Raw genomic sequence first — 230686 nt, forward strand, 5'->3', positions numbered from 1 at the left:
AGCATCAACAAAATGGGAACCCATGCTCTCATTTCGCGGCATTCACTTTTTCAATCAGCATCGGCACATGCTCCGCACGGATATCACCAATATGCTGAAACAATATCGTGCCATCGCCGCCGATGACATAGGTTTCAGGAACGCCGGATGAGCCAAGCTTCAACTGCACCGCCATTTCGGTGTCTGAACCTATGCGCCGGAACGGATTACCAAATTCAGCAAGAAAGGCCGCCACATCCTCCGGCTTATCGCGCACAGCTATAGCGTCAATCTCGACACCCGCCGCCTTCAATGTCTCCAGATGCGGAGCCTCTGCTTTGCAAGGCAAGCACCAGCTTGCAAAAATGTTGAGCAAGCGCGGTTTACCGTCGGCCATATCGGCGCTGGATAAAGCCGGAACGCCTGCCGTTGCAGCGGGCAAAGAAAATGCAGGTAGCTTTTTGCCAATCATCGCAGAATGGACTTGGTCGTCCTTAGGCACGGCAAGGCCATAAATCGCCAGTCCGCCTATGAAGGCGACAACCGCAAGAGGTATCCATAAAAACCAAGGCTTGTTCATGCCGGTTCCCACTTATTGATTGCTGGCTTCCTAGCGCGCCGGAACATCCTCCCAAATAATGATATCGCCCCGCCAAGAGCAATCAGCCCGCCCCCAAACCAGATGAAGGTCACGAACGGCTTCCACCACAAGCGCACTTGCCAACGGCCATCGCCTTCTTGGTCAGGCTGCGCGATGACGGCGTATAATTGGCCATTCCAGCGGGTTAGCAATGCAGCCTCGCTCGTTTGCATTTCTGGCTTGAAAAAGTGCCGTGATTGGGGACGCATCACAAAAGAATTGCCATTTTTATTCGCAAGCATTTCGCCCTCAACAGCCACCCAATTGTCGCCGACGACAGGTTTTACGTCTGATAGTCTAACCTTCCAGCCTGAGATCTCGGCGCTTTCACCAGGCGCAAGCGCCGTAAGGGTTTCTTTTGAAAATCCCGATTCCGCGGCCATGCCAAAGACGCTGACGGCTATCCCAAAATGGGCAATGACCATGCCGAAAATAGGCAAAGGCGTGCGTAACAATTTGCGTCCCCGAAGCGGCAGCCAAGCAGCGACCGCGAGCGCCAAAGACAAAGCGATACCCAGCAATGGAAACAGACCCGTGCCGGGGGCCAGCCTCCATGCAACCAATCCGCCGCATAACAGAATAGCCGCCCCTCCGATCAACCAATATTTGATACGCATCAATGCGTCCCGTCGCCACCGCAACATGGGACCAATCAACAACGCAAGCATCAACAGCAGCATGACAGGCACTGTCGCCTTGTTAAAATATGGCGGGCCAACGGAAATTTTATCTCCCATCGCCTCCGCCGCGAGCGGGTAGAGCGTACCAATCAAAACAATCGCCAAGATGACACTGAGGAAGATGTTATTGGCGACGATACCGCCTTCGCGGCTGACCAATTGAAATGGCTCGCCTTGCTTCACCGTTCCGATGCGCAGGGCAAAAATGACGAAAGCAATGCTGGTATACATCAGCATGAGCGCCAGAATGAACGCGCCGCGCTCCGGATCAACGGCAAAGGCATGAACACTGGTCAATATCCCCGACCGCACAAGAAACGTGCCAGCCATGGACATTGCGAAAGCGACAAGTGCAAGCATGATTGTCCATGCACGCAGTGCATTGCGGGTCGCAAGAACGCTAACCGAATGCAGTAAAGCCGTCGCCGCCAACCATGGCATCAACGACGCATTTTCAACGGGATCCCAGAACCACCAGCCTCCCCAACCAAGTTCATAATAAGCCCAATAGCTGCCCGCTGCGATGCCTATGGTAAGGAAAATCCAAGCTGCCAAAACCCATGGCCGCATGGCCCGCGCAAAGGCGGGTCCTACCTGGTTGGTTAGCAACGCGCCGACCGCGAAAGAAAATGCGATAGAAAGGCCGACATAGCCCATGTAAAGCGTCGGCGGATGAAAGGCGAGCCCGACATCCTGCAACAGCGGGTTAAGCCCTGCGCCTTCTAATGGAGCTGGCACAAGACGTTCAAATGGATTCGAGGCAAACAGCAGAAACGCAAAAAAGCCGAGCGCAATGAAACCTTGCACCGCAAGCGTTGCGTATAAAGTCTTCGCTTCAATCCGTTTTTCCAACAAAGCGATTGCCGCGCCAGATACCGACATAACCGCCACCCACAGCAGCATTGATCCTTCATGATTGCCCCATGTGCCAGCCAATTTGAAGATCATCGGCTTGTCGATATGGCTATTGCTTGCCACCAACAGAACCGACAAATCCGTCACATAAAATAACCACATGAGTGCGAAGAAAGCGAAGGCACACAGGGCACCCTGCATATAGGCCGCGGGCTTAACAAGCGGCGCCAACTGCCCTGCCCCGCCGCGCAACAATGTCAGGCCACCTACAAGCTGCAGCAACGCCATAGCCGCTGCAAGCCAAAGGGCGGCCAATCCTGCTTCTGCAATCATGTCAAAGCCTTCACTGAGAAACCGTGTTTTGCGTATTTTCCGCCGCAGTCATGTCGATATCGGCGAGCTCTTTGGGTACGTAATTTTCATCATGTTTCGCCAGCAAGCTCTCGGCAACGAACACACGATCAGGCCGGAGACGGCCATCGGCGACGACGCCAGAACCTTCAACAAACAAATCAGGTGTAATACCGCGATACGCAACCTTTTGACTGCGCTCTTGGTCCTGCACAATGAACGTGATGGACACGCCATCAGCGGCGCGCACGATTGACCCCTTCTGCACCATCCCGCCAAGCCTTATTGCTTTACCAGGCGGGACATTGGCCGCAGCCAAGGTTGTGGGCGTGTAGAAATAGGATGCCTCTTCGCGCAAGGCGGAAGCCGCGATCAGACCGGCGCTAACCAATGCCACCACGGCAATCAAAGCCAATAACAAACGCTGATGTTTCGGTTTCATGACTGTTCCCGCAATGCATCTGCCGACGCTTCCGCACGGCGCATGGAAAGATAGCTAGATACGATCAACCAGGTCATAAAAACGCCCGTAACCGCAAATGACGCGATGATGAAAGGCGCGTGGGGCATCAGCCTTGCGCCATCCGGCGCATACGCGCTTCAATCCGCATCTCCGCAAGTGCTGTGCGCATCCGCATCAGAACAAGCGCGCCGAACAACAGGCTGAAACCTACGACGGCGATAAACAAGGGTACCAAATAAGCAGTATCAATGGACGAACCGCCCAGCGTAATACTCGCTTTTTGATGCTGACTTTCCCACCAGACAACCGAACGGTTGATGATCGGGATATTGACCGCGCCAATGACGCCAAAAACAGCCGCCACACGGCTCGTATCACCTTTCTCGCTGGAAGCGTTAGATAAAGCGATGTAACCCAGATATAGAAAGAAGAGCACGAGCATAGACGTCAATCGACCATCCCAGACCCACCAAGTGCCCCATGTTGGCCGTCCCCATATGGACCCGGTAATCAGGCAAATCGCCGCGAAGGTCGCGCCGGGAACCGCGATAGCACGGGCGGCAACGCCGGCTAAGGGGTGACGCCATACCAATTGCACGATGCTGGCAATCGCAATGCCCGTCCAGCCCCCCATTCCCAGCCAGGCGGAGGGAACATGCACGAAAAGAATTTTGACGGTATCCCCCATCAATCGTTCGGTCGGGGTAAAAAACAAACCCCAAATGCAAGCGATGAGTGTGAGCAAAAGACCCAGCCAGAATAATGCAGGCGTAAGCGGCTTTGCTATACGCAAGAATCGGGCAGGATTGGCAAAGCGATGCATGATTAGGCAGCGCCTTTAGCACCGCAAAAGCGTTACGCCAATGGATTTGCGATCATCTGCCAATAAGCTTTTGTGCCATATTGTCGGCAACTTCGGCTGGCGTCAGGCCGGTCGAATCACTTTCGGACCAGATGGCCGAAAGGCGTGCAGGAATAGCATTAATCCTTCGGTTGATTTCTGCGTCATCCGCATTTTCAATGTGGCGCATAACATTAATGATGCCACCTGCGTTGATCACATAATCTGGCGCATAAAGGATGCCACGATCTGCAAGCATCCGTCCCTCTAGGCCTGTTGCCAATTGATTATTGGCACCGCCCGCGACGGCGCGCACTTTCAACGCGGCCACGCTCTCTACTGTAAGGATGGCCCCTAAAGCGCATGGGCTGAAGATATCTGCTGCAACATGCATGATGTCGTCAGCAGCAACGCTCGTGCCACCAAGTTCCGCGGCCAAGTCAGCGGCACGTTGCGCGTCAACATCCGCCAATGTCAGCCTTGCGCCTTGTTCGGCCAAATAACGCGCCAGTCCGCCGCCCACACTGCCAACGCCCTGAATAGCGACATGGACACCCGACATATTATCTGCGCCAAGCGCATGCTTTGCTGCTGCCTCAACGCCCAGATATACTCCGCGTGCTGTATATGGTCCAGGATCACCGCCCTGCCCGGGTAGGCCAGCCACATGTGGTGTGACCTTTGACAAGGAAACCATGTCTGCTTCAGACATGCCGACATCCTGCGCTGTTATGTACTTCCCGCCGAGCGAATCCACTGCCCGCGCAAAGGCATAGAGCATGTCCTGCGCTTTCGTGCGCGCTGGGTTCGCAAGAATAACCGCTTTGCCGCCGCCAGCAGAAAGCCCTGCCATCGCGTTTTTGTAGCTCATCCCGCGGGACAGGCGCAGCGCGTCAACGATCGCGGCTTGGGAATCGCCATAATGCCAAAAACGTGTTCCGCCGGCTGCTGGTCCCAAATGGGTGGAGTGCACAGCGATAACCGCTTTTAGACCCGTCTTGCGGTCATCAAAGACGTGCACCGCCTCATGAGAGTCAAAATCAGGCAAGTCCCAAATAGCGGGCATGAATATTTCCTTGTGCGAAGATGCCCTTGGGCAATCGGAATCATATTGCGTTAAGGCGTAATAATATTACGCTACACAAATGTCACACAGATTATAGCGTGGAAGAAATGGGGCGACCGAGGGGTCTTGAACCCCCGACCTCTGGTACCACAAACCAGCGCTCTAACCAACTGAGCTACGGTCGCCATAGCGCCACTGAGGCAGGCGCGATCCCATTTTCGGTCTAAAATTAGACCTTAAATATGTCCTGTGCCGAGCCTGAGCCCGGCACAATGAAATTCTTACTTTTTGAGGCTTAGGCCACCAAAACGCTTGTTAAACTGGGCTACGCGGCCGCCAGTGTCAAGCATACGGCCTGAACCGCCGGTCCATGCTGGGTGCGATGTCGGATCGATATCCAGAGCGAGCGTGTCGCCTTCTTTGCCCCAAGTGGAGCGTGTTTCGAAGACGGTGCCATCGGTCATCTGCACCTTGATCATGTGATAATCGGGGTGAATGTCGGCTTTCATATATAAATCCTTTGTTCAGTCACCGGTTTCCGACCGGTAACCCTAAATTCGGAAGCGCCGCGCATAGCGGGGGGCGCATGATATAGCAACATCGAAATATCATGCTGCTTGGCATTACGCGCTTCGCGCTTGGTTACTTCATAGGCTGCCTAGCCCTGCAGTCTCCCGCATCAAGTCTAGGACGTCGCGACTATGGATTAAGCAGGTGGTTCAGCAATCATCGCCATAAATTCGGCCTCGGCAGCGATTTGATCACCAACCATGGCGCGTCCGGCAAATTTGCATACCCGCGCACGTTTCTGCACAAATTCAACGTGCAAATGCATCAGGCATCCTGGCTCGACCGGCGCACGGAACTTGGCATTGTCAATCGACATGAAATACACAAGCTTGCCCGACCCAATCAAACCAAGGCTTTCCATTGCCAAAACACCAGCCGCTTGCGCCAGTGCTTCAACAATCAGAACACCTGGCATGATAGGCCGTCCAGGGAAGTGTCCCTGAAAAAACCCTTCATTCATGGTTACGGCCTTGACCGCGCAAATACGCTCATCAACGACAAGCTCTTCTACGCGGTCGACCAAGAGCATGGGGTAGCGGTGCGGGAGCACCGCCATAACCCGACGCACATCATAATTGCTGAAATCGCCCCCGGACATAAAGTCTAGCGGCTTTCAGGCTGCGCAGTTGGAGCCGTAGCCGGACGTGCCTGCGCCGCAGCAGCCGCTTGGGCTTGTTGCGTTGCAGCGTTGATCAACTGCTGAATCTGCTGATACAAAGCACCAATCTGACGCGACGGGCGCCAACCAGCGGGCGGTGTTATTGTTACGGATGGGACCGCCTTATCAAGTTCAGCGGTGATCGCGGCAGTCACATCGACAGCATCTGGTGCCCATACAAACGCATCGGGTGCCAAGATAACATTGATCTTCTTGGCGGTAATGACGGCTTGCTGTGCAGCATCATATTTCAATGCAATCTGTTCGACCGCATAAAGCTGCGCCAGCACGATAGGATCCTGGAGCGTGTTTATTTCTTTCTGCTTCGCGTCGAGTTGCGTCAGCAAGGGGCTGTTCGCCTTAATGGCAACATCAATCTCGGCCTGCGTCAGCTCCTTGTCCTTGTTGATATCCAACTGCGCATTCAGATTGTTGATCTCTACGCGCTTGGCTTGCAATTGCTGCGCCACGCTCGCGTATTGTGTGCCGATTTGTTGATAGGCAGCGCCAAGCGCCTTTGAACGGGTGATTGCAACAGCCGTGTCAGACGTAGCGATACCAGCAACTTGGGCAGATGCTGGTACTGAAATGGCAGCTACAGATAAAAAAGCTGCGGCGAGAATGTTTTTACGAATTTTCATTAGAATTGCGTTCCTACGTTGAATGTAAATAATTTGGTGTCGTCACCCTCCTGCTTAAGCAGAGCGCGAGCAATATCGATCCGGAACGGACCGAAGGGTGAATTCCAGTTGACGCCGAAGCCAACCGACAAGCGGGGCTTCCAACTGTCGCCGAAAAAGCGTTCTTCGAAACGCAATGCGGCAACCCGCGCCGATCCGTCGGCATTGGTAGCCGTAGTGGATGTTTGAAGCGCACCAGCAGAATCAACGAAATAATATAAAGGCGCCCCTTGCGCACCGTTCGACAGAACTTCGCGCTGTGGCACTGTCTGTAAAATAGGTCGCGTAACATCAAACACTGAACCTACGTCGACGAACATCGACGGACGCAAACCCAACTCCCTTGCCCCGCTTCCCAGCGGAATTTGGAGCTCGGCACGACCAAGATAATAAAAACGTCCGCCAAGAGCATCGTCCTGAATCTGGTTGCGATCCGTCAGCGGCACATTCACGGCTACCCCGTTTACGACCTGACTTTGGAAGAACACACGCTGTACGCGGGGACCGATCCCGCGAATGTCAAACCCGCGCATTTGCGGCTCACCCAGATAGAAACGGTCGGTCAGCCGAACATCGTCAATACCCTCTGAGGTTAAACCACGGTCTTCTAGCGGGTGAATATAGCCACCTTCCAAAGACAATCCGAAAACGAAATTACCGAATGGCTTCCAAAATTTGTCAGCGTTAATCCGCGTCTTTACATACTTAACGTCACCGCCGAGACCCGCAAAGTCTTGACTTATACCGAAGCTCTGGCCGCGCGTCGGGCGGATGCGATTATCGCGATCGTCATACAGCAATGTATAGCCAATGGAGGACGTTACACGCTTACCCAACGCATCGCACAGAAAACGTCCGGCAATGATTGGGTCACAAGATGGCAGAAGAGGGCCAGCACCGTCTGGATCGGAAAAGAAGGTATTCGCATCAAGCGAAATATCATCTTGGCTCAAGCCATAGCGCGCCTGAAAATAAATATATTCATTAACGGGCACACCCACACGCACCTGCATACCTGTTGTGGCTTGCTCATAGGTCGTGTTGCGTTGGTTGTTAAAGAAGTTGAAGCTGTTTAAATCGCGGCGGAAAATATCGCCTGATATAGCGATAGATCGGTCAAACAGATATGGCTCGGTAAAACCAATTTCGGCAGATTTGGAATAAGATGAATAAGAAATATTCGTCCGCAATTCCTGACCAAGGCCACGGAAATTTCGCTGCTTGATTGAACCTTGGAAAATGAAGTTTTCGATCGATGAAAATCCAGCCGACAAGGACAATTCGCCCGTCGCTTTTTCTTCCACATTGGTGCTCAGGATGATGCGGTCGGGGCCACTGCCCTGCTCCTGCTCGACTTCTAGATCTTCTTGGAAATATCCCAGCGACTTAATACGCTCCGCCGTCCGTTTTACCTGAATGCTGTTAAACGCATCGCCTTCGTTCAGACGGAATTCACGGCGCACAACCTTGTCTTGAGTCAGCGTGTTACCGTTAATGTCGACACGTTCCACAAACACACGCGGGGATTCCGCAACGTTGAACGTGATGCCCATAGTCAACGTGTCTTTATCCCGCTGAAAATCAGGGTTTACGTCGGCAAAGGCATAACCGAAGAGACCAGCCGTTTCTGAAAGGCTTTCGACGGTATCCTCGACCATCTTGGCGTCATACCAGTCGCCTTTTTTCATGCGCAAAGTCGTCGTCAGGCGCTCTGAATCAAAATCGCGAATTTGGCTCTCAACTTTCACGTCACCAAATTTATATCGGTCACCTTCTTCCACCACATAAGTGATGATGAAGTCCTGTTTATCAGGCGTCAGTTCGGCGACTGCGGAAACAACGCGAAAATCAGCATAGCCTTGTGTCAGGTAAAATTGACGCAACTTTTGCTGGTCAAACGCCAAGCGGTCGGGATCATAGCTGGTGCCGGAACTGAACAACCGGTAAAATCGGGCTTGTTTCGTAACCATCTCGCCGCGCAACTCACCATCGGAAAACTTTTCATTACCAATGATGTTGATCTGCTGAACCTTGGACTTTGGCCCTTCTGTAATCTCGAAAACAATGTCCACGCGGTTCTGGTCAAGTTGAACCAGCTTGGGTTCAACTACCGCCGCAAAGCGCCCTTGGCGCTTGTATAGTTCCACAATGCGCGCAACGTCCGCACGCACCTTGGACCGCGAATAAATCTGCCGCGGTGCAAGCTTGATTTCGGGTTCAATTTTGTCATTCTTTATGCGCTTATTGCCTTCAAGAATGATGCGGTTCACCACTGGATTTTCGCGCACCTCAATAACGACGGCGCCAGCGTTATTGCGGACAGCGACATCCGCAAACAACTCGGTCGCATACAAGTCCTTCAACGCTTGGTCACCAGCAACCTGCGTCCATGGCTGCCCGGCGCGTAAGCGGATATATGATCGCACAGTATCGGCTTCGAGTCGTTGCGTTCCGACGACGGTAATCGATTGAATGGTTTCAACGGACGCAGCTGCCTCCGGCTGCGCCGAAGGCGTCGCCGGCGCGGTCTGCGCAAAAGCGGGCGTCATAGTGCCCGTCGCGGCAAGCGCCGTCGAGCCCATCAAATATAGGCCAAAGCTTTTGAAGTTACCGCAAGGTCTACTTTTCATTGTCATCCGATCTGATGTCCGCCGCCAGTGCAGCGTTGGCTTTTGCCTATAATATAGTTTTGCGTCCCTGCCCCATGCAGCGCGCGCAATCAAGTATGCAATGCCCTCAACCGCTTTCGAAAAGACCGAAAGACGCAAGGTCATTGAATGTGACCATGATCATGAATGCTGCCAGCATCGCAAATCCTGCACGAAAAGCCCACTCCTGCACTACGGGCGTGGCTGGTCGCCGACGCACAGCTTCTATAGCATAGAGCAACAAATGTCCTCCATCGAGCATCGGAATTGGCAGCAGATTGATGAACCCTAAGTTAATCGAGATTAATGCTGCAAGGCTAATAAAAGTTAGAATGCCAAGGCTCATGGCCTCGCCAGATACTTTTGCGATTTTCAAAGGGCCGCCCAGTTCGGAAATGGGCCGACGACCCGAAATAATCTGGCCCAAACCAATGATTTGTTGACGCAAAATATTGCCCGTCTGCACAACCGCAGCCCATGGCGCTTCAAGTAGGCCTACTTCACGAATTTCCAATTTGCTGGCGCCAATGCCAAGCCGGCCAATACGATATTCATTACCGAACCGGTCCACTTCAATAACAGCAGCGACTGTAGCTTCCTTGGTCATGCGCGCGCCGTTACGTTCGATTTCCAGGACGATTTTTTCGTTCGGTATCATTATGACCTCATTGGCCATCATATCAAAAGTTTCGACCGTGCGGTCATTCAATGTCAGGATACGGTCACCAACCTGCAACCCGGCTACCGCGGCGGGGCTATTGGGCTGCACAACATCCACCACTGGCTGTGTCACTGATTTCCCAAATGCCAACAAGAAACCCATCGCTATAAGGATAGCGAGGATGAAATTCACCGCAGGTCCGGCAAACACAATCAACGCGCGTTGCCACAAGGTTTTCGATTGGAATGTTTGGTTGCGTTCCTCTTCTGGTAACTGCTTCCAGCTTTCGTCGGCTTGGCTTGCAGGGTTCATGTCGCCTGCAAATTGGACATATCCCCCCAAGGGTAACAAGCCGATGCGCCACAAAGTGCCGCGTTTATCAACCCTGCCCCAAATTTGCGGGCCAAAACCGATAGAGAATTTTTCGGCCTTCACGCCGAACCAACGGCCCACGGCATAATGACCGAGCTCATGTACCACGACAAGCGACCCAATCAGCGCCAAAAACGCGACTAACGTCAAAAGAATATGGGGTGATTCAGTGGCCACGCGTCAATTTCTCCAATACGGCACGGGCATATTGCCGTGCGTCTGCATCGATGCTGAACAGATCTTCCAAATTTGCAGGCGCCTCTGGCATATAAGCCGTCAATGTCGCTTCGACCAACGCCGCAATTTCCAAAAATGTAATTTGGCCTGCCAAAAACGCCGCTACAGCGACTTCGTTGGCAGCGTTTAAAATGGCTGGCTTCGCTCCGCCTTCGGCTATCGCCGCGCGGGCAAGTCGAAGCGCCGGAAAGCGTTCAACATCGGGTTGCTCAAAGGTCAACTGGCCAATGGTCGCTAAATCCAGCGGTTTGCAGCTTGTCGTGATACGCTCGGGCCATGCCAGCGCGCTGGCTATGGGAATACGCATATCTGGCGATCCAAGTTGAGCTAAAGTCGAACAGTCGACATATTCGACCATCGAATGGATAACGGATTGCGGGTGCACAAGGATATCGATTTTATCCAAACCCACAGGAAACAAATGATAGGCCTCAATCAGTTCAAGGCCCTTATTCATCATGGTTGCGGAATCGATGCTGATCTTTGCACCCATATCCCAATTGGGATGCGCCACAGCCTGCGCTGGTGTTACGCCGCGCATCTCCTCAAGCGAGAATGACCGGAACGGCCCGCCGCTCGCGGTCAGGGTAATCTTGCGTACTTGGTCAATTTTTCCGCCCGATAGGCACTGGAATATCGCATTATGTTCGCTGTCCACGGGCAAAAGCGTTGCCCCCGAACGGCGCACTGCGGCCATCATCAAGGCGCCAGCAGAGACCAATGCTTCTTTATTGGCCAAGGCTACAGTCTTCCCAGCCTCGATTGCAGCCATCGTAGAGGGCAATCCAGCACAGCCGACGATGGATGCCATTGTCCAATCGGCATTACGTCGGGCGGCCTCCACAAGCGCGCCTGCTCCAGCTGCGGCTTCTATCCCCGTTCCTGCCAATGCGTCCTTGAGTTCGGTATAAGCCGCCTCATCCGCAACAACCGCCAATTCAGCATCAAATTCCCGCGCCAACTGCGCTACAGCAGCCGCATTGCCATTGGCGGTTAAGGCAACCACGCGATATTGGCTGCGGTGCTGGCGAATGAGGTCCAGTGTTGACAATCCGACCGAACCGGTTGCGCCGAAGATAGAAACGCTGCGGGTCACAGGATCAGTTCCCTACCACATTTTGCAACAATGTGATGACACCAGCAGCAAAAGCAACCGCGATAAGGCCGTCCGTCCGGTCAAATAACCCGCCATGACCCGGTATCAATCGCCCAGAATCCTTCACCCCGGCACGCCGCTTCATCCAACTTTCAAAGAAATCCCCCATTTGCGCGACTATCGCAAGCGCGGCTCCTGTCAGCATGAGGCGGATCCAGCCATAAGCCAGATAGACATCCCCATCGCCTGCTTCACCGCCCCTGGAGGCGTAGATGGCAGCCTGAATAACGATCATTATAAGGCCCGCACCAATCATGCCGCCAAAAAGACCGGACCATGTTTTAGAAGGACTGATCCGTGGTGCGATCTTAGGACCGCCAATGCTGCGCCCTGCGAAATAGGCGCCGACATCGGTGCCAATTACCCCTGCGATCAACATGATCGCGGGTGTCATGCCAAAGAAAGGTGCGCTGAACAGCATCAACGTAAAGCAGGCCAGGCCGACATAGGTCAGGCCGCCCAATGCCCAGAATATCCGCGCCGAAACGCTGTCCACGAAACCAATCGCCAATTTGGTAAATTCATACAAAACGCCAAGGCCTATCGCGATAACAAGGCCCATAAAGGCATAGCCGCCCAGCCATATCGCACATATCGCAACCGACATCATAACGACGCTCGATAATGTTCGTACGCCTAAATCCGACCGTGGTTTCAGCGGCGGTGCAGCCTTATCGTTCATCGGCCACCATAGCGCCGTTCACGCCGCGCAAATTCGTTGAGAGCGGCCGCGAGCTCCTCTTTATTGAAATCCGGCCACAAGGTCTCGGTAAACCAAAATTCGGCATATGCCGCCTGCCACAGCATGAAATTGGACAGCCGTTGTTCGCCTGACGTCCGGATGAGTAAATCCAGCGGTGGCAGCCCAGCCGTGTCTAGATTGGCTTCGATGCTAGAGGCACTAATCTCACCTTGCGCAGCGGCGGCGCGGGCCGCGCGAACCAACTCGTCTTGTGATCCATAGTTCAGCGCAACCGCCAATGTCGTGCGGCTATTTTGCGATGTCCGAGCGATAGACTCGTCAAGCATTGCGACAATATCTGGCGCTAATGCTTTATAATTCCCAATAATTTTAAGACGCACATCATTAGAGGCGAATTCATCAAGGTCAGATTTGATAAATTCGCGCATCAGGCCCATCAGGTCGCTGATCTCATCCTCAGGCCGTTTCCAATTTTCGCTGGAAAAGGCGTATAGGCTTAACGTTTCCAACCCCAGCTCACCCGCCGCGCGGACAATATTGCGGACAGTCTCTACGCCCCGTTTGTGCCCCATCGCCCGCGGCAACATGCGCTTTTTCGCCCAGCGGCCATTACCATCCATGATGATCGCGACATGGCGCGGCATTTTGCCTGTTCCGGCGGCAATGCGTTCTTGAGCGTCAGCGTCAGCCATCAGTTACCGAAACCCGATGCAGTTACAGGGCTAGCCAAAATCACTGGCTAAGGATTTCCTTTTCCTTATGCGCTGCGGCGTCATCGACCGCCTTGATCATTTCATCGGTCATTTTCTGGACTTCAGTTTCCAACCTTTTGCGGTCGTCTTCGCTGATTTCCTTCTTATTTTCATCAGTCTTCAATCCGTCATTGGCATCACGGCGCACGTTGCGGATCGCAATCTTTGCCTTTTCCGCATATTGGCCTGCGAGCTTCGCAAGTTCCTTGCGGCGTTCTTCGGTCAGGTCAGGGATTGGCAGACGCAGTGTTTGACCATCTGTTATCGGGTTTAAGCCCAAACCAGCCGAACGAATCGCCTTCTCCACCGGAGTCACATTTGACCGGTCCCATACCTGCACCGATAACAGACGCGGTTCTGGCGCGCTGACGGTCGCAACTTGGCTTAAGGGCATGTGTGATCCATATACTTCCACCACCACGGGGTCGAGCAAGGTCACGTTGGCGCGGCCCGTCCGCAAACCCGAAAGGTCGCTTTTGAATGATTCAACAGCGCCCTTCATCCGGCGCTCTACATCGGTTTTGTCATATTGCGGCATGGATCAGTTTCCTTCGCTTGTTACCACAGTTGAAGTGCCGCTTCCGTCGAGCACTTTCAATATATTGCCCTGCTCGCGGATCGAGAAGACCACGATTGGGATGTTGTTGTCACGGCATAAAGACACCGCACTGGCATCCATAACCTTCAGATTGTCCGCCAAGACACGATCATAACTCAATGTTTCATAACGCTTTGCTGTCGGAACCTTTTTAGGGTCCGCGTCATAAACACCGTCGACCGACGTCCCTTTAAATAAGGCATCGCATTGCATTTCGGCCGCGCGTAATGCAGCGCCGCTATCGGTTGTGAAAAATGGTGCACCGACGCCAGCGGCGAAAATGACGATGCGTCCCTTTTCCAAATGCCGTTCCGCACGGCGGCGAATGACTGGCTCGCAGACCTTGTCCATCTCAATGGCGGATTGGACACGGGTCGGCACACCAAGCTGCTCCAGCGCGTTCTGCATGGCCAGCGCGTTCATCACGGTGGCAAGCATGCCCATATAGTCCGCCTGCGCCCGGTCCATGCCCTTGGCCGCGCCGGACATCCCACGGAAGATATTACCTCCGCCGATAACCAAGCAGAGCTGCAAACCTGTATTCTGCGCCGCCTTTACCTCTTCGGCCACGCGAGCGACTGTTTCGGGGTCAATGCCATAGGCTTGATCACCCATAAGCACTTCGCCTGATAATTTCAGCAGAATGCGGCGATAGCCGTGTGCGCCCATAATGTCCCTCACCCCGATACGATAATGGCGCCCAGCTATAGAAGCCACGCGCCACATCGCCAAGTGCTTATGCCGTAATTTAATAGCGACATGTAAACTCCGCTCGCACCCCGCTTAGGCGAGATGCGAACGATGCTTTTGTTTTTTATGCGCCAACCGCAGCAGCTACTTCAGCCGCAAAGTCGGACACTTCCTTTTCAATGCCTTCACCAAGCTGGAAGCGGACATAGTCCTTCAGCACGATGGGCTTGCCAGCTTCTTTACTAGCGGCTGCCACAACGTCGGAAATCGGTGTCTTGCCGTCCATTACAAATGGCTGGCTCAACAAAGCATTTTCCTTAGCAAATTTCTTTACAGCGCCTTCGACCATCTTTTCGACGATATCGGCAGGCTTGCCGCTTTCCGAGGCCTTTTCACGGGCAATGCCGCGTTCGCGCTCAAGTGTTTCGGCATCCAAGCCAGTTTCATCCAGCGCCAGCGGGAATGCAGCGGCAATGTGCATAGCCAATTGCTTACCAAGACCATCCAGCGTCGCGGCATCCGCTTCGCTTTCAAGCGCCACCAAAACGCCAATGCCGCCCATGCCGGGTGCCGCAACGTTGTGCACATAAGAAACCACACGGCCATTGGTGACCGAAAGCGACTTAACGCGGCGAATAACCTGGTTTTCACCGATGGTCGCGATATTGTTGGTCAGACGATCCTGAACTGTTTCACCGCCACCATAAGGCGCGGCCAAAACGGCTTCAGCGTCATTCGCAGCCAGGCCAAGGGCGACTTGGCTAACAGCAGCGACGAATTCCTGGAACTGTTCGTTCTTCGCGACGAAATCGGTTTGGCTGTTAACTTCGATAGCCGTGCCCTTCGTGCCTTCTACAGCAACACCGACCAGACCTTCAGCAGCCGTGCGGCTCGATTTCTTGGCAGCAGTTGCAAGGCCCTTGGCGCGCAGCAGGTCAACAGCGGCTTCGATATTGCCATTGGTTTCTTCAAGCGCCTTTTTGGCGTCCATCATGCCAGCGCCGGAAAGCTCACGCAGTTCCTTGACGGCTGAAGCAGTAATTGCAGACATACATTTGTCCTTTCGAATATGGTTTGCGAGAGGCAAAGATCCCTCATCGCTTTAAACAATGTCACCCCCGACTTTATCGGGGGCCCATGGTGCGACCAGTCAGCATACACCGACATGCCAGACCATCGATTCCCGCTTGCGCGGGAATGACAGAAAAATATTACGCTTCTGCGGCAGGCGCTTCGGCTGGCGCAGCTTCTTCAACAGCAGGAGCGGCCTCTTCGGCCACTGGCGCGGCTTCTTCGACCAATGCGGGTTCAGCCGCTGGCTCAACTTCCGCACCAAGGTCAACGCCCTTAGCAACCTTAGCGTTCACATTGCCCTTGGTTGCCGCAGTGGCAACGGCGTCGCAATACAAACGAATGGCGCGCGCAGCGTCATCATTTGCAGGAACGGGGAATGCAATGCCGTCAGGCGACACGTTGGAATCGAGAATCGCGATCACGGGGATACCCAAAACATTGGCTTCCTTGATGGCGAGCTCTTCTTTGTTGGCGTCAACGACGAACATGACATCAGGAATGCCGCCCATGTCGCGGATACCGCCAAGGCTCAATTCGAGCTTATCGCGTTCGCGCGTCATTTGAAGGATTTCCTTCTTCGTGAAACCGTGCGTGTCGCCCGAAAGCTGCTCTTCAAGAGTTTTGAGCTTCTTGATCGAGTTTGAAATGGTCTTCCAGTTGGTGAGCATACCGCCCAACCAGCGATGGTTGACGAAATGCTGACCCGATGCGCGGGCTGCATCAGCGATTGGGCCCTGGGCCTGACGCTTCGTGCCAACGAACAATACCTTGCCGCCAGACGAAACGCTCTGAGCGACGAAATCAAGCGCACGTGCAAACAATGGCACGGACTGCGACAGATCGAGAATATGGATGCCGTTGCGCGCGCCGAAGATATACGGCTTCATACGGGGGTTCCAACGGTGTGTTTGGTGGCCAAAATGGGCCCCAGCTTCAAGCAATTGCTGCATGGTAACGACAGGTGCCGCCATGGTACTTCTCCTTCCGGTTGAGCCTCTGGGAAACTAGAACTTCACTATTGCCTTAAAGGCAAAGATCGGCACCGGTTTGTGCGTTTCCCATGTGGAATGAGGGCGCCGTTATAGTTGTGGGCAGGATTCGTCAAGCACCAATGCTGATTTCAAGATACCATATCCACCCTAGCGGTATTAACAAGCAGTTCAGATTTATCTGCATAAAGCGATGGAATGGATGGAAAAACATCATGAAAGTGCGATTGACCGTCTTTGCTGGATTTTTGCTGGGGTTAACGCCGTAGCCAGCCTTTGCATATGCACCGTCATTGGGCGAAGCGCAGCAGTCCGTCCCGCCGGAACGCATGTCGTTTCTCGTAACCTTTGGCACAGAGCAATGCCCGAAGGCGGAAGGTGACGAAATCATCGTCTGCGCAACGCAGCCCGAAGGTGATCGCTATCGTATTCCCAAACCCCTGCGCGTAGACGACGTTTCGGACATCGCTGGCGGAAGCTGGACCTCAGCGGTGGAAAGTCTCGACAGCTATGCACGCGCTATCTTGCCCAATAGCTGTTCCGTGAACGGCAGCAATGGTTTCACCGGATGCCTGCAACAGGCGCTGCAGGCATGGCATGCGGAGCGCCGTGGCGCGCCCAATAAACGCTGAGCTGTGGTCATTAGAATCTTTGGCCGTTGTAGAAGCTGTCCAATATCCCCCTCCCCATTTTACCTTAGGATGTTCCGGCTAAATCATGATGCTTGACAATAAGGAACAAATAGTGAACAAGGCCTCAAATCCGGTGTAAAGCCGAATCAACGCTCCAGCCATTTTGGTCGGAGATCACAAAGGATTAGTGCCATGACGATCATCGCTTCCCTTCTCTTTCTTACGGCACTGGTTGCGTCCATCGGTGTGATCATTCTGTCAATTCGCAGCGCCATGCCGCGCATTCAAGAAGTTATCGATATGGAATTTGCGCCAGCGATGCAGCGGGAACGACGTATCATTCTCGGCGATATGCGGCGCTTGGCGCCTGCGACAATCATCGCCTTTCCAAACGCGCCCCGCGTTCAAAACGACAAACGTTTAGCAGCCTAACGAAGGCTGTCGGGGAACTCCCCTTTCAATCTGCTTCACAATCAAAATGAACATAGTTTTTGTGGGGTCCAGCGCTGCGTCGCTTCACCAATAATCAATGTACGCGGAAGATACGCCTCATAGCGGCTTAATTTATTGCCCTCTTTGCGCAATAAAAAAGGGCGGGTGCTTTCGCCCCGCCCTTTTTACCAATTTCTTGGTATGTGTCTTAGTTGACAGCGTCTTTAAGCGCCTTGCCAGCCTTGAACTTTGGCTGAGTCGATGCCTTGATGGTCATTGGCTCACCGGTGCGTGGGTTACGGCCGGTCGATGCCTTACGCTTTGCAACGCCAAAAGTGCCGAAACCAACGAGACGCACTTCGCCGCCGCTCTTCAGAGCGCCAGTGATTGCTTCAAATGTTGCTTCAACAGCTTTAGCAGCATCAGCCTTGGTCAAACCGCTAGCGTCGGCAACTGCACTGACGAGATCTTGCTTGTTCATGTGGGAACCCCCTCTAAAATTATGAGAAACTCATTTATTGCTAAATTGAGTCGCGGCTTAGGCCGGTCTTTCGATAATGAGGAGATTGTTGACACTGTCAAAGGAAATATCGGCCCAAAACCGTCATTTTCTGTGAAAAACAGCGCTCTCCCCCCATTAGATGCAGCAAAAAGTAGGATGTACAGGCTTAATGGGTCACTGAAGCGCCGTTTTCTCCGCCGATTCCCGCTGGCAAAGCTGCCGCCAAATCATCTGCCTCAGTCCACTCAACAGCAACCAATGGTGCCACAAGTGCACGTGCTAAAACTTGGTCAACATGGCTGACGGGAATGATTTCCAGACCATTTTTGATGTTGGCCGGTATCTCTGCGAGATCCTTCTCATTCTCTTGTGGGATAAGGACTGTTTTAATCCCGCCGCGTAAAGCTGCCAACAACTTTTCCTTCAAACCACCAATAGGAAGCACCCGACCACGCAAAGTTACTTCGCCGGTCATCGCAACATCACGGTGCACCGCAATACCCGTCAAGGTCGACACGATGCAGGTGACCATGCCGATACCGGCAGAGGGGCCATCCTTTGGTACGGCGCCTTCGGGAAGGTGAATATGCACATCCTTGCGGGCAAACAGACTTGGCTTAATGCCATAGCTCGGCGCACGCGCCTTCACATAGCTCAAGGCGGCCTGGATGGACTCGCTCATCACTTCGCCAAGCTTACCTGTGGTTTTGATTTGCCCCTTTCCGGGCACCGTAACCGCTTCGATGGTGAGCAATTCGCCACCGACTTCGGTCCAGGCTAGGCCAGTCACCGCGCCAATCTGGTTTTCTTCCTCGCCCATGTCATGGCGATATTTGCGGACACCCGAAAAATCCGCGAGATTTTCTGGCGTAATGGCAATGCTTGTGTCTTTGCCTTCCAAGATGCGACGCAGCGCCTTGCGCGCAAGCTTTGCAATTTCGCGTTCCAAAGTCCGGACACCCGCTTCACGCGTGTAATAACGGATGACGTCACGCATGGCGTCGTCGCTGATGGAAAACTCATCATGCTTCAGGCCATGCGCATCGATTTGCTTTTCAATCAAATGCCGCTTGGCGATCTCAAGCTTCTCGTCCTCGGTATAGCCTTCAAGACGGATAATCTCCATCCGGTCTAATAGGGCTTGCGGCAAGTTTAAGCTGTTTGCCGTCGTCACAAACATGACGTCCGACAAATCAAGGTCGATTTCCAAATAATGGTCGTTGAACTTATTGTTCTGCTCCGGATCAAGCACTTCCAGCAAAGCCGACGCAGGGTCGCCGCGAAAATCCTGTCCGAGCTTGTCGATTTCGTCGAGCAGGAACAACGGGTTCATCGTCCCCGCCTTTTTCAGGTTTGCCGCAACCTTACCCGGCATCGAACCGATATAGGTCCGACGGTGACCGCGAATTTCCGCTTCGTCACGCACACCGCCCAAGGATTGGCGGATGAATTCACGGCCCGTGGCCTTGGCAATCGATTTACCAAGCGATGTCTTGCCCACGCCGGGCGGACCGACGAGGCACAATATCGGCCCCTTCAACTTGTTCGTACGCGCTTGCACCGCCAGATATTCGATGATCCTATCTTTCACCTTTTCTAAAGCGAAATGGTCGGCATCCAGCACATCTTGCGCTTTAGCGATATCTCGCTTCAGCTTTGACCTTTTGCCCCAAGGTATCCCCAGCAAAGTATCGAGATAGTTGCGGATCACGGTCGCTTCGGCTGACATGGGCGCCATACCGCGCAGCTTTTTCAATTCCGCATTGGCCTTCGCCTTTGCTTCCTTGGACAGCTTCATCGTATCGATCTTGGATTGAAGCTCAGCAATCTCGTCGCCGCCTTCACCATCATCATTACCAAGCTCGCGCTGAATCGCCTTCATCTGTTCATTCAGATAATATTCGCGCTGGGTCTTCTCCATCTGCCGTTTTACGCGGCCACGGATTTTCTTCTCCACTTGCAAAACGCCAAGCTCACCTTCCATGAAGGCAAAAGCCATCTCAAGGCGCCGCAACGGGTTGACTTCCACCAATAAGGACTGCTTATCCGCAACTTTCAATTGGATGTTCGCCGCAACAGCGTCGGCTAGCGCAGATGGTGTGTCGATATCGCTTAATTGCACCGCCGTTTCGGCAGGCATTTTCTTATTCAGCTTCGAATAATTCTCAAATTGCTCCGTGACCGAGCGCATTAGCGCTATGGCCTCAGGCCCTTCAGCATTGTTTTCGGTAATCAAGCTAATATTAGCTTCGACATAATCATTACCGCGCTCAACAAGATCGCGCAATTCTGCCCGTTGCTTACCCTCGACGAGCACGCGGACGGTGCCATCGGGCAGCTTCAACAACTGCATGATTGTCGCAGTCACGCCGATATTATACAGATCATCCTTGTCCGGATCATCCTCGGCAGGGTCAAGCTGGGCTACCAGAAAAATTTCTTTATTTGCGGCCATCGCCTTTTCAAGCGCAACCACCGATTTGTCGCGCCCGACAAATAACGGCACAATCATGCCGGGAAAAACAACAATGTCGCGCAACGGCAATAATGGAAGGTTCAGATCCATAGATACTCCAATTGGCGGACGCCCGAAATGGCGCCCCACCGGTTCCCCCTCAATATGAGTGCTTTGTGCACGCTTTCAATGCATGTGCATCACTTGCACGCATTTAACTGGGGAAAAACCAATTTGGTCTACGGCAGCAAAGCCAGTTCTTTTATCAAAATGGCAATTTAAATCCTGGCGGCAAAGGCAGTCCACTCGACATTTTGCTCATTTCGGCGTTGCTAGCGGCATCCGCCTTTTCGCGGGCATCATTGAAAGCAGCCGTAATAAGGTCTTCCAACATCCCCTTTTCAGCGGGCACGATAAGGCTGTCATCCAGTGCAACGTTCAAAATGCGACCTTTTGCGGTAGCACGGACTTTAACGAGACCGCCTCCGGACACACCCTCCACCTGAATAACGTCCAGAGTCGCCTGCGCTTGTTCCATCTGCTGCTGGATGTTCTGGGCAGCTTCCTGCGCCGCCTTGATCATCTCTTCCATGCTTTTCATGCGCTCTTACTCCATTTCATGTCATTCTCGTCGCTGTCGAGCAGCTCCGCCTCTGGAAAGGCTGCGAAAGCCGCTTTGACCAAAGGTGACTCCAATATAATGCGTTTATCTGCTTCTGCGGCGGCTTGCTCTTGCTCGAGCAAGCTTGGCTGCGCCTCACCGGCGCGTTCCTCAACGTCCCAGCGCGTGCCCGTAACCTTGGCCAACGCATCGCGCAGCTCTGCGACGAAGCTCGGCGCAACAGGCCCGGCCAATTGATATGCCAGATAAGGTGGCACGTAGTCCACAATACGCATCACATCGCGCAATGTCATTTCAAGGCTAACAAAACCATCCCGCGATAGTCGTTCCAACAATGCATGGAAATTTGCAGGCATCAATGACTGCACATTGGCCGTTGGTGAATCTTCCTGCGCGGTGGGTGCCGACGCGGCCGGTGGAGCCGTGAACGCGCCGTCGCCAATCATCTTGGCCAGTTCGCCTGGATCAGGCAAAGTTGCGGCATGAACCACCCGCAGAAGGGCCATGTCCGCTGCATCAAGCGGTACTGAAGCGCGAGCGACCTCTTCTTGCCCCTTCAACAACAACTGCCACAAGCGGTGCAAAACAGGGAAGGATAAGCGGTCGGCATGATCTTCAACCACAGCCGCAGCCTCGGCGTCCAAGGCACCGTCACGCGGTGCGCCAACTTTGGCGAGCGTAAGCCGATGGACCTCAGACAAAAGCCCAGCAAACATCGCCAGCGGTTCAACGCCCAAATTATACTGGTTCTTCGCCTCCGCCAGCATCGCCTGCGCGTCACCAATAAGGATTAGCCCAAATAAGCGGCGAATTGCGCCACGGTCGGAAAGCCCCAGCATGTCGCGGACTTGCGCGGCGGTAACCTTTCCATCACCCTCCATATCGGCATGGGCAATGGCTTGATCGAGGATTGAGAGCCCATCCCGAACAGAGCCCTCCGCCGCTTGTGCGATCAGAGTCAGCGCTTCCACCTCGGCGGCCACAGCTTCCTTGGCAGATATGTCTGCAAAATGCGCCGAGAGTTTCTCAGTCGAAATCCGCTTCAAATCAAAACGCTGGCACCGCGACAATACAGTGATGGGAACCTTGTTCACTTCCGTCGTGGCAAACAGGAACTTCACATGGCCCGGCGGTTCTTCAAGCGTTTTCAGCAACGCATTGAATGCGTTTTTCGACAGCATGTGCACTTCGTCGATAATGTAAATTTTGTAGCGTGCGGATACCGCGGAATAACGCACCGCCTCAATAATTTCACGCACATCGTCCACACCGGTGTGGCTTGCGGCATCCATTTCGATAACGTCGATATGACGCCCTTCGGCAATAGCCACGCAAGGTTCACAGGCACCGCAGGGATCAATAGTTGGTCCGCCCTGCCCGTCGGTTCCAATACAGTTCAGCGCCTTGGCTATCAGACGCGCAGTAGAGGTTTTTCCCACCCCGCGTACGCCGGTCATCAAAAATGCATGCGCCAAACGATCCCGCTTAATGGCGTTGCCAAGCGTCTGCACCATCGCATCCTGCCCGATGAGCTCCGCAAAAGTCTGTGGCCGATATTTGCGTGCCAAAACGCGGTAAGCTGCGCCGCCGGTCGGGACGGGCGCAGTCGGCGCTGTCGGCTTTGTAGTCGATGGTGTCTGGGCAACAGGCGGCAAATCAAGCCCCAGCCCCAATGCATCATCAGGCATATCCGGGTCGCGTTGCGCGAAATCTGGGCTATCGGAGTCGGGCATTATCATCATAATAGAAGTATCACCGACCTTTGTCGAAGTCTTCTCCACCAAAACACGGGGAAAAGTAGGAGCCGAATGACCCGCAGCGAATTCGTTGTGGCTGCTTCCGTCAGGATCTGACCAGGTTGGCGAGTGCCACGTCCATCCGACTCCCACGCCGCATATGGCCGCGACCTCGTCTAATTGCAAGACCGCTTTGGGATTTGGCAAATGTCTCAATTAGGCGCTTTAAGCGCCATGCCGGCTTATGCGTTACGCAAATACCAATCATAATCAATGCTGGGCACTTGTCCGAAATAACGGTCTTGTTCGACACGCTTCACAATCGTGAACATGTCGACAAAGCGGTCGCCAAGATAGCCCCGCAACAATTTGGAACCATGAAAACGATCAACAGCGGCAAACCAATTGCTGGGTGGTTTGTCATCGCCTGATCCGTCACGGTCATAGCCATTGCCCACAACCGCTGGGCCGGGGTCAATCTGGTTCGTGATGCCGTGATGAATTCCCGACAACACGCCAGCGACCGCAAGATAGGGGTTGGCATCCGCACCGCAGGCGCGATGCTCGACATGGCGGCTTGAAGGTGGGCCGGCCGGAATACGGAAGGACACAGTGCGGTTATTGACACCCCAAGTCGGTGCAACCGGCGCATAGCTGTTTGCTTTGAACCGGCGATAGCTATTCGCATGTGGGGCGAACAGCGCGAAGCAGTCCCCAATGCTCGCAATCATACCGCCAATGGCATGGCGCAGCATTGGCGTGCCTTCAGGATCATCGGCAGCGAAGAGATTATTCCCGTCTTTGTCGTTCATCGACACGTGAATATGCATGCCCGAGCCAGCTTGTTCGGCAAATGGCTTTGCCATGAACGTCGCCTCAAGTCCGTGCGCCTGCGCCACAGCTTTCACGACACGCTTATACATAATCGCATCATCACAGGCGCGCAGCACGTCGGGCTTATACCGCAAGGTCAACTCGCATTGTCCCGGCGCAAATTCAGATATGGCCGATTCCAACGGAAGCCCCTGAATGTCGCAGGTTTCGTACAATTCGTCGAAGAAAGGACGGAAATCGTCGAGCTCGCGCAGGCCATAAACTTCCACCATCTGCGGGGTTTCACCGCTATAGTCTGGCCGCGCTGGCCGGATGGATCCATCGCGTGCGCGCTTTGGATCCAACAAATAGAATTCCAGTTCCACCGCCAAAGCAGGCGTCAGACCCATTTCGGCAAAGCGGTCTACAACAAGGCCAAGTACATGGCGCGGGTCAAGGTCGTGCGGCTGGCCATCCAGTTCATAGAAATCAACCATGAATTGCGCGGCATTATCGCCAGCCCAAGGTGTGCGAACCAATGTGCCCGGAATTGGCTTCATCGAACGGTCCGCATCGCCATCTTCCCATACAAGACCTGTTTCGACCGTGTCCTGCCCAGTGATATCGACAACCGCGATGGAGCCGGGAAAAAAGCGACCGATTTCGTAAACGGATAATACCTCATGCTGGCGCAGTCGCTTACCGCGCGGCACGCCGCCAAAGTCGGTGTAGATCATCTCGATCGAGTCAATGTCGGGATGCGCGGCAAAAAACGCCTCTGCCTCACTACGCGGTGCTATGGTCGCTGATGATATGGCTCGTTTAATTGTCATGATGTCACTTCCGTCCGCCCGAATTCTTACATGCTAATAGCTCAGCCAGCGCATTGTTCAACTCCGCAGCAAGGCGGTCAACCTGTGCGGTTTGCGTCAGGGGGCTGACCAGCATCATATTATGAAATGGCGCAAGCAAGATTCCGCGATTGGCAAGATAGAGGTGGATGGTGCTTTCCAGCGCATGGTCCATCGCCGCCCGCGCTTCAGTGCCATTGCGCGGCGGGTTGGCAGAACAGACCAATTCAACGCGCGCACCGATATGGCTGACATGCCAATTGACCCCATGCGCCGCAATCACAGCCTTTAGTTGTGACACCAGCCGGTCAGTGATCGACTGCATATGATTATATGCGTCGCGCGTAATCACCTGCCCCAGCATCGCGTGCATCGCGGTAATCGCTAACGCATTGGCCGATAAGGTCGTGCCTATGCCGCTATGCCCCGCTGGACGCGATGCATTTAGCGCCGCCATCCGCTCCGCAATATCTGCCGTGAAGCCGTAAACCGCGCACGGCACGCCGCCGCCGATGGATTTACCCACGACTAATATGTCCGGCTTTGGCCCATGCGTGTTGCTATGTCCGCCATAGCCGGAAGAAATCGTGTGCGTCTCGTCCAAGACCAAAATCGTTCCGCTTTCATCGCATAGTTGTCGCAATTTTGTCAGGAAACCTGGTGCATCGCGCACCATACCAATATTGGTCATCATCGGTTCGGCCAATACGCACGCGACATCGCCGCCGTGCAAAGCCGCGGCAAGCGCGTCCACATCGTTAAACTCGATAACCACGGTCGTTGGCAGCAAGTCCTGCACTTGCCCGATCAGGCTTGGCCGATTGACGGCGCGCCCCTCACGCAGATCGACAAAGACATCATCGACCGCACCATGATAGCAGCCGTTGAAGATCAGAATCTTGTCGCGTCCCGTCATGCCGCGGCACCAGCGAATAACGGCGCGGTTTGCTTCGCTGGCCGTTGTCGTCACTTGCCATTGTGGTAGGCCAAACATCTCAGCGAGCATTGCCCCAAGCTCTGCACCCTTTGCGGTGGGTAGCATATAGCTTAAGCCCTGCCCCGCTTGTGCGGCAATGGCCTTAGCCAATGGTTCCGGCGAATGACCAAACATGCTCGCCGTATCGCCTAGACAGAAGTCATCAAAAACCTGCCCATCAATACTGGTGAGCGTCGCGCCAGAAGCTTGCTGCGCAACAATCGGGAATGGACTGGACCAATCCAACATCCAATGGAAAGGTACGCCCTGGAACCAGCCCTGCGCCGTTTCGGCATGCGCCTTCGATTTTGGGTTCGCGGCGATGAATCGCGCAATTTCACGGTCGCGAATTGCGCTTATGGCTTGGCGATCAATCATAACCGGTCCCGCATCGCGTAATAGAGCAATCCAATCGTCGCCAATGGCCGCGCGAGCCATTTTCCGCCGGGAAAGCGGCTATGTGGAAAATCAGCAAAGACGTCAAAACGCGACATGGTGCCCATCACCGCCTCCGCCATCAATTCACCTGCCAGCGTTGTCACCAGTGCGCCATGGCCGGAAAAACCATGGGCATAAAAGATGCTTCCAGTGCGCCCCATATGCGGCAACCGGTTCATAGTAACGCCAACGGCACCGCCCCACGCATGATCGATGGGCACATCCGCAAGTGACGGAAACACCTGCACCATATGTTTACGGACAAATGCCGCAATATCAGCGGGCGGTTGCTGCACATATTTCTCGCCACCGCCGAAAATCAGGCGTTTGTCGGCACTCAAACGGAAATAGTTCAGTACGAACCGACTATCGGCAACCGCCGCATCGCTGGGCAGCAATTGGTCAGCATTCGGCAGCGGCGCCGTCGCGATGTTATAATTCATGATGGGGACAGTGTAGCTGCGCAACTCTGGCGCGATTCCGCCGGTCCATGTGTCCGCCGCGATGACAACATGCTTGGCAACCACGGTTCCTGCGCCCGCCCGTATTTCAACATGCGTTCCTGCATCGACAGGCGTTTGTGCCGCGCTATTTTCATATATCCGCACGCCCGCCTTTTGCGCGGCCTTGGCCAATCCGAGTGCATAATTCAACGGATGGAAATGCCCACCTTTCGCGTCGTAAATGCCACCATGATAACCGCCACCATTGATATGGCGCCTTATATCCTCTGGCTGGACGATTTGTGCCTCCCAAACAAAATGCTTTGCTAGAAATGCGGCATCGCGCTGCATCGCATCGAAATGCGCGGGCTTATAGGCCGCTTCCAAATGCCCCACTTTGGCATCACATGCGATATGATGCTCGGCGATACGTTTGTTGACCCGGTCGACGGCTCCATAAGCCAAATCGAATATCGCCTGCGCGCGTTCGCGGCCAAACTCTGCGTCAATTTCCCGCATCGACCAGCGTAGCCCAGGAATGAGTTGCCCACCATTGCGCCCAGAAGCACCAAAACCGATGCTGTTGGCCTCAACTAGTATAACCGAAAGCCCTTTTTCCGCACAGGCCAGCGCGGCGGACAGGCCGGTAAAACCTCCGCCAATAATGGCGACGTCGCAGCCCTCTGCAGACACCAACGAAGCTTGCGTTTCCCACGCATGTGCTGTCGCGACATAAAAACTGTTGGCGAGCGGGTCGCGGCGCATCACACCCTCAACAACAAATGCTCGCGTTCCCAGCTTGAAACGACCGACTGGTAATTGAACAATTCATAGTCCTTAACCGCGTAGAAGATGTCGAAGAACTCCTCCCCCAACAGGTTGCGTACCGGCTTGCAGGCGCTGAAACGGTCCAAGGCAGCTTCCAATGTGCGGGGCAAGGTGCGGGCGCGGTTATAGGCGCTGCCGGTGATGGCCTTGGCGGGCACCATCCGTTCGACCATACCAATATAACCGCAGACCAACGACGCAGCCATGGCAAGGTAAGGATTGGAATCTGCACCCGGCAGACGGTTTTCAACGCGGCGGTTGGCCTTGTCCGAAATGGGTACGCGGAAACCACAACTGCGATTGTCCTCGCCCCATTGGACGTTAATCGGCGCAGCGCTATCAGGCCGCATCCGGCGGAAGCTGTTGACGTTGGGTGCCCATAATGGCGACACTTGGGGCATGAATTTAACAAGACCCGCAATGTAGCTCCGGAACAGAGCGCTATCGCGGCCATTGGCGTTGGAGAAGAGATTGCGGCCCGTTTCGGCATCGACAACCGATTGGTGAATATGCATGGCACTGCCCGGCTGTCCGGCCATCGGGTTCGCCATGAACGTGGCGTAGACGCCATGTTGTTTGGCGACCGCGCGGACGGTGCGCTTGAACAGGAATACTTGGTCCGCCAGCTTCAACGGGTCACCGTGGATGAAGTTAACCTCAAGCTGCGCCGCACCCATTTCGTGGATCATCGTATCGATATCGAGGCCCATCAACTCACAATCATCATAGATGTGATCGATGATATCCTCATATTCGTTCATCGCCTCCAAACCATAAGGCTGGCTTGCGGTTTCTGCGCGGCCACTTGAACCGGTTGGTGGCACCAACGGAAAGTCAGGATCGACATTTTGGCTAACGAGATAGAACTCAACCTCAGGCGCCATAATCGGCTTCCACCCGCGATCAGCATACAGTCCCAGTACTTTTTTCAATATCGTGCGCGGGGCAATTTCAACCTCGGTTCCGTCACCATGCAGCACATCGGCAATCACAAAGGCCGTAGGAGATTTGAAACCCGGCGCGACGCAAATTGTGTCGGGATCGGCGATCAAAATTTTGTCCGGATCCTTGTCCCAAATATCCGCAATGTCTTCGGGATAATGACCATCAATGGTACAGATAAAGACGCTACCCGGTATCCGCAGCGATTTGTCCCGAACAGATGACAGAAATTTTTTCGCAGGCAGAACCTTGCCCCGTTGCACACCGTTGATGTCGGGCACGATGCACTCAACCTCATCGATTTTGTGCTCAGCGATCCAATTCGCAAGATTGACAGACATTGTTTTTCACCAATTTTTTTCGGTGACTGATAAGCGCATGCCGGACTTGAAAGGTCAAGCCCGGCATGTATCTATTCTATGTTGCCCCGCATTTTTACAGGACTGGAAAGCATGTGAGGCGGTATCAGAAGCCGTAGCTTACCGAGAACACAAGGGCAGCGGTGCTGTCCTTAGGTGCAAAGATCGAACGGCGGTTGGTATCAACATAGGACGCACCGAGTGTGAAACCTGAAACAGCTGCGTTCAAGCCAAGCGACCAATCAAGCTTGTCATTACCAGCGGTAAACGCGCCATCTTCCATGCCCAATGTTCCGACAATCGAAATTGGGGAATTGGGAACGGCGATTGTGGCGCTGGAACCCAAATAGAGGTTGTCGTCATTGCCGGTATTGTCTTGGCTTGGAACATAGCTCAATTGAACACCCACTGTCGCTGGACCTAAGGTTGAACCCAGCTTTCCAGTGAACTCGACATAATTAACGCTCGAAACGCCTGGATACACATAATAAGTTGCACCAATGTCATAAGTTAATTTGTCGCCGCCGCTAAAACCAGCGTAGAGGTCAAGCTCGAGGTCGTCCCCTGCATTTTCGGCAATATTGGAGCCCCAAGCGCCAACGTATAGGCCAGACTCATGTTTAACCGTCAAAAAAGGCTGGATTGCAATACCCTTATCGGAAAGCGATACGCCACGGAAACGATAGTCGGACACCAGAGCAGCGCCGCCGGATACCGTGACCGGGCCAGCCGCCTCTTCAGATGCTTCTTGCGCGAAGGCAGGTGCGGACATTGCTATCGCGCTGATAGCGACGCTCATGCTTGCCAACTTCAACATGGAATTACGCATAATTTTACCCCTTCTTAGGTACAGTAGTTACGAGCCTGATAGCCACGCATTGCGCCACAACCGGCAGATGCCGTTCTCTTCCCGCTAAATCTGTCTGCCTAAGCAATGGTTGGCTTTGCCTTTACCTATGCTTTTATTGTGCAGGTGCACACAAACATCAAATTTTGTCCCAAGCAAGTATTTTTGTGTCAATGCCATTGTCCTTTTCAGGCCGTGTGACAAAACAGTCACAGTCCTGCAGTCGGCTTCATTGTGTATAGGGCTGCTCCATTGACGAAACACGATCAGCTTCAAATGGGTAAGTTCAAATCCTTTTATATGTCGAAAAGACGCGGTGGAACTGCGCGATTCACTACTTCACGCAACGCAAATGCTGTTTCGATCCGCGCGACCCGCGGCAAGCGCGCGATTTCCTGTCGGTGGATGATTTCATAATCCTCGATGGAAGCAGCACGCACGACCAATAGATAGTCGTTCCGTCCGCTCATCAAGTGACAGCGGATGGTCGAAGGGCTGTTGACAACCGCAGCCTCAAACGCGGCCATCGCCTCTTCGCTTTGGCTGTCTAGGGTGATTGTCACCATCACCGTTGCCCCCAGTCCCAATTTACGCAAATTTACATCAGCTCGATAGCCACGCAAAATGCCTTCATCTTCCAAGGCTTTTTGCCGTCGCGCCGCCGCGCTTGGGGACAATCCAGCCGCCTCCCCCAGCTCCATCTGAGTCGCGCGGCCATTTGTTACTAATGCACCCAATAATTTACGATCAACCCGATCAAGCTGCATAATTTTTTCATCCATTATAACAAATACGACGAATATATGCACCAAATAGTCATATTTGTCGAATCTTTGCGGAGTTTAGGCGTCACGACAATGCTAATCATTGCCAACATTTTTTGAGGAGCAGAAAATCATGCGTGTTGGTGTCCCTAGCGAAATTAAAGTGCATGAATATCGCGTTGGACTGACGCCAGGTGCCGTGCGCGAATATGTGACCGCAGGTCATCAGGTTGTGGTGCAATCTGGGGCTGGCGCGGGCATCATGGCAAATGACGATGCATATCGTGCCGCCGGTGCAGAAATCGCTGCGAGCGCTCAAGAGATTTTCGCTGGCTGCGACATGATCGTTAAGGTCAAGGAACCACAACCAAGCGAATGGGTACAACTTCGCCCAGGCCAATTGCTATTCACCTATTTGCATCTTGCCCCCGATCCCGAGCAAGCAAAAGGCCTCATTGCTAGCGGATGCACGGCGATTGCCTATGAGACCGTGACCGATGATCGCGGCGCCCTGCCCCTATTGGCGCCGATGAGCGAAGTCGCTGGTCGCCTCGCAATTGAAGCGGCGGGCCAAGCCATGCGCCGCAGCGAAGGCGGTGCAGGCATATTGCTCGGCGGCGTACCAGGAGTGGCTGCGGGCCGTGTGACGGTATTGGGGGGTGGCGTTGTTGGCACACATGCCGCGCGCATGGCTGTTGGCCTTGGCGCGGAAGTTACCATCGTTGACCGTTCGATTCCGCGTTTGCGTCAACTCGACGACATGTTCAACGGGCGGGTGCGTACACGCTATTCGACACTAGAAGCCATCGACCATGAAATTAGCCTTGCCGACGCCGTTATTGGCGCCGTGCTTATTCCGGGGGCAAGCGCGCCGCGCCTTGTGACCCGCGAAATGCTGAAGCGGATGAAACCCGGCGCAGTATTGGTCGACGTCGCCATTGACCAAGGCGGTTGCTTTGAAACATCGCGGGCCACAACGCATGCCGAGCCCACTTATGTTGTGGATGGCATCATTCATTATTGCGTCGCAAACATGCCGGGCGCCGTTCCGCAGACCAGCGCCGCCGCGCTCAACAACGCAACCCTGCCTTATGGCCTTGCGCTAGCTAACAAGGGCAAGGCGGCACTGGATAGCAACACCGAAATCGGTCGCGGCTTGCTGGCTGGTTTGAACGTGCATCAGGGTAAAGTTACCAGCCTAGCGGTTGCAGAAAGCCTTCATCTTGCATTTGTTGCGCCAGAAACGGCCCTCATTGCGTGACTTGACCGCCTAGCAGTGCTAACAACACTGCATGGGTAAAGAGGGACGGGTTACGGCGCATCAAATTGCAGCCATGCTTGGGGTGTCACAGCCCACGGTCTCTCGCGCCTTACGCGGTGATAAAAAAGTCAATGAAACCACGCGCGCGCGCATTGTCGCGCTGGCGAATGAGCTGAATTATTCGGTTGACCACAACGCCCTTCGCCTGCGTACTCAGCAGACCTATTCGATTGCACTGGTGATCCTGTGTCGGCAAGGTGAGAATAGAGCGCGCATAAACCCGTTTTACCTCTCGTTACTGGGCTGCATAGCGGCGTCCGCTTCTGAACGCGGCTATAATCTTATCATCTCATTTCAGGATTCGCCCACAAATTTCTTTGCCAATTACACAGGTAGTCGTCAGGCTGATGGCCTGATTGTCATTGGCAGCGGTCAGAATATCGCAGGTTGGCAGTTTTTCGGCGAATATGCCCGGCACAAAACACCGATGATCTGCTGGGGCGCCAGCAAAGAAGACCTGATTTCGATTAAAAGCGACAATGTGCAAGGCGCGCGGCTGGCCATTGACCATTTGTTACAACAAGGTTGTAAAAATATTGCCTACATTGGCCCCACCAATAGTGAGCAGCCCCAGTTTCAGGACCGGCTGACAACCTATATGGCGCAGATGGCGAATAAGAAGATGCAACCGATTTGTCCGCCACTCCCCGAAAATGCGGTGCGTGAAGACCAAGGCTACGCCGCAGTGCAAGGCCTCATCCGCGACAAAATTGAATTTGACGGCTTGTTCTGTGCGAATGATTTTATCGCACTGGGTGCCATGCGCGCGCTCGAGGAACATGATATAAGCATTGGCAAAGATGTCCGCATCGTCGGGTTTGATGGCATCGCAATGGGCGCTTATGCGCAGCCGCCGCTAACAACGATAGAGCAGGATTATGTGCAAGCGGGTGAAATGCTGGTCGAAGCATTGATCGCGGTGCTGAAAGGCGAAGCACCAAGTATCGTGCCCGTACCGGTCAGGTTGCTCACACGCGGAACAGCCTGAAGCCAGCTCAGCTTAGGCGGCGCGCACCACCTCCAAATTCAGGCGGCAAAGCTGCTCTCGGTATGAAACAGAGCTTAAGGCCGCCCCTAGACCTTATTTCGGCGCAGGCTTGGCAGGCGCTGGTGATGTCGCTGGTGGCTGGGCAACGACAATGTCTTCATCGAGAAACGCTTTAACAGTGCTACCCGATGCGATCGTCGCGCTGCGTCCGGATGTGAAAAAGCCAACAACGGGAATAATATCTGTTCCGGGGGCCCCCTTGTCGTCGAACGAGCCGCTAAGGCGGATGGTACGCCCACCAATCCGCATGGAAATGGCCCGCGCTTCAATATAGCCTGACTTTCCCCACATGCCTTTATTACGCACTTCAGTTACTTCACCAATAGCTGGCGTTCCGGGCGGGATGATAATCTGATTGTTCAGGCGAACGGGTTCCGCGACTTCCATCTGAAAACGATATCCTGCCTTCAATTTCTTTTTGTCTGTTGTCAGTTCTTCCCGCAATTTCAGAACAATTTCCGTGCCTGATTGAATTACGCTTCCGTTTGCAGGTGCCAATATAACAGGCTCTATGGCCGATTGCGCGTCAGCTTGAAAAGATACAGACGACAATGACAGAATAAAGCCAATGCATTTGCATGCATTTTTGAACATTCTATTTAATCGAATCATCATCTTTCTCCTCGGACGACAATCAAGTGCGGCGCTTATTTACGCGTGTCAACGCGTAACTAATTGTAAAATAACAATATACACTCATAAAATCACTTCACGATGCGATATTGGGCGCCGTGGTGCCTCGATACCCATGGCCGTCAATGCGATTGCTTTGGCTTTTCGCCACGATCTAAGGGGCACCGCGACACGAAGCGCCTGGTCAGGGCAGTCAGTTCAGCCTCTCGTTTTCACTTTCGAATAATCATCCGGCGGTGGATCTTGATTGCACAAGATTCTCCACGACCGAAGGATCCGCAAGGGTCGAGATATCGCCTAAATTGGACACATCCCCTTCGGCAATTTTGCGCAATATCCGGCGCATGATTTTTCCCGAACGTGTTTTCGGTAAACCCGGTGCAAAATGGATGACATCTGGCGTAGCGATTGGGCCGATTTCGTGGCGTACCCATTTGATAAGGTCCGCACGTATATCCGCGGACTCTACCTCATTGGCATTCAACGTGACATAAGCATAAATGCCCTGCCCTTTTATGTCGTGCGGGAACCCGACCACCGCCGCCTCGGCAACTTTGGCATGGGCGACAAGTGCGCTTTCAACTTCCGCCGTGCCCATGCGGTGGCCCGACACATTGATTACGTCGTCAACCCGCCCCGTAATCCAATAATCACCGTCAGCATCGCGCCGACATCCATCGCCGGTAAAATATTTGCCCGGATAAGTGGTGAAATAAGTCTGGAAAAACCGATCATGATCGCCCCAAACGGAACGCATCTGGCCTGGCCAACTGTCGATCATGCACAAATTGCCATCAGTCGCGCCTTCCAACAATGTGCCGTCACCGTCGACAAGCACGGGTTGCACACCAAACATCGGCTTTGATGCAGCCCCCGGTTTCAACGCATGCGCGCCCGGTAAAGGCGTCATCATCGTCGCCCCCGTTTCGGTCTGCCAATAGGTATCAACAATGGGGCAGCGGCCTTCGCCGACGACATGATAATACCATTCCCATGCCTCCGGATTGATCGGTTCCCCCACAGATCCCAGCAAACGCAGCGAGCTACGCGATGTTTTCTTCACCCAATCATCGCCTTCACGCATCAGTGACCGCAACGCCGTCGGGGCACCATAGAAGATATTGACCTGATGACGGTCAACAATTTGCCAGAATCGGCTGTGATCGGGATAATTGGGCACGCCTTCAAACATCACCGTCGTCGCACCGTTCGCGAGCGGGCCATAAACGACATAGCTATGGCCAGTGACCCAGCCAATATCGGCAGCACACCAATAAATTTCGCCGGGCGTGTAGTTGAACACATAATGATGCGTCATCGCTGCCCACACCAGATATCCGCCGGTGGTATGCAATACGCCCTTAGGTTTTCCGGTGGAGCCTGACGTGTATAATATGAAAAGCGGGTCTTCCGCCCCCATGATTTCGGGCGCGCAATCGCAAGGGACCGTTTTACGCACATCATGGTACCAGACATCGCGCCTGTCCTGCATATCTATGTCGTTGCCGACATGACGTATCACAAGGCATGCCTTGACCGAGGCACAATGCGTCAGCGCTGCATCCACATTATGCTTCAACGGCACCAGCTTCCCACCGCGCATGCCGGCATCAGCGGTGATGACGATATTGGAATCGCAGTCCTGAATACGTCCCGCAAGCGCTTCGGGCGAAAAGCCGCCAAAGACGATCGAATGAATGACCCCAATACGCGTGCACGCAAGCATGGCCATCGCAGCTTCGGGTATCATCGGCATATATATGGTGATGCGGTCGCCCTTTTGTGCACCTAATGCCTTCAAAGCGTTTGCCATCAGGCACACTTCGGTATGCAACTCGCCAAAGGTAATCCGCCGTTGCTGCGATGGATCATCGCCTTCCCAAATGATTGCAATATCATCTTTGCGTTCGGGCAAATGGCGATCAATGCAGTTCGCCGAGACGTTCAACGCGCCATCCTCAAACCATTTGATGCCGAAATCCGCTTCATGAAAGCTCGTATTCTTTACTTTGGTAAAGGGTGTCATCCAATCAAGGCGCTTTGCCTCCTCGCGCCAGAATGTATCCGGGTCGCGGACAGACTGCGCATAAGCGGCGGTGTAACCTTCCGCCGTGACAAATGCCTTTTTCTTCCAGTCATCCGAAACAGGATAGATTTCCGACATTTTGCCCTCTCCCTAAAAATGTCATGTCCGCGTCAGAATAATGCCGCCAACATTCATCTGCACTCTTGACCAAATTGTAACACAGACGCAGGTCAAACTAAGCCCAAAGTCTCAGCATCCGCAACGGCAAAGTCGGGCGATCATGTCATAATGCTATATGTTGTTGGCAAGATTTTCAGCGAGAACCATAAAGACGGTTCAAATCAGCTCAGCGCTTAGGACATTTTTAGATTAAATGCGTAAATGGTGGACAGGGCTGGATTCGAACCAGCGTACGGAAAACCGGGCAGATTTACAGTCTGCTGCCTTTAACCACTCGGCCACCTGTCCACATCTTCACGCGGGGCAACATGCGTTTGCATGAGGGCCGGTCCCGCAGAAGAAGCAGCCCAATGGCGAAAGGGCCCTTGCCTGTCAATGCCTCAAGTGGGAAAGGGCACCAGAACATTCTCTTTTTCATGCACAGGTACATATAATGTCTTCACATAAGAGCCACCGACGCCGTGGTGCTGCCGTGATCAGCGGCAATCCGAAATTTTACGGACGGCACGCCGTCTATGCCGCGCTCGATAATCCCGAACGCCGCCTCATCAATTTATGGGGCACACGCGAGGAAATTGGCAAGATTGTCGTACCTGATGGACTGACAGTGCAATATGCCGAAGTGAATGATTTGGCGCGTTTCGTACCGAAAGATGCGCCGCATCAAGGCTTAGTGCTTGAGGTTGCGCCATTGGAGGATGTCTGGCTGACGGATGCGCTGGCGCTTGCCAATGACGATAATCGGCCGTTGCTCATCCTCGATCAAGTCACCGATCCGCACAATGTCGGCGCGATATTTCGGACAGCCGCAGCCTTTGATGCGGTGGCCGTTGTGACGCAAGATAGGCACGCGCCCCCCGAATCGGGTGCATTGGCAAAGGCGGCTTCGGGCGGGCTGGAAATTACGCCATGGGTGCGAGTCGTTAATCTGGCCCGCGCGCTGGAGGAGATAGCCGAGGCTGGATATTGGCGAATCGGTCTGTCCGGTCATGCAGAGGTCACACTGGATGAAGCATTAACGCCGGGACGCAATGCATTGGTGCTGGGCGCAGAAGGCGACGGTATGCGCCGCAATATTGAGGAGCATTGCGATCAATTGGCAAAATTGCCGATTAGCGCACAGATGGAATCGCTCAACGTATCCAACGCCGCAGCCATCGCCTTATACGCGGCCACCGTGCGCCGGGGCGCATAAGCCAGCCTTATGGGCCTGACCGCACAGCAGTTGCATATCGCGCTTGATGCGCTGGCTGAGATAGAGCCGGGCATCGCCACGGCCTTAGCTGTCACCGGCTATCCCGACGCGCGCATACGCACGCCCGGCTACGCCACCTTGCTGCGCACGATCGTCGGGCAACAGGTCAGCGTCGCGGCGGCCGCATCGGTCTGGAACAAGCTAGAAGCCCTGCTCGGCGCGGGATGCCCGCCCGAACAGCTGTTGGCGCAAGATTTTGATGCGTTGCGGGGTTGTGGCCTTAGTCGGCAGAAACAGGGCTATGCGCGGTCATTGGCAGAGTTGGTGCTGTCGGGTGCCTTGCCCTTGGATGCCCTACCCGATGATGATGAAGAGGCGATTGCCTACCTTACCCAAGTAAAGGGTATTGGCCGCTGGTCAGCAGAGATATATTTGCTTTTTGCCGAGGGCCGTCCCGATATATGGCCCGCAGGGGATCTTGCCGTGCAAGAAGGCGTTGGGCGCCTATTAAAGCTTGATGCGCGACCATCAGAAAAAGAAATCCGCGTCATTGCTGAGCGCTGGCGTCCGCATCGCGGTGCAGCGGCGATTTTCACTTGGCATATTTACGCCAAGGGATTTCAGGCCATTTAAGGCCTACAATAATCAGTTGACGTTTTGGGCAAATTAATGTCGCTGACAACCATGTGAGTAAGAGAGGAATCATCATCATGTCGACAGCACAAAAAAGCATTTTCATTACGGGCGCCGCGTCTGGCCTTGGCCGCGAAGTTGCGCGTTATTTTGCAAATGTGGGCTGGTTTGTTGGTCTGGCGGATATTGATGAAAAAGGTTTGGACGCAACTGCAGACTTGTTGCCCAAGGGCGAATATTCACGCCACAAGTTGGATGTCACCGACCGCGCGCAATGGAAAAAGGCCGTCGCCGAATTTGCTAAGCACACCAACGGCCATATGACCGTGTTGTTCAACAATGCGGGAATCGGTGCTGGTGGCCCTATTCAGGACATGACCGACGAAGATATTGACCGCATGATTGCCATCAACCTGACGGGCGTGATCAGCGGCACGCGGGCGTGCTTTGATCTCCTGAAGAACACCGATGACGCATGCGTGCTCTATACAAGCTCCGCGGCGGGCATTTATGGTTCGGCGGGCTTAAGCGTTTACAGCGCCACCAAATTTGCCGTGCGCGGGCTTGCCGAAGCGCATGACATTGAATGGCGTCCATATGGAATTAAATCGCGCAGCCTAATGCCCGGATTTATTGACACCAACATTATCAGCAATGTCGACGCCGGTAGTAACATGTCTGGTAAAGAAAGGCTGCAATCGGCCGGCGTTGAAGTCAGCCCCGTTTCGATTATTGGGCCTGCGGCATGGGAAGCTATTCACGGCGAGAAGGTGCATACCCCCGTCAACAAAATGGCGAAGCAATTGGCCTTTTCTGCGCGCTGGTTCCCGAACCGTTTGCGTAAGCAATTGGGCCTATTGGGCGGACTTGGCGACGTGGTGCAGACTAAGCCGCAATAACGTCAATTTTGCTGGCGAGGTCAATGTCACGTTGCGACAGACCGTCCGCATCATGCGTAGTCAGCAAAATTTCAACGCGGTTATACACGTTGAACCATTCGGGGTGATGGTCCGCATTTTCGGCCAAAATAGCCACGCGGGTCATGAAACCGAATGCTTCGGCGAAATCCGCAAAGCGCAAAATACGGCGGATACCTTTGGCATCGGCATCATATGTCCATTGCGGCAGTTGTTGCATGGCGGCATCGCGGGCGGCGTCATCCAGTGGTGAAACGTGCATATCCTAATCCTGCTTTTGCAATTGAACGAATATCTGCCTAAGTCGCGATATGTCTTCGCGTCAAGCATCCCTGCCATCGCTCCACATTGACAATGTTGCGGTCATGCGCGGCAATCGCATGGTATTGCGTGGCCTATCAGTGACGGCGCGCGCCGGTGACGTCATCTGGATCAGGGGCGCCAATGGATGCGGCAAATCCACTTTGTTGCGCCTTGTAGCCGGATTACTGACGGTAACTTCGGGGAAGATTCATTCTGAAGGCCGCATGGCGCTTGCGGACGAAAATTTGGCGCTGGATGCCAATATGACCGTTGAGGACGCACTCCGCTTTTGGGCAGATATGGACGGCGCATCCACCGAGGCACGCGAAGCGGCTTTAGCCGCAATGGATTTACAAGAACTTGCCCATATTCCCGTACACTTTCTCTCCACGGGGCAACGCAAGCGGGCAAGTATCGCGCGCGTTCTTGCCTCGGGCGCAGATATTTGGTTGATGGATGAACCCTATAATGGTCTCGACAGTGCAAGCTGCGCGCGGCTTGATGAGGCAATTATTGGCCGCGCCGCCGCAGGCGGAATTGTCCTTGTCGCCGCGCATCAGCCGCCCTCCATCAATGTCGCAATAAGCCTATCACTCGACAGCCAAGGCGTTGCCATATGAAGGCTTTTATTGCCCTAGTCGCGCGCGAAGTGCGTTTGGCGTGGACCGGTGGCGGCTTATGGCTTCCAGTGATATTTTACCTCGCCGTAGCCACATTATTCCCCTTTGTGACAGGCCCCGACAAGGCCCTGCTGGCGCGCACGGGCGGCGGCATATTGTGGATCGCCGCGCTGCTCGCGACGCTTCTGCCCATCGAACGGCTGATTTTGCCGGATCGTCAGTCCGGCGTACTTGATCAACTTGCCCTGCGCGGTTGGTCCGATGAACTTGTCGCGACGGCCAAAATCGCTGGGCAGATTGTCGCATTTGCCCTCCCCCTGCTTTTGGCCACGATAGTCGGTTCCGCGCTCATTGGCTTGCCGGAAGCCCAATTGGGCACTTTGCTGCTTGGTCTGGCTTTGGCTTTACCCGCTTTGTCAGGTCTATCCGTGATGATTGCGGCCCTCACCGCGGGCCTAAGCGGTGCGAGCGCGCTTGGCGGTTTGCTATTGGTGCCCATCACCATTCCATTGCTCATCTTCGGCGCAGGCACCTTGGCCGAAGATCCCGGTAACGCAATGCAGCTGCTTGCGGCTACATCATTGGCCATCACCGCGCTGTCACCCTTTGCGGCGGGCGCAGCCCTCCGCGCAGGCAGAGTTTAGCGTCAGTACTGCTATTGCGCGGATATCTTCTGGGCGTAGCCGTCCGCGACCATCGCCTCGACCATATCAAACAGCTTTTCGGGGTCCTGCGCACGCAAAATAGGGATACTGGCCTCCATCCCCTCAGCAATAATGATTTCGCGTTTGCCGTTGGCCACAGCCTCCCAAATGAGTCTGGCCACTTCATTTGGATCAATGCCATTGTCGATTGCCGCGTCGCTGATACCGCGCACACTGCCATCGGCGTTGAGCGCGTTACGTGAGACATTGGTTTTGACCGAACCCGGCGCGACAACAAGGACTTTCAACCCCTGCCCCGCCACTTCGCTGCGCAGCGCGTCGGCATAACCAATCAACCCATGTTTTGCGGCGCAATAAGCGGTGCGCATGGGTACACCCGCTTTACCTGCCACGCTGGAGATCATCACAAGCTGCCCACTACCGCGCGAAACCATATGCGATAGCAAGGCTTGTGTGAGCGCAATGGGCGCGAGCAGGTCGACATCGACAATCCGTTGATAGACCGACAAATCTGTGTCCAATGCGGGCGAGCGTTGGGAAATGCCCGCATTGTTCACCAGCACGTCGACATGCCCCTGAAACGATATCGCTTCGGCCACTTTGTCAGCAAGCCCCGCATAATCGACAGTATCAAATGGCAAAATGAGACAGCGGTCCGCTGCGCCCGTTTCGGTTGCAACGCGCTGTAGCTCCGCGACATTGCGCCCAGACAATATCGTATAGCCGCCGCTGGCAACAAATGCCTTGGCCAATGCTTCACCAATGCCCGACGATGCCCCGGTGATCCACGCGGTTTTCTGTGCTTGATTTGTCAATTTTGCTCTCCTTATTCTCCTTTCCGTCAACTTAGGCTTGGCCGCTGTCAAGACATTCTGGCTTGCACTTTGTCAGCCGCCGCACCACATGCGGGAAATGCTGATAGAAACTGAACTGACACCCAACCCTTCGACCATCAAATTCCTGCCCGGCCGTGTGGTCATGGACACGGGAACACGAGACTTTGCGTCGCCAGAAGAGGCCGAAGCTTCTCCCTTGGCCGAAGCACTTTTTGCGCTTGGCGATGTGACGGGCGTGTTTTTCGGACAATCCTTTATTTCCGTGACCGCAGCACCCGGTGTTGAGTGGGCAAGCCTCAAGCCCGACGTGCTTGGCATATTGTTGGACCATTTCAGCGCCAACATGCCTTTGTTCAAGCCTGCGGCCGCTGGCTTCTCAGTCCCATCGGCTGCAGCAGATTATCCTTTGGATGACCCTGCCGATGCCGATATTGTGGACCAGATTAAGGAGTTGATTGAAACCCGCGTTCGACCTGCTGTCGCCAATGATGGTGGCGACATCATCTATCGTGGGTTCCAGAAAGGCGTTGTTTTCCTGCAAATGCAGGGTGCCTGTGCCGGCTGCCCATCATCGTCCGCAACGCTGAAAAACGGTATCGAACAATTGCTGAAGCATTATGTGCCTGAAGTCACTGAAGTGCGCGCAGCTTAAATTCCCATATTGCGAAGGTAGAGATCATGTCACACCCCCTGAACGACGCCGCCCTTGATCAGCTTTTTCGGGAGGCGCGTAGCTATAATGGCTATCTGGATACGTCCGTTTCGTCCGCCCAGTTGGAACAGATTTGGGACCTAATGAAATTTGGCCCAACATCGGCCAATTGCTTACCCGCGCGGATCATTTATTGCTGCAGCGAAGAAGCAAAGCAGAAGCTTGCCGCATGCTCCATGCCAGCCAATGGCGAGAAAATTTTGCAGGCGCCTGTGACCGCGATTATCGGCATGGACCTCGAATTTTACGAAAATCTGCCGGAACTATTCCCGCATACTGACGCCCGTAGCTGGTTTGTCGGCAATGATGCGTTGATTGAAAAAACCGCCTTCCGCAACAGCAGCTTGCAGGGCGCATATTTCATGCTCGCGGCACGCGCACTCGGATTGGATACGGGCGCGATGTCAGGGTTCAACAATGCCGCAGTGGATGAAGCATTTTTTGCAGGCACTAAAGTGCAATCTAACTTTATTTGTACCTTGGGCTATGGCGACAAAGCGAGCATTTTCGAACGTAGCCCACGGCCCGCGTTCGAACGCTTTAACAGCATCCTCTGATCAAACGGCCAACGAAAGGTCATGCGAACATTGGTCATCGATACGGCGACACGGGCGTGCTCGGTCGCATTGTTTGATGACGACCATGTGGTCGCGGCTGCGCATGAAGTCATTGGCCGCGGTCATGCCGAACGCTTGCTTCCCCTAATCGCGACATTGCCCAGCAACGGCAAGGCGGATCAGGTCATGGTCAATGTCGGACCAGGCAGTTTTACAGGTATTCGGGTGGGGGTGGCCGCAGCAAAGGCCTTGGGCCTGGCATGGCATGTGGAAGTACATGGCTATGGTTGCCTCGCTCTGGTGGCGGCGATGGGACGAAGCCAGCTAACGGAGCCTGCGCCGATAGACGTCGTCATGACAGGCGGCCATGGCGAGTATTTCTTTGAGGCATTTGATGCGCAGGGGCATTCATGTGCGCCAGCGCGTTCGGTTCTGCCCTCTGATCTGCTTAACCTATCCACGGCCACTGTAGTGGCAGGTGACATTGACCCCCAAAGTACCGACCGCCATTGGCTGGACCTGCTGCCCGATGCCCGCCATTGGGTGCATTTGCGGGCAAACCTTCCGCTTGCGGCAACGCCCATCTACGGCAGAGCGCCAGACGCAAAGCCTGCGCCCCTTTCCAAATGATTCAGGTCGTTGAAGGCGATGCCCGAGACATAGCGGCCATGATGACAATCATGCACGACGCATTCGACCCCAGATTTGGAGAAGCATGGACGGCGGCGCAATGTCTATCAACGCTGGTTCTGCCGGATTGTGAGCTATTGCTAGCCAAGGATGGCGATAACGTTTGGGGCTTTGCGATGAGCCGTTGGGTTCTGGATCATCAAGAATTATTGATGATTGGTGTAGCTCAAAGACTTCAGGGCCAAAATATAGGAAAACGATTATTATCCGATACAATACAACGAGCGCGCCAAGCAGGTCGAACCAAAATTTTCCTTGAAGTGCGCGATGGTAATAATGCGCATGATTTTTACCTGAAAGCGGGATTTATCGCGATTGGGCGTCGAAAAAATTATTATAAAAATGCCGAAGGTATAAGTCTCGATGCAATTACGATGCTATTGGAGCTATAATGCATTGTAAATTTTAGAGCATTAGTTGACGATGTATCTTTGGTAATGTAATGGCATCTATACTAAATAATACAAAGTATAGGGGGTTGGAGTTTCTAATATGTCACAAGAAAGTAACGATGCTGCAGAATTGTTAATCACACTAACTGCGGATATTGTCGCAGCACATGTGAGCAATAATAGTGTTGCCGTATCCGATGTATCCACCCTAATCTCCAACGTTCATGCGGCTCTGTCCGGAATCTCCGGTCCCAATATTGTGGCAGAAGCAGCCTTGGAACCCGCTGTTCCAATCCGCAACTCTGTAAAGCGTGATTTTATTGTCTGCTTGGACGATGGCAAAAAGCTAAAAATGCTCAAGCGTCACCTTATGACGCATTATGGCATGACGCCGGATGATTATCGCGCAAAATGGGGACTGCCCGCCGATTATCCGATGGTCGCGCCTGCTTATGCGGAACAGCGCCGCGAGTTGGCCAAGGCCATTGGTCTAGGACGCGCGCCAGGTTCGGGCCGCAAGAAGAAAGTGAGATAAGCTTTTTGCATATCCGCAAGAATATAAGGCCGGGACACCCCCGGCCTTTTTCTTTGACGAATCGCCGGGTGGCACTAAATGTGGTGCGCAATGGATAGCAAAATTGACATTGAAGCGCTCTGTAACGAACGGGGCCTACGCATAACCGATCAACGGCGGGTCATCGCGCGCGTTATTTCTGATGCGACCGATCATCCCGATGTGGAGGAGCTTTACCGGCGCTCTTCGGCTATTGATCCCAAAATCTCGATTGCCACCGTATATCGTACGGTCCGGTTATTCGAGGAAGCTGGTATATTAGACCGGCATGATTTTGGTGATGGCCGCGCCCGCTATGAAGCATCGCCCGAGGCGCATCATGATCATTTAATTGATGTCGAAACTGGCAAGGTCGTCGAATTTGTCGATCCAGAGCTTGAGGCATTGCAGAAAATCATTGCCGAACGGCTGGGCTATCGTTTGGTCGACCATCGTATGGAGCTTTATGGCGTCGCCATCGACCGCAAGGATTGAACAACGCAACCCAGCGACTTTTGTCACAGGACAGCTCTTGTTTTTGACACGGCTGTTGCTGATGGTCGTAAGCCTGTCGCTGAGCCTGCTTTTGCATAATATCTGGCGGATAATCGGAAAAAATTCGCCTTGGCCGCGATTATTTCTGCTCTCGATTAGCTGGACCAGTGGTATTGCAACCGCCACCACAGGCACGCGTGTACGCAGCAATGTCTTCTATGCCGCCAACCATCATAGCTGGATCGACATTCCGGTCATGTCTGGCGTTACGGGATGCACCTTCGTGGCCAATGACGGTATCGAAAGCTGGCCGTTGATTGGTTGGCTGTGCAAAATCAACAACACCATCTTCGTCAATCGCGAAAACCGCGCCAGCGTTAGCACTCAAGTCGATGATTTGCGCGCGGCCATGGCGGGCGACCAACCGGTAACCATCTTCCCTGAGGGCACGACGCATGATGGATCGGGTCTTTTGCCGTTTAAACCGTCTTTGTTCGCCGCTTTGGTTCCTCCGCCAGAAGGCATGCTCGTACAGCCTGTCTACCTCAATTATGGCCACCACACGCCACGCGTTGCCTGGGTTGGCGACGAAAAAGTGACCGAAAATTTCTGGCGCCTTTTGTCTTATCTCAAACCGATTACCGCGACGCTACATTTTCTGGAGCCATTTGATCCGCTCCATTATCCGGACCGCAAAGCGATTTCTGCCGAAGTGCGGGCACGGATTGGCGCTGCGATGGAGGGTGGCGGCAATGCGACGCGCCTTGTATAGGCGCGGATTATGAGCACAGATTCCCCCAAAACCTATTCCATCAAAAATTACGGCTGTCAGATGAACGTCTATGATGGCGAGCGCATGGCCGAGATGTTTGAAAGCCAGGGAATGTCAGCAGCGGATGACAAGGCCAATGCCGACCTTGTGGTCCTTAACACATGCCATATCCGCGAAAAGGCGGCGGAGAAGGTCTATTCCGAAATTGGCCGGCTGCGCCGTAAGGATGGAACTAGCCCCGTTATCGCGGTCGCAGGCTGCGTCGCGCAGGCCGAAGGCGGCGAAATTAGCCGCCGAGCCCCCGAAGTCGATATCGTTGTTGGCCCGCAAGCCTATCACAACCTGCCAGATATGGTTGCGGCGGTCGGACGCGGCGAGCGCGTTGTTGACCTTGACCTGCCCGGCCTGGATAAATTTGGCAAGCTACCCGCCCGCCGCAAACAGCCGCCATCAGCGTTTCTGACGGTGCAGGAAGGATGCGACAAATTCTGTACTTATTGCGTTGTCCCCTACACAAGAGGCGCAGAAATTTCACGCGGCTGGGCGGAATTGATCGACGAGGCAAAGGCTATAGTAAATGCTGGCGCACGCGAAATCACTTTGCTGGGCCAGAATGTCAACGCATGGGATGGTGAAGATGACAAGGGCAAGCTTCAAGGCCTAGACGGCCTTATCCGAGCGCTCGACAAGATACCCGACCTTCGTCGTATCCGTTACATGACCAGCCATCCGAACGACATGACCGAAGGTCTGATTGCCGCGCATGGTGATGTTGAAAAACTGATGCCGTTTCTCCATCTGCCCGTTCAATCTGGTTCAGACCGCATTTTAAAAGCCATGAACCGCAGCCACAGCCGCGACAGTTACATGCGCATCCTGGACCGCGTGCGCGCTGTCCGGCCTGACATCGCCTTTTCCGGCGACTTCATCGTCGGCTTCCCCGGCGAAAGCGATGCCGATTTCGAAGACACGCTAAGCCTTGTGCGCGAAGTCGGTCATGCACAGGCTTATTCCTTCAAATATAGCCCTCGCCCCGGCACACCCGCTGCCGACATGTCCGACCAAATACCCATGGAAGTAATGGACGAACGGCTACAACGGCTTCAGGCGCAAATCGTTGCCGACCAAACGGCATTTAATAATCGCACGGTCGGGCGCACCACGGATGTCCTGTTGGAACGGCCCGGAAAATTTGCGGGGCAACTCATTGGCAAATCACCATGGCTTCAATCGGTGCATGTCCTTGCGCCAGACCTCTCAATCGGCGATATCGTCACTGTGCAGATAACCGATTCTGGACCGCTTAGCCTGAAGGGTGAACCAACGATGAGAGCAGCTGCCTGAATGGCTAAAAAAGCCCAAGCGCAAACCGGTGACTTGTCCCGGTTGGAGATGAGCTTCGACAAACCGCATCTGATTAACGCGGTTTTTGGGGAATTTGACCGTAATCTAGTAACGATTGAGAACCGCCTCGGGGTCTATATCTCCGCCCGTGGAAATCGTGTGCAGATTGAAGGCGAAGCTGGCGCCATTGGCCGAACTCGTGACGTTCTCAATGACATTTATTCCCGCCTATCGCGCGGACAGGAAATCGATACAGAAGCCGTGCAATCCATCATCGCCATGACCGCAGAACCCACTTTAGAAGGCATCGTCCGCAAGGATGGAACCGACGCGCCGGGCATCATGATCCGTACGCGTAAGAAAACATTGGTGCCGCGTTCGGCCACGCAAATTCCCTATATGGAGGCATTGGCCCGCGACGAGATTATCTTCGCGCTTGGGCCAGCAGGCACGGGCAAAACCTATCTGGCGGTGGCGCAGGCCGTAGCGATGTTGATCACCGGCGCGGTGCAGCGGCTTATTCTTTCCCGTCCGGCCGTAGAAGCAGGCGAACGACTGGGCTTCTTGCCGGGCGATATGAAGGAAAAAGTCGATCCCTATCTCCGTCCGATTTACGATGCTTTATATGACTGTTTACCCGCTGAGCAGGTCGAGCGACGGATTGCCTCTGGCGAGATTGAAATCGCCCCCATCGCGTTCATGCGCGGCCGGACATTGGCCGATGCCTTCATCATTTTGGATGAGGCGCAGAACACCACCGCAGCACAGATGAAAATGTTCCTCACCCGTTTTGGCATGAACAGCCGCATGGTTATTTGCGGTGACCCACATCAGGTCGATATTCCCGGCGGCGAGCGCATGTCCGGCCTGAACGACGCGGTGCAGCGCCTTGACGGTGTCGATGGTATAAGAACCATCCGTTTCAACAGCAGCGACGTTGTCCGTCACCCGCTCGTTGGCAGAATCGTCGACGCATATGAGGACGGGCATGATTGATGTCGAACTCGATATGGGCGTGGTTTGGAGCAAAAGCGATTTTGGGCAGAGCGAAGTCGAAAAGGCTGTAGATACAGCAGTTCGCTTTGCGGCGATTCCTGAACTAGCCGATCCCGTTGTTCCCGTCAGCGTCAGCATCAAGCTGTCCGACAACGCAGAAGTCCACGCACTCAACCAAGAATGGCGCGATAAGGACAAGCCGACGAACGTCCTGTCCTTTCCTATGCTCGATGACGAAGAACTGGATACCTTGATCGCTGGCACTTATGATGCGCCCGAAATCATGCTTGGCGACATCATATTGGCCTATGAAATTTGCGTTGCCGAAGCGAAAGAAAAAGACATTCCCGTCGCCCATCATGCGACGCATCTGGTCATTCACGGCATGCTGCACTTGCTTGGTCATGACCATATTGAGGATGACGAGGCCGAATTGATGGAGGCACTTGAGGTAAAAGCGCTTGCATCTATGGGGCTTCACAATCCATATACTGACGAAATCGACAATTAAGAGGCCAATACGCGTCCATTATGCCTGAGGGTGACAGTTTTAGCGGTTCGAAAACCGCAACCGACGACGACAACGACGGACGATTATGGCTGCGGCTGAAGAATATGTTCTTTGGCCGCGACCACGAGCCGACATTGCGCGAGCAGCTTGAAGAAGCAATTGCCGAGCATGAGGAAGACAGCGAGGACAATGGACAATCGGACGCCGACGGCGACTTGACCGCCGTCGAGCGTACGATGCTGCGAAACTTGCTCCATTTTAGCGAGCATCGCGTTGACGACGTCATGGTCCCGCGCAGCGACATTATCGCGATTGAAGAAAGCGCTGGCTTTGCCGATTGCATCGCGGCCTTTGCCGAACATGGCCACAGCCGCCTGCCCGTTTACCGCGAGACGTTAGACAGCATCATTGGCATGATCCACATTAAGGACGTGTTTGCTGTTCTGGCCTCAGATCAAGACCGTCCCGACAGCCTTGAAGCCTTCATCCGCCAGCCGCGGTTCGTGCCCCAAAATATGAGCGTGCTGGCTTTGCTCGATGAAATGCGCCGTACACGCACGCATTTGGCCATCGTGCTCGATGAATATTCAGGCACCGAGGGCTTGGTGACAATTGAGGATTTGGTCGAAGAAATCGTCGGAGAGATTGAAGACGAACATGACGACGAACCCGAACTGCCATTCGTTCAAATGGCCCCCGATTTGTGGGAGGCCGACGCACGCGCAGAGCTAGACGAACTGGCCGAAGCTATTGATCCGAAGCTGGCGGAAGTGGATGAAGACGTCGATACACTTGGCGGTCTTGCCTTTGTCATTGCCGGCCAAGTCCCGGACATTGGTCAAATGCTGATGCATGAGCCCAGCGGCTGGACTTTGGAAATATTAGAAGCCGACGAGAAACGAGTCACCCGCATACGCCTTCACGCCCCCGCGTCCGGCAGACACGAGGCCAGCGAATAAGCGGACCCATTTGTGTGCGCAGGGGGCAACCCCTGCCGACGCAACAGTCAGCCTGCCAATTTCGCGGCCCTCGTCCGCCAGCTTTCCGCCATTGTCTCCAGCGCAGCGAGAGCCCGCAATTCTGATGTGGCGCCTACTGCGCGATGACCGCCGCCAATCAACAAGTGAAAGCTTCGGGCAATGGTCCATTCATGCTCGGCCGCGTGCACTTGCTCTATAAGGTCACCGGGCGCCACTTCGCCTTCTTCAATCACACGGAAATAACCGCCGCATCGGCCGCTGCTGATGACTGCGCCGGACAGGCCATGCACGCCGAAATGATGATCAAGCTTCCAGCAGGGTTGCCGGCCTTGCGCGACCTCAACAATTGCACGGCCAAGGCGAAACTGGTCACCAATCCGCACATTGTCCTCCTGAAGCCCACATGCGCTGATATTCTCACCAAAGGCACCAGCTTGGTCTAGCAGCGGATGAACAAAATCCTCTGCCGCAAAATGCGCGATCCATTTAGGATAATGTTCTGCAGGGTAAAAATGCACCGCCTTGTCCGCGCCCCCATGCACCGTCGGGTCGGCGACTTGGTCGCCCACAAAGCCATGTTTGCCTAAAAAGACCGGACGATCCACCGGTGTGCGGGCCATGGCGCTCATCGTGCCGTTGGCGTGAAAAACTTTGGGTTGCCCTATCAGCAAATCATCAATCTGGCTTAATATCATATTGGATGCATATCTTACCAAATGCACCATTCCCATTGGCATTTTGCGTTACCGCCGATAAAAGGCAATGAATGCAGACCAGCGACCTTCGCATTGCGCTATTCAGCGGCAATTATAATTATGTCCGTGATGGCGCAAATCAGGCCTTGAACAGGCTTGTTGGCTATCTTTTGGGACAAGGCGCATCGGTACGGGTATATTCCCCAACGGTTGCTAAGCCTGCTTTTGTTGCAACAGGTGACGTTGTTAACGTCCCCTCATTCGCCATACCATTTCGTCCGGAATATCGTTTACCTCTATCCTTGTCGGCAAAAGTGAAGCGCGATTTGGAGGCATTTGCCCCCAATGTCGTCCATATCTCAAGTCCGGACCGCGTCGCACGACAAGCGGTTAAATGGGCGCAGCAGCGTAACCTGCCAGTGCTGTCTTCGGTGCACACACGCTTCGAAACTTATTTTAGATATTATAACATGTCTTTCGCCGAACCATTGGTGGAGGCATGGCTTCGCCGATTGTACCGCCAATGCGACGCGCTGGTCGCGCCATCCGAGAGCTTTGCGCAGGTTTTGCGCGAACAACGGATGAATTATGACATCGACATCTGGTCACGCGGCGTCGATCGGGACATTTTCAACTCTGGTCGCAGGGATCTGGCATGGCGGCGCGCGCAAGGCGTGACCGACGAGCCCGTTGTTATTGGCTTTCTGGGCCGCTTGGTCATGGAAAAAGGCCTAGACGTGTTTTCGGACGCCATTGACCAACTGCGACGCCGCAATGTCCCGCATCAAGTCATGGTCATTGGCGAAGGCCCCGCCCGCGGCTGGTTTGAAAGCCGCCTGCCCCACGCCCGTTTTGTGGGTTTCCAAGGGGGACAAGATCTGGGCCGCGCCGTTGCGTGCATGGACCTATTGTTCAACCCAAGTGTAACGGAAACCTTTGGCAATGTCACGTTAGAGGCGATGGCCTGCGGCTTGCCCGTTGTTGCAGCTAAGGCGACTGGTAGCGAGAGCCTTGTACAAGACAATGTGACCGGCCGCCTGATCACGCCGGGCGCCATTCAGAAATTTACCGACAGTTTGCAAGTTTATTGCACTGATGCCGATTTGCGCGCACGGCATGGCGCGGCTGGCGAGCAACGATCGCTCGATTTCAGCTGGGATGCGATTAATCAGACTGTCGCCGACACCTATATCCGCCTCATCCGCCAACGTGCTGCGCGTGCGGCGTCTGCGCGTTAAACCTGTGGTCATTGGTCAGACGTGGGCAGACAACAATCCTACATGCCGACGCTTATGTTATAAATCAGCGCGGAACGGGCGTTTGCCATGAGTGATCTTTTTGGCGACACTCCGGCTTTGCCTACCTCCATGCCGGAAAATGCCCCGCTTGCGGACAAGCTTCGCCCCGCCAAATTGGATGAGGTGATTGGTCAGGAACATCTGACAGGTCCCGATGGCGCAATTGGCCGTATGGTCGCTGCGGGTAAATTATCTTCGATGATCCTTTGGGGACCGCCCGGAACGGGCAAGACCAGCATCGCCCGATTGCTGGCCGATGCCGTGGACATGCATTATAAACCGATTTCGGCGGTGTTCTCAGGCGTTGCGGACCTCAAAAAAGCCTTTGCCGAGGCAGAGGCAATGGCGCGAACGGGGCGGCAGACATTGCTGTTCGTGGACGAAATTCATCGCTTCAACCGCGCACAACAAGACGGCTTTCTGCCTTTTGTGGAAAGCGGCGCGGTCACGCTCGTCGGGGCAACAACCGAAAATCCGTCGTTTGAACTCAACGCGGCTTTACTGTCGCGCACGCAAGTGATGGTGCTGCAACGTTTAGATGAGGCGGCGTTAGCGACGCTGCTGGGCCGTGCCGAAGCGATATTGGAGCGCCCCTTGCCCGTTACCGATGATGCCCGGGCGGCATTGATCAGCAGCGCCGACGGCGATGGCCGCTTTTTGCTAAATCAGGCGGAAACTTTGTTCGCCATTCACATTGAAAACCCACTTGACCCCCAAGCCATGGCGGCCCTGTTACAGCGGCGGATGCCCGTTTATGACAAGGATCGGGAGGGGCATTATAATCTCATATCCGCCCTGCATAAAAGCTTGCGCGGTTCCGATCCGCAGGCCGCCTTATACTGGATGGCGCGTATGTTGGTGGCAGGCGAAGAGCCTTTATATGTGCTGCGCCGCCTTGTCCGTTTCGCCAGTGAGGATATCGGCCTCGCCGACCCGCAGGCTTTGGTCCAATGCCTCGCCGCCAAACAGGCCTATGAATTTTTGGGCAGTCCGGAAGGCGAAGTCGCCATTGTGCAGGCATGCCTCTATCTTGCCACCGCACCAAAATCGAACGCTGCGTATAAGGCCCAGAAATCCGCCTGGAAAATGGCACGGGATACAGGCTCGCTGATGCCACCTGCACATATCCTCAATGCACCGACAAAGCTGATGAAGGGCATCGGCTATGGCGCAGGCTATGCTTATGACCATGACAGCGCAGACGGATTTTCGGGCGCGAATTACTGGCCAGATACGGTGACGCCGACCAAGCTATATCAGCCTGTGGAACGCGGCTTTGAGCGCAAGATAATCGAACGGCTGCAATATTGGGACCGGCTGCGGGCACGTAACGCAGATCCAGACACGCAATAATGCGTCGCTTTACGCGTTTTGCGTGCGCCGACTGGTCTGGCGCAAAAGGCAGCCGACATCCCGGCATCGCGCTGGCAATCTGTGAAGCAGGCGATGAAGCCCCGCGCCTCATAGACCCGCCCAATAAGGTCTGGTCACGCCAAGGCATCGTCGACTGGCTTTTGGCACAGGATGATGATGTGCTCATCGGTTTAGACTTCAGCTTCGCGCCGCCCTTTATCGAACGTGGCAGCTATCTGCCGGGCGATGATGTGCCCACATCTGCGCGTGAGTTCTGGGCCTATGTCGACGATATCTGCGATGATCCGGATTTAGGCGCGGCATCCTTTCTGGAAAGCCACCACCGCCGCCATTTCTATCTTGGCGCGGCAGATGGCACAAAATCCGACTATTTGTTTTGGCGGCAATGTGAATTGCTGAACAAAAGCACCGGCAAAAAGGCGTCGACCGTTTACGACGCGATAGGGGCGTCGCAAGTTGCCAAGGCCAGCTTTGCAGGTATGCGCCTCTTGCACCAACTCCGCGATGCCATGGCCATTTGGCCCTTTGACCCGCTTCCGGCCCGCGGCAAGGTGGCTGTCGAAATTTATACCACCATCGCCGCCCGCGCGGCTGGCGTTGCCAAGGGCCGCAGCAAGATACGTGATGCCATCGGACTCGATTTGGCGTTGCAGGCGCTTGGCTCGAAACCGCATTTGCCGTTAAAACACTACACAGACCATGCCACAGATGCCCTCATAACGGCCGCTTGGCTGCGCAAAGTTGCCGAAAATCCGCAACTTTGGGCACCTGAAGCATTAAATTTTGAAATTGCTGCAACTGAGGGCTGGACCTTTGGCGTCATTTGACGCTATGGGACGCGCCGAGTGCCGGCTTAGCTCAGTTGGTAGAGCACCTGATTTGTAATCAGGGGGTCACGAGTTCGAACCTTGTAGCCGGCACCATTTCCACACAATGTACATATTTCGGGTCTTGCGGCAGCCCTTTTGCTGTTGTGCGCCTATCGCGCTTTGCGGCAGCGATCCGAACAATACAGCACATTGTCCCAATCCTTCGCCCATTTCTTGCGCCAAGCGAACGGTTTTGCGCAGGCGGCGCATATTTTTGAAGGCAAATCGCCTTTCTTGACCATTTTGGGCATATGCTATCCAGATCGCTGTCGGGCCGTAGTGAGGTTCGTTACATTTTTATCGCATATGCGACTATATTTTTGCAAATGACACTAAGGAATTGCTGCGCAGCATTTGTGTCGTTAATACCACAACATGCTTAACGGCGGCTCAGGGGGATGCTGGGGCAAATTTAAATCTCATCCCCAATAAAAACCTGGGTAAACCGGGATGGAATGAACAACAGGAGAGTGAATATGAAATTGGGAAATCATCTGCTGAAGGCGGCCATGCTGTCCACAATCAGCATCGCTTCGCTGAGCGTCGGTTCAGCTGCCTTTGCACAAGACAATGCACCACAAGCTAGCGACGACGCTGACGAAAATGTCATCATCGTGACCGCGACTAAGCGTGAACAGACTCTGGAAGAAGTGCCTGTAGCCGTTTCGGTAACGTCCGCTGCCGCCATCGAACGCGCTCAAGTTCGCGACCTCAAAGATTTGCAGACCTTGGTTCCATCACTTCGCGTCAGCCAGCTGCAAAGCTCGGCCAACACAAACTTCATTATTCGCGGCTTTGGTAACGGTGCCAACAACCCTGGTATCGAAGGATCCGTCGGCGTATTTATCGACGGCGTTTACCGTTCGCGTTCGGCTGCTGCAATCAGCGACCTTCCTAACCTGCAGCGCGTCGAAGTATTGCGCGGTCCGCAATCGACCTTGTTCGGTAAAAACGCCTCCGCTGGTGTTATCTCGATCGTTACCGCTGCGCCAAGCTATGAATTCGGCGGATCTGCTGAATTGAGCTATGGCAATCGCAACGCAATCGTTGCCAAGGCCGATGTAACTGGTCCAATCGCTGACAATGTTGCTTTCAGCCTTGCTGGCGGCATCAACAAAGCTGACGGTTATGGTACAAACCTGACCGACGGATCGAAAACAAGTGAGCGTAACCGCTGGTATGGCCGCGCACAGTTGTTGATCGAGCCTTCGGAAAGCTTCAAACTCCGCTTTATCGGTGACTATGACAAGATTGACGAAAATTGCTGCTTCGTTGGCAATATCTTCGACGGTCCAACCGGTGCCGCTATTCGAGCCATCGGCGGCAAAGTGAACTCTGCTGGTATCTTCAGCTATAGCGAGTATCAAAATTTCGCTTCCGAGAACAAAATCACCAATGGTGGTGTCTCGATGCAAGCGGACTATGAAATGGGTTCGTTGAGCCTGACCTCCATCTCCGCATATCGTGAGTCACGCGCTAAAACCAACGCCGACAGCGATTTCACCAGCGCAGATTTGATCGGTGCGAACCGCGGCGATGTGGATATCACCACAAAAACGCAAGAATTGCGCTTGGCGTCGGATTTTGACGGCCCATTCAATTTCTTGCTGGGTGCTTATTATTTCAATGAAAGCATCAATAACAAGCAAGCGTTGACGCTTGGCCGTGACTTCCGCAATTATGCAAGCGCACTTACGCGTGGTGCATATGTTTCACTTGAGCCCACAATTCGTGCCGCAGGTGGCGTTCCTTCGACCGCAGCCCCATTTGGCGGCCAAGGCCAAGGACGTTTTGAAGATTGGGATTATAAGAACAAAGCCTACTCCATCTTCGGTACAGCCGACTTAGAACTGACCGATGGTCTCGTTTTGACAGGTGGTTTTAACTATACCAAGGACAAGAAGAACCTTAAGAGCAACACGACTATCACAGACGTTTTCTCTGCGATTGATCTTGTGCAAGTGGGTGCCAATGCTGGTTTGCCAGCTGCTCTTCCGGCAGGCTTTGTTCCGGCCGGTGGCACAGCGCTCGCATCAGGGCTGTTCCCGCGGATTAACAACTGCGCTACAGTTACTAATGCGCCTGCGTCATCGACTCCAAACCCAACCCGTTCGGGAACCTGCAACCCGTTCCTCGATCTTCAGGCGCTGCAATTCTTGCCGCCATTCCTGAACATCCCGAATGCGGTTGAAGATGGCCGTACCAGTGATGGTAAGTTGACATACTCGGTTCGTTTGGCATGGGAAGCCACCGACAGCATTAACCTGTATGCCAGCTATGGCACAGGCTTTAAGGCAACGTCGTGGAACATGTCGATTGACTCGCGTCCATTCGGTTCGGATTTCATCGCAGGTTCACCAGCTCAAGGCGCGCCACTCGCCGCATCGGCCATTCGCACAGCTGGGCTTGCCTCGGCGAACCTCACCAGCGGAACGCGTTATGCGCTTCCTGAAGAGGCAAAGGTCAAGGAGCTTGGCCTGAAAGCAAAATGGGACAGCGTTGCATTCAACCTGACAATTTTTGATCAGTCGATCAAAAACTTCCAGGGCAACAGCTTCATCGGCACAGGCTTTGTTCTGACAAACGCCGGTAAGCAGTCGGTGAAGGGGGTCGAGTTTGACAGCAGCTTCAATCCTATCGACGCACTCCAATTGCGCGTCGCTACCGTCTATCTCGACTCGAAATATGACAGCTATGTCGGTTCGCAATTTGGTGACATCAGCGGCCAAGCGGTGGCTGGTATTCCAAAGTGGTCGACGACATTGGGCGCAACCTACACGATGGACCTGAACGACGGCAAAGCGCTGATCTTCAATGCCGATTATCACAATGAATCGAACGTGGTGATCAACGAAAATCCAGCATGGCGTCAGTATAAGCGCGAAGTAAACGACCTAAGCGCTGCGGCAACGCTGCGTTTCGACAGCGGTCTGCAAGTCTCGCTTTGGGGTCGCAACTTGACGAATGCAAAATATGTATCCGTCAACTTCCCAAGCGTTGTGCAGTCCGGTTCGATTTCGGGCTATCCAAACGCACCACGCACTTATGGTGCATCGGTGAAGTACAAATTCTAATATCCTGAATTCATCAGGCAAAAAAGAAGCCGGGGCAAGCAACGCTGCTCCGGCTTTTTTATTGCGACACCCCAGCGCAATTGACTGCACACGCACAGCAAAAAAAAGGGCCCCGTGGGCCCTTATCGCTAAAATCATTAACACCGGGAAAATGGTGCCCGAGGGCGGATTTGAACCACCGACACGCGGATTTTCAATCCGCTGCTCTACCCCTGAGCTACTCGGGCTACACGGCAAAAACCGCGTGGGAGCGCAGCCTATAGAGAGGCGATACGCCTCTTGGCAAGCGCAAAATCAGTCCGCGCCGTCGGAACCGATACTATCTTCATAATCCGCCAGTGGCCCAGGCACACGATAGCCTTCATCCAACCATTTCAGTAGGTCGCGATCTTTGCATCCTTGGCTGCAAAAAGGTTTGGATTCAGCCACTACCGGCTTTCCGCAGAGCGGACAGAGATTAGCTTTGCGCAACATGGACATGGCCATAGCCTGCGGCTTTTTCATCTGCAACCACCACCATATCCGCGCCGGCAAGGCGAACTGCCGCCGCGCGCCATGCCGCCCATCCCTCGGACTGCAGCAATGTCGCAACCTCAGGCCGTGCCGTCACGCTGCGCACACCAAAACCGTGAGATTCGGCGACTGCGCGCATCAGCCAATAGCCCTGAGTCTCATCCGATAAAGCTGCGATGCGCGTGCCGAACAGCTGGTCGAGAACAGACGGCCTTGGCCGCGCACGCACGACTTGCATCATGCCATAGCCGTTAATGGCCGTGCGTTCGAAAGGGCGCGGGTCCAACACGGATGCGGCATCAAACGCTTCGGCAATTTGCGTGCGCTGTGCCTTAGACTCCATCGAGACAAAATCGATCAGGACCATCGCGCCCACTTGGTACAAGCGCAGCAGACGGGTAATTTCGGTCGCTGCGACCATATTGATGGCGAACGCATCGCCGATACCGTCAATATCGAACACCAGCCCTGCTTTGGTGCGCTGAAAGCTTATGGTCACATCGCCGAGTTGTGACTGCCCAGCAATGGCCACGTCAAAGCCATCGGCGATGGATGCGTTGATGGCAGATGGCCCTAAAGACGCCAGACGCGCCTCCCACAGCGCATCTTTGCTTATCAAGGGTTCGGGCGGCGCACTATCGCGCAACATAATCTCTAGCGGCTTGATACGGCCCGGCTCGGATATAGCCTCGCGCGTCACTTCAAAGTGCACGCGCGCGCCTTCAGGCTCTTTGGTTTTGCTGCGCAACAAAAGTTCTCGTCCGTCATCGGTGGCAACATAGGTGCCTGAAGGTGTTTTGCGTTCAATACGGCCAACGCCACATTCGCCCAAGGCCCATAACGCATCCCGCTGAATATGGATTTCAACAATGCGTCCATTTTCGACAAGCGCCGCGCGGCGTTCGCCCGGCGCATCATCGCGCCATATATCAGTCAAGCGGATAGCCCGAAGCGCGCAATAATGCGCGTGTTTCATATAAGGGTAGGCCTATAACGCCCGAATGGCTACCCGCCATCCAATCGATCAACGCCTCTGCCCTGCCCTGAATGGCATAGCCGCCGGCTTTACCCAGCCCTTCGCCGCTTTGAATATAGCTTTCGATTTCTTCGGCGGACAAACGTTTGAAACGTACGATGCTATCGCAAATCCGGCTGCGCATCCGGCCATTTCCGTCAATCACGGCAACAGCGCTAAGCACATGATGACGACGGCCGCTGAGTAGGTTCAGAAACCCGCGTTGCATATCTGCGTCAGCGGCTTGCGGCAATATCCGGCGGCCAACGGCAACCGTGGTGTCACCTGCGACCACAATCTCCCCAGCATCGCGCGCAACGGCAACCGCCTTCTCCTCCGCCATGCGCAGCGCATAGACACGCGGAACCTCTCCCTTTCGGGGCGTCTCGTTAATATCGGGTGAAGCAATACGCGCAGGCGCAACGCCCAAACGCGCGAGAAGGTCGCGGCGGCGTGGGCTGGAGGATGCCAATATGAGTATAGGATTCAGACCCAAGGTCTGTCGCCCTTATTTAAAGCGGTACGTGATCCGGCCTTTGGTCAGATCATAAGGGGTCAGTTCGCACAACACTTCGTCACCCACGAGGACGCGGATACGGTTCTTGCGCATCTTTCCGGCGGTATGGCCCAAAACTTCATGGCCATTTTCAAGCTCGACACGGAACATAGCATTGGGCAGCAACTCACGCACTGTCCCACGCATTTCGAGTAATTCTTCTTTTGCCATTCGGCCCCTTAAATCTTCAAAAATCCAACGTTGTTGCGCCTGTAAACCGAATGTTCGAAAAAGGGAAGCGCTACAGTGTAATCGCTTCATTGCGACAAAATGCGATGCAGTTTAGACGCAGTCACTTGAATTTTACGTTATGCTACCAACGTAGCAATTATAGAAACTGAGCTTCTCCCCCATGAAAATATTCCACTTTAGCGCTATTTTGCTCGCATCTACCGCTGTTCCCGCAATGGCGATGAACGATGCCCAGAGTACGGGCAGCACATTGGCGATTGCCAATGACGACATTGAAGACGCGGTGGATGAAGCGCCTTCGGGCGAAATCGTCGTTACAGCTGAACGCATTAGGGGTTCGGTCGATACCGACGTCCCGCCCGTAGAGGAGTTGAATGAAGCAGATATTGCCTCCTTGGGTGCATCATCCCTGACCGACCTTGTCGCGGCGGTGGCGCCGCAGGCCAATTCGGGGCGCGGGCGTGGCGGCGGCATGCCGATTATCTTGCTGAACGGCCAACGCGTATCGGGTTTCCGAGAGCTACGTGATTTACCGCCCGAAGCCATTCGTCAGGTTCAGATTTTCCCGGAAGAAGTGGCGCTTAAATATGGTTTCCGTCCTGACCAGCGGGTGATCAACTTTATCTTGAAAGACAATTTTGCCTCCTTCGCCACAGAATTTGAACATGCACAGCCCCAGGATGGCGGCTTTGGCACGAATGAATTTGAAACGACGCTGACGCGTATTGGCAAAACCACCCGATTTAATTTGGATATTGAGCTGGAACGATCAACAGCGTTGACCGAGTCCGAACGCGACCTGATATCTTCGGGTGGTTCATTATTGGCGCGTGGCGGCAACATAAGTGGACTTGGCGCCAACGGAGAAATTGCTCCCGCCTTAAGCGCGCTTGCTGGAAGTAATGTGACCAAGGCGGGCGTTCCCTTAGGGTTATCCAACCCGAATTTGGCGCAATTTTCCAGCACGGCAAATCGCCTGAATGACGGCAATATTGGCGACGTCCGGACGTTGCTTCCCCGTACAGAGCGGCTGGAGATGAATGGCACATGGAGCCGTTCGCTTGGTCCGCAGACAATATTGTCGCTGAACGCCAATTACGCGATGACGGCTAGTGAATCCTTGCTGGGCTTGCCCGGTACAAGCTTCGTCCTGCCGGGTAGCAGCCCATTTTCACCCTTTGGCCAAGATGTAACGCTCAGCCGCTATTTCGACAGCCCACGTCCGCTGGAGCGCGAAAGCGAAACACATGTTTTCCAGACCGGCAGCACGTTCAACCATGCGCTGGGCGGATGGCGCTGGACGGTCACGGGTAATTATGCCCGCACGGCAAATGACACCCGCACCACACGCAACGCAGATTTCAATGCATTACGCGCGGGCGTGCTTGCGGGCACTATCAACCCATTTTCCGCAGATTTCGGGTCGAATTTGCTGTTTCTTGCGCCCGACCTCGCCACCAGCCTGAACCAGAATATGGAGGCGCGCAGCACATTTGCGGGATCTGTGCTCAAATTGCCCGCAGGTGATGTGCAGATGACATTCGCATCTGGCCTTACGCGGCAAATGTTGGACAGCGAAACATGGCGGTCGGGCGTCACCATCGATATCGCGTTACGCCGGAACATCATGAACCATTCGGTCAACGCGGAATTGCCGCTGACCGGCCGCGATTTCGGCCTTGGCGCGGTGATTGGCGAATGGGCCATCAATGGCAATATCGGCTATAGCGATCTGTCCGATTTCGGGAATTTGTTGGAATATGGCGCTGGTCTGCGCTGGGCCCCGGCACGCAACCTGACCTTTCAAGTTTCGATAACGGGCGACGAAAACGCGCCCGGCATTGGCCAATTGGGTAATCCGACTTTGGTCACACCCAATGTTGCAACCTATGATTTTACGCGCGGCGAAAGTCTGTTCATCAATGTCATTACCGGTGGCAACCCTGCCCTCATTGGCGAAAAGCGCCGCGATGTGATATTGAACGCGAATTGGAACCCTGAATTCATCAAAGATTTCGCGCTTCAGTTCAGCTATTTCAAAAACAACAGCCGCAATACAACGGCCGCCTTCCCCCTTCTAACGCCAGAGATTGAGGCAGCCTTTGCCAGCCGCGTTGTCCGTGATGCGCAAGGTCGCTTGGTCAGCATCGACCAACGCCCCGTGAATTTCGACCGTGAAACGTCACAGCGCATTCGCTGGGGCTTCAATGTATCGGGTAACATCGGTGCTTCCGCACCCCCACGTGGGCCATTCGGTGGCCCGCCTGCGGCTGCGACTGGCGCTCCTAGCGCGCCGCGGGCTGCAAGCGGCGGCGGCAGCGGTCGCGGCTTTGGTGGCGGAGCTCGGTTTGGCGCGCCCGGCGGGGGCCAACCCAGCCGCTGGAACATCGCCTTATACCATAGCTATCGCATCGAGGACCAAATCCTAATCCGTCCCGGCGTGCCTGTGCTCGACCTGTTGAACGGCTCAGCCACCAACAGCAATGGCGGCGCATCACGGCATGAGGTCGAACTGTCGGGTGGTTTGTTCCACAAGGGCTTTGGTTTCCGGCTGCAAGGAACCTATAAAAGCGCAACCACCGCCAAGGGCACTGGCCTTGCCAATAGCAATGACCTGCGGTTTAGCGACATAGCCGCCATCAGCGCATTTTTGTTCGTCAATTTGGACCAGCAAGCGCGTATCGTAAAAGCCGTGCCATTGCTGAAAGGTAGCCGTATATCCTTCCGGATCGAAAATATCCTCAACGATATCGTCGATGTGCGTGACCAAAATGGCAATGTGCCTTTGGGCTATCAGCCCGGCTATATAGACCCGCGTGGTCGGGTGTTTGAACTGAGCTTCAGAAAGCGGTTCTGAGCAATTGGAACAGCACATAAAAAACCCCGCCGGAATTGCTTCCAGCGGGGTTTCTAAGCTTAATAATCTTTAGACGTTACATGCCGCCATGGGCCAATGCTGCCAAGAGGAGCAAGGCCACGATATTCGTGATCTTGATCATTGGGTTTACAGCTGGACCAGCAGTGTCCTTATAGGGATCACCTACGGTGTCGCCGGTTACAGCAGCCTTATGGGCCTCCGAACCTTTACCGCCATGGTTGCCATCTTCGATATATTTCTTGGCATTGTCCCATGCGCCGCCACCCGATGTCATCGAGATAGCAACGAACAGACCGCCCACAATCACGCCCAACAGGAGCGCGCCGAGAGCGGCAAAGCCCTCCGCTTGACCTGCAACGGCCGTAATCACGAAATAGACGGCAATTGGCGTCAATACGGGCAGCAAGGACGGAATAATCATTTCCTTAATTGCTGCCTTCGTGACCAAATCGACGGTACGCGCATAATTTGGTTTTGACTTGTAGGTCATGATGCCAGGGTCGTTTGCGAACTGGTCGCGCACGTCCTTCACCACTTCACCCGCCGCACGGCCCACAGCCGTCATGCCCATCGCACCAAACAAATATGGCAGAAGAGCACCGAGCAGAAGCCCGACAATGACATAGGGGTTTTCAAGGCTGAAATTCACCGCAAGATCAGGGAAATATTCCCGAAGATCGGCGGTGTAGCACGCGAACAGAACCAATGCGGCCAGACCCGCCGAACCAATGGCATAGCCCTTGGTCACAGCCTTGGTCGTGTTGCCCACAGCGTCCAACGCATCGGTCTTTTCACGGACAGAATCGTCGAGACCAGCCATTTCGGCAATACCACCGGCATTGTCGGTAACTGGACCATAAGCGTCGAGCGCCACAACCATACCGGCCAACGCCAACATGGCCGTTGCGGCAAAGGCAATGCCGATAACGCCAGCCAATTGATAAGCGATGATGATACCTGCGCAGATCACAATCGTTGGCATCGCGGTGGATTCAAGGCTGATTGCCAGACCTTGAATAACGTTGGTGCCGTGGCCCGTTTCAGATGCTTTCGCAATCGAGCGGACCGGACGGTAATTGGTGCCGGTATAATATTCGGTAATCCAGATGATCAGGCCCGTGATGACGAGACCAAGCAACGAGCAATAGAATAATGTCCGGCCGGTGAACCCGCCAACATCATTTGCCATGCCGCCCAGAGCGAAGTCGATCGCAAACCAAATCGCCGGAACCGACAAAATGGCCGTGACCAAAAAGCCCTTATACATCGCGCCCATGATATTCTTTCCACCGCCAAGACGGACGAAATAGGTACCAATGATCGAGGTGATGACGCACACGCCGCCAATCAACAATGGCAAGCTCATGAGGTTCATGAACAACGCATTGTCAGTCACGCCCTGCACCAGCAAAGCGATCAGCACCATCGTTGCGCCAACGGTTACAACATAGGTTTCGAAGAGGTCAGCAGCCATACCAGCGCAATCGCCGACATTGTCGCCAACATTATCCGCAATAACGGCAGGGTTGCGTGGATCGTCTTCTGGAATGCCAGCCTCAACCTTGCCAACAAGGTCAGCGCCGACGTCAGCGGCTTTGGTAAAAATACCGCCGCCCAAACGTGCGAAGATGGAAATCAGCGATGCGCCAAATGCCAATGCGACAAGCGCATCAATCACCGGCCGGCTGTTTGGTGCCATCATGGCAACATCCGTCAGATACCAGAAGAACACGGCAATCGCCAGCAAGGCAAGTCCCGCCACGAGCATACCCGTAATCGCACCTGCGCGGAACGCCATGGTCAAACCGGCCTGAAGCCCGGTCTGCGCCGCAGCAGCCGTGCGGACGTTTGCACGCACCGAAATGTTCATTCCGATATAGCCTGCAACGCCCGAAAGCACTGCACCAATCACGAAACCTACGGTTGGAATGACACCCAAGAACACAGCAACCAAAACCGCGACCACGACGCCAACAATAGCGATGGTACGATATTGACGGCCAAGATAGGCTTTTGCGCCCTCTTGAATGGCCGCAGCGATTTCCTGCATTTTGTCATTGCCGGCCGGTGCACTCAGCACCTGACGGCTGGTTACAAAACCGTATATGACGGCCAGTAACCCGCATAATATTGCGATAATTGTCAGAGACATGAAATTATCTCTCCCCTCCTGTTTTTATAAACAACAATTGTTGCCCCTCTCCTCCCGAGATTTGCAAGCCCACAGGGTATAAGGCGCGCTTATCGGCTATGGCAACCCATAAACGCCGCCTACGTCCCTGCATGCATCATTGATGTTGATAACCAAGCGTTGGAGGCAGTTTTACGGGATTCACGCCGTCTTTTAAGGTCAGGCCGCCACCGGAAATCACGCGACCAATGGCCGTTGCTGGCACCGATAGGCTGGCTTCGGGTGATGCGGTGAACAGCAATTGATAATCATCGCCCCAACTTGCCGCCTGCATACGGCTTTCAAGGCTGTCGGTGCGATAGCTGATATAAAGCGGCGATAAAGGCACGCGGGCTAGGTCTATTTCTATGCCAATCTGGCTGGCACGCGCCAAGCGTTCAGCATCCAGCAGCAAGCCATCCGACACATCCATCATCGCGCTTACAATCGGCGCAAGCTTTTGACCGTCAGCCAGCCGCGCGACGGGCCGGTTAAACGCATCGGCCAATGGCCCAACCTCATCAAACCCAGCGTCAATCAGCTCAAATCCCGCCAAGGCATCGCCAAGCGTTCCTGTCACATATACTATATCACCTATTTGCGCGCCGGATCGCGATGGCACGGGAATATGCTTTGCTCGGCCCAAAGCAGTCAGCCCAAGCGCCCGTTTATCTCCACGATTGGCAACCGTATCTCCGCCCAGCAAAGCGACGTTATAATGCGCCAAAGCCTCTTTGAGACCAGCGGCAAACGACCGGTCCCAAGCATCATCACCCAGCATGAAGCCAAGCAGCACACCAACAGGCGCCGCGCCCTTTGCGGCCAAATCGGACAGGTTCGTCGCCAACAGCTTCCAAGCAACATCGGCGGGATTGGCGTTCGACCGGAAATGCACGCCCTCAGCCATCATATCATGGGTGATAATCAACGATGCATCGCCGATGTCGATGACCGCCACATCGTCCAGCAAGCCGCGCGCCGCAGGGTCAGTGGCAAAACCACGCAAAAGGTTGATGAAGCTGGATTCGGTGGTCATAAAATCTCGGCTCCCCTCCCCCCATGTCGTCATCCCGAACTTGTTTCGGGATAACAAGCAACCGCGGCATGTTGTCCTGAACCAAGTTCAGGACGACGATAGAAAATCTACCGCCGTACGTCCTTCGCGACGGCGTCCAGCAAGCCATTGACGAACTTTGCGTCCTTCTTGTCAAAAAAGGCATGGGCAACGTCGAGATATTCGTCGATCACTGTCGCGGTTGGGACATCGGGTCGCGCAATCAATTCATAAGTGCCGCAGCGCAAGATTTGGAGCATGGTCTTGTCCAAACGATCCATCTTCCATTTTTCGCCCAGCTTACCATCGACCAGTTCGTCGATTTCCGCGCGACGCGCATCGACGCCCGATACAACATCATCGAAGAAATCGGGATCAGCATCGGCATATTGCGCATCTTCGATTTCCTGACCCAGCCTGTGCGAATGAAATTCATTTAACAGCCGGGCAATGCCAATGTCCTCCATATCCATTTGATACAGCGCTTGCACCGACGCCAGACGCGCCGCAGAACGGGATTTGGATTTCGCACTGGCGTTATTGGCACTCATAATCTCTTCCTGACACTCGCCGCATGGGCGGGTAAACCTTCGGCATCGGCAAGCGTTGCCGCCGCCGGACCAATTTTATGGATAGCCTGTTGATCAAGCGCAATGAAGCTGGTTCGCTTCATGAAATCAAGTACTGACAGGCCAGACGCAAAGCGTGCGCGCCGTCCGGTGGGCAATACATGATTTGGACCAGCAACATAATCACCAATCGCCTCGGGCGTCATGCGACCCAAAAACACAGACCCTGCGTGACGGACAAGGTCAAATAGCCGTTCTGCGCGGTCATCATCAACCGCAAGTTCCAAATGCTCCGCCGCCAACCTGTTGACCAAAGGCATCGCACCTTCCAAATTCTCGACGACAATAATCGCGCCAAAATCCGCCCAACTGGCCCGCGCAACCGCACCGGTGGACAGTGTCGCAATTTGCGCGTCAACAGCCGCCGCGACTTGGGTGGCAAAATCGGCATTGTCCGTGAATAATATCGACTGGCTGGTCGGATCATGTTCTGCCTGACTTAACAGGTCCGCTGCAATCCATTCGGGATCATTTTGGGCATCGGCAACCACAACGATTTCCGATGGCCCAGCCACCATGTCGATGCCGACCACACCATATAGCTGCCGTTTTGCCTCGGCCACCCAAGCGTTCCCGGGGCCCGTGATGACATCAACGGGACGGATGCGTTCGGTTCCATAGGCCAAAGCCGCAATCGCCTGCGCCCCGCCGACGCGCCAGATTTCGTCCACACCTGCCAAATACGCGGCGGCCATGACGGTCTGGTTGGTCTCTCCGCGGGGGGTTGGCGTAACCATGACGATACGTTCGACGCCAGCAACTTTCGCCGGAATCGCATTCATCAGCACCGATGATGGGTAAGCCGCACGGCCACCGGGGACATATACCCCCGCCGCATCGACCGCCGACCAACGCGCACCTAAACGCACATTGTCGCTGTCACGATAATCCCTGTTTTCCGGCAGTTGTGCCTTATGATAGGCCTCAATCCGCTTCGCCGCGAGTGTCAAAGCGTCACGCAATTCTGGCTCCAGCGCGTCATAGGCGGCCTTGCACTGCGCCGCGTCAATCTGCCAACCCGCTGTGTTCAAATCAAATCCGTCAAAACGCTGTGTCATGTCCGCCAGCGTCACGTCCCCATGCGCGCGGACATCTTTTATTGTCTGTGCCACAGCGCTCGACACATCGGCATCCGCCTCACGCCGGCCATTCACCAACGCGTCAAATGCATCCGCAAAACCAATGTCAGAGGAATCAAGCCGCTGCACGTGCGCCCGTCAATTCCCGGAAACGTTCCACCATAGCCGGAATAGTTCCGCTCATCATCTTATACGCCGCGCGGTTGACGATTAACCGCGCGGACACTTGGCTAATGACCGCCGTTTCGACAAGGCCATTTTCGGCGAGCGTTTTGCCCGATGAAACCAAATCCACAATCCGCCCCGAAAGCCCAAGCGAAGGCGCAAGTTCCATCGCACCATTCAACTTCACGCATTCGGCCTGAATACCCCGCGCGTGATAATAACGGCTTGTCGTGCCGGGATATTTGGTGGCCACACGGATATGCCCACCATTAACATCATCGGGAACGCCCTGCGGCATCGCCACCGATATCCGGCAACGGCCAATGCCCAAGTCTACGGGCGCATATAGCTCCGAATAATCAAATTCGTCGATAACATCCGAACCGACAATACCAATCTGCGCCGCGCCATGGGCGACAAAGGTCGCCACATCGAACGCGCGGACGCGAATGATGCTGATCGCGGGATTGTTGGTCGCGAACAAAAGCGCGCGGCTGGCGTCGTCAAAGAAGGCGGCTTCAGGCTCAATGCCAGCCGCTTGCATCAACGGCAAAGCCTCGTCGAGAATCCGTCCCTTGGGGATTGCAAAGATGATTGGTTCGGTCACAATGACCGCGCTTTACGGGTCGCGAGCGGAAAGGGCAATATGGCAGAAAATATAGCATCGGATGAATTCGGGCGCGGCGTCATGGATGATGCCCGTGTGGCAGAGGGCATAATGGTTCAGGCCGAACATTGCCGTCGCAACAATGCACCCATTACCGAAAAGATCGTGATGGCACAGCTTGCCTTGATGCAAGGCGATACATCAGTAGGAAAACGTATCGCAAATTGGCTAGGCTTGCCGCTGGAAGACGCCCTACCCTTGCGACTGGCGGGCGGGCTGCATCATCTGCACCTGACAGGCGCGGATGATCGCTTAGACCCGATTTATCGCGGCGAAGTAACGGATCAGGCCGAAGTAGACGCCATAATTGCCGCGATTACGCATGACCATGACGCGCGCTTGCTGCCATGGCTTGATGGTCCACCCCAGACCAATGAGGCAGGGCGTTCCGCCAATTTCATGGCCGCCTTGCTATGGTTATCTCCCAAAATCGGAGCGCAATTTGAACTGAATGAACTCGGCGCGAGCGCAGGCATCAACAGCATGATGGACCGATATCATTATGACTTAGGCGGCGTCACTATCGGGCCAGAAAACTCTCCGATGCACATTAGACCCGATTGGCGTGGTCCACCGCCACCAGATTCGCCTGTGACCATTGCCCACATTCATGGCTGTGATCAGGCACCCATTGATTTATCCGATCCTGCGTCCGCATTGCGCGTAAAAAGCTATGTCTGGCCTGAAAACCTGGACCGGCTGGCACGCATGGACGCAGCGATTGCCCTTGCCGCTGAGCTGCCGCCCAATGTCGTAAAAGCCGATGCGCTCGATTGGGTATTGCAGCGCCTATCTGTACTGCAAGACCTCCAAGTTGCGCGCATATTCAACCATTCGATTGTGTGGCAATATATTCCCGAAGTCCGGCGCCAGAAAATCCGCGCAGCGATAGAAGCCGCTGGACAGAAAGCAACGCCAGAACGCCCGCTCGCTTGGATCATGCTCGAAACCAATCGCGAAACTTTCAAGCATGAGCTATCGGTCAAATATTGGCCTGGCCCCGATGCGTGGCATTTGCTGGCCGAAGCACATGCCCATGGCGCGTGGGTAAACTGGCGCGGCGATTAGGCCAAAAATTTGCTCATCGCCGCGTTTACGGCATCGGGTTGTTCCCAAATAACGAAATGTCCGCAATCCGCGACGGGCGCGATTGTCACATTGGGAACAAGTTTCTCTATGCCATCAATATTGCTCGGCGGCAAAGCCAGGTCATCCATCGCCCATATTACTAAGGTCGGGATCATCAGCGGCGGAAATGCGCCTGCTGCGAAGGCAGGGATTTCCGCATCTTCATCCATCGCGGGCACATATATCGCGGACGCGCGATACCAGTTCAGCATGCCGAAGCAGGTGTCGCGGTCGTTCCAATCGGCGAGCAACGCAGCGCGTTCCTCTGGCTCCATCGCATTTGGCTTGTCCCATTTTATTGTTTTCAACAACAAACCGGTAAGGCCATGTTCCTGCACCACAGCGTCATTCGCCGGATCACGAAAGGCGCGAATATATTGGCTGGATTCGCGCTGGTTCATGTCGGTGATCAACAAGCGCTGAAAAATATAGGGATGCGGCGCATTAGCGATAATCGCACGTGGCACACGCCCAGCCCAAGCTGGATTAAGCGCACCGGCCTGCCCGTTCAATGCAACGCTCCACGCAATCGCGCCACCCCAATCATGGCCCGCAATGATGAATTGTTGCACATGCAAGGCATCCGCCAGCGCAAAGATATCGGCGGTCAGCTTGTCTGCGGTATAGGCATCGACCTGTTTGGGCTTTGACGTCCCACGATAGCCGCGCTGATCGGGCGCGATGCAATAAAAGCGGTCGGCGAAATGCGCGATTTGGTGCCGCCATGTGCGGTGCGATTCGGGAAAGCCATGCAGGAAGATAATCGCCGGATTTTTGGGATTACCGGCCGTAAATACATCCATGTCTATGCCCGTCGACAGCGACAGGCGGTGCGGAGAAAGTTCGATCATGTCATTTGGCCCCGTTGCTTAGCTTAGCTGACCCGCTTCACGCGGATGCCTTTGTTGTCTATTACAAGCAGATAGCTATTTAAGGCAGCGCGCTTTATTTTGAACTTCTTACCGTTTTTCAGGAATGCCGAAGATGCCTCCGTCGTCTGCCAAGTTCCTGCATCCACTGCAGTAAACTGATAAATGCCATAAGGCAGGGCCTGAACATTGGCCAACTCGCCTTCAATTTCTTTAAATTCATTGGCCTGATCCTCAGAACTTTCGCCGAAGAAAGCAATGTTGGGCAATGCAAAGCCAAATAACGATTTTTTCGTCTTTCTCACATCGCCCTGATCTAACATTACGATCTGGCGTTTCGAGGTCGCAGTTTCCAGCGCCCTCGTCGCGATATCAAAACATTGCAGTCGTGCCGCCGCGTCGGTTACTGAACGGCAGGCCATAATATCGGTATACACCTTCGGATGAACATTTTCTTTCTCCGCAGCATAAACCGATGGGACATATATTGCAGCGAGCATAATAGCATAGGTCAGCTTGATCATAGGTTTATCTCCGCTGTGTACTGTTATGTGCGTCGTAAATTAGCTAAATTTCGCCGGGTGCACTAGCCTTGATGGCCAGCGCATGGACCCGGGTTCCGGGAATATCCCCCAGCGCCTTGTTCACCATACGCTGTCGCATCAGGCGGGCAACACCTGCAAAAGCCGCGCTTTCAATTTCGATAGTGAAGTGGGATTCACCGGACCCATCATCGCCACTATGGCCATGATGTTTGGCGCTGTCGTTGATGACAGCAAGGCGAGTTGGCGCGAATGCTGTTTCAAGCAGCATTTCCATTTCCAATTGTGCAGGACCTTTTTTCATGCCCCACTCTTCCCATATGGCACGTTTTTCGCCAAGGAAAATCATGTCCTCCGACCGTTCCACTGACCGATTTCACGGCCGCATTCACGGTTCAGGGCGGCCATGCGCCTATCCGCGCTGCGACGAAGCGGGGGAATTTCGCGCGCCTGATCCGCAGGGACAGGCCGCGTCGGCCAATGGCCCTGGCGACTATCAATATCTCTGCCTTGACCATGTGCGTCAGTTTAACGCGGGCTATAACTGGTTTGCAGGCATGACTGCCGATGAAATTTCCATGGCGCAAAGCCCGGTCCAATTCTGGCCAAGCGAGACACGCGCCTTTCGCGCCAATGGCAATGTCGATTCGCCGCCAAAATGGGCGGACTTTAAAGACCCGCTAGATGCTATCTCCACCCGGTTCCGGTCGCGCCTTCCTAAAGAGCGGGCCGATGGCCAATTTCTGTCGCCAGAGGACCGCAAAGCCTTGCGGACGCTAGGGCTTAGAGAGGATGCTGACCGCCGCGCCCTGCGTAGCGCCTATTCGGCGAAGGTGCGCGCATATCATCCGGACAAAAATGGCGGTAACCGCTCCTATGAAAAGGCTTTGCAAGACGTGATTGCTGCCTATACGCACCTTAAAACTTCGCCCGCTTTCATTTGACGAGAATAACATGACTGACATCCCGAATATCCAACCCGACAGCCGCGACGCGACAATACTTGCGGCCCCCGACAAAATGGTCAGCGTGCGCGAATTGTTCGGCATTGATGTGGATATGGAATGCCCCGCTTTCTCCATTGCCGACGAACGGGTGCCGGACACTGACCCAAGCTACGTTTTCGACCCAGACACCACCCTCGCGATCCTTGCGGGCTTTGCGCATAACCGGCGCGTAATGGTGCAAGGCTATCACGGCACGGGTAAATCGACGCATATCGAACAAGTTGCCGCCCGCCTGAAATGGCCATGCATCCGCATCAACTTGGACGCGCATATCAGCCGTATCGACCTAATCGGACGTGACGCCATTGTTTTGCGCGATGGGCAGCAAGTGACCGAGTTCCGCGAAGGCCTGCTGCCTTGGGCGTTGCAGACACCAACAGCATTAGTGTTCGACGAATATGACGCGGGCCGCCCTGACGTGATGTTCGTGATACAGCGCGTTTTGGAAACCGAGGGTAAGTTGACCCTGCTCGACCAAAACCGCGTCATTCGTCCAAACCCCTATTTCCGATTGTTCGCCACAGCCAACACCGTTGGCCTTGGCGATACCAGCGGGCTGTATCATGGCACGCAAGCAATCAACCAAGGACAGATGGACCGGTGGAACATTGTCGTCGGCTTAAACTATCTACCAGCGCAGGTTGAAAGCGAAATCGTTTTGGCCAAGGCCTCGGGCACTGACGCCGCCACCGTCGCCAATATGGTGAAGGTCGCCGAAATGACTCGTCAAGGCTTCATCAATGGTGATATCTCTACCGTTATGAGCCCGCGCACCGTTATCACTTGGGCGCAGAACACCGCGATTTTCAAAAATGTCGGCTTTGCCTTCCGCCTGTCATTCCTCAACAAATGTGATGATGCGGAACGTGCCTTGGTCGCCGAATATTATCAGCGCGTATTCGGCCAAGATCTGCCGGAAAGCGTCGTTGGCAAAGCAAAATAAGTATCGGCTATTTCGCCACTTCAGTTGAAGGAACGCATTATGAAACGCTTCGCACTGGCCCTCGCACTTATGCTGTCGGCATCACCGGCCTTTGCCGCGTTGAAAACCGGAACACGCGCAACCGATTTCACGACGCAAGCCGTGCTCGCCGGAAAGGCCGACACCTTCAATCTGAACAAGGCTTTGAAAAACGGTCCAGTGGTGCTGTATTTCTATCCCAAAGCATTCACGTCAGGCTGTACAGTTGAGGCGCATGAATTTTCCGAAGCCGCAGACGACTTTGCCGTTTATGGCGCGTCGATTGTTGGCATGTCAGCGGATAATCTGGAGACGCTAAAGCGTTTTTCGGTTGAGGCCTGCCGTAACAAATTCATGGTCGGTATTGCGACCAAACCCATGATCAAAAATTACAAGGTAGGCCTACCAATGATGGGCGGCACCAACCGCACAACTTATGTCATCGCGCCCAATGGCACAGTGCTGTTTTCCTATTCGCAGCTTGGCGTGAAGGGCCATGTTTCCGGCGCGCTGAACGCGGTAAAGGCATGGCATGCGGCGAACGCCAAGCGGAAGTAATGCGTAAGCTCTCTTTCCTGCTTTTGCCCATGCTCCTGTCGGGTTGCACTGTGGCCGTCGCATATGGCGATGTGCCGCATAATAGGCTGGTGGAAAATCCGCGTTGCAATCCATCGCAGAATGATAATGCGGCAATAGCCGGAAAAGACCATTTCATCGTCACCAGCCGCCTGCCCGACTGCCGCGATGATACGATCATTTTAACCAACCACAGGACCGATCGGGTGCGCTACGCCCGCTTTGCGCCACCGCAAAAGATAAAGCCTTTAAAACGCGATGCGCAGATGGTTGTGCCACTTGCATTCCAACCGGAGGATGCATGGTGGGATAGCCTGCGCGATGCGGCAAACCTGCGCAAGGGCCGTGTTTTATTATATGTCCACGGCTATCGGGAAACGTTGCAAACGACGGCGCGCGACGCGGTGCAGATCGGCGCGATGAGTAATTTTGACGGACCAATCATCCATTATAGCTGGCCCTCGCAAGGCAATTTGTTCAGCTACGCCGTTGATGAAACCAACATGTATTGGGACGAACGCAATTTCCGCAATTTCCTGACCAAATTGGCGCGGACGGAGTGGGTAAAGGAAGTCGTAATCGTGTCGCATTCGCTTGGCGCACGGCTTGTTATTCCGGCAGTTGAATATGTTGACCGCACTTCGACCAACGCCGACTCCAGCAATATTTCCAATATCATTTTAGCTTCACCCGATATGGATCGCGAAGATTTCGAACGCGACATAGCGGAAGAAATCCTCGCCGCACGACGTGTTAACAATGACCGGAGAGTGACCGTCTATGCTTCGTTAAGCGACCGCGCACTGGCCTTATCACGCGCGGTACATGGTTATCCGCGTTTGGGATCGCCTTACTGCTTCAGCCCTTTTGAAGCACGGGAATTAAAAGCCAAGGGCCTTCCGCAACGCTGCTTTGCCACGAAGACGAAATATCAAACCGAGCTCGCCAAAACCGGCTTCACCATTATCGACACAACCGACGTTTCCGGCGGCGGCACAGGGCATAGCGATTATTTACGGAGCTTTGCCGTCTGCAAGGATTTTGCCGCCGTTGTGAACGGCGCGCGCACGACTGAAGACCGCGTGGCAACCAAGGATGCCCATGTCTTCACGCTGCGTCCGCCCGTAAAACCAAAGAAAGAAGACATTGCCGCGATGTGCAAGAGTTTGCCCGATTAATGTCCAACGAAAGCCCTCTTGAACAATTTAAACAAGTGCTGACCGGTACCGCCCGTGCGCTCGCGCATGAGCCGGAGGTGGAATTAGCCTTCACCGCCGATGCGCCAAGCCAAGCGGGTAAGAATTTCAAAGTACCCATGCCGGGCCGCCTGCTTCCGCCCGACCAAGTGGCCGAGGCCCGCGGCTTTGCTGACAGCTTTGCGTTGAAGTTGAAGCATCATAATCCCGCGCGCCATGCGGCCTTGCGTCCATCCGAAGTCATTGCAGGTGCTGCCTTTGATGCTGTGGAAAATGCACGGGTTGAGGCGCTGGGCTCGCGCAATATGGCAGGCATCGCCGCCAATCTTGGCCATGCGCTTGAACTCAAAATGCGCACCGACCCGATTGCCCGCGCACAAGCCCCGGACGAGGTTCCGATCTCGACGGCCTTATCGTTGATCGTCCGCGAACGGCTGACCGGCGCGCCCGTGCCCGCCGCCGCCGCCGCTGGCGTCGATATGCTGCGCGGTTGGATTGAGGAAAACGCCGGAAGTGACCTTGATGCGCTGGCGATGGCGTTGGACGATCAAAGCGCCTTTGCCGCGCTGACCCAGTCCATGCTGGAACATCTGAACCTTACTGAAGGTGACGTTGATCCGTCCGAGGCCGACGAAGGCGGGGACGATGCCGAGGATGCCGAAGATCAAGACGGCGACAGCGAAGATGATGGCGAAGGCGAAGCTGGCCAAGCTGAGGCCCGCGCGGAACCGCAGCAAGGTGAAGGCGAAGAGACTGAAGCCGATTATGACGGCGAAGATATGGACGACCAAGATGGCGCCGATGGCGAAATGGGCGATGACGGGATGCAGCCTGTCACGCCACAGCGCCGCAATTGGGACCATTTGCCTCAGAGCGATTACAAGATTTGGTCGACCAAATATGATGAAACAATCACCGCGACCGAGCTTGCCGACGAAGAAGAGCTGAACCGGCTGCGCGCCTATCTCGACCAGCAATTGTCCAACCTGCAATCGGTGGTAACAAAACTCGCCAACCGCCTGCAGCGCCGCTTGATGGCGCAACAAAACCGCAGTTGGGATTTCGACCAAGAAGAAGGCATGATTGATGCCGCACGGCTGGCGCGCATCGTGGTGTCGCCGGGCAGCTCGCTGTCGTACAAAGTCGAACGCGAAACCGATTTCCGCGATACGGTGGTCACCTTACTAATCGACAATAGCGGCTCGATGCGCGGACGGCCGATTAGCATCGCCGCGATTAGCGCCGACATTTTGGCGCGCACCTTGGAACGCTGCGGCGTCAAAACCGAAATATTGGGCTTCACCACTCGCGCGTGGAAGGGCGGGCAAGCGCGCGAAGACTGGCTCGCCGCCGGACGCCAGCCCATGCCCGGTCGCCTCAACGACTTGCGTCATATCCTTTATAAAAAAGCCGACGAGCCATGGCGGCACGCCAAGCGCAATCTGGGCCTGATGATGCGCGAAGGGCTATTGAAAGAAAATATCGACGGAGAGGCTCTGCTCTGGGCACATAATCGCCTGATCGCCCGCGCCGAAGACCGCCGTATATTGATGGTCATTTCGGACGGCGCGCCGGTGGACGACAGCACCTTGTCGGTCAACCATGGCGGCTATCTGGAACAACATTTGCGCAAAGTCATCGAAATGATCGAAACGCGCAGCCCTGTCCAACTGGTCGCCATCGGCATCGGCCATGATGTGACGCGTTACTATAAACGCGCAGTGACGATCATGGACGTTGAACAGCTGGGCGGCACGATGATTGAACAACTGGCGGGATTGTTTGATGAAGAGTAATGTTTTTACAGAACAAGTGATTGTTTTATAAACATTTTATAAAATCATAATATTGCAACTAATGTGGTGTGATGATAAATTATTTCTCATCATTGGAGGGAAATTATCCATCATGTCAGCATTATTTGCCTTTTTTATTGTCTTTTTTGCGATAGCGCTCGTGCTTCCCACGGTGCGGGTTTGGCGTCAAACGGGTATAAATCCGGTCGTATTGCCCCGAAGTGACGATGTCGCAGGTTTTGTGGGCACATATTTCAAGCTGCTTATTATCTTCCTTGGTACGTATCTTTTACTCGGTACCTTAAATGTTGTGCGCCCCATTGGCCCGATCCTTCTTCCAGACCATGCGTCTATTGTTGGATGGTGCTTGTTAACCGCCAGCATTTTTTGGGTGGTGATTGCGCAATTCCAAATGGGCATATCATGGCGCGTAGGTATTGATACCGAAACAAAAACCGCCTTGATCATCCACGGGCTTTTCCAAATTAGCCGCAATCCGATTTTTCTGGGAATGATGATGCAGTTGGTCGGTTTGTTCCTTGCCCAACCCGATGCCATTACATTTGCTATCTTGCTGACTGGCTATGTCCTGATTTCAATACAAATCCGCGGTGAGGAACAACATCTGATGAATATCCACGGCATGAATTATCGCGAATATTGCGCTAAAGTTCGCCGATGGATTTAAACTGCACTTGCAATTCCCTGCCGGGGTGACATTGTTTAATCAAACGATTAAACCTGCGGGGAAATATAGATGAACGTTACCGAAGCCGTCGCCTCACGGCGCTCTGTCCGGCAATTTCTGGATAAGCCTGTAGATCAAGCAATCCTCGAACGCGTGCTCGCCAAGGCACAGCGTGCGCCATCGGGCGGTAATACGCAGCCTTGGAATGCCGTCATATTGACAGGCGCACCGCTGGCGGATTTGACTGCTAAGATCAAGGCGAAAGCCGCCACAGCGCCAATGGGTGATGGCCATGAATATGACATTTACCCTAAAGACTTAGAAGGCCGTTATGAAGAGCAACGGCGCGGTGTGGGCAAAGCGATGTTCGATGCGCTTGGGCTCGCCCGCGAAGACGGTGCGGGCCGCGTCGCGCAGATGATGAAAAACTGGGACAGCTTCGGCGCGCCCGTGCAATTATTCACCTACACCCGCAAATATATGGGCCCACCGCAATGGTCGGACATGGGCATGTGGCTGCAAACCGTGATGCTGTTGCTGCGCGAAGAGGGCCTCGACAGTTGCGCGCAGGAAATCTGGGCGATGTATGGCACGACGATGCGCGCACTGCTGAACATTGACGATGACCATATCTTCTTCTGCGGCATGGCAATTGGCTATCGCGACGCAGACGCCGCCGTGAACAGCTTCACCGTTCCGCGCGTGGAGATCGATCAAGCAATACGCTGGGACGGATTTTAGCTATTTGTGAAGCGGCGCTGTTATCCTCCCCACGTGTGACGACGAGGTTCTTGACCTCCGCACCCATTTCCAGCATCGCGGCGCTATGACTGAATTGCGCCTCTTCAACAGCCTGACCCGGCAACTGGAAACCTTCACCCCTGTCCATGCGGGCGAAGCGCGGGTGTATACGTGCGGGCCGACGGTGTATAATTACCCGCATATCGGCAATATGCGCGCTTATGTCTTTGCCGACACGTTGGGCCGCGTGTTGTCCTACGAGGGCTATAAGCTTACCCATGTCATCAACATCACCGATGTCGGCCATTTGACCGACGACGCTGATGCGGGCGAAGACAAGATGGAGAAAATGGCGGCGGAGAAAGCCCAGTCGATCTGGGATATCGCCCGCCATTATACCGAAGCTTATTGGGAAGACATCAAGGCGCTGAACATTCGACAGCCTGCGCACTGGTCGATTGCCACCGATTATGTCCCCGCCATGATCGATTATGCCAAAAGCATCGCCGACAAGCATTGCTATGAACTCGACAGCGGCCTGTATTTCGACACCTCAACTGTCGCCAATTACGGCGCATTGGCCCGCGCCAAAACCGAGGACGGTGCCAATGCTCTGGGGGCACGTATCGAAGAGGTCGAAGGCAAACGCCACGCGGCGGATTTCGCCATCTGGCGCAAGACGCCTGTCGGTGAAACGCGGCAGATGGAGTGGGATAGCCCATGGGGCAAAGGCGCGCCGGGCTGGCATCTGGAATGTTCGGTCATGTCAGAGGCGTTGCTGGGCCTGCCCTTCGACATCCACACTGGCGGCATCGACCATCGCGAAATCCACCACCCCAATGAAATCGCGCAAAACCAAGCGCGCTGCGGCAGTGACCATAGCGGCGCCCGTTTTTGGATGCACAACAACTTCCTGATCGAACGCAGCGGCAAGATGAGCAAATCGTCAGGCGAATTTCTGCGCGTGCAACTGCTCATCGATAAAGGCTTCCACCCCCTCGCCTACCGCCTGATGTGCCTGCAAGCGCATTATCGCAGCGAACTGGAGTTTAGCTGGGAGGGTTTACAGGCAGCGTTTGTGCGGTTGAAGCGCATGGTGATGGCTTTAACGTCTGACACGGCTCCCGGCGAAGGAGATATTACAGAGCGCGAAGTTGCATATCGGAACCGGTTTGACGATGCGATCTCAGACGATCTTAATACGCCGAAAGCCATCGCAGTATTTGAAGAAGTGTTGAGTGCTGCGGGTCTTGGGCCGAATTATCGCCGCTCGATTGCAGCCCAAATGGAAGCTGTCCTCGGCCTTAACCTAATGGCCGTCACCCGTCAGGACCTCCGTATCCGTCCAAAAGCCGCCATCATCACCGAAGAAGAAATAGAAACCGCCCTTGCCGCCCGCAAAGAGGCCCGCGCTGCTAAGGACTTCGCCAAGTCCGACGCGATCCGCGACGACCTCATCGCCAAGGGCGTTGAAGTCATGGACGGCGACCCTCTGGGCTGGGATTGGAGACTAGATATATGACCAAAACGAAACTCGTAATGTCGGGCCTTGTGCGTCCGTTGATTGAACCGCGTTTGCCCGGCTGGATTGAACCGCATTTCTTCATGTCGAAAGACGAAGCGCTGAATCTAGCGCCGCAGGCAGAGATTGGCTGGTTCGACATGTACGACAAAGGCGACATGGCCACGGTCATTGGCGCCGCCACCCAAATGAAATGGCTAAACAGCATTTATGCGGGCGTCGACGGCATGCCGCTCGCGCAGTTGAAGGCGCAAGGCTGCGTTGTCACCAATGGCGCGGGCATTAACGCGATCACCATCGCCGAATATGTGGTGATGGGCATGCTGACCGTTGCCAAAAACTATCGCGAAGTCGTGCGCGCGCAGGAACGCCGCGAATGGTTGCTGGATTCGCCGGGCAAGGTTGAACTGTTCGGATCAAAGGCCTTGCTGCTGGGCTATGGCGCGATTGGCAAGCTGATCGAAGAACGCCTCAAACCCTTTGGCGTCGATGTGACAGTGGTGCGCCGCTCGGCGGGACCAAATACGCTAACGCCCGACCAATGGCGCGCGGTGTTGAGGGATTTTGACTGGGTCATCCTCGCCGTTCCTGCGACGCCGGAAACCGACAATATGATTGGCGCAGACGAGCTTGCCGCGATGAAACCCAGCGCAACGCTCATCAACATCGCGCGCGGATCTGTGGTGGATCAGGACGCATTGATCACCGCATTACAAACCAAACAGATCGCCAACGCGTTTCTGGACGTCACCACGCCAGAGCCATTGCCTGCAGACCATGTGCTTTGGACGCTGGATAATGCCCATGTAACCATGCATTTGTCCGGCCGCGCGCAGGACAAGATGTTCGTCCGCTCGGCGACTCGCTTCTTTGAAAATCTCGAACGTTATCGCACAGGCGCAGCGCTTGAACCAATGGTTAACCTCGACTTAGGATATTGATCATGCCTAACCCCGCCGAAATCTGGCACACAGTCGCCTTGTCACGCGATGTCGACACCATCGCCGCGATCTTGCACGATGATTGTATTTTCGAAAGCCCCGTCGTCCACACGCCGCAACTGGGCAAAGCCATCACCGCCAAATATCTTGCGGCGGCGGGGCACACGCTGGGTAATGCCGAATTCAAATATGTCGGCGAATGGCACCGAGAAAACAGCGCGATTCTAGAATTCGAAACTGTCATCGACGGCGTTGCCATTAACGGCGTTGATATGATCACCTGCGACGATGACGGCCTGATCACCCACTTCAAGGTCATGGTGCGCCCGTTAAAGGGCATGAACATGCTGCACCAGAAAATGGGCGAAATGTTGCAGCAAATGACGCGCTGATTTCCTAACGACACCTCCACAACAAAAAGGCCGGAAGGTTTCCCCTCCGGCCCGTTTTGTTTCAGCGTGCGCTGAGGGTTTGGACTTAGAAGTCCATACCGCCCATGCCGCCCATTCCGCCCATGCCGCCTGGCATGCCGCCGGCGCCCGCAGGCTTGTCTTCTGGTGCGTCGGAGATAGCCGCTTCAGTGGTGATCAACAGACCAGCAACCGATGCCGCATCTTGCAACGCGGTACGCACAACCTTGGTTGGGTCGATAACGCCCGCAACCACGAGGTTTTCATACACATCGGTTGATGCGTTGAAGCCCATGGTTTCGTCATTTTCGCGCAACAGATTGCCCGAAACAACCGCGCCATCATATCCAGCGTTGGCTGCGATTTGACGCAATGGAGCGACAATCGCCTTGCGGATGATGTCGACACCGCGTGTCTGGTCGTCATTGGCGCCCTTGAGGCCTTCGAGAGCCTTGGTAGCGTACAGAAGTGCTGTACCGCCGCCTGGGACGATGCCTTCTTCAACGGCTGCGCGGGTTGCGTGCAACGCGTCGTCAACGCGGTCCTTGCGCTCTTTCACTTCAACTTCGGTCGAACCACCGACCTTGATCACGGCAACACCGCCGGCGAGCTTCGCCAAACGCTCTTGCAGCTTTTCACGGTCATAATCGCTGGTCGTGTTTTCGATTTGCGCACGGATCGCTTCTACGCGGCCCTTGATCGCATCGGTTTCGCCAGCACCGTCGACGATGATGGTGTTGTCCTTGTCGATGGTGACGCGCTTAGCTTGGCCAAGCATGCCCAAGGTAACGGTTTCCAGCTTGATGCCGAGATCTTCGCTGATCATTTCACCCTTGGTGAGGATCGCGATATCTTCCAACATCGCCTTGCGACGATCGCCAAAGCCAGGTGCCTTCACCGCAGCAATCTTCAAGCCGCCACGCAGCTTGTTGACGACCAAAGTAGCAAGCGCTTCTCCTTCAACATCTTCAGCGATGATGAGCAATGGACGACCCGACTGCACCACAGCTTCGAGAATTGGCAACATGGCTTGCAAGTTGCCGAGCTTCTTTTCGTGGATCAGGATATAGGGATTGTCCAACTCGACCGACATTTTTTCGGTGTTGGTGATGAAATATGGCGACAGATAGCCACGGTCGAACTGCATACCTTCGACAACTTCAAGCTCGCTTTCACGGCCCTTAGCTTCTTCGACGGTGATGACGCCTTCCTTGCCAACCTTTTCCATGGCGTCTGCAATCATCTTACCGATTTCAGCTTCGCCATTGGCAGAGATTGTGCCGACTTGTGCGATTTCCGCAGAACCCGCAACGGGCTTCGAACGCTTAACAAGATCAGCAACAACCGTGTTTACAGCCGTGTCGATACCGCGCTTCAGGTCCATTGGGTTCATGCCCGCTGCAACCGACTTCATGCCTTCGCGAACGATTGCTTGTGCCAATACGGTTGCAGTGGTCGTGCCGTCACCAGCCGCGTCATTAGCCTTGCTAGCCACTTCGCGCAGCATCTGCGCACCCATATTTTCGAACTTATCCTTCAGTTCGATTTCCTTGGCGACAGTAACGCCGTCCTTGGTGATGCGCGGTGCGCCAAAGCTTTTGTCGATGACAACATTGCGTCCCTTTGGACCCAAAGTTACCTTCACCGCATCGGCGAGGATGTCTACGCCGCGCAGGATGCGTTCACGCGCATCGCGGCCGAATTTCACGTCTTTAGCAGCCATGATATTTTTCCTTTAGTGAGTTAATCTCTGATTTCTTGTCATCCCGAAAGTGCTTCAGGATGATACGCCAATGTCTTGGTTATCCCGAAACACGTTCAGGATGACGATGGCTAAGTGCGCTTAGGAAACGATTCCCAAGATATCCGATTCCTTCATGATCAACAGGTCTTCACCGTCAATCTTGACTTCGGTGCCCGACCATTTGCCGAACAAAATCTTGTCACCGGCCTTAACGTCAAGCGCGGTTACAGTGCCGTCATCGGCGCGTGTGCCTGTGCCAACCGAGACGACTTCGCCTTCTTGTGGCTTTTCCTGAGCTGTATCAGGGATGATGATCCCGCCAGCGGTTTTTGCTTCGGCCTCGACCCGACGGACGAGAACGCGATCATGCAATGGACGAAATGCCATGTTGAACTATCCTTTTTCTGTTTCGCCATCCCGCCACTTCTGCATGAAGCAGAGGACGGCAATGAATATACGTTAGCACTCATACAAGGCGAGTGCTAACGGAGCCCAGATAGGGTCTTTTTGTGACAGGTCAAGGACTCGTCACGCAGATTTTTTCAGAAATTTTAGCCGCGCGCTGGCAAGCCTGCTGCCCGCAACGCCGCATGTGCATCCGCAATGCTATATTGGCCGAAATGGAATATCGAAGCTGCCAGAACCGCGCTTGCATGACCTTCGCGCACGCCAGCGACCAGATGGTCGAGATTGCCAACACCGCCGCTCGCCACCACCGGAATATGGACAGCATCAGCAATTGCGCGGGTGAGCGCAAGGTCATAGCCGTCGCGCGTGCCATCGCGGTCCATACTCGTCACCAACAATTCGCCCGCGCCAAGGTCGGCGAGCCTGACGGCATGCTCCAGCGCGTCAATACCGGTTGGATTTCGGCCACCATGGGTGAAGATTTCCCAGCGATCGCCTGTGCGCCGCGCATCCACTGATGCCACCACGCACTGACTGCCGAAACGCGTGGCGATGTCGGCCACAAGCTCAGGCCGCGCCACAGCAGCGCTGTTAACCGCGACCTTATCTGCGCCCGCCAGCAATAATGCTCGCGCATCCTCTGCGCTGCGCACGCCGCCGCCCACGGTCAGCGGCATGAAACACACCTCCGCTGTGCGCCGCACGACATCAATGATGGTGGCGCGTCCCTCATGGCTTGCGCCGATGTCCAAGAAGCATAGCTCATCGGCGCCGGCGGCATCATAAGCTTGCGCTTGTTCCACCGGATCGCCCGCATCGCGTAGGTCTACGAAATTGACGCCCTTGACCACGCGGCCATTGGAGACGTCGAGACAGGGGATCACGCGGACGCGAACGGTCACGCGCGTTCCGCCGCTTTGATCGCCGTTGCGAGATCCAGTCGTCCATCATAAATCGCACGGCCCGTGATGACGCCTTCAATGCCGTCTTTGGCATGGCGCGCGAGCATATGGATATCGTCTATCCCCTTCACCCCGCCGCTGGCGATCACCGGAATCTGCACCCGCCGCGCCAAATCAACCGTTGCGTCGATATTGCATCCGGTCAGCATCCCGTCGCGACCAACATCGGTAAACAGGATGGACGCAACGCCCGCATCCTCAAAACGGCGCGCCAGATCGATGACCGGCATGTCGGATTTCTCCGCCCAGCCTTCGGTGGCAACAAATCCATCGCGCGCGTCAACGGCAACGACAATGCCATCTGTAAATTCGCGCGCCATTTCCTTCACAAAATTTGGGTCTTTCAGCGCCGCAGTACCAATGACGAGCCGGGCCACGCCCATGTCGAACCAACGCTCCACTGTCTGCGTATTGCGAATGCCGCCGCCCAATTGGATATAGCCAGGGAAATTTTCGATAATCCCTTCCACCGCTTCGGCATTTTCTGGCCGTCCGGCGAATGCACCGTCGAGATCAACCACATGCAGAAATTGCGCACCCTGCTCGGCAAAGAGCATCGCCTGCGCCGCTGGGTCATCGGCATAGACCGTCGCGCGGTTCATATCGCCTTCGGCCAAGCGGACAACTTCGCCACCCTTTAGGTCAATCGCAGGGAAGACAATCACGGCATCCACTCCAAAAAGCGTTTCAGAAAATTGATGCCATAGGCCTGGCTTTTTTCGGGGTGGAATTGCACACCCATAATATTGTCACGCCCGACCGCCGCCACCAAAGCGCCACCATGGTCAGTTGTGGCCAGCACATCGGCGGCATCCGCTGCATCAAAATGATAGCCATGCAGAAAATAAGCTTCGCCGCGCTTTATCAATGGCGCGCCGTCATGGGGCACGACATCATTCCAGCCCATATGCGGGATTTTCAGCTCAGGCGCCGGCGCAATCGCGCGCACCGTACCGCCGACCCAACCCAGCCCGCGCGTAGTGCCATGTTCAACGCCTTCATCGGCGAGCAATTGCATACCGACACAAATGCCCAAAAATGGTGCGCCCTCACCCCGAACACGCTGTTCCATCGCGGCGATCATGCCGTCAATGGCGGACAAAGCCTCCATACAATGGGCAAAGGCGCCGACACCGGGCAGAACAATACGCTCGGCCTTGGCCACAATATCTGGATCAGCGGTCACGCGAATGTCGCGCGCGCCCGCCGCCTTCAACGCATTATGCACCGAATGCAGATTGCCTGCGCCATAATCAATCAGCGCAAGTGACACGGCCTACAACGTGCCTTTAGTCGACGGAATAGCATCTGCCTTGCGCGGGTCGATCTCAACCGCTTGCCGCAGGGCGCGGGCCAAAGCCTTATAACAGCTCTCAACAATATGATGGTTGTTCGAACCATATAGATTTTCGACGTGCAACGTGATGCCCGCGCTGGTGGCGAAGCTGTGGAACCAATGTTCAATCAGTTCCGTGTCCCATTCGCCAAGCCGCGGCATGCCAAGCGATACTTTCCACACAAAATACGGACGGCCCGAAATGTCGAGCGCGCAGCGCGTCAGGGTTTCGTCCATCGGCGCATAGGCCGTGCCATAACGGGTAATGCCGCGCTTATCGCCCAATGCCTGCAACACCGCCTCGCCAATGGCGATTCCGGTATCTTCGGTCGTATGATGTTGGTCGATGTGCAGATCGCCTATCGCCTTCACCTTCAAATCGATGAGCGAGTGGCGCGACAATTGCTCCAACATATGGTCCAGAAAGCCAATGCCTGTGGACACGTCATATACACCACTGCCGTCGAGGTTGACCTCAACATCAATGGACGTTTCGTTCGTCTTACGACTGATAGAGCCTATACGCATGGCCGCCGATATAGCCGCACTAGCGCATTTGGCAAGTTGACTTGCGGCAATAAGCGTCTTGATTTCGGGCGTCCGGCGGTCCACCTAGAAGGCATGACTGAAGAGCATGTTGATAGCCTGATTCCTTATGATGACGTTGTGCAAGAGGCATTGCGCGCGGTGGTGGGCCGTGTACTCGGCAATGTGGCGCGCGATGGCCTACCCGGCGATCATCATTTTTACATTACATTCAAGACGCAAGCGCCCGGCGTTTCCATTCCGCAACATCTGCATGAACGCTTCCCCGATGAAATGACCATTGTGCTCCAGCACAAATATTGGGACCTGAAGGTGGAGGCCGAACATTTCGAAGTTGGCCTGTCTTTCAACCAAATTCCATCGCATCTGTTCATCCCTTATTCCGCGATCACCGCCTTTGTGGACCCGGCCGTGGACTTCGCACTGCAATTCCATGTGGACGCAGGCGAAACCGCCCCCGAACCCCATGAAGAAGCCGGTAATGACGGCCCTTCGGTTGTCATTGAAGATGGCTCAAACGTCGTCAGCGTGGACTTCGGACGGAAAAAGTGACGGGGCAAACCCGCACGGAAACTGACAGTTTTGGGCCCATTGAAGTCCCTGCAGACGCTTATTGGGGCGCGCAGACGCAGCGCAGCATCGTTAATTTCCCCTTCCCCGCGCATGAACGCATGCCGATGGGGATTGTACATGCGCTGGCATTGGTGAAACAAGCCGCATCGCGGGTGAACCGCAAATATGGGCTGGATGCAGGATTGGCAGATGCGATTGAGGCCGCTGCCGCGGAAGTGGTCGCCGGAAAGCATGACGATCAATTTCCGCTGACCATCTGGCAAACCGGTAGCGGTACCCAATCAAACATGAATGTGAATGAGGTGATAGCCGGGGTCGCCAATGAGGCATTGACCGGAACGCGTGGCGGCAAATCGCCCGTGCACCCCAATGACCATGTGAATATGAGCCAATCGTCGAACGACAGTTTTCCCACGGCGATGCATGTGGCTATCGCCATGGCGGCACGCGACCAATTGCTCAAGGCCGTGCGGGGATTAGCGGCAGCATTTGCGGTCCATAGTGAAAATTGGGCCAATATCGTCAAAATCGGACGCACGCATATGCAAGATGCGACGCCGTTGACATTGGGCCAAGAATTTTCGGCCTATGCCGCCATGCTCAGTGACAGCGCAGACCGGATTGTTGGCATATGGCCACGGCTTTCACGGTTGGCGCAAGGTGGCACTGCGGTTGGTACCGGCCTGAACGCGCCGCAAAATTTCGGTATAGATTTCTGCTCGGAACTCGCCCTATTGACCGGCGGAGTGCCATGGGTCAGCGCGCCGAACAAATTTGAAGCTTTGGCGTCACACGACACGCTGGTCGAAATGTCCGCCATCTTGAATACCCTCGCAGTCTCCCTGACAAAGATTGCCAATGACATTCGCTTGCTGGGTTCCGGTCCACGTTCCGGACTTGGCGAGCTCATTCTGCCCGAAAATGAACCGGGCAGCTCGATCATGCCCGGTAAGGTCAACCCGACGCAGTGCGAAATGCTGACGATGGTGGCCGCACAAGTCATCGGCAATCATCAGGCGGTGACGATTGGCGGACTGCAGGGGCATTTGCAGTTGAATGTGTTTAAGCCATTGATCGGCGCAAATGTCCTGCGTTCGATTGAACTGCTCGCCATCGGCATGGACAGCTTTGCCACCAACTGCGTCGCTGGCCTTCAACCCGACCGCGCACGCATCGCGGACTTGCTCGACCGCTCGCTCATGCTGGTGACCGCACTTGCCCCCATCATTGGTTACGACAATGCCGCAAAAATCGCGAAACAAGCGCATCGCGACGGAACCACCTTGCGCGCAGCCGCATTGGCATCCGGTCTGGTTGACGAAGCCACTTTTGATACCCATGTTCGTGCAGAAGACATGGTTTAATCTTTATTACTCGTCATCCTGAATTCATTTCAGGATAACAAGCGACATTGATGTGTTATCCTGAAACAAGTTCAGGATGACGAGTTGATGGAATCACGGATACGAAATTTAAGGGATCGGAAACATCTCATGTTAAAATCCATTGCAGGGGCCGTTATCGGCGAAGTTATCGGCCGTAAGAAGGGTCATGGCTTGCTGGGTGCAGGCATTGGTCTGGTGGCCACGCGGATAGCGACGCGTTCGATTCCAGGCCTATTGCTGGTCGGCGGCGCAATTGCGGCCAAAACCATTTATGACAAAAGCAAAGAGCGTAAGGACGCCTAAGCTGCTTTCGTCCACCACGGACTACGCTTCCCTCTTGACGCCGCCCTGCCCTTTCGCGCAGTAGCGGCTATGGCCCATACTGACCCACATAAGCCGCATGAATTGGAGCGCCGCGGTCTCCTCTTCGTCCTTTCGTCGCCCTCCGGTGCTGGCAAATCCACACTTTCGCGCATGTTGCTTGATGCGGACGACAAAATCGCTTTATCGGTCTCCTACACAACCCGCCCTCCTCGACCTGGCGAGATTGAAGGTGTGCATTATCATTTCACCGATGTCGCAACATTCAAACAAATGGCGGCTGACGGTGAATTTCTGGAATGGGCGCATGTCTTTGGCAACCGTTATGGCACGCCCAAAGGCCCTGTGGAGGAAAAGCTTGCAGCGGGATGCGATGTTCTGTTCGATATCGACTGGCAAGGTGCGCAGCAATTATATCAAGAGGCTGGCCCCGACGTCGTTCGCGTCTTCATCTTGCCGCCATCGATTGACGAGCTGGAGCGCCGATTATTCAGCCGCGCGCAGGACAGCGAAACCGTCATTTCCGACCGCATGAGCCGTGCAAAGGCCGAAATCGGGCACTGGGATGGCTATGACTATGTGCTCATCAACGATGACGTGCAGGCCTGTTTTGAAAAAGTGCGGCAAATACTCGCCGCCGAACGCATGAAAAGGCGGCGGCAAAAGGGCCTTATCGGTTTCGTGCGCGATCTCGCGGCGTCTTAGGGTCGCCACTTAAGCCACAACTTAAGCCAATCCCGCGAGCAACAGGGTCAATCCGCCCAGTCCAAGCGACAAATGCCAGCGCAGCTTCATCCAGCCCACAGGCAAGGCACAATGTGCGCCGAGCCAGCGATCCCCCAAGGGCGATAGCAGCAGGAAAAACCCAAGCCACGCCAAAGACGGGCCGGGCCAACTCAGTCCCCAAATCCACGGCACATAAGTTGCCAGCGCCAACAGGCTGGGCGCAACGGCCAGCGCGAATATGCCATTAGCCGACGCATCATCTGTGCGGGTGGTCATGCCCAGCGCCCACCACATGCCGCCGATAAAGCTGAAAATAAATGCGGCATAGCCATATGCCAAGGCAAGGCCAGTCCATTGATATTCGGAACCCGATAGCACCATCGCAGCGGCAATGACCTGCGGCAATAATCCGGCATAGCCCGCGATAAAGGCGGCCTTTGGAATGGGGCGTAGAGTGAAAGTTGCGCTGTCGGTCATGGCTTTTTCCTTGGATGCACCACATGCTTACACGCTGCACAAAACCCCCGTGAGATGGGTTTTCACCTATGTTCCGGGTGTCAGCAGGTCGAGAAAGCGTGCGGCCGCCATAAATTCGCCTTCGCGGTCACTCCGGTTTTTTTGCGCCCAATGGTCGGCGCCCCATAATTCTTCCTGCCAAAGCTCGTCCAAGCACGCGGCTTTCCATATGTCTTCAGGCGTGCCTGCGCGCTCAATCACCGCCAAGGTTGCAACAAGCGACCCCGACAAATGCGCAAGCTTCGCCATCGCTGCCAGCTCAAATGCCCCGCGTGCCGCAACTGCTCCGCGCAATATCTCCAGCGTTGCGGCAGATTGCGGCTGGTGCATGATGCCTTCAACAATCACAAAGCTGATGTCATAGCGCCCTTGCGCCCAATGTAGCCAAGGGTCCCAAATCTCGGCCTGCCGATCGGCCAAAGCCTCACCTGCCGCCGCGCGATAACAAAAAAGATCCGTTTCACCATAAGCGGCAATGGCGGCGGCAAAACCAGCATGATCCGGCGCGATCCGGTCAATGGCGGCATTGGCAAAGCCCGTCACGGGCATCAATGCGGGGTTCAGCGTTTTTTCCACTGCTTCCCACTCGGCCACGACAGCATCCGCCATTTTCTGCGTCGGCAGCGCAAGTGCATTGCCCGTGGGTGTCTTTACCGGTCGCCCGTCGAGCCGGACCGCTTGGCCCGATGGCGTGGGTTCAAGCGTAACCTCTTTCCAAAAACGCCTCATTGATCCGGCTTACTTTTCCATCTTTTGGAGAGGAATACAGGCACCAAAAGAAAATTGAGCATCCCGACGGCAAACAACAGATAGCCTGCTGCCTTGGGAATTCCAAACGCCTCCCGCGCGATAGCTGCAAGGCCAACCACCAACATGATTGCGCCCGTAATCCGGCACAGATTGATCACCAAAAAGCGATATTGCGCCTGCATTTCTGCGCGGGCCTTGTCATCCATTGGCGTCATGCAAAATCCTTTAGATAGGCCTTCAGATCATCCATGTTTTCGGCGATATAGTCTGCGCCTGCTGCGCGCAACTCTGCAACGCTGTGATAGCCCCAATTGACGCCCACCGTTCGCGTTCCGGCAGCGCGGCCCATATGAATGTCATATACCGTATCACCGATAACCACCGCATCGCTGGCGTCCGCACCGGCGTCGGCCAATGCCTGATACACCATTGACGGGTGCGGCTTGGACGGGTGACGGTCGGCGGTTTGCAGCGTCACAAACAGGCCCTTAATCGCATGATGGTCCAGACAGCGGATCAACCCGCGATCCGATTTGCCTGTCGCCACACCCAGTAACCATCCGCTTTCATCCAATTTCGACAATAAGGCCGCCATACCATCATAAAGCGGTTCATCAACGAGGCCATTGTTGCGCAATGTCATGAACGCCGCACGATAATGTTCGGCCAAATCATCATGGGTTTTGGCATCGGCATGGGGCAACAACACCCGCATCGATTCCACCAAAGACAGGCCAACCACGCGCCGTATATCATGCCGCAGCGGTGGTGGATGCCCCGCGCCTTCAAACGCATGCTCCATCGCCATGCAAATATTGGCTTGGCTATCAACCAAAGTCCCGTCGCAATCAAATATGGCCAACTTCACCGTCACGGCAGACGGCGCATCATATCAGCGATATCGCGCTTACCCGCCTGCTCGGCACCATCGGCCGCGGCGTTGCGTGCTGTGTCGGGTTTATTTTGCCCTAATTTGCGCGTGCCGCGCCACGCGGTGATGTCCATATGAAAACCCAATATGCCCCGAAGCATTTTTTCAAAATACCCATCGGCCATTTTCGACCGATCCCAAAGCGGCTTTGGCGCCAATTTCGCTTCCTGAAATAGGCTCAGCGCATCGGATTGGGCGATGAGTTCGTCCTGCGTCATTTGGCGCATGTTACCTTGCATCTCTATGGCGCAATAGTTCCAAGTGGGCACTTGATTATCCATGCCATACCAATCTGGGCTGATATAACCGTCCGGACCGTTGACAACAAACAAGGCTTCCGCGCCATCCAGATATTGGGTCATCGCGTTGTTGCGCGCGATATGAAAACCAATGCGGTTTTCTGCCAAGAAAACGAACGGCAAATGGGCAACGCGCGGGCCCTGCGGGGTGGCCATAAAAAGCGTGCCAAAGCCTATATCCTGCGCAAAAGCACGCAGCGCCTCAGTATCATCCCAAGCAAAGGCGGCGTTGGGGTGCATTAAGCCTTCGTCCTTGGTGCAACTTTCTTCTTCACAGGTGCCCTCTTTGCTGGCGCTTTACCCGCCACGGCTTTCTTGATCACAGGCTTTTTCGCCGCGATTTTCTTACCGGCGGCCATTTGGCTGCGTTTGTTATCCTTGGGCTTGTCGGACACCGAACCACGCGAACGGCGTTCGCCCTTGCGTTCTTTACGGGCCGATTTGGCGATATTGGCCGCAACGCGTTTCTTGCCTTCGGCGGTTTCGCTGAATTTGGGTGCGTCAAGCACTAAGGCATCGCCCATTTCAATGTCGAAGCCCAAATCGTCAAAGCTGGCCGCCATATGCGGCGGCAGGTCGGCGCGGACGTCGATTTGATGGCCCGACGGGTGGTCAATGCGGATGCGGCGGGCGTGCAAATGCATCTTACGGCTGATCGTGCCTGTCAAAAACGCGTCCTTGCCGCCATATTTGCCGTCACCGACAATCGGGTGGCCGATTGCGGCCATATGTACACGCAGCTGATGGGTGCGGCCTGTATAAGGCTGCAATTCGACCCATGCGGTTGCATTGCCTGCGCGTTCAACAATACGATAGCGGGTGCGCGCGGATTGCCCGTCTTTTTCATCGACATGCATTTTTTCGCCGCCGCTACCCGGTTGCTTACCGATTGGCAGGTCAATGAAACCATCGGCAATATCGGGCACGCCCACGACCAAGGCCCAATATACTTTGCGCGCGGTGCGCGATGAAAATGCCTTGGCAAAATGCCCTGCCGAACGCGATGTCCGCGCCAGCAACAGCGCGCCCGATGTATCCTTGTCCAATCGGTGGACAAGCTTTGGCCGGTTATCAAGCTCAAAGCCCAAGGCATCCAGCAAGCCGTCGACATGGTTCTCGGTCTTGGTTCCGCCCTGCGTTGCCAACCCTGCTGGCTTGTTGATCACCAAGGCCGCATCATCCTTATGGATGACCATGCTCAGCGCGAATTCCATTTCGTCTTCAGTCAAATCGCGACGCTTACGTAACGGCCGCGCGCTGGAGGATGCAGAGGTATCCGCAGGTGGAACACGCAATGTCTGGCCGCTCAGCAACCGATCGCCCGGCGTCGCGCGCTTACCATCGACGCGTAATTGCCCCGTGCGCGCCCAACGCGACACGATGTTGAACGACGCGTCGGGCAAATGCCGCTTGAACCAACGGTCCAACCGTATGCCATCATCATCGGGGGCCACGACAAATTGCCGTATGCCTTTTTCGTCATTCTTACTCATGCCCAAATTGCCTTTGCTATCGCCATCCCGGCGAACACAGCGCCAAGCGCCAATAAGATCGACGCGAGCGCATAGAGGGCCGCCATGCCCATCTGCCCGCGTTGCACCATCTGCGCCATTTCCAATGAAAAGGCACTGAAGGTCGTAAACCCGCCCAAAACGCCCACACCCAGAAACAAACGCAACGGTTCCGCCGCATTGTCCCCACGCAGCAACCATAATGCCAACATGCCCATGCACAGCCCGCCAACAACATTTGCGACAAAGGTCGGCCATGGCCAACCAGCCGCGCCGACTGGCAAAGCGCGAGACAGGCCATAACGCAAGGCTGCGCCCACAGCTCCGCCCGACATGACAAGGATGATGGGGTTCATGCCTGCGCTTTAGCGGCGGTGAATGTTAAAAGCCAGCCAAAGCAAACGGGCGGGCGTCAACCTAAACAAGGCCAACGGAATCCATCACGCCTCGCCGACGCAGAGGAAACATGATAAGCACCTTTCTCCGCGCGCACGCCACCCTGCCGCGCCATAAGATGTTCTAAGGAAAATGCATGATCCCCTTTGTCAATATGACTGACGCGCGCGGCCAAAAAATCTCGGTCAATCCTGAAATCGTGCAATTTGTCCGCGCAGCCGACAATGCGGATGATGAATGCTTGATCGTATTTGGAAAGGATCAGCTGCTCCGCGTGCGCGGCAGCCTCGATGAAGTCACCAACGCCTTACGCCACGGCTAATCGCGGGACGCACCCGTGCGCCACGAACCCGCCTTTGGTTGGTTCGGACGCGATACGTAAATATCTGGAATTTAGTAAGAAGGTTATCCTGCGCGATTTTCATCGGAAACGACCGTCGCCCTAGCCACACACATCGCGTCACCCTGAACTTGTTTCAGGGTCTTAATTCGTTTCCCACTTCTTTTTATGCTTCATCCCCCCCCCTCGCGCCCAAGCAATTTTACCCTGCCCCACCTTGCACCCCCACCCCATAAGCGCTAAGGCGCGGCCAGCAAACGAATCTCCCGCTTTTACGCTGGTTTGACGCGCGTTTATTGGCCGCAGATAGCGGCAACCGTGTTGTCTTCCCCATCCGGCCAAAAGCCCAACGCTCGAAGGGGTAAATACCAATGACCGCAATCGGATTAGACAGCCTGCAAACCCGTTCCACCTTGACCGCTGGCGGCAAGACGGTGGATTATTTTTCGATCAAAAAAGTATCGGAGAAATTGGGCGATGTGTCGCGTCTGCCTTTTTCGATGAAGGTATTGCTCGAAAACCTGCTCCGTTTTGAAGATGGCGGCTTTACCGTTTCGGTGGAGGATGTGCAGGCGTTGATCGATTGGCAGAAGGACGCCAAATCGAACCGCGAAATTCAATATCGCCCTGCCCGCGTCTTGTTGCAGGATTTCACCGGCGTGCCATGCGTGGTCGATCTCGCCGCAATGCGCGATGCCATGACCGCGTTGAAGGCGGACCCATCGAAGATTAACCCGCTCGTGCCTGTGCATTTGGTCATTGACCACAGCGTCATGGTCGATGAATTCGGCCACCCCAAGGCGGCGGAACAGAATGTTGAAATCGAATATCAACGCAATGCAGAGCGTTATGATTTCCTGAAATGGGGTTCCAAGTCGCTGAATAATTTCAAGGCGGTTCCTCCCGGCACCGGCATTTGCCATCAGGTCAATCTGGAGCATATTGCACAAGCCGTTTGGACCAGCATAGGTGAAGATGGCGCGACGATTGCGTATCCCGACACATGCGTGGGTACAGACAGCCACACGACGATGATCAACGGCCTTGGCGTGCTTGGTTGGGGCGTTGGCGGGATTGAGGCTGAGGCCGCGATGTTGGGGCAGCCAGTGTCCATGCTGATCCCTGAGGTCGTTGGCTTCAAGCTGACCGGTGCATTGGCCGAGGGCGTGACCGCAACCGACCTTGTGTTGACCGCAACGCAAATGCTGCGCGCCAAAGGCGTGGTTGGCCGCTTTGTCGAATATTATGGCCCTGGCCTTGCCTCGCTTAGCCTTGCCGACCGCGCGACCTTGGCCAATATGGCGCCCGAATATGGCGCGACCTGTGGCTTCTTTGGCATTGATGAAAAGACCATCGAATATCTGCGTCTGACCGGCCGTGCGGAGGACCAGATTGCACTGGTCGAGGCCTATGCCAAGGAACAGGGCCTATGGGCCTATGCCGATATGGCCGACCCGATTTTCACAGACACGTTGGAATTGGATATGGGCAGCGTTGTCCCATCGCTTGCTGGTCCAAAGCGCCCGCAGGACAAGGTTGTCCTTACGCAAGTTGACAATGTGTTCAACGACGATCTGATCAATGTCTACAAGCATGATAGCGCCAAGCGCGTCGCGGTTGAGGGCAAGACACATGATATTGGCGACGGCGATGTCGTGATTGCGGCGATCACGAGCTGCACCAACACATCGAACCCGAGCGTCTTGGTTGCCGCCGGATTGGTGGCGCGTAAGGCCAATGCCTTTGGCTTGCGTCCGAAGCCATGGGTGAAGACCTCGCTCGCACCTGGAAGCCAAGTTGTGACCGATTATCTTGATCGTGCCGGATTGACGGCAGATCTGGACGCGGTCGGCTTTAACTTGGTCGGCTATGGCTGCACGACCTGCATCGGTAACTCCGGTCCATTGGCCGAGCCAATTTCAGCAGCGATTAACGGCCATGACATTGTTGCCGCCTCGGTCATTTCGGGCAACCGCAACTTTGAAGGCCGCGTGTCCCCCGATGTGCGCGCAAACTTCTTGGCCTCACCGCCTTTGGTAGTGGCCTATGCGCTTAAGGGTACCGTGACCGAAGATTTCACAACGACGCCGATTGGCCAAGCGACCGACGGTACAGACGTCTATTTGCGCGACATCTGGCCAACCAACCAAGAAGTGCATGATGTCATGACCGCAAACATCGACCGTTCGATGTTCACCGCACGTTATGCCAAGGTCTATGAAGGCGATGCGCATTGGCAGAAGATTCAAGTCGAAGGTTCGGACACCTATACATGGCGCGCCGGATCGACCTATGTCGCCAACCCGCCCTATTTTGAAGGGATGAGCATGACGCCCGCACCGGTGATGGACATCATCGAGGCAAAGCCGCTGGCGATTTTGGGTGATTCCATTACCACCGACCATATCTCGCCTGCCGGAAGCATCAAGGCCGACAGCCCTGCTGGTAAATTCCTGTTAGAGCATCAGGTCAGCAAGGCAGATTTTAACAGCTACGGCGCACGCCGCGGCCACCATGAAGTCATGATGCGCGGCACCTTCGCTAATATCCGCATTAAGAATGAAATGGTCCCCGGCATTGAAGGCGGCATGAGCAGCTATCAAGGCGAAGTCATGCCCATCTACGACGCCGCCATGAAGCATAAAGCCGACGGCACGCCTTTGGTGGTTATCGCTGGTAAGGAATATGGCACCGGCTCTTCGCGCGATTGGGCGGCGAAGGGCACCAACCTGCTCGGCGTCCGCGCCGTCATCGTCGAAAGCTTCGAACGTATCCACCGTTCAAACTTAGTCGGCATGGGCGTATTGCCACTGCAATTCATGGACGGCGAAAGCCGCACAACCTTGGGCCTGACCGCGGATGATAGCTTCACGATCACCAGCGTTGGAAAGCTTCAGCCACGCCAGATGGTAACCGTTATGGTCACCCGCAAGGACGGATCAACGTTCAATTTCGACACGCTCTGCCGCATCGACACCGCGAACGAAGTCGAATATTTCATGAACGGCGGCATTCTGCACTATGTGTTGCGGAAACTAGCGGCCTAAGCCCTTGAGAGGATCGACAGCGCCGCTTTCAAATGCGGCGCGTCGATCATTTTTCCGTCCAGTTGCAACACGCCTGCGCCCGGATTGGCCGCGAACGCATCAACGATGGATTGGGCATGCGCAAGCTGCGCTGACGAAGGCGTAAAGCCTGCGTTGATGGTGGCAACCTGCGACGGGTGAATGGCAAGCATGCCGGTGAAACCATCGCGTGCCGCTCGGCCGACATAGGACGCCAGCGCCGCCGCATCGTTGATGCTCGGGAAAACAGTATCAATGGCAGCCACGCCCGCAGCATGAGCCGCAAACAGCGTGAGCGACCGCACCATTTCATATGGCGCCGTGTAGCGGCCATCAGCTTCACGCGAGGCCGAAGCCCCGACCGCTGCGGGCAAATCCTCCGCCCCCCAGCTGACGCCAAGCAGATAATGTTTCACCTCCCGCAAGGTGCCTAGGTCAAACACCGCGCCAGGCGTTTCGGTCGCAATGGGTAAGATCAGCGGTGCCTCGCCGTCCTGACTATCGGCGACGGCAGCCGCTTCTGAGCGCAACCAATGGACCGAACGCGCGCCTTCCGCCTTCGGCAAAACAATAGCATCTGGAACATAAGGCAGAACCGATGCGAGATCGTCATGGGTAAGATGGCTGTCCTGCGGATTAACGCGGATAAAAACCGGAACCGGCCGATCACCCGACAGATACTCCGCGACAGCTTCGCGTGCCGCCGCCTTACGATCAAGCGCAACCGAGTCCTCAAGATCAATGATGATCGCATCGGCACCACTAGCGGCAGCCTTGGCAAATCGGTCAGGCCGGTCACCCGGGACGAAAAGAAGGGAACGCAGTTTCATGCCGTCATTATGCCCTGCACCGGACCTTATGGCAATCTATGCCTTTTTCAGCAAAGCGGCGCGTTCCGTTTGGCAAACAAGTTCGTCACGTTGATTGAGACATCGGTGCAGGAACGTCACAACACCGGCATCGGGTCGCGACTTACTCTCCTTAAGCGCAATGACTTCGGTTTCGGCGCGCAGTGTATCACCGATGAACACGGGCTTGGGCATCACCAATTTATCATAGCCCAGATTGGCCACCAACGTGCCGAGCGTGGTATCCCCCACCGACAGTCCTACCATCAGCGCGAAGGTGAAGGTGCCGTTGACGAGGATTTGCCCAAACTCGCTGGCTTTGGCTGCCTCCGCATCAATGTGCAGCGGTTGCGGGTTATGCGTCATGACCGAAAACAGCAAATTGTCCGTCTCGGTCACCGTGCGGCGAATTTCGTGGGCGATTGTATCGCCGATGTGCCATTCGTTGAAATATTTGCCTGCCATTACATTTCCACCGCTTCTATCCGCACCAACAATGCCTCGACCTGCACCTGTGCACCCGTCTCCGCATTCAACTCCGCCACCATGCCGTCAAACGGCGCAGTTAGGCTATGTTCCATCTTCATCGCTTCGAGCGTTACCAGTTTCTGGCCTTTGGACACTGTGTCCCCCACAGCGACATCAACCGCGATGATCCGGCCCGGCATCGGCGATAGGATTGCACCGTCGCTTGCGGCACTATGCCCCGACCCGCGCGGATCATCCAAGACATAACGACGCGCAAAACCATCGGCAAAGGCAAGCACATCAGCAGTCGGTTCGTCGGCCTCGATTTCGTCAAACGCAACGACATATAGGTTGCCAGCGTCGTCTAAAAGGCGTGCTTCCGCACGCGGCGGTGCATTCAAACGAAAACCAACTATTGCGCTTACGGGACCATCGCCGGGGCTGGCGCACAACAACGCCGCCGCCTCGGCAAGCTCTTGCGCTTCTGGCGCGGATGGATGCACAAGATTATCGACTTCACGCGCAATCAGGCCCGTATCAATATCGCCAAGCCCGAACGCCTCCAGATCCAGCAGCCGCCCCAAAAAGCCCGCATTCGTTTTCACGGGCCAGACTTCAGTGTCGTCAATGCCGTCGCGCAAGCGGTCCATCGCCGCATCGCGCGTTTCACCCCATGATATGAGCTTAGCGACCATCGGATCATAATAAGGCGACACCTCGCCGCCTTGCTCTACACCTGTATCAACACGCAATTCTTCCGGAAAGGACAGATGGTCAAGCGGGCCAATGGACGGCAAAAAGCCTGTCGCTGGGTTTTCGGCATAAAGCCGCGCTTCCATCGCCCAGCCATTGATGCGCAGCGCGTCCTGCTGCAATGGCAAGGGCTCCCCGCTCGCCACACGCAACTGCCATTCGACAAGGTCAACGCCTGTGATTTCTTCAGTCACCGGATGTTCGACCTGCAACCGCGTATTCATTTCCATGAACCAGATGCGATCGGCGCGCAGGCCCTCAGACGCATCTGCAATGAATTCGATTGTGCCAGCACCGACATAGTCGACGGCTTTTGCCGCTTTCACCGCGACTGCGCAAAGCTGCGCACGGGTCGCTTCGTCCATGCCCGGCGCGGGGGCTTCTTCAATTACCTTCTGGTGGCGGCGTTGCAGTGAACAATCGCGTTCGAACAAATGGACGATGTTGCCATGGGTGTCGCCAAACACCTGCACCTCAATATGGCGCGGGCGCTGAATATATTTCTCAATCAGGACATGGGCGTTACCGAATGATGCGCTGGCCTCGCGCTGGCAAGAGGCGAGCGCATCGGCAAAGTCGCCAGCACTATCCACCTTGCGCATTCCCTTCCCGCCACCGCCTGCAACGGCTTTGATCAGCACGGGATAGCCAATTTCGGCGGCGCGCTGGCTAAGGAAATTTGGGTCTTGATTATCCCCCATATAGCCCGGGGTCACGGGCACACCCGCCTCGGCCATCAATTTTTTGGCGGCGTCCTTCAGGCCCATGGCGGTAATGCTGTCGGGGCGCGGCCCAACCCATATCAGGCCAGCGTCCATCACTGCTTGTGCGAATTCCGCATTTTCAGACAGGAAGCCATAGCCCGGATGGATCGCCTCTGCACCCGTGGCTTTGGCCGCAGCGATGATCTTTGCGCCGACCAAATAGCTCTCCCGCGCCGCAGAAGGCCCAATATGCACCGCCGCATCGGCTTCGCGCACATGCAATGCATGGGCATCCGCGTCCGAATAAACCGCTATTGTGCGTATACCCATGTCGCGCGCGGTGCGGATAATCCGGCAAGCAATCTCACCACGATTGGCAATGAGGAGGGATTGGATTATTTTACTCACATTCGGAACACCCCGAAGCGGGGCGCCTCCTGTACTGGCGCGTTGAGTGCTGCGGCGAAGGCTAGGCCCAACACATCGCGGGTTTGTGCGGGGTCAATGATGCCGTCATCCCACAAGCGCGAGGTCGCATAATATGGGTTGCCTTCATCCTCATATTTTTGGCGGATGGGCGCCTTGAAGGCTTCGGCCTCTTCCGGTGTCCAATTTTCCGCATCGCGGTGGACTGTGGCGAGGACGGAAGCGGCTTGCTCGCCGCCCATCACCGAAATTCGCGCATTGGGCCAAGTGAACAGGAAACGTGGCGAATAAGCGCGCCCACACATGCCGTAATTGCCCGCGCCAAAGCTGCCGCCGATAAGGACTGTAATCTTCGGCACGCTGGCGGTGGCGACAGCGGTGACGAGCTTCGCGCCGTGCTTGGCGATGCCTTCCGCCTCATATTTGCCGCCGACCATGAAGCCGCTGATATTCTGCAAGAACAGCAATGGGATCCGCCGTTGGCAGGCAAGTTCAATGAAATGCGCGCCTTTAACGGCGCTTTCGCTAAACAATACGCCGTTATTGGCGAGGATCGCGACCGGCATCCCCCAAATATGTGCAAAACCGCAGACCAAGCTTGTGCCGTACAGCGCCTTAAATTCGTGAAATTCGCTGCCATCGACCAAACGCGCGATAACTTCATGGACATCATAAGGCGCACGCACATCGTCGGGGATGACGCCATAAAGCTCTTCCGCGTCGAATTTTGGCGGGCGTGGTTCTTTGAAATCGATGTCGGCTTTGTGAATTGGCCCTAAATGCGAAACGATATCACGCACAATCGTCAGCGCATGTTCGTCATTCTCCGCCACATGATCAACCACACCGGACTTCCGGCCATGTAGATCGCCGCCGCCGAGATCCTCCGCACTAATCTCTTCCCCCGTTGCGGCCTTCACCAACGGCGGGCCAGCGAGGAAAATCGTGCCTTGGTTACGGACGATGACGCTCTCGTCGGACATGGCGGGCACATAAGCCCCTCCCGCAGTGCAGCTTCCCATGACACAGGCGATTTGCGGGATGCCTTTGGCGCTCATATTGGCTTGGTTGAAGAAGATGCGCCCGAAATGGTCACGGTCAGGAAACACCTCGTCCTGATGCGGCAGGTTCGCGCCGCCGCTGTCGACAAGATAGATGCATGGCAAATGGTTCGCCTCAGCGATTTCCTGCGCCCGCAAATGCTTTTTGACCGTCATCGGATAATAAGTGCCGCCTTTTACGGTCGCTTCGTTGCAGACGATCATGCACTGGCGGCCCGAAACGCGGCCGATTCCCGTGATCAGACCTGCACCCGGAATTTCGCTATCATACAGGTCGCAGGCTGCAAGCTGGCCGATTTCTAGGAAAGGCGAACCGCTATCCAGCAGGCGTTCGACGCGCTCACGCGGCAGCAATTTCCCACGCGACGTGTGCCGCTCACGCGACTTCTCATTACCGCCCGACGCCGCTTCAGCGACTTTGGCCCATAGGGTATCGCGCAACGCCCTGTTGTGGGCACTGCGCGCCTTATACTCTTCGGAATCGGTGCTGATTTGCGTCGTTAAAGTCGGTGCTGTCATCGTTTCAATTGAAACGATTTTGCAGATTTAGCAAGGCCATGGCTGCAATGGCGGCCTCCCCGCCCTTGTCCTTTTGTTTCGGGTCAGCGCGTACGATAGCTTGCGCTTCGTTTTCAACGGTCAATATGCCGTTGCCGATTGCAATTCCGTCCATGGTTAATGCCATGATTCCGCGCGCGCTTTCGCCAGCGACGATTTCAAAATGATAGGTTTCACCTCGTATAACAACGCCAATGGCGACAAAGCCGTCATATATCTGCGCCTCTGCGGCCATCGATATGGTGCCAGGAATTTCGAGCGCACCGGGTACGGTAATGACCTCAACCTCATGCCCCTTGGCCTTCAACGCTGCCGTCGCACCTGCTACGAGCATGTCGTTCAAATGGTCATAAAACCGTGCTTCAACTATCAAAAACTTTGCCATTACTCGCCTCCGGTTCCGGGAATTGGCCGTTCGCCTACAATGGAAAGGCCATAGCCTTCAAGGCCAACCAACGTGTGGTGGGTGTTGGTGAGCAATATCATGTCTTGGACACCAAGTTCGGTCAGGATTTGCGCACCGCCGCCATAATCACGCAGTTCTTCGATCTCTGGCGCCCCAGCTTGCTTGCCCTCGGCGCGCAACTGCATAAACCGAGAGACTATGCCCTTCATTGGCTTGTTAATAACCACAATCACACCTGCGCCTTCGGCAGCGATGGCCTCCATCGAACGTGACAAAAGGCCAGAACGCTCATTTTCTTCGCCAAACACATCAACGAACATCGACATGGTGTGCATGCGCACCAATGTTGGTTTTTCTGGGTCAATGCGGCCCTTTATCAAAGCAATGGTCTCATCGCCCGTCGCCTTGTTGTAAAAGGTCATAGCGGACCAATCACCACCCCAACGGCTGTTAAACTTCATCTCCGCGCGCTTTTCGACCAAATGGTCATGCTTGCGGCGATAGGCGATCAGGTCGCGGATTGTACCCATCTTGAGGTTGTGCATACGAGCGAAGGCCACGAGGTCATCCATCCGCGCCATTGTGCCATCGTCTTTCATGATTTCACAAATCACGCCTGACGGGTTGAGCCCGGCAAGTCGGCTTATGTCGACGGCCGCTTCGGTATGTCCCGCGCGCACCAGCACGCCGCCATCGCGCGCGGTGAGTGGGAAGACGTGGCCGGGCGAAACAATGTCGTCAGGCCCCATAGAGGCGTCCACAGCGACGGAAATGGTTCGCGCCCTGTCGGCAGCACTGATACCCGTGGTAACACCCTCACGGGCTTCTATGGACACCGTGAAAGCTGTTTGCATGCTTTCGCGGTTCTCGCGCGCCATCGGCGTCAGGCCAAGCTGCTCGCAACGCATTTTGGTCATCGAAAGGCAAATGAGGCCACGGCCATGCGTTGCCATGAAATTGATTGCATCTGGCGTTGCCATTTGCGCTGGAATAATCAAATCGCCTTCATTTTCCCGGTCTTCGTCATCGACGAGAATATACATGCGGCCATTACGCGCCTCTTCAATTATTTCTTCAATCGGCACTAGCGCAGGTGTGTCGTCGTTGGAGAACAAATAGCTTTCCAACTTACGCAGGGTTTCAGCGGTTGGGTTCCAGCCCGGCTCATCAAGGTCGCGCAAAGTATTGGCATGAAGGCCAGCAGCGCGGGCTAGGCCGGACCGTGACAAGCCACCGTCGTTGACGAGGCTACGAAGCTTATTGATCAGTTGAGTGCTCATGATTCGTCATTTTCACACTCTGGTGTGATTGTCAAAGAGCATATTCACATCAATGTGAACAATTAGAAACATGGTCTTTCATTGAATGCGCAACGAAGGGCGGTTATGCCGACGGGCAAAGGAGAAGCACATATGGCATCGACGATCTGGGTAAATAAAAGGGCGCTGACCGAAACACAGGTGCATGACACAGCATTGTTGCCGCTCGCAGACGGCGCCGTTCGTTTACGGATCGAAAGCTTCTCGGTCACGGCAAACAACATCACTTATGCCGTGATCGGTGATATGTTTGGCTATTGGAATTTCTTTCCAGCAGCAGGTGATTTTGGTGTCGTGCCTATGTGGGGCCATGCCATGGTCGAAGAATCGCATTGCCCCGATATTGCGGTAGGCGAGCGGGTCTATGGCTATTTACCGATGGGAACACATCTTGATGTCGTACCCGGCAAAATTAGTGCAGGCGGCTTCACGGATATGGCCGCACACCGTCAACCCATGAGCCCCATCTACAACCAATATAGCCGCCTTGCTGCCGATCCAGAACATGACGCCGAAAAAGAGGCAGAGCGCATGTTATTCGGGCCTTTATTCAAAACCGGGTTTTTGATTGAAGCCATGCTGCGCCGCGAAGGCTGGTTTGGCGCAGAAACGCTTCTCATAACTAGCGCTTCCTCAAAGACAGCTCTTGGCCTTGCGAGCGTTGCAAAGGATTTATCGCCCAGCATAAAGCGCATAGGTCTGACCTCTAAAGGCAATGTGGACTTTGTCACGGGAACTGGCCTTTACGACAAAGTCATATCCTATGATGACGTTGACGCCCTGCCCAAAAATGCTTCGGTATGCGTCGATTTTGCCGGCAATTCGCGCCTGCTTCGGGCAATCCACGAACGAATGGCCAGCCATCTAGTATATAGCTGCTTGGTCGGAGCGACCCATGTTGACGCAAGGGGCCCAAATAGTGCTGGTGCAAGCGGCAGCGAGATGCCCGGACCGAAGCCCGTCCTGTTCTTCGCACCCGATCACGCCGTCGCAACTATTCAGGAACTTGGCCCTAAGGGCTTTGGCGAAGCTGTCGGCCGCAGTTGGAAAAGCTTCCTAACCGCAGCCGACGGCGTTGTGGGCATAGAAACCCTTGCAGGATTAGAGGCCGCAGCAAGCGCCTTTGTGGAAACGCTTCAAGGCCGGACCGATCCGCAAAAGGGAATTATCATTCAGCCTTAAAAACCCGCCCGTCCTTCATGACGAAACGCACCGATTTCAATGTTGTGATGTCTGCAATGGGGTCACCTGAGACTGCGATCAAATCGGCTGCTTTACCGGGTTCAATTGAGCCAACCTCTTTTTCAACGCCCAATAAGGTCGCGGCATTCATTGTCGCGGCCTGAATGGCGGCGCTGGCGGGCATGCCATGCTTGACCATTAATTCAAATTCGTCTGCGTTCCGGCCATGTTTGGAAACACCAGCATCTGTACCAAATGCAATTTTTACACCGGCAGGATAGGCTTTAGCAAGGCTCTTACCGGTCACACCAATGCGCCATTGCACTTTTGCAAGAACGTCGGGCGGATAGGCATTAGGGTTTGCAGCCAATCGCTCAAGATAGCCATTTACGGTAGACAGCGTCGGCACATAATAGGCCCCCGCCGCCTTGAACAATTTAATGCTCTCTTCGGTCATCATGGTACCATGCTCAATCGAGTCCGCGCCCGCAGCTAAGGCGATGTTGACGCCGTCGTCACCATGGGCATGCACGGCAATTTTCTTGCCATAAAGATGCGCGGTATCCACTAACGCCTTCACCTCGTCATCGAATAATTGCCGCCCAAGTCCTGCGCCAATGCGGCTGTTTACGCCGCCTGTCGTTGCGATCTTGATGACGTCCACGCCGCGCCGGACCTGTTTACGTATTGCCTGACGGCAGCTTTCAACACCATCACACAGATTTTCCTGACCGATGCTATTATGCAGGTCTTCAGAGACGGATAATGTCGCATCCATATGCCCGCTGGTCGTTGAGATTGAGCGGCCAGCATCGATAATCCGGGGTCCGGGAAGTTCACCCGCAGCGACCGCATCGCGCAACGCAAGCGTTGCGCCAGTGCCGTCACCCATATTGCGCACTGTGGTGAAGCCAGCCATCAACGTCTTCTTCGCATTACCCGCAGCGCGATAGGCGGCCCGTGCCGGACTGTCGGTAAAGCCCTCAATCAATGCTGCATTACCGCCAGCATCGCTATCCAGATGCACATGGCTGTCGATTAAGCCTGGGAGAACAAATTTGTCTTTCAGATCGATTTGCGTCGCGCCTGCGGGCCCCTGCTGATGGCCAGACAAAACTTCAGCGATTTTGCCGTTGCGAATAATGACAGTGGATGGCCCACGCGGTGGGGTCCCTGGCTTGTCCAATAGTTTGCCGACATGGATTACCGTAACCACGTCGCTTGATTGGGCTGCCAAGGGCATGCTCGCTAGCAAGACTGCGCCTAATGAGACAAAAACGACTTTCTTCATGCTATTCAAACTCCCCTGTCGGCGCGATGCCGTGAACCTTTTGCGGGTGGATCTTGTGGTGGCCCTGCAAAACATTGCGCAATATCCATCCATTGATGCGCGACTTCGCCTGTGACTTCAAGCGCAGTGTCTGCAATGTTGCGACATTGGGTGACGACTTGGCAGAATTCTGTAGCACTGCCGGAAATCATACCACTTTCGGAGGGCTCGCCAAATTCCCAAACAGCACCCGATGGCGCGAACAGGCGAACTCTTGGCATCTCGCCCGGTGGATCGAGGCGGCGATTTTTCCATGTGAAGCCCCATGTATTTACACCAAGGCGTACAATGTTTCCAATCCGGTCAGTGTCCTGCCGCTCCACGCCAAGCGCATCGTAAACGGCCTGCCCATGTGCCCATGTTTCCATTAGCCGCGCAGTGATCGAACTTAGCGCGCTCATATCCGGGCCAACCCATTTGAGACGAAGCTTAGGATCTGTGGCAGCAAATGCAGTAGCAGTGTCTTTCGCACGCTCTATCCAAGCGTTTCGTAATGCATGGCCCGAAAGACCATCCAGATAGCTTGCTTCAAACTCAGGCAGCTTCCCCCCGCGAACGCCAGCCATCATCTCGGCCACAAACGCAACAAAAGCCGCCTCATCACGCAACGATAAATCGACTGCCATGTTCCAAACATGCAGATGGCGGATGATGTTGTTAATGGTCCAGCCCTTGAACAGGGTTTGTGCGTCAAAATCTGCTTCGGAAAGCGGTGTCAGTAGTGCGCATAACGCCTCACTTTCTGCCAAAAAATCGGTTGCCTGTTGCATAAGTTCAGTCGTCCCAGATCAGTTCCAAATTCAAAACTATTGGTCTTGCCAATAAGCAAACACATCGCCCTGAAGCTTGCGAATATGTGCATGCGCTTGCGGACCGGTCCACTCGCCCTGATAATCGGTCCGCCCCGTCCACCAACCCTGCCCCGGCAAGCCATCACCTTCACGTACCACAAGCACCGCAAGCGCAGGCGCGCCTTCTTCGGCCGTGATCTGGTCTATCTTATCGAGCGTCTTGCACACCGCCCGCATTTTGGGCCGTGTGAAGCGGAAGCCAAGGTTCAGCAAAAGCTCCGAATAGCTGATCGCACGGCCATCACGCCCACATTGCTCCAATATAGCCTTGATCCGCGCAACATCGTGCAGCGCCGAAACATCCGCTGCAGGATCGCTTAGAAGCGCTTCAAGGACGGAGTCCAAGTCAAAATCCTAAAGATAATCGCGTCGCAAATCATTCATGACAGCATAAAACTCGTCCATCACCTCATCGATAATTTGCTTGGCGGGTTTCACAGAGTCAATGCGTCCTGCCACTTGCCCAGAAAGAGCTACAGCAGCCTCCATGTCGCCGCCGAAATACAAATCTAGCACACCGCGCATTTCCGCCATGATATTGTCCGTTGGTTCTATATCCAGCTTTGTTGTTCGTTCGGTTCGCAAGGCGCGCAATGCCGGTCCGGGTCCATGGCGGTTCAGGAATAACGTATCGGTTTCCTTCGCGTTGATGATGGCGTCTTTCCAGTTATGGTGCACAGGTGATTCCGCAGCGCTGACCATCCGTGTGCCCATTTGAACTGCCTCAGCGCCAAGCGCGAAGGCCGCGGCCATTGTCCGACCACAGACTATACCGCCCGCAGCCACAATTGGCACATCCACTTTGCTGCGGATGAGCGGCAACAGGACCATCAGCGCGACGTCCTTCGGATTTTTGAAACCTCCGCCTTCGCCGCCTTCTACCACAAGGCCATCAACGCCAGCATCAATAGCTTTCAACGCGCCCGCCAGTGTTGGTACGACGTGAAACACAGTAAGGCCGGCCGCCTTTAGTGGCCCACAATATTTGTTAGGATCGCCTGCTGATGTGGTGACAAACTTGATACCTTGGTCGACGACAAAATCGACGACCCCGGGATCGCGCACAAAGGCTTGCGCGATATTCACGCCGAAGGGTTTATCGGTAAGTTGGCGCATCTTGATGATTTCGGCGCGCACTTCATCCAACTCTCCCGAGGATGTTTCGATAATGCCAAGTCCCCCCGCGTTCGACACCGCCGATGCCAATTGTGCCCGTGCAATCCAACCCATGGGTGCCTGAATGATTGGATATTCAACGCCGAGCAGGTCGGTCATACGGTTCTTCATGGGCTTCATATTAACGTCCAATCTTACTGGTGCGGATGTTTAATTGGCCAGCAAGTCCAGCCTTACGATGAATCTCAATGGCTTGATATTCCGGCGAAGACACCATTTTTTGCATAGCGGCGAGCGACGGATATTCGACCAAAGCGATCATGTCCCATTGGTCCTCAACTTCACCGATCATCATCCCAGTAACGTTCCCAGCGTAAATTTGGCGCCCCCCGACAGCCGCCAAGCAGGCCTGAATAGCTTTCCCATAACGGGCATAAGCAGCGGTACCCGAAAGATCGGAATCGCTGCCATCGGCATATTCCGCCTTGTCTTTGAACTTCAACAAATTGACCATGACAAACGGCCCGTTCTTTGGACCACCGAAAAATGACGTGGCCTGTTCCATTGACGGAAATATCGCATTGTCGACACGCATAAAGATCAATCCCCCAACTTTAATCATGTGCTTAAATCAGCGCTGTGATATTGTAAAAGTGATTATGCACCAAAGAACGCCGACACAGATCTCGCCAGCATGTTGTAAGGCGTGCGACGTCTAGGATCGCCAATTATAGAGGTCGGAACCTATGAGAAAGCCGAGCAATTTTCAGTTTATGATACGATTCTGATATGCGGCTGGGCAAGCGTATGCGCCGACGATTTTTTGCCTAGTCCCCTAAAAATTGTCTCAATAATCGTAGCAAGTTTCTCGACCCTCAACTTAGTCGTACCAACGAAAAAAAGCGCATCCGGGTTAGTGTAGCACTGCACCATCTGATTGATGAGTGACACCGCCTCATCAATCGAGAGCCCCTCAAAGTACCCCAGCTCCATAGCTTCTGCGACAATCAGGGAGAGATAATGATCCCCCAAATCCACATAGCCGCGGACAACCTCAAAATATTGCTGCCCAATTTCCAGATAACTTTTCAGAAGGTCCGGCTCGGCTTCATATTGCTCAACCATCGCCAGATAACGCCGCGCAAAAAATTGATACATCTTGTCCTGCACAGGCAAATCGGATTCGGTTACATCAACCATTATCCGAACTTTTTCGGCAAAAAAGCGCTCGGCTACAGCTTCAAGCAACGCTTCTTTATTGTCGAAAAAGCGATATAAGTTAGAAGGCGACATGCCCGCTGCAGCCGCCAGATCTGTCATAGAGATGTCCACCGCCCCGCGCTTGCGGACCAAATCATCCACCACCTCCAGCAGTGTGGTTCTTCCAGCATCAATGTCTGTTTGTGGGCGAGCCATCTTATATCCTGTGTTACATGCACATAACAGTTTCATGATATATGAAGAAAAAATTTCAACTTTCAATCAATCAAATGTAAATTGTCCCTGCGGCTTTGCACCGTGCGGCATTTCATCATGACCTAGCAAACCTGATAATGTTAGCCCCAGAAGCCGAACACCCATTTCGACCGGCAAAATTTGATCAAGCAGCACATGCGCAACTTGCGCGATAGATGCACGATCTGACAAAGCCTGCCCAAATGTGCGAGAACGTGTGATTGTCCGGAAGTCTGAATAACGCGCCTTTAGAACCAATGTCCTGCCCTGCGCTTGGTTACGTTCTATGCGTCCCCATATGATATCGACTATTTCTTCCAAAGCATCGCGCAATTCGGCCTCGCTGCGTTTATCATCAAAATAGGTACTTTCCGCCCCGATAGATTTGCGCACGGCATTTGCGTTGACCGGACGATGATCAATCCCACGCGCAGCCCAGAAAAGATATCCGCCCCAACTACCAAAATGCTGCGCCAGCCACGCCTCATCTTTTAACGCAAGGTCCGCGCCCGTATGCACCCCCAGCTTCGCCATCTTCTCGGCAGTACGCGGCCCGACGCCGTGGAAACGGCGGACAGGCAAGCTGGCGACAAACTCCGGGCCTTGATCCGGTAATATGACGCACATTCCGTCGGGCTTATTCTGATCGCTTGCCAGCTTTGCAATGAACTTGTTGTAGCTTACACCGGCGCTGGCGGTTAGTCCCGTCTCCTCGCGGATGGCCGTGCGGATCGCCTTGGCAATTTTGACTGCTGACCCAATGCCTTGCTTGTCCTGGGTTACATCAAGATAGGCTTCATCCAACGACAATGGTTGAATGAGGTCCGTGTGCCGCGCAAATATTTCGCGAATTTGCTGGGACACTATTTTGTAGGCCTCAAACCTTGGTTTGACGAAAATCAAATCGGGGCATTGCCTTTGCGCCGTGACCGAAGGCATGGCCGAGCGCACACCGAATGCACGCGCTTCATAGCTTGCCGCAGCGACTACACCACGTTTGGATGATCCGCCCACTGCAACGGGTTTACCGCGCAGTTCAGGGTTATCCCGCTGCTCAACACTGGCATAAAATGCATCCATGTCGACATGGATAATTTTGCGATTGAGAGTGGGATTTCCTTCCATCACAGACTAGCGCCTAATAACCTAGTGCGATCCGCGATGCTTTGCGGTCAGACTTACCGATTATTGTTTTTGGCAAGACGGCCATAACCGTCACATTATGCCGCGTGATACCAGCCAACGCCATCGCGGATTTCACATTTTATCCGTCCGGCAAAATGCAAATGCCGCAAATGCGCCTGCGCCTCTCCAGCGGCTAAGCCATACACAGTGTCATCGATTTCACGGTCAAACAGCAGATTGAACGTATCTACGGCGCGCATTTCAGCGCCCCGCAAAGCATGTTCAAGCTTATCAAGCCGTTCATGATGCCCGGAGGCAAGCTTGTCCAATCGGACATGCACACCGGTAAACGGTTCCCCATGTGCAGGCAGCACCAACATATCCGCGGGCAAAGCCGAACGGAACTTCGCAATGGATGCCAACCATTCACCCAACGGATCAGCTTCCGGTTCGCTGTCCATGACCGATACATTCGAGGTGATGCGCGGTAAAATCTGATCTCCCGCAATAATCATATTATTGGTAAAATCGACAAGGCTTGCATGCTCGGGCGTATGCCCGCCACCAGTCATCACAGTCCAATCCCGTCGCCCCACACGTACAACTTGTCCGTCATCCATGCGCACATGTCCCGTTGGCAACCGCGACACCGCGCGCGCAAATCCGCCCCAACCTGCTTTACGTAGCTTTTCAATGCGCGCCTCATCAAAACCGGCAAATCGACGATTGTTAAGGACTTCCTCTGGTGGCTGCTCCAACTGTTCGCTCGTCAGCATCCGCGCCATTAACCATTCGGTGCGGTTCATCCAGATCGGAACTTTAAACTTGTTGGCCAGCCATCCCGCACAGCCCACATGGTCTGGATGAAAATGGGTTACAAAAATGCGTTTAAGCGCGCGGTCAGACAGCGCGCCTGCAAACAACGCTTTCCATTGCTCAATCGTCGCTGGCATGAAAAGCCCAGTGTCCGCGATCGCATAGCCACCATCAGCTTCATCCAGCAGCCATAGATTAATATGCGCTAGATTGCCCGGCACCGGCATACGCGTCCAGCCCATATCGGGCGCTATTGGGTAAATTTCGCCATATTGCGGAGCATGGTCGCCCAGTGGGTAGATTAGCCCCTTAAGCTCTTTTGCTTCAAACCCATGGTCAGCAAGCGATGCGTCATATGCGGGAGGTGTGGAAACTGCCATCCCCCCGCCGTGCCTTAATCAAGCGATTAACGCAATCATGACGTTTCGATTATTCACCCGCCTTTTTGAACAAGGTGTCGGCGGTCAATTCTGCTTTGCCAACATTTTCGTCTTCCCCGTTTAACGCAGCTTCTGCACGCCGCGCCGCTTCGGTGCGTTCTGCCCGCAATTCTTCGATCAAAGCATCACGATCGGTTCCAAGACGCGCATCATTGGCAGCGGTGTTATCGATACCGGCTTTCTTCGCAGCGCGGTTCACAATAGCATCCAACTCGCGCTGCGACGTAAGACCAAGCGTGACTGGGTCCTTCGCCTGAATTTCTGCGATGTTCCAATGGCTACGATCACGAATGGCGGCGATTGTGTTACGCGTGGTACCAATCAATTTGCAGATTGCCCCATCCGAAATTTCTGGGTGATTGCGCAAAAGCCAAGCGATACCATCGGGCTTGTCCTGACGCTTGGATACGGGCGTATAGCGCGGGCCTTTTGTGCGGCGCACCTGATCCGGTCCTTTGGACATTTTGAGGACATAATCCTCATCAGCCTGACCTTTTTCAATTTCTTCCATTGCCAGTTCGCCAGCGTGCACAGGATCACGGCCGGTATATTTCGATCCAGTCATGTCATCAGCCATCGCTTGAACTTCAAGAATATGTATTCCGCAGAATTCGGCGATTTGCGAGAAGCTCAAACCCGTGTTGTCGACCAACCAAGCGGCGGTCGCATGTGGCATCAAAGGGGTGGCCATGTCATTTGCTCCAATAATAAGGGCCGCCCCTTACGGAGCGGCCTGAATGTCTTGCCGATGCATTAGGCGAAGTTTGCCATATCGGCAAGCGACAATGCGCGTTTGGACTTGCACGCACCCTGCCACCTGTGCATTCCTCGGGGCAATCATTGGGGGAAGATATGCTACGTTTTATCAAATGGCTCGCTATTTTGTTGCTTGTCGCTTTGGCCGCACTGTTTTTCTGGGGCTATGCGCCTGACACGGAAGCCGCCCAGATGGAGCGCAAATACGGCAGCGCCGCGTCGCGCTTTGCCGAATTGGAGCCTGGTCTGCGCGTGCATTATCGAGATGAAGGCAAGTCAGATGGCCGCGTTCTCGTTCTTATTCACGGTTCAAACGCCTCTCTGCATACCTGGGAACCATGGGTCAAAGCTCTCGGCAAGGACTATCGCGTCATTTCGCTTGATCTCCCCGGACATGGTCTGACTGGGCGCAACCCCGCCGGAGTATACGACAATGCATCTTATGTTAGCGTTGTTGACCGTTTATTGACCAAGCTGAATGTTGATAATGCGGTCATCGGCGGCAATTCCATGGGCGGCGGCGTTTCCTGGTTGTTTGCACTGACCCATCCGGAGAAGGTCGATGCTTTGTTGCTGGTGGATGCCAGTGGGCAACCGCATGCAAAATCGGGCAATTTACCGCTTGGGTTCAAACTCATGCGCATGCCGGTAATAAAAGAAGCCGTCCGCTTCATCGCACCCCGCAGCATTTTTGAATCGAGCGTAAAAACGTCGATGAGCGTTCAATCTAAAATCAACGACCAGCTCATTGATCGGTACTGGGAATTAAACCGCTACCCCGGCAACCGCGAAGCAACGATGCAGCGCTTTTCAAGTCTTAAGAATATGACACCTGGCACAAAAGAGCGGCTCTCGGCCATAAAGGCGCCAGTTTTGATATTATGGGGTGCCGAAGATAACTTAATCCCTGTCACCTCGTCCAAATGGTTCGCTGAAGCGATTCCGGAGGCGAAACTCGTCATTTATCCCAATGTCGGCCATATCCCGATGGAGGAGATACCTGAGAAGAGCGCCAATGATGTCAAAATCTGGCTAGATAGCTTGGCGGTAAAAACACCTAAGGTATAAAGGCACTTACACTTTCAGCATGATTTTCCCGACATGCGCGCCGGATTCCATATATGCATGGGCCGCGGCGGCTTCGGTAAGCGGGAAAATCTTGTCCATTTCGGGACGCAGTGCTCCTTCGCAAACTATTGGCCAGACTTTCGCTAATAATTGCTCCGCAAGCATTGCCTTAAATGCGGCGGCACGCGGGCGTAACGTTGAGCCCGTCAGCGTCAGGCGACGGGACATGACATAGGCCATATTAATTTCCGCTGTCAGCCCGCCCTGCACCGCAATGGTCACATGCCGCCCGTCTTCGCGCAAGCATTGCAGATTTCGTGACACATAACTTCCGGCAACCATATCCAGCACTAGATGGACGCCCTCGCCATTTGTGATCGTCTTTACACGTTCGACAAAATCGGAATTATTATAGTTGATGGCGAAATCAGCGCCAATTTTTTGAGCTGCTGCACATTTGTCATCAGAGCCGCAGGTCACAAGCACAGTCAGGTCGAAAAGCTTGGCCAACTTGATTGCCATAGTTCCAATTCCGCTGGTCCCTCCGTGAATGAGCACGGTCTCGCCAGGAGCGGCATAGCCCCGCTCAAAAACATTATGCCAGACGGTGAATAATGTTTCAGGCAAAGCTGCAGCTTCAGCCAAGTTCATATTTGCTGGAACCGGTAAGCACACATCCATGCGCGCAAGGCAATATTCGGCATATCCGCCGCCCGAGACCAACGCGCAGTAATGTGCGCCGATTACAGTCGGGTCGACATCATCACCCACGGCGACGACTGTTCCCGACACTTCCAATCCGGGCAGGTCGCTTGCCCCAGGAGGTGCGGGATAAAGCCCCTTGCGTTGGATAACGTCAGGCCGGTTTACGCCCGCATAAGCGACTTTCAACAGCACTTCGCCCACACCCGGAATCGGTAACGGCCGATGTGAAGGAACAAGCACCTCGGGCCCACCCGGCGTCGAAATCTCGATTACGGTCATTGTTTCCGGTAGCTTATCCATCTGTGCCATATCCCTTTTGATTGAACGGCCTCTTAAGCAAGCTTCATATTGACAGCAACCGCCCATCGGTAAAATATGCGGTATGGATATTGACGAAAATCTACCGCGTCGGCGTGACGATCCTGTGGCCAATCTTGTTACGCACGATATTGATACCCTGTCCGTGGCGGAGCTTGATGCGCGTATCGCTTTACTAAAAGCAGAAATTATACGCTGCGAAGGGAAAATAGCGTTCGCAAGCACGCATAGAAGCGTTGCGGACGCATTGTTTAAAAAGTGAAGAACGCTGGTCCAATGCTAAGAAAACGCCGACATAAACCGTTATCTGCCGCATCATGCTTGAAAGCGCCCAAAGCCAAACCGATATAGACGTCAGAAGTTGCAGCGACTCAAAGGGAGATTAAGGTATGCCATCATTTGCAGAGTCGCTGGAAACCACACTTCACAACGCATTGAAGCACGCGGGCGACCGCGCGCACGAATATGCAACGCTTGAGCATCTTCTGCTCGCACTGATTGATGACGCGGATGCCGCTAAAGTCATGCATGCTTGCGGCGTCGATCTCAGCGAACTTTCGGACATCATCATCACATATTTGGATACCGAACTGGAAAGCCTACGCGTGGAGGGCAAGGTTGACCCATCACCGACAAGTGGGTTCCAGCGCGTTGTTCAACGTGCGATTTTACATGTCCAAAGCTCCGGCAAAGATGTCGTCACTGGGGCGAATGTGCTCGTGGCGTTATTTTCCGAGCGTGAGAGCTACGCCGTTTATTTCCTACAACAGCAGGATATGAGCAGGCTCGATGCCGTGTCTTATATAAGCCATGGCATTGGTAAAGATGGCAAGCTGGCCGAACCGCGGCCCGTCACCGGTGCGGAACAGAACAGTGATGAACCCGAAGACACCAAAGCGAAAAAGGATAAGAAAGAAGGTGTGCTGGATCAGTTCACCGTCAATCTGAATGAAAAAGCTAAACAGGGCCGTATTGATCCCTTAATTGGTCGCACGGCCGAAGTTGATCGCACCGTCCAAATTTTGTGCCGCCGGTCGAAAAATAACCCCCTTTATGTTGGCGAGCCGGGCGTTGGAAAGACGGCGATTGCAGAAGGGCTTGCACGACGCATCGTTGAAAATCAGGTGCCTGAGGTTCTGTTACCCGCAGTAATCTATTCGCTCGACATGGGCGCTTTGCTGGCTGGAACGCGGTATCGCGGTGATTTTGAAGAGCGCTTAAAGGCGGTCGTATCCGAACTGGAAAAGCTTCCGGATGCGATCCTGTTTATTGACGAAATCCACACCGTAATAGGTGCGGGCGCAACAAGTGGCGGGGCGATGGACGCTTCAAACTTGCTAAAGCCAGCTTTGTCCGGCGGAACCATCCGTTGCATTGGGTCAACGACATACAAGGAATTCCGCAATCATTTCGAAAAAGACCGCGCATTGCTGCGCCGGTTTCAAAAAATTGATGTCAACGAGCCTAGCGTAGATGACACAATCAAGATTCTTACCGGCCTACGCAGCGCGTTTGAAGAACATCACAAAGTAAAATACACCCCCGATGCCATCAAGGCCGCAGTGGAGTTGTCTTCACGATACATCAATGATCGTAAGCAACCCGACAAGGCCATCGACGTCATTGACGAAGTGGGGGCTATGCAGATGTTGGTTGCCCCCTCAAAGCGCCGCAAACTCATCACCGCACGCGAAATTGAGGCAGTGATTGCCACCATTGCCCGCATCCCGCCGAAGCAGGTTTCGAGTGATGACAAAACTGCGCTTGGCACGCTTGAAGCTGATCTCAAGCGCGTCGTATTTGGACAAGACAAGGCAATTGAAGTTTTGGCGAGCGCTATCAAGCTCAGCCGTGCTGGCCTGCGCGATACTGAAAAGCCCATCGGCAGCTATTTGTTTAGCGGTCCGACCGGCGTCGGCAAAACCGAAGTCGCACGGCAATTGGCTTCCATCCTTGGTATTCCGCTCAAACGATTTGACATGTCCGAGTATATGGAACGTCACAGCGTCAGCCGTCTGATTGGTGCCCCTCCGGGCTATGTCGGCTTTGACCAAGGCGGATTGCTAACAGATGCCGTCGACCAAAGCCCACACAGCGTCCTCTTGCTCGACGAAATCGAAAAGGCGCATCCGGACCTGTTCAACATACTGTTGCAAGTGATGGATAATGGTCGCCTCACCGACCATCATGGCAAGACTGTTGACTTTCGTAATGTCATTTTGATCATGACAACAAATGCGGGTGCCAGCGACATGGCGAAGGAAGGCATTGGTTTCGGTAATAACATCAGCAAAGAAGATGCCGGTGACGAAGCCGTTAAGAAGATGTTTGCACCGGAATTCCGTAATCGCCTCGATGCCACTGTGCCGTTTGGATATCTACCGACCGAAGTCGTCGCACGCGTTGTCGACAAGTTCATTTTGCAACTCGAACTGCAACTTGCCGACCAAAATGTACACATCAAGCTGGACGAGGAAGCCCGCGCTTGGTTGACCGAGCGTGGCTATGACAAGCTGTACGGCGCGCGCCCGATGGGTCGCCTGATACAGGAAAAAATCAAGCAGCCGCTGGCGGAAGAGCTGTTGTTTGGGAAACTTGTTCATGGCGGTGAAGTTGCCGTGCGCATCAAGGAAGGCCAGCCTGTCTTTGAGGTAACGCCTGCTCCGCCTAAATCTGTCAAACCAAAGTCGCCGAAGAAGAATGCGGCTAAAAAACCAAGCAAAGCGGGTTAATTGGGCGGCCCTTCAGAACGGGCCGCCTTATCATTGCCCAATGGGCAGCAATTGGGCTGAAGCGCCAATGCCATTGAACAATTCAGGCTCCGTACCGGTCATCCAGACTTGTGCGCCCGTGTCTGCCAACAACCCAAATAACGCAGCGCGTCTTGATGGATCGAGATGCGCTGCGACCTCATCGAGCAATAATATCGGTGGCGCATCGCGCTGAACCGCTACAAGTGCGGCGTGCGCGAGAATGAGCGAGAGCAACAAAGCCTTCTGCTCTCCTGTTGAACATTGTTCTGCAATCTGCCCTGAGGCGCTGTGCAATACTTCAAGATCAGCACGGTGAGGGCCGACCAACGTGCGTCCGGCGGCCGCGTCCCGATTACGCCCCTTGCGCCAAGCGGACGCAAGATCGCCTTCTGCTAAGGCATCCTTATCAACCAATTTGATTTGCGGCGTGGCAAATGGCCCTGACAGTGTCGTCCGCAATTGTGAACTCAACGCCTCTACGACCGAAGCACGCGCCGCCTGAATAAAGTGCCCGCTCTCCGCCATCTGTGCCTCAAGAGCATCTAACCAGAGTGGGTCGGCGGTAACACCGCCCGCCAAAAGACGGTTGCGTTGCTGCATAGCCTTTTCATATCGACTGCTGTGCTGCGCATGCCCCGGGTTGATCGCCAGCACCAAGCGATCCAAAAATCGGCGTCGTGCGGCTGCACCATCCGCAAACAAACGGTCCATCGCTGGCGTTAGCCAGATGACCGACAGCCATTCGGCAAGGCTGTTTATCGTGGCATTGCTTTCGTTCACACGGACCTTGCGCCGTTCGGGCTGCTCTGCGCTCACGCCTGTGCCAATCACATTGCCGCGGACCTCAGCTACGATAGCAAAACCACCGCTGCCATCCTTGCGCGGCATATCCAACATGGCGGCCCGGCGAAGACCACGGCCGGGGACTAACAGCGACACCGCCTCAAGAATATTCGTCTTACCAGCGCCATTTGACCCATGAAGCGCAAGAAATTGCGTGTGTGGTCGAATTTCAAGCGTAGCATGATTGCGAAAATCATTGAGGGTCAAACGCGACAAAGCCATAATGAGCGCTGCTATAGTATGGCCACTTCTGGTCAAGCAGCTATTGGCATTTTCTCAACCCTAAATATTGGTATTATTTCCTAATTTGTGAAGTTATTCCAGTGATACGATGCCATAAAAATTAACTAACACATTGTTTTTACATTATATATTGATTTTGGCATAAGCTATGCAGTGTACTTTCCATAGCCGGATTAGCCGGGACATGGAAAAGGATATCAACATGACACAACATGCAAGCACACACATTCTATCCGCTTTCGCAGCGGTGATCTGCGCATTGTTGACGATCGGTACTAGCGTGGCACCTGCCATTGCGCCTGTTGCAGCAATTATCGCGTAAATCAGAACCACATTTCATATTTAGGGAGAAGCTTTATGTCACGTTTAACACTTGATAAAACCAACAAGAAAATTCTCGGCGTTTGCGCTGGCCTTGCCAATTGGACAGGCATGGATGCCATGATTATTCGCCTGATCTTTGCCGCTGCCATTATTCTCGGCTTTGGCTCACCTATTTTGATTTATATCTTGCTGGCCATGATACTGGACTAAATAAGGTACGATCGGGCGCATAGCCTTGGCAGGGCAAGCTAAATCGATCTGAACAATCCGCCACAGAACGGGTTGCACAAAGAAAGAGACGCGGGATTTACTTGGTGAACCCGCGCCCCTTGGATTAAGCCACCTTCTGCACGAACACCGAACCCGCCGAATAGCCAGCGCCAAACGAACAGATTAAGCCAAGATCCCCAGCAGCTAAGTCTTCATTATGCTTGTGAAAGGCGATGATGGAGCCTGCGCTTGAGGTGTTGGCATAGGTATCAAGCACTGTCGGACTTTCATCCTCATTTGCTTCATGCCCCAAAACCTTTTGGGCGATCAGTCTATTCATCCCTGTATTGGCTTGATGCAGCCACATACGGCGTAAATTTGTTCCAGATAAGCCCAGGCTTTCGGCATGCTCAACGATCATTTGCCCGACCATTGGCACAACCTCTTTAAACACCTTCCTGCCCTCTTGAACGAACAACTTGTCATTGCGCGGCCCGCTTTGATTGACAGGTCCCTGCCCATGCGCACGATTGAGAAAGCCAAAGTTGTTACGGATGTTATTCGAAAATTGGGTCTTCAGCCGTGTACCTAGGATTTCCCAATGTTGCGCAGGCGCTATATCCTTCGCCTCAACCAATATGGCTGTCGCCACATCACCAAAGATGAAGTGGCTGTCGCGATCGCGCCAGTTGAGATGCCCTGAAGTGATTTCCGGATTTACAACCAATACCGAACGCGCATTACCGCTGCGAATGTAGTCAGCAGCAGTTTGAATGCCGAACGTTGCCGATGAACAAGCAACGTTCATGTCAAAGCCAAAGCCGCGCTGCATACCAAGCTCATGCTGGATCTCTACCGCCATGGCGGGATACGCACGCTGCATGTTAGAAGCAGCGCATAAAACGGCATCTACATCTTCGATGCTCCGTCCAGCGCGCGCCAAAGCGTCTCGACACGCAGCAACTCCAATTTCCGCCATTAGCGAAATTTGGTCATTTGGCCGCTCTGCGTAACGTGGCTCCATAATATCAGGGTCGACGATGGCGCGCTTGTCCATCACATGCCGAGATTTTATCCCGCTAGCTTTCTCTACAAATTCAACTGAACTGTGCGTAAGCGGCTCTGCATCTGGGTTAGCGGCGTTATATCGGTCGGCATAAGCATTGAAACTTGCTACCAGCTCTTCATTGCTGATGGTATCCGATGGCGTAAACAAGCCTGTCGAGGAAATGACTGGAATGGCACCTTGTGCATGTTGCGACATGTATTTTCCCGCGTTGATTTTTGTTGCGACGAATTGCCTAGCCTTTGCGTATTTACGAAACAAGCCGTTTGAAATGCATTGTAACGGCGTTATGTGAGCGATGGGGGAGGAATATCTTAATGTCATTGAATGAACGCCAGCCTAGCTGGCTATCCAGGTTGTTCAGGCGGGCACTGGTCGGCATCTATAAAGGCGCGGGCTGGCATGCACATGGCGTGGTACCGGAACAGCGCAAATTCGTGCTGATTGCGGCCCCACATACCAGTAACTGGGACTTTGTTTATTTTTTGGGACTGACCAATGACTTAGGTATTAAGCCCCATTTCATGGCCAAAACTTCGCTTTTCCGGTGGCCATTCACGAACTTCATGCTTGATATGGGCGGCGTTGCTGTCGACCGCAGTTCAAACCGTAATTACGTGCAGCAGATGATTGACGAATTTCGTCGCCGCGACGAATTCATGCTGACCATCGCGCCGGAGGGAACACGCGGCACGGTTAAGGCTTGGAAAACCGGTTTTTATCATATCGCGATGGGCGCAGGCGTGCCCTTGGTAGTCGGCATGATGGACTATGGTTCCAAAACGGGCGGGCTCGGTCCAGCGATCTGGCCGACCGGCGATTATAAAGCTGATATGGCGAAGGTTGCAGAAATCTATGCTAAGGTTAAACCAAAATACCCGACCAAAGGAATGACGGAGATATTTGCGAGGGACGATGCATGACTGATTTTGGTTCGACAATGCTTATCAATGCGGCGGCGTTGCTGGCCGTAATTCTTGCCTTATGGGCATATTCCGTCAAAATTCGGGATGTGTCATTTATTGATGCCTTTTGGGCATTTGGTATGGTGTTACTGGCCTGGGCGACTTGGGCGCAATCAAACACACCCGATACACGGTCCCACCTGCTGCTGGCGCTGACCAGCCTATGGGGTTTACGTCTCACCCTTCATCTTTGGACACGCTGGCGCGCGCATGGTGAAGATCCACGCTACGCAAAAATCATGGGTAGCGTGATGGAAAAGAAAGGCTGGAGCTGGAGCAAGACGTCCTTGCTTTCGGTATTTCTCACACAAGCGCCGTTGCTCTTCATAACATCCCTACCCGCGCAGCTTGGCATTTGGGCAAGCGAAGGCGGCAACACAACCTTAGGTCCCTTGGCGTTATGCGGCACAATCATTGCGATTATCGGCATATCATTTGAAACCATCGGCGATTCACAGCTTAACGCATTCCGCGCCAATCCCGCAAATAAGGGTAAAGTTCTGGATACTGGCCTATGGCGCTATACCCGCCACCCCAATTATTTTGGTGATGCCTGCACATGGTGGGGCATTTGGCTTATTGCCTGCGAAACAGGTCTAGCCGGATGGATCAGCGTCATTGGCCCGATATTCTTGACATTCACCCTGACGCGATGGTCAGGGAAGCCATTATTGGAACGTGGCATGAAGAAAACGCGGCCCGAATATGCAGATTATGTCGCCCGCACATCAGGCTTCTTTCCATTACCGCCAAAGCGCAAATAATCAGGCGACCACGCCAAACAGGTCGTGCTTGTCAGCGTCCTCGACATTGACGAGCACGACATCACCCGCCTTCAAAGTGGGAGCGACATCACGCAGATAAACATGGCCGTCGATTTCAGGCGCATCGGCCTGCGACCGTCCAGTCGCACCAATGCTGCCATCTTCATCCACGTCGCCGATTTCGTCGATGATAACTGGAATGCTACGCCCCACCTTTGCCCCAAGCTTAGCGGCGCTGATTGCGGCTGTTTTCGCCATGATACGCTGGAATCGCTCTTCCTTGACCTCTTCAGGCACTGGGTTGGGCAGATCGTTCGCTTGCGCGCCGTCCACCGGTTCAAAGCGGAACGCGCCAACACGGTCTAGTTGCGCTTCCTCCAGCCAATTGAGCAGATATTCAAAATCAGATTCGGTTTCACCGGGGAAGCCGACAACAAAACTTGAACGGATCGCGATGTCCGGCGCGATGCTGCGCCACTTGCGAATGCGCTCAAGCACCTTGGCGTCATTGGCTGGCCGCTTCATGGCCTTCAAGACATCCGGCGCAGCATGTTGGAACGGAATGTCGAGATAAGGGGTCAAATATCCCTCCGCCATTAAAGGAATGACATCATCCACATGCGGGTAAGGGTAAACATAATGCAGCCGGACCCATGGTGCGATGCCGTCACTGGTGCGCAAAGAACCGAGTTCGCGTGCAAGGTCAGTCATATGCGCGCGCACCTGACGCCCCTGCCATTCACGTGGTTCATGCCGTGTATCGACACCATAAGCGGAAGTGTCTTGCGAGATAACGAGCAGCTCTTTGGTGCCAGCAGAAACTAGCTTCTCCGCTTCACGCAGCACAGCGTCTATCCGGCGGCTAGCAAGCTTTCCGCGCAGGGTCGGAATAATACAGAACGCGCAACTATGGTTGCAGCCTTCTGAAATTTTCAAATAGCTATAATGGCGCGGCGTGAGCTTCAATCCGCCTTCAGGCACCAGATCTACAAATGCACCGCGTGTCGGTGGGGCAGCTTCATGGACCGCGGATACGACAGCCTCATATTGATGCGCACCGGTAATGGCTAACACATCGGGAAAGCGAGCACGAATAACATCGGCCTCATTACCCATGCAGCCCGTCACAATGACACGGCCATTTTCCGCGATAGCCTCGCCAATGGCTTCTAAGCTTTCTTCCTTTGCGGAATCGAGGAACCCGCACGTATTTACAAGCACGACATCGGCACCCGCATAATCGGGCGACAGGCCATAGCCGTCTGCACGCAATTTGGTGAGAATTCGTTCGCTATCGACCAGCGCCTTGGGACAGCCAAGCGATACCATGCCGACTTTCGGCGCTGCTTTAATGATTGTTGCCATGATGGGCGGCGCATAGCGCGTTTCCGCAGGCTTGTCACGGATGTCGATCACGCGCATGGTTGCAGAGGAAAACTGCGTGAGGAAAATTGATGGCGAACGCGAATTTGTTAGCGATATTGGTAGCAGCGGCGACGGGTTTCTTGATTGGTGGCCTATGGTATGGGCCATTGTTTGGTAAGGCATGGATGGCAGAGCATGGATTTACCGAGGAGCAATTGCGTGGCAGCAATATGTTTAAAATATACGGCCTAACCTTTTCTTTTTCAGTACTTTCGGCCGTTTTCCTTGGTCATTTATTGGCGTTTTTTGATACCAATACGCGTTCGACGCTGATGATTTCTGTGGGCATTTCGTTTGGCTATATCATCCCTGCCATTGGCACCAATTACCTGTTTTCGCGTAAGTCAGGCCGATTGTTCGCCATCGATGCCGGATATTGGATCGTGTTCTACGCAGCTATGGGTTTGGTCTTCCTTATCCTTGGGCATTAGGGCCATCAGCACTAAGCGCGGCTTCAAATGCTATATCTCTGCTTCAATGCTGCTAGCGATTCATGGTGTGTCAGATCAAGTTGGAGAGGCGTGACAGCAATATAACCATCTTCAATGACTTCAAGATCGGTATCATGGCCCGGCGTATGCAGCATGCCGTGCAAACCAAACCAATAATAATCATATCCGCGTGGGTCCGTTCCTTTGACAATTGACCCACGACTATAGTCGTGGAAACCCTGACGGGCGACTTTAATCCCCTTCACGTCTTGCGGCAGCAACGGCGGAAAGTTTATATTTGTCAATGTGCGCGGCGTGTCCGGCATATCGAGCAACGGACGCAAGACGCGCTCACCCCATGCTTCCGCCGCCGAGAAGGGCACAGCATCGGCCATACCTTCCTTGCTGTAAACCTGGCTCAGTGCGATGGAACGAATGCCTGCCAATGCACCCTCCATCGCAGCAGACACCGTGCCGGAATAAGTGATATCATCACCCAAATTGGCACCACGGTTCACGCCCGATAGGATAAGATCCGGCTTCGCATCTTTCATAATGACGCCGAGCCCCAGCATGACGGAATCTGTTGGGGTACCAGCGACCGAATAATGCTTTTCCCCATGCTGGCGAATGCGTACGGGCTTCGTCAAGGTAAGCGAATGGCCGGCACCAGAGTTTTCCTCCGCAGGCGCAACAATCCAGATATCATCACTGATCGTTCGGGCAATCGCCTCAAGCACCTTAAGGCCAGGCGCATTAACGCCATCATCATTGGTCAACAATATACGCATCAGGCAGCTGGCTCCAACTTCATGAGACCGCCCATATAAGGCAGCAAGACCGACGGAATATTGACACTGCCATCGGCCTGCTGGTGATTTTCAAGCACAGCGACAAGCGTGCGGCCAACCGCAAGGCCAGAGCCATTCAGCGTATGAACAAAAACATTGCCCTTGCCTTCGGTTGGACGGTAGCGGGTATTCATCCGCCGCGCCTGCCAGTCACCGCAGTTCGAGCAGCTTGAGATTTCGCGGTATAGTGCTTGCCCTGGTAACCAGACCTCGAGATCATAGGTCCGCCGAGCGCTTGCACCCATATCACCCGTACACAGCAGCATCTTCCGATAGGGTAATTCAAGCGCTTGCAAAATGCCTTCGGCGCTCTCCACCATGCGTTCATGCTCTGCCGCGCTGTCTTCAGGCCGAACGATGGAGACCAATTCTACCTTTTCAAACTGGTGTTGGCGGATAAGCCCCTTGGTATCGCGGCCCGCTGCACCTGCTTCGGAGCGGAAACATGGGGTCAGCGCCGTCAGCCGGATCGGTAGTGCGCTTTCGTCCAAAATTTGTTCTCGCACACTGTTGGTCAGTGACACTTCAGCGGTTGGAATAAGCCATCGACCGTCGGTTGTCTGAAAATTGTCTTCGGCAAATTTGGGCAACTGCCCTGTTCCGAACAAAGATTCCTGCCGCACAAGATAGGGCGTCGCGCACTCTGTGTAACCGCGCTGCGCCGTCTGATGATCAAGCATGAATTGACCAAGCGCGCGATTCAAGCGCGCCATCTGCCCGCGCATGAAGGTGAACCGTGCACCAGAAATGGCAACACCCGTTTCAAAATCAAGGCCAAGAGCGGGACCAATATCGGCATGATCGCGGGGTTCAAAATCAAAATTGCGTGGTTCGCCCCAGCGCGCAATTTCAACATTCTCGGTCTCATCTGCGCCGTCAGGGGTATCCGCAGATGGTAAATTTGGTAAGCCTGCAAGCAAGGTGTCGAGTTCCATGCCTGCCGCTCGTTCGCGCTCTTCCAACTGTGGCAATGTGTCTTTCAACTGCGCAACTTCGGCCTTCAACACTTCGGCCGTTGCGGTATCGCCCTTGCCCATGGCCGCACCTATGGCTTTCGACGCATCGTTGCGGCGGGCCTGCGCATTCTGCATTTCGGTCAAAATTGCGCGCCGATTTTCGTCCAGAGCAAGAATGGATGCAGAAACGGGCTCGGCACCACGCCTTGCTAGAGCCGCGTCAAAGTCTTTCGGATTTTCACGAATATATTTTAGGTCATGCATAGCGGCAGGCTATGCCCCGCGAATGGCAGTTTCGCAATGGGAAATGGGTACGCCCAAATGCATGCACATGCGCTGCGGATACTATTTTCTTGCCAGCCATAGCATTCAAGGTTCAAACCATTTGTATACACGTCCTATTTACCGCCCTTATGCCTGATGGACGTTAGGACGTAACATTTGGCTTGTGCCGTATTTGGCCCGAGTCTATAGCGCCGCCAAGAGTGGATTGGTCGCAGACTCCTGCGTTCTGGAGGGGCTGCCCCAGGGTGGAGAATTAGGATGGGCGTAAGCGCCAAGCCTCAAGACACAATCAGCAAAAAAAACGTCCCTGACTATGGCATCGATGATTCATATGTGCCTGGTGATGACGAGCCATTCATGAATGAACGGCAACTGAAATTTTTTGAAAAACAGCTTGTTGACTGGAAAAATAGCATCTTGGCGGAAGCACAAGGAACGCTGAACCAGCTTCAGGATGGCCCCATGCGCGAGCCAGATCTGAACGACCGCGCCTCGAGCGAAACCGATTGGGGTATCGAACTTCGAACCCGCGACCGTCAACGCAAACTTATCGCCAAGATTGATGCTGCTTTGCGTCGTATCACTGAAGGCGAATATGGTTATTGCCAAGTCACTGGGGAACCTATCTCTCTCGCGCGCCTGCGCGCAAGGCCTATCGCGACCATGACGTTAGAGGCACAAGAACGCCATGAACGTCAGGAACGCGTGTCTCGCGACGACTGATTCTTAGGCTGACTGCCGCACGGACCGCCCCCGTAAACCGTGCCAAGCTAAATCAGTCGTCGAGGCAGTAAATGTCGACAGGAACGACAATTTTGTCGAGCACCCGGCCGACAGGATAAGCTGATTTTCCGCCCTGTTCGATCGCTGTTTCTAGCACTTCACGTTTCTGTGCGCCGCTAATAACCAAAATAGCCGTTCGCGCCGCGCCGATGGCTGCGCCTGTTAATGTAACCCTATTAACGGGCGCTTCGGGCGGTAAAGGATCGGGTGCAACGCCCACGGCGCGAACATCTTTGCCGCTGTCCATCACCAATTCCAAATCAGGGCCAGGGAAAATCGATGCCGTGTGGCCATCTGTTCCCATGCCGAGCCAAACCAGATCTGGCGGCCAATGCAAATCAGCCAACCGTGCATTCGCCGCGCTGCCCGCCAGTTTATGGTCGGCGGCATCACTTGCGATTGGCAAAACCCGCGCACCCTTTGGAATGAAAATTTTGGCAATCATCGCCACATTAGACAAGGCATTGTCCACGGGAACTAAGCGGTCATCGGTCGGGATAATTGTTACGTTTTTCCAACGAATATTAGCCTGAGCAAGCTTTTCCAAAATCGGCTTTGGTGTTGAACCCCCGGGAAATGCTACCAGAGCCTGCCCCCGCGCATCCAAAGCGCTTTCAATGATGAAGCTGACATCGCCGACCACGGCATCAATCAAATCTTCCGCAGCGTCAAAATCCCACCATTCGATTTCTTCGGCCATATGCCTTGCGTCTCCGTTAGTTCCGTAATGCCGATGCGGCGCGCGCTGCCGATTCAATCGCGGCAACTTCGGGAACGCCTTTACCAACAAGCCAGCTACCGCCAACACATAAAATTTCCGGAACGGCCAACCAATCTGCTGCTGTATCTTGTTTTATACCACCAGTAGGGCAAAATTTGCACTGACCGAATGGTCCAATAAGCGACTTGAGTGCCGGAAGGCCGCCATTGGCCTCGGCTGGAAAGAATTTGAAATGCGTGAGGCCGAGCTCAAGCCCGCGCATGATGTCACCAGCACTCGCGACACCAGGCAAGAATGGTATGCCTTTGGCGACGGCTGCTTTACCTAAATTGTCGGTCAGGCCCGGCGAGACAATGAACTCAGCGCCAGCACCGATAGCACATTCAAGACTCGGCACATCGACAATGGTACCAGCCCCAACAATCGCGCCGGGGACTTTCTTCATTTCGGCAATCGCATCCAACGCCGCAGCGGTGCGTAAGGTTACCTCAAGCACGGGAAGCCCTCCCGCCACGAGCGCCTCCGCTATGCCACGCGCATGCGCGGCATCTTCGATTACCAGAACCGGAATAACGGGCGCAGTGCGCATGATTTTTTCGATGAGAGTCATGGAGCGATGTCCTCAAATATGTTGCTGGGCGTAAGCAGCCGCTGCACCAAAAAGGCCTGGTTGTGGATGTGTGATAAGCTTGACCGGTATCGCAGCCATTAGGGCTTCGAAGCGCCCCTTGGCCCGAAAGCGTTCGGCAAAGCCCGAACGAATAAGGCTGTCCTTTATGCGCAAGCCTAGCCCGCCTGCAATCACAACGCCTGCGAAACCGCCCTGTGCGAGTGTGATATCACCCGCGACACTGCCCAGCGACAGACAAAAGCGGTCAACCGCGGCAGCGGCAAGGCTGTCTTCACCTGACATGCCCATTTGCCATAAGGTCTTGTCATCATATTGTTGGACCGCACGCCCCTCAATCGCCGCAAGCGTTTCGTAGAGGTCGATAAGGCCTGGTCCAGATACAACGCGTTCAATCGACACCCGTCGATAACGCTTGCGCAACCTTGCCAAGACCGCGTCCTCAATCGCGTCCAACGGCGCAAAATCGATATGCCCACCCTCAGTTGCTTGCACATGATAATCGTTGCCCTTGCGCCATACATGCGCCACGCCAAGACCCGTTCCCGGCCCGATAATGCTCAACGTTCCTTCCGTAGCGAAGTCCTGCTCTGGCCCGGTCAGATGCTGGAAATGCTCTGAACCGGCTTGTGCTACGGCATGCCCAACGGCGCCAAAGTCATTAACGATGACAAAACTGTCTACCTGCAATTTCTCGCACACAAGCGACCGACGAATAATCCATGGATTGTTGGTCAGCTTGATCACATCAGCATCCACGGGCCCAGCAATTGCAATTGCCGCCGCGCGGGGAAGTGGTGTGCCATTGATCCGTTCAAATTCCTGCCACGCCGTCTGAAAACTCGCGTGCTCAGCAGTTTTCAGCGTCACCGCTTCACCCAAGGCAAGCACGCGGCCGTCTTGAACCTCAGCTAGGGCGAACCGGGCATGGGTTCCGCCGATATCGACAGCCACAATCGCCGTCATAGTCCAGCAACCGCTAACATGGCCGATCCGCCTTTCTCTGCCTCATCGGCGCCGGCCTGCATCAATGCAAACAACTCACGCCCTGTTCCTATATGCCGTGCTGGCGTCGGTGCTGGCGCACGAGATGACCAGATATCTGCATCCACCAAGACCGACAATGTTCCAGTGTTCGCGCAAAGCCGGACGATGTCGCCATCCTGTAGCTTTGCGATAGCCCCACCACGCGCACCTTCTGGACTTAAATGGATAGCAGCGGGCACTTTCCCAGACGCGCCGGACATACGACCATCCGTGACGAGCGCCACATTAAAGCCCTTATCCTGCAACACACCGAGGCATGGGGTCAGCTTGTGCAATTCCGGCATGCCATTAGCGGCGGGACCTTGGAAACGGATAACGACAATGACATCGCGATCCAATTCGCCCGCTTTAAATGCTGCCAATGCGTCATTCTGGTCATGAAACACACGGACGGGCGCTTCTATCTTCCAGCGGGCAGGATCGACTGCGCTGGTCTTGAATGTTGCACGGCCCAAATTGCCCGTCACCAGACGCATCCCGCCATCGGGGCTAAAGGGCGCTGACGGTGGACGCAACATGGTGTCATCTGCCGTGACCTCTGGCGCGTCTCGCCAGACAAGCTTTTCATCCTCCAGCACCGGCTCACGCCCATAATCGCCCAAGTCATTGCCTGCGACCGTCATGATATCGCGATGCAGCAGGCCAGCGTCAATCAGTTCGCGGATGACATAACCCATCCCGCCTGCGGCATGGAAATGGTTCACATCGCCTGAGCCATTTGGATAGACTCTGGCAATGAGCGGCACCGCAGAGGACAATTGGTCTAAATCTTCCCAGTCAATATTGATGCCCGCTGCCCGTGCAATTGCCGGAATATGCAGTGCATGGTTGGTCGAACCACCCGTGGCAAGCAAGCCCACACAGGCGTTCACAATTGCCTTTTCATCCACGCAAAGCCCCAAGGGCCGATAATCATCTCCATCCCAGCCAATCTCGCTGAGGCGATGGACGGCAGCACGTGTCAATTCGGTCCGTAACTTCGTGCCGGGGTTGATGAAAGCCGAACCCGGAATGTGTAGTCCCATCACTTCCATCATCATCTGGTTTGAATTTGCGGTGCCATAAAAAGTGCAAGTGCCCGCGCTGTGATACGACGCGGCTTCCGCCTCTAACAATTCGGCGCGCCCGACCTTACCCTCGGCGTAAAGCTGCCGCACGCGTTGCTTTTCTTTATTGGCAAGACCCGATGGCATGGGCCCAGCGGGCACAAGGATGGTTGGCAAATGACCAAAGCGCAATGCGCCCATTAATAGACCGGGTACAATTTTGTCGCAAATGCCCAGCATCGCAACGCTTTCGAACATGCCGTGGCTAAGACCCACCGCCGTGGCCATCGCGATAACATCGCGGCTGAACAAGGACAGCTCCATCGAATCCTGCCCTTGCGTGACACCATCGCACATGGCGGGGGTCGAGCCTGCCACTTGCGCCGTGGCGCCAACCTCACGTGCAAAAATCTTCATCTGTTCGGGGTAGCGTCCATATGGCTGATGCGCGGAAAGCATGTCGTTATACGCGCTGATAATGCCGATGTTCATCGCCTTGCCATCGCGAATGGCCGCCTTGTCCTCGCCACTAGCTGCAAAGCCATGCGCGAGGTTACCACAGCTTAAAACCGGACGATTAACACCCGCATCGCGTTGCTTAGCGATCAGGTCGAGATAGGCCTGACGCCCAAGCTTGGAGCGTTGGATAATCCGCGCGGTGACGGCTTCGACTGTGACGTGCAATTTACTCATGCCAGCTCACTCCATCGCGTTCAGTCAGCGCTATCGCCGCATTGGGACCCCAGCTTCCCGCGCCATAGGTTTTTGGCTTAAGTGCCGTGGCGTTCCACAAGGCCCGTATGGCATCGATCCATGTCCACTGCGCCTCAACTTCATCCCGGCGGACAAATAAAGTCTGATCGCCTTCTATGAGGTCGAGAAGCAGTCTTTCATACGCAATCCGCCGACGCGATCCGGCAAAGGCTGCCGTCAGTGACAAATCCAGCGGCACTTCCCGCAAGGTAACTCCGCCGCGATCTAGACCAGGTTCTTTTGCCATCACCAACAAGCGGACATATTCTTCCGGTTGCAAACGGATGATAAGAGTGTTGGCGTCGAGTTTTCCGCCACGGTCTCGAAATACATTGTGCGGCACAGGCTTGAATTGTATGACAATCTCGCTGCGCCGTTCGGGCAGGCGTTTGCCCGTACGCAGGAAGAACGGAACACCCTGCCAGCGCCAATTGTCGACATACGCCTTTATCGCCACAAAGGTTTCGGTGTCGGATGCTTTACCCAGATCGCTTTCATAACTTTGAACCGCATCTCCTTGGACCGCGCCTTCGGCGTATTTACCGGTCACAACGTCACCCTCCACCACAGGACGCAGCGCGCGCAGAACCTTCACCTTTTCATCACGAATGGCGGTAGCATCCAGGCTGGCGGGCGGTTCCATCGCAATCAGTGCAAGAAGTTGCAACATATGGTTCTGCACCATGTCCCGCAGCGCACCGGTATCATCATAAAAACCAGCGCGACCCTCAAGCCCGACAGTTTCGCTAACCGTGATCTGCACATGCTCTATGGCATTGGCATTCCACAATGGTTCAAACAACATATTGGCAAAGCGCAGCGCCATGAGGTTCTGCACGGTTTCCTTGCCCAGATAATGGTCTATGCGAAAGGTGCGTTTTTCCGGAAATACGGCGTTGACGGCATCATTAATATGGCACGAGGACGCAAGATCATTGCCCAATGGTTTTTCAAGACCAATACGCACATTCTCGCCCGACAGACCGGCATTGTGCAGTCCTTTGATTGTGGCTTCGAACAAAGATGGCGCTGTGGACAGGAAAATGGACAAGCCACCCGATATATCACCGATGGTATCGGCGAGTTCCACAAAGCCATCGGGGTTAGAGGCGTCTAACGCGACATAATGTAAGCGTTGCAAGAAGGCGTCAATCAACCCCTCAGCCTTACGGTCCTCAGGCAGAAATTCGCACAAGGCCGCGCGGGCCATGTCGCGAAAACCGTCGTCGGTCAGCGGGCTTCGCGCGGTGCCAAAAATCCGCAAATTCGGTTGAATCAAACCATCGGCGTATAAGGCGTATAAGGACGGTAACAACATCCGGCGCGAAAGGTCACCCGTCGCCCCGAACAGCAGCAAGGTTGAACTATGGACTCGCATTCCTTTTATCTCCTAGCAAGACAACAATAATGGCCTCGCAATTCGTTCCTCCCTTTATCCGGAAGCGAGAAGGCGTCTAGCGCTTATTCGTATGCAGTAATTAGCTTAACGCCCACGCGCGCTGTTCGGCCATGCCCATCGATATCAAAACGTGTTCATCCTGCTGCCGTGCTTGGAAGTCTGCCTTGCCAGAAAGACCACGCCAACACGAAGCAATAAGCGCCTGAATGGTTGGCGCGCCTAGGGTTGTTCCGGGGCCAAGCACAATTATCGTATCGGGTGCAAATTCGGCGGCAGCGACCTGAACTGCAAGGCTAAAATCATAGCTATCGGTCAGTTGCGCACCGAACGTGTAATCATAAATAGCATCACGGCTAAATGCGCGTGGGGACCAAATTCGGCCCTGCCCATCTATCGCCGGAATTTCGCCAAACCCGAAATCGTTAAGCGGATTGGCTGTCCGCGCCATCGGAACAACATGGTTCAGCAAAGGGCTATGGAATGCGGCATGGTGCATAAGCTTTAACGGAAAACGGTCATCTTTAGGCAACCGTTCCATTAACCATTTGAGCCCAGCCTCGTCTGCGGCAAAAACTATCATACCGCCAAGCCGGATGGAAATATACGCACTTATTTGAGAAATTTTCTGCGCTTCATTGATTAAATTATTAACAAATAACAATTTATCTTGCTGGATATTCCAGTCATCATCCGCGACTGACCAAACAATTTGTCCACCGACCCCATGCTGGTGCATGATGCCGCCCATATTGTTGACGAGCCGTGCTCCGCCGGCAAGATCGACGATACCCGCACAAGCTAAGGCCAGATACCACCCCATAGAATTACCGGTTACAGCGACAATGTCATATTGTTCACGGTCAATCGCAGCAAAGTCCGCCATTGCGCAGGCGTAAATCGAAGCCGAGGCATTATCGCCCGTCATATGTACTGACGGCGCGTATTTGCCTGCGGCATCAAGCTGCGATACAGTTACCTGCCCCATCGCGGTCCGAGTGGCGTCCACTGTCGCAATAACGTCTTGGCGCGCCGCATGATGCGCTTTCAGATAACCAAGTTCTGTAGCATTATAGGTCCCGCGCCCAGGGCAAATAACTAAAGCCCGTTTTTTCATGCCACCGCCGCCCGCGCCGCTTCGATGATAGATGCTTTGCTGGGCAACACCAGCTCCGCTGCTGGCCCCAAAGGAATGAAGCAATCTTCGGCTGTAATCCGACTGACGGCATCGCCGCGTCCAGCTTCGGTAAAAATGGTCATCAACTTTTCGCTGAGGCTTCCCGACTTGCGGCATTCATCGACAATCAAAATCTTCCTGCAATCTGCCACTGCCGCGACAATAGCAGCGGCCTTTAACGGGTGCAGCCAACGTAGATCAATGATCCGCAGGTCAATCCCCCCCGCCTTCAATTCATCCGCCGCTTGCCGCGATAGAAAATAACCATTTCCGTATGTTATAATGGCAAGCTCAGTACCCTTGTCAAATTGACCTAGCGCACCAAGCGCGATCATTTTGTCCTGATCCGGCGCAACATAAGGTGCGGTCCAACCGCTGTCGTCCGGTTGCTGCAGGTCGGTTGTATGATAGAGCGCGATAGGCTCAATAAAGACCACGACCCGTCCGTCCTCATGCGCCAGCCGGACGCATTCCCGCAACATTGCTGGCGCATCAGCGGCGCTGGAGGGGCAAGCAACGATGATACCGGGAATATCGGTCAGGACGGCCAAGCTATTATCATTATGGAAATGCCCGCCAAACCCCTTTTGATATGGCAGACCAGCAATGCGGATCACCATAGGGTTGCGATATTGCTGGTTCGAAAAGAACGATAAGGTCGCAGCCTCTCCGCGGATTTGATCCTCAGCATTGTGCAGATAAGCCAAAAACTGGATTTCGGGGATTGGCACAAAGCCGTTATGCCCCATGCCAACGGCAAGGCCCAAGATCGTTTGTTCGTCTAGTAATGTGTCAAATACACGCGCAGCGCCGAATTTCTCCTGCAAGCCTTGCGTCACGCCATAGACGCCGCCCTTGCGCGCGACATCTTCGCCAAACACCGCGACATGAGGATATTGCAACATGATGTCTGCCAACGCGAAATTAATGCTTTTGGCCAAGGTCGCGGGCTTAGCAAGGTTACGCGCATCTTTAGTGAACAGCGCATCACGCTTCGCCGCATCGGGTAAGGGCTGCGGGGGTTGCGCGGATTTCGTTGGTTCAATCGACGCCATCACTTCTGCAGCAGTTACCAAACGCGGTTTAGCCAAGGCATCCTGAGCCACGCGGTCGACCCGGGCACGCATATCTTCATAGCGCGCAACAATCTCTGCGCCTGACATGCCCGCTTGTTCATGCAAAATACGCGCGCTGTGTAACAACGGATCTTCCGCTTCTGCAGCTTCAATCTGTGCAATAGAAGCGTAGCTTAGCTCAACATCTGCACCAGCATGCCCCATCAACCGGACTGTCTGCATGTGCAGAAACACTGGCTTGCGTCGCGTACGAGCATAGGTCACCGCTTCTGCGCATCCGCGCAGAGCATCATTCATGTCCGCACCATCGCAGCTTATATAATGCAAGGCGGGCCTATGCGCGAAATTGGCGGCAATCCAGCCGCCCGGGGTTCGCACAGAAATCCCGATGCCATTATCCTCACACATAAAGACAATAGGCATCGGCAAATGCTGATATGCAGCCCAAGTAGCCGCATTGAATGCCCCTTGCGACGTTGAATGGTTCGCAGAGGCATCACCGAACGAACATAAAATTATCGCATCATGCGGCAAAACAGCATCGGCAAGCTGCAACCTTTGCGCCATGCCAAGCGAATGCGCCGCACCAACTGCCTTCGGCAAATGAGACGCAATCGTGCTGGTTTGCGGCGGAACAAAACTATGCGCACACCCCAATACCTTGTGCCGCCCGCCCGAAATCGGGTCATCCGCGGATGCGGCGAAGGACAAGGCCATATCGTGCAACGGCGTCAGGCCACCTGCTTGCTTCTTACGTTGGATAAGGAAAGCTGCATCGCGATAATGCAAAAATGCCATGTCGGTCGAACGTGTTGCAGCGGCCATTGCGGCTGTACCCTCATGCCCCGAACTACCGATGGAATAAAAAGTTTTCCCCTTCGAACGGCGGGCCCAAAGGTCGAGATGGCGGCTCATAATCTGACTATCAAACAGATCGACAACTATGTGCGGCGGGGCCAATTTCGTAACCTGGCTGGAGCGCGGTTCCGGAAAATCATGCGCAGCGACGCGGCGGGAAAATGCCTCGTCCAAAATCGTGGGGCGGTCAAACATAGCCGGGGATGATTAGCGTCAAAAGGCGCAAAAGCCACAGCAAAATGATATTTTCAATCGCATGATTAAATTGCTGGATTTGTCAAATTTCGGCGATAGGATATGTCGTTCATAGAGTTTCTTCCCGGATTTTCCCAACCGGGAAGTGTTAAGACCGCCGTCAACCATATAAGAGCAGTAAATGCCAATGGGTTGTCGGTTAAATGGAGGAGAGAGAAATGCGTCGATTTAATCGTGTTATTACCGCAGCTTTGTGCAGCACAGTTTGTAGCGTCATGCTGATGCCTGCAGCTTTTGCCCAAACAGCTGAGGCCGAAGAAGACAGCGGTAATGAGCCCATCATCGTGACCGCAACGTTGCGCGCGATGGATGTTCAGGACATTCCGTTGGCCGTGACTGCCGTTGCGCCAGAAGCACTGGAGCGTCAGGGCATCAACGACATTAAGAATCTGGCGGCAATTTCCCCCAGTTTCAACATCCAGTCATCGCAGACTGAAACGCAAGGCACCTCAATCAAAATTCGTGGCGTCGGCACGACTGGCAACAATACCGGCCTTGAGAGCTCGGTTGGCGTGTTCATTGACGGTGTATACCAGTCGCGTCCAGGCGTTGCACTCGGCGACCTCGTTGATCTTGAGCGCCTTGAAATCTTGCGTGGTCCGCAAGGCACTTTGTTTGGCCGCAACACCTCAGCTGGTGCGCTGAACGTAACTACAAAGCGCCCTAGCCTTTCGACGACCGAGGGCTTTGTGAATGCCAGCTATGGCAATTATAATTTCATGAACTTGCAAGCAGGTGTTAGCGTTCCTGTTGTACAAGATGTCGCAGGGCTTCGTATGTCCGGCACATGGCGCAAGCGTGATGGTTATTTGAAGACCCCGTCCGGTGTCGAAAGCAATGATCGTGACCGCTATATGCTGCGCGGACAACTCTACGTAGAACCCAATGCGGATGTGAGCATCCGACTGCTTGCGGATTACGCCAAGACGGACGAGCAATGCTGTCAGGCCGTCATCGTGCGTGAAACCGAACTAGCGCCTTTCTCGGCGCTACATGGTTTGGCCAGCGATGGTGTTGATCAATCGGGCAGCTCTGCACTGAACAATCTCTCCATCAATGCGAAAAACTATCTCAACGGATCCAAGCAATGGGGCGTCTCAGGCGAACTGAAGTGGGATTTGGGCGGCGCTAAGCTCACTTATATCGGATCGTATCGTAAATTTGATTCGAGCTCGACCACCACAGGCGGCTTCACCGGTAATGACACCTACACCGTCGGCAATGGTGCGACGACTTCGCGTCCCGGCATCTTGCCATCTGGCGACCATATCAAAACCATGACGCAAGAACTGCGCATTCAGGGCACAGCCTTTAATGACAAGCTCGATTGGTTGATTGGCGGCTTCTACGGCGATGAAGATATTACAGCCGATCAGACGATGACGTTGAATGCTGATTTCCAGAAGACGAACAGTGCGTTCAACTTTGCGAATCTTGCAGGCTCCAACCCATTGTTGGCGTTTACAAGGGCTGGCAATGGCGGCGTTGCAGTTGACGCTAATGGCAATTATGCTGAAAACCGCTTCCTTCAAAATGCCAAAAGCTGGTCAGTGTTCACGCATAATGTGTTGAGCATTACCGAAAAGCTTAGCCTCACTTTGGGCGCGCGCTATGTAAAGGAAGAGAAAGAGGCATCGTTTAGCCAGCTTGGCGCTACTACCGGTGCAGGATCTAGCGCCTGTCAGGCCACCACCAACGCCGTTTTGGCAGGTCAAGTCCCGTCGGCGTTACAAGGCGGCGCGATCCTCCTAAACTGCTTCCCGTTTGCAGTGTCGACCAATTTGACTGCACCGGCCGCATTGGGTGGTGGTTTGGCCAGCCGGTTGCTGCCTTTGCCACGCGCATGGTCGGATACGTTCAAGGATGATGAGATCACCTATACCGCTCAGGTCGGGTACAAGGCGAATGAAGATCTGTTGCTTTATGCTGGTTACAGCCATGGCTTCAAATCGGGTGGTTTCAACCTAGACCCCATGTCCGCAGTCTTGCAGAATTCGGCAGCCGTTCTTGCTGGGTTACAAACAGGTACTGTCGTGGCACCAGTCTACGCTGAGCCAGACTTTAAGTCGGAAAAGGTCAATCAGATCGAAATCGGTGCAAAGGCGACTTTGTTCGGATCGATCAAAGCCAATTTGGCCTTGTTCGATATGAAGATGAGCGATTTCCAAGTTTTGGAATTCACGGGCGTTCAGTTCCTTACCTTTAACGTAAATTCGGCGCGGTCAACGGGTGCTGAATTAGAGTTGTTTGGCAAGCTGAGCGACAATATCTCGGCCAATGTCTCGGCAACTTATGCCAATTCGCGCTATCCTGGAAATTGTGCGGACGGCGTAGTGGCAGCGGCACTGCCGTCGACACGAAGGTTGTGCGGCTCTTCGCTGACCAATGCCCCGAAATTTGCGGGTGTTGTTGGCCTGACCTATGAAGGACAGGTCAGTGACTCTGGCTGGGGTCTGCTGGTAAATGGTAATATCAATTATTCGGATCGCCGCCGCACTAGCACGATCCCATTGGACGTGAACACCGCCGGAACGGTCACTGCACCAGTTCCTCTCGATTATCAGGATGCCTATTTCAAAATGAATGCCCGCATCGGCCTAACTACGCCAGATGAACAGTTTACCTTTGAAATATGGGGTACGAACCTGAGCAATGAAATCACGCGCGGCATTACCGCCAACACCCCGCTTCGCGGTGGTTTCGGTACCCGTTCGCGCATCGGTTTCGTGGAAGAACCCCGCATGTACGGCATGACCGTCCGCGCCAAGTTCTAAAACCAAGAGTGCAAACAAAAAGGGCGGCTTCCAAACCGGAAGCCGCCCTTTTTTTGTCTGCCGTTCAGGATTTATGGGGCGGTTTTATACAAAGTCTCGCCCTTGTCTGCCATCTCACGGAAGTTTTTGGGCGGTGCAAACCGATGGCCAAAACGTTGCGCAAGATTGTCAGCGGTGCGGACGAAGTTTTCCAACCCAACTGTGTCGATATAGCTCATCGGACCGCCTGTATAAGGCGCAAATCCCCAACCAAAAATCGCCCCCAAATCGGCGCTTTGCGGGTCTTTGACGACCTCTTCTTCAAAGCACTGTGCCGTGGCAATCAGTTGGATGTACAACAAACGTTGCTTCACCTCGTCAACGGACGGCTGTTCAGCGGCGAGCGGATAATGCTCCGCCATACCTTGCCACAGGCTCAGCCGTTCGCCCTTAGCATCATAATCGTAAAAGCCTGAACCAAAGCGGCGTCCCTTGCGGCCAAGCTTGACCACCATCAACTCCATAAAGTCTTCGGTGCCGCTTGGCTGATACGCGTCGCCCAATTCCTTCTTGGTCGACTGCATAACGTCATAGCCCAATTGCAAGGTGGTTTCATCAAGCAACGCCAGCGGACCGATGGGCATGCCAAGCGCCTTTGATGCGTTTTCAATCAACGCTGGCTTTACGCCCTCAGTCACCAGCTTCATCGCCTCACCCATATATGGCGGGAACACCCGGTTGGTGAAAAATCCACGCACATCCTTAACGACAATCGGCGTTTTCTTGATTTTGGCGTTGTAATCAAACGCCGCTGCCAAGGCACGATCACCCGTCAACGCGCCGGGGATGATCTCAAGCAATGGCATCTTTTCAACCGGTGAAAAGAAATGCAGTCCAACGAACAGTTCCGGACGCGACGAATTTTTGGCAAGGCCTGTAATCGGCAGGGTCGATGTGTTGGACGCAAATACGACATCAGGACCGATGACGGCTTCTGCCTTCTTGATTACATCGGCCTTCACATCAGGACGTTCGAAAACGGCTTCAATGATCAGATCAACATCTTTTAGGTCGTCATAATTGTCGGTCGGCGTAATCCGCGCCATGAAGGCGTCGCCAGCCTCCTTGGTCATCTTGCCACGGCTAACGGCCTTGTCGATGATCTTACGGCTGTAATCGACGGCCTTGTTGGCGTCTTCCAAGCTACGATCGAGAACAACCACATCCATGCCGCCCTTGACGGTGACATGTGTGATACCCGACCCCATCAGGCCGCCACCCAACACGCCAACCTTCTTGATCTCCACTGGAGGCACGCCTGCGGGACGTCCAGCGCCCTTCTCGGCGGCCTGCTTATTTATGAACAAGGTGCGGATCATGTTCTTGGCTTGGCTACCCGAAAGCAGTTTGGTGAAATATTTCGATTCCACACGCAGCGCGGTATCGAATGGCAGGATCGAGCCTTCATACAGGCAAGACAGTATCGCCTTTATGGCATCGAAATTGCCTTTGCTCTCCTTGTGCGCCATGGCGTTGAGGCCAACGAATAACTGCACGGCGCGCGGGTCCATTGCCCCTGCCCCACCCGGGAATTTGAAATCTTTCCTATCCCAAGGTGCTGTGACCTTCGGATTTGCTTTAACCCAGGCCTTCGCATGCGCAATCAGTTCAGCCGCTGGCGCGACTTCATGGACGAGGCCTTGCGCCTTTGCCGTGGCAGGATCGAGCGCCTTGCCCTGAATGATCATCATCGCTGCATTCTGCAGACCGATCAGGCGCGGCGTCCGTTGTGTGCCACCGCCGCCGGGCAGCAAGCCCACCATGACTTCGGGCATGCCAAGCTGAATTTTCGGATGGTCGATAACGACGCGGTAATGGCACGCCAAAGCCAGCTCAAGTCCGCCGCCCAAGGCAAGTCCATTCAGCGCGCAAGCCACTGGCTTAGCTGACGCTTTACCGGAACTTAGGTCCTTGGCCGACTGACCGCCTGTTTCCATTTTGCGCAACAAGGCGTTCAACGCAAATGCCTGGTCAAAAGCTTCTTTAGTGCTGTTCGCCTTCGCGCCGCCCAACATAGTAAGGTCAGCACCAGCCAAAAAACCCGATTTTTTGCCCGAGGTGATGACCGCGCCTTTAACGGCGTCGTTGGTCGTGAAATCATCTACCCATTTGGTAAATTCTTCAATCAGCGCGCCATTCCATACATTCATGGAGGCGTCGGGTAGATCGATGGTCAAAAGTGCAATGCCATCGGCGTCGATATCGACGGAGAAAGTTTTATATGTCATATTTTCTGTCCCGATCAATTCACGCGTTCAATGATGGTTGCGGTGCCCATGCCCGCCCCGATGCACAGGGTGGTAAGCGCAGTCGATTTGCCGGATCGCTCCAGCTCATCCAATACAGTCCCAAGGATCATCGCACCCGTTGCACCTAAAGGATGCCCCATGGCTATTGCGCCGCCGTTCACATTGATGTCGGAATGGTCGATGTTCATCGCTTCCATGAAGCGAAGGACAACCGAAGCGAAGGCTTCGTTCAATTCCCACACGTCAATATCGCCTTTGTCCATTCCTGCCCGGGCCAGCGCCTTTTGTGCGGCAAATTCGGGACCCGTCAGCATGATGGCAGGTTCAGAACCAATCGACGCCATTGAAACAATCCGCGCCCGCGCCTTCAGGCCGTATTTTTCGCCAGCTTCCTTCGTGCCAATCAGCACGGCAGCCGAACCATCGACGATACCCGAACTATTGCCCGCATGATGAACATGATTGATCTTTTCGACGTCGGGATAGCGCATGATGGCAATATCATCGAAGCCAGGCATCATCGTGCCCATCATTTGGAATGCAGGGGCCAACGCACCCAAGGACTGCATATCGGTTTGCGGACGCATCAATTCGTCATGGTCAAGTACAACCTCACCAATAACGTCTTTGATGGGCAGGATGGAACGCGCAAAGCGCTTCTCAGCCCATGCGCGGCCAGCGCGCCTCTGGCTCTCAACGGCATAGGCATCGACATCGTCGCGGCTATAGCCATATTTGGTGGCGATCAGGTCCGCCGAAATACCTTGCGGAATAAAGTAATTGGCAATTGCCGAACGCGGGTCGATTGGCCATGCGCCGCCGTCTGAACCCATGGGCACGCGGCTCATCGATTCAATGCCGCCGCCTACTGCCAGATCGCACTCACCGGATTTCACCTTGGCCGCAGCAATGTTCGACGCTTCAAGGCCAGAACCGCAAAAACGGTTTACTTGAATACCCGAAGTTGTGTGCGGATAGCCCGCGGCAAGAACCGCGGTGCGCGTAATGACTGCGCCTTGTTCCCCCACGGGCGAAACGCAACCAAAGGCTACATCCTCAATTTCTTCCCCCGACAAACCATTACGGTCACGGATCGCGGCCAAGACCTGCCCGGCCAGATCGATTGGCGTAATTTCATGCAATGCACCATCTGGGCGCCCCTTGCCGCGCGGGCTACGCACCGCATCATAAATATAGGCTTCGGTCATATTCAGTCCTTGTTTGCGACCACAGCACCCGCCGCGATCAGTTGGGATATTTCATGTTCACCGAGGCCAGCCTCGGTCAATATGTCGGCATAATCGCCGCCTTTTGTGGCAATATCGAAATGGGAAGCCAAAGGCTGTGTTGCAAGGCGCGGCGCAAGCTGTGGATGCAACCAACGCCCATCCTGTACAAAGGCCTGCCGTGCGGCATTTGCTGGATGGGATGCGGCTTCGACATAATCCAGCACGGGCGTCACGCACGCATCGGTTCCGGCAAAAATCGCTTCCCATTCGTCGCGCGTTTTAGTCGCGAACACATCTTCCAGCAATTCATGCTGCTTTGCCCAAGCTGCGCGGTCATGCTGCCCACCATAGGTATCTTTATCGACGGGTAAGCGCTCCATCATCGCGGCGAAAAACTGCGGTTCAATACAGCCAACGGCCATAAACTTACCGTCCGACGTCATATAACAACGGTAGAATGGGGACGCGCCATCAAGCAAATTTGCTTCACGCTGCGTGCGCCATTGGCCAAGCCCGGCCATGCCATGAACAAAGCTCATCAGGCTGTTGGTGCCATCGACAATCGCCGCATCGACTATATTACCTTTGCCGGTCCGTGCGCGCTCGACCAAAGCGGCAAGGATACCATTGACGAGGAACATCGACCCGCCACCAAAATCACCAACCATATTGAGCGGCGGAACCGGCGGCTGCCCGTTCTTACCGATCGCGTTCAAAACGCCCGTCATGCCGATATAATTTATGTCATGCCCGGCCATTTGGCTCCACGGCCCCGTTTGCCCCCAGCCCGTCATCCGGCCATAAATCAGACCAGGGTTGACCGCGTGACAGGCATCGGGACCTACCCCCATGCGCTCGGTCACACCAGGCCGCAGTCCTTCAATCAAGACATCAGCCGATGCAACCAGCTTCAACAAAGCGGTCACCGCTTCAGGCTTCTTCAAATCAAGGATGATTGATTTTTTACCACGCCCATCAATGGCCTTGGGCACGATAGAGCCACCCGGCCTATCAATGACAATTACGTCCGCCCCCATGTCCGCCAGCAACTGCCCAGCATAAGGTCCAGGTCCTATACCGGCGAGCTCAACAATCTTTATGCCGCTTAACGGACCGGATTTGGGGGGAGAATCGGTCATGAAGTGCTTTCCATTTCGATAAGATTTAATCGTCTGATTAAGACACGTCTTTTAAGGAGCCCACGCACTTGACGCAAGCGTCAACTCGGTTTTTTAGCTTGGAGTGGTTGTCGGGCAGTGCACAGAGCCTGGGGTATCATTGCCCTATTGCTGGCCGGAAGCGCAGCTTCGCCGGGGGATTAAGGACCGCTTGACGGCCAGTCCGAAAATTAATCCACATCATCCACGGCGACAGCTTCCCCGGTAACCCGCTGGGCTAATGCTGCGGCGATGAAATTGTCGAGGTCACCGTCGAGCACGTCGCTGGGCGTCGGCGACGTAACGCCGGTGCGCAGGTCTTTCACCATTTGGTAAGGCTGCAGCACATAAGAGCGGATCTGATGGCCCCAACCGATTTCGGTCTTAGCCGCATATTCGCCGCTCGCGACCTCTTCACGTTTGCGCAATTCGGCTTCGTAAAGCCGCGCTTTCAACATGCCCATCGCGGTGGCGCGGTTTTTATGCTGACTGCGGTCATTCTGGCTGGCAACGACGATGCCCGACGGCTTGTGCGTGATGCGGACGGCTGAATCCGTCGTATTAACATGCTGCCCACCTGCGCCAGACGCCCGATAGGTATCGATTTTCAAATCGCCTTCGTTGATTTCAATGTCGATATTGTCGTCGATTACTGGGTACACCCAGACGCTGGAAAAGCTCGTATGCCGCTTTGCCGCGCTGTCATAAGGCGAAATGCGGACCAAACGATGGACGCCGCTTTCAGTCTTGGCATAGCCATACGCATTCTCGCCTTTTACCAGCAATGTCGCGGATTTTATGCCCGCCTGATCACCCGCCTGATAATCGACCATCTCAACCTTATAACCGCGCTGTTCAGCCCAGCGATAATACATACGCTGTAGCATTTCAGCCCAGTCCTGGCTCTCGGTGCCACCAGCGCCAGCGTGAATTTCAATGAAGGTATCGTTGCCATCTGCCTCTCCCGACAGCAATGCAGAAACCTTGTCGCGATCCGCCCTGTCTGCCAATGCCTTCAATGCGGCAGCGCCCTCGTCGCCCAACTCGGCATCGCCTTCCATCTCGGCAAGCTCGATTAACTCAACCGTGCCCGCCTTATCGGCGTCAATTTCGCGCACGGTAGCAATGGCCGCATCCAAACGGCGGCGTTCGCGCATGACTTCTTCGGCGGCTTTCGGATTGTCCCACAAGGTTGGATCCTCCACCTTGGCGTTCAATTCGTCCAAACGACGCAAAGCACGGTCCCAATCAAGCGACATCTTGACGAGGTTGAGGGCGGCATCAATGCGGGCAACATAGCCTTCTGCGTCGGCGCGCATAAGAAACTCCAAGGGAATGAAAAGGTCAGCCGCGGCCTTTAGCGGATTGGGCGCTCAAGTCAAAGGCAGCGATGACCAGAGTTATCCGCCACGTCGCAGAATTTACCAAGCACATCGCTTAATAAATTCCGCCCTCTTGCTGGATAAATTCTTGGTCACGCTTCGTCCCGACACTTGCACTTGGGGCATTGGCTGCACCGACAGCACCGACAGACTGCGTTTCATCCGCTTTCTTTGGCTTGTCATCACGCGCGGCCAATTCTTCCTGACGGATGGATCGCTTTGGTTCGGTCTCGGCCTTAAACGCCTCCCAGATGACTGGGCTCAGAGGGTCATCACTCGGCCAAGCACCATAAACACGCTTGCCACTTCTGCGATCCACGCGGACAAGCCGTGTGCCGGCAGGCGCAATGAACGGTGTCTTAGGCATATCGGCCATAGCAGTCCGTGCGAATTGTTTAAAAATGGGCGCGGCAAGTGAGCTTCCCTGCGCATATCCACCCATATTTCGTGGCTGGTCAAAGCCCAGATAGAGGCCCGCAACCAAATGCGGCGATCCGCCAATGAACCAGACATTTGTTGGACCAGTGGTTGTTCCGGTTTTGCCGAATAATGGCCGGTTCAGTTCGCGCAAGGTGACGGCGGTGCCGCGTTGAATCACGCCTTCCAACATATGCACGACTTGATACGCCGTGATCGGGTCCATGACTTGTTTGCCCGCAGGCGCGAAACGCGGCATTGGCCTGCCATCCCAATCGGGCGCGCGACACCCCTTACATGGCTTCCACTTGGCTGGCCAAATAACCTTGCCTTTACGATTTTGTGCGAAGTCAATGAATGTCGGCTTCAATTCACGGCCATGATTGACCAGCATCGAATAAGCGTTGACCATTTTCAATACGGTCGTGTCCCCTGCACCCAGCGCATAAGAGAGATAATCAGGATAATCACCAATCGACATATCCCGCAAAGTGTCCGTCACATTGTCCATGCCCGATTCAGCCGCCGCCCGGACCGTCATCAGGTTGCGCGATTGTTCAAGGCCCCAACGCATGGTTTGCGGCCCTGCCCCGCCACCTGTAAAATTGCGAAAGCATTTTTGGCCTAAGTTCGCGCCTTGCCATACGCAATAAGGCCCATCGACGATAATCGATGTTGGCGTCATTCCATTGTCGAGCGCCGTTGCATAAACAAAAGGTTTAATGGTTGAACCCGGTTGCCGCTGTGCCTGTGTCGCACGGTTGAAGCTGGATATACGATTGTCGAAGCCACCTTGCACCGCCAGCACACGGCCATTGAAAGGGTTTTGGACAATCATGCCGCCACCGACTTCTGGCACGCTGCGGACAACAAAGCTGTTCGTGCCATTAGGTGCAACTGCGATCACATCGCCTGCTTTCATCGCAGCAGGGCCGCCATCAAGGCGTGCGGTCGAACCATCGGCAAATCCAACGCGCCCTTTGCCAAGTGCAACGCCAGCGCGCCAATTGGCATAATCGATAGCAATATTGGTCGACGCAAAGCGGGATGGCCATTTGTCATCGCTAACGTCAATTGTGCCCAAATTGGCTTTCCACGCCTTACCCGCATTGTAGCGCAGCAAGCCATCCCGCAGCGCCTTCGTCGCCGCAATTTGTTGCTCGGGATGCATGGAGGAGCGAACCCAAAGGCCGCCCGAATATACGCTATATGGCCCCGCCTCGTCGGTTTCTCCAAATTTTTCGATAAGCTGACGACGCACTTCTTCTGCAAAATAACCGCCAACATTTTTATACGCGGTGCCGCGTTGCGTTACGAGGCCAAGCGGTTGGGCACGCGCGGTCGCAAGCTGCGCATCGGTGATCCACCCGTTTGCGCGCATTTCGCCCAACACCCAATTACGGCGGGACATCGCGAGGTCAGCATTTTTGGCACGCCCATAACGTTCCGGTGCCTTTGGAAGGATGGCGAGAAAGGCCATTTCATGCAGTAAAAGCTGATCAACGCTTTTCCCGAAATAAGCCTGCGCCGCGGCCTCAACCCCGAAAGATTGGCGCCCAAGTGCAATTTCATTAAGGTAGAGCGACAAAATCTGAGGCTTGGTCAGCGCGCTTTCGATGCGCTTCGCTAAGATGGCCTCTTTGACCTTGCGCGTATAACTATATTCGTTGGTCAAAAGCAGATTTTTGGCAACCTGTTGGGTAATGGTCGATGCGCCACGCGACCGCTTATCGCTAAAAATATTGTCAAAAATGGCTGACACGATACCTGGATAATCAATCCCGCCATGGCTGAAAAACGTTTTGTCTTCCGCCGCGAGATAGGCGTGTATTAACGTTTTCGGGAAGTCCGCATATTCCAATTGAACGCGCCGTTCCCGCGCATAACTGTGAAACGGCTCACCGTTGATATCGCGCACCACAGTTGGCAGCGGCGATTCATATTCTATGAGCGCTTCTGCATCGGGAAGATTACGGGCGAACAACACCCAGAATATGAGGAGCAATACAAACAATGCGCCCGCCGCGTATGTGGCCAAACGAAAACGCTTGTTTTGCCACCATCCCTGCCAGCGGGTCACGAAATCTTCAGCGTCGCGTTTCAGCCGGTAACTGATCGTTGTCGGCTTTTCGGCAGATGGGGTTTGGGTATCCATTACGTGCCCTATCTAGCCGATTTGCTGGACAGGTCCAGAATGTAAATCAGCAAATGTATGCGAATGTAAGCACAAACCCGTTTAACGTGACGCATTCTGCTGTGCGAAATGGACTTGAATGACATGAAACAGCGCCCTTGCGACTATGCGCTTTCCTGTAGCGACGACCAGAAGCGGGGATCCGCTCCATTGCTTTAATGCCACCTTTCAAGCAGGAATTTTTTTACAAAACCCTATGCCAGCCAATCAATTATACAAAAATGATAGACTATGTGTCGTAATAACAGGCTAAATCGCGGGATGCTCTTGCCGACAACATGCGGGAGTGCTAGCGAATAACTACAAGGACTTCTTATGAATGTCCCGATAGTCCGCCGTTCGGTGTTTACGCTCGGCAATTTAACAGGTTGACGCTACATGAGGCATGATATTTCCACCAACGCCGCCCGGTTAGGGCATGGCGCATGGGTTGGAAATCAAGCGCGCGCGATACACGCCCGCCATGCACAAGCAGCAGACGCATTTTTAACCATTCCACCATATCACTTTGCCGACTGGAACGCTGAGCGTCCGGCCTGGCAACGTATCAACAATGAAGCGAGCGGCCTTCGGCTAACATTCGGCTGCCGTGCTCGCTGGAGTAAATTACATGACAACGCGTATGCTTATCGACGCGCGTCACCGGGAAGAAACCCGGGTCGCAGTCGTAACAGGAAACCAGATTGAGGAATTCGATTTTGAATCGGCTGAGCACAAGCAGCTCAAAGGCAATATCTACCTCGCAAAAGTAACCAGGGTCGAACCATCGCTGCAGGCAGCTTTCGTCGATTATGGCGGCAACCGCCATGGGTTCTTGGCATTTGCCGAAATTCACCCTGATTATTACCAAATTCCGCGGGAAGATCGCGACCGGTTGTTAGCCGAAGAAGCTGAAGCCGCTGCGGAAGAAGCTGCCCTGCGTGAGCAGGAAGAGGAAGAAAGCGACGAGCCCTCCGACATTATGCAGGGCTCAGCGGAACGCGACGAGGACGCAACGGACCTAATCGAAGTCGATAGCGATGACAGCATCGATACCATCGACATGACGGAAGGTGAAGAGCCCGACCTTGGCGGTAACGGCGACGATCTCGACGAGAACGAACGTGGCGACCAGCAGGGCGAGAACGGTCGTAACAACCGCCGCCGGCGTGGACGTGGCGGACGCAATGGCGAGGGCCGTGCGCCTAAGGCAAGTGATGAAGTGCGCGCAAAGCGCATGAACTTGCGCCGCCGGTACAAAATCCAAGACGTGATCCATCGCCGTCAAGTTTTGCTCGTTCAAGTCGTTAAGGAAGAGCGCGGTAACAAGGGCGCTGCGCTGACGACCTATCTCAGCCTTGCTGGCCGTTATTGCGTCTTGATGCCCAACACTTCGCATGGCGGTGGTATCAGCCGTAAAATCCATAGCGCAGCCGACCGTAAGCGTCTAAAAACGATCATTTCCGACCTTACCTTGCCATCAACAATGGGTTGCATCATCCGGACCGCTGGGCTTGCCCGGACAAAGCCGGAAATTAAGCGTGATTTTGATTATCTGGCGCGCTTGTGGGACGAAATCCGTGAGCGTACCTTGCGCGGTGCGGCGCCCATGCTGATCCACACCGACAGCGACCTTATCAAACGGGCTATCCGCGATATCTACAATAAAGATATTGACGAGGTGTTCGTTGAAGGGCCCGATGGGTATAAGGCGGCCAAGGACTTTATGAAGTTGCTTATGCCAAGCCACGCAAAGCGTGTGCAGCATTATGCCGACCCTGTTCCCTTGTTCCAGCGTTATCATGTCGAAGATCAGTTGAACGCGATGTACCAGCCGATCGTTCAATTGAAATCCGGCGGCTACATTGTGATCAACCCGACCGAAGCCTTGGTTTCGATCGATATCAACTCAGGCCGTTCGACCAAAGAACATGGCATTGAGCAAACCGCGCTTTCAACCAATTTGGAAGCCGCGCGCGAAATTGCTCGTCAGTTGCGCTTGCGCGATATGGCCGGACTTGTCGTCATCGACTTTATTGACATGGAGCATCATTCAAACGCCCGCAAAGTCGAGCGCGCGATGAAAGAGGCGTTAAAGCATGACCGCGCCCGTATTCAGGTAGGCCGCATCTCGAGCTTTGGCCTCATGGAAATGAGCCGTCAGCGTTTGCGCACAGGCGTTTTGGAGGCATCGACCCGCGAATGTCCACATTGCGAAGGCACTGGCCTTGTCCGCACCGCATCGTCGGCGGCATTGTCCGCGCTGCGTCTTATCGAGGACGAGGCCGCAAAGGGTCAAGGCAACCAGATCGTTTTGCAAGCAAGCCAAGAAGCAACTATTTATTGTCTCAACAACAAGCGCGCAGAATTGGCCGCGATCGAAGATCGCTATCATGTCCGCATCTTGATAGTCCCCAATGGCGAGACCGAGGGTGCGAAGCTTTCTGTTTCCAGTTCCGGCCCGCGTCCAGAGCGTCCAGCAGAACTACCGCCGATTATCGACCTCGATGATGACGACATTGAAGACGACATCGAAGATTTCGACGACGAGGGTGAAGCACTCGAGGAAACCGCGCGTGAACCACGTCGCGCCCGTGAAGAGCGTCCACGCGAAGAAGGCGAAGGCGGCGAAGGCCGTAAACGCAAGCGTCGGCGTGGTCGCCGTGGTGGCAAAGGCCGCGACCGTGACGGTCGTCCTGAAGGCGAAGATGCTGTTGCAGGCGGAAATGAGAATGCGGCAGAGCGCACTGAAAACAATGAGATAGGCCAAACCCCTGAAGCTGAAGCTGCTTCGGATGCGAAGCCAAAGGCGCGTCGTGGACGTCGCGGTGGCCGAGGTCGCGACCGTCAGGAAACCGGCGCTGATGTAATTGTTGAAACATCAGCACCTGTCGAGGCCGAAGTGCCTGCAGCGCCAGACGTTGCGCAAGAAGCCGACGCCAAGCCCAAGCGCCGCAGCCGCGCTAAGCCAAAGGCTGACGCGGTTGTTGATGCAGCTACAGACGCGCCTGCAGAGGCTGCTGTTGCGGCACCTGCTGCAAAGGCAAAAGCCCCAGCCAAGCCACGCGCCAAGGCCAAGGCAACACCTGCTGTTGCGGAAACTCCGGTTGCAGAAGCGGTCGAAGCACCAAAGGCTAAAGCCCCACTCAAAAAAGCAGCCGCAAAAGATACTGCGAAAGATGTAGCATCCATGCAAGCGGACAGCGCCCCTGAAGATGGCACGCCCCGCACTGGTTGGTGGCAACGCACCTTTGGCTAAGAAGCGACTTGAATTACGTTAATAAAGCCCCGCCCGTCCCTGACTGGCGGGGCTTCTTTTTGTCTCATTTCTTCATTGCGCGTTCATGCAGTTCGGGCCATTCAACAAACATGGGTTATTTTACGCTTCGCGCCGTCCGGGCAATATTTGTCCTGCTTCTTGCTGTTATGGTGTCCGTGCACCCCGTCATGGCCCAGTCGATTTTGCGCGATGCGGAAACCGAAGCCTTTTTCGAAGAAATTTCCGCGCCGTTAATTGAGGCGGCAGGACTTGATCCCAAAAATGTCGACATCATCCTGATCAATGACAAGTCAATCAATGCCTTCGTCGCGGGCGGGCAAGCAGTTTACATCCACAGTGGCTTAATCGACGCAGCAACAACCGCAAATGAAGTCCAAGGCGTGATTGCGCACGAGCTAGGTCATATTGTCGGAGGCCATGTCGTGCGCTTTGACGAGGGTGTCTCAGCCGCTAGCGGCATTAGCATCGCTAGCCTCATTCTCGCAGCAGCGGCCATTGCGGCGGGTGCAGGCGAGGCAGGCATGGGAATATTGTCGGCAGGTCAGCAGGCCGCGATGGGCAAGTTCTTAGCTTACAGCCGCGGACAAGAAGGGACTGCCGATGCGTCAGGTGCGCAATATTTGTCAAAGGCAGGGATATCAGGCCGCGGTTCAATAAGCTTCTTCAAAAAGCTGCAAAATTTTGAATTCCGCCTCGGCATCCCGCAAGAGGATAGCTACGGCCGCACGCACCCTTTATCCGGTGAGCGTATTGCGATTCTGGAAGACACATATGCAGCAGACCCTGCGTGGAACGCGCCGCTTAACCCCAAATGGGAAAGTGATTTCAAGCGCGTCAAAGCAAAGTTAACTGGCTATCTCGCTGACCCAACGGCGACGATGCGGGATTATCCTGAGTCCGACAAATCCGTGCCTGGCCGCTATGCCCGCGCATATGCCTGGCACAAGTCGGCTTATCCGCAAAAAGCGCTGGATGAATCATCTGCCCTTGTCGCCTCAGCGCCCGAAGATCCCTATTTCCTTGAACTACATGGACAGATTTTGTTGGAATCGGGGCGCCCTGCCGATGCGATCGCACCATTGCGCAAAGCCGTGAACCTGACTGGCAACCAGCCATTAATCGCCGCCATATTCGGACATGCATTGATCGCTACAGAAGACAAAACGCAACTGGATGAAGCGGCGCAGGTGTTAAAAGCCGCCGTCACCAAAGATAACCAAAACCCCTTCGCATGGTATCAGCTTGGCGTTGTCTATGCACAAAAAGGTGACACGGCGCGCGCCGCACTCGCCAGCGCGGAACGCTATATGATGGAAGGCGCACCACAATTCGCGTTATCTAATGCGCAAACCGCAATGGCTGGGCTGCCCGAATTTTCACCGGATTGGATCCGCGCGCAGGATATCAATATGGTGGCCGAGGCACAGCTTGCACGGTTGAAGAAGCGCCGACGCTAAAAAGCTGGCAGAATATGCGTGGCGCAGCTAATCAATATCTATGAATGAACAAGCTCCAACTCGCCGGATTATCATCGCAGCCATCATTACAGGATTAGCGATTTTACTTGCCTTAGCGGCCTATATCTTCTGGCCAAGCGCCGTCACGGTTCGCCCTTCTGATGCAGCACCTGTCGCCGAAGACGCTGCAAAATCGGCCGACGAGGCTGTTGCTGCTGCTGGCATGTCGCCCGCCAATCGCAAGGCGACAGAGGCATTGGTGAAAGCCTATATCCTCGAAAATCCAGAAATCATAACCGACGCTGTCGCCATTCTCCAGCAACGCGAAATCGCACAACGCCTATCCGCTGCAGGAAATGAGATCACCAAGCCCTTCCCCGGAGCAGAAGCGGGTAACCCTAAGGGCGATGTGACGATTGTCGAATTCACCGACTATAATTGCGGATTTTGTCGGGCGAGTGTGCCCGATGTCCAGCGCTTGCTGAAAAGCGATGGTAATATCCGCTTGGTTTATCGCGAATTGCCGATACTCAGCCAATCTAGCCGCGACGCGGCCTTATGGGCGCTTGCGGCAGCACGCCAAGACAAGCACAAGGCATTTCATGATGCATTATTTGCAGGTGGCCGCGCTGACGCCGCGAATATAGCGGCCGCCGCGCGCAAGGCAGGGCTAGATATCGCCGCGGCCCGCGCCTTCGCAGCCTCTCCGCAGGCAAGTCAAGAAATTGAACGCAACTTAGCGTTTATGCAGCAAATCGGTTTCAACGGCACGCCCACATTCATTATCGGTGATCAGATATTGGAGGGCGCGTTGGGCTACGAGGCTTTGAAACGCGCCGTCGAAAAGGCCCGTCAAAAGGGCTGATTAGCCCTTTTTCCCTTGAGCAATTACATACCATTCAACTGAACCCTTGCGGCTTGCGGGCGGCTTTGCGTGTTTAACCGTCGTAAAGTTTGTCTTCAGGATGCTCAACATTGCTGGATCGGTACCGCCTGCGAACACCTTCGCAACAAAATCACCGCCCGGCACAAGGACCTTGATTGCAAAATCCACCGCAGCCTCAACAAGGCCCATCGTGCGCAAATGGTCGGTCTGCTTATGGCCGACGGTATTGGCTGCCATATCTGACAAAATCAGGTCTGGCGCTGTGCCTAGTTCGGCGATCAACCGGTCTGGCGCGCTGTCATGCATGAAATCCATTTCAAGCAGGATGACTCCCTCAAGCGGGTCAACGGGCAATAGATCAATGCCGACAATGGCGGCCTTTGGTTGCTGCCGACGCACAACCTGCGCCCATCCACCGGGTGCAACGCCCAAATCAACGACCGCCTTTTTGCCCCGCAAAATATGGAATTTTTCGTCCAGCTCGACCAGCTTATATGCTGCACGGCTACGATAGCCTTCGCCATGCGCGCGCTTCACATATGGGTCATTCAATTGCCGTTCCAGCCAACGCGTCGACCCTGCCGTGCGCCGCTTGGCTGTTTTGACCTTTTGTTTGCCAGCCAGTGTCCGACCGGAATTTTTACCACCAAAAAGATTATCTGCCATGTCTCAATTCCGCCGATTGCGGCGCTTGGCGTCGCTGGCCATCAGCGCACGCAATATACCCTCGCGAATGCCGCGATCTGCCACACCCAGCCGTTCGCCGGGCCATATGTCAAAAATGGATTCCAATATCGCACAACCGGCCACTACCAAATCGGCGCGCTCTTGACCAATCGTCGGAAATTCGGCGCGTCCGGCAATGTTACGATGTGCCAGTTCGCGGCTGATATCGCGCATGGCAGAGGTTGGCAGATGTAATCCGTCCACGGCACGCCGGTCATAGCTGCTCAGCTTCAGATAGACGCTAGCGAGCGTTGTGACAGTCCCAGATGTCCCTAACAGACGACGATCGCCAGCATCTTCGGGTAAACGGGCCGCAAAGTCGGCAAAGCTGGCCATGACTTTGTCACGCATGGATTGGTAGCTTGCCTTTAACTGTTCGGGACTGTCGCCGTCCGTACGTTCGCTTTCGGTCAACGATACGACACCCCAAGGCACGCTCACCCAATCGAGAATTTCAGGAACCACATTTTGGGTAGACACAAGAACCAGTTCGGTTGAACCTCCACCAATATCAAAAATCAGCGCGGGCCCTTCGCCCTGTTCCAACAAAGCGTAGCATCCCATCACAGCCAGCCGCGCCTCTTCCTTTGGGCTGATAATATCAAGATGGATGCCCGTCTCACGTTTCACCCGCTCGATAAACTGCACCCCGTTCACGGCCTGACGGCAGGCCTCGGTGGCAACAGATCGGGCCAGCACCACATTACGCTTTTTTAACTTTTCAGCACATACAGATAGCGCCTCAACCGCGCGGTCCATGGCTTCTTCGCTCATGCGGCCCGTCGCGGTCATTCCCTCCCCCAAACGGACTACGCGCGAAAACGCGTCCACGACTGTAAAATCGTCGCCACCTGCCCGCGCGATCAGCAACCGGCAATTGTTTGTGCCAAGGTCAAGCGCCGCATAGGCGGTTCGTTCAAGCCAATTTCGGCGCAACGCAGACTTGTCGCCCTGTTGCCCGCCGTAGCTAACTTGACTCATAGTCTTCGTCGTATCGAGACGCACCGCGCCCTCGACCGAAGTCTGCTGCACCATTGCAGCCTTGGGTGCCGCATTTTTGCGACGGGGCGGCTTTTTACGTTTTCGCCCACGTCCTTTTTGCGGCGATGGCGCGACATTTTCGCCCATGGCCGATAACTCACTTCTTATTTTCTATCCGAGCGAATGTGCCGCCGGTACCTGAAGTGGACGCTACGCGCAGAGCGACAAAGTTTCAAGATTTTTGAATTCACCATCGGCAACCGCCTGATTCAGCGGGTTGACCGGCTATGGCCTCAGGCATATAGGCCCAGGTACGCCCTGCTCCCCGGTCGTCTAACGGTAAGACTACGGACTCTGACTCCGTCTATTGAGGTTCGAATCCTTACCGGGGAACCATCATCTAAAGTTGGTAAATCCTCTTGTCAGTGCTTGTAATAATGTTACATCAAATATGGGGGTAACATTGAGGGAGCCGATGTTATGCGGGCGGATGCAGGGAAAGCTATAGGACACAGCAAATTTCTAAGCTGGATTGAAAGGGGTGGCAACAAGTTGCCCGACCCCGTCTTTCTCTTTCTATATCTGATTGCTGGGCTCATATTGCTATCGGTGTTCGGCGCGGCGATGAATTGGTCGGCGATACATCCAACAGAAATCGATCCCGAGACAGGTGCGAAGAAAGTCATTGCCGCAACCAGCCTTTTGTCAGCGGACAATATCCGCAATTTATGGGTTGAAATGCCCAAGACATTTACATCATTCCACCCGCTTGGATATGTCTTAGTGGTCATGTTGGGTGCAGGCGTGGCTGAAAAGTCAGGTTTGTTCGGCGCCGCTATGCGCGCGGGTGTCGCAAACGCCCCGACATATCTATTAACCCCGATTGTTGCCCTGGTTGCGATGATGGGCAATTTAGCTGCTGACGCGGCCTATGTCGTACTCATCCCCTTAGCTGGCGTAATCTACGCCGCTGCGGGGCGTCACCCTATCGCTGGAATAGCAGCGGCTTTCGCAGGTGTTTCAGGTGGCTTTTCTGCCAATCTTTTTCCGGGTCAGTTGGACGCGTTGTTGTTCGGCATCACCCAGTCGGCGGCCAATACCGTGTTTCCAGATTGGCAGGCGAATATCGCAGGAAACTGGTATTTTATTGTTGGTATGACAATCGTTTTTTTACCGGTGATTTGGTATGTCACTGACAAAATTGTCGAACCGCGTCTTGGCACATATCGGGCCGAAGGTGCAAATGCCGTTGTCGCTGGCGCAGCTATGGATGCGCGGGGCGTTTCTGAAACCGAGATTAGCCAGCCGCTCTCTTCGGATCAACGAAAGGGGCTTCGTCATGCCGGTCTGGCAAGCATAGGGGTCGTTGCGCTTTGGGTGCTTATGACGCTTGGCCCGGACACGCCATTAATAGATGAAACCGCGACACCAGAGGCACAGCTTACACCATTTTATCAGTCACTTGTCGCAGGGTTCATGATATTGTTCTTACTTGCTGGTTGGGCTTACGGCCGCGCAACGGGTATCGTCAAGAACCACCGTGACGTGGTCCGCATGATGTCAGAATCTATGGCAGATATGGCCTATTTTCTAGTTCTTGCTTTTGCCATTGCGCATTTCGTAGCTATGTTTGGTTGGTCCAATCTTGGCCTCATAACTGCTGTCCATGGCTCGGATGGGCTACACGCATTGGCATTGCCTGCCCCGCTATTGCTCATTCTGGTGGTGTTATTCACGGCTGCGCTAAACCTATTCATAGGGTCGGCCAGTGCAAAGTGGGCACTGTTGGCACCCGTACTCATCCCCATGCTGATGCTGTTAGGCGTTAGCGCCGAAATGACGACAGCAGCATATCGGGTCGGCGACGGAGCAACGAATATCATCACACCATTAATGGTCTACTTCCCGCTCATTCTCGTTTTTTGCCAACGCTGGGTAAAGGACTTTGGCATCGGCAGCCTGGCCGCCACGATGCTTCCTTATTCCATTGGATTATTGTTAATTGGCATGGCGCTCGTTGGGGTTTGGGTCGCGGCCGAAATTCCGCTTGGTCCATCGGCTCCGGTCTATTTGCCGACGCGCTGATTAAGCGGATAGCGCAAGGGTATCCGCTATTCGCTTCTTAGCGCCTCAATCGGGGAGAGCCGCGATGCGCGAATAGCCGGATAGCCGCCGAAAACAAGGCCGATAATGGCGGAAAAAGCGACCGCCATTATCGCCGTATCAAGGCCAATGGGTGCCGGAAATTCGGCCAAGCGCTCAAAAATAGAGGCCGCCAAAATGGCGAGTGACAGACCGATAGCACCGCCGATTACGCACAAAACAGCCGCCTCCACCAGAAACTGGTTGCGAATGTCGCTCCGCTTTGCGCCCAATGCCATGCGAAGCCCAATTTCACGGGTGCGCTCTGTCACACTGACCAGCATGATGTTCATGATGCCGATCCCCCCGACCAGCAGCGAAATCGATGCAATGGCAACGAGCACCGCCTGAAAAATTTGCGTTACTTCGCCGGTGGTTTCCGCAATTTCTGTCGTCGTGCGCACCGTGAACGGGTTAATCTTGCCTTTTGCTACACGGTACCTATCGCGCAAGAGACGCTCTATTTCCTTTTGCCCTGTAAGCAGCGAATCTTCATCCTCAAACCCGACAAAGATCAACGTAACATCGTCAGGTCCCTGCGTAGCCGTGGTCAATAAACGTTGACGCAAAGTCGTTATCGGCACGACGATTTGGTCGTCATTATCATTACCCAAATTGCTGCCCTTACTCTCGAGAAGGCCTATGACGGTAAACGGTACCCGGTTAATGCGAATAGTTTCACCTACCGGACTTGTGTCCGGGAACAATTTGTTGGCCACGGTTTCGCCGATTACGGCGACGCGCGCCGCCGAACCGACATCGCTCTGTGACAGAAATCGGCCTTCGGATGCCGTGACGTTGGAGACTGCGCCATATGCAGGAGTCGCGCCCGTCGCCTGCGTCGTTGCACTGCGCCCTGGAGTCACAATCTGCACGCTGCTTCGGATTTGCGGCGCCACCGCGCTCACACCGGAAACCTCGCGCAGGATTGCGTCACCGTCGCGCTCGGTCAATCTGCCGCGATCGGTTGATCGTGGGGGACCGCTGCCGCTGTCGGGTTGCGGCACAACGATGGCCATGTTCGATCCCAAAGTCGCAATTTGCTGCGACACCGAAACCTGCGCGCCGTTACCGACTGCAACCGCCAATATGACCGAAAACACACCAATCATCACGCCCAAAGTGGTCAGGATGGAGCGCATTAAATTGGTGCGCAACGCCGTCAGCGCAATCGCGACATTCACGCCCCACCCGGCAAGCGACGCAAGCAAGTCTTTCATGCCACACTCGCTCTGCGGCGCGACTTTACCGCCGCGTCCTCAATGACCTGCCCGTCGCGAAAGACAATCCGCCGCGCGGCATATTCGGCGATATCGGGTTCGTGCGTCACAAGCACAACGGTAATGCCGTCGTCATTCAACTTCTGAAAAATACCCATAATGTCCAAGGATGTTTGGGTGTCGAGCGCGCCCGTTGGTTCGTCCGCCAGTAGCATGAGTGGATCCGTCACCAATGCCCGCGCGATGGCCACACGCTGCTGCTGACCACCTGAGAGCTTCGCGGGCGTATTCTGTAGGCGATTAGCAAGGCCCATGGCCTCCAACTTGTCTTGCGCGCGCGCGCGCCGTTCGGCATAGCCTATCCCGGCATAGATGAGCGGAACGGCAACATTATCGAGCGCGCTGGTCCGCGCGAGCAAATTGAACTGTTGAAACACGAAGCCTATCTTGCGGTTGCGAATTTCCGCCAACGCATCGCTATCCAGAGATTTGGTATCAATCCCGTCCAGCAACAACGTGCCTGATGTGGGAATATCAAGGCAACCAATCATGTTCATAAATGTCGATTTGCCAGATCCACTTGCTCCCATAATCGCGACAAATTCACCGCGCGAAATGGACAACGACACATTATTGACCGCGTGGACAGTTTCGCCGCCAATCGCATAATCCTTGACCAGATTATGCGTTTCAAGAAGCGGCGTTGTCATCTTCATCCGCGCTTTCGTCGGTTTCTTTCTTTGGCTTCAGTGACTTTGTGCGCACCAGCACCTTATCGCCCTTTTTCAGGCCAGAAACGACCTCGGTATATTCCTCACCCTGCAAGCCCGTCCGGATAACGCGCCGTTCGGGGCGATAAGGATCGGACCCTACCAGATATACTTTGGGCAGGGTTTTGTCCTTTTTTGTAGTGTCCGACGCTGGCTTCTCTACCGCGGGCTGTGGCCGGTCGGCCAAGCGCGGCCGAAACCGCATCGCGTTCGTGGGAACCCGTGTGACATTGGTCCGGACATCCGTGATGATTTCGACATTGGCCGTCATACCCGGCAACAGCTTTCCATTCACATTATCGACATCGATAATCACAAGATAGCTGACAACATTCTGAGCCTCGACTGGCGCTTGTCGCACTTGCCGGACCTTGGCTTTGAAGACATCATCGGGATAGCTATCGACGGTAAAGCTGACCATCTGACCTTCGCGAATCTGCCCGATATCGGCCTCATCGACCGATGCCTCGACCTGCATTTTCGTTGTATCTGCGGCAATTTCGAACAGGTTTGGCGTTTGAAAACTTGCCGCAACCGTTGTGCCGGGCTCAACCAATTTGTTGATGATAACCCCGCTCGCGGGGGCGACAATCACGGTCCGCTTAAGGTCTAGTGTCGCCGACGACAGCTCGGCATTGCCCTGCCGGATTTGTGCGCCACCGCTTTGCGTTTGCGCCAAGGCGACCTGCACGGCGTTGCGCGCGCTGTTCAGCTTGCTTTGCGCAATATCAAGGCCAGCCTTTGATACAAATCCGCGTTCCGCCAGCGCCTTTTGTCTATCAAAATCACGCTCTTGAATTTCCAACTCAGCCCGCGCACGCGCCACATTGGCGGCGGTCTGTTGCAGATTGGCGCGTGCCACGGCAACTTGCGCCTCAGACTGCTCGACCCGCGCACGCACCCGCGTAGGGTCAATCTCTGCCAACACTTGCCCCGCTTGCACGCGTGAATTGAAATCGACGTATACCTTGGTGATTTGCCCCGAAACTTCCGCGCCCACCTTGATGGTATTCAGCGCCCGCACTTTACCGCTGGCCGAAACCTTACGAATAACGTCGCCGCGTGTGACAGCCTCGCTGACATATTCATAATCAGGCGGCGTTGGACGAACGATCCGATACACAATGAAAAGCAGCACCAGCGCAATCAACACCGACCATCTCGGATGGCGTTTTGTCCATGAAATGAAGGTGGTTAGCATATTACCCCGTCCGGTGCTTTTTGTTCGGCTGGCTTGTATCTTGCGTTAAGCACACTGGCTAGCGCTTATGTGGGGCGTCAGGCAATTCCGGTGATAGGAATAGCTCTCAGGAAGGCCTTTCTGCGTCATTTTACCCGCCATACCTCAAAAACAAGGCTGGCTTTTGACGATAAAAGAAATGTCCCTATTGTAAATTGCTCGATTGCCGTCAAAGAGCGCCCTGAAACATGGAGTGAATAATGGCATTTTCGACTGTTAAGGTTTTGACCACGCATCATTGGAACAAGGGACTTTTTTCCTTTTCGGTGTCACGGCCGGCCTCATTTCGCTTTGTGAGCGGTCAATTCGTCATGATTGGTCTCATGGTCAATGGTAAGCCGTTGATGCGTGCTTACTCCATGGCTTCGCCATTCTGGGATGAATCGCTGGAGTTTTTAAGCATCATCGTTCCAGATGGTCCGCTCACCAGCCAATTGTGCAAAATCCAGCCCGGCGACGAAATTCTTTTAGGCGCCAAACCAACCGGCACGCTCACGCTTGACGCGTTGCTGCCCGGTAAAAGGCTGCATCTGATTGGCACGGGAACCGGATTGGCCCCTTGGCTGTCAATCATTCGTGATCCTGAAGCCTATGAACGCTATGAAAAAATAACCGTGCAACATACTGTCCGGCAAGTCGAAGATCTGGCATTTCGTGATGTTCTGGAATCGCAGCTAGCGGATGACCCCTTGGTTGCAGACGAAGCCAAGCAGAAGCTCATTTATGACGCATCCGTCACCAAATGTCCGACTTGGACAGGCGAAAATCGGCGCATCACGCAGAGAATTGAAAGTGGCGATTATCCGCTCGACCCCGAATTTGACCGCGTCATGCTCTGCGGCAGCATGGCGATGATTAAGGAAACTGGGGCACTTTTGGAAAGTCTTGGGTTCACTGAAGGCGCACAATCGCAACCCGGCACTTATGTGCTGGAACGCGCATTTGTCGGCTAATCGGGCAATGACCCCGCTTTTGTTCCGAACCGCCAGATGATGCTATTTTCATAGCGCTCCCCGGGGACGAGTAAAATCGGCGCAAAAGACGCTTGATTTGGCGCATCAGGAAACATCTGCGGTTCCAAAGCAATGGCATCACCCTTGTGATAGCTTTTGCCCGCCTTGCCCGCGATGGAACCGTCAAAAAAATTACCGGAGTAGAATTGCAGACCGGGTTGGTTGGACAGCAATGTCATTGTCCGTCCCGACACGGGATCTTCCAACACCGCCTGCGGCCGTGGCTGTTGCGCAACAACCTCATCAACGACCCAATTATGGTCATATCCATGCCCATGCCGCATTTGGGCATCAGCAACATCTCCGATATACTTACCGATTGGCTTCGCTGTGCGAAAATCAAAGGCGGTGCCCGCCACAGGGCGGCGCTCGCCGGTCGGGATGAGTGCGGCATCCACGGGCACATAATGCGCGGCATGGATCGTCAACAGATGGTCCATTGCGTCGTAGGCGCTGCCCTCCCCGCCCAAATTCCAATACGCATGGTTAGACAGATTTACGACAGTTGGCGCATCTGTGGTCGCTTGATACCGCACCGATAGAGCGTTGTCCGCGTGCAATTGGTAGGTCGCCGTTACGGATAGGTTTCCAGGATAGCCTTGGTCACCATCTGGGCTAAAATGCGAAAGCGTGACCGACAGTGCATCTTCGTCGCAGGCGGTGATGGTCCAGTTGGCTTTGTCAAATCCCACATCGCCACCATGCAAGGAATTGCCGGCATTATTGGCAGGAACCAGATATTCTTTTCCCTCTAACATAAAGCGCGCACCCGATATGCGGTTGGCGACGCGCCCTACGGTAGAACCGAAATAATGCAGATGCGCCACATAGGCGTCCAGCGTATCAAAGCCCGTTATCACATCCGCAAACCGGCCTTGCGCATCGGGCACATGGACCGATAATATGGTCGCACCATAGCTGATGATACGCACCCGCATGCCGTTTGCGTTCATCAGCGTAATCGCTTCAACGCTATCTCCGTTGGCGAGCGTTCCGAAAAATTCTCTGCTCAGTTTCGACAGCGTCAGAATAGTTTCCTCTTCATTCAGGCGCTTTTACGCGTCACAAACGCCTCAGATTTCGTGCAGCACACGGCGTCCTAGCTATGTGAAAGCCGTTAGACGTTCTGCCCCTGTGCTTCTTTGTTATCGTAGCGCATTTCAAGATAACGGCCACGCACCGCCAGCTTATCCAGCTCTCCGCGTGAAATCTGTCCGGTCATGGTTTCAATTTCGCGATCTATGGTTTTCAATCCGTCCACAAGCTGCTGGGCGGGTGTTTTCCCCGCATGTTCTTTGTGTTTCAGGCTATCCGGAATTTTCTTATAACCGTTAATAAGTTCGGGCAGATGTTCGCCCACCAGCTTACGCACTTCGCGCGCTGCCGGGTCGTTTTCATCCAATGTCTGCAATTGCGGCGCAAGCTGGTCCAATCGCAAGCCAATATCCTGCATCAACGTTACCGCTGGCGCAGGCAGCGCCGGACGCTGCGCCTCCAACCAGATTTCGGTCTTGCCCGCCAAAGTGGCCAAATCCGTAACGCGCAGGCTCTCCGCAGTAGGCATGGGCATTTCGGGATAGCGCATCAACACATATGCCGCCGCCGCACTGACGATGCCGGTAATCATCACGCCCCAAAAGCCGATGCCGTCGATAATCGCGCCAACAATGCCAGCGCCAATCAACACCACGCCGACAGCGACCACCGCCTTGCTCAGCTTGCCCCAAAAATGCGCACGGCGCAGCGCCTGCGATTTGGAACCGATGGGTTTCATCCGCACATTGCGCAACGAACGCGCAGCCGCGTTTAGCGTCTCGTTAGCGTTTGATGCTGGGCTGTTCATATGATCAATGCATTCATGGATAGATATGGCACGGCTTACCCCTCCAAAGCCGCGAGCAGACCAGTGTCTTGGCTATCCTTCACCGCCTGCGCCTGACCTTCGGCACGGGCGATGTAGCCCTTGGACTTTTCGACTTCTTTCTCAAGCGCGTCCGATGTCTGCTTCATGCTGTCGAGCGCCTTCAACTTGAACGTATCAATAGCGTCCATCGTGTCATAGATATTTTGGAACGCACGGCTTAATGTTTCCAGCGGAATGGTCGATGCCGCTGCCTGTTCATGAATGCGCCCCGTATTGTCGCGCAGCAATTTTCCAGTGCTGTCGATGATATTCGCTGTTGTCGTGTTCAACGACGTGATTTGGTCCAATACCAGTTTTTGGTTGGTCATGGCCTGTGCCACCGTCACCGCCGTCCGCAATGCCCCGACCGTCGTGGTCGATGCTCGGTCAACGCCTTTTACCAGCTCGACATTATTCTTCTTCACAAGATCAAGCGCGAGATATCCCTGCACCGTCACAGCCATTTGGGTAAGCAAATCCTGTGTCCGTTGCCGCACATAGAATAATGCGCTTTCCTTTATCGCCCGCGACTTGGCTGGATCGGATAACTCCAATTCAGCCGCCTTTTCCTCCAGCTTTGCATCCAATTGCTTGGACATGACGATCATTTGTTCGAGCTTGCCCATGGCAACCCACAGATTTTGACGCTCCACATCGATGGCAGCATTGTCCATCAACAGTTCGTCTTTGCCGTTGCCAAGCCGCCCGAGGATTGAGCTGATATGCGTTTGTGAACTTTGATAGCTGTCGAAATAATTGCGTAATTTATTGCCAAAAGGGATGATGCCAAACAGCTTCTGCTTAGTCATCAGATTGCCCTTTTTGGAAGGATCCAAATCTTCGACAACGCGGCGCAGTTCGGCCAGGTCGGCACCAACCCCAGACTCAGCGTCCATGCGGCGAATGGGTTTATCCAGAAAGCGGTTCGACTGCGCCGACGCCTCCATAATTTCCTTGCGCCCCATGTTGGTCAGCTGGTCAACCCGCTTGCCAAATTCAGGGCTGTTAACGTCCTGCGCAATCAGATCCGCGACATAGGCATCCACCCGCTGTGCCAACTTTGTTTGCTGTTCATCGGTCACGGGGACCAAGCCCATTGCCTGTTGCGGCGTGACGGTTGGTACAGGATCCGGCGGTGTAAGCTTCAGCTCTTGCACGGTCGTGGTTGCGGTTTCACTCGACATGGCCAAAAATCCCTCTGTCATTGATTATGAATTTAGATGGAACGCATGCCCGACCATTTCAAGCATTTCCGCCCCCAGCTGTATTATTTTTCTAATACAGCGTCATCTTGCTGCTTCAAAGCAGCTTCGACCAGCGGCGATAATCCTTCGACAACCCGCGACACACCCTTGGCATTGGGATGGATATTGTCCGGCAGCATTAAGGCCGGATCCGTCACCACGCCGTCGAGGAAAAAGGGATATAATGACGCACCATATGCATTGGCCAGATCGGGGAAAATCCCGTTGAAAGATTTGACATAATCGGCACCTAAATTTGGTGCGGCCAACATGCCCGTCAGCACCACCGGAATGTCACGGCGTTTCAATTCGTCCATCATCGCGGTCAAATTGGCCTTGGTTTCCGTAGGCTTGATCCCGCGCAACATGTCATTGCCGCCAAGTCCAAGCACAACCAGATCAGGTTTTCGGTCCAGACTATCCAGCACGAAGGCCAGCCGTGCTTTTCCGGCTGCTGTGGTATCCCCCGACACGCCGGCATTGTGCACCCGGGCATTTATGCCCTCTGCCTGCAATGCCGCCTGCAATACCGGCGCCAGCCCTTCTTGTGGTGCAAGGCGATACCCAGCATAAAGGCTGTCGCCAAACGCAACGACCAATTGGTCATATTGCGTGACTTTTGCCATTTGCTGCGTTTCGGTCTTATTTTCGGCTACAGGATTAGACCCGCATCCCGACAACACTTGGATTGCGACACATAACGCCCCATATACCCAAAAACTTCTCATAAGGATTTTTCCTTGCACGCTCCGGTCACTCACAAAGCGGATATGGCAATCCGCGCTGCAAATGTCACCCTTAGCCTTGGTAGCAACGACGCATCCGTGTCGATTTTACGCGGCGTAGACCTTGATGTACCCTATGACAGCAGCGTGGCGTTGCTTGGGCCGTCAGGATCAGGAAAATCTTCTTTAATGGCGGTGTTGGCGGGCTTGGAACAAGCCAGTGGCGGCACTGTCCTCGTCGATGGTCTGGATTTCACAAAACTGGATGAAGACGCGCTCGCGCGGGCACGACGTGGGCGCATTGGCATTGTGCTGCAGGCGTTTCACTTGCTGCCAACCATGACCGCACTCGAAAATGTGGCGATTCCTTTGGAACTGGCGGGTCTGGAAAATCCCTTTGGCCGCGCGCAAAGCGAGCTTGAAGCTGTTGGCCTTGGTCATCGGCTCACGCATTATCCATCGCAATTATCCGGCGGCGAACAACAACGTGTCGCCATTGCTCGCGCCATGGCCGCAGGACCAAAAATCATCTTTGCCGACGAACCAACGGGTAATTTGGATGGGTCCACCGGCGCGTCTATTGTCGACCTCTTGTTCGCCCGCCGCGCTGCATTGGGCGCAACTTTGTTGATCATAACCCACGACCCCGAACTTGCGCGCAAATGTGACCGGGTGATTGCGATGCAGGATGGCCATGTGGTGGAGAACGCGGGTTGAACCTTCCGCTCGCTGCCATTTGGCGCATATCGCGCCGTGATTTGTCCGCGCGTATCCGTGGGCTCCGTTTACTGGCGATTTGCCTGTTTCTCGGTGTTGCAACGCTTGCGGCAATTGGCAGTCTGACCGCAGGCATAGCCGACGAACTGTCAAAGCGTGGTCAGACGATCCTTGGCGGCGATGTCGAAATCGGCATCGCACAACGCGAAGCAACGCCAGCCGAAATGGCCGCCATGCGCAAAGCAGGCGCAGTCTCCGAAACCATCCGTTTGCGGGCAATGGCGATAGGCACGCAAACAGGCAGCGACAGCGTGCTCGCCGAATTAAAGGCCGTAGACCGTGTCTATCCGCATTATGGTGCATTAACCCTGCGCGATGGCGGCATAGCCAAGGCACCGGCCAAGGACGAAATTTACATCGGGCCGACCTTAGCCGAACGGCTTGATATCGAAACTGGCGGAACGATCCGCTTTGGTGACGCGACGTTCAAGGTCGCGGGCATTATCGGCGAAGAGCCTGACCGCTTAGGCGAAGGCTTCACACTTGGTCCGGTGGCTATCATCAACATGACCTCTTTGCCGGATACCGCGCTGATACAACCGGGCAGCATGTATGAGGCAAAATACCGCATCAAGCTGGCTGCGGACGAAGATGCCGCAGCCGTCGCCAAAGCACTGGAGGCGCAGTTCCCGTCGGCCGGTTGGGACATTACGGACCGTTCCAACGGCGCGCCCGGCACGCGGCGCTTCATTGAACGTATGGGCCAGTTCCTGACTTTGGTCGGCCTTGCCGCCTTGGTTATTGCGGGTATTGGCGTCGGTAATGGCGTGAGCAGTTACCTCGCCAGCAAGCGCGCCAGCATCGCAACATTGAAAGTTACGGGCGCGGACAGCGGGACGATATTCCGCATATATATGCTACAAATCCTGACCGTTGCCGCAGGCGCAATCATCGCTGGCCTTATGGTGGGCAGTGTTATGCCCATGGTCATTGGCGGGGTCGCTGGCGACATTTTGCCCGTCGCGCCGGGTTTCAACCTGCATCCCCTGCCCTTATTCATCAGCGCGATTTATGGCCTGTTAATCGCCATTGCCTTTGCCTTGCCACCTTTGGCCCGTGCGCGCACGGTGCCTGCTGCGGGCCTGTTCCGCGCGATTGTCGAAGGCAACGCCCGCATCGACCGGCGCAGCACGGTGTGGGTTATCTCGGCTATCCTTGCCATCATTGCACTTGCGGTGGTGACGGCGCGAGAGCCTTTATTCTCGCTCGCCTTTATCGGCGCGGCTTTTGGCCTGCTGTTGTTGCTGACTGGCATCGCTTGGTTGCTGCGCTTTATCGCGTTACGCCTGCCACGGCCAAAGGCACCGCTGCCACGGCTCGCACTCGCCAACCTGCACCGGCCCGGTGCGCAGACGCAGGCATTGGTTGTGGCGCTTGGGCTCGGCCTGACCTTGTTCGTGACCCTCGCGGCCATTCAAACCAGCATCAACAATGAAATCAAAAACAGCGTACCTGACCGCGCGCCCAGCTTTTTCGCTTTGGATATTCCGCGCGACGGCGAAGCGCAGTTCCGGCAGATGGTCAAAAAGGCTGACCCCAAAGCGGCTATCAACATGATCCCCGCCTTACGCGGCACTATTGTTGAATTTGGCGGCCAGCGTGTGGAACAATTGGAAGAACTGCCAGAGGGCGCGTGGATCCTGAACGGCGATCGAGGACTGACCTATAGCAGTGCCCTACCCAATGGCAGCGAGATAGTTGCGGGAAATTGGTGGCCGCAGGACTATAATGGCCCTGCCTTGGTTAGCCTTGAGGCAGATGCCGCGGAAAGCTTAGGCGTGGGTGTAGGCGATAGCTTAACCATCAGCCTGCTGGGCGTCGAAGTTCCCGCCAAAATCGCATCCTTGCGCACCGTCAAATGGGACAATTTTGGCCTCAATTATGTGATGGTATTTTCGCCGGGAAGCCTAGAAGCAGCGCCGCATAATATGGTGGCGACCTTAACGGTGTCCAAGCCAGCCGAGCGCATATTGGCAAAATCGTTTCCACCGACATTCCCGTCCGCGTCACTGATTGAGGTCGGCGAAGTCACCGCGCAAATCACCGTTTTACTCACGCAAATGGCGCAAGCTATCGCCGCTGCGGCATCCATCGCCATCTTAGCTGGTATCGCCGTCCTCGTTGGCGCTATCGCCGCTGCGCGCCAGTCGCGCATCTATGACAGTGTCATTATGAAAATGTTGGGCAGCACAAGGCGGCAAATCTTGGGCGCGCAGGCGTTGGAATATGGCATTTTAGCGGTGGTGCTTGGTTTAGTGTCGCTGGTGCTCGGCATGTTGGCCGCTTATTTTGTCGTGGTCGAGATATTCGACTTTAGCTTTGCGCCGGATTATGCGGTGCTGGCCCTGACGCTCGTCGGGGGCGCCGGATTGACATTTGTGTTGGGGATTATCGGATCACTCCCGATCTTAGCGGCACGGCCTTCGGAAGCACTGCGTAGCCTCTAATCTCCCCATCGACTTGCGATGGGGAGGTCTATTACCGATCTTTCGCAAAATGGGTGGCCAATGGCGCGGAAAGGATCAACTGCGCCATATGATATATCAGCGTTGGCAGCAGGACCATGCCCGCTATCGCAGGCGGAAATATCGTTGCCGCGAGCGGCGCACCGATGGCGATGCTTTTTTGCCCACCCGAAAACAGCATCGTAATCCGGTCGCCGCGCGGTAGCTTCATCGCCCCACTTAAGGCCCAAGCCCCACCAAAGCCGACAAGCAACATGACCGATAACGCCAGCGCGAGCCACGCAAGCTCATCGCCGCGCACGATGCTCCATATTCCAGCCACAACCGCGCCCGAAAACGCCACATAGACCGCAATCGCAATCGAGATACGGTCCATCCACGTTGCCAACTCTTTGTTCCGGTCTACCCATGGTTTGCACCAACGCTGAGCAATTTGGCCAAGTGTGAAGGGCAGAAGCAAGATGAGCGCAATGCGCGCAACGGCAGCACCTGAAATATTCGCCTCCCCCACATGCGCCAACACCGCCAAAAGCAAGGGCGACAAAAGTACGCCGATCAGATTGACCAAAGCCGCCGCAACAACCGATGCTGCCACATTACCTTTGGCCAAGGCGCAATAAGCCGAAGCCGACTGCACGGTGGAAGGCAGAATGCCCGTAAACAGCAATCCCAAAGCAAGTGTCGGCGGCAAGATATTGTCGAACACATATGACAAAGCCAATCCTGTCACCGACATCACGCCAAATACGAAAAAGAAAATCGCCCCCTGCAACCGCCAGTTGCGCACACCATTGACCACTTCATGTCGCGGCAAACGCACGCCGTTGAGAAAGAACAATAGGAATATCGCCGCCAATGAAATGAATGACGCAACCTCTGCCGCCGCGCCCCGAACGGGCAAGACGCTCGCCAGCAATATGGTGGCGAGCAACAGCATGACAAAGCGATCAGCGAAGATACGAGCGAACATCATTGGCCTTTGACCGCTGCAATCGCGTATTGCAACACCAGCGATGTTGCGCTGCAGCGCATATTGGGTTAATGGCGCGCGAGAATCTGGCGGCATGTGGCCGCTATGAAGACCTTCCAAAAGGCCCATTTCCAAATGTCATTGCGTAACATCGCCATCATCGCGCACGTCGATCACGGCAAAACCACTCTTGTTGACCAACTGTTTCGGCAGTCGGGTACCTTCCGCGACAACCAGCGCATCGAAGAACGCGCGATGGATTCGAACGATCTAGAAAAAGAACGCGGCATCACCATTCTTGCCAAATGCACCTCGGTTGAGTGGAATGATACCCGCATCAACATCGTCGACACACCGGGCCACGCCGACTTTGGTGGTGAAGTTGAGCGCATTTTGTCGATGGTCGACGGCGTAATCTTGCTCGTCGATTCGTCCGAAGGCGCCATGCCGCAAACGAAGTTCGTTACCGGCAAGGCTTTGGCGCTTGGCCTGAAACCAATCGTCGTCGTCAATAAGGTGGACCGCCCTGACGAACGTATTCAGGAAGTGCTGGACGAAGTGTTCGATTTGTTCGTTTCGTTGGATGCGACTGACGAGCAGCTCGATTTCCCCGTGCTGTATGCCTCGGGCCGCAACGGCTATGCGTCCACAGACCCCAGCGCGCGTGAAGGCACGCTGACGCCGATGTTTGAAACCATTGTCAGCCATGTTCCAGAGCCTAAGGCAGATGTGGACGGCGAATTCAAAATGCTTGTCACCTTGCTTGACCGTGACAACTTTCTTGGCCGTATTCTCACCGGCCTTGTATTGTCAGGTACGGTGAAGGTGAACCAACAGATCCACGCATTGAACCCAGACGGCAAGATCGTCGAAAGCGGCCGTGCGTCGAAGATCATGTCTTTCCGCGGGCTTGAGCGCGTTCCTGTGGACGAAGCCAAGGCGGGCGATATCATCTCCATCGCTGGTTTGACCACTGCAACTGTGGCCGACACTATTGCCGAGCCAACAGTGACTGAACCGCTTCAGGCGCAGCCTATCGATCCGCCCACTTTGTCCATGCGCTTTTCGGTGAATGACAGCCCGATGGCTGGCCGTGAAGGCACCAAGGTTACCAGCCGTATGATCCGTGATCGCCTGATGCGCGAAGCTGAAAGCAACGTCGCCGTCCGTATCACTGAGGCGGAAGACAAGGATAGCTTCGAAGTTGCTGGTCGTGGAGAACTTCAATTGGGCGTTCTTATCGAAACCATGCGCCGTGAAGGCTTTGAGCTGGGCATTAGCCGCCCACGCGTGCTGTTCCGTGAAGATGAAAATGGCCAGAAGACAGAGCCTTATGAAACCGTCGTCATCGATGTGGATGATGAATATTCGGGCACAGTCGTTGAGAAAATGGCGGTGCGTAAGGGCGACCTTACCGATATGCGTCCATCAGGTGGCGGCAAAACACGCATTACCTTCAGCGCACCATCACGCGGTTTGATTGGCTATCATGGCGAATTCCTGTCCGACACGCGCGGCACAGGCATTATGAACCGCCTGTTTGAAAAATATGGCCCACATCGTGGCACCATTGAAGGCCGCAAGAATGGCGTGTTGATTTCCAACGGCGCGGGCGAAGCGGTTGCTTATGCCCTGGGCCCATTGGAAGAGCGCGGCATCCTGATGGTCTCGCCTGGTGAAGCCTTGTATGAAGGTATGATTATCGGCGAAAATGCCAAGCCGGATGACCTTGAAGTCAATCCGATGAAGTCAAAGCAGCTGACGAACTTCCGTTCGACTGGCAAGGATGACGCCATCCGCCTCACCCCGCCTAAGCGCCTGACGCTTGAGCAAGCCATTGCCTATATCGATGATGATGAAATGGTTGAGGTCACGCCAAAGAATATTCGCTTACGCAAGCGCCTGCTTGACCCGAATGAGCGGAAAAAAGCATCGCGCGCCAAACAGGCGGCATAATGAAAAGGGCGTCGATTTCGGCGCCCTTTTTCTTTGGGCAACGGCCCTAAAGGGCTTCGCCTGCCGCGACGCCGCTGGCCCACGCCCATTGGAAATTATATCCGCCAAGCCAGCCTGTGACATCCACCGCCTCGCCTACGCAATACAGCCCCGGCATTTTCTTTGCTTCCATCGTCTTTTGCGACAGACCATCGGTGCTAATCCCGCCCAATGTCACCTCTGCCTTGGCATAACCCTCGCTGCCATTGGGCACAAATGGCCAGTTGCCGAGTAGCGTACCCGCACCCACCAAATTCCGGTCGTTTTGGTCGGCAAGGTTGCCGAGTAGCCCAATTTTCGCAGCAAGCGCTTCAGCCAAGCGCGCTGGTAAGACACGGTCCAATGTTGACCGCAATGTCGCGCGTGGTCGTGCGCGCTTTTCCGATAGCAATAATTCGGTCGCATCCAAGGATGGCAAGAAATCAATTTCCACTTGGTCGCCAGGTCGCCAATAGCTGCTGATTTGCAGCACTGCGGGGCCACTGAGCCCCCGATGGGTAAACAATGCCGCCTCGCGGAACGCAGCCTTTCCATGCTTCGCAACAACCTCAGACGACACGCCCGATAATTCGCGGAACAAGACATCATCTCCGCCCAGCGTCAGCGGCACTAAGGCTGGTCGTGGTTCTACAATCTTCAACCCGAACTGGCGCGCAAGATCATAAGCAAAGGCCGTCGCCCCCATTTTCGGAATGCTTGGGCCGCCGGTCGCAATCACAAATGCCGCGCCTTGCGCGCGTACTCCATTGTAAGTGACGTGATAGTCGCTGCCGTCATGTGTCACTTCCCCCACAGGCGCATCGAACACAAAATCGACCCGGCCGCCAAAGGCCACTGACTTATCACATTCGGCCATCAGCATGGCGACAATCTGCCGCGCAGAACCGTCGCAGAATAATTGACCCAGCGTCTTTTCATGAAACGCGATACCATGCGCGTTCACCAGATCGATAAAATCCTGCGGCGTGTAGCGGCCAAGCGCTGATTTTGCGAAATGCGCGTTGGCCGACAAATAACGTTCTTGCGCGTGCGTGGTGGTCGCATTCACATTGGTGAAATTACACCGCCCGCCACCAGATATCAGAATTTTCTTTCCCGGCCCGGTGGCGTGATCAATCACCAGAACGCGCTTGCCGCGTTGTCCGGCGGTCAATGCACACATCAAGCCCGCACCGCCAGCACCTAGGATAATTGCGTCATAGTTGTTTGAACTTGCCATTTCGTTCCCCTGCACTGCCTGCGCCATATTGCCAAGTGCTATGCTTTGCGGCAAAGCGCGCAGCATGACTGAAGAAACGAAATCCGCGGGCCCAAACACCCCGCCAGATCACCTGTCGATTAACCCGATGAGCCCGCATTTCGACAGCGACCTGCTGTCGCGTGGCATTGGCATCCGCTTCAAAGGCGAAGTCCGCACCACCGTTGAGGAATATTGCATTTCCGAAGGCTGGATAAAGGTTCAGGCTGGCAAGGCGCGGGATCGCAAAGGCAATCCTTTGCTCATAAAGCTCAGCGGTCCGGTTGAAGCATGGTTTGAAGACCTTGGCGACGACGCGCCCGTGGCGAAGCTTTAACCGAGCTTCGCCTTACTGCTTCGGAAAAGCCGAAATCAGCTTGGCCAATTGGTCGTTAACGGGGTCAAGCTGATCATCCGGCGTTTTGCCAAGCCGCACAATTGTTAGCCGATGCTGCGGTGACACCACCACAAATTGCCCCAAATGGCCGAGTGCGGCAAAGACATCCGATGGTGCCTTGCCGGGGAACAGGACTTGGTCAAGGCCATCCTTACGTTTCCGGTTCAACCAGATATGCCCGCCATAGCTTGCATCGGTTTGGCTTGGCGTTTTCATAAAACGTATCCAGCTTGTCGGCATCATTTGCGCCGCGCGGATTGAACCATTGTTGCGCAGAAATTCGCCGAATTTTGCCCAATCACGCGCGGTCGCGTGGATAAAGCTTCCGCCTAGCATCGTGCCACTGCGGTCAAATTCAGGCACAGCGCTTGTCATGCCCAGTGGCTCAAACAAACGTCCCCGCGCATAATCCAACATCGCATCCCGCCGCACAGCAGGATCTTTGCTGTCGGTTAATGACCGCGTCATGATGTCGGCGAGTATATGGCTGGTCGCTGTGCTATATTCGAATTTCTTGCCAGGAATTGCTTCCAACGGCCGTGTTTCGGCATAACGCGCGACATCTTCACGGCCATCGAGAAACAGCATGCGGGGCGTGTCAGCATCAAAAATCTCGACACTTCCTTGCGCCATTTCGGTATGGTCCAGTCCGGACGACATGTGCAACAAATGACGCAATGTTATCGCCGCCCGACCATCGCGCGGCGTTTGCCATTCGGGGACAATCGCTGGTTCGTCCAAGGCCAACCGCCCGTCCGCCACCATCATGCCCACCAAAACGCCCGTCACGCTTTTGGCCATAGACCAACTGATCAACCGCGTGTCCGGTCCATATCCCGGCGCGTAGCGTTCGGCGACGATACGTCCGCCATGCATCACCACCAAAGCGCGGGTTTCACCAACCGCTGGATCTTCAAAAAAGGGCGCTATCGCCGCGGCAAGCTTTGCTTCGCTAATTACCGCATCATCGACCGTCATGCTAAAGCCCGGACCAGCAGGCTTTGCAGGCGGTTCAGCGGCGCATCCAGACAGGCTGAGTGCGGCCATGGCACAAAAAGCGGTTGCGGCGCGGTGAATTTTGTTTCTAGGCATATTAGGCTTCGATGCACCAAATGGAGGGCCCATGGCAACCGCAACTTCGACCCAAGGACCAAAAGAATCTGAACCTCGGTTCAAGAGGTTGAAAATTTCTGGCGCGGTCATCGCCCTATTCGCGGCCCTTTGGCTATTATGGAACTGGAACAGTATCATAGGTCAAGCGCGTGTCGCCGCCGCTTATGGCGCACATGTCACCTGCTCGTGTCGTTATATTCAAGGGCGTGATATGGCGTCGTGCGCCACCGACAAGGAAAAGGGCATGGAAATTGTGCGCTTAAGCGACGACCCCGAGAATAAACGCGTCTACGCATCGGTACCGTTTCTGGCCGAAGCTGTGGCGGAACGGCGCGGTGCCTTTGGCTGTATGCAATTGAACGCAGCGGAAATAGAGGCGCTTTGAACTAACGCTTTGCCGGCACAAGAATGAACGCCGAACATAATAGCTCAGTCGCGCCCCCAGCGAAGGCGACAAATGCCGGCGCCATGCCACCCGATAAAGCAGCGGCGGCGATAGCCATGAGGACCACGCCCAACACAAGGTAAAGGCGCATGCCATATACGGTCTGAAATACCAGATAGCGTGCCCCCACAGCCAAAAGGGCAATGGCGAAGAACCAATCCCCATAGGTCGCGCTGACCAAATAGGCGATGACAACGCCAATGATGAGAAACGCCGTCGATTGCAGCGCGAGCATCTCCAACGGGTTAGGCGCACGCGCCCTGCCCCGATAAAATACCCGCCGCGCTAGCAACACCGACAAGGGATGAATCAGCATACCGCCGAAAAACAAGGTGGCCATGCCAGAAAACAGGTCGGCATATAGCGTGACCGCCCCTGCCATCACCCACACTAGACCAGATACGAAAATACCAACCCCGCCATTGACATAGGCCCGGCGCATGTCGCGTTGTGCTTCCCTCAAATGCATCCTGAACTCTCCCTTCAGTAAGCGCCTGATTTTAAGCGGCGGAGGCCATCTCCACCGCAATTGTTTCTTCGATCCAGCCACCGCCAAGCACGCGGTCACCATCATATAAAACCGCCGCCTGCCCCGGCGCGACGCCATATTCGGGCGTATCAAAACGCAGCCATTCGCAATCCAAACGCGCAGGCACAGGGCGGGACATTGATCGCACCTTTGCCATGACAGACCGGTTGCCGATATCGCACAGCCAATTGGCATCGATGATCCGCGCGGCGGGGACGGCAAGCGCCGCCCGTGGCCCGACAATTACGCGCTGCGTCGCGGCATCCAGGCGGATGACATAAAGAGGCACAGGCTGCCCGCCCACCTCAAGCCCTTTGCGTTGCCCAACGGTGTAATGGATAAGGCCCTTATGCTGGCCAAGGACGCGGCCATCGAGATGGACAATGTCCCCGCCAATTTCCGCATCCGGCCGAATTTTGCGGACAACGCTGGCATAATCGCCATCAGGTACAAAGCAGATGTCCTGACTATCGGGCTTCATCGCGACGATTAAGCCCATTTCCTGCGCAATTGCTCGCACCTGCGGCTTAGGCATGCCGCCCAAAGGAAAACGGAGATACTCCAATTGGTCTTGCGTGGTTGCAAACAGGAAATAGCTTTGATCGCGTGCTGGATCAGCCGCGCGGTGCAATTCGGCCCCCGCTGGTCCTTCAACGCGGCGGACATAATGGCCGGTAGCCAGGCAATCTGCACCAAGCTCCCGCGCAAGACGAAACAGATCGGTGAATTTTACACCCATATTGCAGCGCACACATGGGATGGGCGTCCGGCCCGCCATATATTCATCGGCAAAATGGTCGATAACCGATTCGCGAAAGCGGCTTTCATGGTCAAAAACATAATGCGCGATGCCAAGCTTATCAGCGACCGCGCGCGCATCGCGAATGTCCTGACCCGCGCAGCACGCCCCTGCCCGCTTTACCGCGCTTCCATGATCATAAAGTTGTAATGTGACGCCAATGGTTTCCGCGCCCGTGCGCGCCGCGAGCGCCGCGACGACCGAGGAATCCACACCGCCCGACATCGCCACGACAATTCGCTTACCCTTCAAATCAGGGCCAAGTTGGAAATCAGAATGATAAATATCGTCGGTCATGGGATTGTCTCCCTATAAGCTTCACGCAGGAAATGCCAGTTTTCTGGATAGCCCTATATATTTGGAGTAAGAGGTATCGCGCCAATAATGCGTTGTTTGTCGAAACATATGAGGCATCAGTCTGTATTGTTGCGCACCAGCAATTGCGATATTCTATACATCTATAACGCGTTTGACCCTCTTAGGCTGTGCGGCTTGCGGACAGTGACTTATTGGGGTAATACAGCCACATTATGAACAAATTAGGGGCGTAAGCACTCCCTGAAGCTATTATTTGGAATTCCAAGATGAATTACGAGACGACGATGAGCGCAACGCTAGATGGTGAGATATTGCAGGACGATCAAGATCGGAAGCAGCGTCGGATCCGCATGGCTGCGATCATCGCGGCCATATTGGTGATAGCGGGCGGCGCTTATTATTTCTTCGGTAGTAGCAGCAGTGCGCCTACCGATGCGGATAAGGCTGGCCAAGCCCAGACAGTGACCGTTGTCGCGCCGGGTCGTGATAATGTGGTGCGTGCGATTAACGCGACTGGCACATTGGCCGCACGTCGCGAAATTCCGGTCGGTGTCGTTGGCGAAGGCGGACGCGTGTTGCAGGTCTATGTCGATGCCGGTGATTGGGTAACTCAAGGTCAAGTGTTAGTAAGCGTTGACCGTTCGGTACAAACACAACAGGCCGCCGCATTGGAGGCACAAATTGGTGTCGCCCGCGCGGACCTGCAGCTTGCCCAAAATGAACTCGACCGCGCGATGCAGTTGGTTGATCGCGGCTTTGTCTCCAAGTCAGATGTGGATCGCAAGACCGCGACGCGCGACGCCGCGCGCGCACGGGTGAATGTTGCCAACGCACAACTTGCTGAAACCCGCGCCCGCAATGCGCGTCTGGACGTTCGTGCGCCTGTGTCCGGCTATGTTTTGGAACGCAATGTCGAAACCGGACAGACGGTATCCGCAGGCAGCGGCATATTGTTCCGCATCGCCAAGGATGGGCAGTTGGAACTGCAAGCCCAGCTGAGCGAAGATGATCTCGCGCAAATCACCGTCGGCGTCCCAGCGTCGGTAACCCCTGTCGGCACCGACCGGGTGTTTGAAGGCAATATCTGGCAAGTTTCACCTATGATCGACACGCAAAGCCGTCAGGGTATGGCGCGCATCGCTTTGCCATTTGACAAGGCATTGCGCCCCGGTGGCTTTGCGTCAGTTGAAATCAAATCAGGCGAGATGTTGGCACCTGTTCTGCCGGAATCGGCCGTCCAAACCGGCCGCAATGGTAGCTTTGTGTATATCGTTGGCAAAAATAACAAGGTGCAGCAACGCCCTGTGAAGCTTGGCCCTGTAACCGCCAATGGCTTAATCATCGAACAAGGCCTCGACGGCAGCGAACGGGTTGTTCTGTACGCTGGCGGCTTCCTCAATCCGGACGAAACGATCAATCCCAAACTGTTGAAGAAACAGTAAGTCGTTGGGCCATTCGGGATATACATCATGAATTTAAATAACATTTCTGCATGGTCCATCCGCAATCCGGTGGTGCCGATCGTCTTGTTCGTCGCGCTCACCATTGCCGGCATCATGTCGTTCCGGAACATGGATGTTCAGAATGATCCCGATATTGAATTTCCGGTCGTTGTTGTTTCAATTTCACAACCCGGTGCTGCACCGAGCGAAATCACGACCCAAATAACGCAAAAGGTCGAATCTGCGATCCGCAGTGTGCAAGGTGTGCGCAACATTGATGCCAGCTCAAGCGAAGGCAACACAACGGTTAGCGCCGAATTCGAAATTGGCGATGACATCAACGCCGCGGTCAGCGAGGTGAAAAACGCCGTCGACCAAATCCGCAGTGACTTGCCAGACGGTATATTGGAACCGCAGATTTTCAAGGTCGCGACATCCAGCGATCCAATCGCCTATTTCGCGGTCGAAGCCAGCGATATGACGCTGGAACAATTGAGCTGGTTTGTGGACGATAGTGTTGCACGCCGGTTACTCTCCGTCGAAGGCATGGCATCAGTTAGCCGCAATGGCGGCGTAAACCGCGAAATCCGCGTGGTGCTTGACCCTGCAAAAATGCAATCTCTGGGCGTGAGCGCGAGCCAAATTAACGCCGTTCTGCGTCAACAAAATATCAATGCTTCGGGCGGCCAATCGCAGATAGCCGGATCACGCCAGTCGGTCCGCGTGCTTGGCAACGCAACGGACGCCTTTGCCCTCAGCCAGACACAAATCAGCTTGGGCGGCGGTCGCTCTATAAAGTTGGCTGATGTGGCTGAAGTCACCGATGGGTTTAGTGAACAACGCGCCATGGCCTTTGCCGGCGGCAAGCAAGTCGTCACCTTTGGCATGTCACGCGCCAAGGGCGCATCCGATGTGACGGTATTCGACGACGCCATGGTCAAAATCGCCGAAATCGAAAAAGAAAATCCCGGCGTCAAATTCATCACTTTGTTCAACAGTGTCGATTACACCAAGGGTCAGTATAAAAGCTCCATGGCGGCGATGATCGAAGGCGCCTTACTCGCGATTGTCGTCGTATTCCTGTTCCTGCGTGATTGGCGCGCAACGATTATTTCGGCGATTGCCATTCCCTTGTCCGCCATTCCGACCTTCTGGTTCCTCGACCTTTTGGGCTTCACGCTCAACACTATGTCACTGCTCGCTCTTGGTCTTGTGGCTGGGGTGCTCGTCGATGACGCTATTGTGGAAATCGAAAACATCGTCCGACATATGCGCATGGGCAAATCGGCCTATCAGGCATCGATTGATGCCGCCGATGAAATCGGCCTTGCGGTGGTTGCTACCACATTCTCGATTGTAGCGGTATTCTTGCCCGTTGGTCTGATGCCTGGCGTTGCCGGACAATTTTTCAAAAATTTCGGGCTTACGGTCGTCGCATCGGTACTCATGAGCCTTGCCGTAGCTCGTATGATCACGCCCATGATTGCCGCCTATTTCCTAAAAGCCGACGGCATGGCCGAACATGGCGAAGCGGGTTGGATTAATCGATATATGAAAATCCTGCGTTGGTCGCTTGGCCATCGCCGTTGGATGATGGGCATTGGCGCACTGGCGTTGGCGCTGACGGTTGCCTTACTGGTCGTCTTACCAAAGCAATTCTTCCCCGATGGCGATACCGATTTCAGCCGAATTCGTATTGAAATGGTGCCTGGCACAACGCTAGAACGCACACGCGAAATCAGCAATGAGGCCGCTGCCATCGTCGAAAAGCAACCCGAAGTAAAAACTGCCTTGCAAAGTGTTCGTGAAGGCGGCGCTAGCATTTTTATCACCTTGCATGAGGACCGCGACCGGACCAGCCAGCAGTTCGAAGAAGATCTGACGCCTTTGCTGACCAAGATCGCCGACGCGCGCGTAACTTTTCAAGCTAACGGCCCAGGCGGTGGTGGTGGCGGTTCGGGACGTGACGTTTCGGTCATGTTGTCAGGATCAGACCCCAGAATGCTTGACCGAACTGCGGCAACGCTTGTGGAACAGATGAAAACCCTGCCCGAATTGCGTGCGCCGCGTATTTCAGCTGATTTGCAACGTCCTGAATTGATCATAACCCCTCGCAATGACATTGCTTCTCAGCTTGGTGTATCGACCGTAGCACTCAGCCAGACAATTCGCGTCGCAACGCTGGGTGACATTGACCAAAATAGCGCAAAATTCTCGCTCTCCGACCGTCAAATCCCGATCCGCGTAATGCTGGCCAAGGAATCGCGCCAGAATCTCGATGTTATCCGCAACCTGCCCGTCCCGTTGGCAAGCGGCGGATCTGTTCCGCTGTCCCGCGTGGCCGACATCAGCTTCGGCGCTGGTCCCACCTCGATTCAGCGTCGTAACCAGAATTTCCGTATCTTTATTGGCGCGGATTTTGCGCCGGGCATTGTTTCGTCCGAGGCAGACAAGAAAATCAACAACCTGCCCATCATGAAAAATCTGCCCACTGGCGTGTCCCGCGCGCCCTTCGGTAGTCAGGAATGGGAACAAGAAATGCAGGGGGACTTCCTTGTCGCCTTGGTTTCCGGAACCTTGTTGGTATTTGCCGTTTTGGTACTTTTGTACCATCGCTTCATGTCGCCTTTGGTCAACATGGGGTCCTTGTTGCTTGCGCCCTTGGGCGGCTTGCTGGCGCTGGGTCTTGTGGGTCAGCCCATATCCATGCCGGTCTTCATCGGTATATTGATGCTCTTTGGCATCGTGGCGAAAAACTCCATTTTGTTAATCGACTTCGCGATTGAAGAAATGGCGCGCGGCGTGCCCAAATTCCAAGCGATTATGGAGGCCGGACATAAACGCGCACAGCCAATCGTCATGACGACCGTTGCCATGACCGCTGGGATGGTCCCCACCGCTCTGTCCTTGGGCGGTGATGGGCAATGGCGTTCGCCGATGGGCACAGTCGTAATCGGTGGTCTCATCGTATCCACCTTGTTGACCTTGCTCATCGTCCCTGCGGGCTTCAGCCTGGCGGACGGTTTTGAAAAGCGTGTTGGACCATGGCTGCGCACACGATTGCTGACCTATGATCCCAATAAGCATGGCGAAAACATCGTCGAACCCGCGAAGCTGAAGGACACCACCTCGGACAAAGCCTATTTGGCGGGGATACAACCGGCAGAGTGAATTTAGGCCGTTTCCTACAAAATATCGTCGTCCTGAAACATATTCAGGATGACGATGGTTGGCGTTTTTTAGACACTGCTTTAAGGTCCGCCACGTGAAAGCTATCAACCAACTCGGCCTGTCGGAAAAAGCCCGCTATGCGGAGCGGGATGCCGAACTGCGGCGCATGCGGATCATTGCAACAGGGTTGTTGTTGTGCATGGCCGCATTGTTCGTTTTCGGCAAATATATGGAAACCCGTTATATTGGCTATTGGGGCTTTTTAAGGGCCTTTGCTGAGGCGGGGATGATCGGTGGCCTCGCGGACTGGTTTGCTGTCACAGCGCTCTTCCGACACCCTTTGGGCATACCCATTCCGCACACCGCGATCATTCCGAATAATAAGGAACGGCTTGGCCGCACTTTGGCTAGCTTCTTGCGCACCAATTTCCTGACAACCACGGTCGTGGCCCGCCGCGTGCAGCGCATGGACGTAGCAGGCGCCGTCGGCAAATTCCTGAGCGCTCCATCCGGCGGCGAAGGACGGATGCGCTTGGGTGCATCGCGCTTGATGGGGGATATCATCGCCGCGCTCGACGATGAACGATTGGGCGGGATCGCCAAAGGCGCCATCCGCAAACAACTCGACAAGCTCGACATCGCGCCGTTGCTGGGCCAGTTGCTAACCGCGATGATCCGCGAACGGCGGCATATTCCCGTGCTCGACAGCATCATCAAATGGGCGTCCGTAACATTGGAGGCCAATGAACATCTGATCCGCGAAATGGTGGAGGAACGCGCCAACACCCTTATGCGCTGGACAGGCCTTGATGACAAATTGGCCAATGCCATCGTCAACGGCCTTAACAAATTGCTGCACGACATGGCCGAAGACCCCGACCATCCTTTACGCGAAAAGGGCGAAGAGGGACTCGCTAAGCTGGCCCATGACCTGCGCCATGATAAGGAATTGCAGGCCAAGGTTGCGCATTGGAAGGGGCAGTTGTTGGAAAACCCCGCAATGGGCAAATGGATCAACAGCCTGTGGGACCAAGGCCGCGATGGCCTGTTAAAGGCAGCGCGGAACCCCGATGCCGCCTTGGCGGGCAGCTTTGGTGATGCGCTCATAAAACTTGGCGGTAATTTGCAAGCCGACAGTGGGCTGAAACACCAAATCAACCGCTTTGCCCGCCGCGCTATTGTCGGCGCTACCGAAAATTACGGCGACAATATCGTTCGTTTGGTGTCCGATACCGTTGCGCGCTGGGATGCATCCACCATCACCGACCGCGTCGAAAACGCCGTCGGCAGCGACTTACAATTCATCCGCATTAACGGGACTTTGGTCGGCGGGCTGGCGGGTATTATCATCCACGCCGTCGGCCTGTTAATTTAACCTCGCTAAGGCGCAAAACAGTCCGCAACTTAAGCCGCCTTACGCGCTGCCCCCACACCGCGGTCCAGAAACGCACGGATCGCCGAGATGCTTTGTTCGACATGGCTTAACAGGAACAAATGCCCGCCATTTTCGACCACAAACAATTCGCTGTTCGGAATAAGGAAATTTAAAAACTTGCCATTGGCGAGCGGGACAATCTGGTCATCATCGCCCATCATAATCAAGGTTTCAGTTTTCATAAACGGCAGAAACGGCGCGCTGGTCCATCCCATCATCGCGATTAACTGATAGAAATACCCCGTTTTCGACGGCGGCGTAATGCGGCCAATATGCTCGGCCTTGTTGCCCACCATGCCGCCGTACAGCGTCTTGAAATGCTTCGCCATGAAATCAGGGTCGATATAACGACGTGGATCGGCCATTTTGACAAGCGCCGCCGGATTACCCGGAACCATCAACATACCAGCGCTGGTCGCAACCAAGATCAGCTTGTTGGTGCGCGCACTGTTCTGCAGCGCAAATTGCTGCGCCATTGCCCCGCCCCAGCTCACGCCCATGACATCGACGATGGGCATTTCAAACCGGTCCAGCAACAATGCCGCAATCCGCGCCATCAACAGGGCATTATAAGGCACAACGGGATCGGGTGATCCGCCAATACCGGGCATGTCAAAAGTGATGAAGTCACGGTCATCGAGCAATTCGGCCATAGGCGCCATCGCCTCAATATTCGCGCCAATGCCGTTGAAGAACAATATCGGTAGCTTCGTTGTTGCCTTCGAAGCCCGCCAAACCGCCACCCGCAATGTCCGCCCGTCAACGGTCTCCATGCTAAATTTGGGCGCGCGGTTTTTGGTCATATGCGTTCCTTTGGTCCCAATTGGGACATGAAGTAAGGTTTAACCGAACGGTTAGGGGGCGCAAGCCAATTTCTGCCCCCCTCACTCCAAAACATAGAGGCCCGGCGCGGCTTCCATCGCGGGATGGGCTTTGCTGCCGAGCGCCTTCGGAGCGGCGACTTCAACGCCTGACCGCGCGTGGAGCCAGTCCATCCAGTGCGGCCACCAGCTTCCGGCGACCTCTTCGCTGCCCTTCATCCATTCGGTGACATCGGCGGGTGCTTTGCCTTCGCTATGTTTCCAATATTTCGCCTTGGGGTTGCCTGGTGGGTTCAAAATCGCCTGCATATGCCCTGCCTGGCTGAGGATGAATTCGACATTCTTGCTGCCGAACAATTGCGTGGAACGATAGCAAGCGCGCCAAGGCGTGATATGGTCCGTCGTGCCGCCTAGAACGAACAGATCGCCCGTCACCTTAGTCAGGTCAAGCGTGTGTCCGGCAATGTCGAACGTGCCCGGCGCAGCATAGGCATTCGCCTCAAACAGCTCCAAGAAATCGCCCATCAAGGCCGACGACAGGTTTGTTGCATCGGCATTCCAGAACAATATATCAAAGGCTGGCGGATCATCGCCAAGCAGATAATTGTTAATCACATAATTCCAGATAAGGTCATTAGGCCGCAACCAAGCAAAGCCGCGCGCAAGACTACTGCCTTCAATCACGCCTTTCTTCGCCGCGCGTTGGCGGGCCAGTGCGATGCCATTGTGCGACACTAGGCTCGACGCCTCAGTATCGCCGGGCTTGGGTTCCAACACGCAAACCATCATAGTAACGGCATTGGCGCGGGTATCACCCATTGATGCCAGTTTCGATAGCAACACCGACATGGTCTGCCCGCCCGAACAGCCGCCCGAAATATTAACCTTATCGCTGCCGGTAATTTCGCACACCACATCCAACGCCTTGATGCAGCTTTCGATATATTCGGCCATGCCCCACACGCCCATATCCTCGGTGGGGTTGCGCCAAGAAATCATGAATGGCTGAATGCCGTGATCAGTCTGCCATTTGATGATCGATTTTTCTGGCGAAAGATCGTTGATATACATTTTGTTGATCTGCGGCGGAATGGTCAACTGCGGCGTTGCGTAGACTTTGTCGGTCGTGGGCGCATATTGGACAAGCTCAAAGCGTTCGTCGCGATACACCACCGCGCCCTTTGCCGTTGCGACATTCTCGCCAAGCTTGAACGGCTTCTTGTTGACCTGGCTCACCATCATATCATTGTGAACCAAGTCATTATATGCGTTTTTCAGGCCTTTCACGAGGCTGAGGCCGCCTGAATCCACCAGCCGCTTTTGCGCGGTCGGGTTGCCAATCAACGTGTTGGTCGGGGACATTGCATCAATGATGATTTGTGAAATGAAATTTGCGCGGTCGCGTTCGAGCGCGTCGAGTTCCAAATCCTCAATATAGCTTTTAACACCCTTTTGCACCGCGAGATAATATTGCGCGCCCGCCTTGAAAAACGGGTTAAACGTCCATGCGGGGTCCATGAAGCGCTTATCCTTGGGATCGGGTTTGAGATCGGATTTTCCGGTGATAATTTTCACCACATCTTCGGAAAAGCTGGTGGTTGCTTTCCATGCCTTATCGGGGTTGCTCGCGGTCTGGCGCAGCATCAGGCCGATTGCGCCAATAAAATCTTCCCGCGCCAATCCGGCCAAAGGGCCAAGCGCCATGGTAGCATCATTCGCGGCGTCAAAAGCGCCCGCGACGCCCGAAAATGGCGCGCCTTTCTTTTGCGCCTTCTTTTTACCAGCCTTCGCGTTGCCGCCTATGTCCGCTTTGCTCGCCATAATTGCCTCCTCTTCCTCCTCCGAAAGATTGCACGGCATGCGACCTGCGTCAAACACTCCGCACAATGTTAACAATTGCAAATAAACATATCAAAACTGGAGGCAAGCCACTGCGACGCTTAACACGCGCATCAGATTGCAATGTTGCGTAAAATCTGAACGGTTGAAGCGGCGTTGTTAGTGGTCAAATCGCATAATGGCTGTCCGTGAATGGCGTTCCCTTGCCGGAATTGGGTTCTGCATTTAAAGCGCCCAAATATCTGTTGGAGTACGCGCAAAGCTGTCAGCCCTTACACAAACAAAAGTCGGATCATGCGTAAATTCTTCAACATATTCGCCATCACTCTCACACTGACTGCCGCGCTCGGTGTCACTGCATATGCAGGCACGGCATCGGCTTATACCTCAGACAAAACGCAAGCGCCGGATGCGCTTGCGAGAGCCGACGAGAAACTAACGGCCGATATTGATAGCTATTGGAAGAAATTCCCAGGTCGCTCAGGAATCGCCATCTACACGCCCTTTTCCGAAGAGATTATCGGCAAACGCCATACCGAGCGCTTTCCGCAACAAAGCGTGTCCAAAATGTGGGTCGCACTGACAATTTTGGAACAAGAGGCGTCGGGCAAATTATCACTGGATAAACGCATTCGTGTCAGCCGCGAAGACGTTGTTGTCTTCAGCCAGCCGTTGAAAAATTATCTCGACGGGCGGGACTCATTCGATATGCCGTTACGTGAACTGCTCGCGCATTCCATCAATGCCAGCGATAATCTTGCGAATAACGTCCTTTTACGTGTTGCTGGTGGTCCGCAAGCAATCAACCAAATGCTCGAGCGCCGCAAAATACAATCCATTCGCTTCGGTCCCGGCGAAGTCTTGCTGCAAAGCGCCATTGCTGGCCTGGAATGGAAACCAGAATATCGCAAAGGCAATGCATTCAAGGCGAAGCGTTCGGGCATTCCTATGGCAAAAAGGCAGGCCGCGCTGGATGCCTATCTAGAATCGCCGCTCGATGGCGCAGCCCCCGGCACAATCGCGTTGGTACTGAAACGTTTTAGCGAACGGGATGCCAATGACCCCGGTGCCAAATTACTGAAGTTGATGGCTGGCACCTACACAGGGCGGTCGCGCTTGCGGTCTGGCCTCGCGCCGGGCTGGCGCCTTGCGCACAAAACGGGGACTGGGCAAGTGCTGGGTTCAATCGCAACAGCAGTCAATGATGTTGGCGTTATGAAGGCCCCAGATGGCTGCGTTTATCCTGTGGCGGTGATGGTTGCGGAAACGCGTGCCGGTACACAAGCGACAAATGCCTTGATGCAAAATGTCGCCCTCGCCGTCATACGCCATCATGAGCACGTTCACCCAAAGGCGCAGAAGAAGGCATCTGAGGTAAGGCCTAAATCAACACCGGTTATCAAGCCTACAAAAAATTCAGGTTAAGGAAAGAATAAGCTATTCTTCGTTATCCTTAGCGGCCTTCGGCGCCCCAATTTCTAAACCAAAACTGACTGAAATTTCGTAACAAAAATCATTCATTTACATTAGTTGACATAATTATTGTTACAAATGTAAAGCGATGTCACAAACCTTACTAGACATACGTTGCAACAAGGGTGAAATCGTGAGCAGCTATAACATTGCCGTTGTCGAGGATGACACCATATTTGCAGCCGAACTTGAAGAGTTTTTAAGTAGCTTAGGCTACACCGTAGCAATCTACAGTTCAGCGCAGAAATTCCTGACCGCTGTGCGCCAAAAAGAATGCGATCTTGTGATCGTTGACTGGTCTATTCCTGACCTAACCGGCATTGAAGTTATAGAATATATCCGGAAATTTCACCCAGATATGCCATCCATAATGCTCACCGCACGAACCGATCGCCGCGACATCATCCGTGGGCTTGAGGCAGGAGCTGATGATTTCGTTTCAAAACCGGTTGACCCAGAAATATTGTCCCTACGGATCAACTCTGTTTTGCGCCGATATAATGGCAATGTACGAACGCGACCGGAATCGATTGTACTTGGACCATATCTTTTGCGTCCATCCACATCGACGGTGCATTTAAACGATGAGGCCATAATCTTGCCAAAGCGGGAATTCGATATGGCGATGTTGTTTTTCACCAACCCCAACCGATTATTGTCGCGCCAATATCTCGCGGCAACATTATGGGGCAAAATCGTCGACTATCAATCGCGTACCATTGATACGCATGTTGCACGGCTACGCAAGAACCTAAAACTTGACCCAGCATCGGGCATTAGTTTGAATGCTCTTTACGGATTTGGCTATACGTTGCAGGCCGATGGGCACGCGATGAACACCGCAAAAGAGCCACTTGCTATGTCTGCATAATCCCAAATGTGCGAGACTTGAGGGACTTCAGCCTCACACAACCGCATTAAGGCGGAGCGGGACGCAAAGGGCGCGGCCTCAACCTCTCTCCAACGCCTCGCTCGCGGCAATCCAGCGGGCTTCCGCCGCCTCTTGCGCCGCGACAATCTTGCCGCGGCGTTGTGACAATTCGCCCATCGTTAGGTTCTTATACTCATTCGCTGCGGATGCTGGGTCGAACATCGCGCGGTCAATCGCGCTCAACACGACCTCCAACTTGGCAAGATCTGCCTCAGCATCACTCACATCACGCTTGAGTTTCGCCAGCGCCTCCCGCGATGCCGCGGCGGCTTTCTTATCTTCCTTGCGGTCGGCCTTGGAGAGTTTCTCCTTCGCGGGCCCCTTGCCCAAGATGAAGTCAGTATAATCCTCAATCGTACCGGAAAATTCGGTCGCCGTCCCATTATCAACGAGCACCAGCCGGTCCGCCGTCAGTTCCAGCATGTGGCGGTCATGGCTGACCAGCACGACCGTGCCGTCATATTCATTCAGCGCCTGCACCAACGCCTCACGCGCATCGACGTCCAAATGGTTCGTCGGTTCGTCAAGGATCAGCATGTGCGGCGCATCGCGGGTAATCAGCGCCAGCGCCAGCCGCGCGCGCTCCCCGCCGGACAGCTTGCCGACCTTCGTCGTCGCCTTTTGCCCGGAAAAGCCAAAGCGCCCTAATTGCGCACGCACCGCGCCGGGGCTCGCGCCCTTCATCTGCTGCGTCATATGCTCCAGCGGGGTATCGTCGCCGTCCAGCTCCTCCACCTGATATTGCGTAAAGTAACCGACGCGCATCTTGCCCGAGGAACTCATCTGCCCTTCCATCGGCGTCAGTTGCGCCGCGAGCAAGCGCGCGAGGGTTGTCTTACCATTGCCGTTGCGGCCCAGCAGAGCGATCCGGTCATCGGGGTCAATCCGCAGGTTCAAACGCTGCAATATCGGGTTACCCTCGGTATAGCCCACACTCGCCAGATCCAGCGTCACCAGTGGCGGCTTCAGTTCATCGGGGCTTGGAAAGTCAAAGCTTAACGTCGGGTCTTCGGCCATCGCGGCAATCGGCTGCATCCGCGCCAGCGCCTTGGCTCGGCTCTGCGCCTGCTTTGCGGTCGACGCCCGCGCCGAGTTACGCGCCACATAATCCTGCAGCTTGGCACGTTGCGCGTCTTGGCTGGCCTTGGCCGCCGCCAATTGCGCGGCGCGTTCGGCACGTTGCCGCTCGAACGAGTCATAGCCGCCTGAATAGAGCGTTACCTGACCATTATCGAGATGCAGGATATGGTCGACGACATTGTTCAACAAATCGCGTTCATGGCTGATCACCACCATCATCGCAGGGTAACCCTTGAGGAAATTTTCCAGCCACAAGGTCGCTTCCAAATCCAAGTGGTTTGACGGTTCATCAAGCAACAGCAAATCCGGCTGCGAAAACAATAAGGACGCCAGCGCCACGCGCATTTTCCAACCACCGGAGAAGCTATCGAGCGGCCGCCCCTGCATATCTTCGTCAAAGCCAAGGCCCACCAATATCCGCGAGGCCCGCGCAGGCGCCGTATAGGCATCAATCGCGATTAGGCGTTCATGCACTTCGGCCATACGGTCGGGGTCAAGGCCCTCTTGCTCGCTTTCCGCCATCAACGCCGCGCGCTCGGTATCCGCCGCCAGCACCGTGTCAAACGGCGTGGAATCGCCCGCAGGCGCCTCTTGCGCGATATAGCCAATGCGCGTGCCCTTGGGCATGTCGAGGCTGCCGTCATCCGTCTCGAGCGAACCAATCATCACCTTCATCAATGTCGACTTACCCGCACCATTGCGCCCGATCAGGCCAATACGGCTGTAAGGAGGCAAGGCCGCGGTGGCGCGGTCAAGGATAGTGCGTCCGCCAAGGCGCACGGTGATACCGTTCAGATTAAGCATGCAGCGGCGCGTAGCAGACCAAGCGCGCGCTGTCAGTCAGAGAATTAGGGCTTATGCGCGGCGAATGCAGATTGGGGAAACCCGCGTCGCCCCAGCGTAGGCTGGGGCCTATCCCGCCTGTCGTTCTATGCGCGGCGGACCAAATATGCACGCCCGTGCGAGACGCCGTTGGTCGCGCGAGATCAATTTTTTATATACCAACGATTAGTATACGAAAATTAAAGCCCTCTGAACCCTCGACAATTTGGCGGCGGCGGAGCAGCCTGCTCTCGGGTCGCAATGACGCGGCCCCGTAAGGATGGACAAGAGCTTATGTCGTATATGAATACACATGCCGCCTTTGCACCCGCTGGCGGAATTCAGGAATTGAGCTTTGATGAGATTGCGCATGTAGGCGCAGGTGATCGTGGATCTGCTACTGCTGCCGGTGCTATCGGTGGATTCACGGTTGCAGGCGGATATATGACCGCTTTACGGTTTGCTAGTTATGGAGCGCGGATTGGCATCTTAGGCGGTGCCGCTGGCATTATTGGCGGCGCTATCGTCGGTGGAGCTATCGGATTTGCAGCTTATACCATCGGTGGATCTGGTTCAAAACCTAGCACATTGACCCAAAGATAATGAATAAACCTGAAGAAAATAGAATTCTAGCCACACCTCTTAAAACCATACTTTTGTTCGTTATTTTGGCAGCGACTTTTTTCGTAAATATGAAATTACTGTCCGATTGGGACATCATAAGGGCCTTAATTGTCGTGACTTTAATGTCATTTGCTATGGTTACAGTAATGAGACATGGTGTGGAATCGAGCTAATTTTGTTTCGACCCGAAGCAAATTTAACGCACCGCAATCGCTTGTCAGGAGACGTGGCGATTGCGGTTCCCGTTGCATGGCAAAGTATCGGCTTTTTGATTTTCGGCAGTGTCGCACTAGGCGTGTTGTTTCTGTCATTGGCCAGCTATTCCCGCGTAGAAACAGTCACTGGCATCATCACACCCAACACAGGCGTTTCGAATATCATCCCCACCCATTCAAGATATTGAAAAATATATTTATTTACAAATAATTACAATTGACATCTTTAATGCGGTCGATAGCTTTGTCTAGTCGACTCTTTTGGCTCGGCATTAAATGGAGGTAAGAATATGTCTTATATGGATGCACATGCCGCCTTTGCACCCGCTGGCGGAATTCAGGAATTGAGCTTTGACGAGATAGGTCAGGTAAATGGTGGCGCACGTGCGGCGGCTTTGGTTATCCGAATAATCGATTGGATTGGGAGAGCGCAAACAGTAAAAGCTGTTATGGATGTCATGCCACATGTTAACTTGGTTGAAATCGGCGAGCATGAGCAAGGTCGTCGGCCGGGTGCGGGTGGCTAGTTTTTAGTGGTTAAAAAATTTCTATATTTGTTGCTCTCGGCACTGCCACTCTTTGGGGCAGTTGCCGGGATTTCTCTGCTTTATGCAGTAATTCACGTTATGTTGTCGCCATTAATGAAGCCTGTAGACGCGTCAATATTTTCCGCTGTTCGCGCACCAGTGGTGGAAGAGGCGTTTAAATATTTTATCCTTTGGAAAATTTTTGACTCAAACTCAAAAAAAATAAATTTGCTCAAAATTGGGTTTGGCATGGGGCTCGCCGAAACAACAATAAATTTAATTGTTGTTTACAAAGATATGATGATCGATCTTAAGTCTTTATTTGTAGATTTTACTATTTTTGAATTATATTTAATCATATCTATTACCTTGATTTTTAAATTTATCTTTGCAGGCGTCTTGCATGCAATCTTCGTGTTTGCTGGATTAAAGTTGTCTAGTGAAAGGATGTTTCCTGCATTTTTCATCTCTGTCTTTATTCATTGGGCCGCAAATGTGATTATTTTGACATAGTTGTTACAAAATATATAATAAAAATTTTAAACTAAAAATGTATAATTTTACTTTATTATTATATATTTTTTTCTGAAATTTTCCACAATAATTTTATTTGTTAGAATTATAAATAATTGTGAAGATATCTCCACCTCACATTATTTCAAAAATAAATTCACTCAAGCAATCACAAAAGATAACTGCATAGATTTTGGATACTAGAATGGTGCTCGAGATGAAATAATTCGCAAGGCTATAAAAGGAACGCTAATAAATGTTTCGCCCTGAAGCCTTAATGACCCATAAGGATCGCCTCTCAGGCGAAGTGGCGATTGCGGTCCCTGTACCTTGGCAAAGCGTCGGCTATCTGATTTTTGGCGGTGTCGCGCTAGGCCTTCTGTTTCTATCATTGGCTAGCTATTCCCGCGTCGAGACCGTCACGGGCATGATCACCCCCAATACAGGCGTTGCGAATATCGTCCCCACCCGTGCGGGCATGATTGCGTCGCTTGCCGTGCGCGATGGTCAGAATGTTTTTGCTGGCGCAGTATTGGCGACGATCCGCGCCGAGGAAGATGGCGCAGCAGTGCAGACTCCCGCCGCTCTTGTGCAATCCGCCATAGACAGACAGGACGCGAGCTTGGTGGCGCAATCCGATGCCGCACTTGCAGCTGCCCATGCGCAAGGTGCGCAGCTCGCCGCGCAACGCTCCGGCTTGGTTGCCGAAATCGTGCAGTTGCAGTCGCAGATAACAACGCAGCAAGCGTTAATCGCGTCCGCGCAAAAGGACCTTGATCGCGCCCGATCAATTGCCGACCGTGGTTTTATCAGCGGGCGCGATTTGCAGGTGCGCGAAGAAACCCTGCTCGCGCGGCAACAGGGGTTGTCGCAAATAGAACAGGCGCTTGCCGCCAAGCGCGCTGCGTTGGCCGAAAATGAACGCAGCAATGGACAGATCTTGGCCCAAGCCCGCGCCCAGAATGCCAGCCTTTCGGCAACGCGCGCGCAAGTGGCCCAACAAGCGGCCAGCGCAACGGGCGCACGTTCCTATGTCTTGCGCGCGCCCGTGGCGGGACGCGTTACTGCGCTTACCGCACGTGTCGGCCAACCTGCCAGCCCACAGGGGCAGTTGATGGTGATAGTGCCCGCTGGCGCGAAGCTGCATGCAGAATTGGCCGTACCCAGCGCGGCCATTGGTTTTGTAAAACCGGGCCAACAGGTCCGCCTTGCGATCGACGCGTTCCCCTATCAACGCTTCGGCACGGTTACCGGCATAGTGCAAACCGTGTCGGCAAGTGCAATTAATGCCCAAGGACCGAACGGCGCGACGATTGCGGTTTATCCCGTCACCGTTGCCGTCGATAAGACAAGCGTTTCTGCTTATGGCCGCAATGAAGCTTTAGTTTCCGGAATGACGCTGAACGCGCGCATCGTCACCGATAAGCAATCCTTGCTTGAATATTTGTTCGAACCCTTATTCGCTGTGCGGCAACGGTAGGCGCTGCCGTGCTCGACCTTGGCTTTTTCACGCGTTCGCGTGTTCGCCTTGTCCGGCAGACCGAAATTGCGGAATGCGGGCTGGCCTCACTCACGATGGTCGCCAATTTTCATGGGTTGGATATTGACCTTGGCACCATGCGCCGTCGCTTTGCGCCGTCCTTGCGCGGGGCCGCGCTCAAAACGCTGATCGGCCTTGCCGACCGGATTGGCCTGACCCCGCGTGCGGTCAAGCTGCCGCTGGAGCAGCTTGGTAATCTCCATATGCCCGCTGTTCTCCATTGGGACATGAACCATTATGTGGTGCTAGAACGGGTAAAAGGCGAGAAGGCGCTCATCCATAATCCCGATGGACGCTCGACCTGGATGCCAATGGTCGAAGTGTCGGACCATTTTACCGGCGTTGCATTGGAATTACGCCCAAGCAATGATTTCCAGACTGGTAAACAGCGCGAGCGGTTGCGCCTGTCGCAGCTCTGGCAGCGTATGACGGGTATCAAGCGGGCGTTGCTTCAGGTGCTGGTGCTGACATTGGTGTTGCAAGCCTTTGTCCTTGCCTCACCTTATTATATGCAGTTGGCGATTGACCAAGCCATACCCGCGCTCGACAATGACCTGATGACAGTGTTGGCGTTGGGGTTCGGGCTGTTCACGATCATTAATGCGGGCGCGGCGTTGTTGCGTTCATTTGTGTTGTTGGTTGCCGGGACGAGCATCGGTTTTAGCCTTGCATCGAACATCGCACGCAGGCTGTTTCGCTTACCCATTGATTGGTTTGGAAAACGGCATACGGGCGACATTCTTTCGCGGTTTCAGTCCATCGGCCCGATCCAGTCAATGCTGACCACGGGCGCCGTCGCGGCGCTTGTCGATGGCATCATGGCGATCCTAACGCTGGCGTTGATGCTGTGGTATGGTGCGCAACTGGCGGGTGTCGCGCTGATTGCTTTTGCGCTTTACACCATTGTTAGGCTTGTCTCCTTTTCGTTTGAACGCGAAGCCATTGAGGCGTCGATTGTTACCGGCGGCAAAGAGCAAAGCACGCTTATCGAAACCTTGCGCGGCATGACGACATTGCGCTTGTTCGGACGCGAAACCTTGCGCCATGCGCTGTGGCAAACGCGGCTAACCGATGCCGTTAATGCCGATGTCCGTGTGGCGCGAATTGGCATTTGGCAAGGCACGGCCAATACGCTGATTTTCGGGATTGAGAATATCGTCACCATCTGGCTGGCGGTGGGATTTGTAATCGACGGTGCGGGGTTCAGCGTCGGCATGGTCTTTGCCTATATGGCCTATAAGGGCCAGTTCATCAGCAAAGCTGCTGCGCTGATTGACCAAGTCATTGCATTTCGAATGCTTGGGCTTCACCTTGAACGCTTATCGGACATTGCACTATCGGAAGAGGATAGAAGCTTTGGCGATAGCGTCGACACGGAAACCAACCTGCAAGGCCGGATTGAGCTACGCGATGTGTTCTACCGCTACGCGCCGAGCGATCCATTGGTGCTTGAAGGGGTAAATTTGACCGTGGAACCCGGTGAGCATGTTGCAATCACTGGACCATCGGGCGGCGGTAAATCCACTCTGGTCAAGCTTCTGCTCGGTCTAGTCGAACCGGAAGCGGGCAACGTGCTCGTCGATGGGCTGCCGCTGGCACGGTTTGGGTATAAAAGCTTCCACGGGCAGATTGCAGCGGTGCTACAAGAAGATAGCCTGTTCGCAGGTAGCCTATCAGACAATATAGCATTGTTCGATGAATCGATTGATATGGAACGCGTCGTCGGCGCGGCGGTCGCAGCGTCCATCCATGAAGATATATCGCGCATGCCGATGCAGTATGAAACGCTGGTTGGCGACATGGGCTCAACGCTGTCGGGCGGGCAAAAACAACGCGTTCTGCTCGCGCGCGCGCTTTACCGACAACCGAAAATTCTAGTCATGGACGAAGGTACGGCGCATTTGGACTCCGCGCATGAGCAGGCCGTGAATGCAGCTATCGGCGCAATGGGCATAACCCGCATCATCATCGCACATAGGCAGGAAACAATTGCCGCTGCCGACCGCATTGTGGTGATGGACGCGGGAAAGCTTACTCTTCACCCATCCGCAACGCCGCAATAAAGGCTTCCTGCGGGATACTCACATTCCCATATTCTCTCATCCGCGCCTTGCCCTTTTTCTGCTTTTCCAGCAGCTTTTTCTTACGGCTGATGTCGCCGCCATAGCATTTCGCCGTCACGTCCTTGCGCATGGCGGCGATGGTTTCGCGGGCGATGACTTTGCCGCCGATGGCCGCTTGCACGGGGATTTTGAACAAATGGCGCGGGATCAGGTCTTTTAGGCGTTCGCACATGCCGCGGCCGCGCGATTCCGCGGTGCCGCGGTGGACAATCATGCTCAACGCGTCGACCGGGTCGCCATTGACCATGATGCTCATCTTCACAAGGTCGCCTTCGCGGTGGCCAATCTGGTGATAATCGAACGAGGCATAGCCACGGCTGATGCTCTTTAGGCGGTCGTAAAAGTCGAACACAACTTCGTTCAATGGCAATTCGTACACGATCTGCGCGCGGCCACCGACATAGGTCAGTTGCTTTTGAATGCCGCGCCGGTCTTGGCACAGTTTCAGGATGGAGCCGAGATATTCATCGGGGCAGTAAATCGTCGCCTGTATCCACGGCTCCTGAATTTCGTCGATGCGGTTGACGTCGGGCATGTCGGCGGGGTTGTGCAGCTCCATATCCCGCGCATCTTCGGTCTTGCTGCGGCTCAGCTTCAATTTGTAGACCACCGACGGCGCGGTGGTGATAAGGTCCAAGTCAAATTCGCGGGTTAGGCGCTCTTGAATGATTTCCAAGTGCAGCAACCCCAAGAAGCCACAGCGAAAGCCAAAGCCCAACGCCGCGCTGCTTTCAGTTTCGAAGCTGAACGATGCGTCGTTGAGGCGCAGCTTGCTGATGCTTTCGCGGAGTTTTTCAAAGTCGGCGGCGTCTGTTGGGAACAGGCCGCAGAACACCACGGGCTGCACTTCCTTAAAGCCGGGCAAGGCTTCCGCGGCGGGGCGCTTGGCATCGGTAATCGTATCGCCGACGCGGGTTTGGGCGACTTCTTTAATCTGCGCGGTGATGATGCCAACTTCGCCGGGCCCGATTTCGGAGAGGATCTCCAGCTTGGGCCGCATACATCCGACGCGGTCAACCAAATGCTTTGTGCCTGCGGCCATGAATTGAATTTCTTGGCCCTTTTTAATCACGCCATCAATGACGCGGATCAGGATGACGACGCCCAAATACGGGTCGTACCAGCTGTCGACCAACATCGCCTTTAACGGCGCGTTGCGGTCGCCCTTTGGCGGGGGAATGCGGGTGACGACGGCCTCCAGCACTTCGTCGATGCCAATGCCCGATTTGGCGCTGGTCAGGACGGCGTCGTCGGCGGGTAAGCCGATTATGTCCTCAATCTCGGCCTTGACCTTGTCCACCTCTGCCGCGGGCAGATCGATTTTGTTGATGACGGGAACGATTTCATGGTCATGCTCAATCGATTGATAGACGTTGGCGAGCGTTTGCGCCTCCACCCCTTGCGCGGCGTCGACGACGAGCAACGCGCCTTCGCATGCGGCGAGGCTGCGGCTGACTTCATAGGCGAAGTCGACATGGCCGGGGGTGTCCATCAGGTTAAGCTGATATGTAATGCCGTCTTTCGCGGTGTAATCCAGGCGCACTGTTTGCGCTTTGATCGTGATGCCGCGCTCTTTCTCAATGTCCATATTATCAAGGACTTGGCTCGTCATTTCCCGCGCCGTAAGCCCGCCGGTTTGTTGGATTAACCGGTCGGCCAAGGTCGACTTCCCATGGTCAATATGCGCGATAATGGAGAAATTACGGATAAGGGAGAGTTCAGTCATACTGAGCCCCTAGCAGGGCCGCCCCGCCCCTTCAAGCATGGCGGAAAGGCGGTAGGTGGTTATGTGCGATGGGGTGCGCGATTGGGGCGGTTTGTGTGGAAGTGGTTTGTGAGAATTCAAGTTAGAATATTCGAAATACTATGTTTCGCTCGCCAACTTTATTATGGTAATGAAGAATTGAGATCGACGTGCAGATCGGATCAAAAATCAACTGTAAATCGCTTTCTAACGTCGCTTTCGGATATCAATGCCTCAATATCAGTTGCAAGGTTGCTTAGCTTTCGGATGAACGGCTTACCATTTATATTAAGAGGCATAAGTGTATTGTTATCTAAGTGGAACTGCTCGATCTCATGATAGGTTGATGTTCCCGCGTTCAATTGACGCTCGTTAACTGCAACGTCTGGGCAATACATTGCCAAAAAGCCAGCACGTTGAAAATTTCGAATTCTAACAGGCTGAGTAAACTCAGAGGCATCTTCAAAAAAACCCGCCCCCAAAATGTCGTTGCTGTAGCCCGACGCAAGAAGTCTTTCACGCGCAAAATTAGATTTTAAGGATATCCAAAGGTTATTAGGCAAACAGACTACTACGAAGTCCCCATATGACTGAACCTTAGGATTTCCAATTTTGAAAAACGCAACCGTGTCAATGAGCGATGCCATAACCGTGTTTAAAAGGGTTTCCGAAATAGCACCCAATACAGATACCCCTGATTGCCCCTCACTGGCATCTTGATCTCTGGTCCAATTTTTTCGATTAATTCTATCAATTATCTTTTTGAGATGAATGAAATTACTACCATCACATTGTTCGCCCAACAAAAACTCAGCATTTGCTATCGCGATTGGTGCTGTTGTAATTATGTTATTGAAAAACCCAGCGATTGCTGGAAATTTCTCTGAAACGGTTCTAACGCAGAACTGCGTTTGCAAACGATCTCGGTTGGATGCTTTTGCTGATGGCTTTTGGACATTTACCCCATGCGCTGCGGCACATTTTTGGATGTCGAACCCCAAGGCGCCGGCATGCAACTTATCAACGTTAATTTGCGGCGCGTACTCACCAGGTACTAGTTGGTTGAATATCCAAGTGTACGCCTCCTCAAAAAATGAATTGGTAAACACTAAATCAGCTGGATCGGTTATCTCGACCAATCTTCCGTCGAACTGAAACTGCTTGGCAGGCATCTGCTTCTCCCTCACGGGTGATTAAACAGAGAATACTTCAGGCGGCAACAGTAATTAACTTAGGGACTTATATGAAAGTATAACGCAATCGACTAAGCCCTTGTTAGTCCAACGCAGGCGCTGGCTTTGGACACCTTATCACCTGTATCTTAAAATCAACGTGTGTCTTCAAAGGCGGCGCGAATAAGCTCACTCCCTGCGAAATCCAACATTCGCTCGGCGAGTGCATGTATCACTGGAACAGAAACAGAATTTCCGAATTGCCGATAAGCTTGAGTGTCTGACACCGCATCAACGATAAACTTGTCTGGAAAACCTTGGATGCGCGCGCACTCACGCGGTGTAAGCTTTCTTGGGTTTTGCCCAATATCATCCTGACTGATTAGAATCTCGCTGCCATCCTTATAGTAACGAGCGCTAATAGTGTTACAATATGGGCTGTCTTGGTCAAACACGCTAAACCCAAAACCATTCCCCCTTCTTGCATGCTCAATACGCCGTCGTTTATGTCCTGCAAGCAAGCGGTCGGAAATAGTATAGCGGTCATCTACCAAAATATTGGGCTCCAGTATATCGCCAAGACGAGTACTTGGAGCATTATGTCCCAAGCCCTCGAAAAAACCTGAAATATCTAGATCAGGGAAGACACTATTAGAAAATCCGACAATGTAGATACGCTCACGTTTTTGGGGAACTCCAAAATCAGTAGCCTTAAGCACTTTGGTTTGGACTTTATAATCCAGCTTTTTGGAAAGGCTTTTTCGTGCTTCCTCAGACATCGGAACAGCGTCAGGAATGGAAGACTGAGATTCTCCAGTCAATATTTCTATAATTGTTTTCAACGTGCGGCCGCCGTCGTGTCCTTTAAGCTGCTTTACATTTTCAAGTAAAAATGCGGCGGGGCGTTTTTCGGCCAAAATACGCTGTATTTCAAAAAACATTGTTCCCCTTGTGTCGCGAAATCCCTGCCTCAAACCGGCTTGCGAAAAAGCCTGGCATGGGAACCCTGCGAGAAGTATCTCGTGGTCAGGGATATTTGATGCAGAAATTTTTGTAATATCGCCATCCGGTACATCACCAAAATTTGCTGCATAGGTCTTCTTCGAAAAAGGGTCCCACTCGGAAGTAAAGACGCACTCACCGCCTAGCTCTTGAAATGGAAGCCGAATGCCTCCTATACCGGCAAAGAGGTCAATAAATCGAAACAGTCCCCGATTGTGTTTTTTAAAAGGGGCACGCTCTGGAAACGACAGTACTTCTCGGAGCCGATGGGCAGAGGGCTTGTGCTCGCTATTTTCCCACCCTCGAATTGTTCTCTCTCCAAGCTCTCCCAAGCCCAACATTTCGGCAAACTGCTTCTGGCTCAATCCAAGCCTTTCACGTTTTGATTTCAGCAAATCACCCGCTTGTTGCAACACAACGCATCTCCATGTTCTATGTTTGTACGCAAATGTCATACCTAATTCGCCGGGTCAATAGCAGGATAAGTGCATTTTATGCTTCCAGATGAAAAAATCTATTTCCGCCCTCGAAAAATCGGCTTTACCCAGTCACCATAACGGCCGTCATTGCAAACTGCTCCACTATCTAAACCTAACGGTTTTGCACGATAGCTAGCGGGGGACAGGCCTTGACCCGACGTTCTTGCCCTTCTATACCACCCTCAACATCCAAACCATCGGGAATAGCCTTGTCGTCGCGCAACTTGGCTAACGCATTGATGGATATGGGTTTTCACATACGCGAAACGGCTGCACGGCAGGACCCGATTCTTCGGTCCATTGCTATGCGGCCTTTTCTTGTCTGTGGAATGGCACGTCGCGACTGACATTTCTAACTGAGGCAAAGCACCTTATGGCATCCCGTCCCGCTCCTGCGACCCTGTCGCGTCAAAAGCGTATCCGCAAAATCTTCGGTAACATCCATGAAGTTATCGACATGCCCAACCTTATTGAGGTTCAGCGCGAGAGCTATGAACAGTTCCTGCGTTCTGACCCGTCGATTGGCTATGTATCCGGCCTTGAAAAGACGCTGCGCAGCGTTTTTCCGGTTAAGGATTTTGCCGGCACTTCGGAACTCGACTTCGTACATTACAAACTCGAAGACCCTAAATTTGACGTAGAAGAATGCCGTCAGCGCGGAATTACTTATGCGGCGCAAATGAAGGTGACGTTGCGCCTGATCGTGTTTGAGGTTGACCCAGACACCGAAGCACGTTCGGTCCTCGATATTAAGGAGCAGGACGTGTATATGGGCGACATGCCGCTCATGACGCATAACGGCACCTTCTTCATCAACGGTACAGAGCGCGTTATCGTATCGCAGATGCACCGTTCGCCGGGCGTATTGTTCGACCATGACCGCGGCAAAACGCACAGCAGCGGCAAATATCTGTTCGCAGCGCGCGTTATCCCTTACCGTGGTTCGTGGCTCGACTTTGAATTTGATGCGAAAGACATCGTCAATGTTCGTATCGACCGTAAGCGTAAGTTGCCGGTTACGACTTTGCTCTATGCCCTTGGTCTGAACGACGAAGAAATTTTGGGCCATTTCTATGACCGCGTGACGTTTGAGCGTGGCAAGGGTGGATGGAAGATCCCGTTCAATGCGGAACAATGGCGTGCATCGAAGCCGATGTTCGACATTGTCGATGCGAAGACAGGTGAAGTTGTGTTCCCTGCAGGCACCAAGGTTACCCCACGCGCGGCCAACAAGGCCGTCAAGGATGGCCTAACCAGCCTGTTGATCCCAACCGAAGAAATCTTCGGCCGTTATTCTGCGTATGATTTGATCGACGAAAAGACTGGCCGGATTTATGTGGAAGCCGGCGATGAAATCACCGCCGAAAACCTCGACGCGCTGGACAAGGCCGGGATCGACAGCATTGAACTGCTCGACATCGACCATGTGATCACAGGCGCGTGGATGCGCAACACATTGAAGGCCGACAAGGCCGAGAACCGCGACATGGCGCTCGACGCCATTTACCGCGTGATGCGCCCTGGTGAGCCGCCAACGCGCGAAACTGCGGAAGCTTTGTTCGCGGGCCTGTTCTTTGACGCAGAGCGCTATGACCTTAGCGCGGTTGGCCGTGTGAAGTTGAACATGCGTTTGAACTTGGACGCGGAAGACACCCTGACAACCTTGCGCACCGAAGATATTCTTGCGGTGGTCAAGGAATTGGTAAACCTGAAGGACGGCAAGGGCGAAATCGACGATATCGATAACCTTGGTAACCGTCGTGTCCGTTCGGTCGGCGAATTGCTGGAAAACCAGTATCGCGTTGGCTTGCTCCGCATGGAGCGTGCCGTGAAGGAGCGTATGAGCTCGGTCGATGTATCGACCGTAATGCCAAACGACCTGATCAACGCGAAACCAGCTGTTGCTGCGGTGCGTGAATTCTTTGGTTCGTCGCAATTGTCGCAATTTATGGACCAGACTAACCCGCTTTCGGAAGTCACCCATAAGCGTCGCGTTTCGGCACTTGGACCAGGTGGTTTGACCCGTGAGCGTGCCGGCTTTGAAGTCCGTGACGTTCACCCGACCCATTATGGCCGTATCTGCCCGATTGAAACGCCGGAAGGCCCGAACATTGGTCTGATCAACTCGCTCGCGAGCTTTAGCCGCGTGAACAAATATGGCTTTATCGAAACGCCTTATCGCAAGGTTGTCGACAATAAAGTCACCGACGACGTGGTGTATCTCTCCGCTATGGAAGAGCAAAAGAACACCATCGCGCAGGCGAACGCCGAATTGAACGCCGATGGCAGCTTTGCCGAAGACCTGATTTCGTCACGTGAAGCGGGCGAATTCCTGATGGCACCGCGTGATCAGATCACCTTAATGGACGTTTCGCCAAAGCAGCTGGTTTCCGTTGCAGCATCGCTTATTCCTTTCTTGGAAAACGATGACGCCAACCGCGCATTGATGGGATCAAACATGCAACGTCAGGCTGTGCCTCTGCTACGAGCAGAAGCACCGTTTGTGGGCACAGGCATGGAAGAGACAGTCGCACGTGACTCTGGCGCAGCTATCGCGGCCCGCCGCACAGGCATTGTCGACCAAGTCGATGCAACGCGTATCGTTGTGCGCGTTACTGGCGACGTGGAACCCGGCAAATCGGGCGTCGACATCTACACGTTGCAAAAGTTCCAACGTTCGAACCAGAACACCTGCATCAACCAAAAACCATTGGTGAAGGTTGGTGATGTGATTGAGGCCGGCGACATCATTGCCGACGGTCCATCGACTGAGCTGGGCGAACTGGCATTAGGCAAAAACAGCCTCGTCGCGTTTATGCCTTGGAACGGGTATAACTACGAAGACTCGATTTTGATCTCCGAACGTATTGTGAAGGACGATGTCTTCACATCGGTCCACATCGAAGAATTCGAAGTGATGGCCCGCGATACAAAGCTTGGACCAGAAGATATAACCCGCGATATTCCAAACGTAGGTGAAGAAGCCCTTCGTAACCTTGATGAAGCTGGCATCGTCTACATCGGCGCTGAGGTTCACCCAGGTGACATTCTCGTCGGTAAGATCACGCCAAAGGGTGAAAGCCCGATGACGCCAGAAGAGAAATTGCTGCGCGCCATCTTCGGTGAAAAGGCAAGCGACGTGCGTGACACCTCGCTGCGTCTCTCGCCGGGTGTTGCCGGTACCGTTGTTGAAGTTCGCGTCTTTAACCGTCACGGTATCGACAAAGACGAACGCGCCATGGCGATTGAACGTGAAGAAATTGAACGTCTTGCGAAAGACCGTGAAGACGAACGTTCGATTTTGAACCGTGCGACTTACAACCGCTTGAAAGACATGCTCATTGGCCAGACTGCAGCCGCAGCGCCAAAAGGCATCAAGAAGGGCGATAAGATCACTGAGGAAAATCTCAGCGAAGTTGAGCGTCACGAATGGTGGAAAATCGCCGTTGCCGACGACAAGATCCAAGGCGATCTTGAAGCGGTCAAGGTGCAGTATGACGATGCCGTCAAGCTGATTGTCGAGAAGTTCGAAGATCGTCGTGAGAAGCTAGAGCGTGGCGATGAGCTGGCGCCGGGCGTACTCAAGATGGTTAAGGTCTTCGTCGCGGTTAAGCGTAAGTTGCAGCCAGGCGACAAGATGGCCGGACGTCACGGAAACAAGGGTGTTATCTCGCGGATCCTTCCACAAGAAGACATGCCGTTCCTTGCCGATGGTACGCCAGTTGACATCGTGCTCAACCCATTGGGTGTGCCGTCACGTATGAACGTGGGTCAGATTTTCGAAACCCATCTGGGCTGGGCCGCACGTGGTCTGGGTATGCAAATTGGTGAGGCTCTGGAAGACTGGCGCCATGCAAACCCGAACCCTGAAGCTGCCGCACCGCCTGCCGTGGTCCGTGAACGTCTGGCGAAGGCCTATGGCGAAGAATATGCGGACGAGATTAAGAACCGCAGCGATGCCGATATCATTGAGCTTGCCAGTAATGTGATCACCGGCGTGCCAATGGGAACCCCTGTGTTCGACGGTGCACGTGAAGCGGACGTTACCAACATGCTTCAGCTTGCTGGACTTGATGGTTCAGGTCAATCGGACCTGTTTGACGGACGCACCGGCGACAAGTTCGATCGCAAGGTTACTGTCGGTATCATCTACATGTTGAAACTGCATCACCTTGTTGATGACAAGATCCACGCCCGTTCGATCGGACCTTACAGCCTTGTCACACAACAGCCATTGGGTGGTAAAGCGCAGTTCGGTGGTCAGCGTTTCGGGGAAATGGAATGCTGGGCACTTCAAGCTTATGGTGCCGCTTACACCTTGCAGGAAATGCTCACGGTCAAATCCGATGACGTGATCGGCCGTACCAAGGTTTACGAAGCCATCGTCAAGGGTGATGACAGCTTTGAAGCCGGTATCCCGGAAAGCTTCAACGTTCTGGTCAAGGAAATGCGTTCATTGGGTCTCAATGTAGACTTGAAAGCGCATGACTTGATCGAAGGTGACGAGGGCTTTGCCGAAGCAGCGGAATAAAGCAGCGATGGGCGGATCTCGGTCCGCCCCCTGCCCCCGCCTTTAGGTTTTCATGGGCACGTGCCCAATGAGGAAAAGAATATGAACGAACTGAGCAAATTCAACAATCCCGTCGCCAAGGTCGAAACATTTGACCAAATCCAGATTGGGATCGCGTCACCGGAGAAAATCCGCAGCTGGTCTTTTGGCGAAATCAAAAAGCCAGAAACCATCAATTACCGTACTTTTAAGCCAGAGCGCGACGGCCTTTTCTGCGCACGCATCTTTGGTCCGGTAAAGGATTATGAGTGCTTGTGCGGTAAGTATAAGCGCATGAAGTATAAGGGCGTCGTCTGTGAAAAGTGCGGCGTTGAAGTTACGGTCACTAAGGTACGCCGTGAGCGTATGGGCCATATCGAATTGGCAGCGCCTGTTGCACATATCTGGTTCCTGAAGTCGCTGCCTTCGCGCATCGGCCTGCTGCTTGACATGCAGTTGAAGCAGCTTGAGCGCGTGCTGTACTTCGAAAACTATATCGTGACTGAGCCCGGCCTGACTGCGCTAGAGAAGTTCCAGCTTCTGAGCGAAGACGAACTGCTCGACGCACAGGACGAATATGGCGAAGACGCCTTCACCGCCAGCATTGGTGCCGAAGCCGTAAAGACCATGTTGATGGACCTCGACCTTGAGCAAGAGCGTGCAGACCTGCTCGATGAGTTGGCCGTAACGAAGTCCGAACTCAAGCCAAAGAAGATCATTAAGCGTTTGAAGGTCGTCGAAAGCTTCATCGATTCAGGTAATAAGCCAGAGTGGATGATCCTCGACGTTATTCCAGTCATCCCGCCAGAATTGCGCCCATTGGTGCCGTTGGATGGTGGCCGCTTTGCGACCTCCGACCTGAACGATCTCTATCGCCGCGTTATCAACCGTAACAACCGTTTGAAGCGCCTGATCGAACTGCGCGCTCCAGACATCATCGTCCGCAACGAAAAGCGCATGCTGCAGGAAGCTGTTGACGCACTGTTCGACAATGGCCGTCGCGGCCGTACGATCACCGGCGCGAACAAGCGTCCGTTGAAGTCGTTGTCCGACATGCTTAAGGGCAAGCAGGGCCGTTTCCGTCAAAACCTTTTGGGTAAGCGCGTCGATTATTCAGGTCGTTCGGTTATTGTGACCGGTCCTGAACTGAAATTGCATCAGTGCGGCCTGCCAAAGAAGATGGCGCTCGAGCTATTCAAGCCGTTCATCTACTCGCGTCTGGATGCAAAGGGTCTTTCAATGACCTTGAAGCAAGCCAAGAAGTGGGTCGAAAAGGAACGCAAGGAAGTTTGGGACATCCTCGATGAGGTTATCCGCGAGCATCCTGTGCTGCTGAACCGTGCGCCAACGCTGCACCGTTTGGGCATTCAGGCGTTCGAACCTGTCCTGATTGAAGGCAAGGCTATCCAGCTTCACCCCCTCGTCTGCTCGGCATTCAATGCTGACTTTGACGGTGACCAAATGGCCGTTCACGTTCCATTGAGCCTTGAGGCGCAATTGGAAGCACGCGTTTTGATGATGTCCACCAACAACATCCTTTCGCCTGCAAACGGTAAGCCCATCATCGTTCCTTCACAGGATATGGTCTTGGGTCTCTATTATCTTTCGATGGATCGCCGCGGCGAGCCAGGCGAAGGCATGATGCTGTCCGACATGGCTGAAGTGCATCAGGCGCTTGAAGTGGGTGCGGTAACGCTCCACTCCAAGATCATCGCCCGCGTCCCACAGACCGGTGAAGATGGCGTTGAGCGCATGGTTCGCTTTGACACCACACCTGGCCGTATGTTGCTCGCAGAAACGCTGCCAAAGAGCCACCGCGTGCCGTTCGAAACCGTTAACCGCCTTCTCACCAAGAAGGAAATCGGCGACGTTATCGATCAGGTCTATCGCCACACCGGTCAGAAAGACACGGTATTGTTCGCCGACGCCATCATGTCGCTTGGTTTCAAATATGCGTTCAAGGCCGGTATTTCGTTCGGCAAGGACGACATGATCATTCCGGAAGAAAAGACCGAAATGGTTGCCGAAACAAAGGCGATTGTTGCCGATTTCGAGCAGCAATATCAGGATGGTCTGATCACCCAGCAGGAAAAATACAATAAGGTCATCGACGCTTGGTCTACATGTGGTGACAAGGTCGCCAACGCCATGATGGACAAGCTGAAGGCCTCGCCCACCGACGAGCATGGCCGTGAATTGCCAGTAAACTCGGTGTATATGATGAGCCACTCCGGTGCGCGTGGTTCGCCAGCGCAGATGAAGCAGCTTGCCGGTATGCGTGGATTGATGGCCAAGCCTTCGGGCGAGATCATTGAAACGCCAATCATCTCGAACTTTAAGGAAGGTCTGACCGTTCTCGAGTATTTCAACTCGACCCACGGTGCCCGTAAGGGTCTGGCCGATACCGCACTTAAGACTGCAAACTCAGGTTATCTGACGCGCCGTCTGGTTGACGTATCGCAGGATTGCACCATCGTTGAAGTTGATTGCGGTACTGAGCGTGCCTTGGAAATGCGTTCAATCGTTCAGGGTGGTTCCACAATCGCCTCGCTCGGTGAACGTGTCCTTGGCCGCACGACGGCAGAAGACATCATGGGCCTTGATGGCAAGGTGTTAATCCCATCGGGAACCTTGCTCGACGAGCCAATGGTTGTCGCGATGGAAGAAACCGGCATACAAGCGCTTAAGATCCGTTCGCCACTGGTATGCGAATCCAAAGTTGGTGTTTGCGGTACATGTTATGGCCGTGACCTTGCACGTGGTACGCCAGTTAACATCGGTGAAGCTGTAGGCGTTATCGCCGCCCAGTCCATCGGTGAGCCAGGTACACAGCTGACCATGCGTACGTTCCACATTGGTGGTGCAGCGCAGTTGAACGAGCAGTCGAACCTCGATGCCACAGCGTCAGGTAAGGTTATGTATCGTGACCTGCCAAGCATCGTCGACAAGAGGAAAAAGCGTTTGGCAATGGCACGTAACGGTGAACTGATCATCGTCGACAAGGACGGTCGCGAGATGGAAATCCACCGTCTGCCTTATGGTGCAACGTTAATGTTCGCGGATGGCGCTGACGTAAATGTCGGTGACCGCTTGGCCGAATGGGATCCATTCACCATGCCGATCATCACCGAAAAATCGGGTATCGTGAAATATCAGGACCTGATTGATGGCAAGACGCTGACCGAGCAGACCGACGAAGCAACGGGTATTGCCCAGCGCGTCGTTATTGAAGATCGTGCCGGTAGCCGCACCAAGAAGGAAGACCTGCGTCCGCGCATAACCTTGCTGGATGACGATAGCGGCGAAGCTGCGCGTTATCTGCTTGGCGTTGGTACGATGCTTTCGGTGGAAGATGGTGCCGTTGTGCAGGCAGGCGATGTTATCGCTCGTGTGACACGCGAATCTGCCAAGACCCGCGACATCACCGGTGGTTTGCCACGCGTTGCTGAATTGTTCGAAGCGCGCATTCCTAAGGACAATGCGATCATCGCTAAAATCTCGGGCCGCGTTGAGTTCGTTCGTGATTATAAGGCGAAGCGTAAGATCGCGATTGTACCGGAAGAAGGCGATCGGATTGAGTATCTAATCCAGAAGTCTAAGGTTCTCGATGTTCAGGAAGGCGATTTCGTTCGTAAGGGCGACAATTTGATTGCTGGTTCGCCGAACCCGCATGACATTCTTGAAGTCATGGGCATTGAGGCACTGGCGGAATATCTGGTTGCAGAAATTCAGGAAGTGTATCGTCTGCAAGGCGTGAAGATCAACGATAAGCACATCGAAACGATTGTTCGTCAGATGTTGCAAAAGGTTGAGATCACCTTCGGTGGCGACACAACTTTGCTTCCAGGCGAGCAAGTCGATCGCGAAGAAATGGACGCAATCAACGCAAAGCTTACCAAGGGCCAAGCACCAGCAACAGGTAATCCTGTATTGCTTGGTATTACAAAGGCTTCGTTGCAGACACGTTCGTTCATCTCGGCGGCATCCTTCCAAGAAACCACGCGCGTTCTGACGCAGGCCGCTGTGGAAGGTAAGAAGGACATTCTGACTGGTCTGAAGGAAAACGTCATCGTAGGTCGCTTGATCCCTGCGGGTACGGGCTCTGCCATGAACCGTATGCGGATTGCCGCAACAAGCCGCGACGTTGCGCTTCGTGCCAGCTACAAGAAGCTGCAAGAAAGCCTGATTGCGCCAGAGACAGCCGCTGAAGAGCATGCTGCCGAACTGGCACAGGGTTCTGAAGCCGCGATTGGCGATGATGTGTTGGCAAAGGTCATAGCAGATGACCTGACCACCACCGACGCCTCTATCGACGATGTCGTTGACACGAGCGAAGAGGAATAAGCTTCGCGTTCAAGGCAAACAAAAACCCGCCGGATGTAATTCCGGCGGGTTTTTTGTTGGTCCGCTTTGCGCCCAAATATATAAAGATAAAGGTCTAGAATTTACCCGACAATGATAGTTGCAATAACGGGTCCAATCTGCGCTCACGGTTCACAATTTGCGTAAGAGTGTCCGATGCCCGTGTTCCTGCATAAATGAAGCGGTCACGTCGAAAGCCGGCCATGTCAGTCACTTGGAAGCGGATCGTTCCCAATTTAAACTTGCTATACTCCATAAAAATCGTTGTCCGAGTACCCTCTTTTTGTCGGCGCTTCTCGTTGAAGAAATAGTCGTAATTGGCGTCTTGAACACTAATCGATCCGCCAAAGACAAGCCCTAAATCGGCCATGTCATGACGGATATCCCATTGCTGATGCCACAATGGCCGTTGCGATACGCGCCGGTTCAGACCCGTCACAGGGTCTGTCACGCGGCTTCCATGGTAATGGCCGACATAGCGTGCCTCGATACCCACAAAACCGATAGGCTTGGTAAGCCAATCAAGCGGCAGAGTGATTTCTAACTCGCCATTCCACTTTGTGCTTTTGCCGATATTGCCCGTGCCATCAAATTGAGCAATAATATTGCCGTCAGCGTCACGAACAGTAATTGGAACTAGGTCCTGTGTATCACTAACAAGCTGATAGTCGGCACGAAATTGGATACTACCACGATCCAAGAATTTATGCCGGATCAACGCCGATAATGTAGTCGATTTCTCTGGTACCAAATCGGCATTACCCGCATCCACCTGATTGCCGACGGTCACATCAACGGAAGTTGCGAATTCATTGAAGTTTAACTGCGCCACTTGACGCTCAGCACGCAGTTCCAATGTAGTCTGAGGGCTAAACGTCCAAGTTGCAATCGCGCGTGGTTTGATGAATGTAAATCTGCGTTCCGCGGTGCTGTCACCGGACAGCGTCAACTTTGACAGCTCAGCGATTGCGCCAGCTTCAATCTTCCAAGCTGGACCAAGCGTCCACACATCGCTCACAAATGGTTCGAGCCGCGTTTCTTCTACCAACACATTTGACGCTGGGAAGTTCGTGACCGCACCTGCTACCGAATTAGCTACGCTGAACTGAGCGTCTAAGCGATTGTAAGCGATTTCAGCACCAAATTGGACAGCGTGCCCTCTAACGGCAGCCCAATCATTTTGCATGCGTACAACGGCTTCCATGGGCTTGTTTCGGCTTCGTGTTTCAAACAGCGTCACCGGCTGCGCAATTCGGGTGGTTTCAATGCTACTGAAGCTGCTTTCATTACCGGTCCGGTATAGTCCCACAATCTTGGTGCTGGTTTTCGGTGCCGCAGAGAATTCGATATCGCCGCCCAATTCGTAACTCAGGTCGCCGATCGGCCCGTCGCGCATCAAAAATTCTTCGCCGGTGCGTTCCCGCTCTGCATTGGAATATTCTGCATTGCGAATGTCAAACTTATCATTCCAGCGCAATTGTCCATTGAGGTTGAGTTTTGCTCCACCTACTCTGGTTTTAATGGCACCCCCGAACGCAGCTTCGTCATGGCCCCCTTTCCCCGTATAATATCGCCGCTCCACAAGTCTTCCGGAACCTGTCTTAAAATCTTCAGGACCGAAACCGTAAACCCGCTCCGAATAAGACGAAAAATTCACTTCATAGCTGGTGTCGCCGCGTCGCATTGTTGCTGAAGTATTGAGTGAAGGCTGGAACCCATAGCGCCTTCCGGCCACGATGGTGGCCTCATAGGTTCCGTTGACCTTTGCGCTGCGTATACGGACGACATTGACGACTTGCCCCTGTCCCTGGGTTTCGGTGTCTGCGCCCGCTTGCTCCGAAAGCGATATGAACGCGACTTGGCTTGCTGGTATTCGGGACAGGATTGTTATAATGTCATCGGATTTGGTTGAAGGACGGTCACCGTCAATCAGAACATTGCTGGCATTTTCACCGAAACCTCGGCGCCCTTCCCCTTGTTCGATTGAAAAACCAGGAATGCGTCTCACCATGTCGAGCGCAGTAACCGGTGCATAAGTAGCAAAAAAATCAGGTTCAAATTTCCAACTACCTGTTGCTGTAACGGACATATCAGTATTGGCATTATCGATATTCGCAATAGCAACGCTGGGCACAACCAGAATAGCCGCTGCTGTCGCCAGCAACGCTTGCCGAATATTCAAACCAGACATGGAAAATCTCCCGTAAGTCCCACAATAATTCTGTCTGCTGTGGTGCCTATATTGGCTAGCAGCGCATGATGATTATGCGCCAGCACCCTTCGACCAACGGGCTAGGTGCTCGACAAGCGTCAAAATGGAGCTGCTTCAGCCGTGTGCCGATGTCATTAACACGGAGGTGGAAAGGTGCAGTTGTTACCCACCGCCCCGCTCGTCTTCGATCCGTTCGCGAATGTCATCAGCTTTTTCGCACGCATCTCTGTCTCCATCGGAACAGCGTTTTTGGGCTTTTTTCAGCTGCCGAGACAGTTTTCCTACCTTTTCTTCACGCTTACGCATGTCACGCCCACGTTTTTCATCGGACTCAGACTGGCTAGTAGTCAGTACATCGGCGGTTTTGGATACGATCTTTACCGGTGCTGTAACAACGTTTGAAACCATAGATGCGACGCAACCTTGTAACAGAAACAGGGGCGCTATCGCCAACACCAAACGCACATTTCGTCCCACCATAAATTCTCCCGAAATAAATTTACTTCAGTAAATTCAATGCAATCGCTCGGATTTGCTCTGCCATATCTGGTCGCTGTAGCGCTAGTGCTAAATTTGCTTCGATATACCCCACTTTTGATCCGCAATCGTAACGATTGCCACTAAATGTCACGGCATTAAAGGGTTGTTGCCCGATCATCTGCGCCATGGCGTCCGTAAGCTGTATTTCACCGCCTGCGCCTTTTTCCTGACCTTCCAGTATGCGCATTACCTCCGGCTGAAGGATATAACGACCAGAGACGATCAAATTCGATGGCGCATTCTCAACCTTTGGCTTTTCAACTAAGCCCAATACTTCTGTGACAGCACCATTCGTCGCGCCAGGTGCAATCACACCATAGCTAGAAACATCATTACGCGGTACTTCAAGAACACTGATGACGTTCCCGCCAATCTGATGATACGCATCGACCATCTGTTTCATACATCCTGGCGACCCGTGCATAAACTCGTCGGGTAGGAAGATGGCAAAGGGCTCATCGCCAATGATATCACGCGCGCACCAGATGGCATGGCCAAGGCCCAAGGGCTCTTGCTGCCGAACATACACACAATTGCCGGGGCTAAGCCGCGTATTTGCCAAAACTGAAATGTCTTTGCCGCGCACAGTCATGGTTTGCTCAAGCTCAAAGGCGATGTCGAAATGATCTTCAATGACGCTTTTGCCGCGACCTGTGACAAAAATCATTTGCTCTATGCCGGCCTCACGGGCTTCATCCACCGCATATTGAATGAGCGGGCTATCGACAATCGGGAGCATTTCTTTGGGAATGGCTTTGGTTGCCGGCAGGAAGCGCGTTCCCAATCCAGCAACAGGAAAAATAGCCTTTCGAACAGGTTTATGTGTCATCATATCCGCTTAACGCATGAAACAACAAAGTCTATGCAGAGTTGGCAATTCGTGCGGCAAATCCTTTGCGCAGCTTCGCCAATTTGGGCGGGATGACGGCGAGACAATACGAATTGCGCTGCCCTTCGCCTGCCCAATATTCTTGATGATAATCTTCGGCAGGATACCAAGTCGCGGGTCCCTCAATGGTCGTCACGATAGGTGCAGGCCAATCGCCCGCAGCTCTTTTTATTCCCGCTTCGGCTTCTTCGCGTTGTTCGTCGGATAATGGGAAAATTGCCGAACGATATTGGGTACCGATGTCATTTCCCTGACGGTTCAACTGCGTTGGGTCGTGCGTCGCAAAGAATATTTCGAGCAAATCGGCATAGCTGATGACATTGGCATCAAATGCGATGCGGATTGCCTCGGCATGGCCGGTATTTCCCCCGCAAACCTCTTTATATGTCGGGTTCACCGTGTTGCCGCCAATATAACCACTCACGACGCTGTTGACGCCGTTCAGTTGTCCGAAGACGGCTTCAGTACACCAGAAACAACCTCCGGCGAAAATGGCTTCTTCTTGCGGCATAATTTATCCTTGAACTTGAGCAGAATTTGCAGCCTTAGCCGCATCCCCGCGCACCACCAGAAGGTACATGGCTGGCGTGACAATACGTGATAGCAAAGTCGAAGAAATCAACCCCCCAATCAACACGATGGCGAGCGGCCCATACAGGCTGCCACCAAACAATGCGAGTGGCATTAGACCGCCAATAGCGGTCACAGATGTCAACAACACCGGAAGGAATCTTACTTCGCCAGCCTTTTCAATCGCTTCGCGAAGACCAAGACCGCGCTTGCGCAACTGGGTGGTGAAATCGACCAGCAATATGGAGTTTTTAATCTCAATCCCGACCAACGCAATGAAGCCAATGATTGCAAGGAAGGACAGGTTGTTGCCAGTAAGCACCAAAGCGATAAGGCCTCCGAAAGTACCCAAGGGAATTACGCCAGCAACGACCAAAGCCTCCTTAAATCGGCCAAATTCGGCGACCAATATGGCGAATATGCTAAACAACGCCACCATCACAACGGGACCAAAGCCAGCGAAGGTATCATTGATTTTCTCAGCCTCGCCGCCAACGGCGATCGAGTAACCAGCTTTAAGCGGGATCTGATCCATCTTCTCTCGTGCGTCCAGATTGACCTTAGATACAACGACGCCGTTGTTAATCTGCGCTGTGACGCCAACATAACGTTGCAAATTATACCGATAAATGGCGGCGGGCGTTGATTCCAGCGTAGGGTTAGAAATCTCCGCCAATTGCACTGCTTGGCCGCTGCGGTTGGACACATAGATTGATTCCAACGCTGAAACCGGCTGCGTCTCCGCAAGTGGCAAACGGACGACAACCGGGTAGCTGTCCCCTTCTGTGTCACGATAAGTGCCGGCCCGCTCACCGCTAAGAGCAAGCCGTATCGCGCGCCGAGCCGCGCCAGCCGGTACATCCAGCAACGCTGCTTTGGCGTCGTCGACGCGGATGTCCAAATCGACCTTATCAAACGCAACGGGGTTGTTAATATCTCTGGTGCCGGGCGTATCGCGTAAGACTTGCTCCATTTGCCCCGCCAGGCGCTTCAGCTCATCTTGATCAGGACCATAAACGCGGAATTCAACAGGGGCGTTGATGGGCGCACCGTTTTGAAACAACACCAGCTTAATCCGTGCGCCTGATATCTGGTCCAATTGCTTACGCAATCTGTCCACCATCGCGCGCGATTTCGCTCCCTGCCAATTGTCCATGATGGCGAGAACTTCTCCATGGGTCGGGTTCTCTCCGCGCTGAAAAACATTGTAGAAAACGGGCGGATTGTAGCTGCCGACATTTTCAGCACGTACTTTGATCGCAGGTTCCGTTTTTAGTATCGCAGAGACTTGCCGCACAATGCGCCCCGTTTCGGCGACACTCGCACCTTGCTCTGCCTCTATTGTAACCCGAAAGTAGGATGTGTCGGCATTTGGAAACAGGCTAAAACCAAGCAATGGCACCAAAAGAAATGCGGCACAGGTGCAAATCAAAGCACCCCATACGGAGCGGCGGGGCCGGTCTAGCGCCCAATGAAGCATGGGGTGATAAAAACGGTCAATTTTGCGCATCAACCATTGCAAAAGTGGGCTGCCATCCTCCGGCTCATCGCCTTTGAGAAGTCGGCTCGCTAGAAACGGAACTATAGTGAGCGAAACAATCATTGATGCCGTAATTGTTGCAACGATGGTGCCGATGAAGCTCTGGATAAATTTACCCGCCCCTTCAGGTAAAAAGAACAAGGGCAAAAAGGCAAAGACCAACACGCCGGTTGACCCCAACACCGCCATCGTAATTTCTTTGGTACCGTCAATTGCGGCTTGGCTGCGGCTTTTTCCCATGCGCAGGTGTCGCGAGATATTCTCGACGACTACAATGGAGTCATCGACCAATAATCCTAATGTCAGGATGAAGCCTGCAACCACCAATTGGCTAAGGTTAAAACCATAAGCTGATATCGCCAGCAGTCCCGATGCAATCGAGAGTGGGATAGATATCATCACGATAACAGACGCACGCCAGCCTAAGGGCAGCAAGGTTATGAGGACGAGAAAAAGGGCAATTGCAAAGTCGCGCGCAAGCTCGTTTAGGCGCTTGCGAATATCCTTGCTTTGGTCAAACTGGATAACCGCCTGTATGTCGGGCGGCAATAATTTCTGTTGCCGTGCAAGCTCTTCGACCAATCGGTTCCGCAATTTGGTCGCGTCGGTACCTTGTTTTTGATTGGCGGTAATGAATACGGCGCGCTTGCCATTATGGCTTACTTTCACGCGCTGTTCCGCAGCGCTGATTTTCACGTCGGCTACATCGCCGACACGAATTATCGAACCATCGTTCGTCCGGATCGGAAGATTGCGAATTCTTTCGAGGTCGCGAAACGCGCCCCCTGTCTCCACATTGAACCTGCGCGCGCCGCTAATAACGGCACCCGCAGGTACATCTGCTCCGCCAATACGGATCGCATCGACCACAACACTGGCAGGCAAACGCAGTTCCGCTAGTTTCCCTGAATTGATCGCCACGCTAATTTCCGGCTGCGGCAGGCCGTAAATTTCAGCTTGTCGAACCTCCTTATACCGTCCCAAAGCCTCGCTGACATCACGGGCATATTTCTCCATCCGATACCAGCTTGCACTGTCGCTCAGCAGTGCGATTTGGAGAATTGACGCATTGGTTGTGCGGATCTTTTCAAATTGCAGTGCCTGAAGATCAGACGGAAGCTGATTCCGGATGGCAGTGACTTCACGCACGGTATCGTTGAAATATTGATCAGGATCACCTGACCAATCGAACTCAGCCCGAATGACGGCGTTACCGTCGCTGCTGGAAGATACAACACTTTGAACGTCCTCAAGCCCCTGAACCAGTTCCTCAATCGGCTTGGTAATGGTTTGCTCAATCTCTGCCGCATCTGCGCCGGGCTGCGATGCGACAATAGACACAACAGGCATCGAAAAATGCGGGTCAACCGCGCGGGGAACTTGCTGAAATGCAGAAAAACCCAACGCGCAGAGCAGCGTGAACAGCACAAGTGTCAGCTGCCATCGACGAATTGCGAACTCCGCGATATGCATGAACTAACGCAGTCCCTTAACGATACGTACGGCGGACCCAGTGCGCAGTTTTTCCAAACCCGAAGTCACAATCTTGTCACCGGGGCTTATCCCGCCCGATACATTCACGAATTTATCGGTGACGCGCTGTATTATAACATTGCGTGTTTCAACGCGGTTCTTGGCATCTACGACATAGACCAAGCCCTCGCCTGTGCGAACGCCAAACAAAGCGCTTGCCGGAATTTGCAATTGTGTATCGCCATCCGACGATGGAAGCTTTATGGTTGCAGTCCCTATTTGCCCCGACCGCAATGTTGGTTGATTGGGAAGCCGGAACTGCACGGAAAACGCACCAGTTCCTGCATTTGCGCGGCCGTCTATTTCCGATATCATTGCTGTCAGCGGTGTTTCACTGGCAGACTCAATCGAGATAGCTGCCGCCATGCCAACGCGTAATTTCGAAGCGTCACGATCAACGATAGGAACGCGGAAGACAAAGCCTTCGTCAGCTTCACCCAATATAAGTGCTGGCGTTCCAGCCGCGATGACTTGCCCAACCTGTACATTGCGCATCAGCACAACGCCGCTGGATGGAGCGTAGAGCTGAGCGGTGCTACTCGCGAAACCTGCTTGCCTTACGCGCGCCTCCGCGCTCTTTAACGTTGCCTCAGCGGCCTCAAAGCGCGCTTTGGTGATCCAACCGTCGGCGTAGAGTGCACGGACGCGGTCAAACTCAGCCCGAACCCGATCACGCTCTGCCGTCGCAACACTCATATCGGCGCCTACATTTGTCGTATCGAGCGCCGCCAACAATGCACCGCGCTTTACAAGCTCGCCTTCTTCAAAACGGACCACAGCCACCTTGCCCGCGGTTGTAAAACCTAAAGGCGTTTCGCGGCGGTAACGCACAGTGCCAACTGCGTTAATCTCCCGCTCTGCGTTTTGATTTCCGACTATGAATATCTCGACAGGCAAAGCAGCCTTGGGCGCGACTGTGCTTTCGTTCGCACTGTCACTGCATCCAGCCAGCGCACTCAGCAGCAATAGGCCCGTCAAAAATTTTGAAGATACTGGCAAACGGCCCTCCCGTGCACGGCTTGAGCGCCGATGATAGTAGAATAATCCTTAGGATGAAATAGCGTTTTAATATGCAACTTATTTTACAGTTTGTTCGGCGCTACTAAGGCATGTGCAAACAAACGATTTCCAACAAATAGTTGAAAAATAAAGAAAATTATGTCACCTGACGGCTGCTCTGGCAAGCCTATCGTTCATGGCGTTTCCTATTCCCTCATGTGGGATTGGCGCGACCGCGATAGCATTGGCCAAACTCGCATCGGCATTATGCAGCGCCTCAAACAAATTCGCAGCAGCCTGCGCCAGATCGCCAGTGGCAGACAGGTTTTCGTCACCGGCTATTGCGCCAAAGCCAATTAGATATTCGCCCTTTTCTGGGGCGGTAACGTTGAGGCGGACGGGCTTAGACGGCGCATAATGGCTCGCCATTTGGCCAGGCGCCTCAATCCCGCTCATGGGCACAGATAAAGGCGGGTATCCGAGCATCTGCTCAATGTCCATGGAACTGACAGGGCCCGGTCTCAATATCTGCCAACCGTCATCACGCACAGCAACTATGGTCGACTCCAACCCAGCCGAACATGGACCCCCGTCCAAAATCATCGGCACAGCCCCTCCCAGCCCTTTTAAGACATGATCCGCCCGCGTTGGGCTGATTGCCCCGCTCCGGTTAGCAGAGGGCGCAGCGAGGCTTAAATCGCTTTTTAGAAGCAATGCCTGCATTACCGGATGGGCTGGGCAACGGATGGCAATTGTCGGCAGCCCTGCGGTAACCGCGCGGGCGACGGGAGCATTGGGTTGCAAAGGCAAAACCAGCGTCAACGGCCCCGGCCAAAACGCCTCCGCCAGTGCCTGCGCAGTAGCGTTAAACACACCAAGCTTTTCTGCGGCTTTCCGGTCACGCACATGCACAATAAGCGGATTAAAATCCGGTCGGCCTTTTGCGGCATAAATATGCGCGACGGCTTCCGCATTTTGCGCATCCGCCGCAAGGCCGTAGACCGTTTCGGTGGGAATCGCGACAATCTGACCGGCGTGCAGAAGCTGCCCCGCCGCCGTAATTGCAGCGTCATCAGCGGGTACAACCCAGCCATTCCCCAAGGTATTTGAGCCAAACATCATTAGCGGCTATAGGCGGATGCATATCCGATTTAACAGGAAATTTTATCAACCATGGCGTTTTCAGCACCCGTCGCAGAACAAAATTTTGTCCTTAAGCATATCGTCGGCATCGATGCATTGGCACAGCATGCGCGCTTTGCTGACGCGACGCCCGATATGGTGCAGGCCATCGTCGAAGGCATTGGCGCCTTTGCCGAGGGCGAATTTGCCCCGCTGAACCGCATTGGTGACACTGTTGGCGCACGGTTGATCAATGGCAAAGTGGTTATGCCCGAAGGTTTTGTTGCCGCATATAAATCTTATGTGGCCAATGGTTGGGGATCAATTAACGCGCCGGCCGAATTTGGCGGTCAGGGTCTGCCGTTCTCGATGGCGACAGTCGCGCTCGATTCGCTTGGCGGCGCCAATATGGCCTTTGCCTTGTGTCCGATCCTCTCGGTCGGCGCGATTGAAGCGATCAATCATCACGGTACCGACCGGCAGAAGGAATTGTTTCTGCCTAAGCTTTCAACTGGGGAATATTCGGGCACGATGAACCTGACGGAACCGCAAGCTGGTTCCGACGTTGGCGCGCTGAAGTCGACCGCAACCCCGCGCGGTGATGGCACATATCAAATCAAGGGCACGAAAATTTATATCAGCTTTGGCGACCACGACATGGCGGAAAATATCGTCCATCTGGTACTTGCCCGTACGCCCGATGGCCCCGCCGGAACAAAGGGCATTTCCTTGTTTCTGGTGCCCAAATATCAAGTCGATGCAGACGGCAGCATTGGCAAGGCCAATGATATCAAGGTCGTATCAATTGAACATAAGATGGGCATTAATGCTTCACCCACCTGCGTTCTTGCTTTTGGCGAAGAAGGCGAATGCATCGGCGAACTCATTGGTCCAGAATTTGGCGGCATGCGTGCCATGTTCACTATGATGAACAACGCCCGCCTAAATGTCGGCCTACAAGGAGTGCAAATTGCCGAGGCCGCCACGCAAAAGGCGATCTGGTTCGCGCGTGAACGGGTGCAATCGGCCAAGGCCAGTGGCCCATCGCGTGAATCTGTGGCAATTGTCGAACATCCCGATGTACGCCGTATGTTGATGCGGATGAAGGCAGGGACACAGGCAATCCGCGCCTTGTTATATCTCGCCTCTAGCTATGTTGATCGCGCCACGCTGGGTGAGGCTGGCGCGCAGGAGATGGTGGATCTCTTGACGCCGCTGGCCAAAACCTATGGCACCGACATGGGCAGCGAAATTGCCTCGCTTGGCATTCAAGTGCATGGCGGCATGGGATTTGTCGAAGAAACTGGCGCAGCCCAATATTATCGCGATATCCGGATTGCCGCGATTTACGAAGGCACCAATGGCATTCAGGCGGCAGACTTGGTTGGCCGTAAGCTCGCGATGCAGGGCGGTGATGTTATCCGTAATCATCTTGCCGCGATTTCGGCAGATGCGGCCGAACATTCCGGCCTGTCGGCGCTGGCAGCAGCAACTGCCGATTTGACGGAATATATGTTGGCCGCGGATGTCGATGACCGTTTGGCGGGAAGCTATGCCTATACCAACATGATGGCGGTCGCGACTTCGGGTTGGTTGATGTTGAAGCAACTGCGCGCCGCGCAAACCGACATTGCCAATGGAGACACCAGCGCCTTTTTGCGTAGCAAGGTCGCCGCCTGCCGTTATTATCTGGATGTCATGGTGCCAGAAGCTATCGCCTATAAAGGGACAGCAATGGCAGGGGCAGAGTTGCTCTACGCGCTGGATGCAGAGGAACTGGCTGCTTGAACGAGCAGACGCTGAAACGGATCGCCGAAGCGCTTGAGCGTCTGTCGCCGCCGCCAGCGCCACCAACGGACCTGTCGTCCTTTCCGGCCTATCATTGGAACGGCACAGTCTTGGCGGCGGTACAGGGTTTTAAGCCACTGCCGATTGACCTCATCGTAGGGGTCGACCGGCAAAAATCGGATCTGTACGAGAATTGCCGACGGCACGCCTCGGGCGCAGCGGCGCATGATGTCCTGTTATGGGGCGCGCGCGGCATGGGCAAATCCGCCTTGGTTAAATCTGTCGTAGCGGCCTTGCAGGACGATGGTTTCTTCATCGCATTGGTCGAAGCGTCCTCCAGTCATTTGACCAGCCTACCGGCCCTGTTTGAAGAATTGGGCGCGTCGGGTCGGCGTTATCTGCTGTTCGTCGACGATATCTCGTTCGAGCCACATGACCAAAATGCCCGCCTGTTGCGATCCTTGTTGGAGGGCGGCGTAGAGGCACGTCCGAATAATGTCCGTCTATGCGTAACGTCCAACCGCCGAAACATCGTTGAGCGCGATGCCACGGAACAGGCGGACGCCATGAATGCACGCGATGCCATCGATGACAGCCTGGCCTTGGCTGATCGATTTGGGTTGAAGCTGGGCTTTCAATATCCGGATCAGGACGCGTATCTGCATATGGTTAGCAGCTATGCTAGCCACTTCGACCTCGATTGGGACGAAGTCGACGCGCTCAGCTTTGCCCAAGGACGCGGCGGGCGTTCAGGTCGGGTTGCGTGGCATTATACTGTGGAACTCGCTGGCCGCGCAGGGCGGAAGATTTAATTCTTCGCCCGCACCCGCCAGATGATATTGCCGACATCGTCGCTGACCAACAAGGATCCATCCTTCGCTATTGCAAGCATAGTCGGACGCCCCTGCGCATTGCCATCCTTGTCCAAGAAACCTGTTAGGACATTGACCGGCTTGCCCGCTGGTTCACCCTTTGGAAACGGCACGAAAATCACATCATAGCCCGATACAGGTTTGCGGTTCCATGACCCATGGCGCGCAACAAACGCTCCTTGCGTCAGGCCAGCGCCAAGTTTGCCATTATAGCCAAAAGCCAAGCCAAGCGGCGCAGTATGTGCGCCTAAAGCGTAATCAGGGCGGCGTTCATATTCGCGCTTCTGCGGCTTTGGTGGCGACACGCGGGCATCAGTAAATCCGCCCCAATAATGTTGCGGCCAACCATAATCCGCACCAAATTCGACAAGCGCCAAATAGTCAGGCACCATGTCGGACCCCAGCATGTCGCGTTCATTTACTACGCTCCACAAACGACCCTTATTATCCCAATCCAGACCAACGGGGTTACGCATACCAATGGCGTAAGGAATTTTCTTGTCCTTCGCGATGTCATATTCCAACACCATGGCACGGCCATTTTCGGTTTCCATGCCATGTTCGCCAATATTGCTGTTCGACCCCACCGCAATGTAAATTTTCTTGCCATCGGGGGACGCTGCAAGGTTGCGCGTCCAATGATTATTGGGCGCCATTGCATTAAGCTTTGTCAGCTCTTTACCCTTGGCCGTAATTTTTGTGGCGCCAGTGGTGTAAGGAAAGGCCAGCAGCGCGTCGGTATTGGCCACATATAATGTGTTGCCAATCAGGACCATGCCAAATGGCGAATTTAAACCTGTCAGGAATGGCGTTTTCAATTCGGCCTTGCCGTCACCATCCGCGTCGCGCAGTAAGGTGATGCGGTTGGCCGAAGGTACACCGGCGCCAGCCTTACCCATCAACCACTTCATCACGAAACCCTCAACGCCACCAACGTCACGCGGTGGTGAGTTTGTCTCAGCAACCAAAATGTCGCCATTGGGCAAAGTGTATAAATTACGTGGATGGTCGAGGCCTTCGGCAAAGCGTTCGACGATAAGGCCCGGCGCAGCAATCGGTGCTTCGCCATTTTGCCAGCGGTCCACCTCTGCAACAGCGATAGTCGGGAAAATCTGCGGGCGCGGCGCGGTTATTTCGGGCGAGGCACCGGTAACTGCATCCAGCGGAAGCTTCGCAACATCCGGACGCGTAATGTACCAAATGCCGGCAAGTGCCAGAACAATGACTATCAAAATGATATTGCGCACATGCTTCCACATTTTATCCGCTCCCTTAACGACGCTTGCGATCCATAATCCAGACGACCACCGCAATGACGGTGCCAATGGCCATGCCGATAACGGTTCCCGCAGAGGGTTGGTCTACGGCAACGCCGACAATGGCTCCGACTAATAGCCCAAAGGCAATGAAGATGCCGCCGGCAAGGCGGGGCTGATTATTTTCTGTTTCGGACATATTGCCCCTTTGCCACCAACTAGGATGTCCAAGCAAGCGTGATGTTTATCCATCATCCAATGACAGCAACGACGCATTACCGCCTGCACTGGTGGTGTCGGTGCTCGTTGTCCGTTCTGCGCAGAAACGATAAAGATAATGCGGCCCGCCTGCCTTGGGTCCGGTTCCGGATAGGCCCTCGCCCCCAAAGGGTTGGCTGCCAACCACCGCGCCAATCATCGAACGGTTGATATACAAGTTACCGACGCGCGCCAGTTGTTCGACCATAGCACTGCTGCCGGCAATACGGCTGTGTAGCCCCATCGTTAGACCAAAGCCCTTGGCGTTCATTTTGGCCACAGTCGCTTCCAACGTGCCCGCCTTCCATGTGGCCACATGCACCAATGGGCCAAAATATTCGCGATTTAGATCACTTATATCGTCCAGCCGGATGACCGTTGGCGGCACAAATAGCCCATTTTTTGGAACGGGTATTTCGTGGAGGATCCGGTCTTTCACGCTGGCACGATATGCCATCAGTGAATCATAGGCCGCCTGATCAATCACTGGCCCAATATCCGTGGCTGGGTCAGCCGGATCGCCCATATTCAGCGTATCCATCGCGCCGCGCAGCATTTCGAGCGTGTGCTCCGCAATATCTTCTTGCAACAGCAACAGCCGGAGCGCCGAACAGCGTTGGCCTGCGGATTGGAAGCCCGACACGACGACATCGCGCACAACTTGTTCAGACAAAGCGGTGGAATCGACAATCATTGCGTTCAAGCCGCCTGTTTCGGCGATCAAAGGCACCAAGGGCCGATCATCATCGGCCAGCAAATTGCGCGCAATCGCCTTGGCGGTCGGAACGGAGCCGGTAAACACCACGCCCGCGATGCGTGTATCGGCCGTAAGTGCCGCGCCGACATCGCCTGCGCCCGTCACAATCTGTAGCGCGCCTTTTGGCACGCCAGCTTTATGCGCCAATGCCACTGCGAACCTGCCAATCGCGGGCGTTTGCGGCGCTGGTTTGGCCACCACCGTATTGCCTGCAACTAAGGCGGCGACAACCTGACCAATGAAAATCGCCAGCGGGAAATTCCATGGGGCAATAGCAATCCACACGCCGCGGCCTTCATGGCGCAGGACATTGCGTTCACCCGTTGGCCCAGGCAATTCAACAGGGACCAAGTCGATGCGTGCGCGCGCGGCATAATAGCGACAAAAATCAACTGCCTCACGCACTTCGGACAGCGCATCGGGAATTGTTTTGCGTGCCTCCTGCACCGCAATGGCCATCAACTGGCTGCGGTTTTCTTCTAAATATTCTGCCAAACGATCCAGACACTCGGCGCGCATTTCGACGGGCGTGCTTGACCATTCAGGAAAAGCCGCCAGCGCAGCTGTCACAGCCTCTGCTGGACTTACACGCGCGTCACCATTCACATTCACGGGCGTGGTGATGGCGGCAACGGTTTCCTCCAATATGACTGCATCGTCCAGATCAAGGCCGCCGCTGTTCACGCGCTCCGGCTGAAACAGGTCAGCAGGCGCAGCGATTGCTGGATGGGGCGTGCCGCCAACGGCCATGACCTTTTCCACTGGATCCGCCAATAATTCGTCTTCGCTGATTGATTGATCCGCCAATTGGTGGACGAAGCTGCTGTTTGCGCCATTTTCCAACAAGCGACGGACAAGATAGGCCAGCAAGTCGCGATGTCCGCCGACTGGCGCATAAGTGCGGCAATTATAGCCCTCTTCACGCACGAGGCGCTCAAACAGCCCCTCCCCCATGCCGTGGAGCCGCTGAAATTCAAAATCGCGCTGTGCGCCCGTCCATTGGAGGATCGTTGCGACCGTCAATGCATTGTGCGTCGCAAAGGCCGGGCGGATGTTGCGTGCGGCAAGCATATCCTTGGCGCAAGCGAGATAGGACACATCTGTTGCGGCCTTGCGCGTGAACAATGGAAAGTCGCTCAGGCCACGTTCCTGCGCATGTTTAATTTCGCTGTCCCAATATGCGCCCTTCACCAAGCGCACTTGCAAGATGCGCGACGTATCGCGGCCCAAGGCATCGGCCCAAGCGAGCACGGGACGGGCGCGTTTAGAATACGCCTGCACCGCCATGCCAAGTCCATCCCAGCCGGATAAGGCGGGATCGCGCGCGACCTGCTCAATGATATCGAGGCTCATCTCCAGCCGTGCCGCCTCTTCCGCATCAACCGTTAATTGGACGCCCAACGCAGACGCAGAACGCGCCAGTTCGCGCACCATATCGGCAAGTTCGGGCACGCATTTTGCGCTTTGCGCAGTTTCGTAGCGTGGATGGAGCGCGGATAATTTGACCGAAACACTGTGCCCACGTGCGGGGTTGCGCCCGACCGCAGCGACCGCGGCGGCATAGGATTGGAAATAGCGTTCGGCATCCGATTTGGTCCGCGCCGCTTCACCCAGCATGTCAAAGCTGGCGGTAAAGCCGCGATTGTCTTTCGACTCCATGCGTTTCATCGCTTCGTCAATGTCACGGCCCATAACGAACACTTGGCCCATCAGGCGCATCGCCGCGCCGACAGCCTGCCGCACAAAAGGTTCGCCTGCTTTGGCAATCAGGCGTTTCAATGTGCTCGTGCTGTCGCCCAGGACGGCCTTACCAAGCACTAAGCCCCAAGTGGCACTGTTGACCAGCATGCTGGACGATTGCCCCTTGTGATCGCTCCAATCGGCGTCTGTGAGCTTATCCGCAATCAGAAGGTCTGCTGTCTGCGGGTCTGGCACGCGCAAGAATGCCTCGGCTAGTGATAAGAGCGCCGTGCCCTCTTCGGTGCCTAAACGATATTGCTGCAAAAAGGAGTTTACCCAGCCATCGGCCTGCGCGTCCCGCAAATCGTCCAGCAGGCTGCGCGCGCTGCGCACAATATCGCCCCGCATGGCCCCATCGACGGTGGCAGCAACCACCAAAGGTGCAAGAACTTCAGTCTCTGACTTGCGATGATAGGACCGAAGGGACAAGCGCGTAGAATCGAGTGATGCGTTCATAGGCGCGCTTTGCAGGATAAAAGCAAAGCAGACAAGTTTCACTTGTAACGAAAAAGCCGGAGGCATCGACTGCCCCCGGCTTGTGATTCGCTTTAACAAAAAGCCGCGTCAGCAGCCCTTAGATTTACGCCGCAGCTTTTTGCTTCTTGGCGATTTCTTTTTTCACTTTACGCGCATTGGTCGAAAGCTTCTCGTCCGAAGTCTTCAACAACCAATTGTCGAGACCGCCAACATGCTCAACCGAACGCAGACCGTGGGTCGAAACGCGGAACTTGTAGCCTTGCTCAAGTGCGTCCGACAACAACGTAACATTCTGCAGATTTGGCAGGAATGTGCGCTTCGTCTTGTTGTTAGCGTGGCTCACATTGTTGCCGACCAGACGGCCTTTACCGGTGAGTTCGCAGATGCGCGCCATGATATATGTCCTGTATAAAATAAGTGTATGCGGAATCACTGATCCGCGAAAGTCGCTGCCCCTAACCCTCCACGCCGAAAAGGTCAAGCCGATGTGTGGCCAAAAGCGGGAATCTGCGCTAGCAAAATATCATGTCCCTGACCAAAGCCCGCGAAATGATGAACGAAGCGCTCAATCTCGCGCGATATGCTGCTGTGCAAGGCGAAGTGCCCGTTGGCGCAATCGTCGTCAAGGATGGGATCATTATCGGACGCGGTGCCAACCGCCCGATGGAAAGCCATGACCCCACAGCGCACGCCGAAATCATCGCCATTCGGGAGGCCGCAGCCTATCTTGGCAATGACCGCCTGACCGGATGTGACCTATGGGTAACGCTGGAGCCCTGTGCCATGTGTGCGGGCGCGATTGCCCATGCGCGCATCGCAAGGCTCTATTATGGTGCGGACGATGCCAAGGGCGGCGCTGTAGCCCATGGCCCCCGTTTGTTTGAACAAACAACATTGCACCATAAGCCGGAGATATATGCCGGTATCGCCGCAGACGAATCTGCCGCCTTGCTCAAAAAATTCTTTGCCGAGCGGCGTTAACGCAGATTTTCGTCAAAAAATGCCAGTGTGCGGGCCCAAGACAGGTCGGCCGCCGCTGTGTCGAAACGCGGCGTGCTATCATTGTGAAAACCATGTTGCGTTCCGGGGTAGAAATGCACGTTGAAACGCTTCTGGTTCGCAATCAGCGCGGCCTGATAGGTTAACCAACCTGCGTTAATCCGTTCATCCACCTCGGCATAATGAATCAGCAACGGCGCTTTAATCGCAGGCACTTCCTCTACCCTTGGCTGACGCCCATAATAAGGCACCGATGCCGCCATTTCGGGATAGGCCACCGCCAGCGCATTGCACACGCCGCCGCCATAGCAAAAACCAACCGCGCCCACCTTGCCTGTGCTTTCGGGATGATCCCGCAGATATTCAAAGCTGGCAAAGAAATCCTCCAGCAACTTGGCCGGATTTAGCTTCGCCTGCAAAGCGCGGCCCGTTTCATCATTGCCGGGATAGCCGCCGACGGAGGACAAACCATCTGGACCCAGCGCCATATAGCCCGCCTTGGCCAAACGCCGGACTACGTCTTCAATATAGGGGTTAAGGCCCCGATTTTCGTGGATGACCAGCACCGTTGGTAGCTTGCCTTTTGCCTTTGCAGGCTTGGCCAACAAGCCATTGATACTTCCATGCCCATCGAGACTGGGCACGGTTATGCGTGACGTGACGATGGCGGGGTCATCCGCCTTCACCTGCTGCGCCAGCGCGTAATCAGGCTGTAATTGGTTCAGGATCATCAAACCCGTCACACCCGCTGCGGCAAATTTGCCCGCCTCACGCATGAATTCCCGCTTAGTCAGCTTGCCATGGACATAGCCGTCAAAGATTTCGAGGATATAGGGATGAAAATCGCTGGCCTTCATGCGGGGTGGCGCATTGGCTGGTTTCATGCCCATTTCCTTAATGGACGAAACGGGCAACAACGTCGCGGTACGACCGGCTGACTTTGACCTGCGCGCCCGATTCCAGCACCAAAAAGCATTCGCCATTGGTATGCGGCTTAACCTGACGGACCTGATCCAAATTGACGATCGTGGAGCGGTGCACCCGTTGGAAGGTGCGTGGGTCGAGCCTTTTTTCCAAATCCTTCATGGTCTCGCGCAGGATCAGCGAATTATCCGCCGTATAAATGCACATATAATCGCCCGCGGCATCAATACGTTCAATGCTTGCGACATCGACGCGGAAAATTTGACCGCGATCCTTGATGTTGATCAGCTTTTCAAAGCGGGTCGATGCCAAGTCGTCATCCACAGAAGCCAAATTGTCCGCCGCATCTGGCGCAACTTCGTTAATGACGGTCCGCAGGCGATCAAGCTCTTCCGATGTCCGTTTTTCTGACAATCTGCTGCGCACGCGGTCCATAGTATCGGCCAGCCGCTCGGGCTCCACCGGCTTCATCAAATAATCAATGGCCTGCGCCTCAAACGCCTTAATGGCATGTTCGGAATAGGCGGTCACAAACACGAATAAGGGCGGGTCAATGTCCATCACGCCTTGCACAACCGAAAAGCCGTCAAATCCGGGCATTTGAATATCGAGGAAGACCAAGTCCGGCTTCAGCGTCTTAATCTTACGAATGGCATCGCGGCCATTGTGGCAGGTAGCCACAATTTCGATATCCTCAAAAGGTTGAAGTCGTAATTCGAGGCCTTGAATGGCCAGTTTTTCATCATCGACCAATATTGTACGAATGCTCATGCGGATATCATTCCTTGCTGTTGTGCCCCCGCTTGATTGTCTTCCCCTGCGATAACCCGGTTTTGATAAGGGAGTTCTAACAACACCTCAAATCCTCCTCCGGCTTTTACATAATGTTCAAAACGCTGGTCATCCCCATAAGCTTGCGACAGACGCTCACGGGTGTTCGCCATGCCAACACCTGTGGATAGGCTGTGGTCTTGTTGCCCCGGCTGCAAGCCCGGGCCAGTGTCCGAAACGGTGATCCGCACCCTTTGGCCGACGAGTTGAGCGGTCACGGAAATATCTGCGCCCTCTTCCTTAGGCGTAACGGCATATTTGATAGCATTTTCCACAAGTGGCTGAAGCAACAGCGAGGGCACTAACGCGTTTTCAACCGCTGGTTCGATGATGAAATATGTCCGCAACCGCTCTTCAAACCGCATTTTTTCAATATCGAGATAGAGTTTTAAGGTCTCAATTTCTTGTGTCAGCGGTACTTTCGCAGCAGCTTCGTTAATAAGCGTAAACCGCAAAAATGAGGACAGGCGCGAGAGCATGGCATTGGCTTGCTCGGTCTGTTTCAACAGCACTAAAGTCGAAATACTATTCAATGTGTTGAAAAGGAAATGCGGGTTGAGCTGATAGCGCAGCATCGTGAGTTGTGCGCTGGTCGCCTGCGCCTCCAACCGCATCATCTGGTCGGCTTGCTCTTCCGCGCGGACAAAATAATTGATCGCATAATATAATGCGGACCATGCCGCCAGTAGCACCGAGTTGATGTAAATCGCCGCCAGCCACAATTGCGCAAAGGGCGTTTCATCGACCCCATCACGAATGGTTTGCAGTACCCAAACGTCCAAATAGGCATAGCCCAAGGTCGCAAGCGAAACCGACACGAAGGTTAAGCTCCATGTGATAACTGGCCGCTGGTCAATCAAGAACCGGTATATCACTGACAAAAGCAGCGTGATTGAATAGCCCGTTACCGCCGAAATCAGGATAGGGACCAAGAAGCTTACAGGCTGCCCCTGCGCAATACCGGATGCGGCGCGCAATATGACCGCGCCCGCCCAACCGGCCGAGTGCAAGTTCCAAAAAGCGCGGTTCTTGTCCGCAAAGAAGGGTTTATCTGTAAGCTCTAATACCGCCATATTTTCGGTCTAGCCGCTTTTCGCGCGCGCATGAAGCCCTTGTTTCGTCGGCCAAGGCTGTTAAACATTATAAGTGAGAGGATACCAAAATGGACAGCCAAGAAGACCGCGCAACTTTTCATGACATGGCACAAAGCACGCAAGAGGATTGGCAGATCATCATGCGGCACAATATCCCGTTTTCGCAAGATGGCGGACGCCGGATTTTGGACCATCTCAAATTGCTCGATGGCGATTTTGGCGGCTTTGCGGTCGATCGGCTGACGCATTCCTTGCAAACTGCAACGCGCGCACATCGCGATGGCCGCGATGAAGAATATGTGGTGATGGCGTTGCTGCACGACATAGGTGATACACTGGGTGCAACCAACCATCCCGACATTGCCGCGGCGATATTGAAACCGTTTGTGTCAGAAAAAATTCTTTGGATTGTCCAAAATCACGGCATTTTCCAGGGGCATAATTTCTTCCACCATCTCGGCCTTGATCGCGACATGCGTGAGCAGTTTCGCGGGCATGAGTGGTTTGCCGATACCGAAGAATTTATCGACAAATATGACTGCCCATCCTTTGATCCGAATTATGACACGCTGCCGCTTTCATTTTTCGAACCGATGGTGATGAAGCTTTTCCGTAGTCCGCTTAATAGCATCTACAAAAGGGCGATAGAGACAGTCGCTTAGATCAGTCATTTTGGTCGCGCCCTTATAATGGGGGGCGTTCATGCTTATATTTATATTATGCTGGGCAGGTCTTCCTGACCCAATCCGAAATTGCGCACGACTGCCTCAAAGGAAAATATCATGGCGAAGAGCCAAAAGAAGTCGAGCCGCGAAGCGCGTAAGCCAAAAGCAGAAAAGCCCAAAAAGCCAAATGCATCAAACCCGTCGACAAAGGGTAATCCAGCCGGCTTAGCGGCAAAAAGCTGAGGCTTTAACGCCCCAGCAATACGCGTGCTTGCCCCGCCACTTGTGCCAACATAGCGGGGGTTGGTGCACCCGCCATGCGGGCACGGTCCACCATCGCCTTGAACGCCCGCACACGCACCGCGTTGGTCCCCAGCCAGTCTTGCGTATCCTCAAGCGGCTTCTTTGCTGCCCGGCGTCGCAGAAAATCAAGGCGCATGGTTTGGAAATCCCGCGCAAGGCCAGCGACCAATAGCCGCTCCCACGGATCATGCGGGTCAACCTGCATGGCGGTTCCCTGCGCCCAGCTGAGACCTAGCGCCTCACCAAGGGCGGTGAAGGCGCGCGTCAACGCGGTAACATCACCCTTTTGAGAAGACGAAAGCGCCGCAAGACCAATGGCACCATCCAGTTGCGCCAATTGCACCAGACGGTCCGCAATTTTGCGCGGCGCGCCATTTTCGATTAACCGCGCACCAAAGCGTTCGGTCTGCAGCCGGACATCATGGGGCAATAACCCGTCCAACACGGCCGTGAGCTTTTGCACCACAGGCGCATATACCGCCGTTGCCGCCGCGACATCGCGACCTTCATGGGCGTTGCGAATGATATCGGCCATTTGCGCGCGCACTTCTAAGGCCGCTTGATTGAAGAGCATCAGGCGCGTGGATTCTGGCATAGCGGTCTTATCCATCGCATCCCACAAGGCAGGCAGATCATAAATGCTTTCGGCTATGGCAAAGGCTGCCGCGACATCGCCAAGGCTGCAGCCTTCCTCTTCCGCCAGTTCAAATGGGTGCAGCATACCAAGCCGGTTGATCATGCGGTTGGCCAATTTGGTGGCGATAATTTCCTTGCGCAGCCGGTGTCCCAAAATCGCCGATTTATGCGATTTGACCATCTCATCCGGAAAGGCCGCCAAAAGTTCGCCGTCCATCGACTTGTCCAGCGCCAAAGGTGCTTCTTCAACCTCATCCTGCGCGGCAAGCTTTGCCGTCGAGAGCAAGACAGCCAACTCCGGCCGGGTGAGCCCGCGTCCTTCGCTGGCGCGCCGGAACAGTTCCTCATTGGGCGCAAGTCCTTCAACCACACGGTCCAGTCGGCCAGCGCCCTCAAAAATTTCGATAAGCCGCACATAAGCAGGTAAATCGCCCGCGCCGCCGGTTTCTGCGATGGACAAGGCAAGCGTCTGAAGGCGGTTATCTTCCAACACCAAATGCGCGACCGCGTCGGTCATCTCCGCCAGCAAAATGTTGCGGGCAGGCTCCTTCAACTTGCCGGCACGCATCTGCGCATTCAGGGCGATTTTGATGTTCACTTCATTGTCGGAACAATCAACACCAGCGCTATTGTCGATAAAGTCGGTATTGATGCGGCCACCGCGCAAGGCAAAGCCGATACGTCCTGCCTGCGTCACGCCAAGGTTCGCGCCTTCGCCAATCACTTGCGCCTGCACGTCTGCGCCGTTCACACGAATAAAGTCATTGCCGGGGTCGCCAACATCCAAATGGCTTTCGCTCCGGTCCTTGATATAGGTTCCAATACCGCCGAACCACATCAATTGAACCGGCGCTTTCAATATCGCAGTCATCAATGCAGATGGTTCAATTTCTTTCGCATCAATGCCCAGCAAACTTCTGATTTCCGATGTGGTTTTGATAATTTTATCGGTACGCGCGAATACGCCGCCGCCCTTGGAAATCAGCTTGGCATCATAATCGAGCCAGCTCGAACGTGGCAGGTTGAACAAGCGTTGACGTTCTTTCCAACTGGTCGCGGGGTCGGGGTTCGGGTCGAGGAAGATGTGCCGATGGTCAAATGCCGCGACTATTTTCAGCGACTTTGAAAGCAACATGCCATTGCCGAACACGTCACCGGACATGTCGCCCACGCCTGCTACCGTGACTGGTTCTTTTTGGACATCAATGCCCATTTCGGCAAAATGGCGCTGCACCGATAGCCAGCCGCCCTTTGCGGTGATGCCCATTGCTTTATGGTCATAACCAACCGAGCCGCCGCTCGCAAACGCATCGCCAAGCCAGAAATTATGTTCCAGCGCGATGGCGTTCGCGGTATCCGAGAATGTCGCCGTGCCCTTGTCAGCCGCGACAACGAAATAGGGGTCATCGCCATCATGGATGACCACATTGGCGGGATGCACGACGCGGTCGTTCACAATATTGTCAGTAATCGACAACAACGTACGGATGAAGATCTTATAGGCCTCAGTGCCCTCCGCAAACCACGCATCGCGGTCAACACGCATGTCGGGTAGTCTTTTGGGATAAAAGCCGCCTTTCGCACCGGTTGGCACAATCACCGCGTTTTTAACGCGTTGCGCCTTCATCAGGCCCAAAATCTCAGTGCGGAAGTCATCCCGCCGGTCGGACCAGCGCAAGCCACCGCGCGCGACAGGTCCAGCGCGTAAGTGAATGCCCTCCACGCGGGGCGAATAGACAAACACCTCCCGCCAAGGAAGTGGCGCCGGCAGACCGGGAACTTTCGCGCAATCCAGTTTGAATGCCAATGCCTCTGCCGCCGCTGCGGAAAACGCATTTGTACGCAATGTGGCGAGGACTAACGCCAGAAACCGGCGCAGGATACGATCTTCATCAATCGCCGACACGGCGGCCAAATCAGCCTGTATCGCCTTTTGATATTTCGCCGCTTCTTTATCGCGGTTTTCGTTGGTTGCCGGATTATGCAAGGCATCGAACAGCGATATGATGGACCGCGTGACATTCGCATTTTTAGCCAAAGCCGACACCACCGTTGGCATGCCATAGGTCACGCCCGTTTGACGCAAATAGCGGTACCATGCGCGCAGCCAGATGACAGATTGCGGAGCAAGACCGCCAATCGTGACCAGTTGGTTGAACACGTCATTTTCAAAACTGCCATCCAAAACTTGGCTCAAAGCGCCTTCAAGGACCTGCGGTTTTTCCAATAAGGTTGAAATATTGCCACCACGCAAGGCCAGATGGAAATCATGAATATAATGGCCATCCGCCAATGCGGTCGGCGATTCCTCCAGAACATCGAAACCGAAATTCTCCAGCGCAGGTACGACATCGCTCAACGGCAAAGCGCCGCCATAGCTGTAGATTTTCAGCCGAAGTCTATCCTCTTCCACGAACAGACGCGTAATCTTGCTATGGTCGCGCTCCATCGCGAGCAAACCCATCATGTCCCGCGCCGCTTCGTCGGTCGAGTAACTGCTACGGTAATTGGCTGGAAAGCCCGCACCATAGCGCACCAGCATAGCGGCGGCGCGCTTTTCATCTGTCAGTTTCGCCAATGCAGCCTCAACCGCTGGTTCCCACCCGCGAACCATCAGCTCCAGCTTTGCATCTAGGCTGGCTTCATCGACTGTCTGTCCACGGTCCGGCAAATCAAGCGTATAGCGCAGCAAGGCGACGCCGCCGTCTTCCAAGCCAATGGTCCAGCCCAATAAAGAACCGCCCGTGGCATCCATCAGCATCGTCTGAATCTGTTTACGGATACCCGTCGACACATCATCACGTGGCAACCAAACAAAGATATATAAATGACGTCCCAATGGTGACCGCAGCGCAATGAGCTTGGGGCGTGGTCGGTCCGTCAGCGACATGGCCGTCAGCGTGACGCGTTCCAAATCATCCAGCTTGAGCGCAACCAAAAGATCGTGCGGTAGCGCGGTGAGCGCGTGAGCCATCGCCTTGCCCGCATGGCCCGAAGGGTCAAAGCCATAACGCGTCATGAGCGACGCCAGATGCGTTCTGAGCACGGGAATGGATTCGGGCGCCGTTGCCAGCGCCGCACTGGTCCAAAGTCCGGCCGTGACGGCCA

The 230686-nt window shown here is 54.4% G+C and carries 208 protein-coding genes, 5 tRNA genes and 1 other RNA gene (2 of these 214 only partly in view); 82 read left to right on the top strand and 132 right to left on the bottom strand.

Features of this window, described 5'->3' with window-relative positions; translation table 11 throughout:
• From D7D48_RS05740 to rpsB, 20 genes are all read right to left on the bottom strand, one after another.
• Nucleotides 1-32, bottom strand: partial view of a cytochrome c-type biogenesis protein gene (locus tag D7D48_RS05740; RefSeq protein WP_125230375.1) — the beginning only. It extends 370 nt beyond the left edge of the window; only the first 32 of its 402 coding nucleotides appear in the window; the start codon lies at nucleotides 30-32; the stop codon falls past the left edge of the window.
• A complete protein-coding gene (locus tag D7D48_RS05745; protein WP_125230376.1) occupies nucleotides 29-559 on the bottom strand; it encodes a DsbE family thiol:disulfide interchange protein in 531 nt (176 codons plus the stop codon). Before D7D48_RS05745 ends, D7D48_RS05740 begins: the two co-directional genes overlap by 4 nt.
• Nucleotides 556-2487 (bottom strand): heme lyase CcmF/NrfE family subunit, encoded by a 1932-nt coding sequence (locus D7D48_RS05750; protein WP_125230377.1) that lies wholly within the window; start codon nucleotides 2485-2487, stop codon nucleotides 556-558. The genes D7D48_RS05745 and D7D48_RS05750 overlap by 4 nt, the downstream gene beginning before the upstream one ends.
• 10 nt (nucleotides 2488-2497) lie before the next feature.
• Complete coding sequence (gene ccmE, locus D7D48_RS05755) at nucleotides 2498-2947, bottom strand: cytochrome c maturation protein CcmE (RefSeq protein WP_125230378.1); 450 nt, start codon at nucleotides 2945-2947, stop codon at nucleotides 2498-2500.
• Entirely contained in the window at nucleotides 2944-3075 is a 132-nt protein-coding gene (gene ccmD / locus D7D48_RS10650; RefSeq protein ID WP_125230379.1) for a heme exporter protein CcmD, read from the bottom strand. Before ccmD ends, ccmE begins: the two co-directional genes overlap by 4 nt.
• Complete coding sequence (gene ccmC / locus D7D48_RS05765) at nucleotides 3075-3791, bottom strand: heme ABC transporter permease CcmC (RefSeq protein WP_125230380.1); 717 nt, start codon at nucleotides 3789-3791, stop codon at nucleotides 3075-3077. The genes ccmD and ccmC overlap by 1 nt, the downstream gene beginning before the upstream one ends.
• 52 nt (nucleotides 3792-3843) lie before the next feature.
• On the bottom strand, nucleotides 3844-4875 hold the full coding sequence (locus D7D48_RS05770) for a Leu/Phe/Val dehydrogenase (RefSeq protein ID WP_125230381.1): 1032 nt from the start codon (nucleotides 4873-4875) through the stop codon (nucleotides 3844-3846).
• A gap of 108 nt (nucleotides 4876-4983) precedes the next feature.
• A tRNA-His gene (locus D7D48_RS05775) sits at nucleotides 4984-5060 on the bottom strand.
• A 96-nt stretch (nucleotides 5061-5156) separates the two neighbouring features.
• Nucleotides 5157-5384, bottom strand: a complete 228-nt coding sequence (rpmE, locus tag D7D48_RS05780; protein ID WP_125230382.1) for a 50S ribosomal protein L31 — start codon at nucleotides 5382-5384, stop codon at nucleotides 5157-5159.
• A 197-nt stretch (nucleotides 5385-5581) separates the two neighbouring features.
• The gene (gene fabZ / locus D7D48_RS05785; RefSeq protein WP_125230383.1) at nucleotides 5582-6043 is read right to left on the bottom strand and encodes a 3-hydroxyacyl-ACP dehydratase FabZ; all 462 of its coding nucleotides are present in this window, start codon (nucleotides 6041-6043) and stop codon (nucleotides 5582-5584) included.
• Nucleotides 6044-6048: 5 nt separating this feature from the next.
• A complete protein-coding gene (locus tag D7D48_RS05790; protein WP_125230384.1) occupies nucleotides 6049-6744 on the bottom strand; it encodes an OmpH/Skp family outer membrane protein in 696 nt (231 codons plus the stop codon).
• Nucleotides 6744-9365 (bottom strand): outer membrane protein assembly factor BamA, encoded by a 2622-nt coding sequence (gene bamA, locus D7D48_RS05795; RefSeq protein WP_425452545.1) that lies wholly within the window; start codon nucleotides 9363-9365, stop codon nucleotides 6744-6746. The genes D7D48_RS05790 and bamA overlap by 1 nt, the downstream gene beginning before the upstream one ends.
• A 154-nt stretch (nucleotides 9366-9519) precedes the next feature.
• Nucleotides 9520-10641 (bottom strand): RIP metalloprotease RseP, encoded by a 1122-nt coding sequence (rseP, locus tag D7D48_RS05800; RefSeq protein WP_245964348.1) that lies wholly within the window; start codon nucleotides 10639-10641, stop codon nucleotides 9520-9522.
• On the bottom strand, nucleotides 10631-11797 hold the full coding sequence (locus tag D7D48_RS05805) for a 1-deoxy-D-xylulose-5-phosphate reductoisomerase (RefSeq protein ID WP_125230385.1): 1167 nt from the start codon (nucleotides 11795-11797) through the stop codon (nucleotides 10631-10633). Before D7D48_RS05805 ends, rseP begins: the two co-directional genes overlap by 11 nt.
• 4 nt (nucleotides 11798-11801) lie before the next feature.
• A complete protein-coding gene (locus D7D48_RS05810; protein ID WP_125230386.1) occupies nucleotides 11802-12539 on the bottom strand; it encodes a phosphatidate cytidylyltransferase in 738 nt (245 codons plus the stop codon).
• Nucleotides 12536-13252 (bottom strand): polyprenyl diphosphate synthase, encoded by a 717-nt coding sequence (gene uppS / locus D7D48_RS05815; RefSeq protein ID WP_185739789.1) that lies wholly within the window; start codon nucleotides 13250-13252, stop codon nucleotides 12536-12538. Before uppS ends, D7D48_RS05810 begins: the two co-directional genes overlap by 4 nt.
• Nucleotides 13253-13292: 40 nt before the next feature.
• Entirely contained in the window at nucleotides 13293-13850 is a 558-nt protein-coding gene (frr, locus tag D7D48_RS05820; protein ID WP_125230387.1) for a ribosome recycling factor, read from the bottom strand.
• Between the two features lie 3 nt (nucleotides 13851-13853).
• Nucleotides 13854-14579, bottom strand: coding sequence for a UMP kinase (gene pyrH, locus D7D48_RS05825; RefSeq protein WP_125230900.1), 726 nt, complete (start codon nucleotides 14577-14579; stop codon nucleotides 13854-13856).
• 145 nt (nucleotides 14580-14724) lie between these two features.
• A complete protein-coding gene (gene tsf, locus D7D48_RS05830) occupies nucleotides 14725-15651 on the bottom strand; it encodes a translation elongation factor Ts (RefSeq protein WP_125230388.1) in 927 nt (308 codons plus the stop codon).
• Between the two features lie 160 nt (nucleotides 15652-15811).
• Nucleotides 15812-16645, bottom strand: a complete 834-nt coding sequence (gene rpsB / locus D7D48_RS05835; protein WP_125230389.1) for a 30S ribosomal protein S2 — start codon at nucleotides 16643-16645, stop codon at nucleotides 15812-15814.
• Nucleotides 16646-16992: 347 nt separating this feature from the next.
• Here rpsB and D7D48_RS05840 point away from each other — a divergent pair, with 347 nt between their 5' ends.
• On the top strand, nucleotides 16993-17295 hold the full coding sequence (locus D7D48_RS05840) for a hypothetical protein (protein ID WP_245964349.1): 303 nt from the start codon (nucleotides 16993-16995) through the stop codon (nucleotides 17293-17295).
• A gap of 192 nt (nucleotides 17296-17487) precedes the next feature.
• Entirely contained in the window at nucleotides 17488-17727 is a 240-nt protein-coding gene (locus tag D7D48_RS05845) for a hypothetical protein (RefSeq protein ID WP_125230391.1), read from the top strand.
• A gap of 208 nt (nucleotides 17728-17935) precedes the next feature.
• Here D7D48_RS05845 and D7D48_RS05850 read toward each other — a convergent pair whose 3' ends face one another.
• From D7D48_RS05850 to D7D48_RS05900, 11 genes are all read right to left on the bottom strand, one after another.
• On the bottom strand, nucleotides 17936-18208 hold the full coding sequence (locus tag D7D48_RS05850) for an HU family DNA-binding protein (RefSeq protein ID WP_125230392.1): 273 nt from the start codon (nucleotides 18206-18208) through the stop codon (nucleotides 17936-17938).
• 187 nt (nucleotides 18209-18395) lie between these two features.
• Nucleotides 18396-20795 carry an endopeptidase La gene (gene lon / locus D7D48_RS05855; RefSeq protein WP_125230393.1) on the bottom strand — a complete coding sequence of 800 codons (2400 nt, stop codon included), beginning with the start codon at nucleotides 20793-20795 and terminating at the stop codon, nucleotides 18396-18398.
• 154 nt (nucleotides 20796-20949) lie between these two features.
• The gene (locus D7D48_RS05860) at nucleotides 20950-21285 is read right to left on the bottom strand and encodes a YbaB/EbfC family nucleoid-associated protein (RefSeq protein ID WP_125230394.1); all 336 of its coding nucleotides are present in this window, start codon (nucleotides 21283-21285) and stop codon (nucleotides 20950-20952) included.
• Nucleotides 21282-23039, bottom strand: coding sequence for a DNA polymerase III subunit gamma/tau (locus tag D7D48_RS05865; RefSeq protein ID WP_125230395.1), 1758 nt, complete (start codon nucleotides 23037-23039; stop codon nucleotides 21282-21284). The genes D7D48_RS05860 and D7D48_RS05865 overlap by 4 nt, the downstream gene beginning before the upstream one ends.
• A gap of 61 nt (nucleotides 23040-23100) precedes the next feature.
• Nucleotides 23101-23195, bottom strand: an RNA gene (gene ffs, locus D7D48_RS05870) — signal recognition particle sRNA small type.
• A gap of 89 nt (nucleotides 23196-23284) precedes the next feature.
• Nucleotides 23285-24688 (bottom strand): glutamine synthetase family protein, encoded by a 1404-nt coding sequence (locus tag D7D48_RS05875; RefSeq protein ID WP_125230396.1) that lies wholly within the window; start codon nucleotides 24686-24688, stop codon nucleotides 23285-23287.
• A 4-nt stretch (nucleotides 24689-24692) separates the two neighbouring features.
• Nucleotides 24693-26120 (bottom strand): aspartate aminotransferase family protein, encoded by a 1428-nt coding sequence (locus D7D48_RS05880; RefSeq protein WP_245964350.1) that lies wholly within the window; start codon nucleotides 26118-26120, stop codon nucleotides 24693-24695.
• The gene (locus D7D48_RS05885) at nucleotides 26057-27328 is read right to left on the bottom strand and encodes an NAD(P)/FAD-dependent oxidoreductase (protein WP_125230397.1); all 1272 of its coding nucleotides are present in this window, start codon (nucleotides 27326-27328) and stop codon (nucleotides 26057-26059) included. Before D7D48_RS05885 ends, D7D48_RS05880 begins: the two co-directional genes overlap by 64 nt.
• Nucleotides 27328-28674, bottom strand: coding sequence for a glutamine synthetase family protein (locus tag D7D48_RS05890; protein ID WP_125230398.1), 1347 nt, complete (start codon nucleotides 28672-28674; stop codon nucleotides 27328-27330). Before D7D48_RS05890 ends, D7D48_RS05885 begins: the two co-directional genes overlap by 1 nt.
• A gap of 124 nt (nucleotides 28675-28798) precedes the next feature.
• Nucleotides 28799-29521 carry a TorF family putative porin gene (locus D7D48_RS05895; RefSeq protein ID WP_125230399.1) on the bottom strand — a complete coding sequence of 241 codons (723 nt, stop codon included), beginning with the start codon at nucleotides 29519-29521 and terminating at the stop codon, nucleotides 28799-28801.
• A 314-nt stretch (nucleotides 29522-29835) separates the two neighbouring features.
• A complete protein-coding gene (locus D7D48_RS05900) occupies nucleotides 29836-30306 on the bottom strand; it encodes an Lrp/AsnC family transcriptional regulator (RefSeq protein ID WP_125230902.1) in 471 nt (156 codons plus the stop codon).
• 130 nt (nucleotides 30307-30436) lie between these two features.
• Here D7D48_RS05900 and ald point away from each other — a divergent pair, with 130 nt between their 5' ends.
• Nucleotides 30437-31564 carry an alanine dehydrogenase gene (gene ald, locus D7D48_RS05905; protein ID WP_125230400.1) on the top strand — a complete coding sequence of 376 codons (1128 nt, stop codon included), beginning with the start codon at nucleotides 30437-30439 and terminating at the stop codon, nucleotides 31562-31564.
• Between the two features lie 31 nt (nucleotides 31565-31595).
• Nucleotides 31596-32612: a LacI family DNA-binding transcriptional regulator gene (locus D7D48_RS05910; protein WP_125230401.1), complete on the top strand. Its 1017-nt coding sequence runs from the start codon at nucleotides 31596-31598 to the stop codon at nucleotides 32610-32612.
• Between the two features lie 93 nt (nucleotides 32613-32705).
• Here the strand turns inward: D7D48_RS05910 and D7D48_RS05915 are convergent, their stop codons facing one another.
• From D7D48_RS05915 to D7D48_RS05925, 3 genes are all read right to left on the bottom strand, one after another.
• A complete protein-coding gene (locus tag D7D48_RS05915; protein ID WP_245964351.1) occupies nucleotides 32706-33170 on the bottom strand; it encodes a hypothetical protein in 465 nt (154 codons plus the stop codon).
• Between the two features lie 361 nt (nucleotides 33171-33531).
• Nucleotides 33532-35469: an acetate--CoA ligase gene (acs, locus tag D7D48_RS05920; RefSeq protein ID WP_125230402.1), complete on the bottom strand. Its 1938-nt coding sequence runs from the start codon at nucleotides 35467-35469 to the stop codon at nucleotides 33532-33534.
• Between the two features lie 244 nt (nucleotides 35470-35713).
• Nucleotides 35714-35799: transfer RNA gene (locus D7D48_RS05925), tRNA-Tyr, on the bottom strand.
• Nucleotides 35800-35944: 145 nt separating this feature from the next.
• Between D7D48_RS05925 and rlmB the strand changes: the two genes are divergently transcribed.
• The 3 genes from rlmB to D7D48_RS05940 all read left to right on the top strand — a co-directional run bounded on the left by rlmB (nucleotide 35945) and on the right by D7D48_RS05940 (nucleotide 38238).
• Complete coding sequence (gene rlmB, locus D7D48_RS05930) at nucleotides 35945-36706, top strand: 23S rRNA (guanosine(2251)-2'-O)-methyltransferase RlmB (RefSeq protein WP_125230403.1); 762 nt, start codon at nucleotides 35945-35947, stop codon at nucleotides 36704-36706.
• A 9-nt stretch (nucleotides 36707-36715) separates the two neighbouring features.
• On the top strand, nucleotides 36716-37339 hold the full coding sequence (locus D7D48_RS05935; protein WP_125230404.1) for a DNA-3-methyladenine glycosylase family protein: 624 nt from the start codon (nucleotides 36716-36718) through the stop codon (nucleotides 37337-37339).
• A gap of 77 nt (nucleotides 37340-37416) precedes the next feature.
• Entirely contained in the window at nucleotides 37417-38238 is an 822-nt protein-coding gene (locus D7D48_RS05940; protein ID WP_125230904.1) for an SDR family oxidoreductase, read from the top strand.
• Here the strand turns inward: D7D48_RS05940 and D7D48_RS05945 are convergent.
• Nucleotides 38225-38518 carry a 4a-hydroxytetrahydrobiopterin dehydratase gene (locus D7D48_RS05945; protein WP_125230405.1) on the bottom strand — a complete coding sequence of 98 codons (294 nt, stop codon included), beginning with the start codon at nucleotides 38516-38518 and terminating at the stop codon, nucleotides 38225-38227. The genes D7D48_RS05940 and D7D48_RS05945 overlap by 14 nt on opposite strands.
• A gap of 49 nt (nucleotides 38519-38567) precedes the next feature.
• Between D7D48_RS05945 and ccmA the strand changes: the two genes are divergently transcribed.
• Both ccmA and D7D48_RS05955 read left to right on the top strand, forming a co-directional pair.
• The gene (gene ccmA, locus D7D48_RS05950) at nucleotides 38568-39179 is read left to right on the top strand and encodes a heme ABC exporter ATP-binding protein CcmA (protein ID WP_125230406.1); all 612 of its coding nucleotides are present in this window, start codon (nucleotides 38568-38570) and stop codon (nucleotides 39177-39179) included.
• Nucleotides 39176-39823, top strand: coding sequence for a heme exporter protein CcmB (locus D7D48_RS05955; protein WP_125230407.1), 648 nt, complete (start codon nucleotides 39176-39178; stop codon nucleotides 39821-39823). Before ccmA ends, D7D48_RS05955 begins: the two co-directional genes overlap by 4 nt.
• Nucleotides 39824-39834: 11 nt before the next feature.
• On the opposite strand, the gene D7D48_RS05960 is transcribed toward D7D48_RS05955, so the two are convergent.
• Nucleotides 39835-40659 carry an SDR family NAD(P)-dependent oxidoreductase gene (locus tag D7D48_RS05960; RefSeq protein ID WP_125230408.1) on the bottom strand — a complete coding sequence of 275 codons (825 nt, stop codon included), beginning with the start codon at nucleotides 40657-40659 and terminating at the stop codon, nucleotides 39835-39837.
• Nucleotides 40660-40756: 97 nt separating this feature from the next.
• Here D7D48_RS05960 and D7D48_RS05965 point away from each other — a divergent pair, with 97 nt between their 5' ends.
• From D7D48_RS05965 to D7D48_RS06015, 11 genes are all read left to right on the top strand, one after another.
• A complete protein-coding gene (locus D7D48_RS05965; RefSeq protein ID WP_125230409.1) occupies nucleotides 40757-41332 on the top strand; it encodes a NifU family protein in 576 nt (191 codons plus the stop codon).
• 26 nt (nucleotides 41333-41358) lie between these two features.
• A complete protein-coding gene (locus D7D48_RS05970; RefSeq protein WP_125230410.1) occupies nucleotides 41359-41949 on the top strand; it encodes a malonic semialdehyde reductase in 591 nt (196 codons plus the stop codon).
• A 21-nt stretch (nucleotides 41950-41970) separates the two neighbouring features.
• The gene (tsaB, locus tag D7D48_RS05975; RefSeq protein ID WP_125230411.1) at nucleotides 41971-42579 is read left to right on the top strand and encodes a tRNA (adenosine(37)-N6)-threonylcarbamoyltransferase complex dimerization subunit type 1 TsaB; all 609 of its coding nucleotides are present in this window, start codon (nucleotides 41971-41973) and stop codon (nucleotides 42577-42579) included.
• Nucleotides 42576-43031, top strand: a complete 456-nt coding sequence (gene rimI / locus D7D48_RS05980) for a ribosomal protein S18-alanine N-acetyltransferase (protein ID WP_125230412.1) — start codon at nucleotides 42576-42578, stop codon at nucleotides 43029-43031. The genes tsaB and rimI overlap by 4 nt, the downstream gene beginning before the upstream one ends.
• Before the next feature lie 100 nt (nucleotides 43032-43131).
• Nucleotides 43132-43566, top strand: a complete 435-nt coding sequence (locus tag D7D48_RS05985) for a Ros/MucR family transcriptional regulator (RefSeq protein ID WP_125230413.1) — start codon at nucleotides 43132-43134, stop codon at nucleotides 43564-43566.
• 90 nt (nucleotides 43567-43656) lie between these two features.
• Nucleotides 43657-44079 carry a Fur family transcriptional regulator gene (locus D7D48_RS05990; RefSeq protein ID WP_125230414.1) on the top strand — a complete coding sequence of 141 codons (423 nt, stop codon included), beginning with the start codon at nucleotides 43657-43659 and terminating at the stop codon, nucleotides 44077-44079.
• A complete protein-coding gene (locus D7D48_RS05995; RefSeq protein ID WP_125230415.1) occupies nucleotides 44051-44851 on the top strand; it encodes a lysophospholipid acyltransferase family protein in 801 nt (266 codons plus the stop codon). Before D7D48_RS05990 ends, D7D48_RS05995 begins: the two co-directional genes overlap by 29 nt.
• Before the next feature lie 9 nt (nucleotides 44852-44860).
• Complete coding sequence (gene miaB / locus D7D48_RS06000) at nucleotides 44861-46195, top strand: tRNA (N6-isopentenyl adenosine(37)-C2)-methylthiotransferase MiaB (protein ID WP_125230416.1); 1335 nt, start codon at nucleotides 44861-44863, stop codon at nucleotides 46193-46195.
• A complete protein-coding gene (locus D7D48_RS06005) occupies nucleotides 46196-47191 on the top strand; it encodes a PhoH family protein (RefSeq protein ID WP_125230417.1) in 996 nt (331 codons plus the stop codon).
• Nucleotides 47184-47702 carry an rRNA maturation RNase YbeY gene (gene ybeY, locus D7D48_RS06010; RefSeq protein WP_125230418.1) on the top strand — a complete coding sequence of 173 codons (519 nt, stop codon included), beginning with the start codon at nucleotides 47184-47186 and terminating at the stop codon, nucleotides 47700-47702. Before D7D48_RS06005 ends, ybeY begins: the two co-directional genes overlap by 8 nt.
• A gap of 20 nt (nucleotides 47703-47722) precedes the next feature.
• The gene (locus tag D7D48_RS06015) at nucleotides 47723-48661 is read left to right on the top strand and encodes a hemolysin family protein (RefSeq protein ID WP_125230419.1); all 939 of its coding nucleotides are present in this window, start codon (nucleotides 47723-47725) and stop codon (nucleotides 48659-48661) included.
• Nucleotides 48662-48708: 47 nt separating this feature from the next.
• Here D7D48_RS06015 and D7D48_RS06020 read toward each other — a convergent pair whose 3' ends face one another.
• On the bottom strand, nucleotides 48709-49419 hold the full coding sequence (locus tag D7D48_RS06020; RefSeq protein WP_245964352.1) for an MOSC domain-containing protein: 711 nt from the start codon (nucleotides 49417-49419) through the stop codon (nucleotides 48709-48711).
• 29 nt (nucleotides 49420-49448) lie between these two features.
• Between D7D48_RS06020 and D7D48_RS06025 the strand changes: the two genes are divergently transcribed.
• From D7D48_RS06025 to D7D48_RS06040, 4 genes are all read left to right on the top strand, one after another.
• The gene (locus tag D7D48_RS06025) at nucleotides 49449-50615 is read left to right on the top strand and encodes a glycosyltransferase family 4 protein (protein ID WP_125230420.1); all 1167 of its coding nucleotides are present in this window, start codon (nucleotides 49449-49451) and stop codon (nucleotides 50613-50615) included.
• An 87-nt stretch (nucleotides 50616-50702) separates the two neighbouring features.
• Complete coding sequence (locus D7D48_RS06030) at nucleotides 50703-52028, top strand: replication-associated recombination protein A (protein ID WP_125230421.1); 1326 nt, start codon at nucleotides 50703-50705, stop codon at nucleotides 52026-52028.
• Nucleotides 52028-52876: a hypothetical protein gene (locus tag D7D48_RS06035; protein WP_125230422.1), complete on the top strand. Its 849-nt coding sequence runs from the start codon at nucleotides 52028-52030 to the stop codon at nucleotides 52874-52876. The genes D7D48_RS06030 and D7D48_RS06035 overlap by 1 nt, the downstream gene beginning before the upstream one ends.
• Nucleotides 52877-52896: 20 nt before the next feature.
• A tRNA-Thr gene (locus tag D7D48_RS06040) sits at nucleotides 52897-52972 on the top strand.
• Nucleotides 52973-53028: 56 nt separating this feature from the next.
• Here D7D48_RS06040 and D7D48_RS06045 read toward each other — a convergent pair.
• Complete coding sequence (locus D7D48_RS06045; RefSeq protein ID WP_125230423.1) at nucleotides 53029-53169, bottom strand: DUF2256 domain-containing protein; 141 nt, start codon at nucleotides 53167-53169, stop codon at nucleotides 53029-53031.
• 225 nt (nucleotides 53170-53394) lie between these two features.
• On the opposite strand from D7D48_RS06045, the gene D7D48_RS06050 reads away from it, so the two are divergent.
• The gene (locus D7D48_RS06050; protein WP_125230424.1) at nucleotides 53395-55992 is read left to right on the top strand and encodes a TonB-dependent receptor; all 2598 of its coding nucleotides are present in this window, start codon (nucleotides 53395-53397) and stop codon (nucleotides 55990-55992) included.
• 152 nt (nucleotides 55993-56144) lie between these two features.
• On the opposite strand, the gene D7D48_RS06055 is transcribed toward D7D48_RS06050, so the two are convergent.
• The 5 genes from D7D48_RS06055 to infA form a co-directional block, all read right to left on the bottom strand.
• Nucleotides 56145-56219: transfer RNA gene (locus D7D48_RS06055), tRNA-Phe, on the bottom strand.
• A 67-nt stretch (nucleotides 56220-56286) separates the two neighbouring features.
• A complete protein-coding gene (locus D7D48_RS06060) occupies nucleotides 56287-56496 on the bottom strand; it encodes a DNA gyrase inhibitor YacG (protein ID WP_425452526.1) in 210 nt (69 codons plus the stop codon).
• Nucleotides 56450-57442, bottom strand: coding sequence for a ribonuclease E/G (locus D7D48_RS06065; protein ID WP_185739790.1), 993 nt, complete (start codon nucleotides 57440-57442; stop codon nucleotides 56450-56452). Before D7D48_RS06065 ends, D7D48_RS06060 begins: the two co-directional genes overlap by 47 nt.
• Entirely contained in the window at nucleotides 57435-58010 is a 576-nt protein-coding gene (locus D7D48_RS06070; RefSeq protein WP_125230906.1) for a Maf family protein, read from the bottom strand. The genes D7D48_RS06065 and D7D48_RS06070 overlap by 8 nt, the downstream gene beginning before the upstream one ends.
• Before the next feature lie 18 nt (nucleotides 58011-58028).
• Nucleotides 58029-58247: a translation initiation factor IF-1 gene (gene infA, locus D7D48_RS06075; RefSeq protein ID WP_125230427.1), complete on the bottom strand. Its 219-nt coding sequence runs from the start codon at nucleotides 58245-58247 to the stop codon at nucleotides 58029-58031.
• Between the two features lie 181 nt (nucleotides 58248-58428).
• Here infA and D7D48_RS06080 point away from each other — a divergent pair, with 181 nt between their 5' ends.
• Nucleotides 58429-61125: a TonB-dependent receptor gene (locus D7D48_RS06080; RefSeq protein WP_125230428.1), complete on the top strand. Its 2697-nt coding sequence runs from the start codon at nucleotides 58429-58431 to the stop codon at nucleotides 61123-61125.
• Nucleotides 61126-61201: 76 nt separating this feature from the next.
• Here the strand turns inward: D7D48_RS06080 and D7D48_RS06085 are convergent, their stop codons facing one another.
• From D7D48_RS06085 to hisG, 5 genes are all read right to left on the bottom strand, one after another.
• A complete protein-coding gene (locus D7D48_RS06085; protein WP_125230429.1) occupies nucleotides 61202-63298 on the bottom strand; it encodes a sodium-translocating pyrophosphatase in 2097 nt (698 codons plus the stop codon).
• Nucleotides 63299-63434: 136 nt separating this feature from the next.
• Nucleotides 63435-64352 carry a thiamine-phosphate kinase gene (thiL, locus tag D7D48_RS06090; protein WP_125230430.1) on the bottom strand — a complete coding sequence of 306 codons (918 nt, stop codon included), beginning with the start codon at nucleotides 64350-64352 and terminating at the stop codon, nucleotides 63435-63437.
• Between the two features lie 107 nt (nucleotides 64353-64459).
• Nucleotides 64460-64921: a transcription antitermination factor NusB gene (nusB, locus tag D7D48_RS06095; RefSeq protein ID WP_125230431.1), complete on the bottom strand. Its 462-nt coding sequence runs from the start codon at nucleotides 64919-64921 to the stop codon at nucleotides 64460-64462.
• The gene (gene hisD / locus D7D48_RS06100; RefSeq protein ID WP_125230432.1) at nucleotides 64918-66207 is read right to left on the bottom strand and encodes a histidinol dehydrogenase; all 1290 of its coding nucleotides are present in this window, start codon (nucleotides 66205-66207) and stop codon (nucleotides 64918-64920) included. Before hisD ends, nusB begins: the two co-directional genes overlap by 4 nt.
• Nucleotides 66194-66850, bottom strand: coding sequence for an ATP phosphoribosyltransferase (gene hisG, locus D7D48_RS06105; RefSeq protein ID WP_125230433.1), 657 nt, complete (start codon nucleotides 66848-66850; stop codon nucleotides 66194-66196). The genes hisD and hisG overlap by 14 nt, the downstream gene beginning before the upstream one ends.
• 39 nt (nucleotides 66851-66889) lie before the next feature.
• Between hisG and D7D48_RS06110 the strand changes: the two genes are divergently transcribed.
• A complete protein-coding gene (locus D7D48_RS06110) occupies nucleotides 66890-67978 on the top strand; it encodes a DUF2332 domain-containing protein (RefSeq protein WP_245964353.1) in 1089 nt (362 codons plus the stop codon).
• Here D7D48_RS06110 and D7D48_RS06115 read toward each other — a convergent pair.
• From D7D48_RS06115 to D7D48_RS06125, 3 genes are read right to left on the bottom strand one after another with little or no spacing between them, the layout of a single operon-like run.
• On the bottom strand, nucleotides 67975-68889 hold the full coding sequence (locus D7D48_RS06115) for an alpha/beta fold hydrolase (RefSeq protein WP_125230434.1): 915 nt from the start codon (nucleotides 68887-68889) through the stop codon (nucleotides 67975-67977). The two genes, D7D48_RS06110 and D7D48_RS06115, sit on opposite strands and share 4 nt — an antisense overlap.
• 23 nt (nucleotides 68890-68912) lie before the next feature.
• Nucleotides 68913-69431: a hypothetical protein gene (locus D7D48_RS06120; RefSeq protein ID WP_125230435.1), complete on the bottom strand. Its 519-nt coding sequence runs from the start codon at nucleotides 69429-69431 to the stop codon at nucleotides 68913-68915.
• A gap of 43 nt (nucleotides 69432-69474) precedes the next feature.
• Nucleotides 69475-69753, bottom strand: a complete 279-nt coding sequence (locus D7D48_RS06125; protein WP_185739791.1) for a BolA family protein — start codon at nucleotides 69751-69753, stop codon at nucleotides 69475-69477.
• Between the two features lie 43 nt (nucleotides 69754-69796).
• On the opposite strand from D7D48_RS06125, the gene D7D48_RS06130 reads away from it, so the two are divergent.
• The 10 genes from D7D48_RS06130 to D7D48_RS06175 all read left to right on the top strand — a co-directional run bounded on the left by D7D48_RS06130 (nucleotide 69797) and on the right by D7D48_RS06175 (nucleotide 79269).
• Nucleotides 69797-70393: a J domain-containing protein gene (locus tag D7D48_RS06130; RefSeq protein WP_125230436.1), complete on the top strand. Its 597-nt coding sequence runs from the start codon at nucleotides 69797-69799 to the stop codon at nucleotides 70391-70393.
• Nucleotides 70394-70403: 10 nt separating this feature from the next.
• On the top strand, nucleotides 70404-71399 hold the full coding sequence (gene cobS / locus D7D48_RS06135; RefSeq protein ID WP_125230437.1) for a cobaltochelatase subunit CobS: 996 nt from the start codon (nucleotides 70404-70406) through the stop codon (nucleotides 71397-71399).
• Between the two features lie 39 nt (nucleotides 71400-71438).
• On the top strand, nucleotides 71439-71975 hold the full coding sequence (locus tag D7D48_RS06140) for a peroxiredoxin (protein ID WP_125230438.1): 537 nt from the start codon (nucleotides 71439-71441) through the stop codon (nucleotides 71973-71975).
• Nucleotides 71975-73171, top strand: coding sequence for an alpha/beta hydrolase (locus D7D48_RS06145; protein ID WP_125230439.1), 1197 nt, complete (start codon nucleotides 71975-71977; stop codon nucleotides 73169-73171). Before D7D48_RS06140 ends, D7D48_RS06145 begins: the two co-directional genes overlap by 1 nt.
• Nucleotides 73171-74985, top strand: a complete 1815-nt coding sequence (gene cobT / locus D7D48_RS06150) for a cobaltochelatase subunit CobT (RefSeq protein WP_125230440.1) — start codon at nucleotides 73171-73173, stop codon at nucleotides 74983-74985. Before D7D48_RS06145 ends, cobT begins: the two co-directional genes overlap by 1 nt.
• Before the next feature lie 112 nt (nucleotides 74986-75097).
• On the top strand, nucleotides 75098-75673 hold the full coding sequence (locus D7D48_RS06155; protein WP_185739792.1) for a methyltransferase family protein: 576 nt from the start codon (nucleotides 75098-75100) through the stop codon (nucleotides 75671-75673).
• A gap of 69 nt (nucleotides 75674-75742) precedes the next feature.
• Nucleotides 75743-76414 (top strand): nitroreductase, encoded by a 672-nt coding sequence (locus D7D48_RS06160; protein WP_125230442.1) that lies wholly within the window; start codon nucleotides 75743-75745, stop codon nucleotides 76412-76414.
• A gap of 85 nt (nucleotides 76415-76499) precedes the next feature.
• Nucleotides 76500-77936 (top strand): cysteine--tRNA ligase, encoded by a 1437-nt coding sequence (cysS, locus tag D7D48_RS06165; RefSeq protein ID WP_125230443.1) that lies wholly within the window; start codon nucleotides 76500-76502, stop codon nucleotides 77934-77936.
• Entirely contained in the window at nucleotides 77933-78877 is a 945-nt protein-coding gene (locus D7D48_RS06170; protein WP_125230444.1) for a D-2-hydroxyacid dehydrogenase, read from the top strand. The genes cysS and D7D48_RS06170 overlap by 4 nt, the downstream gene beginning before the upstream one ends.
• A gap of 2 nt (nucleotides 78878-78879) precedes the next feature.
• Complete coding sequence (locus D7D48_RS06175; RefSeq protein ID WP_125230445.1) at nucleotides 78880-79269, top strand: nuclear transport factor 2 family protein; 390 nt, start codon at nucleotides 78880-78882, stop codon at nucleotides 79267-79269.
• Between the two features lie 85 nt (nucleotides 79270-79354).
• On the opposite strand, the gene groL is transcribed toward D7D48_RS06175, so the two are convergent.
• From groL to hisB, 6 genes are all read right to left on the bottom strand, one after another.
• Nucleotides 79355-81010, bottom strand: a complete 1656-nt coding sequence (gene groL, locus D7D48_RS06180) for a chaperonin GroEL (protein WP_125230446.1) — start codon at nucleotides 81008-81010, stop codon at nucleotides 79355-79357.
• A gap of 120 nt (nucleotides 81011-81130) precedes the next feature.
• Nucleotides 81131-81418, bottom strand: a complete 288-nt coding sequence (gene groES / locus D7D48_RS06185) for a co-chaperone GroES (RefSeq protein ID WP_125230447.1) — start codon at nucleotides 81416-81418, stop codon at nucleotides 81131-81133.
• A gap of 164 nt (nucleotides 81419-81582) precedes the next feature.
• Complete coding sequence (gene hisF, locus D7D48_RS06190; RefSeq protein WP_125230448.1) at nucleotides 81583-82341, bottom strand: imidazole glycerol phosphate synthase subunit HisF; 759 nt, start codon at nucleotides 82339-82341, stop codon at nucleotides 81583-81585.
• A complete protein-coding gene (hisA, locus tag D7D48_RS06195) occupies nucleotides 82338-83066 on the bottom strand; it encodes a 1-(5-phosphoribosyl)-5-[(5-phosphoribosylamino)methylideneamino]imidazole-4-carboxamide isomerase (protein WP_125230449.1) in 729 nt (242 codons plus the stop codon). The genes hisF and hisA overlap by 4 nt, the downstream gene beginning before the upstream one ends.
• A complete protein-coding gene (gene hisH, locus D7D48_RS06200; RefSeq protein ID WP_125230450.1) occupies nucleotides 83063-83674 on the bottom strand; it encodes an imidazole glycerol phosphate synthase subunit HisH in 612 nt (203 codons plus the stop codon). The genes hisA and hisH overlap by 4 nt, the downstream gene beginning before the upstream one ends.
• A 3-nt stretch (nucleotides 83675-83677) precedes the next feature.
• On the bottom strand, nucleotides 83678-84265 hold the full coding sequence (hisB, locus tag D7D48_RS06205) for an imidazoleglycerol-phosphate dehydratase HisB (protein WP_125230451.1): 588 nt from the start codon (nucleotides 84263-84265) through the stop codon (nucleotides 83678-83680).
• A gap of 93 nt (nucleotides 84266-84358) precedes the next feature.
• On the opposite strand from hisB, the gene D7D48_RS06210 reads away from it, so the two are divergent.
• The 4 genes from D7D48_RS06210 (at nucleotide 84359) to gmk (ending at nucleotide 87267) form a co-directional block, all read left to right on the top strand.
• Nucleotides 84359-84835, top strand: a complete 477-nt coding sequence (locus D7D48_RS06210) for an SspB family protein (protein WP_125230452.1) — start codon at nucleotides 84359-84361, stop codon at nucleotides 84833-84835.
• Nucleotides 84832-86220: a class II fumarate hydratase gene (gene fumC / locus D7D48_RS06215; protein ID WP_125230453.1), complete on the top strand. Its 1389-nt coding sequence runs from the start codon at nucleotides 84832-84834 to the stop codon at nucleotides 86218-86220. The genes D7D48_RS06210 and fumC overlap by 4 nt, the downstream gene beginning before the upstream one ends.
• Nucleotides 86221-86349: 129 nt before the next feature.
• Nucleotides 86350-86544, top strand: coding sequence for a hypothetical protein (locus D7D48_RS06220; protein ID WP_125230454.1), 195 nt, complete (start codon nucleotides 86350-86352; stop codon nucleotides 86542-86544).
• A 69-nt stretch (nucleotides 86545-86613) separates the two neighbouring features.
• Entirely contained in the window at nucleotides 86614-87267 is a 654-nt protein-coding gene (gene gmk, locus D7D48_RS06225) for a guanylate kinase (protein WP_125230455.1), read from the top strand.
• A gap of 21 nt (nucleotides 87268-87288) precedes the next feature.
• On the opposite strand, the gene D7D48_RS06230 is transcribed toward gmk, so the two are convergent.
• From D7D48_RS06230 to crcB, 7 genes are all read right to left on the bottom strand, one after another.
• Nucleotides 87289-87765 carry a DUF3429 domain-containing protein gene (locus tag D7D48_RS06230; protein WP_125230456.1) on the bottom strand — a complete coding sequence of 159 codons (477 nt, stop codon included), beginning with the start codon at nucleotides 87763-87765 and terminating at the stop codon, nucleotides 87289-87291.
• Between the two features lie 66 nt (nucleotides 87766-87831).
• Entirely contained in the window at nucleotides 87832-88533 is a 702-nt protein-coding gene (locus D7D48_RS06235) for an ATP12 family chaperone protein (RefSeq protein ID WP_125230457.1), read from the bottom strand.
• Nucleotides 88530-88769, bottom strand: a complete 240-nt coding sequence (locus D7D48_RS06240; protein ID WP_125230458.1) for a hypothetical protein — start codon at nucleotides 88767-88769, stop codon at nucleotides 88530-88532. Before D7D48_RS06240 ends, D7D48_RS06235 begins: the two co-directional genes overlap by 4 nt.
• Nucleotides 88766-89428: an HAD-IA family hydrolase gene (locus tag D7D48_RS06245; protein WP_125230459.1), complete on the bottom strand. Its 663-nt coding sequence runs from the start codon at nucleotides 89426-89428 to the stop codon at nucleotides 88766-88768. Before D7D48_RS06245 ends, D7D48_RS06240 begins: the two co-directional genes overlap by 4 nt.
• A complete protein-coding gene (locus D7D48_RS06250) occupies nucleotides 89425-90024 on the bottom strand; it encodes an FMN-binding negative transcriptional regulator (RefSeq protein WP_125230460.1) in 600 nt (199 codons plus the stop codon). The genes D7D48_RS06245 and D7D48_RS06250 overlap by 4 nt, the downstream gene beginning before the upstream one ends.
• Nucleotides 90024-91277, bottom strand: coding sequence for an RluA family pseudouridine synthase (locus tag D7D48_RS06255; protein ID WP_125230461.1), 1254 nt, complete (start codon nucleotides 91275-91277; stop codon nucleotides 90024-90026). Before D7D48_RS06255 ends, D7D48_RS06250 begins: the two co-directional genes overlap by 1 nt.
• The gene (gene crcB, locus D7D48_RS06260; RefSeq protein ID WP_125230462.1) at nucleotides 91274-91651 is read right to left on the bottom strand and encodes a fluoride efflux transporter CrcB; all 378 of its coding nucleotides are present in this window, start codon (nucleotides 91649-91651) and stop codon (nucleotides 91274-91276) included. Before crcB ends, D7D48_RS06255 begins: the two co-directional genes overlap by 4 nt.
• A gap of 176 nt (nucleotides 91652-91827) precedes the next feature.
• On the opposite strand from crcB, the gene D7D48_RS06265 reads away from it, so the two are divergent.
• Entirely contained in the window at nucleotides 91828-92013 is a 186-nt protein-coding gene (locus D7D48_RS06265) for a hypothetical protein (protein WP_125230463.1), read from the top strand.
• A gap of 389 nt (nucleotides 92014-92402) precedes the next feature.
• On the top strand, nucleotides 92403-95078 hold the full coding sequence (acnA, locus tag D7D48_RS06270; protein ID WP_125230464.1) for an aconitate hydratase AcnA: 2676 nt from the start codon (nucleotides 92403-92405) through the stop codon (nucleotides 95076-95078).
• Here acnA and D7D48_RS06275 read toward each other — a convergent pair.
• The 6 genes from D7D48_RS06275 to ribB are packed head-to-tail and all read right to left on the bottom strand — an operon-like array spanning nucleotide 95075 to nucleotide 101600.
• A complete protein-coding gene (locus D7D48_RS06275) occupies nucleotides 95075-95926 on the bottom strand; it encodes an HpcH/HpaI aldolase/citrate lyase family protein (protein WP_125230465.1) in 852 nt (283 codons plus the stop codon). The genes acnA and D7D48_RS06275 overlap by 4 nt on opposite strands.
• Nucleotides 95927-95962: 36 nt before the next feature.
• Nucleotides 95963-96409, bottom strand: coding sequence for a MaoC family dehydratase (locus D7D48_RS06280; protein ID WP_125230466.1), 447 nt, complete (start codon nucleotides 96407-96409; stop codon nucleotides 95963-95965).
• Nucleotides 96409-98268, bottom strand: a complete 1860-nt coding sequence (locus tag D7D48_RS06285) for an acetyl/propionyl/methylcrotonyl-CoA carboxylase subunit alpha (protein ID WP_125230909.1) — start codon at nucleotides 98266-98268, stop codon at nucleotides 96409-96411. The genes D7D48_RS06280 and D7D48_RS06285 overlap by 1 nt, the downstream gene beginning before the upstream one ends.
• A gap of 5 nt (nucleotides 98269-98273) precedes the next feature.
• Nucleotides 98274-99875, bottom strand: coding sequence for a carboxyl transferase domain-containing protein (locus D7D48_RS06290; RefSeq protein WP_125230467.1), 1602 nt, complete (start codon nucleotides 99873-99875; stop codon nucleotides 98274-98276).
• Between the two features lie 4 nt (nucleotides 99876-99879).
• Nucleotides 99880-100299, bottom strand: a complete 420-nt coding sequence (gene ribH / locus D7D48_RS06295; RefSeq protein WP_125230468.1) for a 6,7-dimethyl-8-ribityllumazine synthase — start codon at nucleotides 100297-100299, stop codon at nucleotides 99880-99882.
• Complete coding sequence (gene ribB, locus D7D48_RS06300; protein WP_125230469.1) at nucleotides 100299-101600, bottom strand: 3,4-dihydroxy-2-butanone-4-phosphate synthase; 1302 nt, start codon at nucleotides 101598-101600, stop codon at nucleotides 100299-100301. The genes ribH and ribB overlap by 1 nt, the downstream gene beginning before the upstream one ends.
• A gap of 132 nt (nucleotides 101601-101732) precedes the next feature.
• On the opposite strand from ribB, the gene D7D48_RS06305 reads away from it, so the two are divergent.
• Complete coding sequence (locus D7D48_RS06305) at nucleotides 101733-102821, top strand: DUF2855 family protein (RefSeq protein WP_125230470.1); 1089 nt, start codon at nucleotides 101733-101735, stop codon at nucleotides 102819-102821.
• Here D7D48_RS06305 and D7D48_RS06310 read toward each other — a convergent pair.
• The 9 genes from D7D48_RS06310 to D7D48_RS06350 all read right to left on the bottom strand — a co-directional run bounded on the left by D7D48_RS06310 (nucleotide 102808) and on the right by D7D48_RS06350 (nucleotide 110645).
• Nucleotides 102808-104112, bottom strand: a complete 1305-nt coding sequence (locus D7D48_RS06310; protein WP_125230471.1) for a metal-dependent hydrolase family protein — start codon at nucleotides 104110-104112, stop codon at nucleotides 102808-102810. The two genes, D7D48_RS06305 and D7D48_RS06310, sit on opposite strands and share 14 nt — an antisense overlap.
• Nucleotides 104113-104117: 5 nt before the next feature.
• Nucleotides 104118-104921 carry a TIGR03084 family metal-binding protein gene (locus tag D7D48_RS06315; RefSeq protein ID WP_125230472.1) on the bottom strand — a complete coding sequence of 268 codons (804 nt, stop codon included), beginning with the start codon at nucleotides 104919-104921 and terminating at the stop codon, nucleotides 104118-104120.
• Between the two features lie 36 nt (nucleotides 104922-104957).
• Nucleotides 104958-105347: a ribose-phosphate pyrophosphokinase gene (locus D7D48_RS06320; RefSeq protein WP_245964354.1), complete on the bottom strand. Its 390-nt coding sequence runs from the start codon at nucleotides 105345-105347 to the stop codon at nucleotides 104958-104960.
• A 9-nt stretch (nucleotides 105348-105356) separates the two neighbouring features.
• The gene (locus D7D48_RS06325; protein ID WP_245964355.1) at nucleotides 105357-106298 is read right to left on the bottom strand and encodes an NAD(P)H-dependent flavin oxidoreductase; all 942 of its coding nucleotides are present in this window, start codon (nucleotides 106296-106298) and stop codon (nucleotides 105357-105359) included.
• Nucleotide 106299: 1 nt separating this feature from the next.
• Nucleotides 106300-106713, bottom strand: a complete 414-nt coding sequence (locus D7D48_RS06330) for a DUF1330 domain-containing protein (RefSeq protein ID WP_125230473.1) — start codon at nucleotides 106711-106713, stop codon at nucleotides 106300-106302.
• A 176-nt stretch (nucleotides 106714-106889) separates the two neighbouring features.
• Nucleotides 106890-107600: a TetR/AcrR family transcriptional regulator gene (locus D7D48_RS06335; protein ID WP_125230474.1), complete on the bottom strand. Its 711-nt coding sequence runs from the start codon at nucleotides 107598-107600 to the stop codon at nucleotides 106890-106892.
• Nucleotides 107601-108698 carry a DNA polymerase IV gene (dinB, locus tag D7D48_RS06340; RefSeq protein ID WP_125230475.1) on the bottom strand — a complete coding sequence of 366 codons (1098 nt, stop codon included), beginning with the start codon at nucleotides 108696-108698 and terminating at the stop codon, nucleotides 107601-107603. It abuts the gene before it with no gap.
• Nucleotides 108699-108793: 95 nt separating this feature from the next.
• Nucleotides 108794-109894, bottom strand: coding sequence for an MBL fold metallo-hydrolase (locus D7D48_RS06345; RefSeq protein WP_125230476.1), 1101 nt, complete (start codon nucleotides 109892-109894; stop codon nucleotides 108794-108796).
• A gap of 49 nt (nucleotides 109895-109943) precedes the next feature.
• Entirely contained in the window at nucleotides 109944-110645 is a 702-nt protein-coding gene (locus D7D48_RS06350; protein WP_125230477.1) for a DUF1013 domain-containing protein, read from the bottom strand.
• Between the two features lie 161 nt (nucleotides 110646-110806).
• On the opposite strand from D7D48_RS06350, the gene D7D48_RS06355 reads away from it, so the two are divergent.
• Nucleotides 110807-111778 carry an alpha/beta fold hydrolase gene (locus D7D48_RS06355; RefSeq protein WP_125230478.1) on the top strand — a complete coding sequence of 324 codons (972 nt, stop codon included), beginning with the start codon at nucleotides 110807-110809 and terminating at the stop codon, nucleotides 111776-111778.
• Nucleotides 111779-111784: 6 nt separating this feature from the next.
• On the opposite strand, the gene D7D48_RS06360 is transcribed toward D7D48_RS06355, so the two are convergent.
• Complete coding sequence (locus tag D7D48_RS06360; RefSeq protein ID WP_125230912.1) at nucleotides 111785-112783, bottom strand: NAD(P)H-quinone oxidoreductase; 999 nt, start codon at nucleotides 112781-112783, stop codon at nucleotides 111785-111787.
• 82 nt (nucleotides 112784-112865) lie between these two features.
• Here D7D48_RS06360 and D7D48_RS06365 point away from each other — a divergent pair, with 82 nt between their 5' ends.
• Nucleotides 112866-113063 (top strand): DUF1192 domain-containing protein, encoded by a 198-nt coding sequence (locus tag D7D48_RS06365; RefSeq protein ID WP_125230479.1) that lies wholly within the window; start codon nucleotides 112866-112868, stop codon nucleotides 113061-113063.
• A 127-nt stretch (nucleotides 113064-113190) separates the two neighbouring features.
• Nucleotides 113191-115533 carry an ATP-dependent Clp protease ATP-binding subunit ClpA gene (gene clpA / locus D7D48_RS06370; protein WP_125230480.1) on the top strand — a complete coding sequence of 781 codons (2343 nt, stop codon included), beginning with the start codon at nucleotides 113191-113193 and terminating at the stop codon, nucleotides 115531-115533.
• Nucleotides 115534-115563: 30 nt separating this feature from the next.
• Here the strand turns inward: clpA and recF are convergent, their stop codons facing one another.
• The gene (recF, locus tag D7D48_RS06375) at nucleotides 115564-116619 is read right to left on the bottom strand and encodes a DNA replication/repair protein RecF (RefSeq protein WP_125230481.1); all 1056 of its coding nucleotides are present in this window, start codon (nucleotides 116617-116619) and stop codon (nucleotides 115564-115566) included.
• A gap of 378 nt (nucleotides 116620-116997) precedes the next feature.
• Here recF and D7D48_RS06380 point away from each other — a divergent pair, with 378 nt between their 5' ends.
• Entirely contained in the window at nucleotides 116998-117174 is a 177-nt protein-coding gene (locus D7D48_RS06380) for a PspC domain-containing protein (RefSeq protein ID WP_125230482.1), read from the top strand.
• Between the two features lie 124 nt (nucleotides 117175-117298).
• Here the strand turns inward: D7D48_RS06380 and D7D48_RS06385 are convergent, their stop codons facing one another.
• A complete protein-coding gene (locus D7D48_RS06385) occupies nucleotides 117299-118438 on the bottom strand; it encodes a beta-ketoacyl-ACP synthase III (RefSeq protein ID WP_125230483.1) in 1140 nt (379 codons plus the stop codon).
• 119 nt (nucleotides 118439-118557) lie between these two features.
• Between D7D48_RS06385 and D7D48_RS06390 the strand changes: the two genes are divergently transcribed.
• The gene (locus D7D48_RS06390; RefSeq protein WP_125230484.1) at nucleotides 118558-119163 is read left to right on the top strand and encodes a lysophospholipid acyltransferase family protein; all 606 of its coding nucleotides are present in this window, start codon (nucleotides 118558-118560) and stop codon (nucleotides 119161-119163) included.
• A complete protein-coding gene (locus tag D7D48_RS06395; protein ID WP_125230485.1) occupies nucleotides 119160-119969 on the top strand; it encodes a DUF1295 domain-containing protein in 810 nt (269 codons plus the stop codon). The genes D7D48_RS06390 and D7D48_RS06395 overlap by 4 nt, the downstream gene beginning before the upstream one ends.
• On the opposite strand, the gene rimO is transcribed toward D7D48_RS06395, so the two are convergent.
• On the bottom strand, nucleotides 119970-121334 hold the full coding sequence (gene rimO / locus D7D48_RS06400) for a 30S ribosomal protein S12 methylthiotransferase RimO (protein WP_125230913.1): 1365 nt from the start codon (nucleotides 121332-121334) through the stop codon (nucleotides 119970-119972).
• 89 nt (nucleotides 121335-121423) lie between these two features.
• Between rimO and D7D48_RS06405 the strand changes: the two genes are divergently transcribed.
• Nucleotides 121424-121825 carry a DUF1761 domain-containing protein gene (locus D7D48_RS06405; RefSeq protein ID WP_125230486.1) on the top strand — a complete coding sequence of 134 codons (402 nt, stop codon included), beginning with the start codon at nucleotides 121424-121426 and terminating at the stop codon, nucleotides 121823-121825.
• A gap of 23 nt (nucleotides 121826-121848) precedes the next feature.
• Here D7D48_RS06405 and surE read toward each other — a convergent pair whose 3' ends face one another.
• On the bottom strand, nucleotides 121849-122616 hold the full coding sequence (gene surE / locus D7D48_RS06410) for a 5'/3'-nucleotidase SurE (protein WP_125230487.1): 768 nt from the start codon (nucleotides 122614-122616) through the stop codon (nucleotides 121849-121851).
• Nucleotides 122616-123896, bottom strand: coding sequence for a serine--tRNA ligase (gene serS, locus D7D48_RS06415; protein WP_125230488.1), 1281 nt, complete (start codon nucleotides 123894-123896; stop codon nucleotides 122616-122618). Before serS ends, surE begins: the two co-directional genes overlap by 1 nt.
• Before the next feature lie 378 nt (nucleotides 123897-124274).
• On the opposite strand from serS, the gene dksA reads away from it, so the two are divergent.
• Nucleotides 124275-124640, top strand: coding sequence for an RNA polymerase-binding protein DksA (gene dksA, locus D7D48_RS06420; protein WP_245964403.1), 366 nt, complete (start codon nucleotides 124275-124277; stop codon nucleotides 124638-124640).
• A gap of 52 nt (nucleotides 124641-124692) precedes the next feature.
• On the opposite strand, the gene pgl is transcribed toward dksA, so the two are convergent.
• From pgl to D7D48_RS06455, 7 genes are all read right to left on the bottom strand, one after another.
• Nucleotides 124693-125400 (bottom strand): 6-phosphogluconolactonase, encoded by a 708-nt coding sequence (gene pgl, locus D7D48_RS06425; protein ID WP_125230490.1) that lies wholly within the window; start codon nucleotides 125398-125400, stop codon nucleotides 124693-124695.
• A 16-nt stretch (nucleotides 125401-125416) separates the two neighbouring features.
• Nucleotides 125417-126031 (bottom strand): bifunctional 4-hydroxy-2-oxoglutarate aldolase/2-dehydro-3-deoxy-phosphogluconate aldolase, encoded by a 615-nt coding sequence (gene eda, locus D7D48_RS06430; protein WP_125230491.1) that lies wholly within the window; start codon nucleotides 126029-126031, stop codon nucleotides 125417-125419.
• Between the two features lie 12 nt (nucleotides 126032-126043).
• Nucleotides 126044-127015 carry a glucokinase gene (glk, locus tag D7D48_RS06435; RefSeq protein ID WP_125230492.1) on the bottom strand — a complete coding sequence of 324 codons (972 nt, stop codon included), beginning with the start codon at nucleotides 127013-127015 and terminating at the stop codon, nucleotides 126044-126046.
• Nucleotides 127012-128835 carry a phosphogluconate dehydratase gene (gene edd, locus D7D48_RS06440; RefSeq protein WP_125230493.1) on the bottom strand — a complete coding sequence of 608 codons (1824 nt, stop codon included), beginning with the start codon at nucleotides 128833-128835 and terminating at the stop codon, nucleotides 127012-127014. The genes glk and edd overlap by 4 nt, the downstream gene beginning before the upstream one ends.
• Entirely contained in the window at nucleotides 128828-130273 is a 1446-nt protein-coding gene (gene zwf, locus D7D48_RS06445; RefSeq protein WP_125230494.1) for a glucose-6-phosphate dehydrogenase, read from the bottom strand. Before zwf ends, edd begins: the two co-directional genes overlap by 8 nt.
• Before the next feature lie 100 nt (nucleotides 130274-130373).
• Nucleotides 130374-131408 carry an ACP S-malonyltransferase gene (locus tag D7D48_RS06450; RefSeq protein WP_125230495.1) on the bottom strand — a complete coding sequence of 345 codons (1035 nt, stop codon included), beginning with the start codon at nucleotides 131406-131408 and terminating at the stop codon, nucleotides 130374-130376.
• Complete coding sequence (locus D7D48_RS06455) at nucleotides 131405-133597, bottom strand: thiamine pyrophosphate-dependent enzyme (protein ID WP_125230496.1); 2193 nt, start codon at nucleotides 133595-133597, stop codon at nucleotides 131405-131407. Before D7D48_RS06455 ends, D7D48_RS06450 begins: the two co-directional genes overlap by 4 nt.
• A 218-nt stretch (nucleotides 133598-133815) precedes the next feature.
• On the opposite strand from D7D48_RS06455, the gene D7D48_RS06460 reads away from it, so the two are divergent.
• The gene (locus D7D48_RS06460; protein WP_185739793.1) at nucleotides 133816-136431 is read left to right on the top strand and encodes a TonB-dependent receptor; all 2616 of its coding nucleotides are present in this window, start codon (nucleotides 133816-133818) and stop codon (nucleotides 136429-136431) included.
• A 71-nt stretch (nucleotides 136432-136502) separates the two neighbouring features.
• Here the strand turns inward: D7D48_RS06460 and D7D48_RS06465 are convergent, their stop codons facing one another.
• The 5 genes from D7D48_RS06465 to D7D48_RS06485 form a co-directional block, all read right to left on the bottom strand.
• On the bottom strand, nucleotides 136503-138698 hold the full coding sequence (locus tag D7D48_RS06465; RefSeq protein WP_125230498.1) for a 3-hydroxyacyl-CoA dehydrogenase NAD-binding domain-containing protein: 2196 nt from the start codon (nucleotides 138696-138698) through the stop codon (nucleotides 136503-136505).
• A gap of 14 nt (nucleotides 138699-138712) precedes the next feature.
• Entirely contained in the window at nucleotides 138713-139927 is a 1215-nt protein-coding gene (locus D7D48_RS06470; protein WP_125230499.1) for an acetyl-CoA C-acetyltransferase, read from the bottom strand.
• A 2-nt stretch (nucleotides 139928-139929) separates the two neighbouring features.
• Nucleotides 139930-141087, bottom strand: coding sequence for a CaiB/BaiF CoA transferase family protein (locus D7D48_RS06475; RefSeq protein ID WP_125230500.1), 1158 nt, complete (start codon nucleotides 141085-141087; stop codon nucleotides 139930-139932).
• Nucleotides 141088-141296: 209 nt separating this feature from the next.
• Nucleotides 141297-142424, bottom strand: a complete 1128-nt coding sequence (gene prfB, locus D7D48_RS06480; protein ID WP_125230501.1) for a peptide chain release factor 2 — start codon at nucleotides 142422-142424, stop codon at nucleotides 141297-141299.
• 118 nt (nucleotides 142425-142542) lie between these two features.
• Complete coding sequence (locus D7D48_RS06485; protein ID WP_125230502.1) at nucleotides 142543-145059, bottom strand: penicillin-binding protein 1A; 2517 nt, start codon at nucleotides 145057-145059, stop codon at nucleotides 142543-142545.
• Nucleotides 145060-145708: 649 nt separating this feature from the next.
• On the opposite strand from D7D48_RS06485, the gene D7D48_RS06490 reads away from it, so the two are divergent.
• The 3 genes from D7D48_RS06490 (at nucleotide 145709) to D7D48_RS06500 (ending at nucleotide 150679) form a co-directional block, all read left to right on the top strand.
• The gene (locus tag D7D48_RS06490) at nucleotides 145709-148336 is read left to right on the top strand and encodes an Rne/Rng family ribonuclease (RefSeq protein ID WP_185739794.1); all 2628 of its coding nucleotides are present in this window, start codon (nucleotides 145709-145711) and stop codon (nucleotides 148334-148336) included.
• Nucleotides 148337-148446: 110 nt separating this feature from the next.
• On the top strand, nucleotides 148447-149814 hold the full coding sequence (locus D7D48_RS06495) for a M48 family metalloprotease (protein ID WP_125230503.1): 1368 nt from the start codon (nucleotides 148447-148449) through the stop codon (nucleotides 149812-149814).
• A 40-nt stretch (nucleotides 149815-149854) separates the two neighbouring features.
• Entirely contained in the window at nucleotides 149855-150679 is an 825-nt protein-coding gene (locus D7D48_RS06500; protein WP_125230504.1) for a DsbA family protein, read from the top strand.
• Here D7D48_RS06500 and D7D48_RS06505 read toward each other — a convergent pair whose 3' ends face one another.
• Both D7D48_RS06505 and D7D48_RS06510 read right to left on the bottom strand, forming a co-directional pair.
• Nucleotides 150680-151366, bottom strand: a complete 687-nt coding sequence (locus D7D48_RS06505) for an RlmE family RNA methyltransferase (RefSeq protein WP_125230505.1) — start codon at nucleotides 151364-151366, stop codon at nucleotides 150680-150682.
• 3 nt (nucleotides 151367-151369) lie between these two features.
• Nucleotides 151370-152554: a Ppx/GppA phosphatase family protein gene (locus D7D48_RS06510; protein WP_425452529.1), complete on the bottom strand. Its 1185-nt coding sequence runs from the start codon at nucleotides 152552-152554 to the stop codon at nucleotides 151370-151372.
• A gap of 175 nt (nucleotides 152555-152729) precedes the next feature.
• On the opposite strand from D7D48_RS06510, the gene D7D48_RS06515 reads away from it, so the two are divergent.
• Nucleotides 152730-152803: transfer RNA gene (locus tag D7D48_RS06515), tRNA-Gln, on the top strand.
• A gap of 84 nt (nucleotides 152804-152887) precedes the next feature.
• Nucleotides 152888-154492, top strand: a complete 1605-nt coding sequence (locus tag D7D48_RS06520) for an AbgT family transporter (RefSeq protein WP_125230506.1) — start codon at nucleotides 152888-152890, stop codon at nucleotides 154490-154492.
• A gap of 26 nt (nucleotides 154493-154518) precedes the next feature.
• Here the strand turns inward: D7D48_RS06520 and D7D48_RS06525 are convergent, their stop codons facing one another.
• Genes D7D48_RS06525 through D7D48_RS06535 form a run of 3 tightly spaced genes read right to left on the bottom strand, consistent with a single transcriptional unit; the run spans nucleotide 154519 to nucleotide 157740 of the window.
• Nucleotides 154519-155769, bottom strand: coding sequence for an ABC transporter permease (locus tag D7D48_RS06525; RefSeq protein ID WP_125230507.1), 1251 nt, complete (start codon nucleotides 155767-155769; stop codon nucleotides 154519-154521).
• Nucleotides 155766-156479, bottom strand: a complete 714-nt coding sequence (locus tag D7D48_RS06530; protein ID WP_125230508.1) for an ABC transporter ATP-binding protein — start codon at nucleotides 156477-156479, stop codon at nucleotides 155766-155768. Before D7D48_RS06530 ends, D7D48_RS06525 begins: the two co-directional genes overlap by 4 nt.
• Nucleotides 156460-157740, bottom strand: a complete 1281-nt coding sequence (locus D7D48_RS06535; protein ID WP_125230509.1) for an efflux RND transporter periplasmic adaptor subunit — start codon at nucleotides 157738-157740, stop codon at nucleotides 156460-156462. Before D7D48_RS06535 ends, D7D48_RS06530 begins: the two co-directional genes overlap by 20 nt.
• Nucleotides 157741-157979: 239 nt before the next feature.
• Between D7D48_RS06535 and D7D48_RS06540 the strand changes: the two genes are divergently transcribed.
• Complete coding sequence (locus D7D48_RS06540) at nucleotides 157980-158732, top strand: ferredoxin--NADP reductase (RefSeq protein ID WP_125230510.1); 753 nt, start codon at nucleotides 157980-157982, stop codon at nucleotides 158730-158732.
• Here the strand turns inward: D7D48_RS06540 and D7D48_RS06545 are convergent.
• The 4 genes from D7D48_RS06545 to D7D48_RS06560 form a co-directional block, all read right to left on the bottom strand.
• Nucleotides 158729-159841, bottom strand: a complete 1113-nt coding sequence (locus tag D7D48_RS06545; protein WP_342769820.1) for an aldose epimerase family protein — start codon at nucleotides 159839-159841, stop codon at nucleotides 158729-158731. The two genes, D7D48_RS06540 and D7D48_RS06545, sit on opposite strands and share 4 nt — an antisense overlap.
• A 68-nt stretch (nucleotides 159842-159909) precedes the next feature.
• Nucleotides 159910-160635: a hypothetical protein gene (locus D7D48_RS06550; RefSeq protein ID WP_125230512.1), complete on the bottom strand. Its 726-nt coding sequence runs from the start codon at nucleotides 160633-160635 to the stop codon at nucleotides 159910-159912.
• Between the two features lie 35 nt (nucleotides 160636-160670).
• Nucleotides 160671-161879, bottom strand: coding sequence for a toxic anion resistance protein (locus D7D48_RS06555; RefSeq protein ID WP_125230513.1), 1209 nt, complete (start codon nucleotides 161877-161879; stop codon nucleotides 160671-160673).
• A gap of 83 nt (nucleotides 161880-161962) precedes the next feature.
• Complete coding sequence (locus D7D48_RS06560) at nucleotides 161963-162667, bottom strand: arylesterase (RefSeq protein ID WP_125230514.1); 705 nt, start codon at nucleotides 162665-162667, stop codon at nucleotides 161963-161965.
• A gap of 42 nt (nucleotides 162668-162709) precedes the next feature.
• Here D7D48_RS06560 and D7D48_RS06565 point away from each other — a divergent pair, with 42 nt between their 5' ends.
• Nucleotides 162710-163381, top strand: a complete 672-nt coding sequence (locus tag D7D48_RS06565; protein WP_185739795.1) for an ABC transporter ATP-binding protein — start codon at nucleotides 162710-162712, stop codon at nucleotides 163379-163381.
• On the top strand, nucleotides 163378-165888 hold the full coding sequence (locus tag D7D48_RS06570; protein WP_125230516.1) for an ABC transporter permease: 2511 nt from the start codon (nucleotides 163378-163380) through the stop codon (nucleotides 165886-165888). Before D7D48_RS06565 ends, D7D48_RS06570 begins: the two co-directional genes overlap by 4 nt.
• 31 nt (nucleotides 165889-165919) lie before the next feature.
• Here D7D48_RS06570 and D7D48_RS06575 read toward each other — a convergent pair whose 3' ends face one another.
• The gene (locus tag D7D48_RS06575) at nucleotides 165920-166879 is read right to left on the bottom strand and encodes a bile acid:sodium symporter family protein (protein WP_245964357.1); all 960 of its coding nucleotides are present in this window, start codon (nucleotides 166877-166879) and stop codon (nucleotides 165920-165922) included.
• Between the two features lie 132 nt (nucleotides 166880-167011).
• Here D7D48_RS06575 and typA point away from each other — a divergent pair, with 132 nt between their 5' ends.
• Nucleotides 167012-168832, top strand: a complete 1821-nt coding sequence (gene typA / locus D7D48_RS06580) for a translational GTPase TypA (protein ID WP_125230917.1) — start codon at nucleotides 167012-167014, stop codon at nucleotides 168830-168832.
• Nucleotides 168833-168878: 46 nt separating this feature from the next.
• On the opposite strand, the gene D7D48_RS06585 is transcribed toward typA, so the two are convergent.
• Nucleotides 168879-170090 (bottom strand): BaiN/RdsA family NAD(P)/FAD-dependent oxidoreductase, encoded by a 1212-nt coding sequence (locus D7D48_RS06585; RefSeq protein ID WP_125230517.1) that lies wholly within the window; start codon nucleotides 170088-170090, stop codon nucleotides 168879-168881.
• A gap of 64 nt (nucleotides 170091-170154) precedes the next feature.
• Here D7D48_RS06585 and D7D48_RS06590 point away from each other — a divergent pair, with 64 nt between their 5' ends.
• On the top strand, nucleotides 170155-170445 hold the full coding sequence (locus D7D48_RS06590; protein WP_125230518.1) for a DUF3297 family protein: 291 nt from the start codon (nucleotides 170155-170157) through the stop codon (nucleotides 170443-170445).
• Between the two features lie 12 nt (nucleotides 170446-170457).
• Here the strand turns inward: D7D48_RS06590 and D7D48_RS06595 are convergent, their stop codons facing one another.
• The gene (locus D7D48_RS06595; protein WP_125230519.1) at nucleotides 170458-171597 is read right to left on the bottom strand and encodes a serine hydrolase domain-containing protein; all 1140 of its coding nucleotides are present in this window, start codon (nucleotides 171595-171597) and stop codon (nucleotides 170458-170460) included.
• 31 nt (nucleotides 171598-171628) lie between these two features.
• On the opposite strand from D7D48_RS06595, the gene D7D48_RS06600 reads away from it, so the two are divergent.
• Nucleotides 171629-172003 carry a hypothetical protein gene (locus D7D48_RS06600; protein WP_245964358.1) on the top strand — a complete coding sequence of 125 codons (375 nt, stop codon included), beginning with the start codon at nucleotides 171629-171631 and terminating at the stop codon, nucleotides 172001-172003.
• Nucleotide 172004: 1 nt separating this feature from the next.
• Here D7D48_RS06600 and D7D48_RS06605 read toward each other — a convergent pair whose 3' ends face one another.
• Together D7D48_RS06605 and mnmA are read right to left on the bottom strand one after the other, a co-directional pair.
• The gene (locus tag D7D48_RS06605) at nucleotides 172005-172532 is read right to left on the bottom strand and encodes a DUF7010 family protein (RefSeq protein ID WP_125230520.1); all 528 of its coding nucleotides are present in this window, start codon (nucleotides 172530-172532) and stop codon (nucleotides 172005-172007) included.
• A gap of 31 nt (nucleotides 172533-172563) precedes the next feature.
• Entirely contained in the window at nucleotides 172564-173688 is a 1125-nt protein-coding gene (gene mnmA, locus D7D48_RS06610; RefSeq protein WP_125230521.1) for a tRNA 2-thiouridine(34) synthase MnmA, read from the bottom strand.
• A gap of 287 nt (nucleotides 173689-173975) precedes the next feature.
• On the opposite strand from mnmA, the gene D7D48_RS06615 reads away from it, so the two are divergent.
• The 3 genes from D7D48_RS06615 to D7D48_RS06625 all read left to right on the top strand — a co-directional run bounded on the left by D7D48_RS06615 (nucleotide 173976) and on the right by D7D48_RS06625 (nucleotide 179697).
• A complete protein-coding gene (locus D7D48_RS06615; protein ID WP_125230522.1) occupies nucleotides 173976-175151 on the top strand; it encodes an efflux RND transporter periplasmic adaptor subunit in 1176 nt (391 codons plus the stop codon).
• A 27-nt stretch (nucleotides 175152-175178) separates the two neighbouring features.
• On the top strand, nucleotides 175179-178322 hold the full coding sequence (locus D7D48_RS06620; RefSeq protein WP_125230523.1) for an efflux RND transporter permease subunit: 3144 nt from the start codon (nucleotides 175179-175181) through the stop codon (nucleotides 178320-178322).
• A gap of 166 nt (nucleotides 178323-178488) precedes the next feature.
• Complete coding sequence (locus tag D7D48_RS06625) at nucleotides 178489-179697, top strand: DUF445 domain-containing protein (protein WP_125230919.1); 1209 nt, start codon at nucleotides 178489-178491, stop codon at nucleotides 179695-179697.
• A 29-nt stretch (nucleotides 179698-179726) separates the two neighbouring features.
• Here D7D48_RS06625 and D7D48_RS06630 read toward each other — a convergent pair whose 3' ends face one another.
• Both D7D48_RS06630 and D7D48_RS06635 read right to left on the bottom strand, forming a co-directional pair.
• Nucleotides 179727-180560, bottom strand: coding sequence for an alpha/beta fold hydrolase (locus tag D7D48_RS06630; protein ID WP_245964359.1), 834 nt, complete (start codon nucleotides 180558-180560; stop codon nucleotides 179727-179729).
• A gap of 81 nt (nucleotides 180561-180641) precedes the next feature.
• On the bottom strand, nucleotides 180642-182399 hold the full coding sequence (locus D7D48_RS06635; RefSeq protein ID WP_125230524.1) for an alpha/beta fold hydrolase: 1758 nt from the start codon (nucleotides 182397-182399) through the stop codon (nucleotides 180642-180644).
• Nucleotides 182400-182711: 312 nt separating this feature from the next.
• Between D7D48_RS06635 and D7D48_RS06640 the strand changes: the two genes are divergently transcribed.
• Nucleotides 182712-183842, top strand: a complete 1131-nt coding sequence (locus D7D48_RS06640) for a serine hydrolase (protein ID WP_185739796.1) — start codon at nucleotides 182712-182714, stop codon at nucleotides 183840-183842.
• Between the two features lie 181 nt (nucleotides 183843-184023).
• Nucleotides 184024-184761 carry a response regulator transcription factor gene (locus D7D48_RS06645; RefSeq protein ID WP_185739797.1) on the top strand — a complete coding sequence of 246 codons (738 nt, stop codon included), beginning with the start codon at nucleotides 184024-184026 and terminating at the stop codon, nucleotides 184759-184761.
• 78 nt (nucleotides 184762-184839) lie between these two features.
• Here D7D48_RS06645 and D7D48_RS06650 read toward each other — a convergent pair whose 3' ends face one another.
• Nucleotides 184840-186705, bottom strand: a complete 1866-nt coding sequence (locus tag D7D48_RS06650; protein WP_125230527.1) for an ABC-F family ATP-binding cassette domain-containing protein — start codon at nucleotides 186703-186705, stop codon at nucleotides 184840-184842.
• A gap of 312 nt (nucleotides 186706-187017) precedes the next feature.
• Between D7D48_RS06650 and D7D48_RS06655 the strand changes: the two genes are divergently transcribed.
• The 6 genes from D7D48_RS06655 (at nucleotide 187018) to D7D48_RS06680 (ending at nucleotide 192205) form a co-directional block, all read left to right on the top strand.
• On the top strand, nucleotides 187018-187326 hold the full coding sequence (locus tag D7D48_RS06655; protein ID WP_125230528.1) for a hypothetical protein: 309 nt from the start codon (nucleotides 187018-187020) through the stop codon (nucleotides 187324-187326).
• A gap of 247 nt (nucleotides 187327-187573) precedes the next feature.
• Nucleotides 187574-187750, top strand: a complete 177-nt coding sequence (locus D7D48_RS06660; protein WP_185739798.1) for a hypothetical protein — start codon at nucleotides 187574-187576, stop codon at nucleotides 187748-187750.
• Between the two features lie 102 nt (nucleotides 187751-187852).
• The gene (locus D7D48_RS06665) at nucleotides 187853-188089 is read left to right on the top strand and encodes a hypothetical protein (protein WP_125230529.1); all 237 of its coding nucleotides are present in this window, start codon (nucleotides 187853-187855) and stop codon (nucleotides 188087-188089) included.
• Nucleotides 188090-188095: 6 nt separating this feature from the next.
• Nucleotides 188096-188602 carry a hypothetical protein gene (locus D7D48_RS06670; RefSeq protein WP_125230530.1) on the top strand — a complete coding sequence of 169 codons (507 nt, stop codon included), beginning with the start codon at nucleotides 188096-188098 and terminating at the stop codon, nucleotides 188600-188602.
• A gap of 256 nt (nucleotides 188603-188858) precedes the next feature.
• Nucleotides 188859-190082: a beta-barrel domain-containing protein gene (locus D7D48_RS06675; RefSeq protein ID WP_125230531.1), complete on the top strand. Its 1224-nt coding sequence runs from the start codon at nucleotides 188859-188861 to the stop codon at nucleotides 190080-190082.
• Between the two features lie 8 nt (nucleotides 190083-190090).
• Entirely contained in the window at nucleotides 190091-192205 is a 2115-nt protein-coding gene (locus tag D7D48_RS06680) for a peptidase domain-containing ABC transporter (protein ID WP_125230532.1), read from the top strand.
• Here the strand turns inward: D7D48_RS06680 and lepA are convergent.
• From lepA to D7D48_RS06695, 3 genes are all read right to left on the bottom strand, one after another.
• Nucleotides 192174-193991 (bottom strand): translation elongation factor 4, encoded by a 1818-nt coding sequence (gene lepA / locus D7D48_RS06685; RefSeq protein ID WP_125230533.1) that lies wholly within the window; start codon nucleotides 193989-193991, stop codon nucleotides 192174-192176. The two genes, D7D48_RS06680 and lepA, sit on opposite strands and share 32 nt — an antisense overlap.
• 200 nt (nucleotides 193992-194191) lie before the next feature.
• Entirely contained in the window at nucleotides 194192-195181 is a 990-nt protein-coding gene (locus D7D48_RS06690) for a hypothetical protein (RefSeq protein ID WP_125230534.1), read from the bottom strand.
• A 155-nt stretch (nucleotides 195182-195336) separates the two neighbouring features.
• Nucleotides 195337-196599 (bottom strand): DNA cytosine methyltransferase, encoded by a 1263-nt coding sequence (locus D7D48_RS06695; RefSeq protein ID WP_245964360.1) that lies wholly within the window; start codon nucleotides 196597-196599, stop codon nucleotides 195337-195339.
• Between the two features lie 436 nt (nucleotides 196600-197035).
• Here D7D48_RS06695 and rpoB point away from each other — a divergent pair, with 436 nt between their 5' ends.
• Both rpoB and rpoC read left to right on the top strand, forming a co-directional pair.
• Nucleotides 197036-201193 (top strand): DNA-directed RNA polymerase subunit beta, encoded by a 4158-nt coding sequence (gene rpoB, locus D7D48_RS06700; RefSeq protein ID WP_125230536.1) that lies wholly within the window; start codon nucleotides 197036-197038, stop codon nucleotides 201191-201193.
• Nucleotides 201194-201274: 81 nt separating this feature from the next.
• A complete protein-coding gene (rpoC, locus tag D7D48_RS06705; protein ID WP_125230537.1) occupies nucleotides 201275-205555 on the top strand; it encodes a DNA-directed RNA polymerase subunit beta' in 4281 nt (1426 codons plus the stop codon).
• Nucleotides 205556-205649: 94 nt separating this feature from the next.
• Here the strand turns inward: rpoC and D7D48_RS06710 are convergent, their stop codons facing one another.
• The 7 genes from D7D48_RS06710 to D7D48_RS06740 form a co-directional block, all read right to left on the bottom strand.
• Complete coding sequence (locus D7D48_RS06710; RefSeq protein WP_125230538.1) at nucleotides 205650-207764, bottom strand: TonB-dependent receptor; 2115 nt, start codon at nucleotides 207762-207764, stop codon at nucleotides 205650-205652.
• A gap of 183 nt (nucleotides 207765-207947) precedes the next feature.
• Nucleotides 207948-208265, bottom strand: a complete 318-nt coding sequence (locus D7D48_RS06715) for a hypothetical protein (protein WP_125230539.1) — start codon at nucleotides 208263-208265, stop codon at nucleotides 207948-207950.
• A gap of 19 nt (nucleotides 208266-208284) precedes the next feature.
• Nucleotides 208285-209154: a UTP--glucose-1-phosphate uridylyltransferase GalU gene (galU, locus tag D7D48_RS06720; RefSeq protein WP_125230921.1), complete on the bottom strand. Its 870-nt coding sequence runs from the start codon at nucleotides 209152-209154 to the stop codon at nucleotides 208285-208287.
• A 31-nt stretch (nucleotides 209155-209185) separates the two neighbouring features.
• Nucleotides 209186-209725: a peptide-methionine (S)-S-oxide reductase MsrA gene (gene msrA, locus D7D48_RS06725; RefSeq protein WP_125230540.1), complete on the bottom strand. Its 540-nt coding sequence runs from the start codon at nucleotides 209723-209725 to the stop codon at nucleotides 209186-209188.
• Between the two features lie 3 nt (nucleotides 209726-209728).
• Entirely contained in the window at nucleotides 209729-212797 is a 3069-nt protein-coding gene (locus D7D48_RS06730) for an efflux RND transporter permease subunit (RefSeq protein WP_125230541.1), read from the bottom strand.
• Nucleotides 212798-212800: 3 nt separating this feature from the next.
• Nucleotides 212801-213856 (bottom strand): efflux RND transporter periplasmic adaptor subunit, encoded by a 1056-nt coding sequence (locus D7D48_RS06735; protein ID WP_125230542.1) that lies wholly within the window; start codon nucleotides 213854-213856, stop codon nucleotides 212801-212803.
• A 162-nt stretch (nucleotides 213857-214018) separates the two neighbouring features.
• Nucleotides 214019-214978 (bottom strand): L-threonylcarbamoyladenylate synthase, encoded by a 960-nt coding sequence (locus tag D7D48_RS06740; RefSeq protein ID WP_125230543.1) that lies wholly within the window; start codon nucleotides 214976-214978, stop codon nucleotides 214019-214021.
• 51 nt (nucleotides 214979-215029) lie between these two features.
• Here D7D48_RS06740 and D7D48_RS06745 point away from each other — a divergent pair, with 51 nt between their 5' ends.
• Both D7D48_RS06745 and D7D48_RS06750 read left to right on the top strand, forming a co-directional pair.
• On the top strand, nucleotides 215030-216766 hold the full coding sequence (locus D7D48_RS06745) for an acyl-CoA dehydrogenase (protein ID WP_125230544.1): 1737 nt from the start codon (nucleotides 215030-215032) through the stop codon (nucleotides 216764-216766).
• On the top strand, nucleotides 216763-217578 hold the full coding sequence (locus D7D48_RS06750) for an ATP-binding protein (protein ID WP_125230545.1): 816 nt from the start codon (nucleotides 216763-216765) through the stop codon (nucleotides 217576-217578). The genes D7D48_RS06745 and D7D48_RS06750 overlap by 4 nt, the downstream gene beginning before the upstream one ends.
• Here the strand turns inward: D7D48_RS06750 and D7D48_RS06755 are convergent.
• From D7D48_RS06755 to rpmB, 4 genes are all read right to left on the bottom strand, one after another.
• Nucleotides 217575-218897: a PQQ-dependent sugar dehydrogenase gene (locus D7D48_RS06755; RefSeq protein ID WP_125230546.1), complete on the bottom strand. Its 1323-nt coding sequence runs from the start codon at nucleotides 218895-218897 to the stop codon at nucleotides 217575-217577. The genes D7D48_RS06750 and D7D48_RS06755 overlap by 4 nt on opposite strands.
• Before the next feature lie 13 nt (nucleotides 218898-218910).
• Nucleotides 218911-219093: a hypothetical protein gene (locus D7D48_RS06760; protein ID WP_125230547.1), complete on the bottom strand. Its 183-nt coding sequence runs from the start codon at nucleotides 219091-219093 to the stop codon at nucleotides 218911-218913.
• A gap of 45 nt (nucleotides 219094-219138) precedes the next feature.
• Nucleotides 219139-222105, bottom strand: coding sequence for an L-glutamate gamma-semialdehyde dehydrogenase (locus tag D7D48_RS06765; protein ID WP_125230548.1), 2967 nt, complete (start codon nucleotides 222103-222105; stop codon nucleotides 219139-219141).
• A gap of 124 nt (nucleotides 222106-222229) precedes the next feature.
• Nucleotides 222230-222520, bottom strand: a complete 291-nt coding sequence (gene rpmB, locus D7D48_RS06770) for a 50S ribosomal protein L28 (RefSeq protein WP_125230549.1) — start codon at nucleotides 222518-222520, stop codon at nucleotides 222230-222232.
• Between the two features lie 131 nt (nucleotides 222521-222651).
• Here rpmB and tadA point away from each other — a divergent pair, with 131 nt between their 5' ends.
• Nucleotides 222652-223107 carry a tRNA adenosine(34) deaminase TadA gene (gene tadA / locus D7D48_RS06775; protein ID WP_125230550.1) on the top strand — a complete coding sequence of 152 codons (456 nt, stop codon included), beginning with the start codon at nucleotides 222652-222654 and terminating at the stop codon, nucleotides 223105-223107.
• Here the strand turns inward: tadA and yghX are convergent.
• From yghX to D7D48_RS06790, 3 genes are read right to left on the bottom strand one after another with little or no spacing between them, the layout of a single operon-like run.
• Nucleotides 223104-224009: a YghX family hydrolase gene (yghX, locus tag D7D48_RS06780; protein WP_125230551.1), complete on the bottom strand. Its 906-nt coding sequence runs from the start codon at nucleotides 224007-224009 to the stop codon at nucleotides 223104-223106. The two genes, tadA and yghX, sit on opposite strands and share 4 nt — an antisense overlap.
• Before the next feature lie 10 nt (nucleotides 224010-224019).
• Nucleotides 224020-224820 (bottom strand): LytR/AlgR family response regulator transcription factor, encoded by an 801-nt coding sequence (locus tag D7D48_RS06785; protein ID WP_125230552.1) that lies wholly within the window; start codon nucleotides 224818-224820, stop codon nucleotides 224020-224022.
• Nucleotides 224817-225953, bottom strand: a complete 1137-nt coding sequence (locus D7D48_RS06790; protein ID WP_125230553.1) for a sensor histidine kinase — start codon at nucleotides 225951-225953, stop codon at nucleotides 224817-224819. The genes D7D48_RS06785 and D7D48_RS06790 overlap by 4 nt, the downstream gene beginning before the upstream one ends.
• A gap of 89 nt (nucleotides 225954-226042) precedes the next feature.
• On the opposite strand from D7D48_RS06790, the gene D7D48_RS06795 reads away from it, so the two are divergent.
• On the top strand, nucleotides 226043-226636 hold the full coding sequence (locus tag D7D48_RS06795) for an HD domain-containing protein (protein WP_125230554.1): 594 nt from the start codon (nucleotides 226043-226045) through the stop codon (nucleotides 226634-226636).
• 120 nt (nucleotides 226637-226756) lie between these two features.
• Complete coding sequence (locus D7D48_RS10625) at nucleotides 226757-226882, top strand: hypothetical protein (RefSeq protein WP_281274260.1); 126 nt, start codon at nucleotides 226757-226759, stop codon at nucleotides 226880-226882.
• A 4-nt stretch (nucleotides 226883-226886) separates the two neighbouring features.
• On the opposite strand, the gene D7D48_RS06800 is transcribed toward D7D48_RS10625, so the two are convergent.
• Nucleotides 226887-230686: the 3' portion of an NAD-glutamate dehydrogenase gene (locus D7D48_RS06800; protein ID WP_125230922.1), read on the bottom strand. The gene runs 850 nt beyond the window's last position; 3800 of the gene's 4650 nt are visible here — the last part of the coding sequence; its start codon lies beyond the right edge, outside the window — the gene reads right to left on this strand; the stop codon is at nucleotides 226887-226889.

Origin of the sequence: Sphingorhabdus wooponensis (assembly GCF_003933235.1) — a bacterium.
Taxonomy (GTDB): Bacteria; Pseudomonadota; Alphaproteobacteria; order Sphingomonadales; family Sphingomonadaceae; genus Sphingorhabdus_B; species Sphingorhabdus_B wooponensis.

Coding starts and splice junctions, on each gene's coding strand:
- D7D48_RS05745 (WP_125230376.1), bottom strand. CDS start 559: ATGAACAAGCCTTGGTTTTTATGGATACCTCTTGCGGTTGTCGCCTTC.
- D7D48_RS05750 (WP_125230377.1), bottom strand. CDS start 2,487: ATGATTGCAGAAGCAGGATTGGCCGCCCTTTGGCTTGCAGCGGCTATG.
- ccmE (WP_125230378.1), bottom strand. CDS start 2,947: ATGAAACCGAAACATCAGCGTTTGTTATTGGCTTTGATTGCCGTGGTG.
- ccmD (WP_125230379.1), bottom strand. CDS start 3,075: ATGCCCCACGCGCCTTTCATCATCGCGTCATTTGCGGTTACGGGCGTT.
- ccmC (WP_125230380.1), bottom strand. CDS start 3,791: ATGCATCGCTTTGCCAATCCTGCCCGATTCTTGCGTATAGCAAAGCCG.
- D7D48_RS05770 (WP_125230381.1), bottom strand. CDS start 4,875: ATGCCCGCTATTTGGGACTTGCCTGATTTTGACTCTCATGAGGCGGTG.
- rpmE (WP_125230382.1), bottom strand. CDS start 5,384: ATGAAAGCCGACATTCACCCCGATTATCACATGATCAAGGTGCAGATG.
- fabZ (WP_125230383.1), bottom strand. CDS start 6,043: ATGTCCGGGGGCGATTTCAGCAATTATGATGTGCGTCGGGTTATGGCG.
- D7D48_RS05790 (WP_125230384.1), bottom strand. CDS start 6,744: ATGAAAATTCGTAAAAACATTCTCGCCGCAGCTTTTTTATCTGTAGCT.
- bamA (WP_425452545.1), bottom strand. CDS start 9,365: ATGGGCTCGACGGCGCTTGCCGCGACGGGCACTATGACGCCCGCTTTT.
- D7D48_RS05810 (WP_125230386.1), bottom strand. CDS start 12,539: ATGAACGATAAGGCTGCACCGCCGCTGAAACCACGGTCGGATTTAGGC.
- uppS (WP_185739789.1), bottom strand. CDS start 13,252: ATGGCTGACGCTGACGCTCAAGAACGCATTGCCGCCGGAACAGGCAAA.
- frr (WP_125230387.1), bottom strand. CDS start 13,850: ATGCCGCAATATGACAAAACCGATGTAGAGCGCCGGATGAAGGGCGCT.
- pyrH (WP_125230900.1), bottom strand. CDS start 14,579: ATGGGCGCACACGGCTATCGCCGCATTCTGCTGAAATTATCAGGCGAA.
- tsf (WP_125230388.1), bottom strand. CDS start 15,651: ATGTCTGCAATTACTGCTTCAGCCGTCAAGGAACTGCGTGAGCTTTCC.
- rpsB (WP_125230389.1), bottom strand. CDS start 16,645: ATGGCGGCACCTGTCGTTACCATGCAGCAATTGCTTGAAGCTGGGGCC.
- D7D48_RS05840 (WP_245964349.1), top strand. CDS start 16,993: ATGTCGTTTCTCGTAACCTTTGGCACAGAGCAATGCCCGAAGGCGGAA.
- D7D48_RS05845 (WP_125230391.1), top strand. CDS start 17,488: ATGACGATCATCGCTTCCCTTCTCTTTCTTACGGCACTGGTTGCGTCC.
- D7D48_RS05850 (WP_125230392.1), bottom strand. CDS start 18,208: ATGAACAAGCAAGATCTCGTCAGTGCAGTTGCCGACGCTAGCGGTTTG.
- lon (WP_125230393.1), bottom strand. CDS start 20,795: ATGGATCTGAACCTTCCATTATTGCCGTTGCGCGACATTGTTGTTTTT.
- D7D48_RS05860 (WP_125230394.1), bottom strand. CDS start 21,285: ATGAAAAGCATGGAAGAGATGATCAAGGCGGCGCAGGAAGCTGCCCAG.
- D7D48_RS05865 (WP_125230395.1), bottom strand. CDS start 23,039: ATGCCCGACTCCGATAGCCCAGATTTCGCGCAACGCGACCCGGATATG.
- D7D48_RS05875 (WP_125230396.1), bottom strand. CDS start 24,688: ATGACAATTAAACGAGCCATATCATCAGCGACCATAGCACCGCGTAGT.
- D7D48_RS05880 (WP_245964350.1), bottom strand. CDS start 26,120: ATGGCTCGCGCGGCCATTGGCGACGATTGGATTGCTCTATTACGCGAT.
- D7D48_RS05885 (WP_125230397.1), bottom strand. CDS start 27,328: ATGCGCCGCGACCCGCTCGCCAACAGTTTTTATGTCGCGACAGCACAT.
- D7D48_RS05890 (WP_125230398.1), bottom strand. CDS start 28,674: ATGTCTGTCAATCTTGCGAATTGGATCGCTGAGCACAAAATCGATGAG.
- D7D48_RS05895 (WP_125230399.1), bottom strand. CDS start 29,521: ATGCGTAATTCCATGTTGAAGTTGGCAAGCATGAGCGTCGCTATCAGC.
- D7D48_RS05900 (WP_125230902.1), bottom strand. CDS start 30,306: ATGCAGCTTGATCGGGTTGATCGTAAATTATTGGGTGCATTAGTAACA.
- ald (WP_125230400.1), top strand. CDS start 30,437: ATGCGTGTTGGTGTCCCTAGCGAAATTAAAGTGCATGAATATCGCGTT.
- D7D48_RS05910 (WP_125230401.1), top strand. CDS start 31,596: ATGGGTAAAGAGGGACGGGTTACGGCGCATCAAATTGCAGCCATGCTT.
- acs (WP_125230402.1), bottom strand. CDS start 35,469: ATGTCGGAAATCTATCCTGTTTCGGATGACTGGAAGAAAAAGGCATTT.
- rlmB (WP_125230403.1), top strand. CDS start 35,945: ATGTCTTCACATAAGAGCCACCGACGCCGTGGTGCTGCCGTGATCAGC.
- D7D48_RS05935 (WP_125230404.1), top strand. CDS start 36,716: ATGGGCCTGACCGCACAGCAGTTGCATATCGCGCTTGATGCGCTGGCT.
- D7D48_RS05940 (WP_125230904.1), top strand. CDS start 37,417: ATGTCGACAGCACAAAAAAGCATTTTCATTACGGGCGCCGCGTCTGGC.
- D7D48_RS05945 (WP_125230405.1), bottom strand. CDS start 38,518: ATGCACGTTTCACCACTGGATGACGCCGCCCGCGATGCCGCCATGCAA.
- ccmA (WP_125230406.1), top strand. CDS start 38,568: ATGTCTTCGCGTCAAGCATCCCTGCCATCGCTCCACATTGACAATGTT.
- D7D48_RS05955 (WP_125230407.1), top strand. CDS start 39,176: ATGAAGGCTTTTATTGCCCTAGTCGCGCGCGAAGTGCGTTTGGCGTGG.
- D7D48_RS05965 (WP_125230409.1), top strand. CDS start 40,757: ATGCTGATAGAAACTGAACTGACACCCAACCCTTCGACCATCAAATTC.
- D7D48_RS05970 (WP_125230410.1), top strand. CDS start 41,359: ATGTCACACCCCCTGAACGACGCCGCCCTTGATCAGCTTTTTCGGGAG.
- tsaB (WP_125230411.1), top strand. CDS start 41,971: ATGCGAACATTGGTCATCGATACGGCGACACGGGCGTGCTCGGTCGCA.
- rimI (WP_125230412.1), top strand. CDS start 42,576: ATGATTCAGGTCGTTGAAGGCGATGCCCGAGACATAGCGGCCATGATG.
- D7D48_RS05985 (WP_125230413.1), top strand. CDS start 43,132: ATGTCACAAGAAAGTAACGATGCTGCAGAATTGTTAATCACACTAACT.
- D7D48_RS05990 (WP_125230414.1), top strand. CDS start 43,657: ATGGATAGCAAAATTGACATTGAAGCGCTCTGTAACGAACGGGGCCTA.
- D7D48_RS05995 (WP_125230415.1), top strand. CDS start 44,051: ATGGCGTCGCCATCGACCGCAAGGATTGAACAACGCAACCCAGCGACT.
- miaB (WP_125230416.1), top strand. CDS start 44,861: ATGAGCACAGATTCCCCCAAAACCTATTCCATCAAAAATTACGGCTGT.
- D7D48_RS06005 (WP_125230417.1), top strand. CDS start 46,196: ATGGCTAAAAAAGCCCAAGCGCAAACCGGTGACTTGTCCCGGTTGGAG.
- ybeY (WP_125230418.1), top strand. CDS start 47,184: ATGATTGATGTCGAACTCGATATGGGCGTGGTTTGGAGCAAAAGCGAT.
- D7D48_RS06015 (WP_125230419.1), top strand. CDS start 47,723: ATGCCTGAGGGTGACAGTTTTAGCGGTTCGAAAACCGCAACCGACGAC.
- D7D48_RS06020 (WP_245964352.1), bottom strand. CDS start 49,419: ATGCCAATGGGAATGGTGCATTTGGTAAGATATGCATCCAATATGATA.
- D7D48_RS06025 (WP_125230420.1), top strand. CDS start 49,449: ATGCAGACCAGCGACCTTCGCATTGCGCTATTCAGCGGCAATTATAAT.
- D7D48_RS06030 (WP_125230421.1), top strand. CDS start 50,703: ATGAGTGATCTTTTTGGCGACACTCCGGCTTTGCCTACCTCCATGCCG.
- D7D48_RS06035 (WP_125230422.1), top strand. CDS start 52,028: ATGCGTCGCTTTACGCGTTTTGCGTGCGCCGACTGGTCTGGCGCAAAA.
- D7D48_RS06045 (WP_125230423.1), bottom strand. CDS start 53,169: ATGCCCAAAATGGTCAAGAAAGGCGATTTGCCTTCAAAAATATGCGCC.
- D7D48_RS06050 (WP_125230424.1), top strand. CDS start 53,395: ATGAAATTGGGAAATCATCTGCTGAAGGCGGCCATGCTGTCCACAATC.
- D7D48_RS06060 (WP_425452526.1), bottom strand. CDS start 56,496: ATGAAAAAGCCGCAGGCTATGGCCATGTCCATGTTGCGCAAAGCTAAT.
- infA (WP_125230427.1), bottom strand. CDS start 58,247: ATGGCAAAAGAAGAATTACTCGAAATGCGTGGGACAGTGCGTGAGTTG.
- D7D48_RS06080 (WP_125230428.1), top strand. CDS start 58,429: ATGAAAATATTCCACTTTAGCGCTATTTTGCTCGCATCTACCGCTGTT.
- D7D48_RS06085 (WP_125230429.1), bottom strand. CDS start 63,298: ATGTCTCTGACAATTATCGCAATATTATGCGGGTTACTGGCCGTCATA.
- thiL (WP_125230430.1), bottom strand. CDS start 64,352: ATGACCACCGAATCCAGCTTCATCAACCTTTTGCGTGGTTTTGCCACT.
- nusB (WP_125230431.1), bottom strand. CDS start 64,921: ATGAGTGCCAATAACGCCAGTGCGAAATCCAAATCCCGTTCTGCGGCG.
- D7D48_RS06110 (WP_245964353.1), top strand. CDS start 66,890: ATGGCAGAAAATATAGCATCGGATGAATTCGGGCGCGGCGTCATGGAT.
- D7D48_RS06115 (WP_125230434.1), bottom strand. CDS start 68,889: ATGATCGAACTTTCTCCGCACCGCCTGTCGCTGTCGACGGGCATAGAC.
- D7D48_RS06120 (WP_125230435.1), bottom strand. CDS start 69,431: ATGATCAAGCTGACCTATGCTATTATGCTCGCTGCAATATATGTCCCA.
- D7D48_RS06125 (WP_185739791.1), bottom strand. CDS start 69,753: ATGAAAAAAGGTCCTGCACAATTGGAAATGGAAATGCTGCTTGAAACA.
- D7D48_RS06130 (WP_125230436.1), top strand. CDS start 69,797: ATGTCCTCCGACCGTTCCACTGACCGATTTCACGGCCGCATTCACGGT.
- cobS (WP_125230437.1), top strand. CDS start 70,404: ATGACTGACATCCCGAATATCCAACCCGACAGCCGCGACGCGACAATA.
- D7D48_RS06140 (WP_125230438.1), top strand. CDS start 71,439: ATGAAACGCTTCGCACTGGCCCTCGCACTTATGCTGTCGGCATCACCG.
- D7D48_RS06145 (WP_125230439.1), top strand. CDS start 71,975: ATGCGTAAGCTCTCTTTCCTGCTTTTGCCCATGCTCCTGTCGGGTTGC.
- cobT (WP_125230440.1), top strand. CDS start 73,171: ATGTCCAACGAAAGCCCTCTTGAACAATTTAAACAAGTGCTGACCGGT.
- D7D48_RS06155 (WP_185739792.1), top strand. CDS start 75,098: ATGTCAGCATTATTTGCCTTTTTTATTGTCTTTTTTGCGATAGCGCTC.
- D7D48_RS06160 (WP_125230442.1), top strand. CDS start 75,743: ATGAACGTTACCGAAGCCGTCGCCTCACGGCGCTCTGTCCGGCAATTT.
- cysS (WP_125230443.1), top strand. CDS start 76,500: ATGACTGAATTGCGCCTCTTCAACAGCCTGACCCGGCAACTGGAAACC.
- D7D48_RS06170 (WP_125230444.1), top strand. CDS start 77,933: ATGACCAAAACGAAACTCGTAATGTCGGGCCTTGTGCGTCCGTTGATT.
- D7D48_RS06175 (WP_125230445.1), top strand. CDS start 78,880: ATGCCTAACCCCGCCGAAATCTGGCACACAGTCGCCTTGTCACGCGAT.
- groL (WP_125230446.1), bottom strand. CDS start 81,010: ATGGCTGCTAAAGACGTGAAATTCGGCCGCGATGCGCGTGAACGCATC.
- groES (WP_125230447.1), bottom strand. CDS start 81,418: ATGGCATTTCGTCCATTGCATGATCGCGTTCTCGTCCGTCGGGTCGAG.
- hisB (WP_125230451.1), bottom strand. CDS start 84,265: ATGCGTATAGGCTCTATCAGTCGTAAGACGAACGAAACGTCCATTGAT.
- D7D48_RS06210 (WP_125230452.1), top strand. CDS start 84,359: ATGACTGAAGAGCATGTTGATAGCCTGATTCCTTATGATGACGTTGTG.
- D7D48_RS06220 (WP_125230454.1), top strand. CDS start 86,350: ATGTTAAAATCCATTGCAGGGGCCGTTATCGGCGAAGTTATCGGCCGT.
- gmk (WP_125230455.1), top strand. CDS start 86,614: ATGGCCCATACTGACCCACATAAGCCGCATGAATTGGAGCGCCGCGGT.
- D7D48_RS06230 (WP_125230456.1), bottom strand. CDS start 87,765: ATGACCGACAGCGCAACTTTCACTCTACGCCCCATTCCAAAGGCCGCC.
- D7D48_RS06235 (WP_125230457.1), bottom strand. CDS start 88,533: ATGAGGCGTTTTTGGAAAGAGGTTACGCTTGAACCCACGCCATCGGGC.
- D7D48_RS06240 (WP_125230458.1), bottom strand. CDS start 88,769: ATGACGCCAATGGATGACAAGGCCCGCGCAGAAATGCAGGCGCAATAT.
- D7D48_RS06250 (WP_125230460.1), bottom strand. CDS start 90,024: ATGCACCCCAACGCCGCCTTTGCTTGGGATGATACTGAGGCGCTGCGT.
- D7D48_RS06255 (WP_125230461.1), bottom strand. CDS start 91,277: ATGAGTAAGAATGACGAAAAAGGCATACGGCAATTTGTCGTGGCCCCC.
- crcB (WP_125230462.1), bottom strand. CDS start 91,651: ATGAACCCCATCATCCTTGTCATGTCGGGCGGAGCTGTGGGCGCAGCC.
- D7D48_RS06265 (WP_125230463.1), top strand. CDS start 91,828: ATGATCCCCTTTGTCAATATGACTGACGCGCGCGGCCAAAAAATCTCG.
- acnA (WP_125230464.1), top strand. CDS start 92,403: ATGACCGCAATCGGATTAGACAGCCTGCAAACCCGTTCCACCTTGACC.
- D7D48_RS06275 (WP_125230465.1), bottom strand. CDS start 95,926: ATGAAACTGCGTTCCCTTCTTTTCGTCCCGGGTGACCGGCCTGACCGA.
- D7D48_RS06280 (WP_125230466.1), bottom strand. CDS start 96,409: ATGGCAGGCAAATATTTCAACGAATGGCACATCGGCGATACAATCGCC.
- D7D48_RS06290 (WP_125230467.1), bottom strand. CDS start 99,875: ATGACAGCACCGACTTTAACGACGCAAATCAGCACCGATTCCGAAGAG.
- ribH (WP_125230468.1), bottom strand. CDS start 100,299: ATGGCAAAGTTTTTGATAGTTGAAGCACGGTTTTATGACCATTTGAAC.
- ribB (WP_125230469.1), bottom strand. CDS start 101,600: ATGAGCACTCAACTGATCAATAAGCTTCGTAGCCTCGTCAACGACGGT.
- D7D48_RS06305 (WP_125230470.1), top strand. CDS start 101,733: ATGGCATCGACGATCTGGGTAAATAAAAGGGCGCTGACCGAAACACAG.
- D7D48_RS06310 (WP_125230471.1), bottom strand. CDS start 104,112: ATGAAGAAAGTCGTTTTTGTCTCATTAGGCGCAGTCTTGCTAGCGAGC.
- D7D48_RS06315 (WP_125230472.1), bottom strand. CDS start 104,921: ATGCAACAGGCAACCGATTTTTTGGCAGAAAGTGAGGCGTTATGCGCA.
- D7D48_RS06325 (WP_245964355.1), bottom strand. CDS start 106,298: ATGAAGCCCATGAAGAACCGTATGACCGACCTGCTCGGCGTTGAATAT.
- D7D48_RS06330 (WP_125230473.1), bottom strand. CDS start 106,713: ATGCGTGTCGACAATGCGATATTTCCGTCAATGGAACAGGCCACGTCA.
- dinB (WP_125230475.1), bottom strand. CDS start 108,698: ATGGAAGGAAATCCCACTCTCAATCGCAAAATTATCCATGTCGACATG.
- D7D48_RS06345 (WP_125230476.1), bottom strand. CDS start 109,894: ATGGCAGTTTCCACACCTCCCGCATATGACGCATCGCTTGCTGACCAT.
- D7D48_RS06350 (WP_125230477.1), bottom strand. CDS start 110,645: ATGGCCACCCCTTTGATGCCACATGCGACCGCCGCTTGGTTGGTCGAC.
- D7D48_RS06355 (WP_125230478.1), top strand. CDS start 110,807: ATGCTACGTTTTATCAAATGGCTCGCTATTTTGTTGCTTGTCGCTTTG.
- D7D48_RS06360 (WP_125230912.1), bottom strand. CDS start 112,783: ATGGATAAGCTACCGGAAACAATGACCGTAATCGAGATTTCGACGCCG.
- D7D48_RS06365 (WP_125230479.1), top strand. CDS start 112,866: ATGGATATTGACGAAAATCTACCGCGTCGGCGTGACGATCCTGTGGCC.
- clpA (WP_125230480.1), top strand. CDS start 113,191: ATGCCATCATTTGCAGAGTCGCTGGAAACCACACTTCACAACGCATTG.
- recF (WP_125230481.1), bottom strand. CDS start 116,619: ATGGCTTTGTCGCGTTTGACCCTCAATGATTTTCGCAATCATGCTACG.
- D7D48_RS06380 (WP_125230482.1), top strand. CDS start 116,998: ATGTCACGTTTAACACTTGATAAAACCAACAAGAAAATTCTCGGCGTT.
- D7D48_RS06385 (WP_125230483.1), bottom strand. CDS start 118,438: ATGTCGCAACATGCACAAGGTGCCATTCCAGTCATTTCCTCGACAGGC.
- D7D48_RS06390 (WP_125230484.1), top strand. CDS start 118,558: ATGTCATTGAATGAACGCCAGCCTAGCTGGCTATCCAGGTTGTTCAGG.
- D7D48_RS06395 (WP_125230485.1), top strand. CDS start 119,160: ATGACTGATTTTGGTTCGACAATGCTTATCAATGCGGCGGCGTTGCTG.
- rimO (WP_125230913.1), bottom strand. CDS start 121,334: ATGGCAACAATCATTAAAGCAGCGCCGAAAGTCGGCATGGTATCGCTT.
- D7D48_RS06405 (WP_125230486.1), top strand. CDS start 121,424: ATGGCGAACGCGAATTTGTTAGCGATATTGGTAGCAGCGGCGACGGGT.
- surE (WP_125230487.1), bottom strand. CDS start 122,616: ATGCGTATATTGTTGACCAATGATGATGGCGTTAATGCGCCTGGCCTT.
- serS (WP_125230488.1), bottom strand. CDS start 123,896: ATGCATGACCTAAAATATATTCGTGAAAATCCGAAAGACTTTGACGCG.
- dksA (WP_245964403.1), top strand. CDS start 124,275: ATGAATGAACGGCAACTGAAATTTTTTGAAAAACAGCTTGTTGACTGG.
- pgl (WP_125230490.1), bottom strand. CDS start 125,400: ATGGCCGAAGAAATCGAATGGTGGGATTTTGACGCTGCGGAAGATTTG.
- eda (WP_125230491.1), bottom strand. CDS start 126,031: ATGACTCTCATCGAAAAAATCATGCGCACTGCGCCCGTTATTCCGGTT.
- glk (WP_125230492.1), bottom strand. CDS start 127,015: ATGACGGCGATTGTGGCTGTCGATATCGGCGGAACCCATGCCCGGTTC.
- edd (WP_125230493.1), bottom strand. CDS start 128,835: ATGAGTAAATTGCACGTCACAGTCGAAGCCGTCACCGCGCGGATTATC.
- zwf (WP_125230494.1), bottom strand. CDS start 130,273: ATGCGAGTCCATAGTTCAACCTTGCTGCTGTTCGGGGCGACGGGTGAC.
- D7D48_RS06450 (WP_125230495.1), bottom strand. CDS start 131,408: ATGAAAAAACGGGCTTTAGTTATTTGCCCTGGGCGCGGGACCTATAAT.
- D7D48_RS06455 (WP_125230496.1), bottom strand. CDS start 133,597: ATGTTTGACCGCCCCACGATTTTGGACGAGGCATTTTCCCGCCGCGTC.
- D7D48_RS06460 (WP_185739793.1), top strand. CDS start 133,816: ATGCGTCGATTTAATCGTGTTATTACCGCAGCTTTGTGCAGCACAGTT.
- D7D48_RS06465 (WP_125230498.1), bottom strand. CDS start 138,698: ATGACATATAAAACTTTCTCCGTCGATATCGACGCCGATGGCATTGCA.
- D7D48_RS06470 (WP_125230499.1), bottom strand. CDS start 139,927: ATGACCGAAGCCTATATTTATGATGCGGTGCGTAGCCCGCGCGGCAAG.
- D7D48_RS06475 (WP_125230500.1), bottom strand. CDS start 141,087: ATGACCGATTCTCCCCCCAAATCCGGTCCGTTAAGCGGCATAAAGATT.
- prfB (WP_125230501.1), bottom strand. CDS start 142,424: ATGCGCGCCGACGCAGAAGGCTATGTTGCCCGCATTGATGCCGCCCTC.
- D7D48_RS06485 (WP_125230502.1), bottom strand. CDS start 145,059: ATGGATACCCAAACCCCATCTGCCGAAAAGCCGACAACGATCAGTTAC.
- D7D48_RS06490 (WP_185739794.1), top strand. CDS start 145,709: ATGACAACGCGTATGCTTATCGACGCGCGTCACCGGGAAGAAACCCGG.
- D7D48_RS06495 (WP_125230503.1), top strand. CDS start 148,447: ATGGGTTATTTTACGCTTCGCGCCGTCCGGGCAATATTTGTCCTGCTT.
- D7D48_RS06500 (WP_125230504.1), top strand. CDS start 149,855: ATGAATGAACAAGCTCCAACTCGCCGGATTATCATCGCAGCCATCATT.
- D7D48_RS06505 (WP_125230505.1), bottom strand. CDS start 151,366: ATGGCAGATAATCTTTTTGGTGGTAAAAATTCCGGTCGGACACTGGCT.
- D7D48_RS06510 (WP_425452529.1), bottom strand. CDS start 152,554: ATGGGCGAAAATGTCGCGCCATCGCCGCAAAAAGGACGTGGGCGAAAA.
- D7D48_RS06520 (WP_125230506.1), top strand. CDS start 152,888: ATGCGGGCGGATGCAGGGAAAGCTATAGGACACAGCAAATTTCTAAGC.
- D7D48_RS06525 (WP_125230507.1), bottom strand. CDS start 155,769: ATGAAAGACTTGCTTGCGTCGCTTGCCGGGTGGGGCGTGAATGTCGCG.
- D7D48_RS06530 (WP_125230508.1), bottom strand. CDS start 156,479: ATGACAACGCCGCTTCTTGAAACGCATAATCTGGTCAAGGATTATGCG.
- D7D48_RS06535 (WP_125230509.1), bottom strand. CDS start 157,740: ATGCTAACCACCTTCATTTCATGGACAAAACGCCATCCGAGATGGTCG.
- D7D48_RS06540 (WP_125230510.1), top strand. CDS start 157,980: ATGGCATTTTCGACTGTTAAGGTTTTGACCACGCATCATTGGAACAAG.
- D7D48_RS06550 (WP_125230512.1), bottom strand. CDS start 160,635: ATGAACAGCCCAGCATCAAACGCTAACGAGACGCTAAACGCGGCTGCG.
- D7D48_RS06555 (WP_125230513.1), bottom strand. CDS start 161,879: ATGTCGAGTGAAACCGCAACCACGACCGTGCAAGAGCTGAAGCTTACA.
- D7D48_RS06560 (WP_125230514.1), bottom strand. CDS start 162,667: ATGAGAAGTTTTTGGGTATATGGGGCGTTATGTGTCGCAATCCAAGTG.
- D7D48_RS06565 (WP_185739795.1), top strand. CDS start 162,710: ATGGCAATCCGCGCTGCAAATGTCACCCTTAGCCTTGGTAGCAACGAC.
- D7D48_RS06575 (WP_245964357.1), bottom strand. CDS start 166,879: ATGATGTTCGCTCGTATCTTCGCTGATCGCTTTGTCATGCTGTTGCTC.
- typA (WP_125230917.1), top strand. CDS start 167,012: ATGTCATTGCGTAACATCGCCATCATCGCGCACGTCGATCACGGCAAA.
- D7D48_RS06585 (WP_125230517.1), bottom strand. CDS start 170,090: ATGGCAAGTTCAAACAACTATGACGCAATTATCCTAGGTGCTGGCGGT.
- D7D48_RS06590 (WP_125230518.1), top strand. CDS start 170,155: ATGACTGAAGAAACGAAATCCGCGGGCCCAAACACCCCGCCAGATCAC.
- D7D48_RS06595 (WP_125230519.1), bottom strand. CDS start 171,597: ATGCCTAGAAACAAAATTCACCGCGCCGCAACCGCTTTTTGTGCCATG.
- D7D48_RS06600 (WP_245964358.1), top strand. CDS start 171,629: ATGGCAACCGCAACTTCGACCCAAGGACCAAAAGAATCTGAACCTCGG.
- D7D48_RS06605 (WP_125230520.1), bottom strand. CDS start 172,532: ATGCATTTGAGGGAAGCACAACGCGACATGCGCCGGGCCTATGTCAAT.
- mnmA (WP_125230521.1), bottom strand. CDS start 173,688: ATGACCGACGATATTTATCATTCTGATTTCCAACTTGGCCCTGATTTG.
- D7D48_RS06615 (WP_125230522.1), top strand. CDS start 173,976: ATGAATTACGAGACGACGATGAGCGCAACGCTAGATGGTGAGATATTG.
- D7D48_RS06620 (WP_125230523.1), top strand. CDS start 175,179: ATGAATTTAAATAACATTTCTGCATGGTCCATCCGCAATCCGGTGGTG.
- D7D48_RS06625 (WP_125230919.1), top strand. CDS start 178,489: ATGCGGATCATTGCAACAGGGTTGTTGTTGTGCATGGCCGCATTGTTC.
- D7D48_RS06630 (WP_245964359.1), bottom strand. CDS start 180,560: ATGACCAAAAACCGCGCGCCCAAATTTAGCATGGAGACCGTTGACGGG.
- D7D48_RS06635 (WP_125230524.1), bottom strand. CDS start 182,399: ATGGCGAGCAAAGCGGACATAGGCGGCAACGCGAAGGCTGGTAAAAAG.
- D7D48_RS06640 (WP_185739796.1), top strand. CDS start 182,712: ATGCGTAAATTCTTCAACATATTCGCCATCACTCTCACACTGACTGCC.
- D7D48_RS06650 (WP_125230527.1), bottom strand. CDS start 186,705: ATGCTTAATCTGAACGGTATCACCGTGCGCCTTGGCGGACGCACTATC.
- D7D48_RS06655 (WP_125230528.1), top strand. CDS start 187,018: ATGTCGTATATGAATACACATGCCGCCTTTGCACCCGCTGGCGGAATT.
- D7D48_RS06665 (WP_125230529.1), top strand. CDS start 187,853: ATGTCTTATATGGATGCACATGCCGCCTTTGCACCCGCTGGCGGAATT.
- D7D48_RS06675 (WP_125230531.1), top strand. CDS start 188,859: ATGTTTCGCCCTGAAGCCTTAATGACCCATAAGGATCGCCTCTCAGGC.
- lepA (WP_125230533.1), bottom strand. CDS start 193,991: ATGACTGAACTCTCCCTTATCCGTAATTTCTCCATTATCGCGCATATT.
- D7D48_RS06690 (WP_125230534.1), bottom strand. CDS start 195,181: ATGCCTGCCAAGCAGTTTCAGTTCGACGGAAGATTGGTCGAGATAACC.
- rpoB (WP_125230536.1), top strand. CDS start 197,036: ATGGCATCCCGTCCCGCTCCTGCGACCCTGTCGCGTCAAAAGCGTATC.
- rpoC (WP_125230537.1), top strand. CDS start 201,275: ATGAACGAACTGAGCAAATTCAACAATCCCGTCGCCAAGGTCGAAACA.
- D7D48_RS06710 (WP_125230538.1), bottom strand. CDS start 207,764: ATGTCTGGTTTGAATATTCGGCAAGCGTTGCTGGCGACAGCAGCGGCT.
- D7D48_RS06715 (WP_125230539.1), bottom strand. CDS start 208,265: ATGGTGGGACGAAATGTGCGTTTGGTGTTGGCGATAGCGCCCCTGTTT.
- galU (WP_125230921.1), bottom strand. CDS start 209,154: ATGACACATAAACCTGTTCGAAAGGCTATTTTTCCTGTTGCTGGATTG.
- msrA (WP_125230540.1), bottom strand. CDS start 209,725: ATGCCGCAAGAAGAAGCCATTTTCGCCGGAGGTTGTTTCTGGTGTACT.
- D7D48_RS06730 (WP_125230541.1), bottom strand. CDS start 212,797: ATGCATATCGCGGAGTTCGCAATTCGTCGATGGCAGCTGACACTTGTG.
- D7D48_RS06740 (WP_125230543.1), bottom strand. CDS start 214,978: ATGATGTTTGGCTCAAATACCTTGGGGAATGGCTGGGTTGTACCCGCT.
- D7D48_RS06745 (WP_125230544.1), top strand. CDS start 215,030: ATGGCGTTTTCAGCACCCGTCGCAGAACAAAATTTTGTCCTTAAGCAT.
- D7D48_RS06755 (WP_125230546.1), bottom strand. CDS start 218,897: ATGTGGAAGCATGTGCGCAATATCATTTTGATAGTCATTGTTCTGGCA.
- D7D48_RS06760 (WP_125230547.1), bottom strand. CDS start 219,093: ATGTCCGAAACAGAAAATAATCAGCCCCGCCTTGCCGGCGGCATCTTC.
- D7D48_RS06765 (WP_125230548.1), bottom strand. CDS start 222,105: ATGAACGCATCACTCGATTCTACGCGCTTGTCCCTTCGGTCCTATCAT.
- rpmB (WP_125230549.1), bottom strand. CDS start 222,520: ATGGCGCGCATCTGCGAACTCACCGGTAAAGGCCGTCTGGTCGGCAAC.
- tadA (WP_125230550.1), top strand. CDS start 222,652: ATGTCCCTGACCAAAGCCCGCGAAATGATGAACGAAGCGCTCAATCTC.
- yghX (WP_125230551.1), bottom strand. CDS start 224,009: ATGAAACCAGCCAATGCGCCACCCCGCATGAAGGCCAGCGATTTTCAT.
- D7D48_RS06785 (WP_125230552.1), bottom strand. CDS start 224,820: ATGAGCATTCGTACAATATTGGTCGATGATGAAAAACTGGCCATTCAA.
- D7D48_RS06790 (WP_125230553.1), bottom strand. CDS start 225,953: ATGGCGGTATTAGAGCTTACAGATAAACCCTTCTTTGCGGACAAGAAC.
- D7D48_RS06795 (WP_125230554.1), top strand. CDS start 226,043: ATGGACAGCCAAGAAGACCGCGCAACTTTTCATGACATGGCACAAAGC.
- D7D48_RS10625 (WP_281274260.1), top strand. CDS start 226,757: ATGGCGAAGAGCCAAAAGAAGTCGAGCCGCGAAGCGCGTAAGCCAAAA.